The sequence below is a fragment of the Pantoea sp. WEP genome (assembly GCF_041678305.1).
GTDB lineage: Bacteria > Pseudomonadota > Gammaproteobacteria > Enterobacterales > Enterobacteriaceae > Pantoea > Pantoea dispersa.
Genome location: NZ_JBGNXB010000001.1, coordinates 1,323,361 through 1,554,046, shown reverse-complemented (window position 1 = coordinate 1,554,046; position 230,686 = coordinate 1,323,361). Strand labels below are relative to the sequence as shown.

Below are 230,686 nucleotides of genomic sequence, written 5' to 3'. Positions count from 1 at the left end.
TATGGAGCCGAAAACGTTTGAACTATTTTGTTGTGAACTCATAAAAAAACGGCTAAAAAACGGAGAAATAGTTGATGCCATGACGATTGGCATTTCCGGCCAATCACAATTTGGGGCGGATATTTTTACACATCGTCAGCACGGCAATCAGGACATTTATTCGTTATACGAAGTGAAACGTTGTGAAAAATTCACAACGAACCAATATCTATCCACTATCAATCGTTTTAATGAACACAGGGAGAAATGGCATGTTAAAATCAATGAGTTTCAAATTTTCCTCAGTGAGAAAGCGTCAGCAAAATTAATCACGGAATACAAAAAACAAGAGGTTCTTTTTAAGGAACTGGATATAGTACATCGTCTTCTTGATTCGGAACTGATCCACGACTGGCTGAAAAATCTGCATTGCCCAGATCTGTTGTATCGTTTTTGTCACGAGAGCTGGGTATCTCTTTTTTATGGTGAGCGAGCACTGTTAAATATTAAAAACTATGGCTTGTGGGACTATAACGAATCTTCTGCCTGGCGAAATTACACGCATCCATATGAACACATTACTGGTGATACCTATACACTACAGAATGATCACGTGTTTATTCAGGCGTTTTTACCTAACCTGAAGGGGAATCCCCTCTCCTGTTTTATTGATTTTCGTAATGGCCGCTATAGCCATGTTTTGCTGACGATGAGTCAGACTAACCTGCTAAATTCTGCCTTCGAAGGAGTCGGTAGCCCACCGGAGGCGGGAGTCAGATCGTGGGTTTTAAAAGAACTTCATGGCGAAAATTATTATTGTGATATCGGTAATTGCCGCCTTGTACTTACCCTAAATGAAACTCAATCTCTCTGTGAAGCTTTTGATAAGTTCTGGATGTGCTATAAACTGCGCATGGAAGAAATTGACCGGATTTGTCGCACCGTTGATTTCTCGAACAGTACACCCCTCGGTGATAATATTCATCTCATTTCCATTCCTTACTGGCTATGGGGTCGCATCAGCATCTTTTGTCAACATCATGATTATCTGAATACCGAAGGCGAGTGGTCGATATTTAATCCTGCCCGTGAGCGCATTATGGTCTTTACCCGTCATAAAGATGAAGTAATGAACGAAGGGCATCATGTCACACTACTAGCCAACCGCGACCCTAATTTTAATAGCCTTACTAATCATCGCGTAGTGCTAATCTGGCAACCTCCCAGTCGGTATGATATCTATAATATGGAAGATGGCGCCATCGGGCCTCGTAATTACTGGGATGCGTTGACGACATATCGCTGGCTTATAGAGAAATTAATCCCTCATGCAGATAGCTGGTACTGTGCCAATTACTTTCCAGAACGCAGGGGCTGGCGACGACTGCCATTTTGCGCACCTCGCCATATTTCCTGTACATCCGAGGATATTTATTCTAACTACCAACCGGAAAGTAATATCTCTGTTGAACAAGTAGACAGCAAACAGAGTCTGCTGGCGTTGCTGACTGAACTACAAGATTTTTTTAATATCTACACTCGCCGGGTGTACTTTAAGGCAAATGAGTTTGAGCAACTTTGCGACGCTTTTCTCTATTTGTTAAACAAGACTACTGTCAATTACTGGGGTTATATCCGTAGTAGCGTCGGCGCTTCGCAGGAAGACCATGAGTCCGTGGTAACAGCATTGCAAAAGTATCGGATGGAAAGTTCGCTTCATGAAAAAAATTCGCCCCTGTATGATTATCTACTTCGTGGCATGGTGGCGCTCTTTCGCGATGGCGACTGCCATATTAACGAAGTGGAAGCGATGAAGGCTGCAATGTTGCTGCGCCCCTTTGTGGATAAAGTGTCAGAAGGACGTTTTTTGCGGCGCTGTCAGAGGCGGTTATAAACTATCCTGCCAATACGCTTTATCCATAGCCACTCTGCCATGGTTTCGTGTTGCTCGATTAGGCTTTCCGCAACGGCTGGTTTCTGGATTAGGGTAGCAAACGATGCTAACTATCCTTCTCAGAGTTTTTTATCGCTTTGTTTTACTAATAAACCATCCGTAAAATAAGCCGTAAGAACAGGTAGAATAGTGCTAAAGCACAGCATTCATTATATGAAGGTGAAACTTGTCTGACATCAATCTGAACGGTCCCGCAAATGGCGGTGGAGCAGCAACCAGTAGTGGTATTTTATTTCAGCAGCAGTTGGGGGCTCACTTTGCTGCTCAGATCCTTTCCGATAGCAGACTGGATACACGTTTAAGGCTGGGCAACGCATCTCCTGTTTGGTTGCGCTTTGAAACAGAAGCCCCCGTTGACGATATATTGGTTGCAACATCCGTCGGTGGCTTCATCGCCATCCAGGCGAAAACAACCGTTTCGCTTTCAGATGATGAAAGAACCCCCTTTTACCGGATCATAGAACAGTTTGTCCGACACTGGCTTACATGCCGTGATGGCAATAGATTCTCTGGAGTGGAATCGACCTCTCGATTCAGATAAAGACCGTCTGGTTTTAGCTGTCAGTACCAAAGCTTCGGCTTCAATTCGCGACGTTCTTCCTGCTGCCTTGTCTCTTTTTTCTCAGCACGGCAGCGGAGCGATGAATCAAAAGCAGGTACAGGCGTATAACATTTTTGAACGCTGTATTTCCACAGCCTGGAATAGCATAACCTCCGCGCCCCTACCGCCTCACCTTGTATCTGAACTTTGCCGCCTGGTTGTTGTTTTGGTGGTTGATGTTGAAAACATGGCTTTACTCGCCTGTTCACGGCTTACTCAGATCCTTGCTAAAGACACACAGGCAACGGCAGCATTGAGTGTTCTTACCGAAATTTGCGGAAAAATGATGTCCAGCCGTGATGGCGGCGATCTGTCAACTTTTCGCAACGAGTTAGCAGGGAAAGGGATCGAACTCGCAGCACCTCCTCGCTACAAGGATGATATTGCCCGACTTCAACAGCATTCTCAGGAGATTGCTGCTTCCCTTAATCAATATGAGGCCATTGAAAGTCAGTCAGGCCAGCCCGTTACCCTCCGCAGGGAGTGTCAGAATGAAGTTGAGCAAGCCGTACAGTCAGGTTCGCTATTAATTATTGGTGAACCCGGAGCGGGTAAAAGCGGAGTGCTGAATGCACTGGCCCGCAGCCTGCGCGAACGGGGAGATGATGTACTGGAACTGGCCGTTGATCGCTATTCTGTTGACTCACTCGGGCACCTAACCCATGAACTCAGGCTTGAACATAGTTTGACCGACGTGCTTCAGGCGTGGGATGGTTCATCTCAGGGCTGGCTGATTATAGATGCGCTGGATGCCACCAGAGGGGGCAAGGGAGAGACCGTTTTTCGCCCCCTCATTGAGCAAGTGTTAGCTTGGGGTGGCAGATGGCGAGTGGTTGCTTCATTACGCAGCTTTGACCTGCGCATGGGGGTAAAACTTCGTGATTTGTTTAAAGGTACCCCTCCTGTTGCTAAACGTGCTGATACTCTGTTCTCTTCAGTTCGCCACATCGTTATCCCACGTTGGTCAGATGATGAATTTCGCCAACTACTGGAAAAATCTCCATCTCTGGCTACGGCCCTTGAGGGCGCTTCTAAAAAACTGCGAGACCTAGCGAAAGTCCCGTTTAATACCAGACTACTGGCAGAACTGGTTTCCCAAGAGACGGGTGTCAGGTTGGCGGATATTTCGTCTCAGTCAGAACTCTTAAAACTGTACTGGCAACGTCGCGTTGAGGCTCATGGGCTTAAGGCCACACGAAATATAAAAACATTAGTGGATGCTATGATTAATGCGCGTTCACTCAGTGTTTCATCCCTGCTTGCAGACACGGATGCCGACATGATCGATACACTCTGCCGCGAAGGGGTGTTGATTCGGGAACAAAATGACCGTCGGATAAAGTTTCGCCATCACCTTTTATTTGACTACGCTGCGGCCCAGACATCATTTGATCCAGAAACGCTAATTGCGGGGACATTACGTTTCCACAAACAACAGGCACTGGGGCTAATGCTATCCCCGGCGCTCGGTTTTGTACTTCAGGAAATCTGGAGTTATGACAATAACCATTGCCGTTTCTGGCAGGCAGTGAGTTATCTGGTCAACGACAAAAATGGAGATCCTATCATTCGTAGTTCGGCGGGTCGGATTGCGGCAGATTATCCCACTGCTCAATATGACCTGCTCTGGCTTGCTGAACGCGTGGCTGCCGATGATGAGAAGATGATAACCACGCTCAGTCATATCTGCGGAGCGCTGGCAATACGTTTTGAAGATGAAAAAGAGGTTGTAGCTCTTCCATGGGTATATCTGGTAGCAGCGCTGACGCCCCAAGTACATAAAGTCGCAGAAACATTACGCTTTCTGTTGTACCCGCTTATCAAGCGAGTTACCGATAAACCCTTATGCAATATGCTGGGGACAGCCAGTCGCGCTGTGTTCTCCTACGCCCTTGCGCTGAGTGAACCAGATTATTTTGTCAGAAGCGCTATTCTTCTCGTTACAGATACTATCAATACCGATGTGCAGGCATCCTGTCATTTACTGGAGCAGCTTATTTCTTCCGAACGTCTCCAACGCTTTGGTTCAGAAGAGATCCCCGTGCTCTGTTACAACATTAAGAAAATCGGATATTGTGCGCCTGAGTTTGTAGTTAACGTATTCGAGTTTGTCTATACCCATGATGTCACAGAAGAACGGGAAACAACGCTGGGAAACAGCCGAATCCTGCCTCTGAGGTCAAATGCCCGACAAGATTATGAATCGGCTCGTTATTCACTTGGAGAATATTTCTCCCGTTTTCTCGAACAATATCCTAGTCTGGCTGTGGATGCCGCAGTGCGCGCAATAAGCGGGTATGTTGCTCGACGTCATCCCTTAGATACACCTGTGATGCATGTGCCCGTTCCTGGGCATGATATTTACCTTAAGGCCGATCGCAGCTACATCTGGGCGCACGATCCTGATGGTAAACATGCTCATGACGGAGAAGTACTGGTTAAAAAATTATTTCAGCGCTTGCAAAGCGCGCCCGAACCCGACGCGCTCGTTCTGGCAAGGCTTATCTGTGAAAAAGCTTCGCTGGCAATTTTCTGGGCCAGAATCTTTCTGGCTGCAAATAGACGCAATGATGACCTGATTGATTTTCTCTGGCCTATTGCTGCACAAGAAGCATTTATCCAAAATGAAGATACCCGTAAAGACGCTATCGATCTGGTCGCTATGGGAATTACGCATCGTTCAGAGCATGAGCGGCGAGAACTGGAAAATTCCGCCTTTCAGTATGACCTCTTCGATTATGTTTACCCTGAGAAAGCAAAAACCAGTTTGTTGTACCGCCTTTTCAATACAATTGGTTCAGAGAATCTTCAGACTGTACAAGCCAGAAATTTCCTGAAGAACACCCCAAGGGATGGTGAAACAGCTGGTAATAAGAGGCTTTTCAACATTTCCCCCGTTACAGTCAGCACCGATATACCTTACGATTTTATCGATGGTCTGGATCGGAACGAACCGGACAACATCACTCTTATCAACGCGGTCAAAACCGCTAAAACTGCGTTGGGTTTAACAACGAATAACACGCTTTCATCCGAATTATCGCTGGAGGATGTTTTTAGCATTCTCGAACCGCTTCATGAGCAGCTCAATCTGGAACACGCCCATACCTATGTGCGTACAACCGCTGAGGATGTCATTGTCCGGGCCTGCGCTGCTGCTGTTGAACATAAATTGCTGCCTCCGCTAGACGACGATCGGGCTGATAAACTGACATCTCATTTTTTAGATTTAGTACATCTCGCTTCCTGTGCAACTGATCCAATCCTGAATGAAGATACAGAAGAAAACTTTGAAGATAGTGTTAGCTGGGGCTCACCTGCACCGAGGATTGATGCTGCACAGATTATTCTCGATGTTATTCCATTACGCCCCGATCTGTATGAGCGACTGAAACCAGATATTGAAAGAATGTTGATTGATCCTCATCCGGCCGTTCGATTACAGGCATCAGTACGGCTGCTACGGCTGTGGGATGTCGATCGGGATAGCGTATGGCGTTACCTGAGTGAACGGCTGGAGCAGGAAACCAATACCGGTGTAATAGAGCATACGGTTGGGGATGGAATAAGAAATCTGTTACATACCGAGCCAACCCGTTCTTTCTACCTAATTCAGAAGCTATTGGGGCGTTTTAATGGCCATCCCGAACGCCAGAAACGTATTCGTACTCTGGTCAGCGGCGATTTGGCAATTCTCTGGGGAGTCCATGAAGTCAGAGAATCGCACCATATTCTCCAGGGCTGGATTAGCGAACCCACCTTTTATCATGATGAGCTTAGTCAAGTCCTGTTTACATTAAGAGAAGGATTTGTTTTTGGCCTTGCCGGACAAAGTAAACTGAAGGATACAGAAGTCAGGCATCGGGCGCTGGATATGGCCTATAGCATTATTGATGCTGCTGGTAAAAAACTGGAACAATACTCCCCCCATACTGACCTGACAGAGGCTGAAAGGGAAAACTTAACACACTGCTTTGCGATTATAGACAGGGCATGTCTACAACTTCGTTTCGCTTGTGAAGGGAAGCATAATTCTGATAAGACATCATTAGAATATGAAGAACTTAAGCAATTTCTGAACGAAACTGAATTACACATGCGCCGTATTGGTGATTGCAGCTCGCCACATACTGTTTATTATCTTCTGGAGTTGCTTGAAACGCTTGTTCCTGTCGATCCTGCCAAATGTTTCGATCTGATGGCTCATGCGTTAAGTCATGCAAAAAAATCCGGTTTCCAGAACGAAACGCTGGGAATGGAACAATTGGTAAAAATGATGGGCGTGTTTCTTGCCGATCATAAAACCATCTTTGAAGATGAGAACAGACGAGCTCGTTTGATAGAGAGTCTGGATATTTTTCTGGAAGCCGGTTGGCCCGCAGCCAGACGCCTGCTTTACCGGCTGCCGGAATTGATTCAGTGAACGAACATCAATTGCGTAATCAGTTTCGTGGAGATCTATCTACATTAATTGAGGATATGACACAGTCTCTTGAAAATGAGGATCTTGATCCCTATTCGAAAGAGAGCAAGAAAACGCTGCTTGAACATCATACGCGCATCCTGTTCTTCGATCGTCTATTGACAATTCTGGGTTGGCGTCTGGGTACAAAAGGTAATGTGGCGGAAGAAGCCAGAATAAAGGCCGAAACGACGCGCTTTATGGGATACGGCATAACTCAGTTACGAGCGCTTCACTTTCCTTGTTTGCACTCAAGATCCCATTAATGAAATTGGATAGCATAGTCACCGTCCTAGCGAATTCCAAGCAGCCCAGACACTGCTTCTGACAAATCTTCCGTTCACCAACTGACTTATCAAAACTCATCAGCAACCGCCAATCTTCCGTTATCAGTAAATAAGAGTACTCATTGACATCTTCGATTAGTCGCTTGACTACACTTTCAATAATAAAGCTCTGGCTGTGCTTAATAAGGCAATTTATTTTTTCTCCAAAACTCAAACTTTGACATCATTGCCTCCACCAAACCTTCGGCATGAGACTTCAACGTGAGACATGGTGATACTGGGTTCCATACTCTATTGAATAATAGCAATTATTTCCTTCGGTGTACGACCCCGACGCCGTTCAGGTCCTGATAACACTTCAACTATCTTATTATTCTGAACAGTATTAAACATAGTTCCAAGATTACCTCTTATTTTAAGAGAGACGAAGTGTCTGGTGATTTATGGGGCCAGTCTAACTACTTATATCCCCTCGTTAATTTTGGTGGTCATTCTGGTGGTCTTGACAGGGAGAGCTTTCAGAATTAGCTTACTTATTAGCCAGTTATTGGCAAAGGCGATCCCAGTCAGAGGAGCCAGATTTAGAAAAGCCTGCTTTTAGAGCAGGCTTTTTGCTTTTCTGCGTTCTGCCGGTTAGATACCGCCATACCACTCATAGCCGCGATCTTCCCAGTAGCCGCCGCGTCCGCCCCACAGCTGGGCAAACGAATCCACCACTTTAATTTCCATCAGATACTTGGCGTGCTTGTAACCGAGCTGGCGCTCGACCCTGAGACGCAGCGGCGCACCGTGCGCGACCGGCAGCGGCTGATCGTTCATACGGTAGGCCAGCAGCGTTTGCGGATGCCATGCATCCTGCAGATCGATACTTTCGTAGTAGCGCCCGCTGCCGTCCAGCGTCTGCTCCAGTTCGTCGGCACACAGGAACACTACGTAGCGGGCACCTGGCCGCAGGCGCGCCGCATCCAGCACCAGTCCGAGCGGTACGCCCTGCCATTTGCCAATCGCGCTCCAGCCCTCCACGCAGTCGTGACGGGTGATTTGCGTGCGACTGGGAAACCGCTGCAGATCGCTGAGCGATAAACTCAGCGGCTGCTGCACCAGCCCGGTAACGCGCAGCCGCCAGTCGGCAAACCCGTTCGCCAGCAAACGCGCATATTCGTCGGAGTCGGGCATTTGCGTGCCGTTGGCGCGGAACAGCGGCGAAATATCGGCCTCGCTGAACTCCGGTGCCAGCCGCTGGCCGCCCAGCAGGCGCTGGCTGGCACGCGTCAGCCGCTCGGTCTGATTGAGCCAGCCGCTGACCGTGTCGTTTTGCGTCAGTTGATCGCAACCGCTCAGCAGCGCCGCGCCGGCGCCGGACAGCGCGCCCAGCAGCAGGCGGCGACGCGACAGCTCGATTTTCATGATGGGGTATCCTCTTTGTCGATCGCGTAACGGCCGGTGATCATCGAACGCAGGTTATTGAACACGCCTGACACCAGCACCATCACCACATGCACCAGCACAAACAGCACCAGCAGCGTGGCGGTGACAAAGTGCACCGTGCGCGCCGTCGGACGGCCGCCAAACAGATCGGGTAAAAACGGCAGTGCCGCATCCAGCGCTGGCGACAGGGTTAATCCACTGAGCAGCATCAGCGGCAGTAGTATGAAGATCACCAGCAGATAGCTGAGTTTCTGCAGCGCGTTATAGCGCCGCGCCGCTTCACCGCGGGCGAAGCGCAGCCGGGCGTGGTCGCAAATCTCCTGCCACAAATGACGGGCGCCCAGCTGCTGACGGTCGGGCAACAGATCGCGGCGAAAGTGCCGGTGCCAGAAACCGTGCAGCAGATAAATCACGCCGTTGAACAGCAGCAGCCAGGCAAAAAAGAAGTGCCAGTGGCGACCGGCTCCCAAATCCTGCCACGACGGCAGCGTCAGCCAGCCGGGGAACACGCGCGCCGTCAGCGTGCCCTCCAGCTTCGAGACACCGAGCACGCCGGTGGTATTCAGTTGCAGCGAGCCGAGCCGGACAAATCCCTGCTGCTGACGATTGCCGATTTCAAACACCGGCTGCTCATGGTCCGCGCCATACAGGCCGACATACAGACGTGGATGAGCATTAAAGATTTGCAGTCCGCTCATCAGCAGTACGGCAAAACACAGGGCGTTGACCCAGTGCGTCACGCGCACCAGCAGCGAATGACGACGGATTAGCGTTTTACTGCGGGAAGGTGAAGGCTGTTGCATCATCGAGCCCCTTACCAGCCAGGCGAGGCCTGGCTGGAGCCGGATTACATCGGCGGCACTACGCCGTTTTTGCCGACAATGATATTGCCTGCGGTGAGCTTACCGTCGGCGCCCTTCTCGGCAGGAACAAACACCGTGGTGCCGGGTTTCAGGTCATCCGGGGTGGCCGCCGCCAGCGTCACCACCGGCGTACCGGCCGGAATAGCAATTTTTTTCTGATGGCCGTGATAGCTCACCGTCACTTCGCTGTTGTCCACCGAGGTGACGCTATTGGCGACTGTGGCGTTGGTCATTGAGCTGCCCGGCTTCAGATCCCAGCTGAAGTTACCCTCGCCTGCACCTTTTAGCTGCGCCGGGAAAATCAGCACTTCGAGCGCGCCATCTCCGCCGCCTGCTTTCGGCAGCGAGGCAATGCCCACGTAATCGCCCTTTTTAATGTCGCTGATGCTGGCCTTCGCCACCGCAGACACCATCACGCCTGGCTTCATGGCCACGCTGACCTCCGATCCTTCGCGTGACTTGATAGTGAGCTGCTGCCCGTTTACCGATTCAACAACGCCACGTACCTGCACTTTTTGCCCTGCCATCTCTGCCGCCATCACCGGCGACAGCGTGGCGCCGGCCAGCAGTGAACCGGCAATCAGCAGTGAAAGGCGTTTGTGATGTGATAAGACCGTCATGGAGTGTTCCTTTTGATGATAAGCGCTGTCTCAGCGACAGCCCTGTGCCAGAAATCATTCAACCTGAAGCGCAATAACATTGCGGCAAAAGGCGCTGGAAAACAAACCTACTAGTTGGTAGATTAAAAAACAAGATAATTTTTCACCCTGTACTTTGTCATGTCATTATTTTGTCTTAGCCTGAGCCTCGCGCAGATCCAGCGCCTGGGTTGAACATTGGGAGCATCAGTATGGAAATGCAGTTACGATCGGCCACGTTAGCGCTGCTGATTTGCAGCTGTTCCGCCGCCGCGGCAGAACTCAGCAGTCCTTCGCCGGGCCAGCTTATTAACACGCGTTTGTCTTACATGAAGGATGTGGCGGGTTATAAAGCGCAGCATCATCAGCCGATTGAAGATTTGGGTCAGGAGCGCAAGGTGCTGGACAAAGCCCTGGCGGAAGCGCGTGAGCTGGGTCTGGACGATGCCACGGTGCAGCCGTTTATTCAGGCACAGATGGACGTGGCGAAAGCGGTGCAGTATCGCTATCGCGCCGACTGGCTGGCGACGCCGGAGCCGCACTGGCAGCCGCGTCCGCTGGATGAGGTGCGCAAAAGCATTGGTCATTACAGCGACGCGATTCTGACGCAGCTTGCCGCGCAGTTGAAACAGGGCGCGACGCTGCAGGCACCACAGAAGGCCGAATTTATGCGCGACATTCAGCAGCGCAACGTGTCATCGCAGGATAAAGAGCTATTGTGGCGCACGCTCAGCGCGGTAACGTTACGGCAGCCGTGATGTTGCGCGGCGAGCGCGCCGTCGATCGCAGCAGGCCTGTCATTTTGCTGCGTTTTTCCCGGTTGCCATAAATGGCGAGCCTGCAAACTGGCTAATGACCTTACAGGGTGCGCAGTGATGCGCACCGCAACGCCATTCTGAAACTTCGCTTTGCAACTACCCCATCCGCTCTGTGATTGCGTTCACAACTCTGCAACAGCAACTTGTATGGTAGTATTATTGCGCGTATTTTTTCGTCATTACTGTCGCGTTATTACTGGTGTGCCGCGCCTTCAGGCCACCAGCCAGGAGTGAATGATGAAAAGTGTGGTGATTGAACAACCGGGTAAACTGCTGCTGGCCGAGCGCGCGCTGCCACAGCCCGCCGCTGATGAAGTACGGGTAAAAGTGAAATTTGCCAGCATCTGTGGCTCTGACGTGCACATCTGGCACGGTCACAATCCATTTGCCCGCTATCCGCGCGTCATCGGCCATGAGTTCTTCGGCGTGATTGACGCGGTCGGACAGGACGTTGATGCCAGTCGGCTGGGCGAGCGCGTGGCGGTCGATCCGGTGGTGAGCTGCGGCCACTGCTATCCCTGCTCCGTTGGCCGTCCTAATGTCTGTCAGTCGTTGCAGGTGATTGGCGTCCACCGCGACGGCGGCTTCAGCGAGTATGCGGTGGCGCCAGCCAAAAATGCCCATCGCCTGCCGGCGAGCATTCCCGACCAACTCGCCAGCCTGGTTGAGCCCTTCACCATTGCCGCGAATATCACGGCGTTCCTCAAACCGCAGCCACAGGATGTGGCGCTGATTTACGGTGCCGGTCCGATGGGGCTGACCGCCATTCAGGTGCTGAAAGGCGTGTACGGTGTACAGCAGGTGCTGGTGGTCGACCGCCTGCCGGAGCGGCTGGCGCTGGCGCAGCAAAACGGTGCCGATCGCCTGTTCAACAACAGCGAGATCCCGCTGGCGGCGCAGCTGGAAGGCGTTCAGCCGACGCTGATTATCGACGCCGCCTGCCATCCGGCGATCCTCGCTGAAGCGGCTGCGCTGGCCTCGCCGGCGGCGCGCATCGGCCTGCTCGGGTTTTCTGCTGAGCCGTGCAGCCTGACGCAGCAGGCGTTGACCAGCAAAGAGCTGTCGCTGTTTACCTCGCGCCTGAACAGCAACCGCTTCCCGCAGGTGATTGCGTGGCTGGAACAGGGGCTGATCCAGCCGGAGAAACTGGTTACCCACTATTTCCCGCTGGCGCAGATCGAGTGCGCCATGACGCTGTTTGAACAAGACCCGCGCACCTGCTGCAAAGTGATCCTGCAAATGGATTGAGTGATGCGCCACACCAGATGTCCCTGATACCGGTGCGTACCCGCCGGCCACAACAATAATCCCCTGCATAAATCAGGCGCAGCGCCGCGGTCATCAAGGTCATCTCCCCGTGACGCTGCAGCCTGAAGAAGAACAGGGAAACGGAGTTTCTATGCTGAAGAATCTACGCTGGACCCTCGTACTGCTGCTGTTCCTGGTGTATATGATCAACTACCTCGATCGTATTGCCCTGTCGCTCACCGTGCCGCTGGTGGAAAAGGATCTGATGATCAATGCCGAGCAGTTCGGCCTGATCTTCGGCAGCTTCTTCTTCGGCTATGCGCTGTTCAACTTTATTGGCGGTTTAGCCACCGATAAATTCGGCCCGACGATTGTGCTCGGCACCGCCGTCGGCTTGTGGTCGCTGTTCTGCGGCATGACCGCGCTGGCGACCGGTTTCTGGTCGATGATGATTCTGCGCGTGCTCTTCGGCATGGCGGAAGGTCCGATTTGCGCCTCGGCCAACAAAGCCATCAACGGCTGGTTCCCGAAAAAGCAGGCCGCCACCGCCATGGGTCTGCTGAGTGCCGGTTCCCCGCTCGGCGGCGCGGTCGCCGGGCCGATTGTCGGCTACCTGGCGCTCTCCTTCGGCTGGCGTCCGGCGTTTGTGGTGATCTGCCTGATTGGTCTGGTGTGGATGGCGCTGTGGTTCTTCTTCGCCGCCGATAATCCGGCGCGCAGTAAGCGCGTCTCTGCGCAGGAGCGCGCGCTGGTAGAGAAACTGAAAGCGGAAGAGCCGGCAGATATCATCGACGCGGACGGCAAAGCGCACGGCATGGGCTACTATCTGCGTCAGCCGATTATCCTCGTTACCGCGTTCGCCTTCTTCTGCTACAACTACATTCTGTTCTTCTTCCTGAGCTGGTTCCCGGCCTATCTGGTGCAGGCGCACGGGCTGGATATCAAAGCCATGAGCATCACTACCATGATCCCGTGGATTGTCGGCTTCGTTGGCCTGGCGCTGGGCGGCTGGATTTCCGATAAAATCTTTAATATTACAGGTAAGCTGCTGCTATCACGCAAGATTGTGCTGGTAGTGTCGCTGCTGGCGGCAGCGATATGTGTGGCGCTGGCGGGCACCATCAAAGAGGTGAATTCGGCGGTGATCATGATGTCGATCTCCATCTTCTTCCTCTACATCACCGGTGCCATTTACTGGGCGATTATTCAGGATGTGGTGCACAAGAGCCGCGTCGGCAGCATCAGCGGCTTTATTCACCTGATTGGCAGCCTGTCCGGCATTATCGGCCCGATCGTTACCGGCTTCATCGTGCAGCACACCGGCAAATTTGACAGCGCCTTTGTGCTGGCGGGCGTGGTGGCGGCCCTTGGCGCGCTGCTGGTGCTGTTTGTGATTCGCAGCCCGAAAGCCAGCGACAAACCGGTTTCCGTTTAATCGAATGACTCTGCCGGGGCGCCGCGCGCCCCGTTTGCCACAAGGATTATGCATGTTACAACCCGATCGCCTTCCCGCTGACGTACAGCGCCCCCGTTACGACCGCAGCCAGCTGAAAACCCGCATGGTGCACATCGGTTTTGGTGCCTTTCACCGCGCGCATCAGGCGCTGGCCACTGACCAACTGGCGCAGCACGGCAGCGACTGGGGCTACTGCGAAGTGAATCTCAACAGCGGCGCGCTGATCGCCGCTCTGCGCCAGCAGGATTTGCTGTACAGCGTGACCGAAATGGCCGACGACAGCCTGCACACGCGCATTGTTGGCGTAATTACCCAGGCGCTGCACGCGAAAAGTGACGGTATTGAGGCGGTGATTGAAGCGATGAGCCAGCCGGAAATCGCCATCGTGTCGATGACGGTCACGGAAAAGGGTTACTGTTCGCTGCCGTCGAGCGGCCAGCTCGACCTGACGCATCCGGACATCGTGCACGATGTGGCGCATCCTGACGCGCCGCGCTCGCTGCCCGGCGTAATCCTGGCGGCGATTGAACGCCGTCGCCAGCGCGATCTGCCGCCGTTCAGCGTGATGTCGTGTGACAACATGCCGGAGAACGGCCACGTTACGCGCAATGTGATAACCCAGCTGGCGCAGCGTCGCAGCCCGGCGCTGGCGGATTACATTCAGACCCACCTCACCTTTCCCTCAACCATGGTGGATCGCATCGTACCGGCGATGACCGATGAGGCTTTCGCGACGCTGGAAGCGCGGCTGGGCAGTCGCGATCCGGTGGCGGTAGAAGCCGAACCTTTTTTCCAGTGGGTGATTGAAGATAACTTCGTCAGCGGCCGCCCGGCGTGGGAACAGGCCGGTGCGGAGCTGGTGCGTGATGTGCTGCCGTACGAAGAGATGAAGCTGCGCATGCTCAACGGCAGCCACTCGTTCCTGGCTTATCTCGGCTATCTGGCCGGGTATCAGCACATCAGCGATTGCATGGCCGATGCCAATTTTCGTCAGGCGGCGCGCGCGCTGATGCTGCAGGATCAGGCACCCACGCTGCGCACGCAGGATGTCGATTTGGTCGCCTATGCCGACTCGCTGATCGCCCGTTACGAAAACCGGGCGATTAAACATCGCACTTATCAAATCGCCACCGACGGCACGCAGAAGCTGCCACAGCGCCTGCTGGATAGCGTGCGCTGGCATCTGCGTAACGGGACGGCCTGTGATTATCTGCTGCTGGGCGTAGCAGGCTGGATGCGCTATATCAGCGGCGTCGATGAACAGGGCGCGGCGATTGAGATTCGCGATCCGCTCAGCGCGCAGCTGGCCAGCATTGTTGCCAACAGCGAGGATGGCCCGCAGCGCGTTGAGGCCTTACTGCGCCTGCAGGCAGTGTTCGGCGACGACTTACGTTATCACACGGTGTTTGTTACGCGGCTTACTGAGCTGTATCAGCAGCTGCGGCTTACCGGTGCACGCGCCACGGTGCAGGCGCTGGTCACAGAAGGCTAAGCCGCCTGCACAAATGTGTAGCGCAGACGCAGCGTGCTGATTAGACTGACGCTTTCTCATCGGGCTGGCGGCGGCCAGCCGTAATACGGATATTGCTGCATGTCGATTGCCTATACCATAACCACCAGCGAACCGGTAAATCAGCAGATTTATCGCTATCTGCGGAAGGATATCGTGACCTGCGTGATCCATCCGGGCTCGCTGCTGTCGGAGAAAGAAGTGTCGGCGCGCTTCAACGTGTCGCGGCAGCCGGTGCGGGAAGCCTTTATCAAACTGGCGGAAGCCGGCCTGGTGCAGGTTCTGCCGCAGCGCGGCACCTTCGTGCGCAAAATCTCCGCCCAGCGCGTCGCCGACGGCCGTTTCATCCGTGAAGCGGTGGAGATCGCCGTGGTTCGTCGCGCCGCGCTGGAGATCGCTGCCACCGGACTGATGGCGCTGGAACACAATCTGCAGCTGCAGCGACTGGCAGCGGAACGCCACGACAGCCAGGCGTTTCTGGCGCTCGACGATGAGTTTCACCGGTTGATTGCCGAAGGCATTGACTGCCTGCTGGCGTGGGAGACGGTGGAGAACATTAAAGCGACGATGGACCGCGTGCGCTTTCTGACGCTGAGCGAAGTGTCGCCGCCGGAGAGCCTGATTCAGCAGCACGAAGAGATATTTGCCGCGCTGAAAGCGCAAGATGCCGATGCGGCGGAGAAGGCGATGCGGCGACATCTGCAGGAGATGATTCTGACCATTACGCCGATTGCCGAGCGCAACAGCGAATGGTTTGAAGGGCCGTAGTGCTGTGGTGGGTGAGCTTGCGGTGCGGTGTGATGCGGTGCGGTTTGATGCCCTCACCCCGACCCTCTCCCACCGGGAGAGGGAGCTGTTCCAGTAAGCTGTCAGAGAATTAATGCATTAAAAAACCGCACAAAACAGTCCCCTCTCCCGCCTGCGGGAGAGGGTTAGGGTGAGGGCAAAAACGCCCCTCACACCATCAGGCAATCGTCACATCTTTCGCCAGATACACATCCTGCACCGCATTAATCAGCGCCACGCCCTCTTTCAGCGACTTCTTAAACGCCTTGCGTCCGAGAATCAGCCCCATGCCGCCGGCGCGTTTATTGATCACCGCCGTACGCACCGACTCCGCCACATCGGTCGCACCGGCTGAAGCCCCGCCGGAGTTAATCAGCCCGGCGCGCCCCATGTAGCAGTTGGCCAGCTGGTAGCGCACCAGATCGATCGGATTCTCACTGGTCAGCTTGCTGTACACGCGCTCATCGGTGTGGCCAAACTTCACCGCGTTATAGCCGCCGTTATTCTCCGCCATTTTCTGCTTCACAATGTCGGCACCAATGGTGGCCGCCAGATGGTTAGCCTGACCGGTCAAATCGGCGCTGGCGTGATAATCCACCCCATCCTTCTTGAAATCGTTGTTGCGCAGATAAGCCCACAACACCGTCACCATGCCCAGCTCGTGCGCGCGCTCGAAGGCCGCTGCAATTTCCTCGATCTGCCGGCGCGACTGCTCAGAGCCAAAATAGATGGTGGCGCCAACCGCAACCGCGCCCATGTTGAATGCCTGCTCGACGCTGGCGTACAGCGTCTGGTCATACTGCGTGGGATAGCTCAGGGTTTCGTTATGGTTCAGCTTGACCATAAACGGGATACGGTGCGCGTAGCGACGTGACACGGAGGCCAGCACGCCATAGGTTGACGCCACACAGTTACAGCCGGCTTCAATCGCCAGCTCGACGATATTCTTCGGGTCGAAATAGGCCGGATTGGCAGCGAGCGAGGCGCCAGCAGAGTGTTCCACGCCCTGATCCACCGGCAGGATCGACAGATAGCCGGTACCCGCCAGACGGCCGGTGTTGTAGAGCGTCTGCATATTGCGCAGTACCGCAGGAGAACGATTGTTATCAATCATCACGCGATCGACATAATCCGCGCCCGGCAAATAAAGGCTGTCCGCTGGAATGGTCATGCAGCGATGTTGAAGAAGCGTATCCGCCTCTTTACCCAATAACTGTACGATGTCCGTCATGTTCGCTCCTGATAAATGGCTGGAAAAGAACCGGCACCTGCCGATTCGCCCCCCACAGCCTGGACCGAAACGCGCCAGGCTGGCAAATTGCTGACTCCATTTTTCAGACGGATACGCAGTGAAAAAACGGCAATCTGGCGTTACGCCCTACCACCACTGATGGAAATGATGCACCGGCCCAATGCCGTGGCCGACCTCCAGCGAATCGGCGTGCAGCAGCGCCTGCTGCAGCCAGGCCTTGGCCTCCGCTACGGTGCCCGCCCAGTCCGCATGGCGCGGTCGCAATGCCGCCAGCGCCGCCGACAGCGTGCAGCCGGTGCCGTGCGTATGACGGGTGTTAACGCGCGGTGCGGTAAAGCGCTGGCGGCCGGCACGGGTGATCAGCCAGTCCGGGCTTTCCGCATCGCTGAGATGACCGCCCTTCATCAGCACCGCTTCGCAGCCCAGTTCCAGCAGCGCATCGCCCTGCTCCAGCATAGTCGCCTCGTCCTGCGCCATGCGGCAGCCCAGCAGCGCTGCGGCTTCCGGCAGATTGGGCGTGATCAGCGATACCTGCGGCAGCAGACATTCACGAATGCTGGCTACCGCATCAGGCGACAGCAGCGCATCGCCGCTTTTGGCAATCATCACCGTATCCAGCACCACAAACGGCAGGCTGGCGCGTTTCAGCTTCTCTGCCACCACCTCGACAATCGCCGTCTCTGCCAGCATGCCGATTTTCGCGGCGTCAATGCGCACGTCGTCCAGCACCGAGTCGAGTTGCGCCGCGACAAATGCCGGTTCGATGCGATACACCGACTGCACGCCGCGGGTATTCTGTGCCACCAGCGCGGTAATCACGCTGGTACCGTACGCGCCGAGCGCGGAAAACGCTTTCAGATCGGCCTGGATACCCGCGCCGCCGCTGGGATCGGTGCCGGCAATGGTCAATGCATTGATGCGTTTCATGCTGCCACCTCCAGCGTCCACAGCGCATCCAGAAAGGCGGCGACGAAGCTGCCCGGCCCTGCCACGCTGCGCGCGGCCTGTTCACCGGCCAGCGACATCAAGCGACACGCCGCTGCCACGTGCTGGATGCGCTCGCCCGGCAGGCTGCTGCACGCCGCGACGACGGCGGATAGCGCACAACCGGTGCCGACCACGCGCGTCATCAGCGGGCTGCCGCCGGGAATTGCCAGCGTCTGGCGGCCATCGGTGACGTAATCGACTTCGCCGGTTACCGCGACGATAGTCGTGCAGCGTTGCGCCAGCTGCTGCGCGGCGTTCAGTGCGGCATCGGCCTGATGCACGCTATCCACGCCGCGTCCGCCCGTGGCCTGGTGGGCTAAGGCGAGAATCTCAGAAGCGTTGCCGCGAATGGCCGCCGGTCGCAGGCTCAGCAGCTGCTGACAGAATTCCGTACGCAGGGTTAGCGCGCCTACCGCCACCGGATCGAGCGTCCACGGTGTGCCGGCCTGGTTAGCGGCCTGTACCGCCGCCAGCATCGCATCGCGGCGCTCACGGGTTAACGTACCGACGTTAATCAGCAGCGCATCGGCGAAACCGGCAAACTGCGCCGCTTCATCGCCATCAATCACCATCGCGGGCGAAGCCTGCAGTGCCAGCAGCACGTTGGCGGTAAAAGTTTGCACCACGTCGTTGGTCATACAGTGCACCAGCGGTGCCTGCTGCCGCAGCAGTTGCAGAGAGTGCGCGAGTTGCGCCGGGGAAAGAGGGTCAGGCTGTGTCATAAGGCTCCCAACCGGCAATCAGGAAGGCGAATGCGGTCAGGCATCTGACTTCCCTACGCTGGCATTATCCAGATCAGGTATTACGGGTATTTCTCAGCCTTCACAAAGAAGGGCACCCCGAGTCATGCACGTCCGTGTCAGACGTGCCTTCACAGCATAAAGGGTCAGCTTAAAGTTGTAAATCCTGCGGCGGGTGCGCTTTTTTTGCCGGACAACGATGAGCAAAAATACGTGCGCCATCAATTTTCATGATTTTTTGATCATCAGGAAAATATAAACAAATCGACGGAGATCAATTTTTCCAAAAGCCCTAAAATTCATCAGGATAGTTAATTTAATCTGCCGGGGCAGTATGCGGGAAATAAACAGGAGAAAGCGCGCAACTTGATTAATATCAAACCGGCCGGCGGCGTAACACGGCCTAATTCCCTTCCGGATTTGAAGACCGCTGTTTCACCTTCACCCGGAATCGCTAATGACTTTATTCAGTTTTCTTCCGCACGCGCACCACTGGCACAATATCACCATTTCCCGTCAAGGCGCCGTTGCCCCCGGCGGCCGTTACCGGTACTCCACGTACCTCGAAGCCGAATGCAAACGCTGCGGCGAGCGCATCCATAAAATTTATTATCGCGATATCAGCGATGAACAGGCGCGTCGCTGGCTGGGTTAAAAAAAAGCCCCGCAACACAGGTTGCAGGGTGCTTGCGTGGCTATCGCAAAACTTATTCAGCCGGTTTGGTGCGGATCAGGTAATCAAACGCGCTCAGTGACGCTTTGGCCCCTTCCCCGCTGGCAATGATGATCTGCTTGTACGGCACCGTGGTGCAGTCGCCGGCGGCAAATACGCCTTTCAGGCTGGTTTCGCCTTTGGCGTCGATCAGGATCTCGCCCATGCGGTTGCGCTCTACCGCGCCTTCCAGCCAGTTGGTGTTAGGCAGCAAACCAATCTGTACGAAGATACCGCTCAGCGCCAGTTCGTGGCTGGTCTGGTTATTGCGGTCGATGTAAGTCAGACCGGTAACTTTACTGCCGTCGCCTTTCACTTCGGTGGTCTGCGCGTTGAGGATCACATCGACGTTTTTCAGGCTGCGCAGTTTATCCTGCAGCACTTTATCGGCGCGCATTTCGCTGGCGAACTCCAGCAGCGTGACGTGCTCGACAATACCGGCCAGATCGATGGCCGCTTCAACGCCGGAGTTACCGCCACCGATCACCGCCGTGCGTTTGCCTTTAAACAGCGGGCCGTCACAGTGCGGGCAGTAGGTTACACCTTTGGTGCGATACTGCTCTTCACCTGGAACGCCCATGTTGCGCCAGCGTGCGCCGGTAGCAATGATGATGCTGCGTGATTTCAGCACCGCGCCAGAAGCGGTTTCGATGGCGTGCAGGCCGCCCTCTTTGGCTGCCGGAATCAGCTTGATGGCGCTCTGGGTGTCAATCACGTCAACGTCATAGTCATCAACGTGCGCACGCAGGGAACCGGCGAGCTTCGCCCCTTCGGTTTTCGGCACGGAGATGTAGTTTTCAATGTCAACGGTGTCCAGCACCTGGCCGCCAAAGCGCTCGCCCATCAGGCCGGTACGGATGCCTTTACGCGCCGAGTAGATGGCCGCCGCAGCGCCTGCCGGGCCACTGCCGACGATCAGCACTTCATAGGCGTCACGCTTGTTCAGCTCTTCAGCCGCACGCTTATCCGCGTTGGTGTCTACCTTACCGACGATTTCTGCCAGGCTCATGCGACCCTGACCGAACTCTTTGCCGTTGAGGTAAACCGCCGGCACGCCCATGACGTTGCGTTCGGTGATCTCGTTCTGGAACATGCCACCGTCGATGGCGGTATGACGGATGCGTGGATTGAGCACCGCCATCAGGTTCAGCGCCTGTACCACGTCAGGACAGTTGTGGCACGACAGAGAATAATAGGTTTCGAAATGCAGGTCGCTGTCCAGCGCAACAACCTGATCCAGCAGGCTCTGCGCCTCTTTCGACGGATGTCCACCGGTCTGCAGCAGTGCCAGCACCAGTGAGGTAAATTCGTGGCCCATTGGCGAACCGGCAAAGCGCGGACCGCTGTGGCTGCCTGGGTTAGTAATCAGGAATGATGGCTTACGTACCGGTTGATCGTTCTCTTCACGGAAGCTGACTTTATCAGACAGACTCGCGATATCGGTCAGCAGAGTACGGATCTCTGCGGATTTGGCGCCATCGTCCAGTGTGGCAATCAACTCAACCGGTTTCGTTAGTTTCTCAAGGTAGGCCTTGAGCTGGGTTTTTAAATTGGTGTCGAGCATAGTGAGTTCCTGTGAAGAAAATCGGGTGCCGCAGCACCCGATGGAAGAAAGATCAAAGGGCGGAGGTGACTTAGATTTTGCCTACCAGGTCCAGTGATGGAGCCAGCGTTGCGTCACCTTCTTTCCATTTAGCCGGGCAAACTTCACCTGGGTGGGAAGCCACGTACTGAGCCGCTTTCACTTTACGCAGCAGGTCAGACGCGTCACGGCCGATGCCTTCTGCAGTGATTTCGATGGCCTGGATGATGCCTTCCGGGTCAACGATGAAGGTACCGCGGTCAGCCAGACCTTCTGCTTCACGCATGATTTCGAAGTTACGGGTCAGAGCACCGGTCGGGTCGCCGATCATCGCGTACTGGATTTTCGCGATGGTGTCTGAAGAACCGTGCCAGGCTTTGTGGGTAAAGTGCGTGTCAGTTGAAACGGAGTAGATGTCTACGCCCAGTTTCTGGAACTCTTCGTAGTGGTCTGCCACGTCACCCAGTTCAGTCGGGCATACAAAGGTGAAGTCAGCCGGGTAGAAGAAGAAAACACTCCATTTACCTTCAACGTCTTTCTCGGTTACGTCGATGAATTCGCCGTTTTTGAATGCAGCGTTTTTGAACGGTTTGATTTTGGTATTGATGATAGACATGGGTGACCTCCGTTAAAAAGATGTGATGCAGGCTACATAATTTTCGGGCCAACTTCTAATATGCAGACGTTATCAATCAGATAATCAAAAGCTATCAAAGTGCCGACGCCAGATTTGATGCGGCTTGCCGCGGCATTTTACACAGAAAAGCCGCAGAGTTAACAAGCTTTATCTTTGCGCGCGGCAACTGCTATTTTTTTATAAACATTCAATCATCTTTGCTGCACGATTCAACTGCGTGCGCAACGCCGCTAAAAAACGTGCCTGCTTACTCGTCATGGAGTCTGGAAGTGAAAATTCGTCTTTTTGAAGAAGCCGACCGCCCTTTTCTACGCACGCTTTATCTCGCGGCGCGCCGTCATAACTGGACATGGCTGGCCGGCGACGACTGGCAGCTGGAAGATTTCGACGCGATTATTCCCGGTGAAACGGTACTGGTAGCGGAGATCGACGGCCACCGCGCAGGGTTTGCCGGCGTGATGGATAACGATAATTTTTTGCACAGTTTGTATGTTGATCCGGCCTTTCAGGGCCAGGGCGTCGGCAGTGCGCTGCTGAACGCGGTGCAGCAGCATTTTACCTCCACCGGCGCGCTGAAATGTCTGCTTCAGAACGAAGCGGCGCTGCAGTTTTATCAGCAGCACGGCTGGCAGCGCGAAGCGCTGGGAGAGAGCGAACAGGGCCAGTACGTGTTGATGCATCTGCCGCTGGCGTCACGCACCAGCGGCAGCTAAGGCTTAAACCGCGCGGAAGGCGATGTCGCCCGGAATCACCTCACCCTGCCAGTAAAGCTGGGCGGCAACCCGGCCCGCAAGTTCACGATACAGCGCGGTGAATTCACTCTCCGGACGGCGAATCACGGTCGGTTCACCGTCGTCGAGATCTTCGCGCAGATTAATGTGCAGCGGTAGCTGAGCCAGCAGGCGGGTGTGATAATCCTCAGCCAGCTTCTGCGCACCGCCGGTACCAAAAATCGGCTCATGATGGCCGCATTCGCTGCAGATGTGCATGCTCATGTTTTCCACCACGCCCAGCACCGGCACGCTGACTTTTTCGAACATCACCATGCCCTTGCGCGCATCAATCAGCGCAATGTCCTGCGGCGTGGTTACCACCAGCGCGCCGGTCACCGGCACGTTCTGCGCCAGCGTCAGCTGAATGTCACCGGTGCCCGGCGGCATATCCAGAATCAGGTAATCGAGATCCGGCCACAGCGTTTCGTTCAGCAGCTGCATCAGCGCCTTGCTGGCCATCGGTCCGCGCCAGACCATCGCGTTATCGTCGGTCACCAGATAGCCGATAGAGTTGGTTGCCAGGCCGTGCGCCATGATCGGCGCCATGTGCGTGCCATCCGGCGAGGTGGGGCGCTGCTTTTCGGTGCCCAGCATGTCCGGGATCGACGGACCGTAAATATCCGCATCGAGAATACCGACGCGCGCCCCCTCGGCCGCCAGCGCCAGCGCCATATTCACGGCGGTGCTGGATTTGCCCACGCCCCCTTTACCGGAGCTGACGGCGACGATGTTTTTCACGCCGTTGACGCCCGGCTGATTTTTCACGCGTTTCAGGGTGGCAATGTCATGACGCAGCCGCCAGTCGATGGCGCGCGTGTTGGTCAGGCGCAGCAGTTCTGCACTGGTCTGGGCTTTCAGCGCCTCAAACGCGCTGGCCCAGGCAAATGGCATCACCAGTTCAATGTGCAGCTTGTCGTCGAGCAGCGCCACGTGGCGCAGCGCTTTGAGGGTAGTCAGATTGTGTTGCAGCGTCGGATGCTCAAACTCGCTCAGCACGCCGATAACCACGGCGCGCAACGCTTCAGGTGAATGATGGTCCCGGGATTGTGCGGTCATCCCAACTCCTTATTTAGTCATGACGCCAGACGATGGCGGTGTGCCATCAATCATATCAGATAGGCGCTAAAAGTGACGTGGCCGAGCTGCTGTGTTTACGCCAGAGGGTGCTTCGGTTAACATCTAAGCCCGATTTTTTATTCACGGAATGCTACGCAAATTATGACTCAAGTCGCTAAAAAACTACTGGTAACGTGCGCCCTGCCGTACGCAAACGGCTCTATCCACTTAGGTCACATGCTTGAACACATTCAGGCTGACGTGTGGGTCCGTTACCAGCGAATGCGTGGCAATCAGGTGTTCTTCATCTGTGCGGACGACGCCCACGGCACGCCGATCATGCTGAAAGCCCAGCAGCTGGGTATCGCGCCGGAGCAGATGATTGCGGAAATGAAGCAGGAGCATGAGACCGATTTCGCAGGTTTCAGCATCAGCTATGACAATTATCACTCCACGCACGGCGACGAAAACCGCCAGCTGTCTGAGCTGATTTACACGCGCCTGAAAGAGAACGGTTTCATTAAAAACCGCACCATTTCGCAGCTATACGATCCGGAAAAAGGCATGTTCCTGCCTGATCGCTTCGTCAAAGGCACCTGTCCGAAATGTAAATCACCCGATCAGTACGGCGATAACTGCGAAGTGTGCGGCGCGACCTACAGCCCGACCGAGCTGATTGAGCCGAAATCGGTGGTGTCAGGTGCAACGCCGGTGATGCGCGATTCTGAACACTTCTTCTTCGATCTGCCGTCCTTCAGCGCGATGCTGCAGGCGTGGACGCGCTCCGGTGCGCTGCAGGAGCAGGTGGCAAACAAGATGCAGGAGTGGTTTGAAGCCGGTCTGCAACAGTGGGATATCTCCCGCGATGCGCCGTACTTCGGCTTCGAAATCCCTGGTGCGCCGGGCAAATACTTCTACGTCTGGCTGGATGCGCCCATCGGCTACATGGGGTCGTTTAAGAACCTGTGCGACAAACGCGGCGACATCGATTTCGACGAGTTCTGGAAGAAAGATTCCAGCACCGAGCTGTATCACTTCATCGGCAAAGACATCGTCTATTTCCACAGCCTGTTCTGGCCAGCGATGCTGGAAGGCAGCAATTTCCGCAAGCCGACCAACCTGTTTGTGCATGGTTATGTCACGGTGAACGGCGCGAAGATGTCGAAATCGCGCGGCACCTTCATCAAAGCCAGCACCTGGCTGCAGCACCTTGATGCCGACAGCCTGCGTTACTATTACGCGGCCAAGCTCTCTTCGCGCATCGACGATATTGACCTTAATCTGGAAGATTTCGTCCAGCGCGTGAACGCTGACATCGTTAATAAAGTGGTGAACCTCGCCTCACGCAACGCCGGCTTTATCACCAAACGCTTTAACGGCCAGCTGGCAAGCGAACTGGCGGATCCGGCGCTGTATCAGACCTTTGTTGATGCGTCAGAGAAGATTGGTGAAGCCTGGGCCAGCCGCGAATACAACCGTGCTATCCGCGAGATCATGGCGCTGGCCGACCTGGCCAACCGCTACGTTGACGAGCAGGCACCGTGGGTGGTGGCGAAACAGGAAGGCCGCGATGCCGACCTGCAGGCGATTTGCTCGATGGGTATCAACCTGTTCCGCGTGCTGATGACCTGGCTGAAGCCGGTGCTGCCGTCGCTGAGCGAGCGCGCAGAAGCCTTCCTGCAAAGCGAACTGAGCTGGGATGGCATTGCGCAGCCGCTGCTCAACCACAGCGTAGCGCCGTTTAAAGCGCTGTATGGTCGTATTGAGATGGCAAAAGTGGAGGCGCTGATTGCGGCTTCGAAAGAGGACGCAGCAGCGGCGAACCAGCCGGCGGCAAGCGGTCCGCTGGCCGATGCACCAATTGGCGAGACCATCACCATTGATGACTTCGCCAAAGTCGACATGCGCGTAGCGCTGATCGAGCAGGCTGAGCTGGTAGAAGGTTCCGATAAGCTACTGCGTCTGCAGCTGGATCTGGGTGGCGAGAAGCGCCAGATTTTCTCGGGCATTCGCGCCGCTTATCCGGATCCGTCGGTGCTGGTGGGCAAGATGACCATCATCGTCGCCAACCTGGCGCCGCGCAAAATGCGTTTCGGCGTGTCCGAAGGCATGGTGCTGTCTGCCGGGCCTGGCGGCAAAGATCTGTTTGTGCTGTCAGTGGATAGCGGCGCGCAGCCGGGTATGCCGGTGAAGTAAGGGTTGGTGCGCGCTGGCCCTCACCCTAACCCTCTCCCGCCAGCGGGAGAGGGAACCGCTGAGTGCGGGGTTTGGGTTCAGAGCCAGGCCTGCACCTCGTTCGATTGCCTCCCTCTCCCGCTTTTGCCGGTGGGACCGAACAGCGCACGTTGTTAACCTTGTATCAAACCTGCACATAGCAAAATCCTGCACAAGACTACCCCCTCTCCCGCCTGCGGGAGAGGGCTGGGGTGAGGGGAAAACCGCACCGCGCTCATCGCGCTAACATCAGACAGCGATAAATCTCCGCCATCACCACCTCAAACTCATTAACCGCCTGATGATTCCAGAAGCGCAGCTTTGTGCTGACAGTGGATAGCGGTGCCCAGCCGGGTATACCGGTGAAGTAAGGGGTGGTGCGCGCTGGCCCTCACCCTAACCCTCTCCCGCCTGCGGGAGAGGGAACCGTTTAGTGCGGGGTTTGGGTTCAGAGCCAGGCCTGCACATAGCAAAACCCCGCATAAGACTACCCCCTCTCCCGCCTGCGGGAGAGGGCTGGGGTGAGGGGAAAACCGCACCGCGCTTATCGCGCCAGCATCAGACAGCGATAAATCTCCGCCATCACCGCCTCAAACTCATTAAACACCTGATGATTCCAGAAGCGAATAACGCGCCAACCGCAGCGCTGTAAATACGCCGTGCGCCGGGCATCGTAAGCCTGCTCTTCAGGCGCATTGTGCTGTCCGCCATCCAGTTCCACGATCAGCGATCGCTCAACGCAGGCAAAATCAACGATGTACCCTCCAACTGGATGCTGGCGGCGAAACTTCGCGCCACACACATTTCGGTTGCGTAAATAGCGCCATAGTTTTTGCTCCGCTTGCGGCATCGCCTTTCGCAGCGCGCGCTGCGGTTGCACGATGTGGTTCATCGCTGCTCCTTCGTTCTGCCCACCAGCTTACGCCGCTTTGCGCAGCTTCAAAGCAAAGGTGTTAAAATCCTGAATCTGCATTCCAGTGTGATCGCTAGCACGCTAAGCGCTTAATGCGTATGATGAAGCGCCACGAAAACAGGAGCCTGACATGCCCACCGTGCTATCTGCCTGCTGGCGCTATCTGCGCGCCTTTGCCATCGTCTATGCCGCGCTTTACGCCGGCAACGGCCTTGCCGCCCTGCTGCCATTTACCATTCCTGGCAGCATCCTTGGCATGCTGTTGCTGTTTGCCCTGCTGGCGCTGCAGATTATCCCGGTAACGTGGGTGAAACCCGGCTGTCAGCTGTTGATCCGCTACATGGCGCTGCTGTTTGTGCCGATCAGCGTTGGCGTGATGGGCTACACCGATATCCTCAGCGCACAGTTTGGCCCGATTGTCGTCTCCTGCATGGTCAGCACCCTGCTGGTATTACTGATTGTCGGCCTCAGCGCCGAGCGCCTGCAGCGTCCGAAGGAGTCTGGCCATGAGTGACGCCTGGTGGTCACTGCCACTTACCGTAGTGGCGTATCTGCTGGCACGCCGTCTGGCAGCCAGAATCAACCTCTCCATCGTCAATCCGCTGCTGGTGGCCATGGCGATCATTATTCCACTGCTGCTGCTGACGCACCTGCCCTACGCGCGCTATTTCGCCGGCAGCGCGCTGCTTAATCAGCTGCTGCAGCCCGCCGTGGTGGCGATGGCGCTGCCGCTGTATGAGCAGATGCACCAGATTCGCGCGCGCTGGAAAACCATCATCAGCGTCTGTTTTATCGGCAGCATTACCGCCATGGTGTCCGGCACGGCGATCGCGCTGTGGATGGGAGCGACGCCGGAAATCGCGGCCACCATCCTGCCGAAGTCGGTGACCACGCCCATCGCCATGGCAGTATCGGGCTCGCTACACGGTATTCCGGCCATCAGCGCCATTTGCGTGTTGATTGCTGGCGTACTGGGTGCGGTGTTTGGTCACATGCTGCTGAATCTGTTTAAGGTGCGCAGCAAGTCATCACGCGGGCTGGCGATTGGTAACGCGTCTCATGCGCTCGGCACCGCGCGCGCCGCGGAGATTGACTATCAGGAAGGCGCCTTCAGTTCACTGGCGCTGGTAATCTGCGGCATCATCACCTCGTTACTGGCGCCTTTCATTTTTCCTTTGCTGATGCGCTTACTGGGGTAAAACTTGCGAGAGATCTCGCAAAGTTGAAACAAGCCAATCAGCTTGCATTGTCATAGCGACATGGATCACATATAAACCTTGAGGCGGCGCTTCGCCGCTCACGAGTTAATGAGGCCATAACATCATGCATGCACGATTCACTTCCGCTTTCTCTGCCCTGCCCGCTGCGCTGCAGAGCGCGCTTCAGCCGCTGCTGGACGCCGCTGATTTTCACGGCGTGCTGCGACCGCAGGAGGTGACTCAGCTGCAACAGGCAACCGGTCTGGATGATGATGCGCTGGCACTCGCACTGCTGCCGATTGCCGCCTGTTGTGCCGTGGCACCGGTTTCGCACTTTAACGTGGGCGCTATTGCGCGCGGCATCAGTGGCCACTGGTACTTCGGTGCCAACATGGAGTTTTTACATGCGCCGCTGCAGCAAACGGTCCACGCCGAGCAGAGCGCAGTCACGCATGCCTGGCTGCGGGGCGAAGCGCAGCTGGCGACCATTACCGTCAACTACACGCCGTGCGGGCACTGCCGCCAGTTTATGAATGAACTGAATAGCGGTACGGCGATTCGCATCAGCCTGCCGGGCCGCGCGGTCAGCACGCTGGCCGACTATTTACCCGATGCCTTTGGCCCGGCCGATCTCAATATCAGTGAACGGCTGCTGACGCCGGTCGACCACGGTTTCCTGCCGCAGGGCGATGCGCTGCAGCGGGCCGCGATTGATGCCGCCAGCCGCAGCCATGCACCTTACAGCCAGAGTTATAGCGGCGTGGCGTTGCAGAGCCGCAGCGGCCAGATTTACCCCGGGCGCTATGCCGAAAATGCCGCCTTTAACCCGAGCCTGCCGCCATTACAGGCCGCGCTGATTCTGATGAATATGCACAACGAAGCGCTGGAGGAGATTCAGCAGGCGGTGCTGGCAGAAAGCGCCGACGCCACGCTGAGCCAGTTTGATGCCACGCGCACCACCCTCGCCGCGCTCGGCTGCAGCAATTTCTCAGTTACTTTAGTTTCGAAACCAACAGTTTAGTGATCCTTTTACCGCTTTTGTGACCTTCTATTAACAAAAGCTGTACATCTGCAGGAATTTTCATAGGATCGGGCGCCAGAACTTCACAATAAACGGGTCTGGCGTTACCTTCTTGCTGGCGACACGTCAGAAAACACTGCAACCGGAGCAAACACTGCATGGAACTCGAGTACGAAAGTAAACGTCCGCTGTATATTCCTTACGCGGGTCCGATCCTGCTGGAATTTCCGCTGTTGAACAAAGGCAGCGCCTTCTCGCTGGAAGAACGTAACGAATTTAACCTCAATGGCCTGCTGCCAGACGCCGTAGAAACCATCGAAGAGCAGGCCGAGCGCGCCTGGCGTCAGTTCCTGGACTTCAAAAACAATAACGACAAGCACGTCTACCTGCGCAACATCCAGGACACTAACGAAACGCTATTCTATCGCCTGCTGGACAACCACCTGGAAGAGATGATGCCGATCATCTACACCCCAACGGTTGGCGCGGCTTGCGAACACTTCTCAGAAATCTACCGTCGCGCACGCGGGGTGTTTATCTCCTATAACAACCGCGACCGCATTGAAGACATGCTGCAAAACGCCACCAAGCAGAATGTCAAAGTTATCGTGGTCACCGACGGCGAGCGTATTCTCGGCCTCGGCGATCTGGGCATCGGCGGCATGGGCATTCCTATCGGCAAGCTGTCGCTGTATACCGCGTGCGGTGGCATCAGCCCGGCCTACACCCTGCCGGTAGTGCTGGATGTCGGCACCAATAATCAGCAACTGCTGAACGATCCGCTCTACATGGGCTGGCGCCATCCGCGCATCACCGGCGAAGAGTATGAAGCCTTCGTTGATGAATTCATTCAGGCGGTGAAGCGCCGCTGGCCAAACGTGCTGCTGCAGTTTGAAGATTTCGCGCAGAAAAACGCCATGCCGCTGCTGGAGCGTTACCGCGATGAGATCTGCTGCTTCAATGATGATATTCAGGGCACGGCCGCTGTCACGGTGGGCACGCTGATCGCCGCCAGCCGCGCCGCAGGCAGCCGTCTGTGCGAGCAGAAAGTGGTGTTCCTCGGTGCCGGTTCCGCCGGCTGCGGTATTGCCGAGCAGATCGTCGCACAGATGAAATCCGAAGGCCTGAGCGATGATGAAGCGCGCGCGCGCGTGATGATGGTAGACCGTTTCGGCCTGCTCACTGACAAATTGCCTAACCTGCTCGATTTCCAGAGCAAGCTGGTGCAGAAGAGCGACAATCTGAAAGACTGGGACGTGACCAGCGATTCGATTTCACTGCTCGACGTGGTGCGCAATGCCCGGCCGGATATCCTGATCGGCGTTTCCGGCCAGCCGGGACTGTTCACCGAAGAGATCATTCGCGAGATGCACAAGCACTGCAAACGCCCGATCGTGATGCCGCTCTCGAACCCGACCTCACGCGTGGAAGCAACCCCGGCAGATATCATCGCCTGGACCGACGGTGACGCGCTGGTCGCCACCGGCAGCCCGTTTGCACCGGTCACCTGGAAAGGCAAAACCTACCCGATTGCCCAGTGCAACAACTCCTATATCTTCCCGGGTATCGGTCTCGGCGTGATCGCTGCCGGCGCCACCCGCGTAACGGATTCGATGCTGATGACCGCCAGCCGCGCGCTGGCTGACTGCTCACCGCTGGTTAACGACGGTGAAGGTCCGGTGCTGCCTGAGATTAAGGACATCCAGGGCGTCTCCAAAGTGATCGCCATGGAAGTGGGCAAAGCGGCGCAGCTGGCGGGCGTGGCGGTGGTTACCTCCGAGGACGTGCTGTCGAAAGCCATCAACAACAACTTCTGGCTGCCGCAGTATCGTCACTATCGCCGTACCTCGATTTAATTGCAGACCGACGCTGCCGCACGCTTCAGGTGCGGCAGCGCTTAAAAAAACGCCAGCCGACCGGCACAAACTTGCTTAGCCGTGCCGCCTCAAGTAGCCTTGACCCATCTGAATTTTCGTCAACCGAGTGCCCGTGCGCATATTTAAACGCGTTTTCTTTGGTCTGTTTATCATCATCTTACTGGTGATGGCGACCGCGCTCGGCCTCGATCGCTGGATTGGCTGGCGAACCGCGCCGTTTATTTATGAAGATGTCGCTTCGCTGCCGCATCGTCAGGTCGGCGTGGTGCTGGGCACCGCCAAGTATTACCGCACCGGCGTCATCAATCAGTATTACCTGTATCGCATTCAGGGCGCGCTCAACGCTTACAACAGCGGCAAGGTGAATTATCTGCTGCTGAGCGGCGATAATGCGCTGCAGAGCTACAACGAGCCGATGACCATGCGACGCGATTTGATTAAAGCCGGCGTCGATCCCTCGGACATCGTGCTGGATTATGCCGGTTTCCGTACGCTGGACTCGATTGTGCGCACGCGCAAAGTTTTCGACACCAACGACTTCATCATCATTACCCAGCGCTTCCACTGTGAACGCGCACTGTATATCGCCCAGCACCTTGGTATTCAGGCGCAGTGCTACGCCGTGCCGTCGCCCAAAAATATGCTGTCGGTGCGGTTCCGCGAGGTGGGTGCGCGTCTCGGTGCGCTGGCGGATCTCTATCTGATGAAGCGCGAGCCGCGTTTCCTTGGCCCGCTGGTGCCGATTCCGGCGGTGCATGAAGTGCCGGAAGATGCGCAGAGCTACCCGGCGGTCACACCGGAACAGTTGCTTGAGCTGGAAGAGAAGCTGCGGAAATAATCGGCAAGAGGCCAGCAGCTGGATCTGACGTTGGCGAGTTAAGCAGGATCGCGGCGATGCTGCCGGTGCGCATCAATCCGCACCCTACAAAATACCGGCCATCCCCTGCAATTCTCACCGCTATCCTTATTGTGCAATAAAAACAACAAGGGCCGCGTTGCCGCAGCCCTGATGGTTGACCTTGTTCACTGCTATTTCTTGCGCGCGTATTTCAGTGAATCAAGCGCCACGGCGAAGATGATGATGCCGCCCTTGATGATGTACTGCCAGTACGGGTTCACGCCGATGTAGGTCAGACCGTAGTTGATGACGGTGAAGATGATCACACCGGTCACCACACCCGCGACGGTACCTACCCCGCCAGCGAACGACACGCCGCCCACCACGCAGGCTGCAATCGCATCCAGCTCATACATAAAGCCGAGGTTGTTGGTGGCGCTGCCGATACGGCCCGCTTCCAGCATCCCGCCGAAGGCATAGAACACGCCGGACAGCGCATACACCAGGATCAGGTTAAGCGGAACGTTAACGCCAGAGACTTTCGCCGCTTCCGGGTTACCGCCGATAGCAAAGATGTTTTTGCCGAAGCGGGTTTTGTTCCACAGGATCCAGACGAACACGATGGCGATAATCGCATAGAAGGTGATGAACGACAGCTTGAAGTCGCCGAAGCGCAGGAAGCCCTGGGCAAACTTCGAGAAGCCAGCGTCAAAACCGGCAATCGGTGAAGCGCCCACGAAGTCGTAGTACAGCGAGTTGATGCCGTAAACGATGATCATGGTGCCCAGCGTAGTGATAAACGGCGTCACCTTCAGGTAAGCGATGATCACGCCGTTAACCAGACCAATCACGCCACCGATGATGCACACGGTCAGAATCACCAGTGGAATCGGCACGGTTTCCAGATGCGGGAACACCTTGTTGGCGTTATCCATCGACTGCAGCAGCGTTGCTGCCACCACCGCCGCCAGACCCACCTGGCGCCCTGCCGACAGGTCGGTGCCCTGGGTCACGATCAGACCGGCTACGCCGAGGGCGATAATAATACGGACCGATGACTGAGTCAGAATGTTACTCAGGTTCATCAGGCTCAAAAAGGTCGGATCCTGGAAAATAATAATCGCCAGCAGTACCAACAGGACAACATAAATGCCGCCCTCTTTTAACCAGGTTAGCGCATTCTTTTTAGTAGTCGCTTTCATGTTAAAGCCCTTGCTTCATTAAAGGTGTAATGACGCTAAACGCAGGATTTCATTCTGCGAGGTCGTTTTAGTATCGACAATGCCCGCTACCTGACCATTACTCATTACCAAAATACGGTCGGTAATGCCCAGCAGCTCTGGCATTTCAGAAGAGATAATAATGATGCCCTTTTCTTTTTTCGCCAGCTCCGAGATCAGCTGATAAATCTCGAATTTAGCGCCGACGTCAATACCGCGCGTCGGTTCATCAAGCATCAGTATTTCCGGCTGCGTCAATAACCAGCGACCAATAATGACTTTTTGCTGGTTACCGCCGGAGAGCGATCCAATTTGGGTATGATGGCCGGGCGTTTTCACCCGCATGGCATCAATGACCCACTGGGTATCGCTTTTCATGCGTTTATTATCCAGCAGACCCATACTGGATTTATATTTCTTGATATTAGAAATGAGCGAGTTAAAGCCAATATCCAGGTAGGCATAAATCCCGGTGGAACGCCGCTCTTCCGTCACCAGCGCAAAACCATGGTTGATGGCTTCGTTGGCGCTGTGGTTATTAATCGCTTTACCGTGCAGTTTAATGGTGCCGCCCGACTTCTCACGGATACCAAATAAGGTTTCCACAATGTCAGTACGCTTGGCACCCACCAGGCCGGCAATCCCCAGAATCTCGCCTTTGTGCAGATCAAACGAGATATCACGGATCGATGGCTGGCGCAGCGAGGTCAGATTGCGCACCTCCAGAATCACTTCACCCGGCACGTTAGTTTTGTCCGGGAAGCGCTGGTTGAGCGAACGGCCGACCATCATGGCGATGATCTTGTCCATGTCCAGCCCTTCCAGCGGCTGAGTGGCAATCCACTGGCCGTCACGCAGAATGGTGATCTCATCGCACAGCTGGAAAATCTCTTCCATTTTATGCGAAATATAAACAATACCGCAGCCGCGATCTTTCAGCTTACGGATAATGGTGAACAGGTGGTTAACTTCTTTTTCGGTCAGCGATGACGTGGGCTCATCCATAATGACGATTTTCGCGTCATAGGAAAACGCCTTGGCGATTTCAATCATCTGCATTTGCGATACCGAAAGCGTCGCGACTTTATCACGCGGATCGATATCAATATCTAATTCATCAAAGATCGCTTTGGTATCACGATACATTTTATCCTGATCGACAAACGGACCTTTGCGCGGATAGCGCCCCAGCCACATGTTGTCCATCACGTTGCGCTGCAGCACCAGATTTAATTCCTGATGCACCATTGAAACGCCATTTTCCAGCGCCTCTTTGGAGGATTTGTAATCTATTTCCTCACCCTGAAACAGGATGCTCCCCGTATCCTTTTTATAAATCCCAAACAGGCATTTTAATAAAGTGGATTTTCCGGCGCCGTTTTCACCCATTAAGGCATGGACGGAGTGCGGCCGCACTTTTAAATTCACATTATCTAAGGCTTTCACCCCTGGAAATGATTTCGAGACATTCGTCATCTCCAGCAGATATTCTCGCTGTGTGGTCGGATTCTCACTGGCCATAATTTACCTGGCTAAAAAAAGCGTTGGTCAGATGCAATAAGGCGCGGCAGAAAAGCCGCGCCCGGGACGAATTACTTCACAAACTGCGACAGGTTTTCTTTATCAACCGGTACGTACGGTACGCGGACCACTTTGCCGTCCATCTTGAAGTTAGTACCTGCGGTTGGCTCTTTGCCATTGGCCAGGTTATTAGCAATGTCCAGCGTGGCTTTCGCCTGGTTTTCCGCATCGTTCAGCACGGTACCGGCCATCGCACCGGATTTCACCAGCGCCAGCGCTTCTGGCAGGGCGTCAACACCAAACACCGGAATGCTGGTTTTGTTGTGCGCCTTCAGCGCTTCAACCGCACCCATCGCCATCGCATCGTTGTTCGCGATGATTACTTCAATTTTGTTGGCGTTCGGGCCAGACAGCCAGGCGTCGACTTTGTCTTTCGCCTGCGCGGTATCCCACATTGCAGTATCCATCGCCAGCTGCTGGGTTTTGATGCCGTCTTTATTCAGGGTTTCGATAACGTATTTGGTACGCGCTTCGGCATCCGGATGGCCCGGTTCACCTTTCAGCAGCACGAACTGAATCTGACCGTCTTTGTTCAGATCCCAGGCTGGCGTGGCTTTCCAGTGTTTCTCGATCAGCTCACCCTGCTTGATGCCGGACTCTTTGGAGTCGGTACCGACATAGTAAGCTTTGTCGTAGCTGGCCAGCACTTTCGCGTTAGGCTCTTTGTTGAAGAACACCACCGGCACGTCGTTCGCGCGCGCTTTGTCGATCACCACTGCCGCAGCAGCCGGATCCACCAGGTTGATGGCCAGCGCTTTCACGCCTTTCGCCATCAGCACGTCAATCTGGTCGTTCTGTTTGGATTGGTCGTTCTGTGAGTCGTTCATCAGCAGCTGAATGCCGCCTACGCTTTTCGCCTCTTTTTCGATGTCCTTGCGCACCATCGACATGAAGTTGTCGTCATATTTATAAATTGTCACGCCAATGCGGGTATCGGCGGCGTGCGCAGTTGCACCAAACATCATGCTGGCAACCAGTGCTGTGAGCGTGAAAACCTTCTTATTCATGGTATCTCCGGTTTTTTTATGCAGGGTATTTCATCGCGCCGTATTGCCTGCGGGCAGACAGCGCAGTCGGTTGAAACGCTATTTTTTATGGGGCAGGCGCTGCTACCAAGCCGGACCACCATCGCTATCCTGACTTCCCTGTAGGTAAACGCTTCCTGAAGTGTGTTGTGAACCATTTCAATCGGCTACTGAAACCAGACCGGGGAAGGAAAGCCCGGCGTTACATAATGTTTCAGTCCGGTAAGACGCTGCCATCATAGTGAGCGCCATGTTAATTAACTGTGAATACAATCACAGATTGGAAACGGTTACACGGCGCTATCGCCTGAATTAGTGACCGACTCCACAGTTTGCCGCTGCGCCACCGAATGGCGCCGCACCAGCGTAGGCATGAAGCAGTGCGCGGCGTGCGGATCGAGCGTGCCTGCTGCGCCCTGCAGGGCCAGCTCAGTCGCCAGTTTCGCCATAGAAACAATGGGATAGCGTACCGTGGTCAATTGCGGGTCGGTGTAACGGGAAATGGGGATGTCATCGAAGCCGATGACAGAGAAATGCTGCGGCACCTGAATACCGTTATCTTTCAGCGCGGTGAGCGCACCGGCCGCCATGCCATCGTTATAGGAGAACACCGCAGTGAGGTGCAGATTGCGCCCCAGCAGTTCCACCATCGCGGCTTCACCGCCCTGCATGTCCGGCTCGGCATGCGCAATCCAGCCCTCCGGCGGACGGATGCCCTGCTCCGCCAGCGCCTGCAGCCAGCCGTCGCGGCGCTGCGCCACGTCCTCAATCGGATGGCTGGAGCTGAGGTAACCAATGCGCTGATGGCCCTGCTGTAACAGCATGCGCGTCGCTACCTGCGCACCAGTGACATTATCAAGGCAGACGCAGCGGTGCTCGTATCCCGGAATAGTACGATTAATCAATACCATACCGGGAACCTGGTCCATAAACCGGGCCAGCTCCGCGTCTGTAAGCGTTTTCGCGTGCACCACCAGCGCGTTGCAGCGCTGACGGATCAGCACCTCAATGGCGTGGCGTTCTTTCTCTTCCTGATGCCACGAATTGCTGATAAGCACGTGCTTGTGCATGCGCTGCGCCACGGTATCCACCGCTTTAACCAGCGCACCAAAGAAGGGATCGGAAACGTCCATGACCACCACGCCGATGGTATCACTCACCTGGGTAGCCAGCGCCTGCGCGTTGGCATTCGGCCGGTAGCCGAGCGATTCAACCGCCTGCAGCACGGCTTCGCGGGTATCAGAGGTGACTGCACTGCTGTTATTGAGCACCCGCGACACGGTGGCAACGGAAACCCCGGCCTGACGGGCGACATCACGAATCGTTATCATGCAGTTGTTCCACAGAGGAGAAAATGCGCGACTGGCGCGTAACGGCGCTATTCTGTCAGGGCATCGGAAACAGCTGCGTGAATTACGTCACACGGATGAAAACGGTTACATACAATTATGCAACCTTTGTGATGAACATCATTATCTGCCGGCGGACGCGTTATCCGCTTTTCCGGCGGCGAGCTGCGTCAGTCGGCGCCAGAGCCACTCCATCGGTCCCTGCGGGAAGACGCGCAGCCACAGCACGGAGAACAGAATATTGACCAGCCAGATGGCCGGTACAAAAGCCAGTAGCTGCAGGCGGTCAAATTTGAGGAACAGATCGAAGCGGTAGAACAGCGTGGTGCAGATCAGCGTCTGCAGCAGATAATTGCTCAGCGCCATGCGCCCGACGCACTGAATGGCGTAACTGAACCGCGTGGCGGCGATGGCCGGCCAGTAACCGAGACAGAGTGCAGCGTAGCCAAGGCTGATAAACGGACTGGCGAGATCGCGTGGCACCTGCAGGAAAAAGCCGCTCCAGCGAAATTCCCACTGTAGCAGCCACTGCGCCAGCACGCCGGGTATGGCAATCAGCCAGCCGATGGTAAGTAACAGCGCCGCCGCGCGTCGGTAGTGTTGCAGACTAAACTGGCCGCTCAGCCAGCCGCTGCGCATCAGCGCGGCACCGATCAGCATCAGCCCTGCCAGCTGCCAGCCATACTGCGAAGCCAGCGCCATCAGGCCGGATGACAGGTGTTCGAGGCGATTCTGCACCGCTTCCCAGCCGCCGACCAGTTTCCAGTAGCTCTCATACTCCAGATCTGCCGCGCCCGGCAGCCATGAGCGCGTCGGCTGCGGACTGGAGATGACGCCAAACACCAGCAGCACGGCACAGCCCACCAGATAGAGCAGCACGCCGGTGTGTAATAGCGCCCGCTCCGACGGCACGTCACGCAGCATGCGCCAGACAATCAACCCAATCAGGCCATAATCCAGCAGGATGTCGCCTTCCCACAGGAACACCGCGTGGATGAACCCGATGAAGACCAGCAGCGTTAAGCGTGAGGAGATCCAGCGGCTGCCGCGCGGCACCTGCAGGGCCAGTCCGGCACCAAACAGCAGCGCAAACAGCGTCAGGAATTTTAGCTGCGCCAGGCCATCCATGATTGCCCAGGTCCAGGCATCAGAAACGGAGGCTTCACCCTGCCAGGCCGGATTGAGATAGGCCGCCGAGGGCAGACCAAAGCCGACGATATTCAGCAGCAATATGCCGAGAATGGCGCAACCACGAATGAAATCCAGCGCGAGATAGCGTTGCATCGAGTGCCCTGACGGTGAGAGGAACACGGGCGACAACGCCGCCGCCCGCGCTGCTTAGCTGTGGCGTACCGCGCGCAGGAACTCCTGACGCGTGTTCTGGCTCGATTTGAACAATCCGCCGAGTGAAGTGGTGGTGGTCGCGCTGGTCGCATCTTTAACGCCGCGCGCTTTCACGCAGTAGTGCACCGCATCGATCGACACCGCCACGTTATTGGTGCCCAGCAGGGTTTGCAGCGCCACCAGCACCTGCTGGGTTAAACGCTCCTGCACCTGCGGACGCTGGGCGAAGAACTGTACGATACGGTTGATCTTCGACAGGCCAATTACCTTGTCTTTAGGGATATAGGCCACGGTGGCTTTGCCGTCGATGATCACGAAGTGGTGTTCACAGGTGCTGGTCAGGGTGATATCCCGCACGGTGACCATTTCATCCACTTTCATCTTGTTTTCGATGACGGTGATTTTCGGGAAGTTGGCGTAATCCAGACCTGAAAAGATTTCGTCGACGTACATCTTGGCGATGCGGTGCGGCGTCTCCATCAGGCTGTCGTCTTCCAGGTCCAGATTCAGCAGCTGCATAATCTGGGTCATGTGGCCGGCGATCTCGCGCTTGCGTGACGCGTCGTCCATGTCGCGCACCGGGGCGCGTAATGGCGTTTCCAGGCCACGCGCCAGCAGTGCTTCGTGAACCAGGGCGGCTTCCTGACTTAAGGTGCTCATCGTACTCTTCTCCGGCAGGTGATGCGCCCGCAGGTCTGCGCCTGCGGGGGAAATTCTGAGCGCGTATTGTGAAACACAACGCGCGCTTAATCCAGCAATCAATCCGATTGGAAATGAAAGCGTTTCAGGTGGGCGATCGCCGCATCACCAGCGCCCCCGCCAGCAGCAAACCACCGCCGGCCACCCACAGCGCCGGATCGAGCCGGTGCCACAGCAGGCTGGAAATCCAGGACAGCAGCGGCCCACCGAGCTGTCCGATGGCATAACCGGTCGTGAGCAGGCCGGCGAGATAGCGCGCGTGGTGCGGCGCCAGCTCCCGGCTGTACTGCAGCGACAGCTGCACCACGCATAGAAAGCCGCCGCCAATCAGCAGCGCCGCCAGCAGCAGACCGTTGATGCCCGGCAGTACAATGGCCGCGATCACGCCCAGCGCCTGCGCCCACAGCACCAGCGCCAGCCGCCGGTGGCTGCTGCCCCAGTGGCGCGTCACGATTCCCAGCACGATGCCGATCACCGCCGCCCCGCCAAACACTGGCCAGACAAACTGCGCAAAAGCGCTATCAGGGAAGCGCGCCGCCGCCATTTGCGACAGGAAGGTGGCGGGCAGAATATAGCCAAAGCCGGCAAGGCTGTAGCTGAGGATCAGGCGCTTCAGGTCACGCGTCAGCAGCAGCGGCTCGGCGGCCTGTTGCGGGCGATGCAGCTGTCCGCTGCGCGGCAGGAAGCGCGCAATCGCGGCAATCAGCAGCAGCGCCAGCACACCGTACGCCGCCCAGGCAAACGCCGCACTCACGCCGCTGGCGTGCAGCAGTACCGCCAGCATGCCGCTGATGAAGATGCCGGTGCCGGGACCGGCAAACACCGCTGCCGACAGGCCCGGCCGGCCGTGATGCAGCAGTTGCTCATTGCTCCATGCTGCCACCAGCACCATTGCCCAGCCGCTGGCGACGCCGATCAGGAAACGCACCACCGCATGCAGCCACGGCCCGCTGATACAGGCGGACAGCAACGTCAGCGCGACGGCACCCCAGACGCCCAGCTGCAGCCGCCACTCCACGCGCCGCTGCGCGCGCATCGCGTCAAACGATCCGGCCAGATAACCGAGATAGTTCAGCGCCGCGACCAGGCTGGCGCTGGCGAGCGTGAGCTGACCGTCGTGAATCATCAGTGGCACCTGCGGGGTAAACGCAAATCGCCCAATCCCCATTGCAACCACTAAACTTAAAAACGCGCTAAGCGCGACTCGCCACGCCATTCTGACTCCGGATCGATTGGATTATCACTTGTCAGCAGCATGCATGACGTTTAGACTCACGAAAAGTGAATAATATTAACCAAGTTGTTTACGAGAAGAGAATATGGATTTAGTACAGCTCCGCATGTTCTGTTCCGTGGCCGAAACCGGCTCACTGGCGCGCGCCGCCGAAATGCTGCATCGCGTGCCGTCTAATCTCACCACGCGACTGCGACAGCTGGAAGAAGAAATCGGCGTCGATCTGTTTATTCGTGAGAAGCAGCGCATTCGTTTGTCGCCGATGGGCCACAATTTCCTCAATTATGCGCAGCGCATTCTGGCATTGAGCGACGAGGCGCTGAACATGGCGCGCGCCGGTGAACCCGGTGGTAACTTTGCCTTCGGTTCGATGGAGAGCACCGCCGCCACCCGCCTGCCGGGATTGCTGGCCGCCTATCATCAGCGCTTCCCCAACGTCGCGCTGTCGCTAGTGACCGGCACCTCAGGCGATATCATCGATAAAGTGCGCGCCGGCACGCTGGCGGCGGCGCTGGTGGACGGTCCGGCCAGTCATGACGATCTGAATGGCTGCATCGCCTTTCGTGAAGAGATGGTACTGATCACCAGCCTCGAACATGCGCCGATTCACAGCGCCCGCGATACGCAGGGCGATACGCTGTTTGCTTTTGGCAACAGCTGCTCGTACCGCTCCCGGCTGGAGTCCTGGTATCGCGACAGCCAGAGCGCACCGCACAGCGTTATGGAGATTCAGTCTTATCACGCCATGGTCGCCTGCGTAGCCGGCGGCGGCGGCGTGGCAATGATTCCCGCCTCGGTGCTGGCGCAGATGCCGGCCCGCACGCGCGTGCAGCAGCACAGCCTGCCGCCGACCTGGCGCGACACGGCCACCTGGCTGATGTGGCGCCGCGACGCCTTTACGCCCAACGTTGAGGCGCTGAAGTATCTGATTATTGAAATGTTTGATGACCGCCCGCTCAACGATGAACTGCTGCATCCGCTGCAGGCCGCTGAGTAAGCGTTATTTTTTATCCAATCACGACATCACAGGAAGAGGGATTGCATGAACATGATTAAAACCCGCGCGGCCGTGGCCTGGGCTGCTGGCGAACCGCTGAAGATTGAAGAAGTGGATCTGATGCCGCCACAGAAAGGGGAAGTGCTGGTGCGCATCGTTGCCACCGGTGTGTGCCATACCGATGCTTACACCCTGTCAGGTAAAGATCCGGAAGGCGTATTCCCGGCGATCCTCGGTCACGAAGGTGGCGGCGTGGTTGAAGCGGTGGGCGAAGGCGTTACCAGCGTGGCGGTCGGCGATCACGTGATCCCGCTGTACACGCCAGAGTGCGGCAAGTGTAAATTCTGTCTCTCCGGCAAAACCAACCTGTGTCAGGCAATCCGCACCACGCAGGGCAAAGGGCTGATGCCCGACGGCACCACCCGCTTCTTCAAAGACGGCAAGCCAATCTTTCATTACATGGGCACCTCGACCTTCTCTGAATACACCGTCGTACCGGAAATCTCCCTGGCGAAAATCAGCAAAGAAGCGCCGCTGGAAGAAGTGTGCCTGCTTGGCTGTGGCGTGACCACCGGCATGGGCGCGGTGATGAATACCGCCAAAGTGAAAGAAGGCGACACCGTGGCGATTTTCGGCCTCGGCGGTATTGGCCTGTCGGCGATCATTGGGGCGAAAATGGCGAAGGCCGGTCGCATCATCGGTATTGATATCAACACCAGCAAGTTTGACCTGGCGCGCAAACTGGGCGCAACCGACCTGGTTAATCCGAAAGATTTTGCTAAGCCAATTCAGGAGGTTATCGTCGAGATGACCGACGGCGGCGTGGACTTCTCGTTTGAGTGTATCGGTAACGTCAACGTGATGCGTTCCGCGCTGGAGTGCTGCCATAAAGGCTGGGGCGAATCAGTGATTATCGGCGTTGCCGGTGCCGGCGAAGAGATTTCTACCCGGCCGTTCCAGCTGGTTACCGGTCGCGTATGGCGCGGGTCGGCGTTTGGCGGCGTGAAGGGACGTACTCAGCTGCCGGGCATCGTGCAGGATTACCTCGACGGTAAGTTTGCGCTGAATGATTTCATCACCCACACCATGCCGCTGGAAGAGATCAACGAGGCATTTGAGCTGATGCATGAAGGCAAATCGATCCGTTCCGTGGTGCATTTTAATAAATAAGCAGGAGGCGACATGGCATCCACTCTGGAGCTGCTGGAAGAACACCGTATTTTTGGCGGCTGGCAGCAGCGTTGGCGTCATCAGTCCGCCGTGCTCAACTGCCCGATGACGTTCAGCATTTTTCTGCCACCGCCGCGCGACGACGCGCCACCGCCGGTGGTGTGGTTTCTCGCCGGGCTGACCTGCAACGATGAGAACTTCACCACCAAAGCCGGTGCGCAGCGCGTGGCGGCCGAACTCGGTCTGGTGCTGATTATGCCGGACACCAGCCCGCGCGGCGATGCAGTGGCCAATGACAGCGGGTACGATCTGGGCCAGGGTGCCGGGTTTTATCTCAATGCCACGCAGCAACCGTGGGCGGCACATTATCGCATGTTCGATTATCTCAGCGAGGAGCTGCCGGCACTGGTGGCGGATAACTTCAAGCTGAGCGATCGCCAGTCGGTAATGGGACATTCGATGGGCGGCCACGGCGCGCTGGTGCTGGCGCTGCGCCTCGGCGGGCGCTTTGCGTCGGCGTCCGCGTTTGCGCCAATCGTCAACCCGACCGAAGTGCCGTGGGGACAGAAAGCCTTTGCCGCCTATCTGGGCGACGATCGCCAGACGTGGCGCGAGTGGGATAGCTGCCTGCTGATGCAGAACGCTGAGCATCGCCTGCCGGTGCTGATCGATCAGGGCGATAGCGATCAGTTCCTCGCCGATCAGCTTCGCCCGGAGCGGCTGGAAGCAGTGGCGCGCGAGCAGAACTTCCCGCTGGAGCTGCGTATCCAGCCGGGTTATGACCACAGCTACTTCTTTATCGCCAGCTTTGTGGAAGACCATCTGCGGTTCCACGCGCAGCATTTACTGGCGTAGTGCACTTCTCTGCCCCTCTGATGCTGAGGGGCAGAACGTGTCTGGCGTCAGGCCAGCGATTCCGCCACCAGCCCATCAATCATTACCTGCGGCATGCCCTGTGAGCAGTGCTCAATGCGGCCGCGCACGCCATACACCTGCGCCAGCGTCTCCGGCGTAATCACCTGCGACGGCACACCGTCGGCCAGCAGTTGCCCCTGCTTCAGCATCAGCGCGTGATCGGCATGACGCAGCGCGATGTTGATATCATGCACCACCACCACCGTTACCATGTTTCGCAGCCGGGTTTCGCGCCGCACCAAATCCATCACGTGGAACTGATAATTTAAATCCAGCGCGCTGAGCGGTTCATCCAGCAGCAGCAGTTCCGGACGGCGAATCAGCGACTGCGCCAGCCCGACCAGCTGCTTCTGGCCACCGGACAGCTGATCAAGATAACGCATCGCCAGATGGGCAATGCCCAGCTGCTCCAGCAGGTGCATGATTTCCGCTTCACTGGCGGCGCTGTGTAATCCGCCGGAGGCACGCTGCGCCACGATGATCGACTCCAGCACGTGCAGATGCACACCGGCTGGCAGCGTCTGCGGCAGATAGACCACGCGCTGCGCGCGCCGGGCAAACGGCTGGCTCATCAGCTCTTCGCCATTGAGCCACAGCTCGCCCTGCCCTTTGCTCAGACCGGCCAGCGCACGCAGCAGCGTCGATTTGCCGCAGCCATTGGGCCCCAGCAGCACGGTGATTTTGCCGCGTGGCAGCTGCGTGACATTGAGATCGTCGATGACGTTCCGCTTCGGGTAACCGGCGTAAAAGTGGCTGACGCGTAAGCCCTGCTCCATCACACTGTCCCCCGATGCCGCAGAATAATGCTGAGAAAGAACGGCACACCCACCAGCGAGGTGACGATGCCGACCGGAATGATGACGCCGGGAATGAGGTTTTTCGAGGCCACCGACGCCAGCGATAGCACCAGCGCGCCGGTCAGCGCACTGGCCGGCAGATAGTAGCGGTGATCTTCACCAAACATCATGCGCGCAATGTGCGGCGCGACCAGGCCGATAAAGCCGATCGGGCCGACGAATGCCACCGCCAGCGCCGAGAGAATGCTGATGCGCAACAGCGTCGCCAGCCGCAGACGCCGCACATCAATGCCGAAGCTCACCGCGCGATCTTCACCAAGGCGCAACGCCGTGAGTTTCCAGCTGCTGAGCATCGAGAACGGCAGCAGGATGGCAAAGGCGGCACTCAGCACGCCCAGTTTTTCCCATGAGGCACGCGCCAGACTGCCCATGGTCCAGAACACCAGGCCCTGCAGCGTATCTTCGCTGGCGATGAACTGCATCATCGAAACCAGGGCGTTAAAGGTGAACACCAGCGCGATGCCAAACAGCACCACGCCGGAGGTTGAGACTTTGGTCCAGCGCGTGATGCCATCCAGCATCAGCGCGGCAAACAAGGCGAAGACAAAGGCATTGGCGGAGATCAGCCACTGGTCCGGCACGCCGGGAATACCGATGCCGAGAATGATCGCCAGCGCGGCACCAAACGCCGCTGCCGACGAGACGCCGAGCGTAAACGGGCTGGCCAGCGGGTTATTGAGGATGGTCTGCATTTCAGCACCGGCGAGGCCGAGTGAGAAGCCGACCACCACCGCCATCAGCGCATACGGCAGACGGATGTCCCAGACGATCACGCGCGTGCCGGCGTCCACCGCTGCGGGATGGAGCAGCGTTTGCCACAGCGTGTCGAGCGTCAGGCCGGCCGGGCCAAGGGTGAAATCGAGGATAACTGAAGCGAGGATCGCCAGCACCAGCACACCAATCAGCAGCAGTCGCTGACGCAGAACCTGACGATAACGGGTCAGGGTATCGGCTTCGGTGCCATGTTCCGCCACCAGCGCGGAGTCCGTACTACGCATTGTTCTACCTGTTTCCTGTCGCCTTATAACGGCTGCCACAATAGAGCAGGTGATAATAATTATCAATGCTGTCTCTGTAACAAAGCCCGAATGGTTTGCGCCAGGTTTGCATAGCGTAATAGATCGCAAAAAAAACGCGGCCGGGGCCGCGTTGTCAGGCATTACTGCCTGTTTGCCAGCGCAATAAATTGCGCCGCTACAGAGGGTTGCACCGGTTTGTAGCGGCACGATGCATCGCGCAAAAACGCCACCAGGCCGCGTTGTCAGGCATTACTGCTTGTTTGCCAGCGCAATAAATTGCGCCGCTACAGGAGGTTACACCGGTTTGTAGCGGCGCGATTCATCGCGCAAAAACGCCACCAGGCCGCGTTGTCAGGTATTACTGCCTGTTTGCCAGCGCAATAAATTGCGCCGCTACAGAAGGTTATAACGGTTTGTAGCGGCGCGATTCATCGCGCAAAATCGCCTCCAGGCCGCGTTGTCAGGCAATTCTGCCTGTTTGCCAGCGCAGTAAATTGCGCCGCTACAGAGGGTTGCACCGGTTTGTAGCGGCGCGATTCATCGCGCATAATCGCGTCAAGGCCGCGTTGTCAGGCATTACTGCTTAAAGGAAGGGAATTCCATCTCGCTGTATTTCACGAAGCGGGTGCCGCGCGTCAGCTTATAGCCCAGCCAGATAACCAGGAACAGCGGAATGCCGATATAGGTTGCGGCTACGCCGTACCAGTCGATGCGATCGGCGAGAAATGCCTGATAATTCTGCCCCAGCGTAATGACCAGACACAGCGCGAATGCAAACATCGGACCCAGCGGGAAGAAGCCGGAGCGGTAAGGCAGATCGGCCAGATTCAGCCCCTGCGCCACATAGCCGCGGCGGAAGCGATAATGGCTGATAGCAATGCCGAGCCAGGCGATAAAGCCGGTCATCCCTGACGTATTCAGCAGCCACAGGTACACTTCCTGATTGCCAAATTTCGAGGTCAGGAAGCACAGCGCTGCCACCACCGTGGTGGCCAGCAGGGCATTGCGCGGTACGCCGCCTTTCGACAGTTTCGCAAAAATGCGCGGTGCCTTGCCTTCCTGCGCCAGGTTAAACAGCATGCGCGTTGAGGCGTACATGCCGGAGTTACCCGCCGACAGCACCGCCGTCAGGATCACCGCGTTCATCACCGCCGCCGCGGACAGCAGACCGGCATTCTGGAACACCAGCGTGAACGGGCTGACGCTGATATCGGTGACATCGTTATGCAGCAGCTGCGGATCGGTATACGGCAGAATCAGGCTGATGATCAGGATCGCGAACACATAGAACAGCAGAATACGCCAGAACACCTGGCGCACCGCGCGCGGAATATTCTTCGCCGGGTCTTCTGATTCACCGGCGGCAATCCCGATCAGTTCGGTGCCCTGGAAGGAGAAGCCGACAATCATCGCCACGCCAATCATCGCGGCAAACCCGCCGGCAAACGGCGCATCTCCCACCGTCCAGTTGTGCCAGCCAGCATTTTCTGCGCCGCGCAGGATGCCGGTAATCATCAGCACACCGACCACAATAAAAATGATAACGGTGGCGACTTTGATCAGTGAGAACCAGTATTCCGCCTCGCCGAAGCCTTTGACCGAAATATAGTTGAGCAGGAACATCAGACCGAGGAACAGCGCGCTCCAGATCCAGCCTGGCGTGTCCGGGAACCAGTAGTTCATCACCAGCTGTGAGGCAACGAGGTCAACGGCGATGGTCACCGCCCAGTTGTACCAGTAGTTCCAGCCCAGCGCGAAGCCAAAGCCCTCTTCGACATATTTGGCGCCGTAGGTGGCAAAGGAACCGGAGACCGGCATAAACGCCGCCAGTTCGCCGAGGCTGGTCATCAGGAAGTAGACCATCAGGCCGATCAGCGCGTAGGAGAGTAACGCACCGCCAGGACCCGCCTGAGAGATAGTGGCACCCGACGCGACAAACAGGCCGGTGCCGATAGAACCGCCAATGGCGATCATGGTGAGATGGCGCGCTTTTAATTCACGGCGCAGCCCAGGTTGTTGTGTTGTTTTTGAGTCATTATGCATGTGTAAACGCTATGCTGGATAAAAATAAGGCGCGATTGTAGCAGCAAAGCCTGCACTGTATAGCATTCGCCTCGGGTTATTAGTTACCTTCATAATCGGCCGGGAATTATTAGCCACAGCACAGGGCAGACTGGCTATTCCCGGCAATAGGCGAGGAAGCGGCTCAGCGCTTTCGACAGATGTTTCTGCCGGTGATGGATGCGATACAGGGTGCGCGTCAGGCGCGGCAGGGGCACCGGCACTTCCTTCAGCGTGCCCGCCTCCAGCAGATCGGCAATCACCCGGCGCGATAAGCAGCTGATGCCCATGCCGTGGCGCACCGCGTGTTTAATTGCCTCCGAATTGCCTAACTCCATCCCCAGCTGAAACTGCGGCAGGTGCGACAGCAGCAGGTAATCGACAATCTCACGCGTACCGGAACCGCGCTCGCGCAGGATCCACGGCGCAGCGGCCAGCGTCTCCAGCGTCGCCGGCTGCTGTAACAGCGGCGCATCCGGCGCGGCGAACACCACCAGTTCATCTTCCAGCCACGGTTCGCTGATGATATCCGGCTCATGGCACGGCCCTTCAATCAGGCCGATATCGACGCGAAAATCAGCCACCGCATTGATGGCGTCCTGGCTGTTGCCAACGCTCAGCTCCAGCGGCAGCATGGGAAAATCGCGGCGATACGCGGCGATCATCCCCGGCAGCAGATAGTTGCCGATGGTGCTGCTGGCAAACAGGCGAATCGCTCCGTTGTCCTCTTTAAACAGCTGTTCGATCTCAATCGCCTGCTCCAGCAGCCCGACCGCACGCGGATAGAGCAGCCGGCCGTGCTCGTTGAGCACCAGCCGTTTGCCGACGCGATCAAACAGCTGCACGCCGAGCTGACTTTCCAGATCGGCCAGGGCCGCGCTGACCGCCGACTGCGACAGCGCCAGCACCTGCGAGGCCTGAGTAGTTGAGCCGCTTTTCAGCACCTCGGTAAACACTTCAATCTGACGCAGCGTAATGTGCATGCGTGCTCCTTACATGGCGTACCGCTTCACCAGATAGATCACCACCGCCAGCCAGATCAGCAGCATCAGAATCAGGCCGCTCCAGCTGACGATCTTTTTGCCGCGCGCCCGCTGCACCTCGGCGCGTTCGGCGCTGCTGATGCGCACGTCGCGCGGCAGCAGACGCAGCAGGATCATCACGCCGAGCGGGATGATAATCGCGTCATCCAGCAGGCCAATAATCGGGATGAAGTCCGGAATCAGATCGATGGGGCTGAGCGCATAAGCGACGATGCCAAACGCCAGCAGCTTAAACCACCACGGCGTACGCGGATCGCGACAGGCAAACCACAGCGTCAGCACGTCCCGTTTGATGAGCTTCGCCCAGCGGCGCAAGCGCATGAACATTGTTGCCCTTCCTTATCACTTATTCCGGTTGATTATAAATATATTATCAATTTCACTTTTAAGCCAGCCAGGCGCACGCTAAAGCCTCACTGAGGAGAAGCGTATTATGGCTGAACTAAGCGTCAACAAAACCCCTTTTCATGTTCATCGCTGGCTGCCGGGACTGCTGCTGACCGCCGCCATCGCCGCAGGTGCCGCGTGGCTGGCCAGTCAGCCGTGGCTGGCGGGCGCGGGATTCGGCGCGCTGACGCTGGCCATCATTATCGGCATCGTGCTGGGTAATAGCCTGTATCCCCGCGTTGCGACCCCGTGCGACAGTGGGGTGCTGCTGGCCAAACAGCGTCTGCTGCGCCTCGGCATCATTCTTTACGGCTTCCGCATCACCGTGCAGCAGATCGCCGATGTCGGCGTCAGCGGCGTGCTGATTGATGTGCTGGTGCTGAGCTCAACCTTTCTGATCACCTGCCTGATCGGCATCCGTGTACTGAAAATGGATCGCGAAACCGTGTGGCTGATTGGTGCCGGCAGCAGCATCTGCGGTGCGGCAGCGGTGCTGGCAAGTGAACCGGTGATCAAAGCTGCACCGTCGAAAGTGGCGGTCGCGGTGGCCACCGTGGTGCTGTTTGGCACCGTCGGCATTGTGCTGTACCCGTTTCTCTGGACGCTGCTGCCGCAGGTCAGCGCACAGCACTTTGGCGTCTTTACCGGCTCGACGCTGCACGAAGTGGCGCAGGTGGTGGCGGCTGGCCATGCGATGGGCGCGGAAACGGAGAACACGGCGGTCATCGCCAAGATGCTGCGGGTGATGATGCTGGCACCGTTTCTGCTGATCCTCGGCAGCTGGCTGCAGCGCCAGCGCAGCCACCAGCGTCAGGCACAGCAGCCGATCCGCTTTCCGTGGTTTGCCCTGCTGTTTATTGTGGTGGCGCTGTTTAACTCGCTGCATCTGCTGCCACCGCCGGTGGTAGCGGGACTAAATCAGCTGGCGAATCTGCTGCTGGCGATGGCGATGGCGGCGCTGGGCTTAACCACCCGTTTCGGCGCGCTGAAGCAGGCGGGCGTCAAACCGCTGCTGCTTGGTCTGCTGATGTTTATCTGGCTGATTCTTGGCGGCGGCGCACTGAATGTGCTGGTGCAACATTTCATGGCGTAAGCGCATCCGCTATCATGGGCGTTTTGCATCAGCAATCGCCCATTCAGGAGAGCGGCATGAAATATATCGGCGCACACGTAAGCGCATCCGGCGGCGTAGACCAGGCAGTGATCCGTGCCCATGAAATCGAAGCCACAGCCTTTGCGCTGTTCACTAAAAATCAGCGCCAGTGGAAAGCCGCGCCGCTCTCTGCGCAGGTGATCGACGCTTTTAAAACCGCCTGCGATCAATACAACTTTAGCGCCGCGCAAATCCTGCCGCACGACAGCTATCTGATTAACCTCGGCCACCCGGTGATGGACGCGCTGGAGAAATCGCGCGAGGCGTTTATCGATGAGATGCAGCGCGCCGAACAGCTTGGTCTGACGCTGCTCAACTTCCATCCCGGCAGCCACCTGCAGCAGATTGATGAAGATGCCTGCCTGAAGCGCATCGCCGAGTCGATCAACATTGCGCTGGATAAAACCCACAACGTGGTAGCAGTGATTGAGAATACCGCCGGCCAGGGCAGCAACCTCGGTTTCCGCTTTGAACACCTCGCGGCGATTATTGACCACGTCGAGGATAAATCGCGCGTCGGCGTATGCATCGACACCTGCCACGCCTTCGCTGGCGGATATGATTTACGCAGCGAAGCTGCCTGTGAAGCCACCTTTGCCGAGTTTGAGCGCGTGGTGGGCTTTCAGTATCTGCGCGGTATGCACCTGAACGATGCCAAAAGCACGCTCGGCAGCCGCGTGGATCGCCATCACAGCCTCGGCGAGGGCAACATTGGCAAGACCGCGTTTAGCTGGCTGATGAAGGATGCGCGTTTTGACGGTATCCCGATGATTCTCGAAACCATCAATCCGGATATCTGGAAAGATGAAATTGCCTGGCTGAAGGCCGAGCAGCAGGCGTAACGGGTTTCACCGGGGCCTGCGCCAATAAAAAAAGGGAGCCGCGGCTCCCTTTGTTGTTCCTGGCTGCCGTTACGCGGCTTTGGCCAGTTCCTCTTCCGGACGTTTCAGAATCGCATAGCCCAGACCCGCAATCAGCGTACCAATCACAATCGCCAGCAGGTAACCCAGCACCGGGGTAATGGCGCCTGGAATCAGCAGGACGAACAGCCCGCCGTGCGGCGCCATCAGTTTGGCCCCCATCGCCATGGAGATAGCCCCGGTCACTGCGCCACCCACGATACAGCATGGCAGCACGCGCATCGGATCACGTGCCGCAAACGGAATGGCACCTTCGGAGATAAAGCACAGGCCGAGTACCAGCGCGGCTTTACCGCCTTCCTGCTGACCTTTATTGAACTTACGACGCGCTACCAGCGTTGCCAGCCCCATCGCCAGCGGTGGCACCATACCGGCCGCCATGATCGCGGCCATCGGCGCGTAGGTTTGCGAACTCAACAGACCAACACCAAAGGCGTAAGCCACTTTGTTCACCGGACCGCCCATGTCAGTACACATCATGCCGCCCAGAATCGCGCCCAGCAGAACCGCGTTAGCGGTGCCCATATTCGCCAGCCAGCTGGTCAGGCCGCTCATGATGCCGGCAACCGGTTTGCCTACCACGTAAATCATCAGCAGGCCGGTAATCAGACTGGCCACCAGCGGAATGATCAGAATCGGCTTCAGCGCTTCCATACTTTGCGGCAGCTTCACTTTGCTGCTCAGCAGTTTCGCGGCGTAACCGGCGATGAAACCGGCGATAATGCCGCCAAGGAAACCGGCGTTGATGCTGGTGGCAATCATGCCGCCAATCAGACCCGGCGTCAGGCCCGGACGGTCAGCAATCGAGAAGGCGATAAAGCCCGCCAGCACCGGCACCATCAGCGCAAAGGCGCTGCCGCCACCGATCTGCATCAGCGCCGCGGCTAAGGTGCCCTGCTCTTTAAACGCGGTAATCCCAAAGGCGAATGACAGCGCAATGCTCAGACCGCCGGCGACCACCATCGGCAGCATATAAGATACGCCGGTCAGCAGATGCCGATAGGCACCGGCTTTCTCTTTGCTGTCGCTCTGGCTGGCTGCCGCCTGGTTGCCGGAAGGCTGCCAGACTTTGGCTTCCGCCTGCGCTTTATCCAGCTCCTGTGCGGTTTTCTTCAGCGCCAGACTGGTGGAGGTGCGGTACATCGGTTTGCCGGCAAATTTCGCCAGATCAACGTCGATATCCGCCGCAACGATCACCAGATCGGCCGCCGCCACTTCTTCAGGGGTGATCGGGTTGCCGGCGCCGACTGAGCCGCGGGTTTCCACTTTTACCCACCAGCCGCGCTTGCTGGCTTCCGCCTCAATCGCCTCGGCTGCCATGAAGGTATGCGCCACGCCGGTCGGACAGGCGGTGACGGCCACAATACGTTTCTGCCCGGTGCGCTGCGCCGGTGCGCTTGCCGCCGGGGTTGCCGCAGCCGGCTGCCACGGTTGCGCCGCATCTTTAGCCAGCGCCAGCGCCGCCTGCGGATCGCGCAGCGCCTGCTGCACGTCCACGAGGGCAACGGACTTGCCGGCGAGCTGCGCGTTGTCGGTAACCTGCTGGCCAATCACCAGCACCAGTTCGGCGTCCGCGGCGCTGTCGACCAGCGTCAGTCCTGCCTGCCCTGCCGCCGCCTGCAGACGTTCCGAGGCTAAATGGCCTGATGCCAGGCCGAGTGACGAATCTTTTATCAGCAGCGTTTTCATTATCGCTCTCCTGCTGTTAGTTAACGGGTTGTAAGTCGACGCGCGCCATCATCGCGGCCAACTGGGTACGATCGGTCACGCCGACGTTGCTCTGGCTGACGGCCATGGCCGCCACCGCCGTCGCCAGACGCAGCGTGTGTTCACTGGATTCCCGCATCAGCAGGCCATAAATCAGGCCGCCAACCATCGAATCTCCAGCGCCTACGGTGCTGACCACTTCACACGCAGGCGGTTTGGCGATCCATTCGCCAGAGGCATTGACCCACAGCGCGCCTTCCGCACCGAGGGAGATCACCACGTGGGCAATGCCCTGCTCGCGCAGCTGGTGCGCGGCGTCAATCACATCCTGCAGCGTCGGCAGCTTGCGGCCGGCCCAGATCTCAAGCTCGCGGCGATTGGGTTTTACCAGCCACGGTGCCGCTTTCAGACCGGCCACCAGCGCTTCACGGCTGCTGTCAAAAATGATGCATGGGCAGTGGGTGCGCAGATCGCTCATCCATTTGGTGAACGCGTCCGGCGCAACGCCGGCTGGCAGGCTGCCGCTGACGCACACCATATCGAACTGGCCCAGCCAGGTCAGCGAGTCGGCGGTGAAGCGGTCCCAGTCCTGGGGCGTGACGTCAAAGCCCGAGAAATTGAGGTCGGTGACGTCGCCGTCTTTTTCCGTCAGCTTAACGTTAATGCGGGTACGGCCCTGCACCACCTGAAAACGGTTAGCGATGCCGAGTTCGCTGAACAGCTGCTGAAAGCCGTCCTGATTCTCTTTGCCGAGGAAGCCGCCGACGGTAACGTCGATGCCGAGATCTTTCAGCACTTTGGCGACATTGATGCCTTTACCCGCAGCGTGCAGCCCGGTGGTTTTGACCAGGTTAACTTCGCCACGCTCGATCTCCGGCGTGTAGCCGACCAGATCGTACGCCGGGTTCAGGGTGATAGTGGCAACGCGACGACTCATGCTGCCCCCTCGCCCAGACCGCTATTAATGGCTTCTTCGATAGCGTGCAGTGCCTGCTGCGCATCGTCACCGCTGGCGGTGAAACGCAGACGATGGCCTTTCTTCACGCCCAGCGCGACCACCTTCATCAGGCTGCGCCCGTTAGCCGGCTTACCGCTGCCGTCGAGATTGGTCACGGTGATATCGCTGTTGAACTGCTTGATCACGCTCACCAGCGCGGTGCCCGGACGCGCATGCAGACCGTGCTCGTTGCGGATGGTGAATTCCGCGGTTAAGACGTCCGCGGCTTCATCAACTTCGCTGGTCAGCAGCGCGAGAATGCCCGCCGCGTCCGCCTTCAGCAGGCGTTCAGCCTGCTTGTTCAGCAGCAGATTGCTGAGGTAGCCCAGCACCTCAAGCGGGCGCTGATCGGTGGCGGCGACCGTCAGCAGCAGCGCTACCGGTTCGCCCTGATGCGTCAGCGGCGTCGCGCTGCGGCTCACTGCCACCGCGCTGTTGAGGTTGCCGTGCGTGCTGTCGCTCAGCCAGATGCCCTGACCGAGGCTGAGCGGCGCGTGCGAGACAACGTCCGCGACAAAGCTGGCGTCAACGGCACCGGCCGCCTGCAGACGACCGGCGTTCAGCGCCTGCAGCGTCATCAGATCGCTGGCTGCCACGTCAGTGGTGATCAGCGACGTATCGAACTGGAATTCAGCGGCCTGCTTTTCACCCATCAGCAGCGCGCGCAGCTCTTCAGCAGAGGCAGATTTCAGCTGCTCCGCGATGCTGTCATCGCTTAATACGTGGGTCAGCTGGCGCAGCAGCGCGAGGTGCTCGTCAGATTTAGCGGCAATACCGATGGCGACGTACGCCGTCTGGCCATCGCCCCAGTCCACGCCCTGCGGGAACTGATAAACCTGCACGCCGGTTTTCAGCACCAGATCGCGGGTATCGGTGGTGCCGTGCGGAATGGCGATGCCGTTGCCGAGAAAGGTGGTGGTTTGCTGTTCGCGCGCCAGCATGCCGTCGACGTAGCCTTCGGCCACATTTCCGGCTGCGGTAAGCGCAGCGGCAACCTGACGAATGGCCTGTTCTTTATCGGACGCGCTGGCGCCGGTGTGAATGGCCTGAACTTCGAGCTGGAACATATTTCTCCTCGCTTGCTGAAAGTGAATCGTTTCAGCCTGATGGCGAAAAATTACGCTGTGCGACACGGACTTAGCCGGGAGGACAACGCTGAAACGTTTCAGGTAATATGGTACAGCACCCGGTTACAGGCAAGAAAATGCGCAATCGGCGTAGCAGATTTTTGATGCTCCGCACACTTCGCGGCGGATTTAGGATTTTTCACAGCGGGCGCGCTGACGCGTTGCTGTAACGCGGCGCCTGTGACGAGCGTGCTGTTCAGCTCGCGTCAGCTGAAACTCAGGGCGCGGTATCCGCTTCCAGCTGCAGCAGGTAGATCATGGCGTCGGCGCGGCTGTTGCCGCACATCTCCGCCTGTGGCTGTAAACCGGCACACACCGCCGGACGCAGCGGCGAGCCAAAAATTTTGCAGCGCTGCTGTTCGTCGAGCTGAACGCAGCGGGTATTGGCCGGTTTGCCGTCAGGCATACCCGGAATGGGGGAAGAGATGGAGGGGGCTGTGCAACAGGCACCGCACTGGTCTCGACATAACATCATGCGCTCCTGCAAAGATTAGCGGCCGACAATAGCAGTCTGCACCGCGGAATTCTATGCGCGACCAACAATTTTCACCGGCCTTACTTGCCTGTTTTTCACCGCGCGAGTAAGTTGGCGCGCATCTACCTGGTTATAGCGAGTCAAGCATTATGCCAAAGGCAAACGAAATCAAAAAAGGAATGGCCGTCACCTGGAACGGTAAACTGTTGCTGGTGAAGGATATCGATGTCCAGAGCCCGAGCGCGCGCGGTGCCGCCACGCTGTACAAGATGCGTTTCACCGATGTGCGCACCGGCCTGAAAGTTGAAGAGCGCTTCAAGGGTGACGACATTATTGATGCCATCCAGCTCAGCCGCCGCGCGGTGACCTTCTCATACATCGACGGCGACGAATACGTGTTTATGGATGACGAAGATTACACGCCGTACAGCTTTAAAAAAGATCAGATCGAAGAAGAGCTGCTGTTTATTCCGGAAGGCGGCATTCCCGGTATCCAGGTGCTCACCATGGATGGTCAGGTGCTGGCGCTGGAACTGCCGCAGACGGTAGACATGGAGATCGTTGATACCTCACCCGGCATCAAAGGGGCATCCGCCAGTGCGCGCACCAAACCGGCGGGCATGAGCACCGGGCTGTCGATTCAGGTGCCGGAGTACCTGAGCAATGGCGATCGCATCCGTATCCATATTGCCGAGCGTCGTTATATGGGACGCGCCGATTAAGCGCACGATTTTCTCCGGCGGCGGTTGATTGTTATAGTATAACAACAGCCTGCGCGCCGGATGCGGTTGTCCGGCGCGGCTATTTTAACGGAGTAAATCATGACGCGCGTGAACCTGATTACCGGTTTTCTCGGTAGCGGTAAAACCACCACCCTGTTACATCTGCTGGCGCACAAACCGGCCAATGAAAAGTGGGCCATTCTGGTCAACGAGTTTGGCGAGATCGGCATTGACGGCGCCCTGCTCGCCGACCGCGGCGCCACGCTGAAAGAGATCCCCGGCGGCTGTATGTGCTGTGTTAACGGCCTGCCGCTGCAGGTCGGGCTGAATATGCTGCTGAAGCAGACCCAGCCGGACCGCCTGATCATCGAACCCACCGGCCTTGGCCATCCCAAACAGTTACTGAATATGCTGCGCGCGGCGGTCTATCAGCCGTGGATCCGCGTGGACGCCACGCTGACGCTGCTCGATCCGCGCCAGTTAGCCGATACGCGCGTCACGGAGAATGAAAACTTTCGCGACCAGCTGATCGCCGCAGACATCATCATCGCCAACAAGAGCGACAAATGGGATGCGGAAGATCGCCAGCGGCTGGCGAGCTGGCAGCAGCAGCATTTGGGCGACCGTCAACTGGTGGAAGCCAGCTGGGGCAATATTGATCCGGCGTTGCTGAGTCAGCCGGCATTGGCGGATCGTGCGGTACCCGATGCCGCGCATCATCATCATTCGTCACGCCCGCAGGGGCTGGCGGCGCTAAAACTGGAAGGCGAAGCGCGCTGGCGTCGTGCGTTAAATGAAGGTCAGGGCTATGCTTCCTGTGGCTGGATTTTCGATGGTGACACGGTGTTCGATACCATTCCGGCTTTAGAGTGGGCGCGGCTTGCGCCGGTGGATCGCGTGAAAGGCGTGCTGCGTACCGCTGACGGTCTGGTCAGCATTAACCGTCAGGGCGAAGACCTGTTCATCGAAACGCGCCCGGTCACGCCACCCGATAGCCGTATCGAATTGATCCACCATCAGGCCGCCGACTGGAACGCCTTGCAGACTGCCCTGTTGAAGATTCGTTTAAATTAGCTGCGGTAGGTTTGCCCGTTATTTTTTTCTTTTTGAGTTACTTTTATGCGCACTACTCGTTTGATTACCATCCTGCTGCTGAATGCGCTGGGTGTGATGCTATTTATGTCGTGGTATCTGCCGCCGGAGCACGGGTTCTGGTTCGCTCTCGACAAAGGCATCTTTTTTGGCTTTAACGACCAGATGGTCGACCATCACGGCTTTGCGCTGCTGGTGGCGATCACCAATTTCCGCGGTTTTGATGCGGTGTCGCTACTGGCGATGGGCCTGCTCTATCTGTGGTTCTGGCGCCGCGAAACGCCGCAGGGCCGACGTCGTATGCTGGCGATTGGTATCACCATGCTGCTGACGGCGGTGATTCTTAACCAGCTGGGCCATCTGCTGCCGGTTAAGCATGCCAGCCCGACGCTGTTCTTTGATAACGTGCATCGCGTCAGCGAACTGACCGGCATTCCGGCAAAAGATGCGTCCAGAGACAGCTTCCCCGGCGACCACGGCATGATGCTGATTATCTTCGCCTGCTTTATGTGGCGCTATTTCGGCTTCCGCGCCTTCCTGATGGGCCTGCTGATTGTGGTGCTCTTTTCCCTGCCGCGCGTGATGGCGGGTGCGCACTGGTTTACCGATATCGCGGTCGGTTCGCTGTCGGTGGTGCTGGTGGGCCTGAGCTGGTGGTTATTAACACCGGCCAGCGACAAACTGGTGAACTGGCTCTATCGTTCGCTGCCCGGAAAATATAAACCCCAGGCGTAATAGTTTAGCGCGGGCGATTATTCATTGTTTTTAAGATCGCCTGCGCTTATTTAATTCTGCAATAAATTATTAGCGGACTAAGCGTTTTCTGATAAAAGAAAAACCTATGCGTCAAATCGTCTGACAATGGCGTTATTCCTGGCCTGTCCAGTCAGAACCCTCTTAAAATCTCCCTTAGCGCCAGAATTAGCCGCTGTTCCTGCCGTTAATTGACGCTTAAATCGCTACCAGTTGTTGATAAAGTAACCGTTGTGTTACAGATTGATTTCACATCAAAAAAACCTATAAAAATTTATATAAAAGCACTCGCCACGCGGTCTGTAATCGGTTAACCTCAACTCCGATTACTACCGTGCAGCATAAAATTCGGTACCTTAAGCAACAAAAATGTGTGCATTAACACATTTTAGTAATTAAGGAATTGTCTTAGAGGGTCGCACTTATTAATCTCAACCCGTTTTGTCATCTGGCTGGCGACATTCTGTCGTAAGGACATCGAAGGAAAACACGTACAATGGTCAAGTCTCAACCAATTCTGAGATACCTCAGGCGGATTATTCCCGCAGTAGCATTAGCAACCCTCTTATCGGCATGTAGCAGTACCCATAACGGTCAGAACGCGAATAACGAGAATCATGAAGTTAACAACCAGAATGGTTTTTTACTTCAGGCGTCTCAGGACGAATTTGAACAAATGGTGCAGAACGTGGACGTTAAGTCCCGCATCATGGAGCAGTACAGTGACTGGAAAGGTGTGCGTTATCGCTTAGGCGGCGACACCAAACGCGGCATTGACTGTTCTGCTTTTGTTCAGCGCACCTTTCGCGAACAGTTTGGTTTAGAGCTGCCGCGTTCCACATCGGAACAGCAGGACAGCGGTAAAGAGATTTCACGCAGTAAACTGCGTCCGGGTGATTTAGTGCTGTTCCGCGCCGGCTCCACCGGTCGCCATGTCGGCATCTATCTCGGCAACGACAATTTTGTACACGCGTCTACCAGCAGCGGCGTGATGATTTCCAGCCTTAACGACAGTTACTGGAAAAACCGCTACCGCGAAGCGCGTCGGGTACTGGCAAAAAATCCCAGTTAATCCCCTTCCTTCCTGATGTTCTCAGCCAGAGAATCTGAAAACGCTGCCCCGGCAGCGTTTTTTTTCGTCTGCGGTTGCTTAAGCCAAATCCATGACGGAAAAAGTAATTGTGAATCAAAAATATAACGAGACTTTTCGCGCAGCCTCGTTATATTCTCGTTGCCTTGAACCAGCACAGTTGTATGCGTTTTTATAATAAAAAGGGCAAGATCAGGGGAACCAACTCCATGCCACTGTCGGGGACGTTAAATCGTCATGCCAGCTACTCGCGGCGCATCGCCTGGAGTAGCGTAATTATTGGGGTCGCGTTTTTTATCCTGTTTGTCACCGTCCTGCTCACGCTGACCTGGCAAAAACGCGTCCAGCAACACCAGCAGCTGCTGGCTCACAGCCGTGACGATCTGCAACAGGTGATGTCAACCCTGGTCGAGAGCCTTTATCCACTGCAGCAATACACTCAACTCAGCTGCAACAGCGTCAACCGTGAGCTGACCTCTCGCGCCGCCTTTGCCGGCAACATTCGCGCGATATTACTGGTACGCGACGGCAACGCTTACTGCTCTTCGGCCACCGGCGCATTTCTGCTGGCCGCCAGCGCCATTTCACCCGATTCAGAGCTGGAGCGCGACCGTGACGTCCGCCTGCTGCCCGGCACACCGCTGCAGCCCGCCAAACCAGCGCTGGCGCTGTGGCTGAAAAGTCCGGGAGCGAACGAAACCGGCATCCTCGCCACCATGAACCTCAGCATGACGCCTTACCAGCTGCTGGCCTCTTACCATCCCGAAATCACGCGCATGGCGCTGGTGGCAGGCGACAGCGCGCTGCTCAGCGGCACCAGCCAGGTGGTGCGCAGCCGCGATTTGCCGCCCGCCCTCACCGACCTGACGCTTGATGACGGCAGCATGCGCTTTGTGCTTTACGGCAGCACGCTGGCCTCACGCGATTACACGCTGGCGTTGCTGACCGGCCTGCTGCTGGCGCTGCTGGTTGCCGCAATCAGCTGGCTGCTGCTGTCGCTGCATCAGCGACCGGGACGTGAAATCCTGCTTGGCATCCGGCGCGGTCAGTTTCACGTTGAGTATCAGCCGCTGGTAACGGCACACAACGGCAAACCCTATGGCGTTGAAGCGCTGCTGCGCTGGACTCACCCGGTTGAAGGCATGATCCCCCCTGATGTATTTATCAGCCACGCCGAAGCGCAAAACCTGATTATTCCTCTGACCCAACATCTGTTCAGCCTGGTAGCGCGCGACGCGCGTTTTCTCTGTCAGCAACTGCCGCGCGGCACCCGTCTCAGTCTGAATATGTCACCGCAGCATCTGGCATCGGCCAGTTTTCGCCGCGACGTGCAAGCGTGGATCGCCAGTATGCCCGCCGATCATTTTAACTATGTATTTGAAATCACCGAGCGCACCATGGTGCGGGAGAAGAACGCCGGCGAAATCTTCGCCTGGCTGCATGAACACAATTTCAAGATTGCCATCGATGATTTTGGCACTGGCCATAGCGCGCTGATCTATCTGGAAAAATATCCGTTCGACTACCTGAAAATCGATCGCGGCTTTGTGCAGAGTATCGGCACCGAAACCGTAACCTCGCCGGTACTTGACACCGTGTTGCTGCTGGCAAAGAAACTCAACCTGAAAACCGTGGCGGAAGGGGTGGAAACCGGCGACCAGGCGGCCTGGCTGGTTAACCGGGGCGTCACGCATCTGCAGGGGTATCTGTTTAGCCGCCCGCTGCGCCCGGAAAAGCTGATTAGCTACTATCAGAACCAGGCCAGTTTGGGTTAACGTCACGTACCGCGCATGAAACTGCTACCATACAGTGCGGATTACCACAGGGAGAGCGCCCCACTTATGCTGCTTCGTCTTGCCACAGCACTACTGATGTGCAGCGCCATTGCGCCGGTGCACGCGGTCACTATCCATGAAAGCTATGCCTTTGCGAAGCTGGGCGAACCGAAATACGCGGTCAACTTCAGCCATTATGATTACGCCAATCCGGCGGCGCCAAAAGGTGGCAAGATCACCCTCGCCGTGGTGGGCACTTACGACAACTTCAACCGCTATGCGTCGCGCGGCAACCCCGGTATCGGCACTGACACGCTGTACGACGGCCTGTTTACCACCTCAGACGATGAGCCCGGCAGCTACTATCCGCTGATCGCCGAATCAGCACGCTATCCCAGCGATTATCACTGGATGGAGGTGTCGATCAATCCGCACGCGCAGTTTCAGGACGGTACGCCGATCACCGCACAGGATGTCGCCTTCACCTTCAGCAAATTCATGACCGAAGGCGTGCCGCAGTTTCGCGTGGCGTTTCGTGGCGTGCAGGTGAAAGCGCTGAACCGGCTGACGGTGCGCATTGAGATGCCCAAACCAGATAAAGACCTGGTGCTGAGCTGGATCACGCTGCCGGTGCTGCCGGAAAAATTCTGGCAGAACAAAAAATTCAATGAGCCGATTGGCTATCCGCCGCTCGCCAGCGGGCCTTACCGCGTCACTTCGTACAAATCCGGCCAGTTCATCCAATATAGCCGGGTGAAGAACTACTGGGCGGCCGATCTGCCGGTGAACCGCGGTCGCTTTAATTTTGATACCCTGCGCTACGACTACTATCTTGATGACAACGTGGCTTTTGAAGCGTTTAAGGCCGGTGCCTATGACCTGCGCGAGGAGAGTTCGGCGAAGAAATGGGCCACACAATATCGCGGGCGCAACTTCACCAGCCACGCCATTGTGAAAGCCACCACGCCGAATGACGTCGCCACCGACACGCGCTGGCTGGCGTTCAATAACGAGAAAGCCTTGTTTGCCGACCGCCGCGTGCGCGAGGCGCTAACGCTGGCGTTTGATTTTGAGTGGATGAATAAAGCGCTGTTCTACGGCGCTTACAAGCGGACCGACAGCTACTTCCAGAACACCGCTTACGCCGCCAAAGGCTATCCTGACGCCGATCAGCTGGTCCTGCTCGCGCCCTACAAGGCGCAGCTGCCTGCCGAAGTCTTTAACAATGCCTACGCGCCGCCGCACTCTGACGGTAGCGGCTTTGACCGCAACAATCTGCTGCGGGCGATGGCGCTGCTGAAGCAGGCCGGCTGGCAGATCAAAAATCAGCAGCTGGTGAACGTGAAAACCGGCCAGCCGTTTCAGTTTGAACTGTTGCTGCGCAGCGGTTCTCTGAACGACTGGGCGCTGCCGTTCCAGCACAGCCTGGCACGGCTTGGCATTACGATGACGCTGCGCCAGGTGGACAGTTCGCAATATCTGCGCCGGCTGCGCGAAGGCGATTACGACATGATTCCGTCGCTTTATCAGGCGATGCCGTGGCCCTCCACCAGCCTGCAGTATGTCTGGCAGTCGGATTACATCAGCTCATCGTGGAACACCGCGCGGGTAAAAGATCCGCTGGTTGACCATTTCGTGCAGCAGATCGTGGCGCATCAGGGCGATGAAAAAGCGCTGCTGCCGCTCGGTCAGGCGCTGGATCGCCTGCTGCTGTGGAACGCCTACATGATTCCGATGTGGTACAACGCCGAGCAGCGGCTGGCCTGGTGGGACAAGTTTTCCCATCCGCAGATAAAACCGGCGTTTGCCACCGGGCTGGAAAACTGGTGGTACGATGTGAACAAAGCCGGTCGTTTACCGGCCGATCGACGCTGAGGAGAGCGGTTTGGGTGCTTATTTCCTGCGCAGGCTGTTGCTGATTATTCCCACGCTGTGGGCCATCATCACCCTGAATTTCTTTATCGTACAGATTGCGCCGGGCGGTCCGGTCGATCAGGCGCTGGCCAACATCCAGTTTGGTCATAGCACCGGTCTGCCTGGCAGCGGCGGCAGTGACAGCGGCGCGCGCGGTGCGCTGGTGCGCGACAATCCCGGCGACAGCCAGTATCGCGGCGCACGCGGGCTGGATCCGGAAGTGGTGGCAGAAATAACCCATCGCTACGGCTTCGATAAGCCCCTGCTGCAGCGCTATGGCGAAATGCTGTGGAATTACCTGCGTTTTGACTTTGGCGACAGCCTGTTTCGTAACGCCTCGGTGCTGCAGCTGATTAAAGAGAGCCTGCCGGTGTCGATCAGCCTCGGGTTGTGGAGCACGCTGATCATCTATCTGGTGTCGATTCCGCTGGGCATCAAAAAAGCGGTGCGCAACGGCAGTGCGTTTGATATCTGGAGCAGCATCTTTATTATCATCGGCTACTCTATTCCGGCGTTTTTGTTTGCCATCATGCTGATTGTGCTGTTTGCCGGCGGCAGCTATCTCGACTGGTTCCCGCTACGCGGCCTCACTTCGCCGCAGTTTGACACGCTTCCGTGGTACAGCAAAATCAGCGATTATCTGTGGCATATCACCCTGCCGGTGCTGGCTACGGTGATTGGCGGCTTTGCCACCCTGACCATGCTGACGAAAAATTCGTTCCTTGATGAGGTGCGCAAACAGTACGTCGTCACGGCGCGCGCCAAGGGCCTGGATGAGAAGCGCATCCTGTACGGCCACGTGTTCCGCAACGCCATGCTGCTGGTGATCGCCGGGTTTCCCGCCACCTTTATCAGTATGTTTTTCACCAGCTCGGTGCTGATTGAAGTGATGTTCTCACTCAACGGCATGGGGCTGCTCGGCTATGATGCCACCATTCAGCGCGACTATCCGGTGATGTTCGGCACGCTGTATATCTTTACGCTGATTGGCCTGCTGATGAATATTCTCAGCGATCTGACCTATACGCTGGTCGATCCACGCATTGATTTTGAGGGCCGCTGATGCGTTTATCTCCCGTTAACCAGCAGCGCTGGCAGCGCTTTCGTCATAACCGGCGCGGCTACTGGTCGCTGTGGCTGTTTCTGCTCATTTTTGTGCTGTCGCTGGGCGCGGAATTATTAGCCAATGACAAACCGCTGCTGGTGCACTATCAGCAGCGCTGGTACGCACCGCTGCTGTTTAACTACAGCGAGAGCGATTTTGGCGGCCAGTTTGCCACGGCGGCGGATTATCAGGATCCGTGGCTGAAACAACGTATTGACCAGCAGGGCTGGGCGCTGTGGGCGCCCATCCGCTTCAGCGACAGCACCATTCATTTCGCCACCGACGTGCCCTTCCCGTCACCGCCGTCCGCGCAAAACTGGCTGGGTACCGATGCTAACGGTGGCGATGTACTGGCGCGTCTGCTGTACGGCACGCGCATCTCGCTGCTGTTCGGCTTGCTGTTAACGCTGTTCTCCAGCGTGATTGGCATTGTGGTGGGTGCCCTGCAGGGCTACTTTGGTGGCCGCGTTGACCTCATCGGCCAGCGATTGATTGAAGTGTGGTCCGGCATGCCGACGCTGTTCATGCTGATTCTGCTCTCCAGCGTGATTCAGCCCAATTTCTGGTGGCTGTTGCTGCTGACGGTGATTTTCGGCTGGATGAGCCTGGTGAGCGTCGTGCGCGCTGAGTTCCTGCGCACGCGTAACTTTGATTATATCCGCGCCGCGCGCGCGCTGGGCGTGAGCGATAGCCGCATCATGCTGCGCCACATGTTGCCCAACGCCATGGTCGCCACGCTCACCTTTCTGCCGTTTATCCTGTGCGGTTCGATTACTACCTTAACCTCACTGGATTTTCTCGGCTTCGGCCTGCCGGTGGGCTCGCCGTCGCTGGGCGAACTGCTGCTGCAGGGAAAAAACAATTTACAGGCACCGTGGCTTGGCCTTTCCGGCTTCTTCGCCCTCGCCCTGCTGCTGTCGCTGCTGATTTTTATCGGCGAAGCGGTACGCGATGCCTTTGATCCGAGCCGGGGGCGCTAAATGAGTTTGTTAACGGTGAATCATCTGGCGGTGGCGTTCGGGCCGCGCCGCGTGGTGGAAGATATCTCGCTGCGCATTGACGCCGGCGAAACGCTGGCGCTGGTGGGCGAATCGGGATCGGGCAAGAGCGTGACGGCGCTGTCGATTATGCGTCTGCTGCCGCAGCCGCCGGTGAGTTATCCGCAGGGCGAGATCCTGTTTGACGGGCGCGATGTGTTACAGGCCAGCGAACGTGAGATGCGCGGGCTGCGCGGCAACCAGATGGCGATGATTTTTCAGGAGCCGATGGTGTCACTCAATCCGCTGCACAGCGTGGAAAAGCAGCTGTATGAAGTGCTGTCGCTGCACCGTGGCATGCGGCGTGAAGCGGCGCGCGCTGAAATTCTCAGCTGCCTCGATCGCGTAGGCATTCGCCAGGCCGCGACGCGCCTGCAGGATTTTCCGCACCAGCTGTCCGGCGGCGAGCGCCAGCGCGTGATGATCGCCATGGCCTTGCTGACGCAGCCCAAACTGCTGATTGCCGATGAGCCCACCACGGCGCTGGATGTCACGGTACAGGCACAGATTTTACAGCTGCTGCGCGAACTGCAGCGCGAACTGAACATGGGCATGCTGTTCATTACCCATAACCTGAACATTGTGCGTCAGCTGGCCCACAGCGTGACGGTGATGCGCAACGGGCGCGAGGTGGAACACAACCGCTGTGATGCACTGTTTCGCCAGCCGCAGCAGCCTTATACCCGCGAGCTGCTGGCCGCCGAGCCGGACGGCGCACCGGTGCCGCTGAACGACGCGCTGCCGCTGTTGCAGGTGAATAATTTGCAGGTGGGTTTCCCGATTCGCCGTGGACTGCTGAAGCGCACCGTGGCGGAAAAAACCGCGCTACACAATCTCAGTTTTACCCTGCGGCGCGGCGAAAGCCTCGGGTTAGTCGGCGAATCCGGGTCAGGCAAAAGCACCACCGGCCTGGCGCTGCTGCGCCTGATTGCTGCGCGCGGCGAGATCTGGTTCGACGGTCAGCCGCTGCATCAGCTGAGCGCGAAGCAGCTACTGCCGCTGCGCCAGCGCATTCAGGTGGTGTTTCAGGATCCCAACTCTTCACTCAATCCGCGCATGACGGTACAGCAGGTGATTGCCGAAGGGCTGGCGGTGCACCAGCCGCAGCTCAGTGCTGCCGAACAGGAAGCCAGAGTCATTGCGGTGATGGAAGAGGTTGGTCTGGAGGCAGCGAGCCGCAGCCGCTACCCGGCGGAATTCTCTGGCGGTCAGCGCCAGCGTATCGCCATCGCCCGCGCGCTGATCCTGCAGCCGCAGCTGATCGTGCTGGATGAACCCACCTCGTCGCTGGACCGCTCGGTGCAAAAGCAGATCCTCACCCTGCTGCGCCGTTTACAGCAGCAGCATCAGCTGGCGTATCTGTTTATCAGTCACGATTTGCAGGTGGTGCGCGCGCTGTGTCATCAGCTGGTGGTGTTGCGCCAGGGTGAAGTGGTGGAACAGGGTGAATGCGAAGCGCTGTTCAACGCGCCCGCAGCAGAGTATACGCGTCAGCTGCTGGCCTCCGCGCAGGGCGAGATCGGGCCTCAGTGACCGTCAAAGGTTTCGGCGATCGCCACGCCCTGATTTTTCAGACAACAGTTAGTGGCGCTCTCGTCGCCGCGCTGAATCAGCAAACACGGCTGCCCTTCACATTCGGCAATTTTGCACTCGACCTGAATCTGCGCCAGCGTTTCCTGTAGCTGCTGCAGGATCTCCAGCGCCGGATGGCCATCATGGCTCAGCAGGCGCAGCGCGACCAGATCCCCGTCATGCGCGCCGTTCGCTGCTTCCTGGCGTTCAATGGCGCCGGCATGTTCCAGCGACCAGCGGTAAAGTTGTGGTAAACGATGCACAACCGAGAGTTGCAACATAGTGTTTCGGTTCCCAGAGACAGTAACGTTATTCACAACGGACGGCTTCATCGCGGTGAATCCCCACCTGGCAAGCTCAGCATACGGACGTCAAGGATAGCCTTCTCGTTTTAAGCACAAAGCGTGATGCAACTTTATTATTTGCGAGCTTTCTCGCATTTATGCCTATGTTTACCGCGTTACGCGGCGCTTAACAATCATTTTAGACGCAATGTCGTTACTTTTTTATCAATAAATTTTCACAATATGGAAACATTAAGCAGAGCGAGAGTGCGGAGAGGAGCAAATCAGGAGGTGAAATAACAGCGGGCTAAAGATCGACCCGCCGCCATCACGCGGTGTGGCGCGGACGGGCGGCGTAGCTGAACAGCACGATTGAGACGGTAGCGCACAGCGCGATGGTGGCGACCATCGGCCAGGCGCTGTTGACGCTGACCAGCGACAGTAGCGCGCCAACCAGCGCACCGACGCCAAAGCGCAGCGTACCGGCCAGCGAGGATGCGGTGCCGGCCATATGGGGAAATTCGTCAAGGATCACCGCCATCGCATTGGAGGAGACGGTCGATACGCAGCCAATAAACATTGCCACGCCAAACACCAGCGGCAGGAAACCGAGGTTGAGCGCGCTGACAATCAGCAGCCAGATGCCCATAGCAAACTGAATCAGCAGACCGAGGCGGAACATCGCCAGCGGTCCGAAACGGCGCACCGCGCGGCTGTTAATCAGCGTCATGACAAACAGGAATACTACGTTGAGGCCAAAGTAGTAGCCGAAATTCTGCGGCGACACGTGGTTCACTTCAATGTAAACAAACGGCCCGGCGTTAAGAAAGGTAAACAGCCCGGCAAACGAGAAGCCGCTTGCCAGCATATAGCTGAAGGCGCGTTTGTGCCGCACCAGCGCGACAAAATTGCTCAGCGTGGTGCGCAGGTGAAAACGCTGCCGCTGCTCGGGCTTAAGCGTTTCGCGGATCTGCGTTACCACCAGCACGGTGGTAATCAGCGCGGCCAATGCCAGCGTCCAGAAGATGGCGTGCCAGTTCCACAGCAGCAGCAGCCAGCCGCCGATGATCGGGGCCAGCAGCGGCGCAATGGTGGTGATCAGCATGACAAACGACATCATGCGCGAGAAATCTTCTTTCGAATAACTGTCGCGCATCAGGGCGTTAATTACCACGCTGGCCGCGGCGGCGGAGAGCCCGTGCAGGAAACGCATCAGAATCAGCTGGTCAATGGATTGCGACAGCGCACAGGCTGCCGCCGCGCAGGCAAAAATCAGCGTGCCAAGCACAATCACCGGTTTACGTCCGTAGCTGTCCGCCAGCGGGCCATACACCAGCTGACCAATGGCGAAGCCGAGGATGTAGAGATTCAGCGTCATCTGTACGCTGCCGGCCGACACCGCGAATTCACGGGCGATTTGCGGCATCGCCGGCAGATACATATCAATGGAGAGCGGCATCAGCATGGCCAGCAATCCCAGAATCACCACTAATCCCACCGGTGAATTTTTTTCCTTACGCACCGCTGTCTCCCGCTATTTGCGCTGTTTCAGTTCGTCCGGCAGGCCGATGCTATTGATTTCCGCCTCGGTCAGTTCACGGTATTCGCCTTCACCGAGCTCCTCATCCAGCACAATCTCACCGATGCTTTCACGATGCAGCGCCGTGACGTGGTTGCCCATCGCCGCAAACATACGTTTCACCTGGTGATAGCGCCCTTCACTGAGGGTGAGGCGCGCGGCTTTCTCATCGAGGATTTCCAGCTGCGCCGGTTTGGTCAGATCTTTCTCGTTGTGCAGCTGAATACCGGCAGCAAATTTTTCGATCAGCCCCGCATCAAGCGGCTGCTCCAGTTCCACCAGGTAGGTTTTCTCCAGGTGATGGCGCGGAGAGGTAATGCGATGCGACCACTGACCATCATCGGTCAGCAGCACCAGCCCGGTGGTATCAATATCCAGCCGCCCTGCCGCGTGCAGTTTGAACGCCGCCGGCTCCTCAATGAAATAGAGAATGGTGGGATGATCCGGATCGTCGGTGGAGCAGACATAGCCCTGTGGTTTATTCAGCATGAAATAGCGCGGGCCCTGCTGCACCGTCAGCGGATTGCCGTCGTACTCTACGGCATCGTCCGGCAGGACTTTATACGCGGTGTCGCGCACCACTTCGCCATTGATGGTGATCTTTCTGCCACGTATTTCACGGCCGGCGATGGCACGGCTAACTTCCAGTTGCTGAGATATGAATTTGTCGAGTCGCATGAATTCGCTTTTTTGCCTGTTACTGCGGAGGGGAACTGAAACGGCGTTTGCCCGGTAAATCATTTACAGCGTAGCGCGGCGGCCACGGCATAATTGAGCGCAGGGTTAACCGTTGAAAAAGTGTGGGCAGTATAGCCTGAACCTTCGCCTGCTAATAGTGCCGATCCTGCGTTTCAGCCACTTTCATGGCATAATGCGCGTCCGTTCCAGAAAAAGCCGGTTCCCATGTCGTTTACCCTGCGCCCCTATCAGCAAGAAGCCGTTGATGCCACCGTTGCCCATTTTCGCCGCCACGCCACGCCAGCGGTGATTGTGCTGCCGACCGGCGCCGGCAAAAGCCTGGTGATCGCCGAACTGGCGCGGCTGGCGCGCGGTCGCGTGCTGGTGCTGGCTCACGTCAAAGAACTGGTGGAGCAGAACCACAGTAAATATCAGGCGTATGGCCTGCAGGCGGACATCTTCGCCGCGGGCCTGCAGCGCAAGCAGAGCGACGGTAAAGTGGTATTCGGCAGCGTGCAATCAGTGGCGCGCAATCTGGCCAGTTTTGACAGCGCCTTTTCGCTGGTGATCGTCGATGAGTGCCATCGCATCAGCGACAACGAGGAGAGCCAGTATCAGCAGCTGTTTGCCCATCTGCGCCAGTACAATCCGCAGCTGCGTCTGCTGGGGCTGACCGCCACGCCATTCCGCCTGGGCAAAGGCTGGATTTACCAGTACCACTATCACGGCATGGTGCGCGGCGATGATAATGCGCTGTTCCGCGACTGCATCTACGAATTGCCGCTGCGCTATATGATCAAACATGGGTTTCTGGTGCCACCCGAGCGGCTGGATATGCCGGTGGTGCAGTACGATTTCAGTCGGCTGATCCCGCAGAATAATGGCCTGTTCAGTGAGGCCGATCTTAACCGCGAACTGAAACAGCAGCAGCGCGTCACGCCGCAGATCATGCGACAGATCATCGAGTTCGCTGAGACGCGCCGCGGTGTGATGGTGTTTGCCGCAACCGTTGAACACGCGCGGGAAATTCTCAGCCTGCTGCCGGAAAACAGTGCGCTGGTGTCGGCGGAAACCCCGGTGAAAGAGCGTGACCGGCTGATTCAGCAGTTCAAAGCGCAGCAGCTTAAGTTTCTGGTTAACGTGGCGGTGCTGACCACCGGCTTCGACGCGCCCCACGTCGATTTGATCGCCATTCTGCGCCCGACCGAATCGGTCAGCCTGTATCAGCAAATTGTCGGTCGCGGGTTGCGGCTGGCACCAGGCAAAACCGACTGCCTGATCCTTGATTACGCCGGAAACCCGCACGATCTCTTTACGCCCGAAGTCGGCGCGCCGAAAGGCGCCAGCGATAACCAGCCGGTGCAGGTGTTTTGTCCGGCCTGCGGCTTTGCCAACACCTTCTGGGGCAAGGCGACCGAAGATGGCCACGTCATTGAGCACTTTGGCCGCCGCTGTCAGGGCGTGCTCGACGATGACGAGGGCAATCGCGCGCAGTGCGACTACCGTTTCCGCTTTAAAAGCTGCCCGGACTGCGGTGCAGAAAATGATATCGCCGCGCGCCGCTGCCAGCAGTGCGACAAGGTGCTGGTCGACCCCGATGATATGCTGAAAGCGGCGCTGAAGCTGAAAGACGCGCGCGTACTGCGCTGCAGTGGTATGACGCTGGCGCACGGACGCGATGATAAAGGCGAATGGCTGCAAGCCACCTATTTTGATGAGGATGGCACCAGCGTCAGCGAGCGCTTTCGCCTGCGCACTCCGGCGCAGCGCACCGCCTTTGAGCAGCTGTTTATGCGGCCACATCAGCGTGCGCCCGGCGTGGAGCTCGGCTGGCAGACCGCCGCCGATGTGGTGGCGTTGCAGCCGCTGCTGCGCCATCCCGATTTTGTGGTGGCGCGCGCCAAAGGCCACTTCTGGCAGGTGCGGGAAAAAATGTTCGATTATCAGGGACGCTATCGCCGCGCCAACGAGCTGCGCTAAGCGGCGGAATCATTTGCCCCGCTGTGGCAATCCGGCTATAATGCCGCCCGCTTTTGCATCCGTAAAAGCGTATTGAATAACCGTCCTGTTGCTGGGTCGCCTGTAGCAGGAACTATAGAAGAGATCTTAAGATGTTCACCATTAATGCAGAAGTACGTAAAGAGCAGGGTAAGGGTGCGAGCCGCCGCCTGCGCGCAGCGAACAAATTCCCGGCCATCATCTATGGCGGTAAAGACGCTGCGGTTTCTATCGAACTGGACCACGACGCTGTGATGAACATGCAGGCTAAGCCTGAGTTCTACAGCGACGTGCTGACTCTGGTTGTTGACGGTAAAGAAACCAAAGTTAAAGTTCAGGCTGTTCAGCGTCACCCGTTCAAGCCAAAACTGCACCACATCGACTTCGTTCGCGCTTAATCGCTAACGGGTTGACGAAAAAACGCCGCATCTGCGGCGTTTTTTTATGGCGCAAATCGGGCGATCACTGACCGCCGGTACGACGCTGCAGCTGATCGCGCAGATTCGGCGGCGTGCCTTTGATGGTCAGCGTATCAGTGGCCGGATCCCAGAAAATGCGCTCGCCCAGCAGCATGGCATCAAAGTTAAGCGTTAATCCCCCGCCGCTACCGGCAAATTTCGTCAGCTGACGCAGGGTGCTGCGGTCGGCCGGGAAATGCTCTTCCAGCTCATAACCCTGTTCCTGGGTAAACGCCTGAAAGGTTTTTTCGCCCAGCGGCGGCAGCTCGCTGGAGAGATCTTCCAGCGCAATCTCCTCGCCCGCCTGCAGCTGTTCATTGCAGTAGCTGTAGACCTGTTGGCGATAGTTCTGGCGCTCATTTTTATCGAGGCTGGACTCGGCACAGTAATCATCTACCGCCTGCAGCAGCCCGCGGTTCTGTGCTTTGGTGTCCAGTCCGACGCTGGCGCCGAGGAAATCCATGAAGAAATCGGCCACTTTGCGCCCCACGCGTCCGCGCAGGAAGGTCAGGTAGCGCGTGGATTCCGGGTTGGTTTCCCACTCGGTGAGATCGATACGCGCCACGATATCGGCATGATTGATGTCCAGATAGTGCGTGCTGCTGATGTCGAGCTGCTCGTTAACGCGCATGCTCGACTGGCTGTTCAGCACCGCCACCAGCAGATACTCCACCGCCAGATAGCGATAGTGCAGAAACAGCACCACGCCGCCTTCGGCGAACGGGTATTTGCTCAGCTCGTCGCGCAGGCGTCCGGTAGCCGCACGGCTGAACGCCAGGAAGTCATCCTGCCCTTTGCGGCAGTTGCGCAGCGCTTCCGCCAGCTCGCTGTCTTCATTAAACAGGCCGTAAGCTTTGCTTTTGGCGCTATAGACGCGGTGTAACTCTTCCGCCATCTCTTCCACCGCCTGCGTGGCAGGTAACAGGGTATCGCGCAGCACCAGTTCCAGCTGGTTTTCATCACGTTTGACTAACTGATGCAGGGCAATCTGGTCGATATCCAGACTCATGGTAGACTCTCCTTTTGGCTCAGGCGCGTATTCAAACACCGCCCGCAGCCGCTTTCAACTGCGCGCACAAACTGATCGTTCTGCTTGCGATAAAATTGCGGAAAAAAGTGCGTTGTTACGGTAATATACCGCGTTTTCACACTTGATTAGTCGACGATATGCCACAATCATCCCGTTACAGCGACGCGCGCGTCGAACAGCTTCTCGCGCAGCTGGCGCAGGTTCTTGAAAAAGACAAAGCGCCAACCGATCTTTCCCTGATGGTGTTGGGGAACATGGTGACCAATTTGATCAACACCGACATCGCACCGGCCCAGCGCCGCAGCCTCGCCCGCTCGTTTGCGGAAGCGCTGCAGTCTTCCGTGCGCGATGACAACGCCCACTAAATTGCAGATTTGACCTCATAAATATGGTAACCAACCGGCAGCGCTACCGTGAAAAAGTCTCCCAGATGATCAGCTGGGGGCACTGGTTTGCCCTGTTTAATATTCTGTTTGCGCTTATTTTAGGCAGCCGCTACCTGTTGGTCGCCGACTGGCCCTCTTCCCTCGCCGGCCGTATTTATGCGTTTACCAGCTGGATTGGCCATTTCAGCTTTATCGTGTTTGCCGCTTATCTGCTGATTATCTTCCCACTAACGTTTGTCGCCATGTCGCAGCGGTTGCTGCGCGTGCTCTCCGCCGTGGTCGCCACGGCCGGGCTGACGCTGATTATGGTCGACAGCGCGGTGTTCAACCGTTTCCATCTGCACCTCAATCCGGTGGTGTGGGAACTGGTGGTCAACCCCGATCAAAGCGAGATGGCGCGCGACTGGCAGCTGATGTTTATCAGCGTACCGCTAATTTTCCTCGTTGAGATGCTGTTTGCCACCTGGAGCTGGCAAAAGCTGCGCAGCCTGAACCGGCGTTCGTTTGGCAAGCCGCTGGCCGCGCTGTTTATCAGCGCCTTCTTTGCCAGCCATCTGCTGTATATCTGGGCGGACGCCAACTTCTACCGGCCGATTACCATGCAGCGTGCCAACCTGCCGCTCTCCTATCCGATGACCGCACGGCGCTTTCTGGAGCGACACGGCCTGCTGGATGCGCAGGAGTATCAGCGCCGTCTGGTGCAACAGGGCGATCCGGAAGCGCTGTCGGTGCAGTATCCGCTCAGCGATATTACGTTCCGCGATGGCGGAACGCGCCACAACCTCCTGATTCTGACGGTGGACGGCCTGAACAATGCCACGGTGGATAAAGCGCTGCCGTCGCTTAACCAGTTCGCCAGTGAAAATGTGCGCTTTACCCAGCATTACAGCGCCGGACTGCAGCCGGAAAAAGGCCTGTTCGGCCTGTTCTATGGTATCTCCTCCAGCTATATGGACGGCGTGCTGGCGGCGCGCATGCCCTCTGCCCTGCTCGGCGCGCTGAACAGCCAGGGTTATCAGTTCGGCCTGTTCTCTTCCGATGGCTTTAGCCAGCCGCTGTACCGTCAGGCGCTGCTGGCGGATTACAGCCTGCCGCAGGCCGATACCCAGCCTAACAGCACCACGGTGACGCAGTGGCAGAACTGGCTCAATGGTCAGAAAGGCGGCGCGCCCTGGTTCTCATGGATCGCGCTCAACGGCGTGACGGTAACCGGCGACAGCACCAAAGCGCGCCAGCGCAGCTATATGCGCCAGGCGACAAACGTGGATGAACAAATCGCGACGGTGCTGCATACGCTGCAGCAGAATGATGCGCTGAAGAATACCGTGGTGGTGATCACGGCGCAGCGCGCCATTACCTTCGACAACAGCGATAATCCGGGCAACCGCGCGACGCTGCAGGTACCGCTGGTGGTGCACTGGCCGAATACCCCGGCGCAGAGCATCGATCGCCTGACCGATCAGCAGGATGTTATGACCACGCTGATGCAGCGCCTGCTGCACGTGCGCACCAATCCGGTTAACTATTCACAGGGTGAAGATCTGTTTGCCGCGCAGCGCAGCCATAACTGGGTCGCCAGCAGTGAAGATGGCAAACTGGTGGTGACCACGCCAACGGTGACGCTGGTGCTCAGCAACAACGGTAACTACAGCGCGTACGATGCCCAGGGCAAAGAGCTGAAAGATCATAAACCTCAGCTGGCGCTGCTGTTGCAGGTGCTGACGGAAGAGAAACGGTTCACGGCAAACTGATTAATTATGAGGCAGTTAAGCTGCCGGCATATTGCAATCGCCAACGGAACCAGTAGTATAACCCTCCACGTTCGGTACGTAGCGCAGCCTGGTAGCGCACTGTCATGGGGTGTCAGGGGTCGGAGGTTCAAATCCTCTCGTGCCGACCAAAATCCCAAAGAAAAGCAGCCTTTTACGGCTGCTTTTTTTTATTGCCTGAACTTTGCGATGGTAAAACCCGGCGCGCCCCGAGCGCGGTGGTTTTCAGCGCGCGGACTGCCACGCGTCTAGGAGTTAAACGTTAGCGGGACTTCCGTCTCGCAGGGTTGCACCAGAATCAGCGGGCATTTCTTCACCTTACACGCCTGCGAATAAGCCAGCTCGCACACTTCGCAGATATCGCGCACTTCCGACTCATATTCATACTCCATGAAGTAGCGAAACGTACCGCTGCGCGTGTCGCTGCGCCAGAAGCGTTGCGGTTCCAGGATTTCATCCAGCTGCCTGAAGGTCAGGGCTGAGGGGTTGTGAAAACCCACTCTTACACGATATTTAGTCATGCCCTGATAATTATCGAGTTTTGGCCGCGTTGCCAGCCGGAAAAAATTCTCGCTGGGATAGGGAAAATCTTTGCTAACGCTGGCACATCGGGCGCCGCAACCCGATACGTAACGGTTGCGGCGCAGAGGGAAGGCTTTGACCGTCAGCGCTGGATTTTCAATTCATCATCCCAGCGGTCTGCCGCCGCGTTTGCGGGATCGTGATCCTGCAGCAAAAACTCGCCGTTTTGCTGGGCGATCTGCTCACCGGTATCGGTAATCGCGTTTTGAATAAACACCTTTGCCTGCGCGCCATTCACAAAAGTGAGCTGATGGAAGGCGGTTTTGTTGCCCCAGTCTTTTGACGGCGCTGAAATATAGCGGATGGTGTAACTCTGGTCCTCAACGCTGCCCTGCATCACGTAGAGGCCATAATGATTTTCGCCCTGCGACAGGATTTTATACACCCCGTTGCTGTAGTAATAAATCACCGCATCCGGGAACGGCTTTTCATCATAGAGTTTGCGGTAGTGCAGTTTATGCACAAAGGTGGGTTTGCCGGGCACCACTTCAATATTGCCCTGCGCATTCTGGAAGCTGAGATCTGCTGCCTGTGCAGCGCCTACGCTCATGCAACCCAGTAACATTATGCCAGCCAGTTTTTGCATCGTTCGCTCCTTAGCCTCTTCGTCAGCCACCAGCATGTTACGCCCACGCTTTACCCCGCTTAAACGAAGCGGCCATCGATGTGTGATGGGCTTCATAATACAGCCACTACAGGAAGGATAGAGATGGAAAATGACGGCGCCATTACCGCGCCAGACGCGGCTATTCGTCACCACTGCGACAGGCCCTGACCTTACTGTTCAGGGTGCAAAATCCTGCAGCATAATATCGCATCACACTTCATTCATGCTGCGAATCAGGTACTTAACTGAAGTCAGCAAAGCCGACGGGGATCACGTTTTTACTGATTTGTGACAGCAATTCATTAAAGTGAAACAAAACTGTCACAGATTTCACCTACCCTAAAGCTCCCGTTTATTTGATGGAATCTCGTTATGGTCATCAAAGCAAAAAACCTGCAGGATGCGGAAGAACTCCTGCACTCAGGCATCAGCAAAGTGGAGCTGGCGTATGATATTGGCAGCGATGATTTCTTCCGCCTGGCGAGCCACTGGTGTGACCGTGGTGCACGCATTACCAAAGGCCACCACCATTTTGTGGTGCAGATGAAGAGCTTCGCTATCCCGCCAAATCGCTAACCCGCAGCAGCCTTTTCGGCTTGCTCTGCCCGCGGCTGACTGGTAAAACACGCTTTTCCATCAGCCGTTACTCGTTATGTTCTTAGCCGAAACATCCCTGCCGCTGCCCGCTTGTGGTTTTATCACCGCCGCTGGCCACACCGCTGAATCGCTGTCGCTGGCGTGGTGCCGCTTTGATCGGCGACAGTGGCACGCCGCTTTACCTGCGCAGTGGCAATTGCCGCTGCCGTCCGCGCTACAGCAGGCAGCCAGCAAACGCAAAATTGAATATCTCGCCAGCCGCTGGCTGGTGCGGCAACAGCTGGCGCAGCTGGGAATCACTGATTTTGTGCTGCACAACGCGCCGGATCGCTCACCGTGCTGGCCGGCAGGCATTCGTGCTTCACTGTCGCACAGCCATGACTGCGTGGTGATGGCCGCGACGCGCGAGGCATTGTATGTGGGTATTGATGTTGAGCAGGTGATGGCAGAGGAAACCGCGCAGGACACGGCGGAACTGCTGATGAACGCGCAGGAGCGCGCGCTGCTTGAGGGGCAGCCGCTGCCCTTTGCGCAGGCGGCAACGCTGCTGTTTTCGCTGAAAGAGAGTCTTTATAAGGCGCTATGGCCGCGGCTGCATCAGCCCATGGCGTTTCATCAGGCTGCGCTGATCGATATCGACCTGCCGCAGCAGCGCGCGCGGTTGCAGCTGTGTCAGGATTTCAGCGCGGAATTTACCCGCAGCACCGTGCTGGACGCACGCTTCTGGCTGCAGCCGGCGCGCGTGGTCACACTGCTCACTCACCCGGCCTGCACGCAATAAAAAACCGGCGCGGAATGAGCCCGGGCCGGTGACAACACAAGACGACAGAAGTGTTCCAGGGAGGCAGAGACGAGGATCTCTGCTGCCATTCACTGTATCCCGCTGACAACGTCCTGCCCAATAAGGGTTTTTGCTAAGCTTTGCCGCCAGCCGTCAATGGCCGGTATCGGTGCGTTTGACGGCGTCCAGCGTGGCCATTTCGCGCTCGCGGCCGGTCAGCTCGCTTAACTGCCCATCGCGCATTTCCAGCAGCCGATCGGCATGAATAAAGTAGTGATCGTCATGGCTGATGGCGAACACGGTTTTGCCGGACGCCTGAAGCCACGGCAGCAGCTCGCGGTAGAAGATGCGGCGGAAGTGCGGGTCCTGATCGGCCGCCCACTCATCAAGCAGCAGGATATCGCGCTCCTCTGCCGCCGCCAGCAGCAGAGCAAGCCGCTTGCTCTGCCCTTTCGACAGCTGAAGGTTGAGTACCCGGTTGCCTTCCAGCTTCAGCTTGTCCTGCATTTTTAGCCGTTCCAGCCACTGCTGCACCAGCGCCGGATTAGCCGGCTCACCACCGCGACGAATCAGGCGGTCAAACAGGTGCACGTCAGTGAACACCGCCGAGAAGTGCTGGCGATAAGCATCAAGGTTATGCCAGTCCACCTCGTTACCGTCCAGCAGCAGGCGGCCTGAATGCGGCTGATACAGGCCGGTCAGCAGCATCGCCAGCGTGGATTTACCGCTGCCGTTACCACCAATCAGAAACACCAGTTCACCGCGGCGCAGCGTCAGGTTGATCGGCCCGACGGCAAAACCGTGCTCGCCATAATGGAAACAGACGTCGCGCAGCTCCAGCGTCTGCCAGTCGCTCACCGTCGGCAACGCGTTGAAACCGGCGCTATAGGGAGCCAGATCGAAGGTATTAATTTTCCGCAACGCCACCTGTGCGCTGAGCAGCGTCGGCAGCGCGCCTACTGCCGCCAGCAGCGGCGTGCGCAGGAACAGCAGCGTCAGCGAATAGGTCGCGGCGACAGCGGTATTGGCCCAGCCCAGACCGTTGGCCATGAAGAACACAATACCAATCGCGCCGAGCATCATAATGTTTGACCAGTTCACCGCGCTGAGATGGAAGGTATCGGCGCGCACAATGTGACGACGATAATCCGTGGCATTTTCCTGATACACGGTGTCGTAAATCAGCCGGGCGCGCTCGCGGTTAAGCTGCAGCTCTTTGCGCCCTTCAATGATGGTCTGAAAATCGCGGTACAGCTCGTCCTCGATGTCGCGCAGCTTCGCCATGTGCTGATAAACACGCGACACCAGCAGCCAGCCGCCGATCAGCGTCACCACCAGCCACAGCGTGGTGATCAACAGCATTTGCGGTGACAGCCACGCCAGATAGATCGCGGAACCCAGCGTAATAATGATGCCCTGAATCAGCTCCGGCAGGCGCACAAACGCGATAGTGATGGCACGCACGTCGCTGGTCAGGCCGGCCAGCAGCTGAGCGTTACCAATCTGCTCAATGCGTTCAACCCGGGTATCCAGAATACGCTTGATAAACTCACCGCGCAGCCGCCAGACAAAATGGTGGCCGAGCTGAGTCAGCGCCAGCTGCGATGCCAGCGTCACCGCCATCAGCAGAAACAGCTGGGCGAGAAAGCCCGGCAGCACGGTGAGCGAGGTATTAACTGCCACGATCAGTTCATTATTGATGTAGGCGATCAGCCCGATACCCAGCGCGGCGCTGAGCAGCGTCAGCACAATCACGCCAATAAACGGCCAGCGGTACTGGCGAAAAACAACCTGAAGCAATGCCATTAAAAATTATCCAGAGGTCAACCAGGCAGCCTGCAGTTTAATGGCGCCTCGGGTGAAGGCAAGAATAATTCTCATCCGTTTTACGGTTACTGGGCGCGGCGGAATGTCAGGTTGTAACGGAACGCGCCAGCCTGCGGATGGATGCCCGCTTTTAGCGGCAAAATGCCGTGATAGCGCAGGCGCGACGGACCGCCCCACACCACGATATCGCCGTGCTCCAGCAGCACGCGCTGCGTCGCATCGCCGCGCTCGAAACCGCCAAACTGAAAAACGGCCGGCAGGCCAAGCGACACCGAGACAATCGGCTGGCGTAAGTCTTTCTCATCCTTATCCTGATGCAGCGTCAGTTTGGCACCGGGCTCATAGCGGTTAATCAGGCAGGCATCCGGATTGAAACCGGCAAAGCCGGCCTCCTGCGCGGTCTGCTGCGCCAGCGTGCGGAACAGCGCGGGCATCGGCGGCCATTTACGGCCGCTGCTGACATCCTGTTCGGTGTACTGGTAACCGCGCGAATCGGTCGACCAGCCGAAATCGCCGCAGTTGGTCATGGCGACTGACATGCGATGTCCACCCGGCGTGATGCGATGGGCAAACGGGTTAAAGGCCGCGACGTCATGAATTGCCGCCAGCAGCGCATCGGCCTGCTCGCGCGCCCGGCGACGCAGAATCACCGCGCCCTCGGCCAGCGGTTCCTGCCATGGCGCGTCTTCACTAAATAGATCCAGCACAGTTACCTCCTGTCAGGTCAGGGCTGATCGATAAGAAACGATTTGAACTGTGGCGACATCCAGTGGCTGAAGCCGTCGCCCTGCTTCGTAATCAGATACACCGCCAGATGCTGTTTCAGCGCCAGCGCTTTGGCACGCTCGGTGCCGAGCACCATCAGCCCGGTGTCCCAGCCGTCGGCTTCCAGCGCGGTGGTGGCAATCACCGTGGCTGAGACCAGCCGGTGATCGATGGGTCGGCCACTGGCCGGATCGATCACGTGCGAGATGCGTTTGCCATCCAGTTCATAATAGTTGCGATAGCTGCCGGAGGTGCTGATTCCGTGCCCCTGCAGATCGACGCGTGCCTCCACCGCCGCTCTCGCGATCGGTCGGTTTCTGGATGGCGACCCGCCACGGCTGCTGGCTGGCATTCAGGCCGCGACTCAGCACCGCCCCGCCCACCGACACCAGATAATTAGTGATGCCCTGCTGCTCCATCAGCCGCGCCAGGTGATCGGTGGCGTAGCCTTCGCCCATGGTGGAGAGATCGACATACAGGCCAGGCAGATCTTTCTGCAGCCACTGGCCGTTCACCGTTTCAATCACGCGCAGGTGCTGCAGGCCGGTCTGCGCTTTGGCGGCGGCGATAGCGGCATCCGATGGCGTATGCGCCGGCTGCTGCGCCGGGCCAAAGCCCCACAGATTCACCAGCGGTCCGACGGTAATGTCCATCGCGCCGCCGGTCAGCTGGCCGATGCGCAGCGCGCGGGTGACGATATCGGCCATATCGGCACTGACCGGCTGGGGATCCTGTCCCTGATACTGGTTGAAGCGCGACAGCACCGAGTCCTTTTTCCAGGTGGAAAGTTCGCCATCGTCGCGATCGAGCTGCTGCTGAATCGCCTGCTGCAGCGCGGCCTTACGCTGAGCATCCACGCCCGCCAGACTCACGCGCCACACGGTGCCCATGGTTTTGCCTTCCAGCACCAGCGCCTGCTGCGCCGGTTTTTGCTCGCATCCGCTCAGCAGCAGTGCTACCATGCCTGTCAGCAGAATGTTCTGAAAATTCATCAATTCCTCGTCTGTAACTCATTACTACAGCCTATTACAAAGCATAACTCGCTTGTAAAACCGTCTAAAGCTGCTTGAAGTTGATCGCTGGCTGGCACAGCATACTGCGTTCCTGCACGAGAATCCTTACAGGAGCGACAGATGATTTATATGATTCTTGCTATTACCGCCGGGTTATTTGCTTACGGAAGCTTCCGTTGCTGGCAGCACTATCGCCACCGCCTGATTCAGCACTATCCGTCGCGCCGACGTTAAGGCATTGCACCAGCGTCGTGCATCCTGCACCGCATCAGCGCTGGCGCAGTGTAACAAAGCGGCCACGGGGCGCGTGGCGCTGAGAGCGGTGGCATGGCATGAATTGTGCAGCGTTGATGGTGGGTTGAACATCAGCGAGGTGCAATATGAGTAAGGCAACAGAACAACAGGATAAATGGCAGCGCTGGCTGAGCTTTTCCGCCTTCACGCTGGCGGGCGTGGCGCTGGAAGGCAGCCTGCCGCCTGCTACTACTTCCCCGCAGCAGGCGGCAAAGGCCAGACGCTGGCGCAACGCGCCGTAAATTACAGACCCAGCTCGCTCAGGCCCGGATGATCGTCCGGGCGTCTGCCAGCCGGCCAGTGAAACAGCCGCGCTTCAGCGCTAATCGGCAAATCGTTGATGCAGGCGAAGCGCTGAATCATCAGACCATCGGCACCAAAGTGCCAGTTTTCATTGCCGTAGCTGCGGAACCAGTTGCCGCTGTCATCGCGCCACTCATAGGCAAAACGCACCGCCAGCTTATCGTGGTGCCACGCCCACAACTCTTTAATCAACCGATAATCCAGCTCGCGGGCCCATTTACGCTGCAAAAAGGTCACGACGTCCGCGCGGCCGTTAACGAATTCGCTGCGATTGCGCCAGCGGGTATCTTCACTGTAAACCTGCGACACGCGCTGCGGATCGCAGCTGTTCCAGGCATCTTCCGCCATACGCACTTTTTCTAAGGCACTTTGATGATCGAACGGGGGGATGAGCATTTTTTATCTCCTGATGATGTAGACAGGTCTGTCTACTTGATTCATCCTGCCGTATGTAGACAATTCTGTCTACCCCCGTAAACAGGAATTTTTTCTTATGCTCGCACCCCTGCTGTTTGATGCCAGCGCCAGCGCGCGTGACCGCATCCTGCTCAGCGCGCAACAGCTGTTTTATGCGCAAGGCATCCGTGCTACCGGCATCGATAAAGTGATTGCCGCGGCTGGCGTGACCAAAGTGACCTTCTACCGCCACTTTCCGGCCAAAAATGACTTAATTCTGGCGTTTCTGCAGCAGCGCCATCAGCGCTGGATGAGCGGCTTTCGCAGCGCGCTGGCGCAGCAGCCTGCCATCAACGTGGCGCTGCCGGCTGCGTTACTGAGCTGGTTTCAGGAGGAGGATTTCCGCGGCTGTGCGTTTATTAATAGCGCGGCAGAACTGGCTGATACCCTGCCGGAAGCGAGCGCCCTGATTCGCCAGCACAAGCGGGAGATGGCGGCCGCCATTGCCGAAAGACTCAGCACAGCGCAGCAGGATAAAACCGGGCAGATCGTGTTGCTGGTGGATGGCGCAATCGTGCAGGTTCAGATGGGGGAAGCGGCGCAGCAGGTGACGGCAACGCTGCAGGCGGCGCTGAACGCGCTGCTGGAGAGCAGAGCGTGACCCGCAGGCCACGCCCTCCGGCTTAGAACTGGTAAACCAGGCCCAGCGCAACGATGTCGTCGGTGTTGATACCGGCCGCATCGGTGAAGTTGTTGTCGTCCAGCAGGTTGATCTGGTAATCAACATAGGTCGACATGTTTTTGTTGAAGTAATAGGTCGCACCCACGTCGACATATTTTTTCAGGTTCTGGCTGCCATAACCTTCGATATCGCTGCCGCGTGAGGAGACGAAGGCCAGCGACGGACGCAGACCGAAGTCAAACTGATACTGTGCCACCAGTTCCCAGTTGTCCGCTTTGTTGGCATAGCCGTACGCAGCAGAATCCACCGCGCCGAAGCGGGTTGCGTTGTAAGAACGGGTGTACATCGCCGCCAGATACACGTTGTTAGCGTCATATTTCAGACCGCCGGTGTAGGCTTCGGCTTTATCACCGCGACCGAGAATGCCTGGCGCGTTGCCGTTCTGATTGTTAGTACGGTCAGACTGGAACATCGCCGCACCCAGACCGAAGCCGGAGCCCAGATCGTAGGTGGTGCTCAGACCCCAGCCGTCGCCGTTCTCACCCAGGACATCACGACCGGAAGAGGATTCGGTTGGGTTGTCGTTTTTGCCCTGATACTGCACGGCAAAGTTCCAGCCATCCACCAGGCCGAAGAAGTTGCTGTTGCGGTAAGTCGCCAGGCCGTTGCTGCGCTGGAACATGAAGTTGTCCGCGCCGTAGGTGTCACCACCAAACTCTGGCAGCACGTCAGTCCAGGCGCCGATGTCATACAGTACGCCGTAGTTACGACCGTAGTCGAACGAGCCCGCATCACCGAATTTCAGACCGGCGAAGCCAACACGGGTGTAGCTGTTGGCGGTGCCCTGCGATTCTGCGGTGTTCAGCGCTGCCTGGTACTCCCACTGACCGTAGCCGGTCAGCTGGTCGGTCACCTGAGTTTCACCTTTAAAACCAAAACGCAGGTAAGACTGGTCACCGTCCTGGCCATCGTTGTCCGAGAAATAGTGCAGGCCGTCTACTTTGCCGTAGAGGTCTAATTTGTTGCCATCTTTATTATAAATTTCAGCTGCGCTTGCTGAGCCTGCCACCAGCAATGCAGGAATCATCAGGGAGAGAACGCGACGTTTCATTTTATTACCCTCTGTAATGTGCCTTTTATATGTGCCACTGCTAACTGAATGCTTAAAAATTCAGCCGGCAAGCCATTGTTATTTTATGGAGAGCAATAATCTATCACGAAAATGATACTAAATTTCCGAAAGTGTTTCATTGTATTAAATAGTTATTTCTAAATGTAAATTTCGCGGAACTAATAATCAGCACACATCGGCAAAAAATATCGCACTAATTGATAAACCGAATTTTATTCATTTAAATACATAGGGATAAGATGAGATAAGCTGCCGCACTGAATGATAAAACTTAACGCCACTCAGCGCATACAATTACCCCCGCTATCATCATTTATTTCATTATTACCTTCATTCACCCCGAATGAGAGATTTACCCTAATTCCCGCCGGACATGATTGTCCGGCATTTTTTTGCCTGCCATTTATCTTCCGCTCTGTAATTTTATGTAAACCTGTTTACTGAGGTTAAATTAACCGCCACTCAGGACGCCATTATTTGTTCGTTTTCGCACTTTTTGTTCATTACTTAGCCATGATTGCGCAATGTTAATTTCCGGGCGCAATAAAGTTGCACGGAAATATAGCCGATGCGTTTGTCCAACCGTTTGCGGAATATTCTTTACCACTATTCAGTGAGTTAGCGTTGCCGCAGTAATCGATTTTCACCCCAACTTAAGCCAAATTTTCACTGAATCTGTCGGTTTACTAACAGTCAGATAGCTTATGAAATCCAGGAAATGTCTGGAAAAGCGCAGCGCCTGGCAAAAGATCGGTAATATGCTCGTTTCTGGCGACCATTTTTGCCCTGCTCTTCGCCTTCATTGAGCGGTGCCGCGCCAGCTTTAATGCTAAACTTCGTCGCTCGAACGACTTATGACAACGACACCTTTATGACAGCACTGGACGCCGCACAGCCCAACAAATTGCATCAGCGTGTCAATCTGGGAACACGCCTCGTTTTTCTCATCGCCGGTTTAAGCATGTCTGCCTGGGCGCCGCTGGTGCCGTTTGCCAGCCAGCGTCTCCAGCTGACGGGCGCGTCGCTGGGCGGCCTGCTGCTGTGTCTTGGCATTGGTTCACTGGCGGCAATGCCGGTGACCGGTGCGCTGGTGGCACGCTTTGGCTGCCGCCGCGTGATGCTGTGCTCCACGCTGGTGGTGCTGGCCGTACTGCCGCTGCTGGCGACGCTGGATGTGATGTGGCTGATGGCCGCCACGCTGATGGTGTTCGGTGCCGGTCTCGGCATGCTGGATGTGGCCATGAATGTGCAGGCGGTTGAGGTTGAGAAAGCGGCGGCCAAGCCGATGATGTCCGGTTTCCACGGTTTCTTCAGTCTTGGCGGTATTCTTGGCGCCGGCGCGGTCAGCCTGTTACTTGGCGCGGGTCTGACACCGCTGCAGGCGGTGGGCGTGATCATGCTGCTGATGGTGCTGCTGTTGCTGTGCAGCCTGCCGACGCTGATGACGGAGCGCCTGCATCAGCCTGATCAACCCTGGCTGGTGATCCCGCGCGGCTGGGTCGCCTTCCTCGGTTGCCTGTGCTTTATTCTGTTCCTTGCGGAAGGCGCGGTACTCGACTGGAGCGCCCTGCTGCTGCTGCAAAGTCCGGGCATGAGCGTGGCGCACGCCGGCCTGGGTTACGCCATCTTCTCCATCGCCATGACCCTGGGTCGTCTGACGGGCGATAAAGTGATTCAGCGCTTTGGCCGCTATCCGGTGATGCTGACCGGTGCGCTGGCGGCGGCAGCCGGCATGACGTTAGCGGTGCTGCTGCCGTGGCCGCAGGCGGCGCTGCTGGCCTTTTTGCTGGTGGGCTTTGGCCTGGCCAATACCGTGCCGATGCTGTTTAATGCCGCCGGTAATCAACAGGATATGCCGGCCAATCTGGCGATTTCCGCCATGACAACGCTCGGCTATGCGGGTATTCTTTCAGGCCCGGCTTTAATCGGCTTTATTTCCCAGTGGCTCAGCCTGAGCGGCGCGTTTTTACTTATCGCCCTGCTGCTGCTGGCGGTTGCCGCCAGCGCCCGGCTGGTCGCGCGTTAATTGCAGGATCCTGAGACACCTATGCTGCCTTATAAATTTCCGCTGACCTCCGGCAACGTAACGCGCTTTTTCGTGGTGTTTAACCTGGTGCTGTTTCTCGCGCTCGGCGCCATGGTGCATAACAGTGTGAATGCGTGGATCATGGAAAAGCGCTACGCCATGACCGACCTGGCGCGCGCGATGCAAAAACGCATTGATGCTTACCGCTTTGCCACCTGGCAAATCTATGAAAATCTCGCCACCAGCGCCGCGGGTTCTACGCCGAACAGTAGCCTGCAGGAGACGCGCCTGCGCCCGGACGTTTACTATCTGGAGAAAACCCGCCGCAAGACCGAAGCGCTGATTTTCGGCTCGCACGACAGCAGCACGCTGGATATGACGCTGCGCATGTCCAATTATCTCGATACGCTGTGGGGCGCTGAAAATCCGGCATGGTCGATGTACTTCCTCAATGGTCAGGACAACAGCCTGATCATGATCTCGACGCTGCCGCTCAAGGATATGGCGACGCGCTATAAAGAGAGCGCGATCAATACGCTGGTGGACAGCCGCCGTGCCGAAATGCTGCAGCAGGCCAATGCGCTCGACGAACGCGAAAGCTTCTCGCCGCTGCGCCACTTTGCCTGGCAGAACGATCACTACTTCACGCTGCGCACCACGTTTAACCAGCCAGGTCATTTAGCTACGGTGGTGGCGTTCGATCTGCCGGTTAACGATTTGATTCCACGCAGTATGCCGCTGGAGAACTTCCAGTTGCGCCAGGATGCCAGCCAGCCCGGCAGCGCCACCAGTGATGACGCCAGCAGCGAAAGCACCGCGGTGACGCTGGTTAACCCGAACCTGGAGATTGCCGCCACGCTGCCCAGCACCTCGCTCCAGCTGGTGTACCGGGTGCCGCTCGCCAGCCTGGCGATGGATACCCTGCACAATCTGATGTGGCCGCTGCTGATCAATCTGTTGCTGTTCCTGCTGTCTATTGCCGGCATTACGCTGCTGCGCCAGCAGTCGCTGCGACCGAATGAGAACCAGAGCGCCGAGCTCGATTCACTGCGTATGCTGAATGAGGAGATCGTCGCCAGCCTGCCGGTCGGGCTGCTGGTGTATGACTTTGGTACCAATCGCACCCTGTTGAGCAACAAAATCGCTGAGCATCTGCTGCCGCATCTCAATCTGCAGAAGATCATCAATATGTCCGATCAGCATCAGGGCGTGCTGCAGGCCACCATCAATAATGAAGTGTATGAGATTCGCCACGCGCGCAGCATGCTGTCGCCGCACACCCAGCTGTTTATGATGCGCGATCAGGATCGCGAGCTGCTGGTGAATAAGAAGCTGCAAAAAGCGCAGCAGGTGCTGGATCGCAACCACCAGATGCGCCAGCAGCTGATGCAGAATCTTGGCCATGCGCTTAATCGTCCGCTGCAGAGCATGGTGACGCAGCTGGTGCAGCTCAGCCAGCGCGATGACGACGAGAGCGTGCTGGATCTGCTGGATGAGAGCCAGGGTCTGGCGCGGCTGGTGGACGATATCGTCCTGCTCAACCGGCTGGAAGCCCACGACTGGTCGCCGGATGCGGGCGTGTTTAACCTGCAGGATCTGCTGGATGAGATTGCGCTGGAGAGCCTGCCGCTACTGCGGCGCAAAGGACTGACGCTGGTGGTCAACAATCAGCTGGCCAACGACGAGATGCGCTTTGGCGATCGTCGCGCGCTGCGTAAAGTCCTGACCACGCTGATGCACTACGCGCTCACCACCACGCAGTGGGGCAAGATTTCCCTTGATATCAAAGCCAGCGACAGCAAAGCCAACAGCGTGCTGTTCCAGCTGGTGGATACCGGCTCAGGCCTGACCGGCGACGAGCTGGCCAACGTCGATTTCCCTTACCTCGGCGAAACCACGCAGGACCGTTACGGTCAGGCGTCCGGCATGGCGTTTTTCCTGTGTAAGCAGTTGTGCAAACAGATGGGCGGCCAGCTGGAGATTATCGCCAAACCGGATATCGGCACGCGCTACAACATTCAGCTGCCGCTGGCGCTGGAACAGCAGAGCGAGCAGGAAGAGAAACTGCTGGAAGGCGTGACGGCGCTGGTGGATATCGCGGTCGAAGACGTACACAAAATTGTCTGCCGCCACCTCGAGAAGCTGGGGGGCAAATTGCCTGACCTCGGACGAACGCCTGTCCGGGCAGGAGCATGATGTGCTGGTGACGGACGATCCGGCACGCCTGCACGGCTGGGCGCTGTTGCTGGCGGGCGACGAAATGGGGCATCACGCCCTCAACGACCAGCAATTCCGGGTCAATTTCAATCTCAGCAATGCGCTGCTTGATGCGCTGCTGGCCCTGATTGAGAAGCAACTGGCTCATGATTCGATAGAGGAGAGCGACGACGATGAGGCTGCCACGCCGCTGCTGAGCGGCGGCTATTTCCAGCTGTTTACGGAGACAGTACCGCCAGATGTGAAGAGACTGTATACTGAGTCGGCGGAGAAGGACTATCCCTCGCTTGCTCAGACAGCGCATCGCCTGAAAGGCGTGTTTGCCATGCTCAATTTACTGCCGGGTAAACAGCTTTGTGAAGAGTTAGAACAGCACATTAAACTGTGCGACGATTTAACCATTAAAAATACCACCAGTGAAATTGACGCGTACGTCAACCAACTGCTGCAGCAAGGTAACCAATAAGATGAATAACCTGAATGTAATTATTGCCGATGACCATCCAATCGTTCTGTTCGGTATCCGTAAATCTCTGGAACAGATCGAATGGGTGAATGTGGTAGGTGAGTTTGAAGACTCAACAGCACTGATCAATAGCTTGTCCAAACTGGATGCCAATGTCCTGATTACCGATCTGTCGATGCCGGGCGAAAAATACGGCGACGGCATCACGCTGATCAAGTACATCAAGCGTCACTACCCGGATCTCTCCATTATTGTTTTGACCATGAACAATAACCCGGCGATCCTGAGCGCGGTACTGGATCTGGATATCGAAGGCATCGTGCTGAAGCAGGGTGCACCAACTGACCTGCCAAAAGCGCTGGCAGCCCTGCAGAAAGGCAAAAAGTACACGCCGGAAAGCGTGGCCAAACTGCTGGAGAAAATCAGCGCCGGCGGCTACGGCGACAAACGTCTGTCACCGAAAGAGAGCGAAGTGCTGCGCCTGTTCGCCGAAGGTTTCCTCGTTACCGAGATCGCCAAGAAGCTGAACCGCAGTATCAAAACCATCAGTAGCCAGAAGAAATCAGCAATGATGAAGCTGGGTGTGGATAACGATATCGCGCTGCTGAACTACCTCTCTTCCGTCAGCGCCACTCAGGTCGACAAAGAGTAATCCCTGCGGCGGTGCTTCGGCACCGCCTCTCCTCTGCCCTGCTTATCCTTCCCGGCTTTTGCGAACGCGTTCGGCATACAGCGCCAGCGTGGTTTTCAGTACATCCAGCGTCACCGGTTTTGACAGGCAGTTATCCATGCCGGCATCCATACAGCGCTGTTTCTCTTCCGCCAGTGCGTTAGCGGTCACCCCAATCACCGGGAAAGCATGCCCCAGCTGGCGCAGACGCTGCGTTAGCCGGTAGCCGTCCATGTTTGGCATGTTGACGTCGCTCAGCACGATATCGATATGGTTACGGCTGAGCACGTTGAGCGCATCCACGCCGTCCTGCGCCGTTTTGGTCTGATAGCCCAGCGTGCCGAGCTGTTCAGACAGCAGCATGCGGTTAATCGGATGGTCATCGACAATCAGCACCATGATGTCTTCATAGCTGGATGCCTGCTGCGGCACCGGCAGTTCCAGCGTGGTCACCGTTTCGCTGTCGATGGCAATGCGATAAATCCGGCCCAGCAGCAGCGGCAGATCGTGTAGCGTCGCGCTGCTGTGCACCCACTGTCCCGGCGTCGTTTCCTGCGGCATATCAATGTGTTCACCGCAGATACGGATGCGCGCGCGTACCGTCTGCGCTGGCGCGTCGTGGTGATCGCAGATCATCACATCGTCCGCCCCAGCCCGCCCCTGATAGTGCGCAACCTGGATGCCCTGCTGCTGGAGCAGACGCAGCAGGAAGGCCGCCAGATAGTCGTTGCGCAGGTCGAGCCAGATGGCTTTTTCCTGCAGACCATCCAGCAGCGGCGGCGCGGGTTGCTGTCCGGCGTAGATCGGAATACGCACCACAAACTGGCTGCCCATGCCCGGTTCAGAGTCGACTTCGATGTCGCCATCCATCATGTTGATGAGCTTTTCACAGATCGCCAGTCCCAGCCCGGTGCCCTGGAAATTACGCTGCACGCCGGAGCCGACCTGGAAGAACGGGTCGAACAGGCGCGTGATCTCCTTCGCCGGGATTCCCACGCCGGTGTCGCGCACGCGAAACGCCAGATATCCCTCTTTCACATAGGCGTGCAGGATAATGCAGCCGGTGTGGGTGAACTTGATGGCGTTGTTCAGCAGGTTGGAGATCACCTGCTGCAGGCGCAGCGGATCGCCATCCAGCGCCAGCGGCACATCGTTCTCGATAAACACATACAGCATCAGGCGCTTGCGCACCACCAGCGACAGATAGTTGCTGGCAATATGGTTGACCACCTCACGCGGCGAGAAGGGGCGCGGCTCAATCTTCAGCTGCTCGGACTCGATCTTCGAGAAGTCGAGAATATCGCTGATGATTTTCAGCAACAGGCTGGATGAGTTGTTCATCGCCGTGACCAGCGAATCCACGCCCTTCGGCAGCGATTTGGTCTGCAGCAGATCGAGGTTACCGATAATGCCGTACAGCGGCGTCCGCAGTTCGTGACTGACGGTAGCAAGGAACATCGATTTGGACTGGCTGGCCTGCTCGGCGGCGTGCGCCATCTCCTGCAGCGACTGCTCCATGCGCACGCGCGCCGAGACGTCGACCAGCACGCAAATCGCCACGTTCTCGTTGCGGTAGCGCGAATGCACAAAGCTGATTTGCAGGTTAGTGTTACTGCCGGTCAGCATATCGACAAAATTAACCTGCTGGCCGCCGATGATTTCGTTCAGCCGCAGGCGATCTTCCTGCGTCAGCAGCGTCAGATAGTTATGCGCCAGTTCATTACTGAGGATGTTGGTGCCATCGCTGGTACGCAAAATACAGATGCCGACCGGCGCTGACGCGACAATCTTGCGGTTGAACTGCTCGTGCTCCTCCAGCCGATGAGCGTTGTCTTCCGCCGGCAGGAACATGCGGCGTTCGAACACCCACGCCAGGGTAAACAGAATCAGCGCGCTGAGGATATTGAGCAGCAACGCGTTGATCAGCATCAGCTTGAGCTGATCCATCAGCACATCGGTCGACAGCGACCACACCACATTGAGGCTGGACGGCGGCAGCGGCTTTTTCAGCACCAACTGACGATAGCCGTCAAGATAACCAAACCAGGTGCTGTTGTCCGGCAGATCGTCCAGTGAATAACCGGGTCCGCCGCGTCGTGAGCTGATCAGCGGGCGATAGTTTTCGTCGGTGATGGTGGCCACCAGCGGCAGCCCGCCGGGCTGAATAAATTCATCCAGGCGAATGTTCTGCTCCACGCCGAGCAGCGCCTGCAGTTTGTTGGCGACATAGACCGGCACCACCATGTAGAAGTTGCCGATGCCTGGCTGGCTGCTGTTGGTAATCCAGTACATTGGATTACGCCGCTCTTCCTCGTTGCCGCTGCGGTAGTGCAGCACGTTTTCGCGCAGCGCCTTCAGGCTGCGTTCGCGATCGACCGGATTATTGTTACCGATGGTGAAGTCTGCCAGGCACTGATTTTCGCCGCCGATAAAGAACACCCGATTGAGTTCATAGGCTGAGGCAAAATTGCTTTTCCAGTAGTTAATGAAATAGCTCAGGGAATCGAGCGAGTTACGCCAGGTGTTGCTCATTGACGTGCAGTCACCGTCGGTAAACAGCGGCGTAAACTGCGGCAGCGTGCTTTTGCCGCCCGGCATGCCGTTGAGCATATCCAGCCCGTTGACGCTGCTGCTCAGGCGATTCTCAGTGATGTATTTCAGCTCGCGCATCACATCCGCTGAGTGGCGCACATACCATTCGGCCTGACCATAATTGGTGGCAAACTCCTGGCGCACCGCGTTCTCTTTCTCGTGCAGCACATTGATGATATAGAAAGTGGTCAACAGTGCACCCAGCGACCAGAGCAGCAGTGCCAGCGCACGAAACAGGTAGCGCGAGATGCGAAGCGTGGTGCGAAAGGAGACGAGATATTTCAAAAGAGACTCACTGGCGGCAAGGGTTATCGGGACGTTGAAAAGTTCTCATACACTAGCTTTATCAGGGCGAAAAAGCCAGTTGGCACGCGACTTTGGGAGTGAAAGTCAGACAAAAAAAACGGCAGGTCGGTTGCCCTGACCTGCCGCTTGTGACAGACAACGAACGGTTACTCTTCGTCGTCTGTTTCCGGTGCGTCGTCGTCGCTGTCGACTTCCGGCGCGATATCGTCTTCGCCTTCTGCCACGCTGCCGTCGATGGCGTCGAGTTCTTCCTCTTCCACCGGTTCAGCGACGCGCTGCAGGCCGACCACGTTTTCATCTTCCGCGGTACGAATCAGGATCACGCCCTGCGTATTACGGCCAACCACGCTGACTTCCGACACGCGGGTACGCACCAGCGTACCGGCATCGGTGATCATCATGATCTGATCGCTGTCCACCACCTGTACCGCGCCCACCACTGGCCCGTTACGCTCGGTGACTTTAATCGAGATCACGCCCTGCGTGGCGCGCGATTTGGTCGGATACTCGCTGTTAGCAGTACGCTTGCCGTAGCCGTTCTGCGTTACGGTGAGAATCGCGCCCTCTTCACGTGGCACAATCAGCGACACCACTTTGTCGCCTTCGGCCAGCCTGATGCCGCGTACGCCCGAAGCCGAACGGCCCATGGCGCGCACCGCGCTCTCCGCGAAGCGCACCACTTTACCGGCGGCAGAGAACAGCATCGCTTCGTCGTTACCGTTGGTCAGCGCCACGCCAATCAGCTCATCGTCTTCACGCAGGTTGATGGCAATGATGCCGGCACTGCGCGGACGGCTGAACTCCTGCAGCGCCGTTTTCTTCACGGTACCGTCTGCGGTCGCCATGAAGATGTTGAAGCCTTCGGTGTATTCGCGCACTGGCAGAATCGCGGTGATACGCTCGTTGGCTTCCAGCGGCAGCAGGTTGACGATTGGACGACCGCGCGCGCCACGGCTGGCTTCCGGCAGCTGATAGACCTTCATCCAGTAGAGGCGGCCACGGCTGGAGAAGCACAGAATGGTGTCGTGGGTGTTGGCCACCAGCAGACGATCAATAAAGTCTTCTTCTTTAATGCGCGCCGCCGATTTGCCCTTACCGCCGCGACGCTGGGCTTCATAGTCTGACAGCGGCTGGTATTTGACGTAGCCCTGATGCGACAGGGTGACCACCACATCTTCCTGGTTGATCAGGTCTTCGATGTTGATGTCAGCGCTGTTAGCGGTGATTTCCGTGCGGCGTGCATCGCCAAACTGATCGCGCATCGCCACCAGCTCTTCACGGATCACTTCCATCAGGCGCTCGGCGCTCTGCAGGATGTGAATCAGCTCGGCAATCTGGTCCAGCAGCTCTTTGTACTCGTCGAGCAGTTTTTCATGCTCAAGGCCGGTCAGTTTCTGCAGACGCAGATCAAGAATGGCCTGTGCCTGCTGCTCGGTCAGGTAGTAGCGACCGTCGCGAATACCAAACTCCGCTTCCAGCCACTCCGGACGCGCGGCGTCGTCACCGGCACGTTCCAGCATGGCGGCGACGTTGCCGAGATCCCACGACTGCGCCAGCAGGCCGCTTTTCGCTTCGGCTGGCGTCGGAGCCCGACGAATCAGCTCGATAATCGGATCGATGTTGGCCAGCGCAATCGCCAGACCTTCAAGGATGTGCGCACGATCGCGCGCTTTACGCAGTTCGAAGATGGTACGACGCGTCACCACTTCACGGCGGTGGCGAACGAAGGCTTCAATGATCTCCTTCAGCGTCATGATCTTCGGCTGGCCCTGATGCAGGGCAACCATGTTGATGCCGAAAGAGACCTGCAGCTGCGTCAGCGAGTAGAGGTTGTTGAGCACCACTTCGCCGACCGCATCGCGTTTCACTTCAATGACGATACGCATGCCGTCTTTGTCAGATTCGTCACGCAGGCCGCTGATGCCCTCAACGCGCTTCTCTTTCACCAGCTCGGCAATTTTCTCGATCAGGCGCGCTTTGTTCACCTGATACGGGATTTCATTGACGATGATGGTTTCACGACCGGTTTTGGCGTCGGTTTCGATCTCGCCGCGCGCGCGGATGTAAATTTTACCGCGCCCGGTGCGGTAGGCTTCTTCAATGCCACGACGACCGTTGATAAAGGCGGCGGTCGGGAAATCCGGCCCGGTAATGTGCTCCATCAGCCCTTCGACGCTGATGTTTTCATCTTCGATAAACGCCAGACAGCCGTTGATCACTTCCGTCAGGTTGTGAGGCGGAATGTTGGTCGCCATGCCGACGGCAATACCGGAGGAGCCGTTGATCAGCAGGTTAGGAATTTTGGTCGGCAGGACTTCTGGGATCTGCTCGGTGCCGTCATAGTTCGGCACAAAGTCGACCGTCTCTTTTTCCAGGTCAGCCAGCAGTTCAGAGGAGATCTTCGCCATGCGCACTTCGGTATAACGCATCGCTGCGGCGGAGTCGCCGTCGACCGAACCGAAGTTACCCTGACCGTCGACCAGCATGTAGCGCAGGGAGAACGGCTGGGCCATGCGCACGATACTTTCGTATACAGCGGAGTCACCGTGTGGGTGATATTTACCGATAACGTCACCGACCACACGGGCAGATTTTTTATAGGGTTTGTTCCAGTCGTTACCCAGTTCGCTCATGGCAAAAAGCACACGGCGATGCACCGGCTTCAGGCCATCACGTACATCGGGTAAGGCTCGGCCAACGATGACCGACATGGCGTAATCGAGGTAGGAGTTTTTCAACTCTTCTTCGATATTGACCGGTGTAATTTCTCTCGCAAGGTCGCTCATGGAGCCGCTATCCCTCTACATAATCCCGGATTTTAAAGGTGCGAAAGTATATCACATCGCTTGCGTGCGGTGAACGTAAAGCAGGGTTTTGTGGCGCTTTTCCTTTGCGCTGAGAGATGCCTCGCAGGGTTTATGCGTTTATACTGGTGGCATATTTTGTCAGGAGTCATGATTCAATGAATGAACAACCGCAGGAAAGCCGCCAGAACGTCGACCACGCCGAAATTGCTAAGTTTGAGGCGGTTGCATCACGCTGGTGGGATTTAGAAGGTGAATTTAAGCCGTTGCACCGCATTAATCCCCTGCGTCTTGGCTGGATTGCCCAGCACAGCCATGGGCTGTTTGGTAAGAAAGTGCTGGATGTCGGCTGCGGCGGCGGCATTCTCGCCGAGAGCATGGCGCGTGAAGGGGCGGAGGTCACCGGTCTGGATATGGGCGCCGAGCCGCTGGAGATCGCGCGCCTGCACGCGCTGGAGAGCGGCGTGAGCGTCAATTACGTGCAGCAGACGGTTGAAGCCCATGCGGCCAGCCATGCCGGTCAGTACGACGTGGTGACCTGTATGGAGATGCTGGAACACGTGCCGGATCCGCGTTCCGTGGTGCTGGCCTGCGCGCAGCTGGTGAAACCGGGCGGCGAAGTGTTCTTCTCCACCATCAACCGTAACCCCAAAGCCTGGCTGCTGGCGGTGTTTGGTGCTGAATACGTGCTGCGCATGGTGCCGCGCGGTACCCATGACGTGAAAAAATTCATTCGTCCCGCCGAGCTGCTGAACTGGGTGGACGAAACCGCCCTGCGTGAACGCAATATGACTGGCCTGCACTACAATCCGCTGACCAATCAGTTCCGCCTTGGCCGCGGGGTGGACGTCAATTATATGGTGCATACCCACCGTCAGGCATAAACGACCTGTTTGGCCTGCCTGCCCGTGGGCAGCGCTGTGGTAGCGGCGCGATGTATTACGCGAAAAATCGCGCCGCTATGGAATTTACGACCGGCAATTTACCCAACTGAACGGCATAACGCTTTACAAACTGCCAGCCCTCCTTTCACTTCCGACCGCCTCCGGTTTATCACGTGCTGGCCCTATCCAGATCAATTTCCTTTTAGACGCTGCGATGCGCTTTTTGTAAGGTGAAAAGGTCATAAAAAATTCATAAGCAAACGCAGATAAGTTCGCTGCTGACGGAGCGGCGCGGGCTTTTTTCGCCTGGGAAATTTCCCGAATCGCAGCGGTTGAGCAATAAACACGCGCTCGATCAAAAATTGAAAAAAAACCTGTTATCCGTTGACACCAGGTGCAGGCCTTGTGGCGTGGGGATCCAGGATTTTCCCCACCCCCCAGGGCGTAAAATTTTGTGAAAATCAACTCTTGTGATGATCCGATTGCTGACTAGAATACTCACCATATTGTTGTTCAAACTTTCCGCACCCCCTATATATAGTGTTTATCCACAGGCTTACTCACAATGAGCCGCCTGTGAATAGACGGGGGATAATTTTGTATTTCATGGACAGGTAAACACGCGACATGAACCAAAGTCTGCTCGTTACGAAACGCGATGGCCGCCAGGAGCGCATCGACCTCGATAAGATTCACCGGGTGCTGGACTGGGCAGCTGAAGGGCTGAACAATGTCTCCGTCTCGCAGGTTGAGTTGCGTTCGCACATCCAGTTTTACGATGGCATCAAAACCTCGGACATTCACGAGACCATCATCAAAGCGGCTGCCGATTTGATCTCCCGTGACGCGCCTGATTACCAGTACCTGGCCGCGCGTCTGGCGATCTTCCACCTGCGTAAAAAAGCGTACGGTCAGTTTGAGCCACCGAAGCTGTACGACCAGGTAGTGAAAATGGTCGAGATGGGCAAATACGATCGCCATCTGCTGGAAGATTACAGCACCGAAGAGTTTGAGCAGATGGACGGCTTCATCGACCACTGGCGCGACATGAACTTCTCCTACGCGGCGGTGAAGCAGCTGGAAGGCAAATATCTGGTGCAGAACCGCGTCAGCGGTGAAATCTACGAGAGCGCCCAGTTCCTGTATATTCTGGTCGCCGCCTGCCTGTTCTCCGGCTATCCGCGCGATACGCGCATGGATTACATCAAGCGTTTTTACGATGCGATCTCCACGTTCAAGATCTCGCTGCCTACGCCTATCATGTCCGGCGTGCGCACCCCGACCCGTCAGTTCAGCTCCTGCGTACTAATCGAGTGCGGCGACAGCCTGGATTCCATCAACGCCACCTCCAGCGCTATTGTGAAATATGTGTCACAGCGTGCCGGCATCGGCATCAACGCGGGCCGCATTCGTGCGCTCGGCAGCCCGATCCGCGGCGGTGAAGCGTTCCACACCGGCTGTATCCCGTTCTATAAGCACTTCCAGACGGCGGTGAAATCCTGCTCGCAGGGCGGCGTGCGCGGCGGTGCGGCAACGCTGTTCTACCCGATGTGGCATCTGGAAGTGGAAAGCCTGCTGGTGCTGAAAAACAACCGCGGCGTCGAAGGCAACCGCGTGCGTCACATGGATTACGGCGTGCAGATCAACAAGCTGATGTACACCCGCCTGCTTAAAGGCGAAGACATCACCCTGTTCAGCCCGTCCGACGTGCCAGGTCTGTATGACGCGTTCTTCGCCGATCAGGATGAGTTTGAGCGTCTGTATACCAAATATGAGAAGGACGACAGCATCCGCAAGCAGCGCGTGAAAGCCGTCGACCTGTTCTCGCTGATGATGCAGGAACGTGCCTCAACCGGCCGTATCTACGTGCAGAACGTTGACCACTGCAACACCCACAGCCCGTTCGATCCGGCCATTGCGCCAGTGCGTCAGTCTAACCTGTGCCTGGAAATTGCACTGCCGACCAAACCGCTGGAAGACGTCAACGACGAAAGCGGCGAGATTGCGCTGTGCACCCTGTCCGCCTTTAACCTCGGTGCGATTGAAAGCCTGGACGATCTGGAAGAGCTGGCGACGCTGGCAGTGCGCGCGCTGGATGCCCTGCTCGATTACCAGGATTACCCGATTCCGGCGGCAAAACGCGGTGCGATGGGTCGTCGTACCCTGGGTATTGGCGTGATCAACTACGCCTATTACCTGGCGAAACACGGTGTGCGCTACTCCGACGGCAGCGCCAACAACCTGACGCACAAAACCTTTGAAGCCATTCAGTACTGGCTGCTGAAAGCCTCCAACGAGCTGGCGAAAGAGCAAGGTGCCTGCCCGTGGTTTAAAGAGACCACTTATTCGCAGGGCATTCTGCCGATCGATACCTATAAAAAGGATCTCGACAGCGTATGTAATGAGCCGCTGCACCTTGACTGGGAAGCGCTGCGTGAGTCGATTAAAACCCACGGCCTGCGCAACTCCACGCTGTCTGCACTGATGCCGTCTGAGACCTCTTCGCAGATTTCGAACGCCACCAACGGTATCGAGCCGCCGCGCGGTCACATCAGTATCAAAGCGTCGAAAGACGGGATTCTGCGCCAGGTGGTGCCGGAGTATGAGCGTCTGAAAGATCAGTACGAACTGCTGTGGGAGATGCCATCAAACGACGGCTATCTGCAGCTGGTGGGCGTGATGCAGAAGTTTATCGATCAGGCGATTTCATCGAACACCAACTATGATCCAGGCCGTTTTGCCAATGGCAAAGTGCCGATGAAACAGCTGCTGAAAGATCTGCTGACCGCGTACAAATTTGGCGTGAAGACCCTGTACTACCAAAACACCCGTGACGGTGCCGAGGATGCGCAGGACGATCTGGCGCCGTCTATTCAGGACGATGGCTGCGAAAGCGGCGCCTGTAAAATTTGATCGAAAGGCGCCTGCGGGCGCCTTATCGTGTCTGGGCCAGCAGCGGCTGGCCCGTTTCACTTTTGGACTTAGTCATGGCTTACACTACTTTCTCACAGAACAAAAATGACCAGCTGAAAGAGCCGATGTTCTTCGGCCAGTCAGTGAACGTTGCCCGTTTCGACCAGCAGAAATACGACATCTTTGAAAAGCTGATCGAGAAGCAGCTCTCTTTCTTCTGGCGTCCGGAAGAGGTTGACGTCTCGCGCGATCGCATCGACTATCAGGCGCTGCCGGAGCACGAGAAGCACATCTTCATCAGTAACCTGAAGTATCAGACGCTGCTGGATTCCATTCAGGGCCGCAGCCCGAACGTAGCGCTGCTGCCGCTGATCTCGATTCCCGAGCTGGAAACCTGGGTGGAAACCTGGGCGTTCTCCGAGACCATCCACTCACGCTCGTACACCCACATCATCCGTAATATCGTCAACGATCCGTCACTGGTGTTTGATGACATCGTGACTAACGAGCAGATTCTGGCGCGCGCGCAGGATATCTCGAAGTATTACGATGATCTGATCGAGATGACCAACTACTGGCATCTGCTGGGTGAAGGCACGCATCAGGTGGCGGGCAAGAGCGTGACCGTGAATCTGCGTGCGCTGAAGAAGCAGCTGTATATCTGCCTGATGAGCGTTAACGCGCTGGAAGCGATTCGCTTCTACGTCAGCTTTGCCTGCTCGTTCGCCTTCGCCGAGCGCGAACTGATGGAAGGCAACGCCAAGATTATTCGTCTGATTGCCCGTGACGAAGCGCTGCACCTGACCGGCACCCAGCATATGCTGAATCTGATGCGTACCGGTGAAGACGATCCTGAAATGAAAGAGATCGCCGCCGAATGCCGCGACGAGTGCTTCGACCTGTTTAAGAAAGCAGCCGAACAGGAAAAAGAGTGGGCTGAGTATCTGTTCAGCGGCGGCTCAATGATTGGTCTGAACAAGGACATTCTGTGTCAGTACATTGAGTACATCACCAATATCCGCATGCAGGCAGTGGGCCTTGATCTGCCGTTCCAGACGCGTTCTAACCCGATTCCATGGATTAACTCGTGGCTGGTGTCAGATAACGTGCAGGTGGCGCCGCAGGAAGTTGAAGTGAGCTCCTATCTGGTGGGTCAGATCGACTCCGAAGTGGGCGAAGACGACTTCAACGATTTCCAGCTGTAAGCATGAGCCGTTCCGTGGTCATCCTGCGCAGCTCCGGCTCCCGGCTGGAGTGCGCAGACGAACACCCTAATCTGCTGACGACGCTGGAAGCACACAATGTGTGCGTCGAGTTTCAGTGTCGCGAAGGCTACTGCGGCTCCTGCCGCATGCGTCTGCTGAAAGGCGAAGTGGATTATGCGGAAACCCCACTGGCGTTTATTCAGCAGGGCGAGATTCTGCCCTGCTGTTGTAAGGCCAGAGGGGAGATTGAGATCGAGCTGTAACCTGCCGCTACACCAAACCCAAAAGTCCTTTAATGCTGCAACATCCATACAGGTCGTCAGAGAGGTTGCCGCTTGCTGCACCGGCGTAAATCCATCCCTGGAGCCTGCCGCCGCGCCGTCCTGGCGCGGAGGCTGCTGCAAGCGGCAACCTCCCCCACGCCCTATCAGGCTTCTTCATTGCGGTAACAGAACGTCACCCTGCAGCGACACCAATGCTAACGGGAAGAGGGGATGTTGAGCTAAGCCGGACGTCACGCGGCAAGGATGCCGCGTGTCGAGGCCCGCAGGGAGCGGGTTTTGCCGTTCCGGGCGTGCTCAACTTCCCCTCTGACCTTGCTGATGATTACCGCCAGCACGATCGGGTTAGCTCTTCACCGTCTCCAGGACATCAATCCAGCCGTGACCGGTACTGACTTCACTGCCGTGCAGCCAGCGGCGCAGCATATTCATCGCCATCATCGCCACCACTTTCTGCCGGGTTTCCAGATTGTGCCGCCCGTGGGTAAATTTCACCCGCTGGCCCCAGCTGGCTTCCGGGGTGTGCAGCGCAATCGACACTTCCCCTTCCTGCAGATCGCCAACCGACAAGGCCAGCGCCGTGCCCTGCTGAGCGGCTAACTGACGCGTGCGCGTAACCTGCGCTTCCAGCGACTCCTCACGTGCCGGCAGCAGCTCGGCGGCGCTAAGCGGCACCTGCGCGGCGGCCAGCTGCCAGTGCAGCAACCCGGCTGTGTATTGTTCGCTCAGAGCAAGGCGGAAGCCGCGATCGTGCAGTTCCCGCGCCAGCACGGCTGGCAATCCTTCAAAGCCTTCAAAAATGGTGCACTCGGCCAGCAGTAACTTAACCTGCTGCCACACCTGCTCCATCGCCACGCGCTGGCTGGCCGGGCCGGTCAGTTTGATCTCAATGATGGGCATCGACGAACGGTAGCCCATCACCACGCCTTCCGGCAGCGGCAGCGGTTCAAGCTCGGCGGCGATATCGCTCTCGCCGCGGCCAAAGGTGGTCAGACGCAGGCACAGCGGGGGTTCTGGCAACGTAAAACGCGCCTTAAGACGCGGAATAATCTGCTGCTCAACCATCACTTTGAATTCTGACGGCACGCCGGGGGTGAAGAAAATCCAGCAGCGATTAAGCTGCAGGGCAAACCCACAGGCGGTGCCGACCGGGTTATCGATCAACTCGGCATTGGCCGGAATCTCCGCCTGCTTGCGATTACTGGGTGCCATGAGCCGCCCGCGGCTGGCAAACCAGGCTTCCATCTTCTCCAGCCACGCCTGCTGCAGCACCAGTTCGCTGCCGCTGGCGGTGGCCGCTGCCTGGGCGCTGAGATCGTCGCTGGTCGGCCCGAGACCGCCGTTCACAATCAGCACGTCGGCAACCTGACTGCGGCTCTGTAGCGCTTCAACCAGCGAGCTCATTGCATCGCCGACCGTGCTGCGACTGGTCATCGGCAGGCCGTGCTGAAACAGTATATCGGCCAGCCACGCGGCATTGGTATCGACAATCTGCCCATGTAACACTTCATCGCCCGTTGAGAGCATTTCGACACGTATCACGATCTCTTCTCCTTATCCCTGTGGCTTTCACTGTAGGGAGCGCGCAGGCGAAACACAATCGCCACCGGTGCGAAATAGCGGGTTAATCGCGATGCGGAAAGGAAACAGCGGGAAAGCGGGATCGGGCGCGACGGACATCGCGCCCACGGGGATTAACGGCGCGCCAGCAGCAGGCCAACAAACAGACCGGCAGCCGCACCGATACCAATGCCCTGCCACGGTTTTTCATGCACGTAATCGTCGGCACGATACGCTGCCTGTTTGGCACGATAGTAATAGCTGTCGGACGCCTGGCTCACGCGATTCTTCACGTCTTCCAGCGCCTGCTCGGCTTTCTGCTTCAGTTCGATATATTTCTGGTCCGCCGGATCGCCCGAGGAGCGCAGCACTTCTTCCAGCGTTTCTGTCAGCAGCGCCAGATCGTCATCAAGACGGGTTTCAAATTGATCGGTAGATGACATGTTCACAATCCTCCATGTTTAAATGCGGTGTCGATTAACTATAGTCATAAATTGCGTTTTTGCGCCGCGACGTCATCCGCTGACTGCGCTTTTTGCCGCGCTGAACGCAAAGTTACGTCATCCGGGGCGTTGCACGCGGAATTGTGCTTCGTTTATTTGATTAATCTGATAAATTTTCAGCGGACTGAATTTTTTATTTTCGCCACTGTCGTAACCCCCTGTAGCCTGACGCTAAATGTCTTGCGACAGCCTCAATACACCCGAGCAGCTAAGGAAAAGATTTCCGGCATGAATCGTAGAAAATTTATGAAAGCGTCCATGGCCCTCTCTGCCGTTAGCGGCATGACCGGGCTCTCCTCGCTGTTTGCGCAGTCCGCCTGGGCCGATGATGGCATCGCCGACGGAACCGCCGTGCGCTTCGATTTCGATGTGCTGAAAAAGAAAGCCGCGGCGCTGGCCAAACAGCCCTGGGGCGGCGCGCCCGGCCCCCTGCCCGCGACCCTGGCCAATCTGACACCGCAGGCGTATAACGAAATTCAGTACGACGCTAACCACTCACTGTGGAACAACATCGCCGACCGCGAGCTGGATGTGCAGTTCTTCCACGTTGGCATGGGCTTTAAGCGCCGCATTCGCATGTTCTCCGTGGACGCCGCCAGCCGCGAGGCGCGGGAAATCCACTTCCGTCCGGAACTGTTTAATTATCACAACGCCAACGTGGATACCCAGCAGCTGGTGGGTAAAACCGACCTCGGCTTTGCCGGTTTCCGCGCCTTTAAAAAGCCGGAGCTGGCGCGACGCGACATCGTTTCTTTCCTCGGTGCCAGCTACTTCCGCGCGGTAGATGAAACCTACCAATATGGCCTGTCAGCCCGTGGCGTCGCGGTTAACACCTTCAGCAATGGCCAGGAAGAGTTTCCCGACTTCACCGCCTTCTGGTTCGAAACACCCAAAGCTGAAGACACCACCTTTGTGGTGTATGCACTGCTGGACGGGGCCAGCGTCACCGGTGCCTACAAATTCACCATCCACTGCGAAGAAAAACGCGTGGTGATGGAGGTGGAAAACCACCTGTTTGCGCGCAACGAGATTCGTCAGCTCGGTATTGCGCCAATGACCAGCATGTTCAGCTGCGGCACCAACGAGCGCCGCATGTGCAATACCTATCACCCGCAGATTCATGACTCCGATCGCCTGGCGATGTGGAGCGGCAGCGGCGAGTGGATTGCCCGTCCGCTGAATAACCCGCAGCGCCTGCAGTTTAATGCCTATCAGGATGAAAACCCGCGCGGCTTCGGTCTGCTGCAGCTGAACCATGATTTCAAAGATTACCAGGACGTGATTGGCTGGTATGACAAACGCCCCAGCCTGTGGGTGGAGCCGATCGGTAAATGGGGTAAAGGCGCCATCAACCTGATGGAGATCCCGACGACCGGGGAAACGCTGGATAACATCGTCTGCTTCTGGCAGCCGGCCGAGCCGGTCAAGGCTGGCAGCGAGTTTAATTTCCAGTACAAACTCTACTGGAGCCAGCTGCCGCCGGTCCGCAGCGGTCTGGCCCGCGTTGATGCCACGCGCACCGGTATTGGTGGCTTCCCGGAAGGCTGGGCACCGGGCGAACACTTCCCGGACCAGTGGTGCCGCCGCTTTGCTATCGATTTCATTGGCGGCGACCTGCAGGCGGCCGCGCCGAAAGGCATCGAACCGGTAATCACCGTGTCGTCCGGCACCTTCAAACAGGTGGAGATTCTCTACGTCGAACCGCTGAAAGGTTACCGTATCCTGTTTGACTGGTATCCGAACAGCGACTCAACCAAACCGGTGGATATGCGCCTGTTCCTGCGCACCAAAGATGAGACGCTGAGCGAAACCTGGCTGTATCAGTACTTCCCGCCACCGCCCGATCAGCGCAAGTACACCGACGACCGGCAGATGACGCCGGGCTAACCTGCACGGCGAGGCCAACACCTCGCCGTTAGTTTTTCTGCATGCCGACGTGCGGAATATTATCTTCCAGATAAACGTCCGTGACCGCCCGGAAGCCCAGGCGACCATAAAAGCCTTCCAGATGCGCCTGCGCGGACAGATATACCGCCCGCTGCGGCCAGTGCTGTTCGCAGCTGTTCAGCGCCTGCTCCATCAGCCGATAGCCCAGTTTCAGGCCGCGCGCCTCTTCCGACACAATCACCCGACCAATGGTCACCGGCGAAGAAGCCAGCGCGGGCGTCAGCAGACGCGCATAGGCCAGCAGTTTGCCATCAAGAAAGCCCAGCAGATGGCGGTTATCAGCCGTCAAATCCTGGCCATCTATATCCTGATACGGACAGGCCTGTTCGACGATAAACACCTGATTGCGCAGCGCCAGCACGGTATACAGCTGCTGCGCGGTCAGTTCACTGTGGTGGCAATCAAGCCATTGCATATCCATCATGCTTCCTTGTCTGAGCGAAAAAAGTGATCTTCACAGCCTATCACAGCGCATGCGCTAAACGCAGTGGGCAGCACGTAACAGGGGCGGACACGCGGAGCAATGTGATCAAACTCTCAAATTGCAGGCAAAAAAAATCAGGCCCGCAGGCCTGATTGTGAAGATGACGCGCTGTTTACATCAGCGGCTGGGCCAGCTGCACCAGCGTGATGAGCGGCTGCGGATAAACACCGAGCAGCAACACGAGGATGGCGGAGATCAGCACCACCACACCACCTGCGGTGAACGCCCAGTTGGCCGGGGTATCGCGGGTGTGCAGTTCCGGCGGGCTAAGGTACAGGCTCACCGTAACGCGCAGGTAGTAATACAGACCAATGGCGCTACCGGCGACAACCGCCGCGGTCAGCCACCACAGATGCGCGTTAACACCGGACGCGATGACGTAAAACTTACCGATAAAGCCCAGCGTCATCGGGATGCCGGCCAGCGACAGCATCATCACCGTCATCACGGCGGAGAGAATCGGACGATGCCAGAACAGACCGCGATACGAGTAAAGCGTATCCGCATCCGGACCACGGTACGGGCTCGACATCAGGCTGACCACACCGAAGGCGCCGAGGCTGCTGAACAGGTAACCGGCCAGATAGACACCGGCGGTTTCCAGTGACAGCTGATGGGTTTTCACCGCAATCAGCGCCACCAGCAGATAGCCAAGATGCGCGATAGATGAATAGCCGAGCAGACGCTTGATGTTGCTCTGCGAAATCGCCATCAGGTTACCGAACAGGATCGAGACGAAGGCAATCACACCCAGCACGGTGCGCACTGCTTCACTGTCGGTCACCGGTGCGTACATGAACAGACGCATGATGACCGCAAAGATAGCGATTTTGCTGGCGGTGGCGAGGAAGGTCGAGACCGGAGCCGGCGCGCCCTGATAAACGTCTGGCGTCCACAGATGGAACGGCACCAGCGACAGCTTAAAGCCAAGACCGATGATCATCATGCCCAGCCCGACCAGCAGCAGCGGCTGCTGAATCATGCTGTCATTCAGGCTCTTGCCGAGCTGCACAAAGCTCAGGCTGCCGGAATCGGCGTAGACCAGCGCAATACCGAAGATCAGGAACGAGGAAGCTGCAGCCGACAGAATCATGTACTTCAGCGCCGCTTCCAGCGAGCGCTTCTGACGGAAGGCGTAGCCGATAAGACCAAACAGCGGCAGCGACAGCAGTTCGATACCGATGAACAGCGCCGCCAGGTGGTTGGCGCTGGCCAGCACGATCCCGCCCAGCGCCGCGATCAGCACCAGCAGATAGAACTCATCTTTGTTGTCCGGGAAACCGGCCAGCCACGGATAAGCAAAGGTGCAGGTTGCCAGACTCGCCAGCATCACCAGCGCGGTATAGAACATCGAATAGCCATCCACGCGCAGCAGCGGCGTGACATCCATGGCGCCCACGTGGCCCACAAACCACAGCGACAGCAGCGCGAGGTTGAGACCGATGACCGTCAGCGTGGCATTAACAAAGTGGTTGCGTCGCCACGCAATGGACAGCATCACAACCACCACCGTCAATCCGACGATTAACAGCGGTAGCAACGCGATCAATTGTTGAGGAGTTATTGTCATGGCGAATTACGGCCTTGTAGTTGAAATTGAAGCGGTAAACCACTGCTGAATATTGCTCATCGCAGCATGGGACGTGTCGAGGATTGGCTGCGGATAAACGCCCAGCAGCACCAGCAGCACGACCAGTACACCGATGGTCAGGAATTCGCGCGGCGACATTCCAGCCAGCGGCTCTTTTGATTTGGCTTCGCCGTAGTAAGCGCGCTGCATCATGATCAGCGAGTACACCGAGGCAAATACCAGGCCGAAGGTGGCAATCACGATAATCAACGGCACCACCTGATAGCTGCCGGTCAGAATCATGAACTCACCCACAAAGTTACCGGTGCCCGGCATACCGAGGTTGGCCACGGCAAAGAACAGCGACAGGCCCGGAATCCACTTGATGCGCGACCACAGGCCGCCCATCTGGCGCATGTCACGGGTATGCAGACGTTCATACAGCTGACCGCACAGGATGAACAGCGCCGCGGCCGACAGGCCGTGCGCAATCATCTGCACCACCGCGCCCTGGAACGCCAGCTGGCTGCCGGTGTAGATGGCAATCAGCACGAAGCCCATGTGCGAAATCGAGGTGTAAGCGATCAGGCGTTTGATATCGGTCTGCGAGAACGCCATCCACGCGCCGTAGAAGATACCGATGATGCCGAGCCACATGGCGATCGGCGCGAACTCCGCCGAGGCATTCGGGAACAGCGGCAGGCTAAAACGCAGCAGGCCGTAAGCCGCAGTTTTCAGCAGGATACCGGCAAGGTCAACCGAACCAGCGGTCGGTGCCTGGCTGTGGGCATCCGGCAGCCAGCCGTGCAGCGGCACCACCGGCATTTTCACCGCAAAGGCGATGAAGAAGCCGAGCATCAGCAGATACTCAACGGTGTGTGACATTGGCGTTTTCAGCAGCTCTTCATAGCTGAACGTCCAGACGCCAGTGGCGTTGTAGTGCACGAACACCAGCGCCAGAATGGCAATCAGCATAACCAGACCTGACGCCTGGGTGTAGATGAAGAATTTGGTTGCCGCGCTGATACGGGTTTTCCCGTCAGACGCTTTGTGACCCCAGAGCGCGATGAGGAAGTACATCGGCACCAGCATCATTTCCCAGAAGAAGAAGAACAGGAACATGTCGATGGCGAGGAACACGCCGATCACGCCGCCGAGAATCCACATCAGGTTGAGGTGGAAGAAGCCCTGATACTTTTCGATTTCATTCCACGAGCAGAGTACCGCCATCAAACCCAGCAGGCCGGTCAGCACCACCATCAGCAGCGACAGGCCATCCAGCGCCAGATGGAAATTAATGCCAAAGCGTGGGATCCACGACACCAGGAAAGTCGACTGCCACTGCGGCAGGCCCGCAGCCTGCGTCAGCGAATAGCCTCCCTGCAGCCACAGCTGCAGGCCCAGCGCCAGCGTCAGCCCCATGGTGATCAGGGCAATCCAGCGCGGCACCTTCGCGCCAAGGCGCTCAGCCAGCCAGCAAAGCAAGCCCCCAACAAAGGGTATAATTATTAGCCAAGGTAATAACACGGCGTACATTCCCTATTTTCGTCTTCGTTCAGGCTATCTGACGCGCCTGTTTCGCCTCGCCCGCGCGGGCAATGTTCACGTATTACTACGCGCCGGTTGCTGCGCTGACGAACACCAAACTGACTGCGTTGATCTCACCCGTGCATCAGACAATTTTGAACATTCTTACGTGGGGCGCTAAACCATCGCGCGCCCCGCTCATCAATCGTTAAATCACCAGCATCAGCGCCAGCACCACCACGGCACCGACGCTCATCGACGCGATATACCAGCGCAGATAGCCGTTCTCACTCACCACCAGACCTTTATTACCGATGCGCGACAGCAGCGCCGGCAGGTTCATCAGGGAGTTGAGCGGATCGCGCTGCAGCAGCCAGGCAATGCCAAGGTACGGTTTAACAAATACCTTGTCGTACAGCCAGTCAAAGCCCCAGGCCGCAAACCACCAGGTGCCGAAGAAACGGCCCGGCGCGCTGTTGGCGATGCGGGTGACCAGCTGACGTTTGCCCAGCCACAGCGCGGCGGCAATCAGGATACCGATAATCGCCACGGCACCCGAGGTGATTTCCAGCGCCACTTTGCCGGTTTCACCAAACTCGTTCTGTGGCAGCACGCCCGCCAGCGGAGGCGTAATCAGCGCGCCAACGAAGGTCGAGAGCACCAGCAGCACAATCAGCGGCAGGTGATGCGTAATGCCTTTACCGGCATGCGCATGAATTTTCTCTTCGCCGTGGAACACGATGAAGATCATGCGGAAGGTGTAGATTGAGGTAAGGAATGCACCCACCAGACCGGCGACCATCAGATTGATGTGACCGTTAGCCAGCGCACCGAACAGAATCTCGTCCTTACTGTAGAAGCCGGCGGTAATCAGCGGCAGCGCAGCCAGCGCGGCACCGCCCACCAGGAAGCAGACATACACCAGCGGGATGCTCTTACGCAGACCGCCCATTTTGAAAATGTTCTGCTCGTGATGACAGGCCAGAATCACGGAACCGGAGGAGAGGAACAGCAGCGCCTTGAAGAACGCATGGGTCATCAGGTGGAAAATCGCGGCGTCCCACGCCTGTACGCCCAGCGCCAGGAACATGTAGCCGATCTGACTCATGGTGGAGTAAGCCAGCACGCGTTTGATGTCGGTCTGCACCAGCGCGGCGAAGCCCGCCAGCAACAGCGTAATCGCACCAACGATACCCACCAGATGCAGCACTTCCGGCGTCAGCAGGAACAGACCGTGGGTGCGGGCAATCAGATAGACGCCTGCGGTTACCATAGTGGCAGCGTGGATCAGCGCGGAGACCGGCGTCGGACCGGCCATCGCATCGGCCAGCCATGTCTGCAACGGCAGCTGTGCCGATTTACCCACGGCACCACCCAGCAGCATCAGCGTCGCCCACTGCAGCATGTGGTTGTCCGCCGCGAAGTGCGCCGGAGCCAGCTCCATCAGCTCACGGAAGTTCAGCGTACCCAGTTCGTTGTAGAGAATGAACAGCGCAAAGGCGAGGAACACGTCACCGACACGGGTGATAATGAAGGCTTTCATCGCCGCTTTGCCGTTTTCCGGATTGCTGTAGTAGAAGCCAATCAGCAGGTAGGAACACAGCCCTACCCCTTCCCAGCCCAGGTACATCAGCATCAGGTTATCGGCCAGCACCAGCACCACCATGCTCGCGATGAACAGGTTAGTGTAAGCGAAGAAGCGTGAATAGCCCTCTTCACCGCGCATGTACCACGAAGCGAACATGTGGATGAAGAAGCCGACGCCGGTAACCACCGACAGCATGGTCAGCGACAGACCATCCAGCACCAGGTTCACTTTGATGTCAAAGTTACCGACGTGCATCCAGGTCCACAGCGCCTGGGTAAACGGCTGCTGACCCTGGCTGAAGAAGTCCATGCCCACAAATACGGTGGTCAGCGCCGCAAGGCCCACTGACCCCATCCCCACCGCAGCCGACAGGTTCTCCGACCAGCGACCACGGGAAAACGCCAATAGCAGGAAGCCAATCAGCGGAAATAATACGGTTAAATAGAGAAGATTCATCCGCGCATCTCGCTCACTGTGTCAATGTTCAGCGTCTGACGACGACGATAGAGCTGGAGCAGCAGCGCCAGACCAATACTGGCTTCCGCCGCCGCGAGGCTGATTGCCAGGATGTACATCACCTGGCCGTCGGCTTGTCCCCAGTAGCTGCCTGCCACCACCAGCGCCAGCGCCGCGGCGTTGATCATGATCTCCAGACCGATCAGCATAAACAGCAGGTTGCGGCGCAGTACCAGCGAGGTCAGGCCGAGAACAAACAGCACAGCAGCCAGAATCAGGCCGTGTTGTAACGGGATCATGCGTGCTCCTCCTTATTGGCCGCCGCGTCTGACACGCGGTTGCTCAGCACTTCGCCCTGACGATCTTCACGTCCGATATGGAACGCCACCACCAGACCGGCCAGCAGCAGCATTGACGCCAGCTCAACCGCCAGAACATACGGGCCAAACAGACTGATGCCCACCGCTTTGGCATCGATGACGGTGCCATCAATACCCTGGTCGGTCGCGGTCAGGATGGCGTAGATCATCACCACCAGCAGCAGCAGCGAGACAATGCCCGGACCGATCCACAGCGACGGCTTCAGCCATTCGCGCTCCTGATCCTGCTGGGTTTTACCCAGGTTGAGCATCATCACCACGAACACAAACAGCACCATGATGGCACCGGCATAGACGATGATCTCCAGCGCACCGGCAAAATAGGCACCCATGGAGAAGAACACGCCGGCAATCGACAGCAGCGAAACAATCAGGTACAGCAGCGCATGTACCGGATTGGTGTGGGTGATGACGCGCAATGTCGTCAGCACCGCCACCAGTCCGCAAAGATAAAACGCAAATTCCATACCTGGCTCCTTAAGGTAATAAGCCTTTAACGTCGATCGGTTTGGCTTCGTTTTCCGCGTCGCCTTTGTCTTTACCGTCGATCGCCATACCTGCCATGCGGTAGAAGTTGTACTCCGGATATTTACCCGGGCCGGAAATCAGCAGGTCTTCCTTCTCATACACCAGATCCTGACGCTTGAACTCACCGAGTTCGAAGTCCGGCGTCAGCTGAATCGCGGTGGTCGGGCACGCTTCTTCACATAAACCACAGAAGATGCAGCGCGAGAAGTTGATGCGGAAAAATTCCGGATACCAGCGGCCATCCTGCATCTCCGCTTTCTGCAGCGAAATACAGCCGACCGGGCAGGCAACGGCGCACAGGTTACAGGCTACGCAGCGCTCTTCGCCGTCCGGATCGCGCGTCAGCACGATACGGCCACGGTAGCGCGGCGGCAGATAAACCGGCTCTTCCGGATACATCTGGGTTTCGCGCTTGGCGAAGGCATGCATGCCAATCATCCAGATACTGCGCACTGTCGTGCCGAAGCCAACGACAATATCTTTTAAAGTCATCTCAAAACCCCTTACTGCGCGTTGTACAGAATCACTGCGGCAGTGGCCAGCAGGTTCAATAACGTCAACGGCAGACATACTTTCCAGCCGAACGACAGCACCTGGTCATAGCGTGGACGCGGCAGCGCAGCACGAATCAGGATAAACATCACCATAAAGAACGCCGTTTTCAGGGCGAACCAGATGAACGGCGGCAGGAACGGACCGTGCCAGCCACCGAAGAACAGGGTGACGATCAGCGCCGAAACGGTAGTAATGGCCACGTACTCACCGACAAAGAACAGGCCGAACTTCATCCCGGCATATTCGATGTGGTAACCGTCGGCCAGCTCCTGTTCCGCTTCCGGCTGGTCAAACGGATGACGGTGGCACACCGCGACGCCGGCAATACAGAAGGTCACGAAGCCAAAGAACTGCGGGATGATATTCCACAGGTGCGTCTGGCTCTCAACGATGGCGTTCAGGTTAAAGGAACCCGCCTGCGCCACCACGCCCATCAGCGACAGGCCGAGGAACACTTCATAGCTCAGGGTCTGCGCGGAGGCACGCATTGCACCGAGCAGCGAGTATTTGTTGTTACTCGACCAGCCCGCGAACAGTACGGCGTATACCGCCAGACCCGCCATCATCAGGAAGAACAGCAGACCGATGTTCAGGTCGGTGACCATCCAGCTCGGCGAAACCGGCACAATCGCAAACGCCAGCAGCAGCGAAACGAAGGCGATGACCGGTGCCAGGGTAAAGATAAAGCGATCGGTAAACGGCGGAACCCAGTCCTCTTTAAAGAACATTTTGATCATGTCCGCCGCCAGCTGCAGCGAGCCGCCCCAGCCTACACGGTTCGGTCCATAACGGTTCTGCCACAGGCCGAGCAGACGACGCTCGGCAAAGCTCATGAAGGCACCACAGGCCACCACCACCAGCAGGATGACAATGGCTTTCACCACCTGCAGGATGATGTCAATAACGTCCGGTGTCAGCCAGCTCATTGCGCTGCCTCCTGCAGTTTGTCAATTTGCGCACCCGCGAGGAACGGCGGTACACCCGGCATGCCGAGCGGCAGACCCACCTGCCCCGCCTGCAGTGCCGCAGAGAAGCGCACCGGCAGACGCAGCGTTTCACCGGCGCAAACCAGTTCCACGGACGCACCGTTGTTAACGCCCAGCTTCTCAGCATCTGCCGGGTTGATCACCAGCGCGGCCGGTGCCATGCGTTTCTGGAAGGTTGGCGAGCGCTGAGTCATCTCTTCACTACCAAACAGCTGATAGTAAGGTGCCACGCGATACTGGCTGCCGCCCACGAAGCGTGCCGGAACCTGGCTGAACCAGTCCAGTGCACTTTCGCTGGCTTCAAACAGCCGCACGCCCGGATCGCCATGACGCAGTTTGCCGCCCACTTCCGCCTGGAACTTGTTCCACGCCTGCGGTGAGTTCCAGCCTGGTGCCCAGGCAAAAGGAATCTGCGAACGCGGTGCCGACGGCTGGTTGTTACCTTCCATGGAGAAGGCAAACATGGTGTCTTTATCCTGCGGCTGACGCGGTTCGTGCACGCTGATGTTGGCGCGCGCGGCGGTACGGCCACTGGCACGATGCGGTGAACGCGCCAGTTTCTGACCACGGATGCGGAAGCTGGCGTCCGGCGCCGCGTCCTTAATCCCTTTCAGCTGCGGCAGCGCCACAATCGCGGCATCAATCACGTGATCGAGCTGCGTCCAGTCAATCTGGCGGCTCTCGACGGCGCTGTGCAGCGAATGCAGCCAGCGCCAGCTCTCCAGCATCACCACGCTATCGTCGTAGTAGGCCGGATCGTAAACCTGGAAGAAGCGCTGGGCACGACCTTCATGGTTGATGGAGGTGCCGTCGCTCTCAGCAAAGCTGGCGGTGGAGAGCACCAGACCGGCTTTCTCCAGCGTGGCCGTGCGTTGATGATCAACCACAATCACGTGCGCGGTGTTATGCAGTGCTGCATCGACGGTGGCTTTCGGCGCGTGACGGTAGAGATCGTTCTCCAGCACCACCAGCGCTTCCGCTTCGCCTTTATCCAGCTGCTCCAGCGCGCTGTCCAGCGACTGGCCGCCCATCAGGCCGAGACCAAAGCTGTTGGCCGCGCCGGCGAGGAAGGTGATACCCACGTCAGCACCGCGCGCTTTCAGCGCTTTAGCTACGTTGGCTGCCGCTTCAATCATTGCCGTGCTGCCCGAGTGGGTACCGGAAATGATCAGCGGTTTTTTCGCGCCGGCCAGCGCCTGTACCACCACGTCCAGCTTGCCATTCAGGCTACTGTCAAAGTCGCTAACCGCCGGTGCGCTGTCATCCAGCGCGTGCGCGATGGCGAAGCCCAGGCGTGCCTGATCTTCCACCGGTGCGCGATAGCTCCACGCGGCAATATCATCGAGACGGGTTTCATCAACGTTAGTGACAAACAGCGGATGTTTGGCGTGCTGACCAATGTTTAGGATGGCGGCGATCTGCCAGTCCGCAACTTTCTGAGCGGCGGCCATTTCGCGAGCTTTGCCTTTAACGGCCTGACGCACCGACAGCGCCACGCGGGCACCGACCTGAGTCAGGTCTTCACCCAGCACCAGCACGGCGTCATAGCTTTCAATTTCACGCAGCGATGGCGTATAGATACCGCCCTGCTGCAGCACTTTCAGCATCAGCTCAACCCGCGCCTGCTCAGCTGCCGGCATGCCGGTTGAGAAGTTTTCTGCGCCCACCAGTTCGCGCAGCGCGAAGTTGCTTTCAATACTGGCGCGAGGTGAACCGATACCGATCACCTTCTTCGCCTGACGCAGGATATCCGCAGCGGCATTAACCGCCTGCTCTGCGTTCAGCGTGATACGGTCGCTGCCGCGCATCTGTTCCGGATGACGCGGACGGTCTTTACGGTTCACGTAGCCATAGCCGAAACGGCCACGGTCGCACAGGAAGTAGTGGTTCACCGATCCGTTGTAGCGGTTTTCGATACGACGCAGCTCGCCGTAGCGCTCGCCCGGGCTGGTGTTACAACCCACGCTGCACTGCTGGCAGATGCTCGGCGCAAACTGCATATCCCACTTACGGTTATAGCGTTCAGAGTGGGTTTTATCGGTGAACACGCCGGTCGGGCAGATTTCTACCAGGTTACCGGAGAATTCGCTCTCCAGCGTGCCATCTTCCGGACGGCCAAAGTAGACGTTGTCATGCGCGCCGTACACGCCAAGATCTTTGCCATCGGCGTAATCTTTGTAGTAGCGCACGCAGCGGTAACAGGCGATACAGCGGTTCATCTCATGCGAGATAAACGGCCCGAGATCCTGATTCTGATGGGTACGTTTGGTAAAACGGTAGCGACGGAAGCTGTGTCCCGTCATTACCGTCATATCCTGCAGGTGACAGTTACCGCCCTCTTCGCACACCGGACAGTCGTGCGGGTGGTTGGTCATCAGCCACTCCACCACGCTTTCACGAAACTCTTTCGCTTCGCCATCGTCGATGGAGATAAAGGTGCCGTCAGACGCAGGCGTCATGCAGGACATGACGAGGCGACCACGGGTATCTTCGGCATTCTGGAATTGCTTCACCGCGCACTGGCGGCAGGCTCCTACGCTTCCCAGCGCCGGATGCCAGCAAAAATAAGGAATATCAAGGCCCAGAGACAGACACGCCTGCAGCAGGTTGTCCGCTCCGTTCACATCATATTCTTTACCGTCTACATGGATTGTAGCCATAGTGAACATGCTTCCGTAAGGCTCGTCCGCAAACGAGCGTTAAACATCTAATTCCTGCCCCGCAGCCTCAGGCCCGGGCGATTGCGTGTACGACGGCGGCTTACCAGCGCGCTTTCAGCAGGTTAGGCTGAATCCCGCCAATGGCGCGGGTATTGCCAAACACCTGCGGCGCAATGCCGGCTTCAAACTCGTCACGGAAATATTTAATCGCGCTCTGCAGTGGCTCAACGGCACCCGGTGCGTGGGCGCAGAACGTCTTGCCCGGACCGAGCTGGCGGCACAGCTGCAGCAGGGTTTCGATATCCCCCGGCTGGCCTTTTTTCTGCTCCAGCGCACGCAGGATCTTCACGCTCCATGGCAGACCGTCACGGCACGGCGTACACCAGCCGCAGGACTCGCGCGCAAAGAACTCTTCGAGGTTGCGTACCAGCGACACCATATTGATTTCGTGGTCGACCGCCATCGCCAGCGCGGTACCCAGACGGCTGCCGGCTTTGCCGATGCTGGCAAATTCCATCGGCAGGTCGAGGTGCTGCTCGGTCAGGAAGTCGGTACCGGCTCCGCCCGGTTGCCAGGCTTTGAACTTCAGGCCATCGCGCATACCGCCGGCATAATCCTCAAGGATTTCACGCGCGGTGGTGCCAAACGGCAGTTCCCACACGCCCGGATTTTTCACCCGACCGGAGAAGCCCATCATCTTGGTGCCTGTGTCTTCGCTGCTGGAGATGTTTTTGTACCACTCCACGCCATTCAGGAAGATCGCCGGGACGTTGGACAGCGTCTCAACGTTGTTAACGCAGGTCGGTTTGCCCCAGACGCCGGCACTGGCCGGGAACGGCGGCTTGGAACGCGGGTTAGCGCGGCGCCCTTCCAGCGAGTTGATCAGCGCGGTCTCTTCGCCGCAGATATAGCGGCCGGCACCGGTGTGAACAAACAGCTCGAAATCGAAGCCGGTACCAAGAATGTTTTTACCGAGATAGCCCGCGGCAGTGGCTTCGGCGATGGCACGACGCAGATTTTCCGCGGCTTCGATGTATTCACCGCGCAGGAAGATGTAGCCACGGTAGGCTTTCAGCGCAAACGCACTGATCAGCATGCCTTCCACCAGCTGGTGCGGCAACTGCTCCATCAGCAGGCGGTCTTTATAAGTGCCAGGTTCCATCTCATCGGCGTTACACAGCAGGTAACGGATGTTCATGGATTCATCATTGGGCATCAGGCTCCATTTCAGGCCGGTGCTGAAGCCCGCACCGCCGCGCCCTTTCAGGCCGGAATCCTTCACTGCAGCGACGATCTCGTCCTGGCTCATGCCCTTCAGCGCTTTATCGGCGCCAACGTAGCCGTTTTTACTGCGGTATTCATCGAACCATACTGGCTGTTTGTCGTCACGCAGACGCCAGGTCAGCGGATGGGTTTCCGCAGTACGAATGATCTGTTTAATGGTCATTGATACTGCTCCAGCAGATTGGCGATGCCTTCCGGCGTCAGGTGAACGTGGGTATCTTCATCCACCATCATGGTCGGGCCTTTGTCACAGTTGCCGAGGCAGCAGGTTGGCAGCAGCGTAAAGCGACCATCCGGCGTGGTTTGTCCTGGCTTAATGTTCAGGTTCTGCTCCAGCGCCGCCTGAATGCCCTGGTAACCGGTGATGTGGCACACCACGCTGTCGCAGTAGCGAATCACGTGGCGGCCAACCGGCGTACGGTAGATCTGGCTGTAAAACGTCGCCACACCTTCTACGTCGCTGGCCGGAATGCCCAGTACCTCAGCAATCGCGTTGATGGCACCGTCCGGCACCCAGCCGCGCTGCTTCTGCACGATCTTCAGCGCTTCAATCGACGCCGCGCGCGCATCTTCATAGTGATGTTTTTCATGCTCAATAGCGTGGTGCTCGGCCTCGCTCAGCACAAAGACCTCAGTCGGGTCGATGGTTTGAATGGCAATTTTTTGATCGTGCATAATTAGCGGTCCACGTCTGACATAACAAAATCGATACTACCGAGGTACACGATCAGGTCGGATACCAGGCTGCCGCGGATCACCGAAGGGATCTGCTGCAGATGCGGGAAGCTCGGCGTACGCACGCGGGTGCGGTAGCTCATGGTGCTGCCATCGCTGGTCAGGTAGTAGCTGTTGATCCCTTTCGTCGCTTCAATCATCTGGAACGATTCGTTGGCCGGCATTACCGGGCCCCACGAAACCTGCAGGAAGTGCGTGATCAGGGTTTCAATGTGCTGCAGCGTGCGCTCTTTCGGTGGCGGCGTGGTCAGCGGATGATCGGCCTTGAACGGACCTTCCGGCATGTTTTTCAGGCACTGCTCAAGGATACGCAGCGACTGCCACATCTCTTCCATCTTCAGCTGCACGCGGGTGTAAGCGTCGCTGATACCGGCGCCGACCGGCACCTCGAAGTCGAAGTTTTCATAGCCGGAATAGGGACGCCATTTACGCACGTCGAAGTCCAGACCGGTAGCGCGCAGACCGGCACCGGTGGTGCCCCACGCCAGCGCTTCGTCCATGTTATAGGCGGCCACACCCTGCGAACGGCCCATCAGCACGGTGTTGCGCAGCGCAGCTTTGTCGTACTCTTTCAGACGCTTCGGCATCCAGTCGAGGAACTCGCGCAGCAGACGTTCCCAGCCTTTCGGCAGATCGTGCGCCACACCGCCGATGCGGAACCACGCCGGGTGCATACGGAAACCGGTGATCGCTTCCACCACGTCATAAATTTTCTGACGGTCGGTAAAGGCAAAGAACACCGGCGTCATGGCACCGACGTCCTGAATAAAGGTGGAGATGTACAGCAGGTGGCTGTTGATACGGAACAGCTCTGACAGCATCACGCGAATCACATTCACGCGATCCGGTACGGTGATGCCCGCCAGCTTTTCCACCGCCAGTACGTACGGCATTTCGTTTACGCAACCGCCGAGGTACTCGATACGGTCGGTATACGGAATATAGCTGTGCCACGACTGACGCTCGCCCATCTTCTCCGCGCCGCGGTGGTGATAACCCACGTCCGGCACGCAGTCGACGATCTCTTCGCCATCCAGCTGCAGAATGATGCGGAACGCACCGTGCGCTGAAGGGTGGTTCGGACCGAGGTTGAGGAACATGAAGTCCTCATTGGTGGTGCCACGCTTCATGCCCCAGTCTTCCGGCTTGAAGGTCAGTGACTCCATCTCCAGATCTTCTTTCTGCTTAGTCAGCGTGAAAGGATCGAACTCGGTGGCGCGCGCCGGGTAGTCTTTACGCAGCGGGTGCCCTTCCCAGGTCTGCGGCATCATGATGCGCGTCAGGTGCGGGTGGCCGTTGAAGGTGATACCAAACATCTCCCAGGTTTCGCGCTCGTACCAGTTGGCGTTGGCGAAAATTTTGGTGATGGTGGGCACATTCAGATCGTTTTCAGACAGCGCCACCTTGAGCATGATGTCGCGGTTGCGTTCAATCGACAGCAGGTGATAGAAAACGGAAAAATCCGCGGCGGGCAGACCGGCGCGGTGGGTACGTAAACGCTCATCGAAACCGTGCAGGTCATAGAGCATGACGTACGGCTTCGGCAGCTTACGCAGGAATTCAATGATTTCCAGTAGCTGTTCACGCTTCACCCAGACGACCGGAATGCCGGTGCGGGTGGCCTGAACGGTAAAGGCATCCGGCCCAAAACGGTTACGCAGCTCGCCGATCACCGGATCATCCAGGTGATCCCGGGTTTGCCATGCAGGCTGAGCGAGATCTTGCGTGGTTAAATCTGTCATACGTTACTCACCATTCCGGCCTGTAATCAGGCACTCAAAAGAAGGCGTCAGGATGGCGGCACACACTACGTTGTCATTATCTGCTGCGGCCGTGGCTCCATCCGTGTACGGGGTGCTTAAACTTCGTCTGGGGTTCTCAGGTTGGTGACGGCAATACGCTCACCGCGCTTTCTTTCACGCTCAGACTGCATATTGGCGCGATACACGCCCTGATCGCCAACCACCCACGAGAGTGGACGACGTTCTTTGCCGATGGACTCACGCAGCAGCAGCAGCGCCTGCATGTAAGCTTCCGGACGTGGCGGACAACCCGGGATATACACATCAACCGGCAGGAATTTATCCACACCCTGTACCACCGAATAGATGTCATACATGCCGCCGGAATTGGCGCAGGCCCCCATCGAAATCACCCATTTTGGTTCCAGCATCTGGTCATACAAACGCTGAATCACCGGCGCCATTTTGGTAAACGGCGTACCGGCGATCACCATAAAGTCAGCCTGACGTGGCGAGGCGCGCATTACTTCCGCACCGAAACGCGCCACATCATGTACTGCGGTGAATGACGTGGTCATTTCCACGTAGCAACAGGAAAGGCCGAAGTTATACGGCCAGAGAGAGTTTTTACGACCCCAGTTCACCATGTCATGCAGGGCGTGCTCAAGCTTGCCCATATAGACGCTGCGATGAACGTGCTGCTCCAGAGGATCGGTAACAATCTCCTGTTTCTGCAGGGGATAACGGTCGTTATCGCCCCCGTTCGGGTCTACGCGTGTCAGCGTGTAGTCCATCTTATTGCCTCGCTTTTACTGCTTATGAGGGTTGGTGTGACTGTGGCTGACCGGGCTCGATTTGACGACTACGCGACGACGCGCAGGCGCCCAATCCAGCGCACCGATGCGCACCAGATAAACCAGGCCTGCCAGGAGCACCAAAATGAAAATTGCGGCTTCGACAAAGCCGACCCAGCCGCTTTCGCGAATGGAGGTCGACCATGCGTATAGATAGAGGGCTTCGACGTCGAAAATGACGAAAAACATCGCAACCAGATAGAATTTTGCCGAGAGGCGGATATGGGTATCACCGACGGATTCGATACCGGATTCAAACGGCGTGTCTTTATGGCGCGCGCGTGCACGTCCACCTAACAACCAGCCACCGGTTAACATAAAGGCACACAGGCCAAACGCGATAACAATGAAAACAATAAACGCCCAGTGATGAGCGATGACTTCTGTGGTTGTTGACATACTCTTTGCTTACTCATCAAAAGTGGCGATGGCATCCTGCACTGTCGCAGCAAACACACCACATCGATTCAAGGGAAGGATAAAAAACCTTATAAACTTTGCTGTCTTTATCAATTAAGCAGCAATTTTATGGGGTTTTTTACTCCTTTCTATAACCTTTTGTCAACTTTGACAAAAGTATCCAAACATTAATTTACACCCGCATCATATTATTAACATATGCACCCCTGAGCGCCAGCTAAATCGCTTCAGTTTGTACGGTTAATTTCAGTGTAGCGGGTATTCACATGCAGGGATCGTGCATTTAACAATCATAGTTTGACAGGTCTTGCGCGGATTTCCCCCCCCCTTATCGGGGGTATTTTTTTGATCCAGAACACATATTGACGTTTTTTGCTGGAAAAACCGGCAGGCGGTCTGGCGACAGGCAGAGATAAAGTTGGCACGAAATGATAAATAAATTCCGCGCAGGATGAAAATGAAACACATTTCACTTTTCAGGAAGTTAGTGAAATTATCAGGTGCAAATCGTGCTAAAAAAGCGGAAATAACCGCCATAAAAAAAGCCTTAGCTGATTTTCATCAGGCTAAGGCTTTTTTCTCTAACTTTTAACAATTATCTGGCATGCCGGTTGTGCCGGATCACCAGTAACGGTCAACCTTACTCTTCATCATCCAGCAGCAGCGTACCGTCCGGATTCGCGCTCAGATTGTAAGGATCGTTAGTGGACTGCATCGCGTTGAAGATGGCCAGTGCCAGCTCATTATCGCTGTCCGGATTACGGCACAGCAGATATTGCGTATCCGGCAGCACCGGCAGGCCTTCTGCCGCCCCCATCACGCGCAGCTCCGGGCTCATCATTTCAACCGGACGCGCGGTGACACCCAGCCCCGCTTTTACCGCCGCACGTACCGCCGCCAGCGTGGAAGCCACGTAGGAGATACGCCACGGGATACCCGCTTCGTTGAGATGATCGATCGCCATGTCACGGTACGGGCTTGGCTCGTCCAGCAGCACCAGCGGAATGGCTTCACCGCGCTGGAAAATATAGTCTGCCGCGCAGTACCACAGCGTTGGCGAGGTGCGCAGCACCTGGTAGGTGAAGTTACCCGGACTGGAGGTGGTCACCACCAAATCCACTTCGCCCTGGTTCAGCATCTCCATCATAAACGGATTACGCTTCACGCGGACGTCGATTGCCAGTTTCGGATACACTGACGTTACGCGGTTAAGCAGAAACGGCAGAATGGTATCAGAGGTATCGTCAGACGCGCCAATCGTCAGCACGCCCTGGATATTGCTGTACATTAAAGAAGTGCAGGCTTCATCGTTGAAACGCAGGATCTTCCTGGCGTAGCCAAGCAGCTGAATGCCATGCTCAGTCAGCAATTTGTTACGTCCATGTCTGGCAAACAGCTCTTTACCTACCAATTGTTCCAGACGTTGCATCTGCTGGCTTACGGCTGATTGCGTTCTGCATACTGCTGCAGCGGCGGCTGCAAAGGTATTCAGGTCAGCAACGGCGACAAAAGTACGCAGCAGATCGAGGTCGAGATTCAGTATCGGACGATTTGCATTAGTCATGTTATTTCTTCACTTATAAGATTTTTTGAAACTACTACCCTGGTGTATTACCATACTTATCAAAGAGATAAGTGGTAATGGTGCTTAATGATCGCCCTGTGTGAAGGCGCTCATGAAAAAAACGAGTCAGGCGGATGCCGACGAACACATCACCGCAAAACGGGCAATGGCGTCGTAAAAGTCAGAACAACTTCCTGGGCCAGGGACGTCAGTAGAACGTTGCTGGAAGCTGTGTAGTTGCCTGGTTTCCCGCCAAACTGTCCTGCGGGGCAAAAAGGAATAACATCTTGTTATGCTGATGCGAAGCGATAAAGTGCATCAAATAATAAATTATACTTAATCATTTTTACGCTATAAATGGAAATGTTTTTGTTCAAAACATCGTAATTTTTGACCAAAAGCCATTTCCGGCACATCCTGCCACAACGCTGCTGATTTTTTAACCCGCCTGGTTCTTAAACTGAATAATAAGCGTTAAAGTGACAGCGTAAATGCTATTTAAGCCGCTGCCACGCGGTTTTATCCCCGGCTGACGGGGCCTGGTTTCAACCGCCTGGCAAAGCAAATAACCGTCGTCATCGCCTCATGCCAGATAGTGCTTAATCATTGCTGCACATTTTTTCGGCATCTAACAAGATTCCTTTAACTATTTCATCAAGTCGCTAACCATTCCTCAGACCGCAGTTAAATGAAAAATTGCTGAATGGCGCGGCGCGCGGCTGGATATCCCGGTTTACAGGCGACCCGATCAGCGCAAGCATTTAATGTTGATTCCTGCCATTTTAATAGATAATTAAACCAGTTTTAATAGTTAAAAATGCGTTTCGCGCCACTGAATCCGGCAAAGCCTGGCTATCGCGCCAAAACCCAGCGCTGCCCTTCTTTTGTTACGGTGAGAGGAGTAAATTGAGCAGGTTTGATTTTAGTGGCAGGTTAAAAGGACTCTGCCCATTAAGGCGGTAACGATGAATTTTCAAATTGATAAATCCGGCAAGCTGGAAAATGTCTGTTACGACATTCGTGGCCCGGTACTGAAAGAAGCTAAACGTCTCGAAGAAGAAGGCAACAAAGTTCTCAAACTCAACATCGGCAACCCTGCCCCGTTTGGTTTTGAAGCCCCTGATGAAATCCTGGTAGACGTGATTCGTAACCTGCCGAGCGCGCAAGGCTATTGCGACTCGAAAGGTCTCTATTCAGCACGTAAAGCCATCATGCAGCACTACCAGGCGCGCGACATGCGCGACGTTACGGTAGAAGATATCTATATTGGCAACGGTGTGTCTGAACTGATCGTGCAGGCGATGCAGGCGCTGCTGAACAGCGGCGATGAGATGCTGGTGCCCGCGCCAGATTATCCGCTGTGGACGGCGGCGGTTTCGCTGTCGAGCGGCAAAGCGGTGCACTATCTGTGCGACGAATCCGCGGGCTGGTTCCCGGATCTGGATGATATCCGCAGCAAAATCACGCCGCGTACCCGCGGAATCGTGATCATCAACCCCAACAACCCGACCGGTGCGGTGTACAGTAAAGAGCTGCTGCTGGAGATTGTGGAGATCGCCCGCCAGCATAACCTGATCATCTTCGCCGACGAGATCTACGACAAGATTCTGTATGACGAAGCCCAGCATCATTCGATTGCCGCGCTGGCACCGGATCTGCTGACCGTGACCTTCAACGGGCTGTCCAAAACCTACCGCGTGGCGGGTTTCCGCCAGGGCTGGATGGTGCTGAACGGACCGAAGAAGCACGCCAAAGGCTATATTGAAGGTCTGGAGATGCTGGCCTCGATGCGTCTGTGCGCTAACGTGCCAGCGCAGCATGCCATACAGACTGCGCTGGGCGGCTATCAGAGCATCAGCGAGTTTATCGCGCCGGGTGGACGGCTGTTCGAGCAGCGCCAGCGCGCCTGGGAACTGATTAACGATATTCCCGGCGTCAGCTGCGTGAAGCCGCAGGGCGCGCTCTATATGTTCCCGCGCATCGATGCGAAAAAATTCAACATCATGGACGACCAGAAAATGGTGCTGGATTTCCTGCTGCAGGAAAAAGTACTGCTGGTGCAGGGCACCGCCTTTAACTGGCCGTGGCCGGATCACGTGCGCATCGTTACCCTGCCGCGCGTGGACGACCTCGAGATGGCCATCAACAAGTTTGGTCGCTTCCTGCAAGGCTATCGTCAGTAATCTGTGACGCGTATACTGTTTGACTTTCGGGGAGCCGCACAAGCTCCCCGCCGTGCAACAGGAACCGTCCATGACCCGTAGCCACTTTTTCGCCCATCTCTCCCGCCTGAAACTCATCAACCGCTGGCCGCTGATGCGCAATGTGCGCACGGAAAATGTCTCCGAGCACAGTCTGCAGGTCGCCATGGTGGCGCATGCGCTGGCCATCATTAAAAACAAAAAATTTAACGGCAATCTGAATGCCGATCGCATCGCCATGCTGGCGCTGTATCACGATGCCAGCGAAGTGCTGACCGGCGATTTGCCTACGCCGGTAAAGTATTACAACGCGCAGATTGCCCATGAATACAAGAAGATCGAAAAGATTGCGCAGCACAAGCTGATTGAGATGCTGCCACCTGAGTTGCAGGACGCGTATCGTCCGCTGCTGGATGAGCACCTGCATAGCGAGAGCGAGCAGGCGGTGGTGAAACAGGCTGATGCGCTGTGCGCCTACCTCAAGTGCCTTGAAGAATTGTCGGCCGGCAACAACGAGTTTCTGCTGGCCAAAGCCCGTCTGGAGAAGACGCTGGCGCAGCGGCGATCGCCGGAGATGGACTACTTCGTTGAAGTCTTCATCCCCAGCTTCAGCCTGTCGCTGGATGAAATTTCCCAGGATACGCCGCTGTAACCTGCGCCACTCAGCGTGGGCTGTTTCAGGCGGGCATCGTCACGCTGAAATAACCGTCCGGCTGTTTACTGATGTGCAGCGGCTGCAGATTTTCCACCTGCAGCGCCACTTCGCTCAGGCGCGGCGCATCGGCCGGCGGATTGACCGCCACCACCGCGCTGCCCGCTTCCAGCCCGGCGATAATGCCCGCCGGTGCATCTTCCACTACCACGCATTCTGGCGCAGAAAGCCCGAGCCGCTCAGCACCCAGCAAATAAGGTTCAGGGTTGGGCTTACCGAATTTAATGTCCTCGGCGGTAATAAATACCTCCGGCAGCGGTAAGCCGGCCGCTTTGTGGCGGGCGTGCGCCACCGGGATCGATCCCGAGGTCACAATCGCCCAGGGAATGTCGAGTGCGTTCAGGGTGGCCAGCAACGCGTGTGCACCGGCAATCGCCTGCACGCCTGCCGTGTCTTCTGCTTCCAGCTGCTCCAGCCAGCGAAATTCAGCCTGGATCGCTGCTTCAGACTGGCCCGCCATAAAGTGGCGCAGCGAATTGATCGCCGGTTTGCCGTGAATGTAGTCCAGCACCTGCTGCGCGGCCAGGCCGTGGCGCGCGCCCCAGCGTGACCAGGCGCGATTCACGGCCGGCAGTGAATCCACCAGCGTCCCGTCTAAATCAAACAGAAAACCCCTGTACTTCACACGTTGCTCCTTATTCAGGCATTGAGGATTTGCGCGATCTCATTCTCGCTGAGGTGATACTGACGCGGACAAGTGTGCCACACCGCCAGCATGCGTTGGTATTTTTCCCACATCGGGGTTTGCGCATTGAAGCCGTGGGTGCCGGAATCGAAATGGGTATAGCGCCCTTCCACGTTAACCATAAAGCGCACATAGCCGAGGTAACGCGCTTCGGTGGCCGCGTCGAAGCCGAGAAACGCCAGGCGACGCTCTTCAATGTTGCACGGCGCTTTGTGATTGGACCAGGAAACATGCAGCGCATGATGCATTTCCATAATGTCGATCAGCGTACGGCAGGTCGCCTCGCTCAGCTCGCCGAACTCTTTGTCCAGCTCGCGCAATTGCAGTCCATAGCCGCGTTCAATAATGGTCTGATAGCGGCGATAGCGCTCGGCGTTATCCGGCTCAAGCATCGCCATTATCTGGTATTGATTAGAAAGAATCAGTCGCTGTGCATGGGTCATTTCCATGGTTTACTCCCGGGCCGCAGGGCCGCTTAAGATTTAAACAATGCAGAAATGATTACACAACGAAAGCGATGCGTGTATGTCCGCATCACTATTCTTTGATTTGAACCGGGATTGGGCGCAAATTCTCTGGCAGAGAAAAGCGCCATTTGATCAAAGATCGTCGAGGAAAGTACGGTCGAGCTGCTTAAAAGCACGCTTGAGCACATCCGCCAGCGCCTGGTAAGTCGGCTTGCCGTCAACGGGGGCAATGGCCTGTCCGGCCTCTTCCAGTTTGGCGCGCACTTCGTGGAACCAGTGCAACAGCGTTGGCGGCAGCGGCGTGACGGAACGTTTACCCAGCCACCATAATCCCTGCATCGGCAGGCTACAGGCAAACAGCGCGGTGGCAATCGCCGGACCGAGCTGCCCGCCGAGCGCGATTTGCCACGTCAGCGTAAAAATGGCCAGCGGTGGCATAAAGCGAATCGCAAAGCGGGTTGCCGTCACCACACGGTTCTCAGGAAACACCGGTGCCAGACGTTTGTCGGCGGGCCAGGTTTTCATGTAGTGCTGGCCGCGCTGAAATAAGCCGAACCAGCCTGGATTGCCTGCGTCATTCGCCATGGTAGACCTCAACTATTACTGCAACATTTAAAAAAATTTCATAACTACACAACTTTACGTGACATCCTTCAAAAGATTTTGTCTTTGCGGGTCACAGTGGGTATTCTGACGCCGTTTTTGCAACATTACCGGAAGCCGCAGCGCAATAAAAGAGCGCGCTGGAGCCATGTTTCGCTTCGTGGATTTCAAAAATCTGCGTAAAATTACCGAAATTTTTTGCGTGTCGTTTCTTTTTTGACTAGCGCATGATGTTAATCATTAATCTACAAGCTTTCATAGGCTACGCTGTTAGTCTGATTGCGTTATTTTTAGCCACTATTTAACAAAATAGGTACTTCCATGTCGACGAAGTTAGTACTGGTCCTCAACTGCGGCAGCTCCTCTCTTAAGTTTGCCATTCTCAATCCAGCCAGCGGTGACGAATACCTTTCCGGTCTGGCGGAGTGTTTCCACCTGCCGGAAGCGCGCATCAAGTGGAAACTGGACGGCAGCAAACAGGAAGCCCCGCTCGGCGCGGGCGCAGCGCACAGCGAAGCGCTGAACTTCATCGTTAAAACTATTCTGGCACAAAAACCAGAGCTTTCGGCACAAATCGCTGCAATCGGCCATCGTATCGTTCACGGCGGCGAGCAGCTGACGCAATCGGTGGTGATTGACGAGTCCGTCATTCAGGGCATCAAAGACGCGTCGTCCTTCGCGCCACTGCACAATCCGGCGCACCTGATCGGTATCGACGAAGCCATGAAAAACTTCCCGCACCTGTCGGATAAAAATGTCGCCGTTTTCGACACCGCCTTCCATCAGACTATGCCGGAAGAGTCCTATCTCTATGCCCTGCCGTACAACCTGTATAAAGAGCACGGCGTGCGCCGCTACGGCGCGCACGGCACCAGTCACTACTATGTGACGCAGGAAGCCGCCAAAATGCTGAACAAGCCGGTCAGCGAGCTGAACATCATCACCTGCCATCTCGGCAACGGCGGTTCTGTGGCGGCCATCCGTAACGGCCAGTGCGTAGATACCTCAATGGGTCTGACGCCGCTGGAAGGTCTGGTGATGGGCACCCGCAGCGGTGACATCGATCCGGCTATCGTCTTCTTCCTGCACGATACGCTGGGCATGAGCGTGGATGCGATCAACAAACTGCTGACCAAAGAGTCCGGCCTGCTCGGCCTGACCGAAGTCACCAGCGACTGCCGTTACGTAGAAGACAACTACGCCACCAAAGACGATGCCAAACGCGCGATGGATGTGTTCTGTCACCGCCTGGCGAAGTACATCGGCAGCTACACCGCGCTGATGGAAGGCCGTCTGGATGCGGTGGTGTTTACTGGCGGTATCGGTGAAAACGCGGCGATGGTACGTGAACTGGCGCTGGACAAACTGGGTCTGCTTGGCTTCGAGGTTGACCACGAGCGCAACCTGGCTGCACGCTTCGGCAAGTCCGGCTTCATCAATAAAGAGGGGACCCGCCCGGCGGTGGTGATTCCAACCAATGAAGAGTGGGTCATCGCCCAGGACGCCGCGCGCCTCACCGCGTAATGTTTCTCTCCGTCAGCTTCGGCTGACGGTGTTGTTTTTGACACCCTGTAACACCGCGAGGTTTCTATAGTGTCACGTACAATTATGCTTATTCCTACCGGCACCAGCGTCGGCCTGACCAGCGTCAGCCTTGGCGTGATTCGTGCCATGGAGCGCAAAGGCGTGCGCCTGAGCGTGTTCAAACCGATCGCCCAGCCGCGCGCCGGCGGCGATGCGCCAGATCAGACCACCACCATCATTCGCAAAAACTCCGCTATTCCGGCCGCGGTTCCGCTGCCGATGTCCCGCGTTGAGTCGCTGCTGGGTTCTAACCAGCAGGATGTGCTGATGGAAGAGATCATCGCCAACTACCACGCCAACGCCAAAGATGCGGAAGTGGTGCTGGTGGAAGGCCTGGTTCCGACGCGCAAACATCAGTTTGCCTCGGCGCTGAACTATGAAATTGCCAAAACGCTGAACGCGGAGATCGTCTTCGTCATGTCGCTGGGTAACGACTCACCGGCACAGCTGAAAGAGCGCATCGAACTGACGCAGAGCAGCTTCGGCGGCAGCAAAAACAAAAACATCACCGGCGTCATCATCAACAAACTCAATGCGCCAGTGGATGAGCAGGGCCGTACCCGTCCGGATCTGTCAGAAATTTTCGACGACTCCTCGAAAGCCAGCATCGCCAACATCGATCCTAAGCAGCTGTTCGCTAACAGCCCGCTGCCGGTGCTGGGCTGCGTGCCGTGGAGCTTTGATCTGATCGCGACGCGCGCCATTGATATGTGCCGCCATCTCAACGCGGAGATCATCAACGAAGGTGAAATCCATACGCGTCGCGTCAAATCCGTCACCTTCTGCGCGCGCAGCATCCCGCATATGCTGGAGCACTTCCGTCCAGGCTCGCTGCTGGTGACCTCAGCCGACCGTCCTGACGTGCTGGTGGCGGCCTGTCTGGCGGCGATGAACGGCATCGAAATTGGTGCAGTGCTGCTGACCGGCGGCTATCAGATTGAAGCGCCGATCGCCCGTCTGTGCGAACGCGCCTTCCAGACCGGCCTGCCGGTGTTCATGGTAAAAACCAACACCTGGCAAACCTCGCTCAGCCTGCAGAGCTTCAATCTGGAAGTGCCGGCTGACGACACGCAGCGCATTGAAAAAGTGCAGGAGTACGTGGCCGGCTTTATCAATGCTGACTGGGTTGAATCACTGACCGCCACATCCGAACGCAGCCGTCGTCTGTCACCGCCGGCATTCCGTTATCAGCTCACCGAGCTGGCGCGTAAAGCCGGCAAGCGCATCGTCCTGCCGGAAGGCGACGAACCGCGCACCGTTAAAGCGGCGGCGATTTGTGCCGAGCGCGGCATCGCCACCTGTGTGCTGCTGGGCAATCCGGATGAGATTCAGCGCGTGGCCGCAGCGCAGGGCGTTGAGCTCGGCAAAGGCATTGAAATTGTCGATCCGCAGGTGGTGCGTGACAACTACGTGCCGCGCCTGGTTGAGCTGCGTAAGAGCAAAGGCATGACCGAAGTGGTCGCGCAGGAGCAGCTGGAAGATAACGTAGTGCTGGGCACCATGATGCTGGAAAGCGGCGAAGTTGACGGTCTGGTCTCGGGCGCGGTTCACACCACCGCCAACACCATTCGTCCGCCGTTGCAGCTGATCAAAACCGCGCCCAACAGCTCGCTGGTCTCCTCAGTGTTCTTCATGCTGCTGCCAGAACAGGTGCTGGTGTACGGTGACTGCGCCATCAACCCGGATCCTAATCCGGAACAGCTGGCCGAGATCGCGATTCAGTCTGCCGACTCCGCCAAAGCCTTCGGCATCGATCCACGCGTAGCGATGATCTCCTACTCTACCGGTAACTCCGGTGCCGGTAGTGACGTAGAGAAAGTGCGTGAAGCAACGCGCATTGCGCAGGAAAAACGCCCGGATCTGGTGATCGATGGCCCGCTGCAGTACGACGCCGCGATCATGGAAGACGTCGCCAAGTCTAAAGCGCCGAACTCAGCGGTGGCCGGACGTGCGACGGTATTTATCTTCCCGGATCTCAACACCGGTAACACCACTTACAAAGCGGTGCAGCGCTCTGCCGACCTGATCTCCATCGGGCCGATGCTGCAGGGCATGCGCAAACCGGTTAACGACCTGTCACGCGGTGCGCTGGTCGATGATATCGTCTACACCATTGCGCTGACGGCGATTCAGTCGCAGCAGGCTGAAGGCTAATCCCCTTCCCCGCTCCGCATCAGCACGCCCGCCCGGGCGTGCTTTTTTTTATCCTGCGCCACAACCCTGCCCGTATAAACGCACTGGCAAAATCCCGCCTGCGCGCTAACACTGATTACACTCTCCCGCGACTTACGAGGTCAGCAATGAGCAACAGTGATGTGCACAGCCGTCGGTTACAGGCCACGCCGCGTGGTGTGGGCGTGATGTGTGATTTCTTTGCGGCGAAAGCCGAAAACGCCACGCTGTGGGACCAGCAGGGGCGCGAATATATTGATTTCGCCGCTGGCATTGCGGTGCTCAATACCGGCCACCGGCATCCCAAAGTGCTGGCGGCGGTACAGCAGCAGCTGACGTGCTTCACCCATACCGCGTTTCAAATCGTGCCGTATGAGAACTACATTCACCTTGCGGAGCGTCTGAATGCGCTGGTGCCGATTGAAGGCGCCGTGAAAACCACCTTCTTCTCTACCGGCGCCGAGGCGGTCGAGAACGCGGTTAAAATCGCGCGCGCAGCCACCGGCCGCCCGGGGATTATCGCCTTCAGCGGCGCGTTCCACGGTCGCACCAATATGACCATGGCGCTGACCGGCAAAGTTCTGCCTTACAAAACCGGCTTCGGCCCGTTTGCCAGCCCGGTGTTTCACGCGCGCTACCCCAATGCGCTGCATAACGTCAGCGTGCACGATGCGCTCGACAGTCTGGAGACGATTTTCCGCAGCGATATCGCGCCACAGCAGGTGGCGGCCATCATCTTTGAACCGGTTCAGGGCGAAGGCGGATTTTATGTCGCGCCGCCAGAGTTTGTGACGGCGCTGCGTCAGCTGTGCGATCGCCACGGCATCCTGCTGATCGCCGATGAAGTACAGAGCGGTTTTGCGCGCACCGGCAGGCTGTTTGCCAGCGAATATTATGAGGTGCAGCCGGATCTGATCACGCTGGCGAAAAGTCTGGCAGGCGGGTTTCCGCTATCGGCGGTAAGCGGCCGGGCCGCGGTGATGGATGCACCGGAGCCGGGCGGTCTGGGCGGCACTTATGCTGGCCATCCGCCGGCAATTGCCGCCGCGCATGCGGTGCTGGATATTATCAGTGAGGAAAACTTGTGCGAGCGTGCGCAATGGCTCGGTACGCAGCTGGCGGAAGCGTTGAACGGCGCCGGATGCCGTGCGCTGGCCGAGGTACGCGGTTATGGCTCGATGATGGCGGCGGAATTCCATGACGCCAGCGGCCGGCCCTCGGCGGAGATCGCCAAAGCGATTCAGCAGCAGGCGCTGGCCGAAGGATTGATCCTGCTGACCTGCGGCGTGCACAGCAACGTGATCCGCTTTCTTTATCCGCTAACCATTCCGGACGCCCAGTTCAGCACAGCGCTGAATATTCTCACCCATATTCTCAGCCAGCATTAAACACAAAAGGCACCCTTAGGGTGCCTTGCTGCGGAAGCGCAGGAATCAGGCTTCGCTGCTTTGCTTACTGCGCACCGCGTCACTGTTGCGGCTCAGCCACAGCGACAGGGCTTTGAGTGAATCATCGGTGAATTCATCACAGCGGGCGGTGATCTCTTCCGGCGTCATCCAGAACACTTCATCCACTTCCTCTTCCTGCATGGCAAACGGACCGTGCGACACGCAGCTGAACAGTCCACCCCATACGCGGCAGTGCTGATCTTCGAAGTAGAATTTGCCGTGCTCGGCGAACGGGACATCAGCGATGCCGAGCTCCTCTTCCGCTTCACGACGGGCGGATTCCAGCAGGTCTTCACCGCTTTGCACCACGCCGCCCGCAGTGGCATCCAGCATACCCGGCATGAAATCTTTGCTCTCGGTACGGCGTTGCACCAGAATCTTGCCCATGCCGTCGTGCACCACAATATAGGTAGCGCGATGGCGCAGACATTGCGCACGCATCTGCGCACGGCTGGCCTGCGCAATCACTTCGTTTTCTTCGCTAACGATATCCACCCACTCGATACCGTCACCTGCCGTTTGATCCACCATCCGGTAACCCTTTCTCTGTTTTCGGCGTGCCCAGCACGCGCCTGTTTGCGATGCTTTATTAGAATGAGCGCTAAGGTAAAGCGTTCTTTTCGTCGCCGCAAGGTTTTAGCGTGCTTTACCCGACTCGGCCAGCCACAGCTGCACTGAGGCGCGCTGCCACTGGAATTCTGCATAGTGCTGCAGCTTCACCGGCAGCGGATCGCCGTGCAGCGCCAGCCGGTTAATCATCACCGCCAGGTCGGTGTCGGCAATCGACCACTCGCCAAACAGGTTCTGTTGGCCGTCCGGCAGCAGGCGCTGCACCGCGGCAATCAATTTACTGGCGGCCTGTTCGCCAGCGGGCGTGAGCGGAGCAAAGCGTTCAGCAGCAAACAGCACTTCGGTAGGTCGCTCCGTGCGCAGCGCCAGTAAATCGCTGCGCAGCCACGCCTGCACTTCGCGCGCGTGGGCACGTTTTTCGCGATCGCGCGGATAGAGGCGCTCAAACTCCGGCGCCGGAAAACGCTCTTCGAGGTATTCGGCGATGGCCGAGGATTCATTCAGGCTGACATCATCAATTTGCAGCGTGGGCACACGGCAGGTCAGCGACAGGCCGCGGTATTCCTCGTCAAGCTGTGCATTGCGCGACAGGTCAACGCGCCTGACCGTAAAGGGAATGCCCTTCTCGGTAAGCGCAACATAAACTGACATGGCATACGGGCTAAAAAAACAGGAATCGGACCACAACGTAATGGCGGGATAGTTCATCAGCTGCCTCGGCTAAGCGTCAGGTGTGCATCATGTTTACCGATTTTTGCCGGCTAAGGCAATGGCGGGCTGGTCCGATGTTTTGCCGCAGGACCACGGCAAACTGGCGGTTTTTCATCATAAGCGTAAGCGCTGTCACGCCGCAGCGGCACTTCTCTTCTATGCTCAATTCAGAGCAGATAATTAATGACAGGGAGACTAAACATGCACCTGCTTATTACCGGTGGTACCGGCTTGATAGGTCGCCATTTAATTCCGCGCCTGCTGCAGCTGGGCCATCAGGTGAATGTGGTAACGCGTGACGTGGCGGCTGCGCGGGAAAAACTCGATGCGCGCGTGATGCTGTGGTCGGGCATTAACCAGCAGTCCGATCTCAATGCTATTGACGGCGTCATCAATCTGGCGGGAGAACCGATTGCCGACAAGCGCTGGACCGAGCAGCAGAAGCAGCGCCTGTGCGAAAGCCGCTGGCAAATCACTGAACAGATCGTCTCGCTGATCCACGCCAGCAGCAATCCGCCGCGCCTGTTGATTTCCGGCTCGGCCACCGGCTTTTATGGTGATACCGGCGATGTGGTGGTGACCGAGGACGATCCGGGCCACGAGGAGTTTACCCACACCCTGTGCGCCCGCTGGGAGCAGCTGGCGCTGAAGGCGCAAAGCGAGCGCACCCGCGTGTGCCTGCTGCGCACCGGCGTGGTGCTGGCGCGCGAAGGTGGCGCGCTGAGCAAAATGAAGCTGCCGTTCAAACTTGGCGTCGGCGGACCGATTGGCAGCGGCAAACAGTACCTGCCGTGGATCCACGTGGACGATCTGGTCAACGCCATCCTGTGGTTGATAGATAACGATCAGTTGCAGGGCCCGTTCAACATGGTGGCGCCTTACGCGGTGCGCAACGAGCAGTTCGCCGCCACGCTGGGCCAGGTGATGCACCGTCCGGCCTTTATGCGCACCCCGGCGAGCGCCATCAAACTGATGATGGGAGAATCCGCCGTGCTGGTGCTGGGCGGGCAGCACGTGCTGCCGAAGCGGCTGGAGGAGTCCGGCTTCGGTTTCCGCTGGTACGATTTGCAGGAAGCGCTGCAGGATGTCGCCGGCTGACGCACCTCCGCTCAGGCTTACCGCGGCGCCACGGCGGGCGTGAGGCAAAGCTGCTGCAGAAAACGCGCCGTCAACGGTCGGGTATCCTGCCTGCGCCAGACGGCATACAGCACGATCTCCAGCGCCAGATCGGGTAGCGGCATCAGCACAACGTTATCCGGTACGATGCGCGCCAGGCTGTGCTGGATCAGGGTGAAACCCAGCCCGGCTTCGACACAGGCAAGCGCGGCCAGCGGACCATTCACTTCAAAACGAATATCCGGCTGGAAGCCGGCGCGCTGGCAGGCTGCCAGCAATCGCGCCCGCGCGGCAGGGTTGAGATTTTCCTGGTCGGCAATCCACGCCCGACCGTGCAAATCAGCCGCCACAGGTGCGGTCAGCGCACTGGATGCTGGCATCGCCAGCAGCACCGGCTCGGTCGCGATCTTCTTATGCACAAAATCCGCGTCGTCGTGCGGCAGCGTATGCACAATGGCAATATCGATCGCCCCCGCCTCTAACCGGGCAATTTGCTGTGCGGAACGTAACGCATGCAGCCGGACATCAATGCCCGCCCCCGGTGCCAGCCGCGCCAGTGCCGCGGGCAGCAGGCGCGAGTGAATAGCCGCCTCCACATATCCTATATCCAGCCGCCCGACGTCACCCTGCTGCAGATGCTGCGCATACTCTTTTAGCCGTTCGTGATGCTGCAAAAAGGGCGTCACCTCGGTGAGAAAGCGCTTACCCTCATCCGTCAGGCGCAGGCGTTTCTTTTCACGGTGAAACAGCACCATGCCCAGTTCGCTTTCCAGCTGCTGAATTTGCCGGCTAAGCGGTGACGGCGAAATATGTAACCGTTCCGCAGCCTGACCAATATGCTCCAACGCCGCGACAGTAGCAAAGGCGCGCAAAATTTTTATGTCCATGACAATCCGGGTCTCAACTCTGTCAAAAATGACACTGGTCACCTTAACGGTGTTAGCGTCATTATCGCGCTGACAGCCACTGACGCAGCATTATCATCGCGCTAATCCGCCGCGAAAATTGCCGCGTTATTTGTTTAACGTGAACGAGTAAATTAGCGCACTGAGATCATTATGAGCCAGGCAATATTTTCATACACCACCGGGAAATATCAGGTCAGCGCCATCAGCGACGGCACCATGCAAGCCAGTCTGAGTTTATTAACGGACATTCACCACGACGATGCGGTCGAACTGCAACGTCAGGCAGGCATAGCACAGCCGGGCGACATCCATGTGTTTTGTTATCTGATTCGCGGTCAGGGACGCGTGATTCTGGTGGATACCGGGATGGGAAAACGCGATGCGCAGAGCGGCAAATTACTGCCTCATCTGCAGCTGGCCGGGGTGACGCCGGACGACATCGATACCCTGTTATTAACCCATGCGCACCCCGATCATATTGGCGGCTTGCTGGACAGCGCGGGTCAGCCGGTCTTTCGCCATGCCCGGCTCTGCCTCAGCCACAGCGAAGCCGCCTTCTGGCAGGATGATGCGGCGATCAGCCAGCTGAGTGAACGCGCGCAGTTAAACGCGGCGCTGGTGCGGCGCACCCTGCAGGCTTATGGCCCGCGGCTGCAGCTGATGGCGGATGAGGAGATCAGCCCGGGAATCCGTGCGCTGGCGTTGCCCGGTCATACTCCGGGGCATTGCGGGTTTCGCATTGATTCAGACGGCGAGCGTTTATTGATTTGGGGTGATATTGTGCATTACCCGCCTGTTCAGCTGGCCTGTCCGCAGGTTTCTATCGCCTTCGATATTGATCCCGTCATGGCCAGAGAGTCGCGCCAGCGTATTTTGCAGCAGGTGGCAGCGGAAAATACGGTGATTGCCGGCATGCATTTTGGCGCGTCTGGCTTTGCCAGAATCGTGGCGTTAGCGAACGGCGGTTATACGGCCAGCTATGTGTCAGCATGTGACGATGGCGAAGCGGGTGAGCCATGACCGACTAACAGGCGGATTGACGGTGACATTACACCTGACCCTCCGCCTGTTATCACTTACGCCTGTTTCGGCTGGCCGTTCGACGCCGTCAGACCGCCATCGACCGGCAGGTTAACGCCGGTGATATAACGCGCGTCGTCGCTGGCGATGAAAGCAATCGCGCTGGCGATATCTTCCGGCTCACCGGCGCGGCCCAGCGGAATACGGTCATAGAAGCGTGCAAGCAGCGCCTCATCGTTTTTCATCTCTTCGGTGAGATCGGTAAAGGTAAAGCCCGGGCAAACGGCGTTAACGCGCACGCCGTCCGTGCCATAATCCATCGCCAGCGCGCGGGTAAAATTAGTCACCGCGCCCTTTGCGGCGTTGTAGACACTCATGCCCCAGTCGCCGCCCAGTCCGGATACCGACGAGGTATTCACCACGTTGCCTTTACTGTTGAGCAGCGCGGGCATAAAGAAGTGAGTGCAGTAAAATACACCGTCGAGGTCAGTACTCATCAGCGACTTCCAGTCCGCTATCGACACTTCATGAATTTTGCCCTGCACGATGCTGCCGGCGTTATTCACCAGCACATCCACGCGCCCATACTGCTGCTGCACCTGCTCTGCCAGTTGTTTAACCTGATCCGCATCGCCGACGTCGCAGGGTGCCACCAGATGATTCTCGCCGCTCAGCGTGTTCAGCACCTGTTCCAGCTTGTCGCGGGTTCTGCCCACCAGCACCACCTGTGCGCCTTCACTGGCGAAACGCTGCGCCGCGGCGGCACCAATGCCGGATCCGGCTCCGGTAATCACCACCACTTTCTCTGCAAAGCGCGACATATTTCCTCCTGGTTATTTCGTGGTTGAAACGGTTAAGCCTGGCAGCCAGCGCGCTGAGTTCAAGCGAAGCCTGCAGATTTAACGTGGCGCTTAGTTCAGGAAATAACCGGCGGATTATCAAATAGTGCACTTTTTTGTACGGTTATTGGTCGCCCCCCCCCAGCCCGTCTACAGTTAACATTCGCCATAAAAATTTACAAAAACTGAAGATTCCGGCCCGCTGTGCCACCGCGCACGCCGGCCGGTTACGCCTTATCTTGATACTCTGTCTGGAAGCGATGATGAAAAAACGAGCCAAAACCCTGCCCGGTGTCACACGACGCCAGGTACTGACCTGGTCGACGCTGGGCGTTGCCGCTGGCGTCACCCGCGCCGCCGATGCCGTCTCCCTCAAGGGCGCCCCCGGCTGGACGCCCTTCGCCGATAACCCACCGGAACAGTTCCAGGCTCAGGGCTGGCTGTTCTTTACCGAGGAAGAAGCGCGCACCGTGGAAGCCATGGTTGACCGCATTATTCCGGCGGACGAGCTGAGCGTGGGCGGCAAAGAAGCCGGCTGCGCTGTCTTTATCGACCGCCAGCTGCACGGCTTTTATGGCACCTTCGAACGCCTCTACATGCAGGGCCCGTTTCAGCAGGGCACCACCGAGCAGGGCGACCAGTCGCCGCTGGTGCCGCAACAGCGCTATCGCCAGGGGCTGGCGGCGCTCAACCGCTACGTGCAGCAAACTTCGCAAAAGAACTTTGTCGATCTGACGCCAGCGCAGCAGGACGCGCTGCTGGCAGACATGGAAGCCGGAAAGGTGCATTTCAGCGGCTTTGATGCGCAGTCGCTGTTTCTTGAGGTGCTGAACAACACCATGGAAGGCTTCTTTGCCGATCCGATCTACGGCGGCAACAAAGACATGGTGTCGTGGAAGATGCTGGGCTTTCCCGGCGCGCGCTATGACTATCGCGAATACGTTGAGCGCCACAACGAAAATCTGGGCTTAGAGCCGATCAGCATTGCGCAATGGAAAGCACGGGGATAGATGATGAAGAAATTACCAAAAACCGATGTGGTGGTGATTGGTCTCGGCTGGGCCGGATCGATTATCGCCAATGAACTGGCCGACGAAGGCCTGGAAGTGATCGGCATTGAGCGCGGCCCATGGCGCGATACCGCGCGCGACTTCAATATTGGCACCGTCACCGACGAGCTGCGCTACGTGATGCGCGAAGAGCTGATGCTACGCACGCGGCAGAACACCTGCACCATGCGCAACAATCCGTCGCAAACCGCCCTGCCGATGCGCACCTGGGGCTCGTTCCATCCGGGCAACGGCACCGGCGGCGCGGGCAATCACTGGGCCGGCATTACCTTTCGCTTTCAGCCGGAAGAGTTTCGCCTGAAAAGCCACCTGACCGAACGCTACGGTGCCAGTGCCATTCCGGATGAGCTGGTGCTGCAGGACTGGGGCACCAGCTGGGAGGAGATGGAGCCGCACTACATGCAATTTGAGCGCGTGGCCGGCACCTCGGGTTACGCCGGCAATATTCAGGGACAGAAACGGGCGGGCGGCAATCCGTTCGAAGGCGCGCGGTCGGCCGACTACCCGACGCCGCCGCTGCGCCAGCCCTATGGTCCGACGCTGTTTGCCGAAGCAGCAAAAAATCTCGGCTACCAGCCGTTTCCGGTGCCCTCCTCGCTGGTTTCCGAGGCGTACACCAATCCCTACGGCGTCACCATGGGCCCCTGCACCTTCTGCGGCTTCTGCACCAACTACGGCTGCGCCAACTACTCGAAAGCCAGCGCCATCACCACTGTGCTGCCGGCGCTGATGCGCAAAGAGAACTTTACCGCGTATACCAACTGCGAAGTGCTGGAAGTGCTGACCGATGCCAGCGGCAAACAGGCCACCGGCGTCACCTACATCGACTCCTCCGGCGATAAGTGGGAACAGCCGGCTGATCTGGTGATCGTCGCCGCCTTTACCTTTGAAAACGTGCGCCTGATGCTGCTCTCCGGCATTGGCCAGGCCTATGATCCGGTCACAAACAAAGGCACCACCGGCCGCAATTACGCCTATCAGACCGCCAACGGCGTCACGCTGTTTTTCGACAACAAAAACTTTAACCCGTTTATCGGTGCCGGCGCGGTGGGCATGGGCATTGATGAATTTAATAACGATAATTTTGACCACAGCGGTCTGGGCTTCTTCGGCGGCGGCAGCATCCGCGTGACGCCCATCGGCTCGGCACCGATTGGCTACCGGCCGCTGCCGCCCAACACGCCCAAATGGGGCTCGAAGTGGAAGCGCGCACTGAAAGACAACTATCTCAGCACCATGTCGATTGGCTGCGAGGCCAGCAGCTACACCACGCGCACCAACTATCTGTCGCTCGATCCCAACTACAAAGATCCGCATGGCAGACCGCTGCTGCGCATTACCTTCGACTTTGCGGCGAACGATCTGAAAATGGCGCAGTACTGCACGGGTAAAGTGGCGGAAATCGCTAAATCGATGAACCCGCGCGAGATGATTGTCAAACCGATGACCGGCCACTGGAGCAGCGTGCCGTATCAGTCGTCGCACGTGGTTGGCGGCTTTATTATGGGCAGCGATCCCTCAACCAGCTCGGTCAATAAACATCTGCAGGTGTGGGATGTACCGAACCTGTTCGTGGTGGGCGCGTCAGCCTTTCCGCAAAACCCGGGCTATAACCCGACCGGCACCGTCGGCGCGCTGGCATTCAAAGCGGCGCATGCGATTCGTCACTACTATCTGCAACGTCCCGGGGAGATGATTACCGCATGAAAACACGCCTCTCTCTGTGCGCTGCCGCGCTGCTGCTCACCAGCTTTGTGTCTCACGCCCAGCCGGAATACGATCAGTACGCGCGCGGCAGCTATATCGCCACGCTGGCGGACTGCACCGCCTGCCACACCGCCGATCCGCAGCAGCCGTTTGCCGGGGGCGTCAGGTTGCAGACGCCGTTTGGTACGCTGGTCGGCGCTAACATCACGCCGGACCGCGAAACCGGCATCGGCAACTGGCGCTATGAAGATTTCCGCCGCGCCATGACCGAGGGCATCGGCCACGGCGGCAAGCGGCTGTACGGCGCGATGCCGTTCACCGCCTACACCAAAATGTCGGATAAGGATCTGCAGGATTTGTGGGCATGGATGCAGACGCTGCAGCCGATACACAACCCGGTCGAGACCAATCAGCTGCCCTTCCCTTTCAACATCCGCACCAGCCTGATGGTGTGGAACTGGATCAACTTTGACCAGGGCGCGTTCCAGCCGGACGCCCGTCAATCCGCCCAGTGGAATCGCGGTGCGTATCTGGTGCAGGGCGCGGGCCACTGCGGCACCTGCCACACGCCGAAAAATCTGCTCGGCGGCGATAAAAACGGCGCGTTTTTGCGTGGCGAAGTGGTCGAAGGCTGGATGGCGCCGGACATCACCGCGAACCCGCACAGCGGGCTGGGCAAATGGAGCCAGCAGGATATCGTCAGCTACCTGCGTACCGGCGTGAACCGTTTCGATATCGCTTCCGGTCCAATGGCCGACGCGGTGCGTCACTCCACGCAGCACTGGCGCGATGAAGATCTGCAGGCGGTGGCGGTGTACCTGAAAAGCGGTGAATCGCGTGATGAGCAAGTGCCCGCCGCACTTGCCGCGACGGACGATCGCATGAAGCTGGGCGCGCAAATCTATGCGGCGAAGTGCTCAGCCTGCCACAGCCCGGGCGGTCGCGGTGAGAAGAATATCTTTCCGCAGCTGGCGGACAATCCGTTGCTCAATCAGGAGGATGCCACCTCGCTGATTCGGGTGGTCGCCGCCGGTAGTCGCGGTGTCGATACCGATGCCCGCCCGACGGCACCGGCAATGCCGGCCTTTGCCGGCACGCTGGGTGATGAGGAGATCGCCGCAGTGGTGAGCTACATCCGCAACAGCTGGGGAAATGCCGCCGCACCGGTCAGCGCTGACGACGTGAAGAAAGTGAAACAGAAGCTGGAATAGCGCCGGGTCAGCACCGGCAGCGGCGGCTGCCGGTGCGACAGGCTCAGCTTTAGCTGCGCTGCTGCACCACCGACGACTTCACCGCTGACGCTTCCCGCGTGTGTCCCGGCTGCGGCACACGGATAATAAAGGTCAGCACGCCGGCGAACAGGTAGAGCGCGGTATAGGCCCACACTACCCCGACGATATCGAAGAACGGCAGCAGCAATGAAGCAATCGCCGGGGCCACAAAGTTACTCAGCCCGGCCGACAGATTGTAAATCGATACCGCTGCGCCCTTATGATGCGGTTCCAGCGTCGGGAACACCGCGGTCATTGGCACAAAGGCAGCGACAAAGATCCCCAGCATGATCGCCGGAATCAGCGCCACCCAGAAGTTATGCCCGGCATACAGCGGCAGGTAGTAAAACGCCAGGCTGGAGATCGCCATACCGAGGCAGCCGAACCAGCGCACCTGGCGGATCCAGCCCAGCTTCTCACCGGTAATGCCCCAGAAAATATTGGTAAAAATGGTGACGAAGAAGAACACCGCCCAAATCTGCAGCCATTCGGAAATGGTAAAGCCGAGCCGATCGACAAACAGCAGCGGCATGATGATGGCAAAACCAAACAGCGACAGCGTATTGATGATGCGGATCAGGCAGGCATAAAACACATGCTGGTTGGTGAACAGAATGGTTACGGCACGCGACATCTCCGTCATCTTATCGCGCAGCGGCAGATTAACGCGGGAACGGTCCACCGGCACGTTGCGCAGGCTGAAGTAGGCCAGCACGCCGCCGCACGCCACCCAGACAATCGCCAGCCATAAGGTGCCGGTTTCGCCCAGCATCGGGATGGTCAGGCTCGGCAGATAGCTGCCCACCACGCCAATCCCCACGGAATACATCGCCCAGAACCAGCCGGTGGCGGCGGCCAGCTTGTCACGCGGCAGCACCTGCACCAGCATCATCATGAACGAGTAGATAAACAGCGGATAGGCCAGGCCGCGAATGCCGTAGAACAGCACCATCAGCGGATAGTTACGCAGTCCGAGCCCCAGCGACATAAACAGCGCATGCATGACGATCCACAGCACAAAGCCAATCATCATGGCGCGCTGCGGCGTAATCAGCTCCGCCACCACACCGGAGGCCCACGCCGCCAGCGCGGCGGCCAGACCATAAAACGTAAACACCACCGCCGACTGGGCCGGCGAAAAGCCCATGTCAGTGATGTGGCGCGAGAGAAACGCCATTTCGAAGCCGTCGCCGGCCATGAAAATGGCGATGGCCAGAAAGCCCCAGAACATCTTTTTCGGTAAGCCAAACCAGTATGCGTTCGATTGCATGACAATCTTCCTTCCGTTCGCTAATCCGATCAGGCAGGCAGCAACGCGCGCGCCTGCTGTTGTTGTACATAGAGTTCACGGAACAGGCGCAGCCGCTGCTGCAGCACGGCCCCGCGCGCCGCATCGGGCTGATAGCGCGCCTGCACTGGCGGCTTCAGGCACACGTCGGCTTCGCTGCCGCCGTCGGCCAGCCACGCCAGTCGCGCCGCACCCAGCGCGCCGGAGGCGCTGGCCGGATGGGTAACTATCGGCAGCTGCAGCACGTCGGCAATCAGCTGCGCCCACAGCGTGCTGCGCGCACCGCCGCCGGTCAGGCTGCACTGCTGAATCTGCCGCTGCGTATCGCCCAGCACTGCCAGGCCATCCGCCAGGCCAAACGCCACGCCCTCAATCACCGCATAGCCGAGCAGCGCGCGCGGCGTTTCGTGGCGCAGATGGAAAAATGCCCCGGTCGCCTGCGGATCGTTATGCGGCGTGCGTTCGCCAGAGAGATACGGCAGAAACAGCGGTGCCTGACGCAGCTGTTCCGCGCTGAGCTGTGCCATCTCGTCCATCAGCTGGCTTTCGGTGACCGACAGCAGATTGCACAGCCAGCGCAGACAACTGGCGGCGCTGAGCATCACGCTCATCTGGTGCCAGCGTCCCGGCAGCGCATGGCAGAAAGCGTGCACGCCGGATTGCGGATCGGCGCGCAGCCGATCGTTAACCACGAAGATCACGCCCGATGTGCCTAGCGAGATAAAGGCATCGCCCGCATTAACCGCACCGACGCCCACCGCCGACGCGGCATTATCACCGCCGCCGCCGGCCACGCTCACCGTGGCGGCTAAGCCCCATTCGCTGGCCAGATCGGCGCGCAGCGTGGCGCTGACCGCGCTGCCCTCAACCAGTTCGGGCATCTGTGCGCGCGTCAGCCCGCTGATCGCCAGCAGTGCGTCAGACCAGTCGCGCTGCGCCACGTCGAGCCACAGCGTACCGGCGGCGTCCGACGGCTCGCTGACAAAGCGCCCGGTCAGACGCCAGCGCAGGTAATCCTTCGGCAGCAGCACCTTGTCGATGCGGCGGAAAATTTCGGGCTCATGTTCCGCCACCCAATGCAGTTTCGGCGCGGTAAAGCCGGGCATAATCAGGTTGGCGGCGATTTCCATCATCTGCGGATGCTGCTGGCGCAGCGCATCACACTGCGCCGCGCTGCGCGTGTCGTTCCACAATATGCACGGCCGCAGCACCTCACCGGCGGCATCCAGCAGCACGGCGCCGTGCATCTGACCGGAAAGACCGATGGCGCGGATCGCGGCCCACGCGTCCGGTGCCTGCTGGCGCAGCCCGGCGATCGCCTGACCACACGCCTGCCACCAGCGCTCGGGGTCCTGCTCCGCCCAGTGCGGATGCGGGCGCTGCACGCTGAGCGTGGCGTGATTCGACGCCACAATTTCGCCCTGCGGGTTAACGATCAGCGCTTTGAGTTCAGAGGTGCCAATATCAATGCCGAGATACATGCTGTGCGCTCCTTACACCGTCGCCGGCTGCAGCAGTTGCTGCTCAATGGCGTCTACGCTGCGCGTCACCAGCGCATGAAAAGCGCGGTCATCGGCCAGTTCGGCAAACAGCGCGCGGTCGCTGAGGAACCGCCGCAGCGCATTCTCGCCGCTCAGCTGCTGGCGCAGCGCGTCAGCATTGAGCACGCCATCCTGATAGGCATACGGCAGCTGGTTACTGGCCCAGCGTTGCAGGAACAGGTAGAACAGCGCCGGCAGCACGGCGGTGGCGGTCGGTTCTGCGCCGCGCTGATAGCATTCGCGCAGCGTTGGCGTCACCATGCCGGGGATTTTCGATAGCCCATCGGCACCGACGCGCTGGTTGGTATCTTTGATGTAGGGATTGCTAAAGCGCGCCAGCACCACGTCGCGGTAATCCGCCAGATCCAGCGGACTGGGCGACAGTGACGGGATCACGTCCTGCGTGATGTAGTCGTACGCCAGCTGATAAATCGCAGGCTGACGCGTGCTGTCATCAATGTAGTCATGGCCGGTGAGCGTGCCTGCCCAGGCAATCGCCGCGTGCGTGGCGTTGAGGATGCGGATTTTCGCCTCTTCCCACGGCAGCACCGACGCCACCAGCTCCACGCCCACCTTTTCCAGCGCCGGGCGTCCGGCGATGAAATCATCCTCAATCACCCACTGGATAAACGATTCCGCCATCACCGCCGCGCCATCGTCTCTACCGGTGGCCGCTTTGACGCGCTCGGCGACATCCGGCGTGGGACGCGGCGTGATGCGATCCACCATGGTGTTTGGCGAAGTGGTGTTATCGCGCACCCAGCTGGCCAGCGCGTGGTCGCCCTGCGCAGCAAGAAACGCCAGCATGCCGTGACGGAAACGTTCGCCGTTGTGACGCAGGTTGTCGCAGTTGAGCAGCGTGACCGGCGCACCGCCGCTGGCCACGCGCTGGCGCAGAATGCGGGTCAGCGCGCCGTAAATAGTGCGCGCCTCACCACGGAGATCGGCCTGAATATCCGCCTGGCTGAGATCGAGTTCATGCGCCGGCGTCAGGTAATAACCGGCTTCGGTCACGGTAAAACCGATCACTTTTGTCTCAGCGCTGGCGCCCTGTGCCACCAGCGCACTGATCTCCGCATCCCACGGCAGAATGGTGCGCAGCGAAGTGATGGTTTCATACGCGCGCTCGCCCTCCGGCGTCACGGTTTCCAGTACGTACTCGCCGTTTTGCGCCTGCAGCTGGTTGAGCAGCGCTACCGCATCGCCGCGGATGTTGCCGAGCGCGATGCTCCAGCTGTCATCGCCCTGCTGGCGCAGCTGGTGCAGATACCACGCCTGATGCGCACGGTGAAAAGAGCCTGCGCCGATATGCATCCACACTGATTTCGTCGTCATAGTCGCCTCGAAATAAACATTTGCCACAATGGAGGGCATTTGCCCGATGAGGCGTAGCATAGTCGCCGCCGGGGCGATCGTTCTGCGAGATCCATCACATTTAATACTTTTGCTCTTTTTTAGGGCTTTTGCTCAGTTAACGCTTCAGGGGCAAGACGCGATAAACTGGCGCATCGGAGTTTGACGGAACAAGGCGATGAGCAGAGACGAGAAGAAGCAGGAGCTGGCAGCGCGGGCAGCGTGGATGTATTACGTGGCGGGCGTCACGCAGCAGGAGATTGCGCGCGCGCTGGGCTTATCGCGGCAGGTGGCACAGCGGCTGGTTTCCAGCGCGCGTGAAATGGGCATGGTCAGCGTGAAGATCGACCATCCGGTCACGCACTGCCTGCATCTGGCGCGCGAGATCGAACAAAAGTTTGGCCTGACGCTGTGCCGCGTGGTGCCGTCAGCCGGGCTGGATGATGAGGCGATTCAGCAAATGCTGGCGGTTGAAGGTGCGGCGGTGATGGCGCAGTTTATCAACGAAGAGACCCCGCAGGTGTTTGGCATCGGTTCCGGCAAAACGCTGCGCTCAATGATTGATGCGCTGCCGTGGGTTGAACGGCCACAGCATCAGTGTGTGTCGATGATCGGCGCGATTGCGCGTGACGATTCCGGTACCCGCTACGACGTACCGCTGAAAATGGCGGAGAAGATGCAGGGCAAATATTTCTTCATTCCGGCGCCGCTGTATGCTGACACGCCGCAGGATAAGACGATGTGGGTGCAGCATCAGGTCTATCAGCGCGTCACCCAGCGTGCGCTGCAGGCGAACGTGGCGTTTGTCGGCATTGGCGAAGTGATGCCGGGCTGCCCGCTCAATGCCGAAGGCTTTATCACCGATGCGCAGGTAGAAGCGCTCAACGCGCGCGGCGTGGTGGGTGAAATGCTGGGGCATTTTTTCAATCAGCAGGGAGAGCGGGTATACGGCGAAACCGATGAGCTGCTGACCAGCGTGCTGCTGGAGAGCCAGACGCAGCGCAATATCATCGGCTTTGCCGGCAGCGCGCGCAAATACGCAGCGATTCACGCCGCGCTGCACGGCGGCTGGATCTCCGGGCTGGTAACGGATGAAGACACCGCGCTGAAACTGCTGCATGATTAATTAAATATTTCTGTGATTCGTCGCGGCGCGATGTATCGCGCGGGTTTGACCGCCACATCGCCGGGAAACGCGCAATACATTGCGCCGCTACGGTTCAGAAACCTATTTCAACGATCCCTTCAAAAACTGCTGCAGGCGCGGGCTTTTCGGGTTGCCGAACAGTTCGTCTGGCGCGCCCTGCTCTTCGATTTTACCCTGATGCAGAAAAATCACGTGGTTGGATACGTGACGGGCGAACTCCATCTCGTGCGTCACTACCACCATGGTTTTGCCCTCTTCGGCCAGCTTCTGCATGATGCGCAGCACTTCGCCTACCAGCTCTGGATCGAGCGCCGAGGTCGGTTCGTCAAACAGCAACACTTCCGGCTCCATCGCCAGCGCGCGGGCAATCGAAACACGCTGCTGCTGGCCGCCTGACAGATGCACCGGGTATTTGGCACGCGCGCGCGCATCAATACCGACTTTATCGAGGTATTTAATTGCCCGCTCGCGCGCTTCGGCTTTGCTCATCCCCAGCACCTGAATCGGTGCTTCAGTAACGTTATCCAGCACCGTCATGTGGCTCCACAAATTGAAGTGCTGGAACACCATAGTCAGCCGGGTACGCAGCGAACGCAGCTGCTCCTTGTTGGCCACTTTCAGCTGGCCATCGGTGTCGCGCACCAGGTTTATCGCCTCGTTGTTAACCGCGATGGTGCCTTCACTCGGCTTTTCGAGGAAGTTGATGCAGCGTAAAAAGGTACTTTTCCCGGAACCGGACGAGCCAATAATGCTGATCACATCGCCGGCGTTGGCCTGCAGCGACACGCCCTTCAGAACTTCATGTTCACCGTAACGCTTATGCAGTTCGGTAACGCTTAATTTATTTTCAGCCATAGTCATACTCAGTGCGACGAAGAGGGTTTCACATGCGCGAGGAAGCGGCGCTCCGCAAGGCGGAACAGGCTAATCAGCACGTAAGAGATAATCAGGTACAGCACCGCAGCGATGCCGAACGCGGTGAACGGCTGATAGGTCGCCGAGTTGATATCGCGCGCGATTTTTAGCAAATCCGGCACGGTGGCGGTGAACGCCAGCGCGGTGGAGTGCAGCATCAGAATCACTTCATTGCTGTAGGCGGGCAGCGCGGTGCGCAGCGCCGACGGCAGAATGATGCAGCGGTAAAGTTTAAACGGCGAGAAACCATAGGCGCGCGCGGCTTCGATTTCACCGTGTGGCACGGCGCGAATGGCACCGGCAAAAATCTCGGTGGTATAAGCACAGGTGTTCAGTGTAAATGCCAGCAGCGTACAGTTCAGGCCGCTGCGGAAGAAGGCGTTCAGCAGCTCGGAGCCTTTCACCACCTCCAGCGTGTACATGCCGGAATAGAACACCAGCAGCTGCACATACAGCGGCGTGCCGCGAAACACATAGGTAAACAGCCACACCGGCGTGGAGATATAGCGATTTGGCGACACGCGCGCGATGGCCAGCAGCACCGCAAGGCTGCCGCCGATCACTACGGACAGAATCAGCAGCCACAGCGTGATGGCCACGCCGGTAAAACGGTAACCGTCGGTCCAGAGCAGTTGTTTCCAGTACTCCTGAATAATCTCGATCATAACTCTGCCCTTTTCACCCCTACCGAGTAGCGGCGTTCAAGCCACCACAGCACGCCGTTGGACAGCGTGGTAAACACCAGATAAATCACCCCGGCGACAATCGCGAAGTAGAACGGTTGCCAGGTACTTTTGCCGGCCAGCTGCGTGGCTTTCACCACGTCTTCAAGGCCGAGCAGCGACACCAGCGCGGTGGCTTTGAGGATCACCTGCCAGTTGTTGCCGATGCCGGGCAGCGCAAAGCGCATCATCGCCGGGAACAGAATGCGGCGGAAGGTTTGCGATCCGGTAAAGCCGAAGGCGGTGGCGGCTTCAATCTGCCCTTTCGGCACCGCGAGAAACGCGCCACGGAAGGTTTCAGTGAAGTAAGCACCGTAGATGAAGCCGAGCGTAATAATACCGGCCACCATCGGGTCGATATCAAACTGTGCCATGCCGAGCGCATCGGTTACGGCGTTGAGGGCAATCTGCAGACCGTAAAAGATCAGCAGCATCAGCACCAGGTCGGGTACGCCACGGATTAGCGTGGTGTAGCCTTCAAAAATCATCGCCAGCGGGCGATTGCGGGAGAGTTTGGCGCCGGCCCCTATCAGGCCCAGCACCACGGCCAGTACCACCGAGCTGAGCGCCAGCTCAAGGGTCACCAGCGTGCCTTTGAGAATTACTTCAGAATAGCCATACAACATGGGTTCGATCCTGTCGTGAGGGAAATAAACAAACGCTGTCCAACAACACACGGACAGTCCTGACCAGGATGTGAATCACGGAAGGATGGTGGCAAGCGTATGAACTCCGGGAGTTTACATAAGTAAGCGCCCGGAGTGAATAGTTATGACCCACGTTAGCGTGACTCAATACACCCGTTCAGGAACAGGAGTCTTAATCGCCGTAAACGTTGAAATCAAAGTACTTCTTCGCAATCTTGTCGTAGGTACCGTCTTTGCGCATGTCGTTAAAAGCTTTGTCGATGGCAGCTTTCAAATCAGCGTCATCTTTACGCAGGCCCATACCGGTGCCGACGCCAAAGATTTTGTCATCTTTCACCGCCGGACCGGCGAACGCGTAGTTTTTCCCGACCGGCTGCTTAAGGAAGCCTTCGCTCGCCTGCACCTCATCCTGGAACGCCGCATCAATACGACCAGCGTTCAGGTCCTGATACACCAGATCCTGGTTGGCATACGGCGTGACGGTCACCCCTTTTGGACGCCAGTATTCATTGGCGTAGGTTTCCTGCGTGGTGCCCTGCAGCAGGCCGATGTTCTTGCCCTTCAGCGACTCAATGGTCGGCTGCAGTTTAGACCCCTTCGGCGCCACTAAACGCGCGTTCGCTGCATACAGTTTTTCCGAGAAGGCGATCTCTTCCTGACGTTTCTCGGTGATTGAGAGTGAAGAGATGATGGCGTCGATCTTCTTCGCTTTCAGCGACGGGATCAGCGCATCGAAATCACTTTCCACATAAGTACATTTGGTCTTGATACGCTTACAGATCTCGTTGGCCAGGTCGATATCAAAGCCAACCAGCTGGCCCTGCGCGTTCTTGGACTCAAACGGCGGGTAAGTTGGATCGGTCCCGATGCGCAGCGACTGCGGTACCGCTGCGAACACGCTCGCAGCGCCGGACATAGCCAGCATCAGAGAAAGAGCCAGAACTCGCTTTTTCATAGGTAACCCTCAAGTGAAGTGCTTATTGTTATGTGGTGCGTGATGTGTTTGCGCTGAATGTTTTGCAGGTTTCATGCCAGTTGTGCAAATCGGCGAAACTGTGCGCAGGCGCACTAAATACCGCGTCCATCTGGGACGCAAGCACTTAGTTTGTGAGGGAAATATAACAGCGGTGTGAGGAAGAAAAAGTGAGATTGTTAACTTTTGGTGCACAAGATGCACGAACAGTGATCGGCCCCGCGCTTTTGCACGCATTCAGTGCATTATTGCACCATCATGCACCCTGCCAGCGGGTAAACAGATCTTCCGGCAGCTCGATATCAAACTGATCCAGCACGCGGTTGACCGTCTGATCAATCAAATCGTCGATGCGCTGCGGGCGGTGATAAAACGCCGGCACCGGCGGCATAATCAGTGCGCCGAGTTCGGCAGCGGTGGTCATCATGCGCAGATGACCGAGATGCAGCGGGGTTTCCCGCACGCACAGCACCAGCCGGCGCTGCTCTTTCAGCACCACGTCGGCGGCACGCGTCAGCAGACTGTCGCTGTAGCTGTGCACAATGCCGGACAGGGTTTTCATGGAACACGGCAGAATTGCCATACCCAGCGTTTTGAACGAGCCGGACGAGATGCTGGCGGCGATATCGCGCACATCGTGCACCACATCGGCCAGCGCCTGCACGTCACGCAGGCTGTAATCGGTCTCCAGCGCCAGCGTCTGCCGCGCCGCCGGGCTCATCACCAGATGGGTTTCCACTTCGGCTAACGGTTGCAGCACCTGCAGCATACGCACGCCGTAGATCGCGCCGCTGGCGCCGGAAATACCAATGATGAGTCGTTTCATAATTCAGCCTTGCTGCAAAAGAGTGCGCCAATAATAGCCGCTCCGCCGCCATAAATACAAAAACAAACAGGGCGGGATTGCGCCCGCCCTGTTTCGTCTGCCTGAGACTGACCTTAACCTTCGTTATGCAGTTCCAGGTTCTCCACTTCATTCTGACGCGCAATCGCTTTGGCATCGTCGTTACGCAGCGACTGCAGATATTCCAGATACTGCAGGTCAACGTCTTTGGTGACGTAGATGCCGTTAAACACTGAGCATTCGAACTGGGCAATATCCGGGTTCTCTTCACGCACCGCGTCGATCAGATCCTGCAGATCCTGGAAAATCAGCGCATCGGCTTTAATCAGCTGACGAATCTCTTCCACTTCACGGCCGTGCGCAATCAGCTCGGTAGCGCTCGGCATATCGATGCCGTAGACGTTAGGGAAGCGGATTTCCGGTGCCGCCGACGCCAGATAGACGCGCTTCGCGCCCGCTTCACGCGCCATCTCGATAATCTGCTCAGAGGTGGTGCCGCGCACAATCGAGTCATCCACCAGCAGCACGTTTTTATCGCGGAACTCAGCGCGGTTGGCGTTGAGCTTACGGCGTACCGCACTGCGGCGCAGCTGCTGGCCCGGCATGATAAAGGTACGGCCCACGTAGCGGTTTTTCACAAAACCCTGGCGGTACGGCTTATCAAGAATACGGGCGATCTCGAGCGCGGTATCGGTCGAGGTTTCCGGAATCGGGATCACCACGTCAATATCAAGATCTTCCCACTCGCGGGCAATTTTCTCGCCCAGCTTGGTGCCCATGCGCACGCGTGCGCTGTAGACGGAGATCTTGTCGAGGAACGAGTCCGGACGCGCAAAGTAAACGTACTCGAACAGGCACGGATTGCTTTTCGGGTTCTCTGCGCACTGGCGCGTCGAGAGCTGACCCTGCTCGGTGATGTACACCGCTTCGCCTGGCGCAACGTCACGAATAAATTCGAAGCCGAGCGTATCCAGCGCCACGCTCTCTGAGGCCACCATGTATTCGGTGCGGCCATCGGCCAGCTCACGCTTGCCCAGTACCAGCGGACGGATACCGTTAGGATCGCGGAACGCAACCATGCCGTGACCGATAATCATCGCCACCACGGCATAAGCACCGCGCACCTGCTGATGCACCGCCGCCACGGCAGCAAAAATGTTGTCAGCTTCCAGCGGATAGTGCTGAAAACGATCCAGCTCCTGAGCAAAGATGTTGAGCAGGATTTCGGAATCTGAGGTGGTATTCACATGACGGCGACCAACTTCAAACAGCTGCTTGCGCAGTTCATGGGCGTTGGTCAGGTTACCGTTGTGAGCCAGCGTGATGCCGTACGGCGAGTTCACGTAGAAGGGCTGCGCTTCAGAGGCGCTGGAGCTGCCGGCAGTCGGATAACGCACGTGGCCGATACCCATATTTCCCTGCAAACGCTGCATGTGGCGCGCTTCAAACACGTCGCTGACCAGGCCATTGGCCTTACGCAGACGGAAGCAGTTCAGCGCATCGATGGTACAAATGCCGGCGGCATCCTGCCCGCGGTGCTGCAGCACCGTTAACGCGTCATAGATCGACTGGTTTACTGGCATAAAACCGGTGATACCAACAATACCGCACATGTTGTCATTTCCTCATTAGCCGCACTCCCGGTGTTACCGGGGTAAAAAACTCGACGTGCTTTTCAGGTAATCGAAAAACCACCTGATGATGTAACTGAACTGGGGAATGAGTTGAGACTGTTGCCAGTCCGGACTTTTTGAAAAGCCGGTGAATGTATCAAGGAAGAAGAGAATGGCGGATACAATCAGCACGCCACGCAACGCCCCGAAACAGACCCCCAACACCCTGTCGGTTCCCGACAAGCCGGTTTTCTCAACCAGCGAGCCGATCACATAGTTCACGATGGCACCCACAATCAGGGTGGCAACGAATAACACCGCGATGGCGATGCCGTTGCGAACCAGTTCGTCGTCAAAACCTGTAAACCAGACTGCAAGGTAGGCGTAGTAATGACTGGCGACAAAAAACGCGCATCCCCAGGTAACAAGAGATAAGGCTTCCCGGACAAACCCGCGAATCAGGCTGACCAGAGCCGAAAAACCAACTACCGCAATAATGACGTAATCAATCCAGATCATGAACGCTTCCAGTACAGTGCATTTGCACCCCTGCATCCAGTTCGGGGCGCATTCTAACAGAAAAAGAAAACGTTTGCGTAGGGTTTTCCGGTTCTGTCCCGAGAAAAAGGGCGATGAAAAAAACTTTCCTCGCCCTGGTTGATGTCAGCCATTTAACCTGCTGACATTCCATAAATTTTCAGTAACGCTTCGCTAAAAAACACGCCAAAAGCCGCGCCTGTTTCTGCTATCGGCGCGGCTTATCAGTTGATCAGCGTGTGCTGTACGGCTTCACAACACCGCCGAGGCCGGAGATGCCTTTCAGCTCACCGAGTGCGCCCTGCAGTTTCGCTTTGGACGCATCCGGCCCGACGTAAATGCGGGTGATCTGCCCCTGCACCGGCGTCGACGGCACGGTAAAGGCACGATAGCCGGAGAGCCGCAGCTGCGCCACGATCTCATTCACTTTGGCGGCGTTCTTCAGCGCGCCGAGCTGTACCACATACGCCTGTCCTGCTGGCGCGGCCGGCTCGCTCTGCTTCGGCGTTTCCGCCGCTTTAGACTGCTCTGAAGTTTTTGGCTGTTCTGTCGCTTTCGGTTGTTCTGCCGGCTTCGGTTTCGGCTGCTCCACCGGTTTAGGCTTCGGCTGCTCGACCGGCTTCGGCTTCACCTGCTCTGCCGGCTTCTGCTGCTGGTGCACCGGCGGCGGCGTCACGACGCTGGGCTGGCTGTTTTGCGCTGGCTGCGTGCTGCCGCTGGCGGCACTGCTCTGCGTTGCGCTGCTGGCGGGCGCCTGCTGCGCCGCGCTCGCACCTTCTGGCGGCTGCGACGGCAGCGGCTGCGTCACCGGCGGCACCATTTCGCTGTCCTGCTGATCGTCAGGCTTTGGCACCAGCGGAATCGCCGCGAACTCCTCTTTATAATGCTTTTTCTTACCATCCAGCAGACCCGGCAACACGATGACGCCAATCGCCACCAGAATCACCGTGCCCACTAAACGATTCTGAAACTTACTTGCCACTGCCGTTCTCCGCTGCCATCGATTGCATCACCTGCGCTACGGTGTGGAACGAGCCGCACACCAGAATCACATCGTCGGGCTGAGCCTGCTGCCGCGCCGCCTGCCACGCGGCTTCAACGCTCTGCCAGGCGCTGCCGCCCTGCAGATGCGCCATCAGCTGATCAGCGGACGCGCCGCGCGGGCCGTCGAGCGGCGCGCAGAACCAGCGGTTGACCTGCGGCGCCAGCGCAGCCAGCGTCCCGGCGATATCCTTGTCGTGCAACATGCCAACCACCGCATGCACTGTGCCGTGTGCCGGCAGCTCAGCGAGACGTGAAGCCAGATAATAAGCCGCATGCGGATTGTGTGCCACATCAAGGATCACGCGCGGCGCGGTGCTGACCGTCTGGAAACGTCCCGGCAGAATCGCCAGCGGCAGATGCTGACGAATCAGCGCCTCGCTCACCGTCAGGCCGGAAGCGCGCAGCGCCGCAATGGCGGTGGCCGCGTTAGGGAGCGGCACCCGGGGCAGCGGCAGATCGCGCAGTTCACCCTGGGCATCCTGCAGCGTCCAAGTGTCGCCCTCGCGCTGCCACTGCCAGTCGCGGTTAATTTGTAACAGCTGCGCACCCTTCTCCGCGGCCACCTGGGCAATGGTGTCGGGCATATCGGCCTCGCCGACCACCGCCGGTTTACCGCCGCGGAATACGCCGGCCTTCTCGCGGCCGATGCTGGCGCGATCCGGCCCCAGCCAGTCGGTGTGGTCCAGCGCAATGCTGGTGATCACCGCCACGTCGGCGTCGACAATGTTTGTCGCATCCAGCCGGCCACCCAGCCCCACTTCCAGAATCACGACATCCAGCTGCGCTTCACGGAACAGATTGAGCGCGGACAGCGTGCCAAACTCAAAGTAGGTGAGCGAAATATCGCCGCGTCCGGCCTCGATGGCGGCAAAGCTGGCGCTGTGCCGGGCTTCATCCAGCTCAGCGCCCTGCACGCGCACGCGTTCGGTGTAACGCACCAGATGCGGCGAGCTGTAGACGCCAACGCGATAGCCTGCAGCCATCAGCAGGGTTTCCAGCGTACGGCAGGTGGTGCCTTTGCCGTTGGTGCCGGCGACGGTGAAGACAAACGGAGCGGGTTTTAGCAGGTCGAGGCGTGCGGCGACGCGCTGAATACGGTCCAGGCCCAGATCGATAGCCTGAGAATGCAGATGCTCAAGATAATGAAGCCACGTGGCCAGAGGCGACGTGGCTTGCGGGAGGTGAAGAGTGTCCATGTGCCCTGTTAGCTCTTTACGATGTGGTGCATGAATAAAAAGGCGCATCACTCTGCGCCTTTCGGTTGCCTGTCAGGCTTCGTTGCTCTCCGGCTCAGCCGCAGTCGGGCGATCACCATCCTGCAGCGGTGCCGGCAGGTTCATCATTTTCGCCAGCAGGCTGGCCAGCTTAAAGCGCATTTCCGGACGACGAATGATCATGTCGATCGCGCCTTTTTCGATCAGGAACTCACTGCGCTGGAAGCCCGGCGGCAGCTTTTCACGTACCGTCTGTTCAATTACGCGTGGGCCGGCAAAGCCGATCAGCGCTTTTGGCTCTGCGACGTTTAAATCGCCCAGCATCGCGAAGCTGGCGGAGACGCCACCCATGGTCGGGTCAGTCAGTACCGAAATATACGGCAGACCGCTCTCCTGCATTTTTGCCAGCGCCGCACTGGTTTTCGCCATCTGCATCAGCGACTGCAGCGCTTCCTGCATACGCGCACCGCCAGAGGCGGAGAAGCAGATCAGCGGGCAGTTGTCTTCCAGCGCCTGCTCAACCGCACGCACGAAACGGGCGCCGACCACCGAGCCCATTGAGCCGCCCATAAAGGAGAACTCAAACGCGGCAGCCACCACCGGCATACCGTGCAGCTGGCCTTTCATTACCACCAGCGCATCTTTCTCGCCGGTCTCTTTCTGTGCCGCAACCAGACGATCTTTGTACTTCTTCGAGTCGCGGAACTTGAGCAGGTCTTTCGGTTCCAGCTCGCTACCCAGCTCTGTCATCGAACCTTCATCCATCAGGCTATGCAGACGCTCGCGCGCGTGCATACGCATGTGGTGGTCGCACTTCGGGCAGACTTCAAGGTTGCGCTCCAGCTCGGCGCGGTACAGCACCTGACCACAGCTATCGCATTTGGTCCACACCCCTTCCGGGATGCTGGCTTTGCGCGAAGGCGTGGTAGTGCTTTTATTCAGTATGCGTTCAATCCAGCTCATTGATGACCTTTCTGTTTAATGCTGACCTGGTCCAGTCTTGTCGTTACTGCTGAAATCACCTTCAGCAGGCCGTAAATGTCGCTCATTAAACCACAACCCGTTCACGCTGTGGATAAAAATCTGGTAACAGGCTTACTGCGACTTGTGCTGACGCGCCTGCCGGCGGTGACGCCACACTTCAATCACGCCTGGCAGTACCGAGACAATGATGATGCCGACAATCAGCAACTTAAGGTTTTCCTGCACCACCGGCAGGTCACCAAACAGGTAACCGGCATAGGAGAATAGCAGGACCCACAGCAGCGCGCCTGTCACGTTAAAGAGCGCGAAGTGGCGATAAGACATGTGTCCCATTCCCGCCACAAAGGGGGCAAAGGTTCGCACGATTGGCACAAAGCGCGCAAGTATAATGGTTTTGCCGCCGTGGCGATCGTAAAACGCGTGGGTTTTGTCGAGGTAGCTGCGGCGGAAAATTTTCGAGTTCGGGTTACTGAACAGCTTCTCGCCAAACAGCCGGCCAATGGTGTAGTTAACCGCGTCGCCGAGGATCGCGGCAATCACCAGCAGCGTCACCATCAGGTGCACGTTGAGGTCGTTGCCCGGCAGCGCCGCCAGCGCACCGGCGACGAACAGTAGCGAATCACCCGGCAGGAACGGCGTAACCACCAGCCCGGTTTCACAGAACAGAATCAGGAACAAAATGGCGTAAATCCAGATGCCGTACTGCGCCACCAGCTCGGCCAGATGCACGTCAATGTGCAGAATGAAATCGACGATAAAGTGGATAAACTCCATAACAGCTAACTCCCTGACACTTTCCGATTAAAATGAATCCGCGAGGAACAACGGTCCCAGCGCAGGCTGAGGTAACGCAAACTGAGCAGGGTAATCCACCGCCACCAGATACAGCCCTTCGGCTTTCGCCGTTGCCGCCGCCAGCGTGCGATCTTTTGCCGCCAGCAGCGTGGCCATCCACGTTTCCGGCTGATTGCCGCAGCCAATCTCCAGCAGACTGCCGACGATATTGCGCACCATGTGATGCACGAAGGCGTTGGCTTTGATATCGACAATCACGTACGGCCCCAGGCGCGTGACGTTGAGATGCATCACGTTGCGCCACGGCGTGCGCGACTGGCACTGCACCGCACGGAACGAAGTAAAATCGTTCTCGCCCAGTAAAGCCTGGGCGGCGCGGTGCATCTTTTCCGCATCCAGCGGATGGTAAAAATGGGTAATGCCGTTGCCGAGAATAGCCGGACGCAGCCGCTGGTTGTAGATCACGTAGCGATAACGGCGCGCGGTGGCACTGAAGCGCGCGTGAAAGCTTTCCGGCACCGCTTTCACCCAGCGCACCGCAATATCGTCCGGCAGGTTGGCGTTCACGCCCAGCGTCCAGGCGCTGTCGGCACGCGAGGAGGTGGTCTCAAAATGCACCACCTGGCCGGTGCCGTGCACGCCCGCGTCGGTGCGTCCGGCGCAGAACACGTTTACCGGGTGATTGGCCACTTTCGCCAGCGCTTTTTCCAGCTTTTCCTGCACGCTGCGTACTTCATTCTGGCGCTGCCAGCCGTAGTAACGGCTGCCGTCATACTCAATGCCGAGCGCCAGCTTAAACGGGGTCGCGTCTTCCAGCATTAATACAGATACTCCTGCACCAGCTTCTCTGCGGTTTTCACCGCCATCAGCGCGCCACCGAAGCGGATGTTGTCGGCCACCGACCAGAACTGCAGCAGCTCCGGGATGCCGTAGTCATTGCGCACGCTGCCGATGCTCAGGGCTTCACTGCCGGAGGCGTCGCTGACCGGCGTCGGGTAATCACCGTCATCGCTCAGGCTGATATCGTCGGCGCGCGCCAGTTCGTCACGCGCTTCCTCCGCCGACAGCGGCCGCAGGTTTTCGATATAGACGATCTGCGCGTTGCCGTAGAACACCGGCGCCTGCACGCTGCTCACCGCAATCGGTAATCCTTCGTCCTGCAGCACTTTACGCACCTGATCGACCAGTCGGCGCTCGCTCGCCACGCTGCCGGCACTGTCCGCCTGCTGCGGCAGCAGGTTGAACGCCAGCTGGCGGCCAAAATAGTGCTCATCGGCCGGTACGCCGTTCAGCAGCCGCGCGCTCTCACCGGCCAGTCCATCAACTGCTGCTTTACCGTGGCTGGAGACCGACACCAGATTGGTCACCTGCAGACGGCCTAAACCGGCGGTATCCACCAGCGGTTTGATGGCGCTTAACAGCTGGCTCACCAGCGCATCGGCCACGGTAATGATGTTGCGATTGCGGTAATCCGCCAGCACCTGTGGATTGACATCCGGCACCACCAGCGGCACGTCCGGCTCCAGCGCGAACAGGTCGCTGCTGTCGATTACCAGGCAACCCTGGCTGGCGGCTTCTTCGGCATAACGCGCCGACGCCTCACGGCCGGCGGTAAAGAACGCCAGCTGCGCCTGCGCCCAGTCAAATTCTGCGGCGTCCTGCACGCGCAGCGAGCGGCCATCAAAGCGTACGCTTTCACCGGCGCTGTTTTCACTCGCCAGCAGATACAACTCACCAACCGGGAACTGGCGTTCCGCCAGCAGTTCCAGTACAGCGTTCCCTACTGCGCCTGTCGCGCCCAGTAGCGCAATATTCCAGCCGTCAGACATGTTGGTTTACTCCAGACAATGACATAAAAAAGAGAGGCGATGACATGCATCGCCCATTAATTCAGAAAAATCAGAGATTAGTGATTCGCCTGCAGCGTGGCGCTGAAGCCAAGCTGATTGAGCAGCGCCGCGCTCTCCGCGTCATCACAGATCACCTGCAGCGAAGACCACTCGCGGCGCTCGACATACTGCTTGCGCAGGCGATCAAATTCGCCCGGCTGCGCGGCCACTTTGCGCAGCGGCGCATCGTCGCGGCGCACATCATACACCAGATGCACCAGGCGTTTCAGCGTCGGCTGATCGAGTTTGCCGTGCAGCGTAAGGGTGTCAAATTCGGGGCGCGGCAGCAGCGTGTCCAGCGCCACCTGCTGCGGCTGACCAATAAATTCGCTCCACGCCTCAAACACCTGAGTGGTACCGCGCGCTTTCCCTTCAAGGGTATAACCGGCGATATGCGCAGTGGCGATATCGACCTTGTCCAGCAGATCGAGGTTGAGATCCGGCTCCGGTTCCCACACGTCCAGCACCACGCTGAGATCGTTACGCAACCGGAGCACCTCCAGCAGCGCGGCGTTATCCACCACCGGCCCCCGGCAGGCATTGATCAGGATGGTGTTGGGGCGCAGCGCCATCAGCAGTGCAGCATCGGCCAGATGCCAGCTTTTGTAGCGGCCGTCCTTAAACAGCGGCGTGTGAAAGGTCAGGATATCGGCCTGGGCCACCAGCGCGTCGAGCGAGTGGAAATCTTCGTCATCGCCGCGATCGGCGCGCGGCGGATCGCACAGCAGGGTTTTTACTCCCCACGCGGCGAGGCGTTTGGCCAGCCGTCCGCCCACGTTACCGACGCCGACGATGCCCACGGTGCGATCGCGCAGATCAAAGCCGTCGCGTTCGGCCAGCAGCAGCAGCGCGGAGAACACGTACTCCACCACCGCAATCGCGTTACAGCCCGGCGCGGCCGAGAAGCCGATACCGGCCGCCGCCAGCGAGGCATCATCGACATGATCGGTGCCGGCAGTGGCGGTGCCGACAAACTTCACCGGCGTGCCGGCCAGCAGCGCGGCATCCACTTTGGTGACGGAGCGCACCATCAGCGCGCTGGCATCCTGCAGTTCGGCTGCCGGCAGCGGGCGGCCCGGCACCTCCACCACCTCTCCGGTGCGGCTGAACAGTTCACGGGCGTAGGGCATATTTTCATCGACGAGAATTTTCACGGCGGCGGTCCTGTCTGCTTGAAATAAACGGGGCATATCATGGCACAAAGCCGGGGATTAACCTAACCGACTGCGATAGCGATCCGGCGTGGTGCCGGCCTGCTGCTGAAACATCACGATCAGCGCGGAGGCGGAACTGTAACCCAGCTCGTGGGCGATGCCCTGCACGCTGCAGCCCTGCTCCAGCAGCGCAATTGCGCGCAAAAAGCGTAAACGCTGGCGCCACTCGCTGAATGACATCTGCAACTGCTGCTGACAGCGCCGCGCCAGCGTACGCTCGGTGGTAAACACGCGCTTCGCCCATTGTGCCAGCGTGGTGTTATCACCCGGGTTCTCTTCCAGCGCGCGCAGAATCGGTGCGAGGAATTTATCGTCGGACATCGGCAGATAGCTGGTATTCACCGGTGCAAGACGCAGCCGATCAATCAGCACTTCGCACAGCCGCCAGTCGGCGTCGCTTTGCGGCTGCTCCAGCGCGCGGCGGGCAAAATCATTCATGATGGCGTGCACGATGGCGTCCACGCTCAGCAGGCAGGCTTTCTCCGGCATGCCGGCGCATAAATCCGCGGCAAGGTTGAAGGTGCGAAACTGCGCCTGACAGTGGTTGTAGCTGCTGTGGCGCTGCCCCGGCGGGATCCAGATCGGCATCTCGGCCGGCGTCAGCAGCCGCTCGCCCTCTACTTCCATCTCCAGCACGTGGCTGGTGACGAATATCGCCTGGCCCCAGTCGTGCTGGTGCGGCAGGTATTCGGTTTTGGCGTTGGTTTGCTCATAGCGCATGAAAAAACGCAGCAGCGGCGCGTCGCGCGGTGGCTGATACTCAACCTGAAGATTCATTCTGTCCGGTCACTAACGAATTTTGTCCGATTTTAACTATCTGCTTTAAACCGGTCAAACGTAAGCTAGTCGCGATTTACATTTGGAGCCGTACTATGAACTTATTGTTACCGCTGGTGGCGGTGCTGATCTGGTCGATCAACACCATCGTCAGCAAGCTGTCTGCCGGCAGCATCGATCCTGCTGCCATCTCTTTTTACCGCTGGTTGCTGGCGCTGCTGGTACTCACGCCGTTCTGCCTGCCGGGCGTATGGCGCCATCGTCATACCATCAAAACCCAGCTGTGGCGATTACTGGTGCTGGGCCTGCTCGGCATGGTGCTGTATCAGAGTCTCGCCTATTATGCGGCACACAGCGTTTCGGCGGTGATGATGGGGATTCTCGGCGCCACCATTCCGCTGCTGACCATCCTGCTCAGCCTGGTGGTACTGCGCCTTGCGCCGACGCGCGGCATTCTGATTGGCGGCCTGCTGTCGTTTGCCGGGCTGGTGTGGCTGGTGAGCGCCGGCAACCCGGCGCAGCTGCTCAGCCAGCGCCTCGGTAACGGCGAGCTGATGATGCTGGCGGCCTCAACCTCCTACGCGCTGTACGGCGTACTGACGAAGCGCTGGGCAATCCCGCTGCCAACGTGGCAAAGCCTGTACGTGCAAATCTTCTTCGGCGTGCTGTTGCTGCTGCCCGGCTTCTGGCACGCGCCGGAGGTGGCGCTGAATGCCGACAATATTCCGCTGGTGCTGTTCGCCGGGCTGTTTGCCTCGATTGTGGCGCCGTTCCTGTGGATCCTTGGCGTGCAGCGCCTCGGCGCCAGCACCACCAGTATTTTCATGAACGTGGTGCCGGTGTTTACCGCCCTCATTGCCGTGCTGTTCCTGCACGAACAGTTGCATGCTTACCACTGGATTGGCGGCGGTCTGACGCTGGTCGGGGTGATCCTGGCGCAGCGGCTGAAAACCCCGCTGCGTAAAGCGCGCGCGGTGACTCCGCCGATCAGCGAAAGCTGACCGTCACCCGCAGGCCGCCCAGCTGCGGGCTGCGGTCCAGCTGCAGCTGGGCGCCGTGCCAGGCGCAGATATCCTGCACCAGCGCCAGTCCAATGCCCGCGCCGGGCTGGCTGGCGTGATCGAGCCGGCCAAACGGCTGCAGCGCCTGCCGCTGCTGATCCGCCGCGATGCCCGGCCCGCTGTCTTCAATCTCCAGCACCTTTTGCCGCAGCCGTGCGGTCACCGTGCCGCCGTGTGGCGTGTATTTGATAGCGTTGTCCAGCAGATTGGCGCACAGCTCGGCCAGCAACAGCGCATCGCCCTGCACCTGGCTCGCCGCCTGCTCTTCAAACCCCAGGTCGATCTGTTTACGCCGCGCCGCCGCATAACCGCTAAAACAGGCCTGCTGCACGATGTCGCTCAGGTTGACCTCACTGAAAGACTTGTCTTCGCCGTGGCGTGCCTTGATTTGCGCCAGCTGCAGCAGGCGATCGGTGAGCTGTACCGTGTCGTCCAGCGTGTGGCGCATGCCCTGCAGGCTTTCGCGCCACTGCTGCGGGTCGTCGCTGCTGAGCGCGACGCCCACCTGGGTTTTCAGAATGGTGAGCGGCGTGCGCAGCTGGTGCGACACATCGGCGCTAAAGCGCTCCTGCCTTGCCAGCAGTCCGCGCAGCCGCTCCAGATGGCGGTTGAAGGCGACGATCAGCGGCTGCAGTTCTGACCACGGCAGCAGCGACGGCAGCGGCGTCAGTTCGCCCGGCGCGCGGCGCAGCATCATGCGTGACAGCCGGCGCAGCGGGCGCAGCACTTTACGCAGCAGCAGCCCGGCCAGCAGCAGCGTGATCAGCACCAGAAAACTCTGGCTGATCAGCGCGGTGCGCAGCAGACTGTCGGCAAAGGCGTGGCGTGAGTTAAGCGTTTCCGCCACCAGTACCAGCGCCATGCCCTGCACGCCTTCCTCGTTCACCGGCTGCCACAGCGCGGCCACGCGAATCGGCTGCTTGCGGTAGTGCGCATCGTAGAAATGCACCAGCGCCGGATAGACATCGGACAGCGGCGCGTTGCCCGGCACCAGCGGTAAATCGGGATAGCCGGACAGCGTGTGCCCTTCAGGCGAAATCACCTGGTAGAACAGCTGATCGTTCATGTTGCGCTCAAAGCTGTCCAGCACCACCCACGGCACATCCACCTCCAGCCGCTGATGACGCACCACCAGCCGCTCGGCCACGGTGCGCGCCGAGGCCAGCAGCGAGCGATCGTAGGCCTGATTTGCCGCCTGCAGCGCGCTCTGATAGTGGGTGTAGACCGACAATCCCCACAGCAGCAGCAGCGGCGCCCCCAGCCATGCCAGCAATTCGCCGCGCAGCGAGTGAATCAGTCGCACGGCTGAACCTCGAGGCTATAACCGAGGCCGCGCAGCGTGACGATCGCCACGTCGCTGCCCGCCAGCTTTTTGCGTACCCGATGCACATACAGCTCAATGCTCTCCGGGCTGGCCTCATCCGCCAGCGCGAAGGTCTGCTCGTACAGATGCTGGCGCGAAACCGGCCGTCCCGGACGCTGCATCAGCGTCGACAGCACGCTGGCCTCGCGCGGCGTCAGCGGCAGCGGTTTGTGATTCAGCAGGAAATAGCCTTCCGCATCGCGCTCCAGCTGGCCAAGGCTTTGCGTCTGCGTGGCCTGGCCCTGGCTGCGGCGCAGCAGCGCGCGCAGCCGCGCGTCCAGCTCGTCCAGCTCAAACGGTTTGGTGAGGTAATCATCGGCGCCGGCATTCAGTCCCTGCACGCGCTGCTGCAGCGCGCTCTGTGCGGTCAGCAGCAGCACCGGGACGTGTTGCCCACGCCGGCGCAGGCGCGCCAGCACCGTCAGGCCATCGAGCCGCGGCAGCGACACGTCCAGCACCACCAGCGCATAGTCTTCGCTTTGCAGCACATGGTCCGCCGCCACCCCGTCGGCCACCCAGTCCACGGCGAAGCCTTTTTGCGTCAGCGCTTTCTGCAGCCAGTTGGCCAGCTCCACGGTATCTTCCACCAGTAAGAGACGCATATCACATCCTGTTAGTTTTGCCGATGGCTGAAAGGTAAATGAAAGGTTGCTGTTTTAACAATTCAGCAACCCCGAATGTTCGGTGGCAATCACACTCTGGAAGAAACAATGGAGCGACAGATGAAAAAAACAATGCGCACCGCCTTTGCCACAACCCTGCTGGCTTTTTCCCTCGCGGCGGCTCAGGCCGCAGCACCCGAGCGGACCGAATGTATCGCCCCGGCCAAACCCGGCGGCGGTTTTGATCTGACCTGTAAACTGATCCAGGTTTCCTTGCAGGAAACCGGGCAGATCACCACGCCAATGCGCGTAACCTACATGCCCGGTGGCGTCGGTGCCGTGGCCTATAACGCCATCATTGCGCAGCGACCCGCCGAAGCAGGCACGCTGGTGGCCTTCTCCGGCGGGTCGCTGCTGAACCTGTCGCAGGGCAAGTTTGGCCGTTATTCGGTGGATGATGTGAAGTGGCTGGCGGCCGTCGGCACCGACTACGGCATGGTGGCGGTACGCGCCGATGCACCGTGGAAAACGCTGGGTGAGTTGCTGGCGGCGATGAAGAACGATCCGACCAAAGTGGTGGTTGGTGCCGGCGCCTCCATCGGCAGCCAGGACTGGATGAAAACGGCGCTGCTGGCGCGGGAAGCCGGTATCGATCCGCGCAAAATGCGCTATGTGGCGTTCGAAGGCGGCGGCGAACCGGTCACCGCGCTGCTTGGCAATCACATCCAGGTGGTGTCAGGCGACATGAGCGAAATGGTGCCCCATCTGCAAAGCGGCAAGATGCGCGTGCTGGCCGTGATGAGCGATAAACGTTTGCCGGGCGAACTGGCTGACATCCCGACCGCCAAAGAGCAGGGCTTTAACGTCGAGTGGCCGATCATTCGCGGCTATTACCTCGGCCCTAAAGTCAGCGACGCCGATTATCAGTGGTGGGAACAGGCGTTTAAAAAACTGGTCACCACCAAAGAGTTTCAGCAGCAGCGCGATCTGCGCGGTCTGTTTGAGTTCAACCTGTTCGGGAGCGAGCTGGACGCTTACGTGAAAAAACAGGTGGCTGACTATCGCGAACAGGCGAAATCCTTCGGCCTGGCGAAATAACGGAGGCGCACATGAGCGATCGTATTTTTGCTGCCGTCTGGCTGGTGCTGTGCCTGGCCGGACTGTTTATCGGCTGGCAGATTCAGAGCGAGTACAGCTACGAACCGGTTGGCCCGCGCCCTTTCCCGCTGCTGCTGCTCGGGCTGATGGCGATCTGCGCAGTGATGATGTTGCTGCGCAAGCCGGACAGCGTGCAGTGGCCGGTGGCCTCAACGCTGAAAAAGCTGCTGGCGCTGTGTGTGATGCTGATTGTCTACGGCTGGCTGTTTGAGCGTCTTGGTTTTGCCCTGTGTACCACGCTGCTGACCTTTGGCATCGGCATGCTGTTTGGTGCGCGCTGGTGGGCGGCGGCGCTCTCCGGCGCGGTAATGGGCATTTCACTGTTCTACGCCTTCGATCATCTGCTGGATGTCACCCTGCCCTTCGGCAGCTGGCTGAGCTAAAGGGAGTCACTTATGGATACCTGGTCTTTTCTGATGCAGGGCTTCGCCGTCGCCATGACGCCGGAAAACCTGATGATTGCCCTGATAGGCTGCTTTATCGGCACCATCGTCGGCCTGCTGCCGGGGCTTGGGCCGATTAACGGCGTCGCAATTCTGATGCCACTGGCGTTTGCGCTGCACTTACCGGCGGAATCCGCGCTGATCCTGCTGGCGACGGTGTATATCGGCTGCGAATATGGCGGGCGCATCTCGTCGATTCTGCTCAACGTGCCGGGGGATGCCGGAGCGATCATGACGGCGCTGGATGGCTATCCGATGGCGCAGCAGGGTAAAGCCGGCGTGGCGCTGTCGATCTCGGCGGTCAGCTCGTTTATCGGCTCGACAATTGCCATCATCGGCATCATTCTGTTTGCGCCAATCCTCGCCAACTGGTCGCTGGCGTTTGGTCCGGCAGAGTATTTCGCGCTGATGGTGTTCGCCATTGCCTGCCTCGGCAGCATGATGAGCCACAACCCGCTGAAGTCGTTCCTCGCTGCGCTGATTGGCCTCGGCATGGCGACGGTGGGCGTCGATGCCAATACCGGCGTCTATCGCTTTACCTTTGACAGCGTGCATCTCTCAGACGGCATCCAGTTTGTGGTGGTGGTCATCGGCCTGTTCTCGGTGAGCGAAATTTTGCTGATGCTGGAGTCCACCAGCAGCGGCCAGAAGATGGTGCGCGCCAGCGGCCGCATGCTGTTCAACATGAAAGAGGCCGCACAGGCCACCGGCGCAACGCTGCGCGCCTCGTTCATTGGCTTCTTTGTCGGCGTGCTGCCAGGTGCCGGTGCCACCATCGCCAGCGCCATTGCCTATATGAGTGAGAAGAAAATCAGCGGCAGCGATCAGTTTGGCAAGGGTGACATTCGCGGCGTGGCAGCGCCGGAAGCGGCGAACAACGCCTCAGCCTGCGGATCGTTTATCCCGATGCTAACGCTGGGCATTCCCGGCTCCGGCACCACGGCGGTGATGGTCGGCGCGCTGACGCTGTATAACATCACGCCCGGTCCGGCGATGTTTACCGAGCAGCCGGACATCGTCTGGGGGCTGATCGCCGCGCTGCTGATCGGTAACGTGATGCTGCTGATCATGAACATCCCGATGATCAACATCTTTGCGCGCATGCTGACCATTCCGCTGTGGTTCCTGGTACCGGCAATTGCCGCGATTTCGGCGGTGGGCGTGTATGCGGTGCACAGCACTACGTTTGACCTGCTGCTGATGGTCGGGCTGGGTATTTTCGGCTATATACTGCGTAAGATGGATTTCCCGATGTCGCCGCTGATTCTCGGCTTTGTGCTGGGCGAAATGCTGGAGCAGAACCTGCGCCGCGCGCTGTCAATCAGCAACGGCAACCTGCCAATTCTGTGGGAAAGCCTGATCTGTAAAGTGCTGCTGGTGCTGGCTGTCGCCGTGCTGGTGGTGCCGCCGCTGTGGAAGCGCTGGCGTCGCAAGCGCATGAAGCTGGCCGCCGCCGAATAAATCCGTGTCTTATTGTTTTTCTCCCTGCCGCCCCCGTGGATTTCCCGGGGGCTTTTGCTATCATGTGCCATCGTTTTTCCGGCGCACCCGGATCTGACTCGTTTTCAAGGATTCCGCCATGCAACCTCTCAGCGGTCCCGGTGTGCCCGCGGGCGATCGTTCCTCTGTTAACCCGGCTAACGGCACCGGCCGCCCCGGCGCGGCACTGGGCGACCAGCCGCTCTCCCCGGCCCAGCGCACCACGCTGGAACGCCTGATTGTCCGGATCATGTCACTCAGCACGCTGAAAGCGCCCGAACTGTGGGCTGGCATACGCCACGAAGTGGGCGTGAAAAATGATGCCGAACTGCAGTCGCGCCATTTTCCGGCGGCGGAGCAGCATCTCAACAGCCGTCTGACGCAGGTGCAGAACAGCCACGCCACGCGCCAGCTGTTGCAGCAGCTGCTGGAAAAGCTGCCTCAGGGTAACAATCGCCAGGCGGTAAGCGACTTTATCCGCCAGCAATTTAACCAGACGGTGTTAAGCGCGCTGAGCCAGGATCAGCTGCGTCAGGTGCTGACCATGTTACAGAACGGCCAGATGGCCATCCCCCAGCCGCAGCAGACGCGCACCACCGATCGCACCCTGTTACCGGCCGAACAGCAGGCGCTCAACCAGCAGGTCACACGCCTTGCCGCCGCGACCGGGGAATCGCCGGTAAAAGTGCTGGCCGACACGCTGAAACTGGTCAATCTGAAGAGCGGCGACCCGGTTCCGTCACGCCACTTCCCGCTGCTGACGCAGTTTTTGCAGGTGCGCCAGACGCTGAGCCAGCACAGCGCGCCGACGCTGCAGCTGCTGGAAAGCTCGCTCAAACAGCCGCTGAGCCACGACGAGCAGCGCATGCTGGAGGATTACAGCCTGCAGCGCTTCCAGGCCACGCCGCAGACGTTGCTGACGCCGGCGCAGAGCCAGGATCTGCTGATGCTGCTGTTCAGCCGCCGCGCCGAGCGCAACAGCGAAACGCCGCTGGCCGACAGCGAGCTGCGTCCGCAGCCAATCTGGGCACCGTTTGTTGACATTCTGCCGCGTCCACTGGCGCAGCGCCCGGCGCTGACGCTGGTGCTCGGCCTGGCGCTGTTCTTCTTTTTGCTCTGGCTGCTGCTGTAGTTAAGCCATCGCACTCAGCAGCCGCACTCCGCCGCGGGTGCCGCGGCGGGCCACTCGCCTGCCGCCGCGCCCCACGCCATCGGGTGGCCGTCGCGCTTCCAGAAATCCAGCCCGCCAATCAGCTCTTTAACCTGAAACCCCAGCTCAGCCAGCTTTAGCGCCGCTTTGGTCGAACCGTTGCAGCCAATGCCGTCGCAGTAAGTCACATAGACGCGATGACGATCGAGCTGCGCGGTGCTGGCCGCATCCATCTCGCGATGCGGCAACGATAGCGCGCCGCAGATATGTCCGGCCTGATATGCGTCGCGGCTGCGGGCATCAATCACCATAATCTGCGTGACGCCCTGCGCCAAATCCGCCGCCAGATCCCAGGCATCGGTGTAATAGCTGAGTTTGTGCTGCAAATAAGCCACGCTGTGCTGCGGGCTGGCGGGCGGATAAAACAAAACGGCTGACATGGCATTCTCCTGTTGTGATGTCCCTGCAGTGTACGGCAAAGTGGTCTGCATCCTGATACCACTTTGACTGTAGCGATAAGACCATTATGCACCACGCCTTTTTGCCACTGTTTCGCCATCAGACGCAGGGCGGTTTACGTCAGCGGCTGTGCGCTACGCTGCGCCAGGCCATTGTCAGCGGCCATTTGCGCTTCGGGCAGAAGCTGCCCTCCAGCCGCCAGCTGGCTGCCGATCTGGCGCTGTCACGTGTGACGGTCGAAGCCGCTTACAGCCAGCTGGAGAGCGAAGGCTACGTGCAGCGGCACACCGGACGCGGCACCTTTGTCGCTATCGCCCTGCCACCACCGGCGGAAAAGGCGACAGCGCAGCGCGCACCGCGCTTTTCGCAGCGCGGCACGCAGGTGCTGGCGACCGGTGGCTGCCAGGATCCCCCTTTTCCCCTCGCCTTTGCCGCCGGATCACCGGAACTGCGCGCGTTTCCGCACCGCCAGTGGCAGCGGCTGAGCCACAGCGTACAGCGCGCGCTGGGCAGTCAGGTGATGGGCTATGGCGATCCGCTCGGTTATGCGCCGCTGCGCCAGGCGGTGGCGAATTATCTGGCGCTGTCGCGCGGCGTGCGCTGTACGGCTGAGCAGGTCATCATGCTCACCAGTTCACAGCAGGCGCTGCAGCTGCTGGCGCTGATGTTTCTGGATGCAGAGGATGAAGTGTGGCTGGAGGAGCCGGGCTACCGTGGCGCGCGTAACGCCTTTCTCGCCGCCGGTGCCCGCTGCCGTGCCATGCCGCTGGACGATCAGGGCGCGCTGCCACTCAGCGGCCGGGCGCAACTGGTGTATCTGACGCCCGGCCACCAGTATCCGACCGGCACACCGATGAGCCTCGCGCGGCGGCTGCAGTGGCTGGCGTGGGCACGTCAGCACGACAGCTGGCTGATCGAGGATGACTACGACAGTGAATTTCACTATGACGGTCGCCCGGCGCCGGCGCTGCAGGGGATGGAAGCCGATAGCCGGGTCATCAGCCTGGGGACCTTTTCCAAAACCCTGTTTCCATCGCTGCGACTGGCGTGGATGGTGGTGCCCGCGGCGCTGGTGACGGCGCTGGGTCGCGCGCGCAGCGTACTGGACGGCCACAGCGCCCTGCTGCCGCAGGCGATCACCGCCGAATTTATCCAGCAAGGCTATTTCGCCAGCCACCTGCGGCTGATGCGTCAGCTCTATCATAGCCGGCGCGATCGGCTGCTGGCGCAGCTGGAACAGCATCTGCAGCCGTGGCTGCGGCCGCTGCCGGCAACAGGCGGGTTGCAATTGACGGTTGAGTTATTACAGGGAGATGAGGCGCGGCTCACACACCTGGCGCAGGCCGACGGTCTGCTGCTGCCGCCGCTGTCACCCCTTTACGCCGGCGCATCGAAACAGCAGGGCTGGATACTCGGCTTTGCCGCGTTGACGCCCGGCGAAATTGACCGCGCCTGCGCGAAGCTGGTAAGGCTGCTGGCAACCTGAATCCGTCAGCGACAAAAACAACAAAGGCCGGATTAACCGGCCTTTGAGCATTAGCGTAAGCGTTACGCCTGGTATTTACGCAGGGTCAGCGTGGCGTTGGTGCCACCGAAGCCGAAGCTATTGGACATCACAGTGGTCAGCGCTTTTTCGGTTGGCTGCGTCACAATGTTCATGCCCTTCGCTGCGTCATCCAGCTGTTCCACGTTAATGCTTGGCGCGATGAAGCTGTGCTCCAGCATCAGCAGAGTGTAAATCGCTTCCTGCACACCTGCCGCACCCAGCGAGTGACCGGTCATGGCTTTGGTCGCAGAGATGTATGGCGTGTTGTCGCCAAACACTTCGCGAATCGCGCCCAGCTCTTTCACGTCGCCGACTGGCGTTGACGTGCCGTGAGTGTTGAGGTAGTCGATTGGCGTATCCAGACCCTGCATCGCCATCTTCATGCAACGCACCGCGCCTTCGCCTGACGGTGCCACCATGTCAGCGCCGTCAGAGGTTGCGCCGTAGCCGACGATCTCAGCGTAGATGTGGGCACCACGCGCCAGCGCATGCTCCAGCTCTTCCACTACCACCATACCGCCGCCGCCGGCGATCACGAAACCGTCACGGCTGGCATCGTAAGTACGCGACGCTTTTTCCGGGGTTTCATTGTACTTCGTCGAGAGCGCGCCCATGGCGTCGAACTCACAGGCCATTTCCCAGCTCAGCTCTTCGCCGCCGCCAGCAAATACCACATCCTGTTTGCCCAGCTGAATCTGCTCCACCGCGTTACCGATGCAGTGTGCTGACGTCGCGCACGCCGAGCTGATGGAGTAGTTAACGCCGTGGATTTTGAACGGCGTGGCCAGGCAGGCAGAGACGCCGGACGCCATCGCTTTGGTCACCACGTACGGGCCAACGCCTTTCAGGCCGCGCGGGCCACGCATTGCGTCGGCACCGAACACCTGATAACGCGGGGAACCGCCACCGGAACCGGCAATCAGACCAACACGCGGGTTGTTCTGGTACTGCTCATCCGTCAGGCCGGAATCTTTGATTGCTTCTGCCATCGACAGATAGGCATAGATTGAGGCATCACTCATGAAACGCACGATTTTGCGATCGATGAGCCCGTTAGTGTCCAGTTTGACGTTACCCCATACATGGCTGCGCATGCCGGCATCTTTCATCTCTTCGGAGAAAGTGATTCCGGAACGGCCTTCACGCAGGGAAGCCAGCACTTCCTGCTGGTTATTACCAATACTGGAAACGATACCCAGGCCAGTAATCACTGCACGTTTCATTCAATAGTCCTCATTCCACTTCTTTTGGATTGACGTGCACTCTAGCTTACAGTTGTACGCCGAACAAGTCCGATCAGCCATTTCCTTTTGTAAATTTGCGTCATGTGACGCCACTCGCTAAAATCGCGCCACTGCCTGAAAAATGAGCCTTTCCCGTGAAGTTATCCCCGGTTGAACACGCGCAATTAAACTGGAACGATCAGGGTACACCTGTTTCCCGAGCGTTCGACGACGTCTATTTCTCCAACGACAACGGACTGGAGGAGACGCGCTATGTGTTCCTCGACGGTAACCATCTTCCGCAGCGATTTGCCGCACATCCGCGCGATCTGTTCATCGTTGCCGAGAGCGGTTTTGGCACCGGACTCAACTTTCTTACCCTGTGGCAGGCGTTCGATCGCTTCCGCGCCGCCCATCCGCAAGCCGGCTTGCGCCGCCTGCACTTCATCAGCTGCGAAAAATACCCGCTGACCCACGCCGATCTGGTGAGCGCGCACGCGCACTGGCCGGAACTGGCCCCGTGGGCCGGACAGCTACAGCAGCAGTGGCCGCTGGCCCTGCCCGGCTGTCAGCGCCTGCTGTTCAATGGCGGCGAGGTGACGCTGGATCTGTGGCTGGGTGATATTAACGCGCTGATTGATACTTTTGATGACAGCCTCAACGGCCAGGTTGACGCGTGGTTTTTAGATGGCTTCGCGCCGGCGAAAAACCCGGAGATGTGGACGCCTTCGCTGTTCGCCGCCATGGCGCGGCTGGCGCGTCCCGGCGGCACCTTCGCCACCTTTACCTCGGCGGGCTTTGTGCGGCGGGGCTTACAGCAGGCCGGCTTCAGCGTGGCGAAGCGCAAAGGCTTCGGCCACAAGCGTGAAATGCTGACCGGCGTGCTGGACAGCGCCCCCGGGCAGCTACCGGCTCAGCCGTGGTATGCGCGTCCGCAGGCCACCAGCCGCGAGGTGGCGCTGATTGGCGGCGGCGTGGCCAGCGCGGTGCTGGCGCTGGCGCTGCTGCGGCGTGGCTGGCAGGTTACGCTGTACTGCGCCGATGCCGCCCCTGCGCTCGGCGCATCGGGTAACCGTCAGGGCGCGCTCTATCCGTTGCTTAACCAGCACGATCCGGCGCTCGCCACGTTTTTCCCGGCGGCATTCAGCTTTGCCCGCCGCCTGTACGATGCGCTGCCGGTGATGTTCGAACATCAGTGGAGCGGCGTGCTGCAGCTCGGCTGGGATGCCAAAAGCGCAGAGAAGATCGCGCAGATGCTGAGCATGGATCTGCCGCACGAGCTGGCGCACGGCGTCAGCCCGCAGCAGGCGCAGCAGCTGGCCGGCGTCGATCTCGACTGCGGCGGTATTTTCTATCCGCAGGGCGGCTGGCTGTCGCCGTCACAGCTCACCAGCAATCTGCTGGAGTATGCCCAGACTCAGGGGCTGCGCATGCACTGGCTGCATCGCGTGACGCAGCTGGTCCGCCAGCAGGCAGGATGGACGCTGCAGTTCGCTCAACAGCCTGCGGTAAGCCATCAGCAGGTGGTGCTGGCCAACGGCCATGCGCTACAGGCGATCGGGCAAAGCCGCGATTTGCCGGTGTATGCGGTGGCCGGTCAGGTCAGCCATGTGCCGACCAACGCGGCGCTGAACCCGCTGCGCACCGTGCTGTGTTACGACGGCTATCTCACCCCGGTCAGCCCGAACTTTGCCACGCACTGCATCGGTGCCAGCTACCATCGCGGTGAGACGGTAACTGCTTTCCGCGCCGACGATCAGCAGGAGAATCGCCAGCGGCTGATTAACTGTCTGCCGCAGGTCAGCTGGCCGACACAGGTTGACGTCAGCGCTGATGAAGCGCGCAGCGGCGTGCGCTGCGCCACGCGCGATCACCTGCCGATGAGCGGCAGCGTGCCGGATTACGCGGCGACGCTCAGTGAGTATGCGGATTTACCGGCGCAGCGCGCGCGCGGCGAGCAGATTGCGGACGCGCCGGTGCATCCCGGCCTGTTCGTGCTCGGCGCACTGGGGTCGCGCGGACTGTGCAGCGCACCGCTGGCGGCAGAAGTGCTGGCGGCACAAATGAGCGGTGAGCCGCAGCCGCTGGACAGCAGCACGCTGGCGGCGCTGCATCCCAACCGTTACTGGGTGCGCAAATTGCTGAAAGGGAAAAAGGCAGGACGCTAAAGCGCGGGGCGAGCGATCGCCCCGGCCAGTCAGGCAGTGAGGCGCGCCTGGGTAAACAGGTTATCCCACATGCCCACCACCAGCGCCTGGTCGCGCGGCGACAGTTCACCGGCGGCGATGGCGTTTTGCAGGCTGTTGGTGACCTGAATTTGCAGCGCTTCCGGCGTGTGTTCGCCGCTCTGCTCAATTTCCGCTACTGCCAGCGTCAGATGGCCACGCAGATAACCGCTGGCAAACAGTTCGTCGTCGCTGGCGTGTTCGACCATATCGTCAATCAGCGCCAGAATGCGGGACTCGAATTCTACGATCATCTTCTCATCATCCTTCATTTATCGGAGTGCGGCTCACAGATCTTCCGGCCACGGAAACTGTGCCGCCGTCAGTGCAGGCGTACCATAATAGCTGGCTAACGCATCAATAAAGCGCGCCGGACGCGCCGGAATGCCGTGCTGCAGATAATGCATTACCTGTGCATGCACCTTGCGCTGAAACGCGATGCGATCCGGTTCACAATCGCCGTCGAGATTGTCACAGCTGACGTTGAAGGGAAAGCCGGCTGCCACACAGAACAGCCACTCCAGCGCCTGCGGCTTAATCTCCACCGCTTCAAACTGGCCCTGCGTTTGCGCATCGCGCCCGTCCGGGCAGTACCAGTAACCAAAATCTACCAGTTTGCGCCGCGCTTCACCGGCAATACACCAGTGCGAAATTTCGTGCAGCGCGCTGGCGTAAAAGCCATGGGCAAACACCACGCGGTGCCACGGTGAGGTGTCATCCGCTGGAAGATAAATAGGTTCATCATCGCCTTTAATTAGACGCGTCTGAAAATCGTCAGCAAAACAGCCGTCAAAAATCTCCACCAGCTGCTGATAATGGTGCTCTTTACTCATAATATTTTAATCTTTAAACAAACCGCCGCCATTGTCGCACTGGCGGCCGGTTTTGACGAGTGCGGATTACAGTGCGGCAAACCAGGCGAGAATGACACTGCCGTGGCTGTCCCACAACAGCTTAGCGCTCATCACGGCAGACACCGTCACCACCATCGGGCGAATCAGCTTCTGACCACGGCTCAGCACCAGCCTGGCGCCGAGGCGTGCGCCAATAAACGCCCCCAGCAGCATAATCACGCCGGTGCCCCACACCACCTTGCCGCCGAACATAAAGAACAGCAGACTGGCGAAGTTAGAGGTGAAATTTAGGATTTTGGCGTGGGCGGTGGCTTTCGCCAGATTGAAGCCGCAAAGCGTGACGAAGGCCAGCGCATAGAACGAGCCGGCACCCGGGCCGAAGAAGCCATCGTAAAAGCCGACGCAGCCGCCGCCCACCAGCGCAAACGCCAGGCCGTGCAGACGCTGCTCGCGATCGGCCTCGCCAAGACGCGGCATCAGCAGGAACCACAGCCCGATGCTGATCAGCAGCAGCGGCAGTATCTGGCGCAGTATCTCAGCCTGAATATGCTGAATCAGCAGCGTTCCGCCAATCGCGCCGAGAAAGGTCATGGCGATATTCAGCCGCTGCTCGCGCAGTTTCACCGCGCCGCGCCGCACAAAATAGAGGCTGGCCGAGAAGGAGCCACCGACCGATTGCAGCTTGTTGGTCGCCAGCGCCTGCGCCGGCGAAAGACCGGCCGCCAGCAGCGACGGCACGGTCAGCAGACCGCCACCGCCGGCGATGGAATCAATAAAGGCCGCCAGCACCGCGACCAGAAACAGCACGCCAAGCACTACCGGGCTGACAACAAACAGATCCATCTCAGGTTCCTACAGTAGATGCTTATCAAGTAACGCCTGGCAGGAAGGCGGCAACGGCGGCGGCGACTTCTTCACCGGCGGCGTAGTGCCCGGCTTCTTCGGCAGGAACCAGCTCTCCAGCTCTGCGCCGCAGCCATCGCCCGGCGGTGGTGGCGCCTGATCTTCACACTCCAGGCTGCCCGGCGGACAGCGCAGGCGCACGTGCATGTGTGCCCGATGGGCAAACCACGGCCGCACTTTGTGGAGCCACGCACGATCGCTACCGGCATCGGCACAAAGCTGCTTTTTAATCGCCGGATTGACGAAGATGCGCGTGACGTCGTCATCTTTCGCCGCCAGCTTGATCAGGCTGTCGATCTGCGGCTGCCAGTGACGCGCGATCACCTGGCGGTCGTCCGGCCCAACCAGATCGAGCGGCTGCGGCTTCAGCAGCTGCTGTGCCGTCCAGCGGCTCTGCGGCAGCTGCAGCCAGATATCCACGTCGAGGCCGGTCTGATGGCTGGCGTGGCCGCTGCTGAAACGTCCGCCGGCGGCCATGCCCATATCACCAATCAGCACCTGGCCCAGCTGCAGCTGATGCACCTGGGTGCTGAGGCGCTGGATAAAGGCGATCAGGTCCGGATGGCCGTAATAACGACGCTGATCCTGACGCATCACCTGATAGTTGGGCGAGTTGAGCGGCAGCTGCTGCGCCCCGACGATACAGCCGTTGGCAAAGCTGCCGATGGACTGCGGGCTGCCGGCAATCGGTTGATGGATTTGCTGCCACGGCGTGGCAGCCAGGCTGACCGCACTGCACAGCAGCGCGGCAAGGGAGAGAAGCAGGCGACGTATCATGCGGCTTACCAGCGCGGGACGCTGCTGTTGACGTCAGCGTTCTGCCCACGCTGGCGCAGCAGGTGATCCATCAGCACAATCGCCATCATTGCTTCCGCGATCGGGACCGCGCGGATGCCAACACAGGGATCGTGACGGCCTTTGGTGATCATCTCCACTTCCGCGCCGTCGCGGGTGATGGTGTTGCCCGGCACGGTGATGCTGGAAGTGGGCTTCATCGCCAGGTTGGCGCTGATGGTCTGACCGCTGCTGATCCCGCCGAGAATGCCGCCGGCATGGTTGCTTTGAAACCCGTTGCTGCGGATTTCATCACGGTGCTGACTACCGCGCTGGTTGATTACCGCGAAACCATCACCGATCTCCACGCCTTTCACCGCGTTGATGCTCATTAGCGCGTGCGCCAGATCGGCGTCAAGGCGATCGAACACCGGCTCACCGAGGCCCGGCGGCACGTTTTCGGCCATCACCGTGACTTTGGCACCGATAGAGTCACCCTCTTTTTTCAGCGCGCGCATCAGTTCGTCCAGCGCATCGAGTTGGTCGGCATCGGGGCAGAAAAACGGGTTATCTTCCACGATACTCCAGTCTTTCAGCTCGCAGGCGATGTCGCCAATCTGCGCCAGATAGCCGCGCACCACGATGCCGTGCTTCATCTGCAGATACTTTTTAGCAATGGCACCGGCCGCTACGCGCATGGCGGTTTCGCGGGCCGAGGACCGGCCGCCGCCGCGATAGTCGCGCAGGCCATATTTCTGTTCGTAGGTGTAATCCGCATGGCCGGGACGGAACAGATCTTTAATCGCGCTGTAATCCTGCGAACGCTGGTCGGTGTTTTCAATCAGCAGACCGATGGAGGTGCCGGTGGTGACGCCTTCAAACACGCCGGACAAAATCTTCACCTGATCCGGCTCGCGGCGCTGGGTGGTATAGCGCGAAGTGCCGGGACGACGACGATCGAGATCGTGCTGAATATCGGCTTCGGTCAGCGGGATGCCGGGCGGCACGCCATCAACAATGCAGCCAAGCGCAATACCGTGCGACTCGCCAAAGGTGGTAACGCGAAAAAGTTGTCCGATGCTGTTTCCGGCCATGGGGGTTCCTTGTTGCGATGTTGCGGGCGAGCGCTCGCCCCGATTTTTAGTCTTTATAGAATGAGAAGTGCGACTGCGCCGCGACGATTTGATCGCGCGTCAGCATGAACACGCCGTCACCGCCGTTATCAAACTCCAGCCAGGTAAAGGGCACGTCCGGATACTGCTCCATCATGTGCACCATGCTGTTACCAACTTCGCAAATCAGTACGCCGTGCTCGCTGAGGTAGTCCGGCGCACAGGCCAGGATGCGGCGCACCAGCTTCAGGCCGTCGCTGCCCGCGGCCAGACCGAGTTCCGGCTCGTGGCGATATTCGTTCGGCAGGTCGTCCATGTCTTCGGCATCGACGTACGGCGGATTGGTGACGATCAGATCATATTTAACCTGCGGCAGATTGCGGAACAAATCGGCGCGAATCGGCGTGACGTGATGCAGCAGACCGTGCTCTTCGATATTCTGTTCAGCCACGGCCAGCGCGTCGGTGGAGATATCGACAGCATCCACTTCCGCTTCCGGGAAGGCGTACGCACAGGCGATGGCGATACAGCCGCTGCCGGTGCACATGTCGAGAATATGGCGTGGCGTTTCGTCGATCAGGCCGGCAAAGCGGTTTTCGATCAGCTCGCCAATCGGTGAACGCGGCACCAGCACGCGCTCATCGACGTAGAATTCATGGCCGCAGAACCAGGCTTTATTGGTGAGGTAGGCCACCGGAATGCGCTCGTTAACGCGACGGATTACTCGTTCCACGATGCGGTGACGTTCGCTGGCGGTCAGGCGCGCGTGGCGCATGTCTTCCGGAATATCCAGCGGCAGCCAGAGCGTCGGCAGCACCAGTTGGACCGCTTCGTCCCAGGGATTGTCCGTGCCGTGGCCGTACCAGATGCCCGCCGCCGAAAAGCGGCTTACTGCCCAGCGCAGCATATCCTGAATGGTGTGCAGTTCGTTCACTGCCTCATCGACGAAAATCTTGTCCACGTAGCCCTCCGCAGGCCATAAAATCAATCGGCCGATAGTGTGCCATGAAGCCGGGCAGAATTCAGCGCAGCGAGGTGAAAAAGCTGACATTTGTTGACGCTTAGCGGTAAGGTAACGGCCAGACACCCGCCATTTCTGATGATTCACTGAGACATGAGTAAAAAGACGCCGCTAAGCCAGGACGACCAGGCGCTGTTCCGCCAGCTAATGAGCGGTACGCGCCAGCTGAAACAGGATACGATTGTGCACAAACCGGCAGTGAAAAGCCGTGAAGTGCCGCTGAAGCGGCTGCTGTCTGAGCAGGCCGATAACAGCCATTATTTCTCCGATGAGTTTCAGCCCCTGCTCTCCAGCGACGGGCCGACGCGCTACGTGCGCGCCGACGTCAGCCATTACGAGCTGAAAAAATTACGGCGTGGCGATTACACGCCAGAGATTTTTCTCGATCTGCACGGGTTAACCCAGCTTCAGGCGAAACAGGAACTCGGCGCGCTGATTGCCGCCTGCCGCCGCGAGCATATTTTCTGTGCCAGCGTGATGACCGGCCACGGCAAGCACATTCTCAAGCAGCAAACCCCGCTCTGGCTGGCACAGCATCCGCACGTGATGGCGTTTCACCAGGCACCCAAACTGTTTGGCGGCGACGCCGCGCTGCTGGTATTGATTGAAGTCGAAGAGTGGCAGCCGCCGGAATTACCCTGACCGGCAAAGGGACTGCGAGTGGGAAATAAAGTGATCTCTATTATTCCCCAAAATAATTCAGGTTGCAGCAAGGCGGCAAGGAAATGAATCCCCAGGAGCTTATGTGAATAAGTGACTGGGGTGAATTGACGCAGCCAACGCAGCTGCAGCCTGAAGTATGAAGGGGAATTACATGGCTTTGGCTAATTTGGCCGGACTCACCTGCCACGCCAGCTTGCCTTCACAGGCGTCGGCATCAAACTCCACGCAGGCAATGGCGGAGGTGGCGAACATCGGTGGCGCTTCCTGCGGGCAGAGTTCGGAAACCAGATAGCCGACCAGCGGCAGATGCGAAATCACCAGCACCGCGTGCGCACCCTGCACTGCCAGCGCCTGTAAATGACAGGCGACCATGCCCGGATCGCCGCCTGGCGTCAGTTCTGGCAGCACTTCCTGCCCTTCCGGCAGTTTCAGCGCTTCACGTACCGTGGCGAGCGTTTGCCCGGCGCGCAGATAAGGGCTGACCAGCACCTTATCGATTCCCGGCGTCTGACCATTCAGCCAGCTCGCCATCTGACGTGATTCGTCGCAGCCACACAGGGTGAGAGGACGAACCGCATCACTCGCTGCTTCCAGAGCTGCGTCGCCGTGACGCATGATAAAAACTTGCATAAAGCACCGCTGTTGTTTGTCGATATCGCCGGGTACCACAGCACCAGACGCTTCATTCTGCGAATGAACGCTGTGTTTTACCCCAATGGCTTGAGTATAGTCAACCGGTTGTTTATTAAATAAGCACATCTCAGAATGGTGCCGCGCCAGGCACTGCGCGGCCCCGATTCTAACCCGCTGAATCCGTGCGGCTATTCATGAATGTGCAGAAGTGTAAAAATTCGTTTTCCCTTCTGACATTGCCACTAACGCGTCACAGGGCGTAAAACGCTCGCCGTATTGCTGCATTAATGTACGTAATGTATTGACGATCTCGCCCGCACCACGCTGGTCAATATAGCGGAACGGCCCGCCGAGAAACGGCGGAAACCCGATGCCAAACACTGCCGCGATGTCGCCGTCGCGGGCACTGCGGATCACCGCTTCGTCGAGACAACGTACCGCCTCGTTAAGCATCAGCATCACACAGCGCGTGGCGATCTGCTGCTCGCTCTGTTTCGCCTGGGGTTTTAACTGCAGCAGGCGGTACAGACTGGCATCGGCCTGACGTTTGCGCGGCCAGCGCGTGCGCTGATAATCATAAAAACCTTTCTGGTTTTTGCGCCCTTTGCGATCGTCGGCCAGGATAGCGCTCACCGCCTGCGGCGCGCTGAAGCGTGAACCGTAGGCCTGTTCAAGAATCGGGCTGATTTTGCTGCCGACATCAATACCGACTTCATCCAGCAGCTGCAGCGGGCCGACCGGGAAACCAAATTTCACCAGTGCGCTATCAATATGTTCAATGGGCTCGCCCTCCAGCAGACAGCGCATGGCTTCATTTATATAGGGCGCGAGAATGCGGTTAACATAAAAGCCGGGACGGTCGGCGACCACCACGGCGGTTTTGCCCTGACGACGCGCCAGATCCACCGTGGTGGCCAGCGTCTGTGCTGAAGTGCCGCTATGCGGAATCACCTCGACCAGCGGCATTTTGTCTACCGGGCTGAAGAAGTGCAGGCCGATAACATTCTCCGGGCGCTGCGCGCCGGCAGCGATCTGCGCAATCGGCAGCGAGGAGGTGTTAGACGCAAAGATAGTGTGCGGCTGACAGTGTTCTTCAATCTCGGCCACCATTTGCTGCTTGAGCGCCAGATCCTCAAACACCGCTTCGATCACCAGATCGCGCTGGCGGAAGCCCTGATAATCGGTGCCGCCGCTGATGCGCGCCATCTGCTGCTGGCGTTCCGCCGGCTTGAGCTGGCGCCGTTTCACCTTTTTGCTCAGCAAATCCCAGCTGTACTGCAGCGCGTGGTTAACGCCGTTCAGGTTGATATCGCGGATTCGCACCGGCAGACCGGCTTTCAGCGCGGTGACGCTGGCAATCCCACCGCCCATCAGCCCGCCGCCCAGCACGCCAATCTGCTGCAGCGGGCGCGGCGGCGCATCCGCCATCGGCTCTTTCTTCAGAGCGGTGGACGCAAAAAACAGGCTGCGCAGTGCGGCCGACTGCGCGGTCATCGCCAGTTCACCAAACGCACGCGCTTCCGCGGCGTGACCGGCGACGCTACCCTGCTCCAGCCCGATGCGCACCACCTGCAAAATGCGGTCGGTGGCCGGATAGTTACCGTGGGTTTTACCGTCGGTCTGGCGTTTGGCCAGCGTAAACAGCAGCGGACGCGCCAGCGGCCCCTGCAGCAGGCGATCGCGGCGCGACAGGCTGCGTGCGGCGTGCTTTCCTTTATGTACACGTGCCACGGCGGTTGCCAGCAGAATCGCCTGCGGCACCGCATCATCCACCAGGCCAAGCTTTAGCGCCTGCTTTGCGCGCAGCTGTTTGCCACTGAGGATCAGCGGCAGCGCCTGCTGCACACCTATCAGACGCGGCAACCGCTGGGTGCCGCCGGAACCGGGCAACAGGCCGAGCTGCACCTCCGGCAGGCCGAGACGGGTTTTCTCATCCAGCGAGCAGATGCGCGCATCGCAGGCCAGCGCCAGCTCCAGCCCGCCGCCAAGACAGGCTCCATGAATGGCGGCGACCACCGGGAACGGCAGCGCGGCGATCTCCGCCATCACTTCCTGTCCCTGCCGCGCCAGCGCTTCAGCCTGCTGCGCCGTTTCACAACTGGCGATCATGCTGATGTCCGCACCGGCGACGAAGTTGTCGCGTTTGCCCGAAATCAGCACGATGCCCGCCAGCTGCGCATCGCTGCGCGCCTCCGCCAGCACCGCGCGGATTTGCGGCACAAACTCCGCTTTCAGGGTGTTCATCTTTTCGCCCGGCACATCAATGGTGATCACCGCAACGTGATCCGGACGCATCTGTAAATGGAATGCAGATTCGCTCATTATTCGGCCTCCAGAACCATCGCGCTGCCTAATCCGCCAGCGGCACAGGCGGTCACCAGCCCTAAGCCGCCGCCGCGCCGCCGCAGCTCATGCAGCGTTTGCGTGATCATGCGCGCGCCGGTGGCGGCGAACGGATGACCGTAGGCGATGGAACCGCCCAGCACGTTGAAACGCGTCTCGTCGACTTCGCCCAGCGCGCGATCGCGCTTCAGCACCTCGCGCGCAAAGCGTTCATCGTTAAACAGCCTGAGGTTGGCCAGCGTCTGCGCGGCAAAGGCTTCATGCATGTCGATCAGCGTCAGATCGCCGAGGGTAATGCCGGCGCGATCCAGCGCCAGCGGTGATGCGTAAGCCGGTCCGAGCAACATGTCCTGCCAGACATCAATCGCGGCAAACGCATAGCTGCGCAGGTAACCGAGCGGTGTAATGCCCAGCTCACGCGCGCGCCCTTCGCGCATCAGAATCAGCGCCGCCGCGCCATCGGTCAGCGGCGTGCTGTTGGCCGCGGTGACCGAGCCGTGGCGACGGTCAAACGCCGGACGCAGCTTTGCATAATCCGCCGCACTGGCGTTAAAGCGAATGTTGTTGTCCTGCTCAATCGGTGCTTTCCACGGCGGCACAAATGCCGGCATCACTTCCTGCGCCAGCACGCCGGATTGCCAGGCCTGTGCTGCACGCTGGTGCGAGCGCAGCGCCAGCGCGTCCTGCTGCTCACGCGTAATGCCGTGCGTTTTGGCCATCTGCTCGGCGGTGTCGCCCATGCGTAAACCGGTGGAGTATTCCGCCACGGCCGGCGGCACCGGCAACAGATCGCGTGGGCGCAGGCGGCGTAAGATGTGTAATTTTTTGCTCAGGGTGCGGGCTTTGTTGAGATCAACCAGCGCGCGCGCCAGCGTTTTGCTGACGCCAATCGGCAGCACCGAGGAGGAGTCAGCGCCACCGGCAATACCTGCATCGATGGTCCCGGCCATCAGGCTTTCCGCCACGTTGGCCACCGCCTGAAAGCTGGTGGCGCAGGCGCGGCTCACGCTGTAGGCATCAGTGTGCACGCTCAGTCCGCTGCTCAGCACGATTTCACGCGCGATATTGGGGGCTTCCGGCATCTGCACCACCTGGCCGAACACCAGCTGATCGATCACCTCCCCCGGCAATTCGCTGCGCGCCATTAATTCGCTGACCACCATGCGCCCCAGCTCCAGCGCCGGAATGCCGTGAAAGTCGCTTGCCTGGCGGGCAAACGGGGTGCGTAATCCGTGGGTAATGGCGATACGTTCGCCCTGACGCGTCAGCAGCGGCTGCGCTTTGCTCATTGCACTCACCTGTAATTTACGACCTGAGCATCATTGCCCAACAGGTCTGACCTGATCATCAGTGTTACCCAGGTGTTGCTAAGTCGCCAATAACAGAAGAAAAAAAGTGCGAGGAGTGACACGAAAAAGAGGCAACGCTGCCGAAAAAGCGGGTCGGCAGCGGCGGGATTAACGTAAGCCGAGCTGGAAAATCAGGGTTTCGGCCTGGCAGGCAAAGGTGAAATCGACGTCCAGGCGCACGCCGTCTGCTTCGTTGGTAAAGCGCGAATGAATCTCGCACGGATCGGACTCGACCTGGCGCGCTTTGGCGCTCAGCTCGGCCAGCATTGCTTCTGCCGCCTGACGGTCAGCGAACACGCCTGACCAGCTGGCGCTGCAATCGGTATTGTCCATCACGGTGCCCACGTCAACGCAGCAGCAGGCTGCCGTTTCGTTCGCACTACAGTTTCTAATGGCATCAGTCATGTTTTTCTCCTGACGATAAATCAACACTATCGGATCATTTTCTGCTGCAAAGTGTACGCCGGATGCCACGTCGCGGCTATCTTCCGCCCGCTAAGTGACGAATATCACAATAAAATTTGATCCAAAACAAATTTGACTCGCTATGCTGGAGCAGAACCGCAAGGATTTTGTTAAGCAGATCTGATTTTATCGATCAAAGCAGAAATATTTTAAAAACAATATTGCAACAAATACACAGGTCGGACCTATACTCGTCGCACTGGTCTGATATGTGTCTGTATCGTCAGTCCCTACAATCCGCCGTCCTTTGTTACGCGACGTAACTACGTTTAATAATAATTTAGATGAGGTTGTGGTCATGAACCATAAGAACCTGTTTGCAAAGTCAGCTGTGGCAGCTGCAGTGGCGCTCGTCTCTTCTCACGTCTACGCCGCAGGCTTTCAACTTAACGAATTCTCAGCAATCGGCCTGGGCCGCGCCTATTCAGGTGAAGGCGCCATGGGTGATACCGCCGCCTCTGCCAGCCGTAACCCAGCCACTATGGCCCTGATGGACCGCCCTTCTTTCTCTATCGGCGCCGTCTATATCGACCCGGAAGTGGATATCAGCGGTAACAGCCCGACCGGCAACAGCCTCAACGCCAGCAATATTGCGCCAAACCAGTGGATCCCGAACATCCATTATGTGCATCCGATTAACGATCAGTGGTGGATTGGCGCCTCGGCCACCTCGAACTACGGTCTGGCCACCGAATTTAATAATGGCTACACCGCGGGCGGCTTCGGTGGCAAAACCGATCTGATGACCGGCAACTTCAACCTCAGCACCGCTTATCGGTTAAATGATAACTTCAGCTTCGGCGTCGGCTTTGACGCGGTGTACGCCAAAGCGAAAATTGAGCGCTACGCCGGTGAAGCCGGTGCCCGCGCCGGTCTGCCGGCCGATACCCAGGTCGCACACCTGAAAGGTGACGAATGGGGCTACGGCTGGAACGCCGGTATCCTGTATGAAGTGGATAAAAACAACCGCTTCGGCTTCACCTATCGTTCCAAAGTGAAGATCGACTTCGACGGCGACTATAAGAGCAATATCCCGCGCGCCTTTAACGGCACGCCGCAGGCGATTGCGCTGGGTCTGCCGTATGGCACCAGCGGCGCCACCATTCCGGGTTCGCTGACGCTGAACCTGCCGGAAATGTGGGAAGTGTCCGGCTGGCATAAAGTGGCGCCACAGTGGGCGGTGCACTACAGCCTCGCCTATACCAGCTGGAGCCAGTTCCAGGAGCTGAAAGCCACCGGCAGCAACGGCCAGACGCTGTTCTATAAAGATGAAGGCTACCGTGATGCATATCGCATCGCGTTAGGTACCACTTACAACTACGACGATAACTGGACGTTCCGTACCGGTATCGCGTTTGATGACAGCCCGGTGCCGGCGGATAAACGCTCTATCTCGATTCCGGATCAGGATCGCCTGTGGCTGAGCGCCGGTGCGTCTTACGCCTTCACGCCGGATGCGTCAGTTGATGTCGGGGTTTCCTATATGCACGGTCAGCACGTGACGGTGAAAGAAGGTCCTTATACCTTTAATTCCGAAGGTAAGGCCTGGCTGTACGGCGCTAACTTTAACTACAAGTTCTGATAATCAGTGCAGCGGCCCATGCGGGTCGCCAGCTGAAAACAAAACGGCGACCTGTTGGTCGCCGTTGTCATTTATTGAGAGTCGATATCTTTTAAATCGTCCTGAATCGCGCTGGCGTTCGGGTTCTCCTCCGGCTTCAGCTTGCCGCCGCTGGCGAGGAAATCGTTACGCTGGAAATAGGCGTTGCGGATAAAGGCGTACGGATCCTGCTGCTGTCGGAGCAGGCCATCGGAATCAAGCAGCTGCGCGCGCGTTTCCACCCCTTCCAGCGTCCATTTACCAATCGACATCGGCCAGGTAAGCCAGCTCAGCACCGGATAAAGCGTATCGACGTAGTCGCCGCCATCCTGACGCACGGTAAAGCTGCCGTAACCTGGCAGCACCACGTACGGACCGTAGCCAACACCATAACGGCCCAGCGTGCTGCCAAAGTGGTGCGGCACTTCACGCGCCAGCTGGGGATTGGCTTTGCCGGCGACGTCGATGAAACCGCCAAGGCCGAGCACGGTATTCAGGAAGAAACGGGTAAAGTGAATGCCCGCCTGACGCGGCTCGCCGACCAGAATCGAGTTTACCATGCTGGCCGGTTCATCAAGGTTACCGAGGAAGTTGCTCAGCCCGGTACGAGCCGGCACCGGCACGTAATCACGCCAGGCAACCGCCACCGGGCGCACCACATAGGGATCCAGCACGTTGTAGTTGAAGTTAAACATCGTGCGGTTGAACCCTTCGAGCGGATCGCTGCGCTGCGCAGGCGTCGTCTCGTCGGCCGGTTTGGAACTGGCACATCCCACCAGCAGTAAACTGGCCAGCGCCAGGCCGGTCAGGCGATTATTCATTCTTCTCTCCCTGTGCAGATAAAAGGTGTATCGCTTCAGGGCTGCTGCTGATTGACCTCAACAGCCATCGGCTGGTGACCATCCCAGGGGGTGACCGCGCTTAAACCAAACCAGTCGCCGGACTGCGGATTAGCACTACCATCGCGCGAAATGCGCACCCTGACCTGCACCTGATGCTGCGCCGAAAGCAGGCGATCCGGCATCATGGCGTTGCTGTCATCCAGCGTAAGCGATAGCGGGAAGTGGCTGAGCGGTAAACGCTTTACAGCCACAGGCACCGGTGAAACACCGTCAGACACAGAAATATACAACACTCCGCCCGGCGGTAACATTTTTTCTGCCTCTGGCGTTAAGCTCACCGTCAATGCCAGCTGGCTATTTTGCTGTCCCGCGTCGGTTTTCGCTTGTTCAATGCTGCGCTCTATCATGGTAATGCGTCGATCGCCGGCCGGCAGCAGCTTCAGCATAACCTGCCACGCGCCAATCGCTTCGCCATACTGCTGCTGTTCAAAGGCATTGAACGCCAGCAGACTGAGGGTGCGCACGTTGCTGTGGTCGCGCTTCAGCAGGTCTTTCAGCAGCATATTGGCCTGGCGGTTATCCTGCGGATCGCTGGAGCGCGTCAGCACTTCGGCATAATCCTGCTGCAGTTCAAGGTTGTCCGGCGCCAGCTGCAAAGCGTGCTCAAAGGCCTGGCTGGCATCGGTGGCGTTGTTCAGCACCATGCCGAGGCGGCCCAGCATCGCCCAGTCATTGAGGTTTTGCGGATCGTTTTGCAGCGAGGTGCGCAGGCCGAGCTGCAGACGCGCCAGCTCTTCCATGGTCAGCGGCTGCGCATTGGGATCCATCACCCGCGCGCGCAGCACCGGGTACTCCTGCTGCACGCTCTGCCAGCCCGCCAGCTGGGCGAGGCCACCGGTTTTCAGATAAACGCCCACCGACACCAGCACCAGGACGATCACGCCCGGCAGCAGTACCCAGCGGCTGCTGTGATGCGCGCGTGCCGCCGTGTCGCCCGGCACGTCGGTCAGCAGCGTTTGCTGCAGTTCGCGCACCATCTCCGGACGCTCACTGACCACGCCCTCGGCTTCATCATGCTCCAGCTCGCGCAGGCGCTGCTGATAAAAATCGGTGTTCAGGCGATCGCGATCGCCGCTGCTGGCCTGACGCTGCCGCCAGCCGGCACCGACAAACAGTGCCGTCGCCGCCGCCAGTAAAATAATCAGGGTAATCCAGAATCCAGTCATTAAGGCTTCCCGTCACGCTTCAGAATCGCCGCAAGGCGCTGTTGTTCATCGTCATCCAGCTCGCTGCGCGCGTTGCCGCGTCGGCTGCGCAGAATAATAATCAGCCCGCCGAGCACCACAAACAGCGCCGGCCCAACCCACAGAATCAGCGTCGACGGCGTCACCGGCGGTTCATAAGTGACGAAGTTGCCATAACGCGCCACCATGTAATCAATGATCTGCTGGCGGCTCTGGCCCTGCTTCATCAGCTCATACACTTTTAGCCGCATGTCGGCGGCAATCATCGCGTTGGAGTCGGCAATACTGTTGTTCTGGCACTTCGGGCAGCGCAGCGATGCGGTTAGCTCGCGATACTGCTCCTCCTGCTGGACCGAATCGAACTGATAAGTATCGATTGCGGCCCACAGGCTGGTGCTCAGCAGCAGACCCGCGAGCAACATAAACAGCTGTTTCATACGCCCGCCTCTTTGCTGTATTTCTGCCACAGCGGCTTCACCTCTTCATTCCACACCCGGTCGTTCATGTCGCCGGCGTGGCGGTAACGGATAATGCCGTGGCCGTCGATCAGGAAGGTCTCCGGCGCGCCGTAGACGCCGAGATCCAGACCGAGCATGCCGTCGCCGTCATACAGGCTCAGCGCATACGGATTGCCGAGCGTGTTAAGCCAGGTGACGGCTTTGCTGCGGTCATCTTTGTAATTGAGGCCAACCACGCGAATGCCCTGCTCCGCCAGCGTGTTGAGATATTGATGCTCGGCGCGGCAGGTCGGGCACCAGGTGGCCCAGACGTTCAGCAGCAGCGGTTTGCCATCGGTCAGCACCTGCTGGTTATAGATTTTACCTGGCTGATCCAGCGCTTCGAGTTTAAACACCGGCACCGGTTTACCGATCAGCGCCGATTCGAGGCGCGTAGGATCGTCACCGCTGGCGTTGCGCGTCAGCTGCCACAGCAGCGCCGCCGCCAGCAGCAGAAACAGGACTAAAGGAATAAACAGGATTTTTTTATTCATGCCAGTTCCTCGCGCTGCGCTTTTTTGCGCGAGCGGTAGCGCGGATCGAGCAGGCACAGCAGGCCGCCCACCGCCATAAACACGCCGCCGAACCAGATCCAGCGCACAAAGGGTTTGTAATAAATACGCACCGCCCAGGAACCGTCATCCAGCTCTTCGCCCAGCGCCGCGTAGAGATCGCGCGTGAAGCCGCCGCTGATCGCCGCTTCCGTCATCATGGTACGCGCTGCGGTATAGAAGCGCTTCTCTGCATGCAGCACCGCTTCTGGCTTACCGTTGCGTGTGACATCGATAATCGCCACGCCGCCGCTGTAGTTGGGGCCCTGCAGATTGTGCACGTCGCGGAAAATAAAGTGATAGTTGTGGATATCCACGCTGTCGCCGGCCTTCATGCGCACGTCACGCTCAACGCTGTATTGGGTGCTGAAGGCAATGCCCACCACCGTCACCGCCACGCCAAGATGGCCCAGCACCATGCCCCAGTGGCTGCGCGACAGATGGCGCAATCCCGCCAGGAAACGGTGCCGGTGGGTAGCGCGTTCGTGCAGCTCCATCAGCGTCAGCAGGATCACCCAGATGGCCATCAGCAGGCCAATCACCGTCATCGCTTCGATGCGATCCTGCAACAGCCACGGCAGCACGATCGACAGGATCAGCGTCACCAGCAGACCCACACCGAGCCGCTTCCACAGCTTTTGCGGCTCATCGCGGCGCCAGCGCACCAGCGGCCCGATGCCGAGCATCAGCGCGAACGGCGCCATCAGCCAGGTGAACATGGTATTGAAGAACGGCTCGCCAACCGAAATGCTGCCCAGCCCGAGCTGTTTATGCACCAGCGGCAGCAGCGTACCGAGCAGCACCACCAGCATTGCGGCAATCAGCAGCACGTTGTTGCCGAGCAGAAAGGATTCGCGCGACCAGGCTTCGCTCTGCACGCGGCTGCGCACCTGGCCCCCTTTCAGAGCGTACAGCAGCAGCGAACTGCCGATGACAATCACCAGGAAGGCGAGGATAAACATACCGCGCGCCGGATCGGAGGCGAACGAGTGCACCGACACCAGCACGCCGGAGCGCACCAGGAAGGTGCCCAGCAGGCTTAATGAGAACGCGGTAATCGCCAGCAGCACCGTCCATGACTTAAAGCTGCCGCGTTTTTCTGTCACCGCCAATGAGTGCATCAGCGCAGTACCGGCCAGCCACGGCATAAAGGAGGCGTTTTCGACCGGATCCCAGAACCACCAGCCGCCCCAGCCGAGTTCGTAATACGCCCACGCGGAACCGAGCACGATACCAATAGTCAGAAATACCCATGCCGCAGTGGTCCACGGACGTGACCAGCGCGCCCAGGCGGTATCCAGCCGGCCTGCCATCAGCGACGCAATGGCAAAGGCAAACGCCACCGAGAAGCCAACATAGCCCATATAGAGCAGCGGCGGATGGAAGATCAGCCCGATATCCTGCAGCATCGGGTTGAGGTCGCGCCCATCAATCGGGAAGTTCGGCAGCGTGCGGGTAAACGGATTCGAGGTGAGGATGATGAACAACAGGAAGCCGAGGTTGATCATCCCCATCACCGCCAGCACGCGCGCCAGCGCATCCTGCGGCATGCCGCGGCTGAAAATCGCCACCGCTAATGTCCAGGTGCTGAGCAGCAGTACCCATAGCAGCAGCGATCCTTCATGCGCGCCCCAGGTGGCGGCGATGCGGTAATACACCGGCAGCAGCGAATTGGAGTTGGTGGCAACGTAGCCGACGGTAAAATCGTTGACCACAAACGCGTGCACCAGCACGAGGAACGCGGCGGCGATGCACAGGAACATGCCCCAGGTGAGCGGACGCGCCAGCGCCATCAGCCGGCCATCCTGACGCGCCGCGCCCCACAGCGGATAAATACTCAATAACAGCGCTAAGCCCAGCGCCAGACACAGCAGAAAGCTGCCAATTTCCGGCATCATGATTGCGTACCCGCCTGCTGATAGGCCGCTGCCGGTCCGTTATGATTCTTCTTCATTGCGTCCTGAATTTCCGGCGGCGTGTACTTCTCATCGTGCTTCGCCAGCACCTCTTTGGCGTTGACCAGGTTGCCGTCTTCCAGCACGCCCTGCGCCACCACGCCCTGCCCTTCGCGGAACAGATCCGGCAGAATGCCTTCGTAGCTGACGCTGACCACGCCGTTGGCATCATATAGTTTGAACGACACCGCCAGCGTTTTCGGATCGCGTTTGACGCTACCGGGCATCACCATGCCGCCGACGCGCAGGCGCTGTCCGGCCTCCGGCTTCTGGTGATCCTCACCTTTGCCGTACAGAATTTCACTCGGGGTGTAGAACAGGTCGATGTTGGAACGCAGCGCGTACATCACCAGCGACGTGGCAAGGCCTAAGCCCACCAGCACCGCCACCACCACATACAGGCGGTTACGACGACGGATATTCACACGGACTCTCCTGCTGCTTCACTGGCAGCTTGTTTGGCTTTTGCCGCGCGGATGCGGCGCTCGCGGGACTGACGCTGGCGAATCTCTGCCAGCAGGCGGCGACGGAACAACACGGTGTGCAGCACCAGACCGATCAGTGGAATCAGCGTAAAACACACGGCCAGCCAGACGTAAAAGGCATAGCCGCCCATGGCGAAAAACTCGCTCCACGATGAGAAGGCAGGGGTCATGCTTTGCGTCCTCCCTGCGCCACGTCAATCGCCCACGGGCGGTGACGCTCGGTAAACAGAATCAGGTTGCGCAGACGCATCAGGGTGAGCGCACCAAACACCAGCAGATAGCCGAGAATCGACCAGCGCAGCGGCGTGCGCATGCTGGGATCGATCGCCTGTTGCAGAATGCCGGACGAGCCCTGATGCAGCGTGTTCCACCACTGCACGGAGAAGTGAATAATCGGCAGGTTAACCACACCGACCAGAATCAGGATGCCGGCCGCGCGTCCGGCGGTGCGGCGATCGTCGAAAGAGTGATAGAGCGCAATCACGCCCATATAGAGGAACAGCAGCACCAGTTCAGAAGTCAGACGCGCGTCCCAAATCCACCAGGTGCCCCACATCGGCTTGCCCCACGCCGAGCCGGTCACCAATGCGATAAAGGTAAATACCGCCCCAACTGGCGCCATCGCGGCAGCCGCCAGATCGGCCATTTTCATCTGCCACACCAGACCGATAAAGGCGGCGATGGCCATTGAGGCATAGACGCCCATCGACCACATCGCCGCCGGCACGTGAATGTACATGATGCGGAAGCTGTTGCCCTGCTGATAATCCGCCGGCGCAAAGCCGAATCCCCAAATCCAGCCGAGCAGCAGCGCACCGACGCCCAGGATTGCGAACCAGGGAATCAAGCGACCGCATAGCTGGTAAAGCCGCTCAGGCTTTGCCCACTGGTGTAACCATTTCCACATTGACATTGCTCACACTAAACAAGAATTCGGATGGCGGCCTCTCTGCCGGAGGTCCGCCTTAATGCAGACTGATGCGCAGCGCGGCGGCGGTCGCAAATGGCGACAGCGTGGCGCTGACCGCCAGCATGGCGCCGAGAATCGCCAGATAACCGCCGATCGGTAACCCCTGACCGGCCGCATCAATCGCCGCGCTGGCAAAAATCAGTACCGGTATCGACAGCGGCAACACCAGTAAACTCAGCAATACGCCGCCGCGCCGCAGCCCGACGGTCAGACCGGTGCCAATCGCACCGAGAAAACTCAGAGTTGGCGTGCCGATCAGCAGCGTCAGCGCCATTGCCCGCCAGCCTGCAAAATCCAGCGACAGCAGCAGCGCCGCCAGCGGCGAGAGTAAAATCAGCGGCAGCCCGGTAATCAGCCAGTGCGCAATCACTTTGCCCAGCACGGTGATTGGCAGCGGCGTCGGCAGCAACAGCAGCTGCTCCAGCGATCCATCAAGAAAGTCGTCGCGAAACAGCCGCTCCAGCGCCAGCAGCGATGCCAGCAGCGCGGCTACCCAGGCGACGCCAGGCGCGATGCGCGCCAGCTGCTGCGGCTCAGGGCCAATGCCTAACGGGAACAGCGTAATCACGATCAGAAAAAACCACAGCGGATTAACCACTTCCGCGCCGCTGCGAAAGGCAATCTTTAACTCACGCTGAATAACCCGGCCAAGCATCACGCCCACTCCGATGTAAGACGAATTTTGCGCACGCGCGCATGGCTGTCCGGCAGATCCTGATGGGTCGTCAGAATCACCACGCCACCGTTATCGGCATGATCGGCGAAGCGCGCCATTAATTTTTCCACGCCGTGTTTGTCGATGGCGGTCAGCGGCTCATCCAGAATCCACACCGGAGCCGGGCTGAGCCACAGTCGCGCCAGCGCCACGCGCCGCTGCTGCCCGGCAGAAAGCTGTGCCACCGGCACCTCTTCGTAACCCAGCAGATTGACCTGCTCCAGCGCGTCATACAGCGTGTCTTCGCTGCGATCGCCGTGCCAGAAATGCAGATTCTCCCGCGGCGACAGCACCGATTTCACGCCCGGATGATGGCCGAGATACAGCAGGTTTTGCTGCCATATTTCGCGCTGCCGGCGAATCGACTGCTGCTGCCAGCGTACTTCGCCCTGCTCTGGCCGGCTTAACCCCGCCAGCAGTCGCAACAGTGAAGTTTTGCCTGCGCCGTTGGGCCCTTCGATTTGCACCACATCGCCCGCCTGCACCTGAAAACTCAGTCCGTGGAACAGGGTTCGCTCATCGCGAACGCAGGCGAGATTAATCACTTCGAGCATAGAAGGGAGATTCATAGCAATAAATGAGGCGGGAATAATACCACACTCAAACCAGGGGCCGAAGTCTGTGCGCAAGCTCCCCCTTCCCCCAAATGAGGTATTCATGCGCATCAGATCAAGAAAGCGCTCAAAAAACCATCTTTGCTAATCTCTTGTTACTCTTAATTTGAATCTTTGTAACATTTCGCCCTTGCTAAAAGCGTCTACGCTTATTACGCACTGGCATTATCACCGGGAGAAAAAATGAAGCCATCGCCATCAAATAACACGCATGACAATGACGTGGACAGTGAAGAAAAAGAACAGGGAACGGATATCGAAGTGGACGAAGACGCCCTGCCCTCGCGGGCTGCGGCGATACATGAAGAGATTCGGCAGGACGGTGAAAAGGAGCTGGAACGCGACGGCATGGCGCTGCTGTGGTCAGCGATTGCCGCCGGCTTATCAATGGGCGCCTCGCTGATGGCGAAAGGCATTTTTCAGGTACACCTCGCTGGCGTGCCCGGTGCCTATCTTCTGGAGAATCTTGGCTACACCTTTGGTTTTGTCATCGTGATTATGGCGCGCCAGCAGCTGTTTACCGAGAATACCGTCACCGCCGTACTGCCGGTGATGCATAAACCCACCGGCGGCAATTTTATGCTGCTGCTGCGGCTGTGGAGCGTGGTGCTGATCGGCAATTTGATTGGTACCGCGCTGGGCGCGCTGGCGTTTAATCATATGCCGATTTTCGATGACGCTACGCGCCAGGCCTTCACCGCCATCAGCGAGAAAGTGATGGAGCACACGCCGGGCGAAATGTTTGCCAACGCAGTGATTTCAGGCTGGATCATCGCCACCATGGTGTGGATGTTTCCTTACGCTGGCGGTGCCAAAATTGTGGTGATTGTGATGATGACCTGGCTGGTGGCGCTGGGCGATCTGGCCCACATTGTGGTCGGTTCGGTTGAAGTGCTGTATCTGGTGTTTGCCGGCACGCTGCCGTGGCAGGAGTTTTTGTGGCCGTTTGCACTGCCCACCCTGCTGGGCAACATCACCGGCGGTACGCTGATTTTTGCCCTGATCAGTCACGCGCAGATCCGTAACGACATGAGCGAAGCGGCCAAAGCCAAAGCGCGAGCCGAACAGAAGCGTAAAGAGAGACAGGAAAAGCAGAAAGATCAGGAAAAAGCGTGATCACCACCGCCTGATTGCTGACACTTTGAGCAAACAGGCGGCCCACGGTTAAAATCCCCTGCACGGTGCGCTATACTGCGCGCCGCACGTCTCCTTAGTTAAATGGATATAACGAGCCCCTCCTAAGGGCTAGTTGCAGGTTCGATTCCTGCAGGGGACACCAGTAACAGCCCTTCTGCTTTGCATAACCGCTTCGTTTATTGCTCCTCTCCCTCTGCCACCCCAATGCTGTTTTTCATCTGCCACAAGGTGTAAACCTGCGATCGCAGGTGCTGTTCAAGCTGGCGGATAAGCTGTTGCCGCTGGGGCGCACTGGCTGGTAGCGAGTGAATTTGCCGCAATTGTTCCTCGATGGGCTCAGCCTGCTGAAAACGGGTCATCATGCCAAATACTGAGGACTTCAGTTCACTCACTGTGATGTATTTGCCTTTTTGCTCATCCAGTCCATTCAGACGCTCGCTTAACTGCGCCAGCTTCATCATCCCCTGATGCCAGGCCGCAAGGTTTTGCGCTGGCAACGTGCTGGCCTCAAGCTGATGCAGCCACCGTGCTGATAAAGAACCCGCCTGTTCCGGCCACAGCGCCTGCGCCTGCTCCACCAGCTGCTGGCCATACGCAATATTCCAGTCGGGCGCGAGTTGCTCCAGACGAGATAACTGCTGCTGAGTGTCGGCAAGCAAAGCTGGCGCTAAGGACGTCCGCTGCCGCAGCACATCCCGCTGCTGTGGCGTGAGAGTGGCGGGCACAGGAGCCAGCGATGCCACGAGCTGAGCCTGCAGTGGATCGGGCCGGTTCAGATATTGCCAGCCGCCCACCGCGACCACGCTGATAAGCAGCATGGTAAACATCCCGGCACTGAAAAATTGCCACTTATTACGACGGGCCAGCGCCGCTGTCTGCACCTTTATCTTCGGCTGATGTTGCTGCTGCGCGACATAAACCCATCTGGCGCTATGCGGGGTTTTCGTTTCATGCGGATGTGCGGATATCGCCCCGGTATCTATCGTGGTGCCGGGCAAGATGTCGCTGGTCGTATCGTCACGGCTTTCCAGCCTGGCGGCACTGTTGTGCATCAGAGCACGCAATGTATCAAGCTGGCTAAGATGTTTAAGCTTCAGCCGCTGTAATACGGTCCCCAGGCGGGTAAGCAGTTGTTCAGCACGATAAAGCTGACTCAGATCGCCATAATTCAGGGAAAGGGTGCGCATCTGCTGCTGCACGCGCTGGCTCAGGCTGGTGAGAATGTCCATGCGCGCGTGGATCGGTTGCGGCCACAGCGCTCCCCACTGATGGCTCACCAGCGCTTCCAGTAGCGCCAGACCTTCATTCAATCCAACCAGGCCGGCCAACTGCATGCGGGCAAGCGTGTACCAGGCCGCAGTCTGCAACTCCACTCCGTTTTGTTCGAACAGAGAAAGGCAGTGTTGTTCAACGTAAATCCAGTCTATATCCGGCCGTGCCGGATGGGTCAATTTGCTCAGCTCTTCACGCAGAGCAGCATAATCCGGCAGCTTACGCGGGTCGCTGCCGGTTTTAATCCGACGGGCAGGCATGTCATTCATGACTTATTGTCCCTGTGAGGTATTTACAGCGTGGGAGGATAATTAATTATGCAGTCTGTTTTTTTGCCTGTTCTGAGTGATGAACGATGCAAATATTTCTTTACCGCCCCCCCTTACCCGCCTTAATTAATATTGATTACCGACGCAAATAGGTAAATGCGTGTAGCCGGGTTGGCTGGCCATATAAAGCGGAGCGCAGGTTGGTTTTCGTGGTTGCAATTCGGTCTGATCCTGATGCTGAGTCACGGACTGTGGCTGTTTCTTTGATGTAACGATCTTTTTGGTCTGCGTTTTGCCGCTGTTAAGCGGTGATTTTACCTGCTGCGTGTTTTCTGACGAATCAAACCTGGAGCAAAATTTCTTCGACTGACTCAGACTTCCGTCATTACAAACAAAACGTCCATCTGAGGTACAGTGTGCAATACCACCCTTTGCACCAGAACAGGGTTTTCTGCCTCTGGCCGCCTCTGCCTGCAGAGTCACTAATAAGCTAAAAACCAACAGCGGTATCAATTTTTTCATATTCAAATCCATGTGTTATTTTATTATTCAGCCTCGTTCGTAATAATGCCGCTTAGATTTGCGCTTTACCATCAAGATATTGCTGCTGCCTGAGATGCCGCAACAGAACGCGCCCCTCCGGCATAAACTCAGTGCCGTACCGCACCAGACCGAATCCCTTCAGTTCCGCATCAATCGCGTAGCGCAATTCGCCGGGCTGCGCCTGCTCCAGCAGCACCACTCTGATGCTTTTCAGGCGCGGCTCATACCTGAGCAGAACAGCAGACAGGGTGCCAATCAGCTCATGGGCAGTGCCCGGCATGCCCTGCAGGATTTTGCTCATATCGGGCAGACCATAGTCCTGCAGATGCGCCAGCGTGCCGGCGCGGCAGTTGAGGATGCGCTGCATATTGTCGAGTACGGACAAAATCACCTGATTTTGTTCGCTGACCTGATCGAGGGCCAGGCCGCCGGTGAAGTTGCCGGTGAGCATTTCGTACAGCGAAGGTGTGTTATGTCCCTGGGGCATCAGTCGTCCTTGAGCGGTTGCAGTGTCAGATGATTGTTACCGGCTTCCAGAATGCGCGGCTTATCCGGGTCAAGGTCTTCACGCCCTATCACCAGCTTCCAGGTGTTGTTAACTCTATCCGGATGGCGGAACAGCCCTGCCACGGCGACAAACTGCGCATCTTCTTCCATTGGCATATCGAGGTTCGCGTCACCGCCAGGTTTTACCACCACATCCCGGGTCGCCAGCAGATCGGCTTTCAGGATCGTGTCGCCATCCCGGAGTAGCTGCTGATAGACCGTTTTGTCGAAGGTTTTACGGTCTTTCAGCTGCCAGACCCGAATAACCACCGGCTCAGACAGCGAATTACTTTCACGGGAATCGGTGTTCAGCGCCTCACGGGCGGTGAAATCCAGGTGCAGCACCTTAATCTTTTTGTAAAACACGGCGTTAAATGCCGATTTGGTGCCATCGGTGATACCCTGCGTCACCCCACACCCCGTCAGGCTGAACGCCAGTAGCGCAGGTAGCCAGCATGCGGATTTAATCAAACTTGTACGTAACACGTCGGTTTCCTTGTTGTGATGATGCAGGCTCCAGCCCGGCGTAATAACCCAGTTCCGTGGTAAAGGTCTGCGGAATATCCTCCGGGAGATCTTCATCTTGCGCGCCCAGTACGCCATTCATCCCCAGCCAGAATGGGCCTTCGCCGAGCGGCGGCGCAACCAGCAGGCGGGTTCGGGTGGTCAGGGTGATTTTTGCTTTAAAGCGCCAGCCGAGATACACCCGCAGCATCACCAGAAAGTCCTGATACAGCAGGCCGTCCGGTTTCCAGCCCTGTGATTCCTGCTCGTTATCGGTGGACAGAGCAATCAACAGCTGGCTGTTGGCATCCATCGCCTCTTCACCCAGCGGTGTGTTGCCATTCAGCAGAAAATCGTCATCGCCGTAAAAGCCCAGCGGCTGGCTGACTGCCACTGGTCGCAGGCAATACGGGCTCACCTGCACCGTCGTGTCGGGTGCCAGCAGGCTCACCAGGGCCTGTATTCCCTCCTGGGTTTTACCTGGCTGCTGCAGCACACCCAGCAGCGCCAGAAATCGGGATACCGGGGTGGCGATGTGCTCTGCGGTGCCCGGTATCCCCAGTCCCACCAGACCCAGCAGTGACTGCGAGATAGCGTCAGTACCGCCGGGCTCAAATGTGGCCGGGTAGGAGTATTTACGCCAGACACGGTAAAACTGCGTCAGGATACGGTGGCTGAAGATATCCAGAAAACCCTGCAGCGCTTCGTGCCCTTCGCGGCGCTGGGTGATGTCATCAAGGTACGCTGTGGGCAAAGGAGAATCGACACCATACATCCCCATAAAGGTCGTGCGGATGAGCGGTGGCTTGCTGTCATCCTCCTCGTCATATTCGACAGTCTTTATTTCGCTGGACGGAAATCCCATCCCCGGATGTGGCGCAAACCGCACCGGGTCATCCGCCGGGTGGCTGGTCGAGCCCATCGGCGGCCTGCCAGGATTACGCTTCTCCAGCAGCTGGCATAAGCGGTAAAAGTTGATGCGGTGAAGGTCGGCTTCCAGCCGCGGGGTCAGCCGGGAATGCGGCGGTTGTGCTTCTCTTCCCATTCCAGGCGCTCTCCGGTCGGTTGCAGGATGATAATCAGGCGGTTGAACAGATAGATATCGGTATACAGCGCAAAGAAACGGCTCAGCATCTCGCCGAACAGACAGATGTCGCCGCGCCCGGCAAAGCCGTGGCTGTCCAGCGTCACCTCAATCTGCACACCACGTACCAGATAGCCCTGTTCGAAACGCTCGGTTTCGCTGTGCTTCACGTCAATGATGGCTTCCAGCCGACGGCGGTTCATCTCACTGTCGGTCCATTCGTACAGCGCCAGGGTGCCGCGCAGCACGTCGGCATTGTCCATCATCGACAGAAATCCGCTGCCGAGATGGCTCAGCACGCGCCAGTGGAAACGGTCCTGCGCCGGTGGATAACAGGGTAGTGTCGGCGCACACAGGTTACGCACGGCGATACTGGCTGAGGTGGTTTTCATCACCGTATCAAGCACCGTGCTCTGCAGAGCACGTCGTGGCAGCTGGCCGTTGGTGCCGGTGAGCGTCAGCGACAGGCTTTCGTCTTCCGGCACCGTGTGGTTATCAAACGCTTCACCGCCGAGGATAAGCCAGGTGTTATGCAGTCCGGACGGACCGCGACGCACGCGCGTGTGGTAGTAATATTCCGGGGCCTGATGGCGCATCATGCCGCCTTTGTGGCGAAAGCTCGAAAACGGTACGTAGATATGCTGGCTGGATGACATCACCGAATCCACCGCATAAATCTCAGTATGACCATCCTGCACGCGCATCGGGCGCAGCATGTATTCGGTCTGCAGAGAGTTAAGCGTCAGCGGATCAGATTCCAGCGGGAACAGGTTAATCACCGGCACACAGTTCAGGCGCAGATGCTTTTCGGTAAAGCTGAAGTCATGTTCCCAGCGCTCCGCCAGCACCACGTCGATTTCAAACCAGGAGAGCTCAGCCGGAAAGACCACGGTCTCCAGCCCACGCAGGCCCGTGAACATGAATTTCTCGCGGAAGGTGAAATACTCCAGCAACAGCTGATAGCCGCTGAAACTGCTGCTGCCCTTCGGCCACAGGTCGTCGTTATCGCCAAAGCCCAGCGCGGTGAAATACCCGTCGAGCGGTCTTCTGTCCATGTCACCCGGTAAGCGCAGCCACAGGCGGGCGACATTCATGGTGAAGGCTTCATGCATGGCACAGGCCAGCGGCGCGTCGGCGTTGAAATACAGCGGAATACAGCTGAGGTCGATGCGCGTCCAGTCAGCGAGGTCACTGCAGTGAAAACGCAGATTGATAACCGAACGCCCGTCAGGGTCAGTCGACAGACGGGCATGTTCCAGCGACAACGGTTGAAGAGTCATCTCTTTGGTGGTGGTATACCGGCAGCGCGTGCCCTTCTCGCCGATCGGCCGCGAGTTCACCTCAAAACCTTTGACGATGCGCATCGGCTCTTTCATCTCGCGCCAGTCAGGGGTGAATTCCACCACCGACATGGACGGAATGGTACGCAGGTAATGTGGCCACAGCAGGCTGACCAGCCCTTCGGTTAATTCGGGCAAGTCATCATCGAGCTTCTCGCGCAGCCGGCCCATCAGGAAGGCAAAGCCCTCGAACAGCCGCTCCACGTACGGGTCGCGCGCCCCCGCTTTATCGAGATTGAGCATTGCCGCCTGCTCGGGGTGAGCACGGGCAAACTCTTCACCGGCTTCCAGCAGGTAGCGCATTTCAGCGTCGTAGTAACGCAGGGTTAAATCATCCATAAAAACCTGAATATGTGTGTTTGAAAGGTATGCCTGATGTTTTAGCCGCAAAGCACCGCGCTGCTGGCCGGATCGAGCGCAATCAAACCCGCCAGAAGCTGGTCCATCTCTGGCTGTAACCGTGATTTATCGGTTTCACTGCGTGTGGCTTTCATGCGTAGTAGTCTGAGGCGCCGGGATTTCACTTCAAACAACAGTGCCGGTGTCCACTGTGTGAGGGTGATGGACTGTGCGGCACTGTCGAGCTCTCCCAGCAGATGCAGGGCCAGTTCATTTTTGCCCTTCTGCTCGGCCACGCGGGCCATCAGCAAACGCAGCAACCATCTGTCTTTTGTCGAGTCGGTGCCCGGGCGTGTCTGTAGCCAGTGGAGTGTGGCGTCCAGACCGTCAGTGTCCGCTTTATCCAGCGCTTCCGGCTCAAGCGCCAGAATATCGTTGTCATCCGTGCTGGCGGCGCTGACCGGCTCATCCCGCCAGCCGGAGATGTCGTCCAGTACGCTCTGGTTTATCCAGTTTAGCGTCACTTCATCGGCAAACGGCGTACCGTCATTAAAGGCCATAGTTTCAAGCCCGGTAAGGCGACGCAGTAATCCTTTCAGGTCGGCGGCGATGATCCCGGCAAGCACCTCCTGCCCCGATTTCATCAGCGCCTGATGGATATACCACTGCAAATCCAGCCAGAGGTGATTAGCGCCACGCGAAAAGGCGCTGTCTGCCTGCTCCAGTATTTCTCCCCAGCTCTGCTGCAGATACAGACGTTTGAGCATGGCACGCTGGTCTGCGCGCGGCGGATCTATACGGGTTTTGCCTTGTGCATCCGGAGCAGGAATGCTGTGCAACGTGTCATGACGCAGGCTTTTCATCAGCCGGTGTGCGGCAAGCCAGCCATCGGGTTGCTCACGCAGATATCCGGTCAGGGTGCGGGCCTGGGCCAATAAATCCTGACCGGAGGTGATGCGGCTCAGCACTGGCGCATCTGGCTCCGTCACAGGCGTGGAGATCTGTGACGGAGCCTTATCACCTGCATTCTGCGGTACCACGGCATCCACACCACCGGCCTTCATCAGGCGGGATTCCAGCGCGCTGTACAGGGCATTCAGCTCTGGCCGCGACGCTTCCGGCTCTGTGTCCAGACTGTCGCGCAACAGCAGCAGCGCACCGGCAGTGCGCAGTGCATCGTCGCGAATCACTTCCGGCCAGAGTGACAGGCTGTCCAGAACACGGGAGCCTGCGAGCCACTCCAGCGCCGGTTTACGGCTCCGCTCGCGCTGAGGATGAAGCTGCGTGCCATAGCGCTGTAGCAATCCCGCCAGCAGCTCAAGTCCTTCGGCAAAACCGGCTTCACCGTCCTGGTGCAGGCGCGCCCAGCAGTAATAAGTCGCAACGCGGATATCTTTGGCCGCAGTGGTCAGCAGTTTTTCGGCAAGCGTACAAATCAACCCGGTATCAATGCCGGAGAGCTTATTGACCTCTTCGCGGATACGCTGAAAATCATCATCATAGCCCGGGTCTTCACCGGTCGGACGGGTATCGCTTAACGGCGCAAGCCAGGACTGCCAGTTTTCCGTGCGTGCCTGCGCCTGTTGCCGCAGCTGAGTTTCGTCAGCCTGACAGGCTGTGACCAGATTCTGCAGTGTGCTCATTCTTCGACCTCCTCCATGTCACTGTTTGCGGTGTTAGCCATCAGCGCCTGCGCGGTGGCCGCGCTGTCGACACTGAATATCTGATCCGGCAGCGTGAAACCGCGCAGATCCAGCAACGCCAGCGGACCTTTCCCGAGTTGTGAGCGCAGCACCCACTGCAAAGTGCGACCGTCCGGGGCAGTAAAGCTCATCATCCACTGGCTGCGGTCAAGCTGCTGGCGTTTGCCCTGGTCCAGCCAGCGAATAAAGCCCCAGGTCCCGCTGTAATCCCCGAACAAACGCGCACCAGCGTTGACCGAGGTCCAGGTCAGCATCGTCCCCGGCTTGTAAGTGTCACCCGGCCAGCGGAAGCTCTGCCAGTCGGCCATCTGGTTGAAGTAGTGCAGCTTTTGTCCATCAATAATCAACTGGGTCTCCACTACCTGCGGTACAGGACGCGCCTGCAGCTCAAAGCTGATGCCCTGGCTGCCATCGGTGAACAGAATGTCTGACAGTTGGCTCAGCTGATTAATCGCCCGCAGCAAGGCCGGGTTGAAGCTCAGCCCCTGGCTGTTGACCTTATCCGGCACCCACTGGCTGCCCTCTTTGTGCAGCACCCCGTTGAGCTCTGTGGTCAGGAAGCGCTCGATACGCCCGCTGTCCTTGCGCACAAATTCAGCCAGCATGGGTAAAGAGGCATCACTTTTGCTGGCGGCAAACGGGAAACGTCCGTCAAAGGCAGTTTGCCAGTTGGCGACAACCGAGCGGCTCCATTTATCATTCAGGCTCGCCGCCGACGGCTGAAGCACGGTCTCCCAGGCCTGAGTCAGAGGCTGGACAAACATCGTGCTGCCAAAACCACTCCACTCTTCGCCCAGGCTTGCCGAAATCAGACTGCCGTACTGCTGAGTGTCGGTAAGATCCACACTTTTGCCCTGGAACACGGTCTGCGCCAGAGTCTGCATCATTGCCTGCGGATCAGAGGCGCTGGCCACCTGCTGCAGGCGCAGGCGCACGCGGGTGATGCGGGTCAGATACGTCTGCAGACTCAGTGACGTGTCCGCCGACATAACGTTGCTGCCTTTGTTTTTACCTAAAAGCTGAAGCAGTGGGCCAAAGGTGTCATCCAGCGGGCCCTGAGGCCCTGATGCAGGCTGGTCAATCGCTGGTTTGTCCTGTCTACTTACGAGATCTTTAGCCGATTTGATAATGGAATCCGACAGACTTTCGCTGTGCTGGCCGGTCTGCCCCTGCCAGGCAATCGTATTCATCAGGGCAATCAGTGGCGACTGGCGGACATCGCTCATCAGCGTCAGCTGGTCGGTAACGTCTGCGATGTTGTTCGCAGGGTTAAGTCGCAAACTATTAAGAAAGCTCAGCCAGCTACCGGCAAAGTCGGTGAAGTAACGTTGCGTCAGACGTGCTTTCAGGGCCTCCGGCGACAGATCTGAGGAGACCGCTTTCCGGCTGTCACTCAGCACCCAGTCAATTTCATCCCGGCGAGAGTTGGCGGCCTTTTCGATAGCCTGCTGAATACCGCCCTCCCACGCCTGACGGGTGAACATGCCCGGTACCGCTTCATCAGTGGTGAACAGGCGGCGGGCATCAGTACCGCTGGTCATGTCTTCCAGGGACACATCGGCAAAGTTACGCCGCACCGATGTGAGCATGTTTTCATACAGCGTGCTTTCGGCGTTACGCCGGCCAATCTGTTGCAACAAAACCTGGCGGCTCTGGCTCACCAGCTGCGCATCCGGGGTGATTTTCCACTGTGGTTGCCCGGGCAGTTCGTTGATGTAGAAAGCCCACAAATCCGGCGCCAGGCTTTGCCACAGACCGGTTGACATGCCCTTTCGCGTCGGCTGCACGGCTTTCATGGTCTGGGCGTAATACGCACCGTCGGCTTTATCCGGACGCGCCATCATCAGCCAGGCCTTCAGCTGGTCATAGCCCAGCGTCGCCAGCTGAGCGCGCCGATCGCTGTTCGGTTCGGAATTCACCAGCGCATTGAGTTTTTTTGTCAGCGCAGCACTGGCCGGATCGCGGATCAGGCGGTTGTCCGCCACGCCATACCAGGGCAGCAATGCCTCAAGCAGCTGCGGATTATGGTCCAGGCCAAAACGCTGATACCAGGGAGCGCCTTCCTGAATACGGTGCTTCAGGCGGCCGGCATGATTACGCAGCGTATGCAGCGCCGTCAGTTGTTCATCCGATACCGCAGGATGCTCCACCAGGGCATGGGCCTGCGCAGCAACAGAAACGATCTGCTGACGGTTGACCGCGAACGACAGCAGCGTTCCCGCGCCCCAGATACCCATGATGGCCATCAGCGTCCAGGCAAGCGTCTGTTCCCACGCCATACCGACACGGCGGCCACGAACACGGGTACAGTCGTCCACGATACCCTGCCAGGTCACCGGCAAAGTCAGTGCATGGCGCTGTGATTGCGGGATATATTTCTCTGCGTCGGCTGTTTCCTCTGTCGGATGAATTGAGTGCCTGTCCGGCAGGCTGAACATCAGACCACGCAGCGGAACGCGCTGCTGGGAGGCTGTCAGCCATGGCACCAGTTGCTGAGCCCAGCAGGCGATACCGCCGTCTTTGAGGTGCTGACCCAGGCGCAGCAGGAAGTCGTGGCCGTTGTTCTCAGCGACCTGGCTCACCCCCTGCGTACGCAGGTCCGACAGCATCCGTTCAAGCTGACGACAAATATCGTCAGGCTCAGCACGCAGGGGAAAAGTAGCCCCTACCGTCTGTTCAGTACGTTTTGCCTGCGACCAGGCGCTGTCGCACAGCTGCCACAAATAAACCGGGGCGGAATAGCGCAGCAGTTCGCTGATTTTTTCCAGGCCGCGTAAATCGTTGTCACTGATTTGCGGAGCCAGATTAAACGACTGCGGCATGACGCGGACAATCCCGTCCAGCGGGCGCCCGCGGCGCAGTTTACGCAGCGCGGTGTATTTTTCCTTATCGGGCTCAGCAGTCAGACTGCCGCCATAAATCAAGACCGTGCGGTTGCCTTCCAGCCACTGGCGGGCTTGCAGATTGGGCACCAACTGAGCGATGGCGTTTTCATCGCCTGTGACTAACAGCAGGCGGACTTTACTTCGCCAGAAGAGGCTATAACGACGACGGAGATGGTTGCTGATGTCCGCCCTGAGCGGCAGACGGAGCGTTCTTTTCTTTTTGACCGGTCTGGAAGAAGCCTCTCCCATCACTTTTTCCCGAATCATTAAATGAAAAGCGATAAACCCCAGCACCAGTAAGCAGAGCGACACTCCCCAGACAACAAAACAGGCCGTCATGATTCGACGTATCACGTCCCATTCCGTGGAGAGACCTTCCCCCCAATACCACCACAGTAACCCACCTGCCAGCACAAGTAGCGTGACAGTAGCAACAAACAACACCGCCGTGGCAAACACCGAAAATTCAGCGGGTTTATTTTCCTTCACCATAAGGTTTAATAATTCCAAGAGCGAGAGTATGTAGAGGATCTTTGGCTATCCAGCCGCAGGGTTGTTGATAATTTTTTGCGTAAAGAGCCGCCAGAATCAGCACGATAAGCATTTCCATATCACCGGGGTTCCCCCAGTTGAGGTCCTGAACGTGATGGGTCACATTCCAGCCGCTTTGCGCCAGGGCGGGCAGCGCCGGCTGTGAGAACAGCATGCAGGTGTCATGCGGCGTTTCGAGGTCGCTTTGCTGCTCCGCTCGTTCGCAGACTGCGGTTAAAACCTCTTTCCCGGCGATATCGTAAACTTCCCCGCGGGTGAGACTGACCAGCCCTTTCTGCGCGACCAGACACAGTGCAGCGGACTCACCGGCAGGCTGCGCAGAATTAAACGAGGCAGCTATCGAATGACACCCGGCGACCAGAATGGCCTCTGTTTCAGGGAGCGTTTGAGCCGTTGCGGCAAGTGCAGACAACGTCTCTTCGCCTTGCCATGTCTCCGGTTTTTCAGGAAGCGCCACGTCCGGAAATGAAACCTGCATTTGGCTACAGAATGCATGCCAGGCATCCAGAGAACCCTGCCAGTAGCAGCGCCATAAGTGTGGCAGAGAGGAATCTGCGCGCTGCGTCCGCCATTGCAGCACCAGCATTTTTGCCAGCAAAGCCTCGCGATCAGCCAACGTATCGACCAGCGTTCGACCGATACGCAGCGCTTTCCCGCTCGACTCATTTTTTATCTCAGGAACCCGATGCTCCCGCTTTAGCAGCCGCAACCAGTGTGGCGTATCGGTCCCGGCAGGGCCCAGCAGCACCATTTCACTAAGCGCGAAACGGTGCTGATGCCGCTGCCACCAGGCCTGCTGCTGCTGCTCAACCAGTTGTTTGTAATACCGGGCGTTATGGGCCGACGTCCGGTAATACAGCAAACGTATTAACCAGAGCACGCCCATCAGAATCACCGCTCCAGCCATTCCTTTTATCACCAGTCCGGCAGCGCTCCCGGCAGGATGAAGCAGCGCGCCGCCTCCCCCGCACAGCAACACCATCAGCACCCCCGCTGACAGCCATCGCTTGCCGTCAGGGGGGCGCGCCACCCGGTAGGGTGGATACTCCGGTAATGGCCTCACAGCTCAATGCCGCAATCGGGAAAAGAGCTCACCAGCGTGCAGCCACAGGCACAACGATGACCATGCAGCGCCACCGGCTGTCCGTCCACTTCCGATAACGAACTGCCTTCGCTGATGACCGTGATGCCATGTTTATTGCACTTCACTGCATCGCCTTTACAGGCGATCCCTTTCCCGAAGCAAAGATAATGCCCGCCCAGCACTTTCCCACCGTACTCCCGCAGGGTATCGCCCTCGCGTATCACTGCTTTCATCCTTCATCACTCCCTGAATCAGGCCGTTACGGTCGCCTTAAGATTTTCCGCCCAGCTGGACTCAATCATCGTTTTTGCCAGTGCCAGCCGCTGATCGCTGATGAGCTGCGTTTGCTGTGCCACCACTGTGCCTGGCTCCATCGTTGGCGCCTGCAGCTGTGCAGCGTTGGGCAGCATTGGCAGCGGTTTGCCGGAAAGCAGATCGATGGCCTGCGTTTCGAGGTAAACGGCACCCACGGTACCGGCAAGCCCCGCCAGTTTGCCCTTCGCGCTTTTCTGTCTGATGATAACGGCCGCGCCTGCGGCAAGGGTCGCCACCCCCACCACCGCCCCGGCAATCATCAACGGCGTCATCGGCTTACTGCTGCAACTGCCGAAATAGATCATCCGGTAGAGGAAATAGCTGCCCCAGGGTTCGCGGGAGCCGAAGGCGTTGTGCATAAACCACGCGCGGGAATCGTGGATCTGATCGTCAAACAGTGCCCGCACCAGCCCGCCAGGTTCAGTGGCGTTACTCGCTTCGCCGGCCGCCGGGAAAAGCACTTTTACACGATCGTCTCCGGCGGTTTTCATGCTGAGCCATTCGCCATACTCATTATCGTTATTCAGCAGGAAGATGGCGTTACTCATTGAATCAACGGCAGTAAAAATCCAGTTCCCGGTACCCGAGCGGGAGAGGCCGTGGTAATCCTCTCTGAACTCCTCTGCGGCCTGACGCAGCTGGGTTTGCCCCAGCGCGGCGTCGAAATCCTTTGGCCCCGGCGGGAGCATCAGGAAGCCATCTTCAGGTTTATGTTCGGCAATTTTTTCCTTACGAGCATCGTCAACTTTTTTTTGTGCTTCTTTCCAGTCATCCTCAGCCTGCTTTCTGACCAACGGATCGCTGTCTTTATCCAGCCCGTTCGCCGCCGAATCGACATAGAAGCGCTGGGTCTTGTAGGTTCCTCCGGCATAACGGTTAATACGCCAGGCGGTGATCCAGCCCATCTGATCTTCAAGGGCTTTCTCCAGGCTGACCGGCGCGCGCGGCGGATCGTATATTGCGGCTTGTTCGGGGAGAATCGGGACCATGGGCGAACTCAGACCGAGGGTAAGCTCGCGCCAGGCGTTGAAACGATTGATTAATTCAGGTGCTACTGCAAATTCTAGCTGAAGCTCAGGGGACATCTGTCGCCATAAATCCTTTTGTAAGTCTGTGGGAAGCGACAACGGGGATACTTTTAAAGGAGCACCTGAATTAAAAGCGCTTGCATAAAGGTCATGCAACGCCAATTGAGATAAAAGCAATCTATCAAATTCATCCTTTGCTTTTCCCTGATCGCCTGGCGGATAGCCTCCGCCTAAATCCGAGTGCATGCCAGGATAAACGACTTCTTCGCTGTTCGCCGGATATTTACCATCCGGACGGCGGATCGAATCCAGCGGGAAACACAGCCGCTGCTCGTGGGAAGAGACCAAGTGGACACACTTTTTAATCAACCCGCCGTAGATCTTTTCTGCCGGCAGCTCCTGGGTCTCGTCTGCCCAGCCCATATGCCCTTCCGCCACCGGGGCGATATGCGCCACGCCCACCGAGGCCACCGTATCCAGCAGGCCAAGAAACTCGACGCTGAGCGGGATTTTCAGCCCGCCTACCGCCAGACACTGCTCGGGCTTGTCCTTTCCCTCTTCAGGCTTTGGCAGCAGTTCGCTAAGCCAGCGGACAAAAGCTCGTGCTGCCGCTGCCCCGCGCGAAAAGCCGTACACGTACAGCTTGATTCCCAACAGCTTTGGCTTTCCGGGCTCGGTGGGTACCAAAGCCTTTTGCAGCTCTGGTGCCATATCATTCAGCAGGCTCTGGAAGGTCTCAAAACGGTTGGCAGCGCCGGTCAGCCCAAATGACGCCATAGAGGTCGCCATTTTATCCACCGCGCTCCAGCTCGCACTGTTCGACAGACTCTTCTTAGTTGTCGTCCGCTTCAGGGCATCGATAATTCGCAGCAGACCCCAGTTGATTCTGTCCTCCCCGTGGGTCGCTGTCGCCAGCCCCATCATGCTGAAATCCAGATCGCCCACCTCGGGAAAAGGCGTCCCGACGCCGGGGATATAATATTTGTAGTATTTGTCATCGCCGCTGCCGTCAGCATCCAGCAGCTCCTCCCCTTTTGCTACCCCCCCGGCAGCCCCCTGCCCGATGGTGGCGCGAAACAGACGGGCTATATTGGTGGGATGCTTCGGGTCAGCAATATATAAGTCGTGATTAAGGTTATTGCCGGTGCCGTCGAAAAACAGGCTGATGTGCACAGTCTTACAGCAGGGCGGTTCCACGCGCCGCCCTGCTGCCAGGCACAGCTCCTGCCGGTAGACTAACTCGTGGTTGTCCTGCTGCGCGCAGTTTTTGCCAACCAGCGCAGCCTTGGTGGGTAAACGCCCCTGAGCCGGGAACGCTGGCGGGAACCACGCCAGATCGGTAATTATTTTGGACATACTTTTGGCTCCGGCATCTTAAGGGGCTCTTTGATCGGATGTTCCGGATGGCCATAGTTGGCACAACTGGTCGTCACTTTCACCTCATCACAGGGCAGAAAATGCACCGTTATCCCGCAGATTTCTTGTCCCGTATAGTCCGGAACCGGTACCACCGCTCTGTGCTGCTTATTCTGGGCTTTTATTTTTTTTGCCCAGGATAAAAATTTTTGTTCATCGGCATAACCCGGAAAATCCATTGAGTATCCAACTCCTGTTTCCCAGTCTATTTTGACCGTCATACCCGGCCGCCACTTCGCCGGCACGCCATAGCAGCAGCCGCCACCGCCGCCCTGGTACGGCCCGATAATGTCTATCCCCGACTGACCGTCGACGCTGAAATGGTTGATTGCCCATCTGGTGTGATTAATTGCCTCTATGGTTCCGCCGCCGCCCCGGCTTTCCGCGTTCGCCGCAGGCTGATTACAGCCCGCCAGCAGCAGGGCACCCAGTACCACGAGGTAATGTCGTATTTTCATTTTGCATTCCTTTGATAAAGAAACGGATGACGTCCGTCTTGCTCAGCCATGACTTTCCGGGATGGCATGGCTGAGCATTACTGAAGGGGAATAAAGGCCAGGTCGTGATTAAGGTTATTGCCGGTTCTGTCGAAAAAAGGCTGATATGCACAGCCCTGCCGCCAGGCCAGCTCATCGCTGTCCTGCAGCGCGCAGTTTGCGCCAACCAGCGCAGCCCTGGTGGGTAAACGCCCCTGAGCCGGAAACGCTGGCGGGAAACAGGCCAGATCGGTAATTATTTTGGACATACTTTCGGCTCCGGCATTTGCAATGGCTCGTTGATTGGGTAGCCCGGCCGCCCCGGGTTCACACAGCTGGTGGTCACTTTCACCTCATCACAGGGCAGAAAATGCACCGTGATCCCGCAGGTCTTTTGCCCCGTATAGTCCGGTACTGTTATCACAGTGCTATGCTGGCGATTCTGAGCCTTCATTTTTTTTTCCCATGCCAGATACTCAGCCCATCTGTCAAACCCTGGAAAGCCATCCATATCCCCAACACCTGTTTCCCAGTCAATCTTAACCGTCATTCCGGGCCGCCATTTAGCTGGCACGCCATAGCAACAGCCGCCACCGCCGCCCTGATATGGCCCGATAATGTCAATTCCCGACTGACCGTCGACACTGAAATGGTTGATCGCCCATTTGGTGTGGTTGATGGCGACAATAATCCCACCGCCGCCGCTCCGGGTTTTGGCTTTCGCCACGGGCTGACTACAGCCCGCCAGCAGCAGGGCACCCAGTACCACGAGGTAATGTTGTATTTTCATTTTGCATTCCATGTATGGCAGCCTCTCCGGAAGGCGAACTGCCTCATGAACCCACTTTCAGACTTCTGCTGAGGACCGTCCGATCAGGGTCTTAATCACCCAATCCTCGCGCTCTTTATCCAGTATCATCCCTTTAGCGGTGGCTGAAAGCATGCCGTTGAAACAGGCCGTAAACCGTTCAGCCTGAGAAGCAAATCCCGTATCGGGAACGTCCCGATAGCGAAGCATCAGCCTGGCATCGCAGATGCACATCAGAGCTTCAAACTGGCTATCGCTCAAAGCGATGTTTTGGCACTTCTCGTTGATGGCGGGCTGTGCTCCCTGCCCCATCAGCAACCCCGGCTTCTCGTCAGGATCCAGCCAGCTCCAGAAGAGCGCCGGGCGCTGCAACTGGGCCTGCTGATCAGGTTCCAGAATATGAGAGAACAAATAAGGAAAAATACGGGCATCAAAGTATCTGAACAGCCCCGCCCGTCCTTCATGTGTCGCATCGGTGCAGGTTGTTAACCATTCCGCCAGCGTAGCGAAAGGCCAGGGAGAACAGAGCACCAGTAGTGGAGCAGTCTTTTGTACTTTCTGAGCCAGCTCAATCAACCACTGTTTCTGAAGCGGATCGTTCAAAGAGATCCTGATCAACAGCGGCGACTCTTCTGGCAGGGCATCTTCCGGCAAGCCCTGATAGAGAGACTGCCATACCAAAGGTGGTGAAAAATCGTGCAGCACCGGAATGACGGAAAAATCAATACCGCACTGGTCGAGAATAAAATCAAGGTGGTTCAGGTTTATATCAGCGCAGGTTTGCTGAAGCAGATTCACCCAGTCAGTGATATGGGTCGTGTTCATTTATGCCTCCCTTGGCACAAAGCCCTGTGCCAGCCGCTGCGCCTTTTTCAGACACTCTTTGCATACTGATGAAGGCAATTCAGGCAGCGGATAATCCTCACTCGCCGGGCCCTGTAATTTATGTTGCCCCTTGAGGCTTAACAGGCCTGGACCATGCACATTGATTTCGCCCTGTGGCGTGAGCTTGATGTAAGCGCCACCGCAGGCGAGCGTGATCCCATTCTTTGCCGTCAGCTGCAGGTGTCCCTGCGTTGACTGGACGGTGACATCCTTCAGGGAAGTCAGCGACAGCACATCACTATGTGATTCAATCTCCAGTGCACCTTTGGCAGATACCAGCCGCATTCCTTCCTGTAGGGCTAGCAGCGAAACCGCCTGACTTGCGTTCACCGAATAGCGCTGTGCTGCGGTGATATTGACTTCTCCCAGGCTTTGCAGGTACAACCCTTTCCCGCTGTGCATCAGAGTCGTTTCCGGCGTAACGGCGGCAATACCTTTAGGTGAAGACAGCAGCAGCGCAGGCTCTTTAAGCTCACTGGCAGCGGAAACAAATGCTCTTAATGGCTCAGAATCAGGCGTTATGTTGTGGTGAGTCTGCGTAATCGTTCCCCATCCAGTTACCTGATTCAACGCTCCTTTTAGCAGACTGACCGCCGGCTGCATCTCCAGCACCTGGCCCTGTGCTTTCGTCTGGCCATCAGCGCTGATGAACATCCCTTTCTGTGCCCGGATGGCGCCCCAGCTGTCGGTTCTGAGCTCAAAACCCTCCCCACGCTTCTGCTTTTCGCCGTCGACCAGGTACCCCAGATTCAGCTGACTCTTGCCGCCGTACTCGGTGCTGACCTTGACATGCTCTTTTCCGCGCTCGTCGTCGAGGCGGATTTTATTGTTCGCTGGCGTGCGCAGCACGTTGCGTTTGTAGTTGCGGATGGTGACGTGGTCGCCGTGCGCCGAGTCGTGCAGCACGCCGGCGATGTAAGGCCGGTCCGGGTTACCGTCCTCAAAGCCAATCGCCACTTCGGTACCCGCCAGCAGCGGCAGGTGCAGACCGTAAGTGTCGCCGGCATACGGGCGGGACTGGCGCACCCACAGGCTCTCAAACCCGGTTTCCCGGTTATCCCGGTCAAACAGCATGTTGACGCGATAGCGGCCGTCTTTATCGATGTGGCCGTAAGTGTCGTTCTCGGTGGTGCTGGTTACGCGGGCCGGTAATGTGCCGGCCATCACCGGGCGTGAGCCTGGCTCAGGACGGAAACTAAAATCCGTGCTGTCCGGGATCCCGTCAAAATGCACTTCAAAATCCCGGTCACGCCGCGCATGGCTGCGCATCGCCGTGATGACCACGCCCTGAGCAAACACCTCAGCCACTTCATACCCACCGGTGACATTCAGCACCTGACCGGGAGAGAGGGTCGGGCAGCTGGTGATGGCATGAGTCCGGGTCTGGCCATTCAGGTAGCGCTCATGACGAATGCGGGCATAGAACGCACCCGACTCCGGGGCCGGATTGCGGTCGTACGCATTACCCTGGGTAAGGTAGTTGTCCCCCCAGTGATAGGCATCCCCGCAGGTGGTGGCATCCCCGCGGGTCACATCGACCTGGGTATTCATGTCATCCGTGGCCTGGCGGTAGTTGTAGTCGCGGGTGCTGACCTGCTTCTGTACCACGTTATGATGGCTCTCCATCCCCCAGACCGCGTCCACTCCGTCTGAATGCTGGCCCGACGGCGGCACCGAGGGCAGCGTCAGGCCTTTTTCATACCCCTGCTGACCGTCGTAAAACTCCACGACGTCGATGTTCAGGCGCGTATCCGTGGTAAAGCGGAACCAGATACCCACCTCACCCAGCAGGCGGGTAATGAAGCGCAGGTCATCCTCGCCGTACTGCATCACCTGCTCACGGCGCGGGTACTCTTTTGAGAGCGAGAACAGGAAATCCTGACCGCGCAGGTTGTGGCGCTCGCGCAGGATTTTTTCCACAATCTGCGGCACCGACATGTCCTGATAAATGGCGTTCTGATGCGAACGGTCGAGCAGCGCCAGGCGTGGCTGCAGCGTCAGGGCATAATGGGTTTCATCTTTTGAGGTGCCGAGACGTTCAAAGCCTCTCACCACGCCCTGAAGGGTGCGCACCGCCTGCTGTATTTTGATGCCGTAACCCTGGTCAACCGGAGCCTGCAGCGTCAGGGAGGCCGCTTTCATCAGCATCATCTCTTTGCTGATGGCATGGTCAGAGCTGGTGAATTCAATACGGTAGCTGAACGGCCGGCTGAGCGCCTCATCGCCTTCAAACACCAGCACATCAAGCCCGGCTTCACATCCCTTCACCGACAACTGGTGATGGTTGTGGCTGAATCTGAGCGGGAGACGGGTGTTCATGCGTTATCTCCTTCAGTCCGGTCAAACTCCAGCCCGATCCCCTCTTCCTCGCTCCAGCTCAGGTATAGCGACTGTGGTTTCTGTCTGGCGGCCATGTGGCTCAGCAGCTGCTGACTCAGCACCGGCAAAATCTGCTGATTGAGCAGGCTGTCGACGTTGCGTGCGCCGGTATCCGGCAGCAGGCAGGCGGCGGTCAGGGCGTCATACAGGCTCTCATCAACCTGCGTGGTCAAACCGTAGTGACGATGTAAGCGCTTGCTGACCTGTGATAGCTTCATTTCCACGATGATACGCATGGCGGCCTCAGCCAGCGGGCGATAAATCACGGTCTGGAAACGGGCCAGCAGCGCGGGCTGGAAGTGGTCGCGCAATATCGGGCGCAGCAGCTCGTGGAGATTGCCTTCGCTGGCTTCCGGCTGTTCGTCCAGCAACTGCATCAGATGGTCGCTGCCGAGGTTGGAGGTCATCAGGATCACGGTGTTGCGGAAGTCAATTTCACGCCCTTCGCCGTCGCGCATAAAGCCGCGATCAAACACCTGATAGAACAGGTTCATCACGTCACGGTGCGCCTTTTCCACCTCATCGAGCAGTACCACGCTGTACGGGCGCTTACGTACCGCTTCGGTGAGGATGCCGCCCTGACCGTAACCCACGTAGCCCGGCGGTGAACCTTTTAACTGGGAAACAGTGTGCGGCTCCTGGTACTCGGACAGGTTGATGGTAATCAGCGATTTTTCACCGCCGTACAGCACGTCCGCCAGTGCCAGCGCAGTTTCGGTTTTACCGACGCCACTCGGACCGACCAGCAGGAACACGCCCTGCGGGCCGTTCTCTGACGTGAGTCCGGTCTTCGCCGCGCGCAGGCGCCGGGCAATGGCGGTCAGCGCCACGTCCTGCCCGACCACACGCTGGCCGATTTCGTTTTCCAGCGTCAGCAGTTCGGTTTGCTCGTCTTTCATCAGCGAGGACAGCGGCACGCCGGTCCAGTCGGCGATTACATTCGCGACGGTGCGGGTGTCCACATCCACCTGAACCAGCACATCGCCCTGCTGCGCCTGTTCAAGCTGCTGTTGCAGGTCGGCAACGTCAACCTGCTGGCTGATGTCCTGGCGGCTGGCCATCAGTTGCTGTGCCAGCGCCTTTTCGTGGCTGAAACGTGCTTCCTGCTCTTCGATGCGCGTCTCCAGTTCAGTCCGCTGCTGTTCAATGGCACCCAGGCGGTCATCATGACGGCTGCTGCCGGCGGCGATATCTTCCCGCAGCGCCTGCGCTTCCAGTGCCAGCGCGGTCAGTTGGGCTTTCAGGCGCACAATTTGTTCTGGCACCGTGTCGAGACTCATCCGTACACGTGCGGCCGCGGTATCCAGCAGGTCAACCGCCTTGTCCGGCAGCTGGCGGCCAGTCAGATAGCGGCGGGACAGCGTGACGGCTGCACGTACTGCATCATCAGTGATATGCACGTTGTGGTGTTCGGCGTAGCGGGCTTTCAGGCCGCGCAGCATCAGGCAGGCGGTCTCGTCGTCCGGCTCGTCCACTTTCACCATCTGGAAGCGACGTTCCAGTGCAGCATCGCGTTCGAAGTATTGCTTGTATTCAGACCAGGTGGTGGCGGCGATGGTGCGCAGTTCGCCACGCGCCAGTGCCGGTTTCAGCAGGTTGGCGGCATCCGCGCCGCCCGCCTGATTGCCGGCACCAATAATGGTGTGCGCTTCATCGATAAACAGCAGAATCGGTACCGGGGACTGCTGCACCGCATCAATCACGTTTTTCAGACGCTGTTCGAATTCGCCCTTCACGCCTGCGCCCGCCTGCAACAGGCCGAGGTCGAGGGTGCGCAGAATAACCGGCTTCAGGCTTTCCGGAACGTTCCCTTCAGCGATACGTAAAGCCAGGCCTTCCACCAGCGCGGTTTTGCCGACGCCCGGTTCGCCGACCAGAATCGGGTTGTTCTTGCGGCGACGCGAGAGAGTATCCACCATCTGGCGGATCTCCGTATCGCGCCCAAAGACCGGATCGATTTTGCCTTCTCTGGCTTTGGCAGTAACGTCGAGCGTGAATTTATCGAGTGCGTTCTGCAGCGCCGGATTGAGTTCGCCTTCCTTTATAGCCGCGCCGACCGGGCGCCCAACAAACTCCACCTCACCACCATGACTCTGTGCGAGTTCCGCTGCCTGTTGCCGTTCCGGGCGTTCCTCCGACTGCCCATCAAGCAGCGGGCGCAGACGCTCCAGCTGACTGTGGCCCAGCGTCAGCAGCGGCCACAGCCCGTCACAGCGCACCAGTTTCTGTTTATCAACCAGCGCCATCAGCAGATGGACGCTGCGGATCTGTTCCTCACCGTTAAGAGAAGCAATCAGCCAGGCTTCCTGCATCAGCGTCTGAAGAGTGTCAGACAATTGCGGACGCTGACGGACTGAACGCGGCTGTTTATCCAGCCAGGCAAGCAAATCCTGCCATAGCATATCCATATCCCACTCATAGCGGCGTGCCAGTACCGTCAGGTCTCCTTCCCCCTGTTCGAGCAGCTTCAGCAGCCAGTGCTCCGGCAAAATTTCCGCATGGGCGCGGGTCTGACACAGGGAGGCGGCGGCTTCCAGTGCGCGAGCACAGTAAGGGTTAAGGCGGCGTAATAAGGTTGATGCGTGATGCTCCATAAAGACTTTCTCCATTCTGACGCGCACTATCGGGTTTTACCGTATGGGGACTATCGGTTACAGATATCCCCAACCGGAAGAGCCTCACCGCACACAATTCATGTCCTTTCAGGCAGGGTTACAGCATCTGAAACGCGACGATTAAATGGTGTGTTTTTTGATTTGGGCCGGGTCTAATAATGGCCGCCAATTTCCAGGATCGTTATGGACATTCCTACCACCGAGAATAAAACCCTGTCCTGCTGTGTAAGCCGGACAGAATAGAGGTTACTGTTGCCCTTCAATTTTTCATAATTCATATCTCCTGCAAGTCTTGCAGCATCTGACGGAGAACGGCCGGTCAGAATATATCTACGCCAGTCGTGATATTTCCGCATTCCGGCAGACGGCACACTGATTGATTTTCCTCTTTCCCAGCGCTGCCTGGCAGCTGAATCATCAAAAGTAAATGGCATAATTTTCTCCTTTTATGTCTCAGAAATAAGCCTGATTCATTCAGGCACGCTACCGCCCATCGCTTTTCCTTTTAATAAGGAACCCTAAGCGCATTAGGCCAGATTTTTGGATGTTCACTTTTTAACTGTCCCCTCAGCACAAAGGGGCTTTGCTAAAAGCTGCGGACAGGTTTCCCCATCCGCATCAGGCGTTACTCTAAACAACAACCCTGCAGCACCTAGCACGGCAGGTCATTACGCGGTGGCACGTTCGTTCCAGCTATCGGAATGAATGATGTTTCCATCTTTGTAGGTCCAGGTGATTTTTTCGTAACGCAGTTCAAGCTGTTCGAGGTGATTGTGCTTTTCGTAAGAAGGATTCTTAACGTCATGCATCAATGGATTCACTTTCACCACCTTCACATTCTCGAGTCTGGTGTTGAAGTATTCGACTTCCTGACCGGCGTCATTGATTTTGTACCACTTGAACTCTGCTGATTTCAGGGTCTGGCCAGTGGTCACTGCCTTGTACAGATACGGACTGGACGAGTCGATTTCCTTGGTGAACATAAACGGCGTGTGGATACGGGTGCCGGTCAGTTTGCCCGTGTTGTTGTCGGTCGGAATGTAGATATTGTGATCCTGAGCGACAACTTCGATGCTGCCTTCACGGTCCTTAACGTCTACGGAACCTTTAATGTCCGCGCCGCCATCGTCTTTCAGCCACAGATAAACAGGAATTGCCATGGGAATTACTCTCCGTTGTGTTGTGATACGTCATCATCCTGCGATGACGTCTGGGTGTTGCCCGGTATCTGGCAGGCATCAGCCTGCGGTACCAGACTGATTTCGACACGACGGTTAAGCGCACGCCCATCCGTCGTGTCATTGGTTGCGACTGGGCGGCTTTCGCCATAGCCCTGCACCGCAAAACAGCTTTCCGGTACATCACCGGTGTCACGCATCCAGTCACGCACCGCTTCGGCACGTTTCAGAGAGAGCGTCTGGTTCAGTTGCGGGTTACCGGTATTATCGGTGTGGCCGGCGACCACAATCAGCCAGCCCGGCTTCGCCCTGATGCCGACCAGTGAGTTCACCAGCATTTTGGTGGACCCGGCTTTCAGCGTGGATTTGCCGGAATCGAACAGCGACATGCTGTCGAGGCGGACAATTTTCGGCACCGGTTTCGGCTGCGGTTTTGCCGGCGGTGGCGGGGGCACATACGAACGGATCGCATCCAGCACAGGCATTCGCAGACGCTCGCCCTGATACAGACCAAGGCCCATCCGCATCGGTACGCCATTGCGCGCCTGGTCATCCAGCCCGGCCGCATCGTCACGCAGGACAGCAACAGCGTCGGCTTTGGGTGCGAAATCCTGCATCGGGATGCGTTCATAGTGGGCAATATCGAAGCTAACACGCTGCAGCAACTGGCGATTGTTCCAGCCACTGCTGAGCAGTGCAGCCATGGCCGCCAGCGTGAAAATCGCGAGCGCATAACGGAAGGCTTGCCCACGCGGCGTCATGCCTCGCCCTTCCGGCAGCAGCGGCAGGATAAAATCCGGCAACGCGGCAATAACCGTACTGTCCGTTCCCACCGGCTGCCAGCCCGCTACCTGTTGCATCGCAGTATGACGGGACAGCCATGCCGTCCATACCGAGGTGGCCAGACTTCCGGCCAGGATCGGTCCCAATCCCCACAGCACCGCAACCGGTGCAATGACCGGAACATCAGGGCTCTCATCAATGAAGACCGCTTTAACGTGCAACCGGAACCAGCTCATCAGGCTGTTCATCAGCACCTGTTGCTGCATCGCAGGCGCGCCACCGGTGGTGACCCATGCAGCGACTGAGCCCGGCGCTGAAGACGCACGCCAGACCCTCACCCCTTCCCCAGGGATAGCCGCCTGCCAGAGCAGATCATTGGTCATCGCACTGCCAACCTGACCATTCAGAACCAGCGGCACAGAATGCCCGGTTTCTTTACGCAGCTGGCTGATTTGCCAGCGTAGCGCCAGCAGACGACGGGTAAGCCGCTCGCTGTCGGCGTGTTTTTGCGGACAGACGCTGACCATCACCGACAGCTGTCGGCCCCAGTCAGGACGCAACCGCAGAATCTGACAGGCAACCTGCTGCAGATCCTGATGTTCCTCCACGCGGATCCAGCATCCTTGTGTCACAGTAAGCACCGGTGACTGCTGCATACATGCCAGCGGCAGATCCCCACAGACCAGCACCACAGGCTGACGGTAAGTGGCTTCCGGGAGGTCATCCAGACGCAGGTCGACGTCATGTTCCGCACGACGCCTGGCGACAATCCACAACGCCAGGATAAGCCCCAGCACGGCAAGCAGAAAGAGCACCGAAACCAGTCGCGATACCGGCAGGAAACTCAGGCAAACCACGGCACTCAGCAGGGCGGCCCACAGCGCAAGCCCGCGCTGCTGTGCAGGACTCATTTCACAGCTCCCGGCAGCAGGGTCACCAGCATCTGATCCAGCCAGTGGCTCAGTCCCCACCACAGCGCAGCCACCAGCACCACGCTCAGGCCAATACGCACGGGCCATGACGCCAGCCAGCCGCCCATTTCTCGTCCGGTACGGCTTTCCGCCAGAACCGGATGGGTTGGTGGATAGCTGAACGGCGTGACATGTTCACTGAGCGCGTTGACGAGTTTCTGGCGCTCCGGATCGTTAAGAGAGCGGAAACTGCCGAGGAACCCCAGCATCATGACCCGCTGAAAGCAGGTCATAACAGCCTGGTCAGGCGCCGGTTCACGTAGCACATCACGCATGCGATCGCACAGCGTATCACCGGCATCCATGGTGCCGAGGAAGTGCCCCTGCAGGGGAATGTCATACCACTGCACGCAGGCGTCATCCTCCACACCACGACCTTTGACCGCCTCATCAAGCAGCGCACACTGTGCGGTGAGAATATGCTGACAGCTGACTTCATCGAGTTCGCTCGCTTTCAGCTCACGCTGCACACGTTCAACATCGGCAATGCAACGCTCCCACAACGTGCGCCCTTCTCCATCCTGAAACGTCGGACCGTGACGCAGGCTGATGACCTGCAGCCAGGTATCCTGCAGCAGAGCATCAATATCAATGGGCGCAGCAGTACTGCGTTTAGGCTCACTCATGTTCTCAGTACCGCAAAAAGTTCAAGTTCAGGCTCGCCGAGCATGCCCGGAACGTAAAACATACAGGTGCCGCTCTGAAGCATTTCACTGGCCAGGGGATGCGAGACATCAAGGCTGAAATATTGGTTTTCCAGACGCAGCGGAATGGCTGCCGGCACATGGCGCAGTGGCGTCAGTGGCACGCCCACCCGTGAGGAATTGACGATACTCCTGACATGATCGGGACTGCCGATCTTGCACTGGCGCGGGAACTGCTCCTGCAGTTGTGCCACCGGCATCGGTGAACGCACGGAAAGGTAGTAATCCGCCCCTTCGCGCAGACGGGAGTCATGCAGACGGGCCTGCCAGACGTGTAGCCGGGCATCGTGCTCAAGCTCAATCGCCACCACCCGCGACGGCAGGCTGGCTTCCAGCAGATCGCCCAGTAAGTCGAACAGCGGCGGGAAGACGCTATTCAGCTGTTCATGCTGCCAGACCGGAATAGCACTCACCTGATGTTCCAGCGAGAAAGTCAGCAGGCTGCCCGCAAGCCGCGCCAGTTCCGGGTACAAACGCTCCGGTGGGCTTTGCAGGTTACGCTGAAACTGGCCGAGCACCGGTTCTGCGCTGTTCAGGGCATTGAGCAGCCAGAACAACGACACATCAGCCACGGCAAAGTCGGCCATGCGCTCGTTACTTTCACGCCGCATGGACATCAGTCGACTCAGACGGGCACGCAGTTGCGTCATCAATTGTTCCAGCTGGGTTACCAGCCAGCGGCTGCCCTGCAGAGCCAGCAGTGGCGGAAGCCAGGTTTCATCGAGTGCCCAGCTGCCCTGGGAATCCTGCTGCAGACGGGCGACCGGACAGGTCAGATAATCACTGTTGTTCTGATGGGCAAAACGCAGCGTCAGCTCTGGCTGCATCACTGCAATCTGCCGGGTATCGTCGCCAAAGGTGTTGCGGACATCCCGCCAGCGCTGGCGATAACGCACAGGGCGCTCGGCCACCTCATCGGGTTTAAGACAGTTGCCGCCATTTGCCCGCAGCAGCGGAAGTGCCAGAACCACCACCACGTCCTGTGATTCGCCCTCAAGCATCAGCACCGGCGGCAGGTCATCGGCGTTCTCGGTGTCGATAAGCGTGCCATCAGGAAAACGGATGTGCAGATGACGGGCCTGCAGGCGGCCCAGCTTCAGTGCATCAGGTTCGAAGGTGGCAGTAATCATCCCCCAGGGATGGCAGAGGCCCAGCCGGGCGATGCATTCCGCAGACCAGGCCGCATAGGCGACCTGTTGCTGGAAGTGCTGGGGAGAGACCATAACGCCCCTGCCCCATAACGGTTGTTCCGTTTTCATTGGCTTCCTGCCTTCGCTTACGATTTCGCCTTCGGCATCTGGGAAACCAGTGACAGGTTGACGTCCATGCCCTCTACCTGGAAGTGTGGGATGGCGTACAGCCTGACGCGGAAGAAGCCCGGGTTGTCGTCGATATCTTCCACTACCACCTTCGCGTCGCGCAGCGGGTGAGAAGCCTGCAGCTCATCGCCCGGATCGGTCATTTCGGTCACCAGACTGCGCACCCAGGTGTTTAACTCCAGTTCCAGCAGACGCCGATCCTTGGTGGTGCCGATGTTTTCACGCTGAATCAGCTTCAGATAATGCGCGATACGCGACAGCAGGAAGATATACGGCAGACGGGCGTTAATGCGGCTGTTGGCGGTGGCATCCGCAGTGTCATACAGCGCAGGTTTCTGGGTGGAGTTGGCCGAGAAGAAGCAGCTGTAGTCGCGGTTTTTGTAGTAGGACAGCGGAATGAAACCGAGATTGGCGAACTCAAATTCGCGGGTTTCCGGGATCATTACCTCACTCGGGATCTTCACCTGATTACCGGTGCCCAGATCGTACAGATGAATCGGCAGATCCTGCACCGCACCACCGGCCTGTGGACCACGGATTTGCACGCACCAGCCATTGTTAATGAAGCTGCGCACCATGTTGGATGCGAAGGCAAACGAGGCGTTGGTCCACAGGTATTTGTCGTGATCCGGGCCTTTGACTTCTTCAACGTAGTTGAAGCTGCGCACCGGTACGGTGTCCGGGCCATACGGCAGGCGACCCAGCACACGCGGCATCACCAGACCGATGTAGCGCGAATCGTCCGTCTCGCGGAAGGATTTCCACTTGATGTATTCAGCGCGGTCAAAATAGTTACCGATATCTTTGATGGCCGCTACGTCTTCCATTGAATCTTTGAGGAAGAATTGCGGGCCGGCAGAGCCGATAAACGGCATATGCGCCGCAGCAGACACTTTTGAAATATTGCGCAGCAGGGCAACATCCTGCGCAGACGCATCAAACTCATAAGCGGAAATCAGCGCCGCAATCGGCTCGCCGCCTGGTGTGTCATACTCATCAATGTAGGTGTGTTTATACAGGCCGCTCTGGATAATTTCCGGGCTGTCTTCGAAGTCCTGACGCAGATCTTCTTTAGACATATCCAGCAGTTCGACTTTCACGTTCTGGCGGAAATCGGTTTTATCAACCAGCGATTTCACGCCGCGCCACAGGCTCTCCACTGCCTGGAACTCTTCGCTGTGCATGACCGCATCCAGCTGACGACTGATCTGGTGATCCAGCGCGGCGATATGGTGGTCAATCAGGTTTTTGTCGAGTTTTTCAACTTTTGCGCCTGATTTTTTCAGGCACTCCAGAAATACCTGCATGCCGGCGGTTAAACGCTCATCCGCCGTTGCATCCGACATCGCCTGCGCATCCTGCCAGATATCCAGCGCGCTCAGCTCAGAAACCGGGTTAAGATTGATTTTTTCAAACAGGGTGGCATACACCCCACCGGCTGCCGGACGTTCCAGCACCACGCTCTCGCCACCCGTCGCATTCTCATTATTTACAGACATCAGCATCTTCCTTATTAATCCGTTAAATCATCGTGATGGTTATGGCTGATTTGGTGCCAGAGTTGAGAGCTCAGCGCGCAGTTCTGCGCTTAACGCCGGGTCCAGCAGAATTTTTTCCAGCTCCTTTCGGAAGGCCTGGTTATCCAGCAGGTTGGCTTTTAAATCGCGCAGTAAATTACGCATGGAAAGCATGGCCTTCAGCTGAGGTATTTGCCGGGAGACCTGTTCCGGAGAGAAATCTTTCATGCTCTGGAAAGTCAGACTGATGCTGTCTTCGCTGCCGTCATCGGCCAGCGTATTTTTAACGGCAACCGTGACTTTGGGCGAATATTCGGAAAGCACTGCGTCAAAATTATTTTTATTCAGATTAACTTTGGTTCGCTCTGATAATGGTGCGGACGCCTGACCATGACTGAAGTCGCCCGCCACCAGTAATTTCAGCGGAAGCTCGGTTTTCTTGCTTGCGCCACCGGTATGCAGGTCAAGTTTTAAGTTAATACGTGCCTTGGGGATTTCGGACTGAAAGGAAGAGTTAGACATGGCTGTCCCTGTTCTATTGAATGATAGAAACGGTCAATGCCAGTGAGAAATTAGTAAGAAAGGCAAACCCAGCCAGAACAACGTCCCGGTTCACGTCCTCCGACGGGAATAAAAACTCCGGAATTAAAAGCGAGTGCATTCCATTCACCAGCATATCGACACTATTTTTTAGGCATTTGTCTGAAATGAAAAATTTCGGATAAAACCCAATAGCCGCAGTGTAAGAACGTTCCCTGTCTGACCGGAAACGGAAAAATGTAAAAAAATATTACACAACCCGATTTTAACATCTCCAGATCATCTTCATGATTAATAAGAATTTTCTTGCATTACCCCTTCAGGCCCTGTGGGATAAGGACATGCAACGAGAGATCAATTTGGCTTAGGGCGTGATTCTGTTCAAAATGCCATCAATCAAGAGAAATATCTGATTTTGTACTTTGTTCAAAAATGAGAGGCCGGACGTGACTGAGCATGTGAAAAACAGACCACTTTTTCAAATTCCAACATTTCTTTTCGTTCGAATAAACGAGGTTTAATTATTTTCGTCAGATGAAATGACATAAAAAGTTAAAATTTTCGGATAGCAGCAGCGTGCATTTTTATACAGGACGATAATCTGATGCTGTTAAACCTCCCTGTTAAAAAGATCGACGCAAGCCTTGTACTACATCATTCCCAGGTATTTGAGCGAATATCCATCTGCGGGACAATGTTGGTACTATCCTGAGTATTAAGTGCTGTATTTCACTCAGGCAACACCTGACTGGTTTAAGCAGGCACATAGGGATGTGCAGCCGCATTTACTCGCTGTAGCGTAATCAGTAATGCAATTCTCGCAAAATTCAATGCAACTGCCCCGTCAGCGCTGACGCCATGCCGAGGGTGCCATGCCGTGCAGCTGGCGGAAGCGGTTGCTGAAATGGCTGGAGGAGTGGAAACCGCAGCGCAGGGCAATCTCAGTGAGCGACAGCGTGCTGAATTGCAGCAACTGCTGCGCGGCTTCCATACGGCGGCGCATCACATACTGGTGCGGCGCTTCGCCGGTGCTGCTGCGGAACATACGTGCAAAATGGTATTCGCTGAGCGCCGCCTCTGCCGCCAGTTGGGCCAGCGTTAACGGCTGATCCAGCTGCGTATCGATCAGCGCCAGCACGCGGCGCAATACCGCCGGCGCCAGTCCGCCGCGCACCTGCGGCAGCTGCCACTTTACCTGACTGTAGCGCTGCAGCAGATGGGTCATCAGCAGTGTTGAGGCGCTGCTCAGCATCAGCTGGTTAGCCGGCTGCTGCCAGTCGGCGCTCAGCAGAAAATGGCGATACAGCTGGGTGATGCGATCATCGTCGGCAAAAATCTTCTCATGCAGGTTAAGCTGCACCGGACTGCGATCCCACACCTGCTCACCGAGGTGACGCAAATGCGCATCGGTGCAGTAGAGGTGCACGAAGGATAAATCCGCGCGCAGATCCCAGGTCGACTCGGTGCCAGACGGCATCAGGCAAAAGCGATCCGGCGCGCCGCCGTTGCGCCAGCCGTGCGGCGTTTTGTGCCAGGTATCGTAACCGTCAGCCACATAAAGGCTAAGCGTATGGTGATCGCTGAGGTTGGTCACGCGATCGCCACTGTTGAACCAGGCCGCCAGCCGAATGCCGCCGCTCAGCTGCACGCTATCGCGCAGCTGCGCTTTGTGACGCTGAAGCATAGTAAACGTCTGATATTCCGGCATGGTCTGACATCGCTCTCTGGGTTGATGTCTGTAGTTTACGCAACTGACCGGACAGAAAACAGGCCAATGCCGGACCAGGCGGGAAAAAGCGCAAGAATTTGCAAGTGCTGCGCAAAGTCATGCAAGCCGCGCTCCTGTCGCTCAGGCACACTGCGAGCCTGATTCCGCCGGAGAGTTTCTGATGAACCTGATGTTATACCTCGCGGTGGTGCTGATTTGGGGCACCACCTGGATTGCGATTTTTCTGCAGCAGCAGGCTGCCGATACGCCGGTACTGGTGGCGGTGTTCTGGCGCTTCCTGTTCGCCTCGTTGACCATGCTGGTGCTTCTCCGGCTGCTGAAGCGTCTGCGTACGCTGGATGCGCGTGACCACCTGTTTTGTCTGTTACAGGGCGGCTGCGTATTCGGTTTTAATTTTGTTTGCTTTTACCACGCGGCAGCGATGATCAGCACCGGACTGGAGTCGGTGATTTTTTCGATGGCGGTGCTGTATAACGCGCTCAACAGCTGGATCTTTTTCCGCCAGCGCCCGCCTTTCCGCCTGCTGCCCGCCGCCGCGCTGGGCCTCGGCGGGATTGTTGCGCTGTTCTGGCAGGATATTCAGTCAGCCCATGTTGCGCCGCAGCTGCTGTGGGGCGTGGGACTGAGCGCGCTGGGCACGCTCGGTTTCTCCTTCGGCAATATGATTTCTACCCGCCATCAACGTCGTCAGCGCGACGTGCTGACCACCAACAGCTACGCCATGCTGTACGGTGCGCTGATCATGGCCGTGCTGGCGCTGGTGAATGGCGACGCGCTGGCACCGGCACTCAATCTGCAGTGGCTGGGGGCGATGAGCTATCTGGCTTTGTTTGGCTCGGTGCTGGGCTTTGGTGCCTACTTCACGCTGGTGGGGCGCATCGGTGCCAGCCAGGCGGCTTACAGCACCCTGCTGTTTCCACTGGTGGCGCTGACGCTTTCGACGCTGTATGAAGGCTATCAGTGGCATAGCAATGCCATCGTCGGACTGGTGATGATTCTGGCAGGGAACATGGTGATGTTCGTGCGCTGGCCGGCTCATCGCCGGTTACGTCTGGCCTGAAGCAAGAGCGGGCTTGGCGCCCGCTCTGTCACTCCTCTAGCGCCAGCCCCCGACGCCGATGTTGAGCTGGTGAGGTTGGTTTATGGCTTTTCTGGCAATCCAGTAAAGCAGAACGCGTTCATCATCTCTGTCGCGGTCGGCCATCGCCAGTAATTTCAGCGACAGGGTGGACCTGGTCACAGGCTGCTGTTCATCGCTTAACTCGATAACCGCCTGACCGATGATGCAGCAAACCTCATCCCCGCTGGATACGGATTCATATGCCCGGTCTTTCATATTTCCTCCTGTTGAGTGAACTATAAGCCTGGCAAAGTTCCTGTGTTTTGCCGCGCAGATGCTGCGCTTAAAACACCCTGTTACACATGCTCACCTGTCGCAATGCCTGTTCATGTGACGACATCCGCGCTGCGCTTAAGCAAAGGCGCAATGCCATTCATACCGGTTTCACAGCATTTCATTCCGTCTCCCGCTCCGTTCACGCCCGTCCGCACCACCCGCGCCCGCGTGAGGCTTATTATCGCTGCAGATTCCGTATTCCCGGATGGGAGAGAGAAAAATGACAACAGCCGTTACCCCTAATCATCAGCGTGTCCGTATTTTTACCCTGGCAGGCACCATCATTACCCAGTTCGCGCTCGGCTCGGTTTATACCTGGAGCCTGTTTAACGGCCAGCTGGCGCAGAAGCTGGATGCGCCAGTCAGCCAGGTGGCTTTTTCCTTTGGTCTGCTCAGTCTTGGTCTGGCGATTGCCTCCTCGCTGGCCGGCAAGCTGCAGGAGCGCTTTGGCGTGCGCAACGTCACCATCGGTGCAGGCATTCTGATGGCGATTGGCTTCTGGCTGACCGCCCATGCTGACAACCTGATGATGCTGTACCTGAGCGCCGGCATTCTGGTCGGGCTGGCCGATGGCGCGGGCTATCTGATGACGCTCTCTAACTGCGTGAAGTGGTTTCCGGAGCGCAAAGGGCTGATTTCGGCCTGTTCGATCGGCGCTTACGGCCTCGGCAGTCTCGGCTTTAAATTTATCTGTGGCGCGCTGCTTAGCACTCAGGGGCTGGAAAATACCTTTGTGATTTGGGGTGTGCTGGCGATGACGATGATTATTGCCGGGGCCCTGATGATGCGCGATGCGCCGCTACAGCAGGCCGGTTCACGTCAGCAGCAGGCCACACAGGAGTTCACGCTGGCGCAGTCGGTGCGCCTGCCGCAGTACTGGATGCTGGCACTGATGTTCCTGACGGCCTGCATGAGCGGTCTGTATGTGATTGGCGTAGCGAAGGATATTGGTGAAGGCCTGGTGCACCTGAGTACGCAAACGGCGGCCAATGCGGTGACGGTAATTGCCATTGCCAACCTGAGCGGACGACTGATTCTCGGCGTGCTGTCGGACAAAATGGCGCGCATCCGGGTCATTTCGCTGGCACAGCTGGTTTCGCTGAGCGGCATGAGCATCCTGCTGTTCACCCACATGAATGAAACCACCTTCTTCCTGTCGCTGGCCTGCGTGGCGTTCAGCTTTGGCGGCACCATCACCGTCTTTCCGTCACTGGTCAGCGATTTCTTCGGCCTTAACAACCTGACCAAAAACTACGGCCTGATCTATCTCGGCTTCGGCATCGGTAGCGTACTTGGCTCGCTGGTGGCTTCGGTGTTCGGCGGCTTCACCGTGACCTTCAGTCTGATTATGACGCTGCTGGTGATCTCGCTGGTGCTGTCGCTCAGTATCCGTCTGCCAAATCGTCAAAACCTGGTCGCGCCGGTACTGCATAATTAATTCACCCACTCTGCCGTGTAAATGCACGGCAGGCTTTTTACTGATAACCACAGAATTGATCACGCGTTGAGAATGACTGTTATTTAACCTTGCATTTCAGAGTAATCGGGTTATTATCAGGCGCTATTCAGCTTATTCCGATTGGTTTATTTCCCGCCCTGTCACTTTTAGCTTTTAATTGACATATCTGGTAATAATTACGGAAATAACTCTACATTCACTGCATCTTCACTCCACTTTTTCCGGTTAATCTGGCCTCATTGGAAAAGAGGAGGACTCTCCATGAAGAAGTTAATAAAAGTCGCTTCGGTGGTGGCGATGATGACCATGCTAAGCGGGTGTATTATCGAGCACGACCATGGACGCGGTCCCGGCTGGGGCCACGGGCACGGCGGCGGCTGGCATCACGGCCATGGCGGCTATCGTCACTGGTAATTGGGCAAAGCACACACAGCACATAATAAAAAATGAATAAAGAAAGGGCGGGAATCAATCCCGCCCTTATTTTTTAGCTTTTCACCGCGTAATTACATTGATACCAGACTTTCTTCAGGCCAGGCAAATTGCTGTCCTGCGCCGGAAGCGATTCGACTTTATCGAAGCCGCGCTGGTTACAGTAATTCGCCAGATCAAGTTCCAGCGCATCTTTATCCAGCTTCTGTGGATCGTAACGATACTGTACGGTATTTGAACGGGCATCTTCATCTACACGCTCAAAACCCCCGGGTTTGCTGACACTACAACCGGCCAGCATAAAAAGCGCTAACGCGCTAATAAGCATTTTATTCATTAGGATGTCCTCATCAGACGTTGCAGTGTAAAAGGCAACGCCACACGCCTCTATAGGAAAAAGACGCGAAATGTCCGATTAATGCAAAGCTTTCGCCAATCAAATCAATAAAACCAAACGGTTTTCCTTATCACATCAGCAGTGAGAAGATGACTTCAGACAAAACGAAGTCTGCACCACACCAGGTGATACCCACAAAAAGACATACTGAAAGTGACCTTTATGCCCGTGCTGAGCGGGCTTTTTTTCGCCCGTTATCCGGTAAGGCTGACCATCTTACGCAAAAGATTGGCCGCTTGTTTGTCCGGCAATGCGAGAATTCCGCTGTAAAGATCAATCGACATCGCGCACATCGTGCCGCGATCCACCGCCGTATCCGCCGGCATATTCAGCTGCTGCAGCTTATCGCCCCACTTGCCATACAGTTTTTCCACCACGCGCTGCAGATCGCGCTGCGCCTGAGGCTGATCCACCGCCAGCTCATCGCCGGTACTGTTTTGCAGCAGTGCCTCGAGCGCTTCACCATCGCGCTGATTAAGCTCCGGCGACAGCACCTGTTGCAGATTGACGCCACCGCTGACCTGCGGATAGAGGAAACGGAAGCAGCGCTGCGTATCCTGCTGCTGCAGCGCCTGCATCTCCTGCACAGAAACGCGGATGTAGTTGATGATCGCCGCATCGCTGGCGCGCGCCATGCGCTGATTCACCAAATCCATCAGCCAACCGCGCATATCGCCCAGCGCCTGCTCCGCAGGTACGCCCTCTGCCAGCTTGTGCTGCAGCTCACGATTGAGCAGTTGCCACAGCGCCGGCTCCTGCACTTTCAGCACGCGATAACCCGGCGCGTCGCTCAGTTGGGTAGCCACCTGCGCCGCCAGCGCCTCGCGCTCCTGACGCGGATGCAGCCAGCTAAACCACAGCAGATTGGCCAGCAGCACAGGCAGCAAAAACAGCAGGACACCCTGCCAGACGCGCAGCGCGGTGGTGCGCAGCAGTATCACGATGATGATCGCCAGCAGCACAAAAGCGGCCAGCGTGAGCGGGAAAAGCGAGAACATGGAGCGACATTAATCCTTGCGAACGTCAATTAAAACCGGACAGCTGGCGCGTTCAATCACTGCTGCGCTTACCGAGCCTTTCAGCAGGCGGTTGAGCGGCGACAGGTGACGACGGCCCATTATAATCATACTGGCGTGCAACGCCTCAGACTGCGCCACAATGGTTTCCGCCGCTTCACCGGCCAGAATCAGCCCGCGTGCGTCAATGCCAGCGCGCAGCAGCGGTGCCAGCGCATGGCGTACCACCATTTCAGCCGTGTTTTGTTCATCCTGCGCCACGACAAAATCGTCCGGGTCTTCCCCGGCGTCGATCTCAATCGGTTGATTGCACGACGAATAAGCCGGATCGACACAGCACAGCACGGTGACCTGCGCCTGTTGCGCCAGCGCCTGTTCAATGGTCAGAGCGATCACTTTTTCCGCCACCGGTGAGTTATCGATGGCCATCAGCAAGGTTTTCATCAATCGGTTATCCTTCCGCAGCAGTTATTTTGCCAATTTCGCGAATCAGCGCCTCTTTACACTTTATCAGCGCTGTCCGGTAATGCGCTTCCTGGCGGTGAAAACGTGCCGTCGGCACCAGCAGTGAGATCGAGAAGCGCCCGAACAGCGTATCAATCGCGACCGCCATGGTGGAAATGCCCTCCAGCGTTTCGCCGCGATCGATAGCCAGTCCGCTGGCGCGTACTTCGGCAATCAGCGTCAGCAACTGCGGCAGCGTTTTTACCGTCATTTCCGTCAGTTCCGCATAAGCTTCGCCGACCATCACCCGCACATCTTCGTCGCTCTCCAGCGCCAGCAGCGCCCGACCACCGGACGTACTGTAAAGCGGCAGATTCAGGCCGATGTGTGGCACCACGCGCAGCTCACGCGTGGCCACCACGTAATGGACAATCGCCAGCTGCGTTCCGCTGGCCCGCGCCAGCGATACCGTTTCATTGATTTCCGCCGAGAGTTGTTCGAGGAACGGCCGGACAATTTCCACCACGTCACTATGCACGCTGGAGATCAGCTTCAGCAACGCCGGACCGAGGCGCAGTCCGCCTGCCCCGCCGCTGCGCACCAGCTGCGCGCTATCCAGCGCCGCCACGATGCGCTGCACCGTCGAGCGCGGCAGATCGACCACCTGCGCAATTTCACCCAGACTCATGCCGCCCGGATGCTCACCGAGCGCATTTAAAATTTTTGCCGCACGCGCAATGACCTGAATGCCACCCGCTTTTTCATCCTCACGGCTTGAGGGAGGTTCTACCATGATACGTTCCTTTTTGGCCTGCCCTACTGTAGCGCGAACGATCGCACTTTTACACCCTGTATCACATTGCAATACACCATATCGAAATGTAAGATGCGAGCTGTATCACATCGCAATACACTGCATCAACCAATAACGAGACACCTGCTATGAATGCCCAGCCCGTCGCGGCACCGGCACCGCATCCTTTTACCCTGCGCCTCGCGCTGGGGCTGGTGGGGGTGCTGATCGCCGCGCTGACCTCCGGATTAAATGATCGCGTCACCGACATCGCGCTGGCCGATATTCGTGCCGCAGTCGGCATTAGCTACGATGACGGCAGCTGGATTATCTCGGCCTATCAGGCAGCGGAAGTCGCCGCGATGATGATTGCACCGTGGTTCGCCGTCACCTTTTCGCTGCGCCGCTTCGCGCTGGCGGTGTCGGCCGGTTTCATGGTGTGCGGTGTCCTGCTGCCCTTCATGCCTACGGCTCCGCTGTTTATTGCGCTACGCGTGGTGCAGGGACTGTTTGGCGGCGCCCTGCCGCCGCTGCTGATGACGGTGGCGCTGCGCTTTCTGCCACCGCCGATCAAACTTTATGGGCTGAGTGCTTACGCCCTCACCGCCACGTTTGGCCCGAATCTGGCGGCGTCGCTGGCGGCGTTCTGGACCGATGACGTCAGCTGGATGTTTGTGTTCTGGCAGGTGGTGCCGGCCATGCTGATCGCCATGCTGCTGATCGGCTGGGGTCTGCCGCAGGATCCGCTGCGCACTGAGCGATTTAAACAGATTGACCTGTTCGGCATGCTGAGCGGCTGCTCGGGCATGGCGCTGCTGATTCTGGCGCTGACGCAGGGTGAGCGTCTCGACTGGCTCAGCTCGCCGCTGTTTGTCGCCCTATTATTCAGCGCGCTGGCGTTGCTGATTG

Annotated in this window: 204 protein-coding genes, 2 tRNA genes, 4 pseudogenes and 1 riboswitch (2 of these 211 running past the window's edge); of the genes and pseudogenes, 75 read left to right on the top strand and 135 right to left on the bottom strand. The window is 57.9% G+C overall.

Annotated features, from left to right (window positions below):
- The 4 genes from ABVR31_RS07100 to ABVR31_RS07085 form a co-directional block, all read left to right on the top strand.
- Positions 1-1,873, top strand: partial view of a hypothetical protein gene (locus ABVR31_RS07100; protein ID WP_372772234.1) — the 3' portion only. The gene continues 77 nt to the left of window position 1, outside the view; only the last 1,873 of its 1,950 coding nucleotides appear in the window; its start codon lies beyond the left edge, outside the window; the stop codon is at positions 1,871-1,873.
- Between the two features lie 226 nt (positions 1,874-2,099).
- Positions 2,100-2,474 carry a hypothetical protein gene (locus ABVR31_RS07095; RefSeq protein ID WP_372772232.1) on the top strand — a complete coding sequence of 125 codons (375 nt, stop codon included), beginning with the start codon at positions 2,100-2,102 and terminating at the stop codon, positions 2,472-2,474.
- Entirely contained in the window at positions 2,428-6,957 is a 4,530-nt protein-coding gene (locus tag ABVR31_RS07090; RefSeq protein ID WP_372773994.1) for an ATP-binding protein, read from the top strand. Before ABVR31_RS07095 ends, ABVR31_RS07090 begins: the two co-directional genes overlap by 47 nt.
- Positions 6,954-7,262: a hypothetical protein gene (locus ABVR31_RS07085; protein WP_234480293.1), complete on the top strand. Its 309-nt coding sequence runs from the start codon at positions 6,954-6,956 to the stop codon at positions 7,260-7,262. Before ABVR31_RS07090 ends, ABVR31_RS07085 begins: the two co-directional genes overlap by 4 nt.
- Positions 7,263-7,916: 654 nt before the next feature.
- Here the strand turns inward: ABVR31_RS07085 and ABVR31_RS07080 are convergent.
- From ABVR31_RS07080 to ABVR31_RS07070, 3 genes are read right to left on the bottom strand one after another with little or no spacing between them, the layout of a single operon-like run.
- Entirely contained in the window at positions 7,917-8,690 is a 774-nt protein-coding gene (locus ABVR31_RS07080) for a molybdopterin-binding protein (RefSeq protein WP_021509306.1), read from the bottom strand.
- Complete coding sequence (locus tag ABVR31_RS07075) at positions 8,687-9,517, bottom strand: cytochrome b/b6 domain-containing protein (RefSeq protein ID WP_372772230.1); 831 nt, start codon at positions 9,515-9,517, stop codon at positions 8,687-8,689. The genes ABVR31_RS07080 and ABVR31_RS07075 overlap by 4 nt, the downstream gene beginning before the upstream one ends.
- 41 nt (positions 9,518-9,558) lie before the next feature.
- Positions 9,559-10,194 (bottom strand): hypothetical protein, encoded by a 636-nt coding sequence (locus ABVR31_RS07070; RefSeq protein ID WP_141495217.1) that lies wholly within the window; start codon positions 10,192-10,194, stop codon positions 9,559-9,561.
- A gap of 230 nt (positions 10,195-10,424) precedes the next feature.
- Here ABVR31_RS07070 and ABVR31_RS07065 point away from each other — a divergent pair, with 230 nt between their 5' ends.
- The 5 genes from ABVR31_RS07065 to ABVR31_RS07045 all read left to right on the top strand — a co-directional run bounded on the left by ABVR31_RS07065 (position 10,425) and on the right by ABVR31_RS07045 (position 16,012).
- Positions 10,425-10,970, top strand: a complete 546-nt coding sequence (locus tag ABVR31_RS07065; RefSeq protein ID WP_058757275.1) for a chorismate mutase — start codon at positions 10,425-10,427, stop codon at positions 10,968-10,970.
- A gap of 297 nt (positions 10,971-11,267) precedes the next feature.
- Positions 11,268-12,278, top strand: a complete 1,011-nt coding sequence (locus ABVR31_RS07060) for a Zn-dependent oxidoreductase (RefSeq protein WP_372773992.1) — start codon at positions 11,268-11,270, stop codon at positions 12,276-12,278.
- A 151-nt stretch (positions 12,279-12,429) separates the two neighbouring features.
- On the top strand, positions 12,430-13,713 hold the full coding sequence (locus ABVR31_RS07055; protein WP_058780333.1) for an MFS transporter: 1,284 nt from the start codon (positions 12,430-12,432) through the stop codon (positions 13,711-13,713).
- Positions 13,714-13,765: 52 nt separating this feature from the next.
- The gene (locus tag ABVR31_RS07050; RefSeq protein ID WP_058757272.1) at positions 13,766-15,226 is read left to right on the top strand and encodes a mannitol dehydrogenase family protein; all 1,461 of its coding nucleotides are present in this window, start codon (positions 13,766-13,768) and stop codon (positions 15,224-15,226) included.
- A gap of 99 nt (positions 15,227-15,325) precedes the next feature.
- The gene (locus ABVR31_RS07045) at positions 15,326-16,012 is read left to right on the top strand and encodes a GntR family transcriptional regulator (RefSeq protein WP_021509299.1); all 687 of its coding nucleotides are present in this window, start codon (positions 15,326-15,328) and stop codon (positions 16,010-16,012) included.
- Between the two features lie 196 nt (positions 16,013-16,208).
- Here ABVR31_RS07045 and fbaB read toward each other — a convergent pair whose 3' ends face one another.
- The 3 genes from fbaB to thiM all read right to left on the bottom strand — a co-directional run bounded on the left by fbaB (position 16,209) and on the right by thiM (position 18,991).
- Positions 16,209-17,261: a class I fructose-bisphosphate aldolase gene (gene fbaB / locus ABVR31_RS07040; protein ID WP_372772227.1), complete on the bottom strand. Its 1,053-nt coding sequence runs from the start codon at positions 17,259-17,261 to the stop codon at positions 16,209-16,211.
- A gap of 147 nt (positions 17,262-17,408) precedes the next feature.
- Positions 17,409-18,209 (bottom strand): bifunctional hydroxymethylpyrimidine kinase/phosphomethylpyrimidine kinase, encoded by an 801-nt coding sequence (gene thiD / locus ABVR31_RS07035; protein ID WP_315655113.1) that lies wholly within the window; start codon positions 18,207-18,209, stop codon positions 17,409-17,411.
- Positions 18,206-18,991: a hydroxyethylthiazole kinase gene (gene thiM / locus ABVR31_RS07030; protein ID WP_315655110.1), complete on the bottom strand. Its 786-nt coding sequence runs from the start codon at positions 18,989-18,991 to the stop codon at positions 18,206-18,208. Before thiM ends, thiD begins: the two co-directional genes overlap by 4 nt.
- Positions 18,992-19,024: 33 nt before the next feature.
- Positions 19,025-19,121: riboswitch (TPP riboswitch) on the bottom strand.
- Between the two features lie 345 nt (positions 19,122-19,466).
- Between thiM and ABVR31_RS07025 the strand changes: the two genes are divergently transcribed.
- Positions 19,467-19,664: a hypothetical protein gene (locus tag ABVR31_RS07025; protein WP_021509295.1), complete on the top strand. Its 198-nt coding sequence runs from the start codon at positions 19,467-19,469 to the stop codon at positions 19,662-19,664.
- A 52-nt stretch (positions 19,665-19,716) separates the two neighbouring features.
- Here the strand turns inward: ABVR31_RS07025 and ahpF are convergent, their stop codons facing one another.
- Positions 19,717-21,285: an alkyl hydroperoxide reductase subunit F gene (ahpF, locus tag ABVR31_RS07020; RefSeq protein ID WP_058769944.1), complete on the bottom strand. Its 1,569-nt coding sequence runs from the start codon at positions 21,283-21,285 to the stop codon at positions 19,717-19,719.
- Between the two features lie 70 nt (positions 21,286-21,355).
- Entirely contained in the window at positions 21,356-21,919 is a 564-nt protein-coding gene (gene ahpC, locus ABVR31_RS07015) for an alkyl hydroperoxide reductase subunit C (RefSeq protein ID WP_010617942.1), read from the bottom strand.
- Between the two features lie 290 nt (positions 21,920-22,209).
- Between ahpC and ABVR31_RS07010 the strand changes: the two genes are divergently transcribed.
- A complete protein-coding gene (locus tag ABVR31_RS07010; RefSeq protein WP_136545569.1) occupies positions 22,210-22,653 on the top strand; it encodes a GNAT family N-acetyltransferase in 444 nt (147 codons plus the stop codon).
- A gap of 3 nt (positions 22,654-22,656) precedes the next feature.
- Here the strand turns inward: ABVR31_RS07010 and apbC are convergent, their stop codons facing one another.
- Positions 22,657-23,769: an iron-sulfur cluster carrier protein ApbC gene (gene apbC / locus ABVR31_RS07005; RefSeq protein ID WP_058757266.1), complete on the bottom strand. Its 1,113-nt coding sequence runs from the start codon at positions 23,767-23,769 to the stop codon at positions 22,657-22,659.
- 162 nt (positions 23,770-23,931) lie between these two features.
- Here apbC and metG point away from each other — a divergent pair, with 162 nt between their 5' ends.
- On the top strand, positions 23,932-25,965 hold the full coding sequence (metG, locus tag ABVR31_RS07000) for a methionine--tRNA ligase (RefSeq protein ID WP_215800835.1): 2,034 nt from the start codon (positions 23,932-23,934) through the stop codon (positions 25,963-25,965).
- A gap of 562 nt (positions 25,966-26,527) precedes the next feature.
- On the opposite strand, the gene ABVR31_RS06995 is transcribed toward metG, so the two are convergent.
- Positions 26,528-26,875 (bottom strand): endonuclease domain-containing protein, encoded by a 348-nt coding sequence (locus tag ABVR31_RS06995; RefSeq protein WP_372772223.1) that lies wholly within the window; start codon positions 26,873-26,875, stop codon positions 26,528-26,530.
- A 151-nt stretch (positions 26,876-27,026) separates the two neighbouring features.
- On the opposite strand from ABVR31_RS06995, the gene ABVR31_RS06990 reads away from it, so the two are divergent.
- The 5 genes from ABVR31_RS06990 (at position 27,027) to sanA (ending at position 31,831) form a co-directional block, all read left to right on the top strand.
- Positions 27,027-27,410 (top strand): CidA/LrgA family protein, encoded by a 384-nt coding sequence (locus ABVR31_RS06990; protein ID WP_021509289.1) that lies wholly within the window; start codon positions 27,027-27,029, stop codon positions 27,408-27,410.
- Positions 27,403-28,095, top strand: coding sequence for a CidB/LrgB family autolysis modulator (locus ABVR31_RS06985; RefSeq protein WP_372772221.1), 693 nt, complete (start codon positions 27,403-27,405; stop codon positions 28,093-28,095). Before ABVR31_RS06990 ends, ABVR31_RS06985 begins: the two co-directional genes overlap by 8 nt.
- 124 nt (positions 28,096-28,219) lie before the next feature.
- On the top strand, positions 28,220-29,116 hold the full coding sequence (cdd, locus tag ABVR31_RS06980) for a cytidine deaminase (protein WP_372772220.1): 897 nt from the start codon (positions 28,220-28,222) through the stop codon (positions 29,114-29,116).
- 158 nt (positions 29,117-29,274) lie between these two features.
- The gene (locus ABVR31_RS06975; RefSeq protein WP_021509286.1) at positions 29,275-30,972 is read left to right on the top strand and encodes an NAD-dependent malic enzyme; all 1,698 of its coding nucleotides are present in this window, start codon (positions 29,275-29,277) and stop codon (positions 30,970-30,972) included.
- A 139-nt stretch (positions 30,973-31,111) separates the two neighbouring features.
- Entirely contained in the window at positions 31,112-31,831 is a 720-nt protein-coding gene (sanA, locus tag ABVR31_RS06970; RefSeq protein ID WP_372773990.1) for an outer membrane permeability protein SanA, read from the top strand.
- A 191-nt stretch (positions 31,832-32,022) separates the two neighbouring features.
- Here the strand turns inward: sanA and mglC are convergent, their stop codons facing one another.
- The 7 genes from mglC to ABVR31_RS06935 form a co-directional block, all read right to left on the bottom strand.
- Positions 32,023-33,033, bottom strand: coding sequence for a galactose/methyl galactoside ABC transporter permease MglC (mglC, locus tag ABVR31_RS06965; protein ID WP_021509284.1), 1,011 nt, complete (start codon positions 33,031-33,033; stop codon positions 32,023-32,025).
- Positions 33,034-33,051: 18 nt separating this feature from the next.
- The gene (mglA, locus tag ABVR31_RS06960) at positions 33,052-34,572 is read right to left on the bottom strand and encodes a galactose/methyl galactoside ABC transporter ATP-binding protein MglA (RefSeq protein WP_021509283.1); all 1,521 of its coding nucleotides are present in this window, start codon (positions 34,570-34,572) and stop codon (positions 33,052-33,054) included.
- Positions 34,573-34,643: 71 nt separating this feature from the next.
- Positions 34,644-35,639, bottom strand: coding sequence for a galactose/glucose ABC transporter substrate-binding protein MglB (gene mglB, locus ABVR31_RS06955; protein WP_104188497.1), 996 nt, complete (start codon positions 35,637-35,639; stop codon positions 34,644-34,646).
- Between the two features lie 308 nt (positions 35,640-35,947).
- Complete coding sequence (gene galS / locus ABVR31_RS06950) at positions 35,948-36,988, bottom strand: HTH-type transcriptional regulator GalS (RefSeq protein ID WP_288421991.1); 1,041 nt, start codon at positions 36,986-36,988, stop codon at positions 35,948-35,950.
- A 141-nt stretch (positions 36,989-37,129) separates the two neighbouring features.
- Positions 37,130-38,290, bottom strand: a complete 1,161-nt coding sequence (gene yeiB / locus ABVR31_RS06945) for a DUF418 domain-containing protein YeiB (protein WP_058757260.1) — start codon at positions 38,288-38,290, stop codon at positions 37,130-37,132.
- 54 nt (positions 38,291-38,344) lie between these two features.
- Complete coding sequence (gene folE / locus ABVR31_RS06940; RefSeq protein ID WP_021509279.1) at positions 38,345-39,010, bottom strand: GTP cyclohydrolase I FolE; 666 nt, start codon at positions 39,008-39,010, stop codon at positions 38,345-38,347.
- A gap of 124 nt (positions 39,011-39,134) precedes the next feature.
- The gene (locus ABVR31_RS06935) at positions 39,135-40,265 is read right to left on the bottom strand and encodes a YbfB/YjiJ family MFS transporter (protein ID WP_021509278.1); all 1,131 of its coding nucleotides are present in this window, start codon (positions 40,263-40,265) and stop codon (positions 39,135-39,137) included.
- A gap of 103 nt (positions 40,266-40,368) precedes the next feature.
- Here ABVR31_RS06935 and ABVR31_RS06930 point away from each other — a divergent pair, with 103 nt between their 5' ends.
- Genes ABVR31_RS06930 through fghA form a run of 3 tightly spaced genes read left to right on the top strand, consistent with a single transcriptional unit; the run spans position 40,369 to position 43,305 of the window.
- Positions 40,369-41,280, top strand: a complete 912-nt coding sequence (locus ABVR31_RS06930; protein ID WP_372772216.1) for a LysR substrate-binding domain-containing protein — start codon at positions 40,369-40,371, stop codon at positions 41,278-41,280.
- Positions 41,281-41,325: 45 nt separating this feature from the next.
- Entirely contained in the window at positions 41,326-42,450 is a 1,125-nt protein-coding gene (locus ABVR31_RS06925; RefSeq protein WP_021509276.1) for an S-(hydroxymethyl)glutathione dehydrogenase/class III alcohol dehydrogenase, read from the top strand.
- A gap of 12 nt (positions 42,451-42,462) precedes the next feature.
- On the top strand, positions 42,463-43,305 hold the full coding sequence (fghA, locus tag ABVR31_RS06920; protein ID WP_021509275.1) for an S-formylglutathione hydrolase: 843 nt from the start codon (positions 42,463-42,465) through the stop codon (positions 43,303-43,305).
- A gap of 47 nt (positions 43,306-43,352) precedes the next feature.
- Here the strand turns inward: fghA and ABVR31_RS06915 are convergent, their stop codons facing one another.
- From ABVR31_RS06915 to ABVR31_RS06895, 5 genes are all read right to left on the bottom strand, one after another.
- Positions 43,353-44,141 carry an ABC transporter ATP-binding protein gene (locus ABVR31_RS06915; RefSeq protein WP_021509274.1) on the bottom strand — a complete coding sequence of 263 codons (789 nt, stop codon included), beginning with the start codon at positions 44,139-44,141 and terminating at the stop codon, positions 43,353-43,355.
- Positions 44,141-45,220, bottom strand: a complete 1,080-nt coding sequence (locus ABVR31_RS06910) for an iron ABC transporter permease (RefSeq protein WP_058757255.1) — start codon at positions 45,218-45,220, stop codon at positions 44,141-44,143. Before ABVR31_RS06910 ends, ABVR31_RS06915 begins: the two co-directional genes overlap by 1 nt.
- A gap of 597 nt (positions 45,221-45,817) precedes the next feature.
- Positions 45,818-47,284 (bottom strand): amino acid permease, encoded by a 1,467-nt coding sequence (locus ABVR31_RS06905; protein WP_058775785.1) that lies wholly within the window; start codon positions 47,282-47,284, stop codon positions 45,818-45,820.
- Between the two features lie 134 nt (positions 47,285-47,418).
- Complete coding sequence (gene yieE, locus ABVR31_RS06900) at positions 47,419-48,285, bottom strand: DNA-binding transcriptional regulator YeiE (protein WP_372772214.1); 867 nt, start codon at positions 48,283-48,285, stop codon at positions 47,419-47,421.
- A gap of 9 nt (positions 48,286-48,294) precedes the next feature.
- Positions 48,295-48,672 (bottom strand): YkvA family protein, encoded by a 378-nt coding sequence (locus tag ABVR31_RS06895; protein ID WP_058757253.1) that lies wholly within the window; start codon positions 48,670-48,672, stop codon positions 48,295-48,297.
- A 106-nt stretch (positions 48,673-48,778) separates the two neighbouring features.
- On the opposite strand from ABVR31_RS06895, the gene ABVR31_RS06890 reads away from it, so the two are divergent.
- Positions 48,779-49,825, top strand: coding sequence for a YeiH family putative sulfate export transporter (locus ABVR31_RS06890; RefSeq protein ID WP_125309752.1), 1,047 nt, complete (start codon positions 48,779-48,781; stop codon positions 49,823-49,825).
- A 56-nt stretch (positions 49,826-49,881) separates the two neighbouring features.
- Positions 49,882-50,727: a deoxyribonuclease IV gene (nfo, locus tag ABVR31_RS06885; RefSeq protein ID WP_058775787.1), complete on the top strand. Its 846-nt coding sequence runs from the start codon at positions 49,882-49,884 to the stop codon at positions 50,725-50,727.
- 69 nt (positions 50,728-50,796) lie between these two features.
- Here nfo and fruA read toward each other — a convergent pair whose 3' ends face one another.
- From fruA to ABVR31_RS06865, 4 genes are all read right to left on the bottom strand, one after another.
- Entirely contained in the window at positions 50,797-52,494 is a 1,698-nt protein-coding gene (fruA, locus tag ABVR31_RS06880; RefSeq protein ID WP_372772211.1) for a PTS fructose transporter subunit IIBC, read from the bottom strand.
- A gap of 16 nt (positions 52,495-52,510) precedes the next feature.
- Positions 52,511-53,449 carry a 1-phosphofructokinase gene (fruK, locus tag ABVR31_RS06875; protein ID WP_021509266.1) on the bottom strand — a complete coding sequence of 313 codons (939 nt, stop codon included), beginning with the start codon at positions 53,447-53,449 and terminating at the stop codon, positions 52,511-52,513.
- Positions 53,446-54,576, bottom strand: coding sequence for a fused PTS fructose transporter subunit IIA/HPr protein (gene fruB / locus ABVR31_RS06870; protein ID WP_372772209.1), 1,131 nt, complete (start codon positions 54,574-54,576; stop codon positions 53,446-53,448). The genes fruK and fruB overlap by 4 nt, the downstream gene beginning before the upstream one ends.
- 277 nt (positions 54,577-54,853) lie before the next feature.
- Positions 54,854-55,108: a YkgJ family cysteine cluster protein gene (locus ABVR31_RS06865; RefSeq protein ID WP_058757250.1), complete on the bottom strand. Its 255-nt coding sequence runs from the start codon at positions 55,106-55,108 to the stop codon at positions 54,854-54,856.
- A gap of 152 nt (positions 55,109-55,260) precedes the next feature.
- On the opposite strand from ABVR31_RS06865, the gene yeiP reads away from it, so the two are divergent.
- The 9 genes from yeiP to yejF all read left to right on the top strand — a co-directional run bounded on the left by yeiP (position 55,261) and on the right by yejF (position 66,132).
- Positions 55,261-55,833, top strand: a complete 573-nt coding sequence (gene yeiP / locus ABVR31_RS06860) for an elongation factor P-like protein YeiP (protein WP_031280049.1) — start codon at positions 55,261-55,263, stop codon at positions 55,831-55,833.
- 99 nt (positions 55,834-55,932) lie between these two features.
- A complete protein-coding gene (locus ABVR31_RS06855) occupies positions 55,933-56,907 on the top strand; it encodes a GTP-binding protein (RefSeq protein ID WP_058769931.1) in 975 nt (324 codons plus the stop codon).
- Between the two features lie 45 nt (positions 56,908-56,952).
- Positions 56,953-57,660, top strand: a complete 708-nt coding sequence (locus tag ABVR31_RS06850) for a phosphatase PAP2 family protein (protein WP_058769930.1) — start codon at positions 56,953-56,955, stop codon at positions 57,658-57,660.
- A gap of 514 nt (positions 57,661-58,174) precedes the next feature.
- Complete coding sequence (mepS, locus tag ABVR31_RS06845) at positions 58,175-58,750, top strand: bifunctional murein DD-endopeptidase/murein LD-carboxypeptidase (protein ID WP_031280047.1); 576 nt, start codon at positions 58,175-58,177, stop codon at positions 58,748-58,750.
- A 227-nt stretch (positions 58,751-58,977) separates the two neighbouring features.
- Positions 58,978-60,543, top strand: a complete 1,566-nt coding sequence (locus tag ABVR31_RS06840; protein WP_058780320.1) for a cyclic di-GMP phosphodiesterase — start codon at positions 58,978-58,980, stop codon at positions 60,541-60,543.
- Positions 60,544-60,609: 66 nt separating this feature from the next.
- Positions 60,610-62,418, top strand: coding sequence for an extracellular solute-binding protein (locus tag ABVR31_RS06835; protein ID WP_372772206.1), 1,809 nt, complete (start codon positions 60,610-60,612; stop codon positions 62,416-62,418).
- 10 nt (positions 62,419-62,428) lie between these two features.
- Entirely contained in the window at positions 62,429-63,520 is a 1,092-nt protein-coding gene (locus tag ABVR31_RS06830) for a microcin C ABC transporter permease YejB (protein ID WP_059009158.1), read from the top strand.
- Positions 63,520-64,542: an ABC transporter permease gene (locus tag ABVR31_RS06825; RefSeq protein ID WP_021509256.1), complete on the top strand. Its 1,023-nt coding sequence runs from the start codon at positions 63,520-63,522 to the stop codon at positions 64,540-64,542. Before ABVR31_RS06830 ends, ABVR31_RS06825 begins: the two co-directional genes overlap by 1 nt.
- The gene (yejF, locus tag ABVR31_RS06820) at positions 64,543-66,132 is read left to right on the top strand and encodes a microcin C ABC transporter ATP-binding protein YejF (RefSeq protein ID WP_372772203.1); all 1,590 of its coding nucleotides are present in this window, start codon (positions 64,543-64,545) and stop codon (positions 66,130-66,132) included. It abuts the gene before it with no gap.
- Here yejF and ABVR31_RS06815 read toward each other — a convergent pair.
- The 3 genes from ABVR31_RS06815 to rsuA all read right to left on the bottom strand — a co-directional run bounded on the left by ABVR31_RS06815 (position 66,126) and on the right by rsuA (position 68,712).
- Positions 66,126-66,452, bottom strand: a complete 327-nt coding sequence (locus ABVR31_RS06815) for a hypothetical protein (protein ID WP_021509254.1) — start codon at positions 66,450-66,452, stop codon at positions 66,126-66,128. The genes yejF and ABVR31_RS06815 overlap by 7 nt on opposite strands.
- Before the next feature lie 331 nt (positions 66,453-66,783).
- On the bottom strand, positions 66,784-67,977 hold the full coding sequence (locus ABVR31_RS06810) for a Bcr/CflA family multidrug efflux MFS transporter (RefSeq protein ID WP_021509253.1): 1,194 nt from the start codon (positions 67,975-67,977) through the stop codon (positions 66,784-66,786).
- A 12-nt stretch (positions 67,978-67,989) separates the two neighbouring features.
- Entirely contained in the window at positions 67,990-68,712 is a 723-nt protein-coding gene (rsuA, locus tag ABVR31_RS06805; RefSeq protein WP_021509252.1) for a 16S rRNA pseudouridine(516) synthase RsuA, read from the bottom strand.
- Between the two features lie 225 nt (positions 68,713-68,937).
- On the opposite strand from rsuA, the gene ABVR31_RS06800 reads away from it, so the two are divergent.
- Both ABVR31_RS06800 and rplY read left to right on the top strand, forming a co-directional pair.
- A complete protein-coding gene (locus tag ABVR31_RS06800) occupies positions 68,938-70,692 on the top strand; it encodes a DEAD/DEAH box helicase (RefSeq protein WP_372772201.1) in 1,755 nt (584 codons plus the stop codon).
- 131 nt (positions 70,693-70,823) lie between these two features.
- Positions 70,824-71,108 carry a 50S ribosomal protein L25 gene (gene rplY, locus ABVR31_RS06795; RefSeq protein ID WP_010618083.1) on the top strand — a complete coding sequence of 95 codons (285 nt, stop codon included), beginning with the start codon at positions 70,824-70,826 and terminating at the stop codon, positions 71,106-71,108.
- A 64-nt stretch (positions 71,109-71,172) separates the two neighbouring features.
- Here the strand turns inward: rplY and yejK are convergent, their stop codons facing one another.
- On the bottom strand, positions 71,173-72,177 hold the full coding sequence (gene yejK / locus ABVR31_RS06790) for a nucleoid-associated protein YejK (protein WP_021509250.1): 1,005 nt from the start codon (positions 72,175-72,177) through the stop codon (positions 71,173-71,175).
- 158 nt (positions 72,178-72,335) lie between these two features.
- On the opposite strand from yejK, the gene ABVR31_RS06785 reads away from it, so the two are divergent.
- The 3 genes from ABVR31_RS06785 to ABVR31_RS06775 all read left to right on the top strand — a co-directional run bounded on the left by ABVR31_RS06785 (position 72,336) and on the right by ABVR31_RS06775 (position 74,484).
- On the top strand, positions 72,336-72,563 hold the full coding sequence (locus tag ABVR31_RS06785; protein WP_021509249.1) for a YejL family protein: 228 nt from the start codon (positions 72,336-72,338) through the stop codon (positions 72,561-72,563).
- A 23-nt stretch (positions 72,564-72,586) separates the two neighbouring features.
- On the top strand, positions 72,587-74,335 hold the full coding sequence (yejM, locus tag ABVR31_RS06780; protein WP_159378539.1) for an LPS biosynthesis-modulating metalloenzyme YejM: 1,749 nt from the start codon (positions 72,587-72,589) through the stop codon (positions 74,333-74,335).
- Between the two features lie 72 nt (positions 74,336-74,407).
- Positions 74,408-74,484: transfer RNA gene (locus ABVR31_RS06775), tRNA-Pro, on the top strand.
- A 117-nt stretch (positions 74,485-74,601) separates the two neighbouring features.
- On the opposite strand, the gene ABVR31_RS06770 is transcribed toward ABVR31_RS06775, so the two are convergent.
- On the bottom strand, positions 74,602-74,874 hold the full coding sequence (locus tag ABVR31_RS06770) for a hypothetical protein (RefSeq protein ID WP_372772198.1): 273 nt from the start codon (positions 74,872-74,874) through the stop codon (positions 74,602-74,604).
- 143 nt (positions 74,875-75,017) lie between these two features.
- Positions 75,018-75,521 carry a hypothetical protein gene (locus tag ABVR31_RS06765; RefSeq protein ID WP_058775796.1) on the bottom strand — a complete coding sequence of 168 codons (504 nt, stop codon included), beginning with the start codon at positions 75,519-75,521 and terminating at the stop codon, positions 75,018-75,020.
- Positions 75,522-75,914: 393 nt separating this feature from the next.
- Between ABVR31_RS06765 and ABVR31_RS06760 the strand changes: the two genes are divergently transcribed.
- The gene (locus ABVR31_RS06760; RefSeq protein ID WP_010618078.1) at positions 75,915-76,118 is read left to right on the top strand and encodes a hypothetical protein; all 204 of its coding nucleotides are present in this window, start codon (positions 75,915-75,917) and stop codon (positions 76,116-76,118) included.
- A gap of 76 nt (positions 76,119-76,194) precedes the next feature.
- Entirely contained in the window at positions 76,195-76,920 is a 726-nt protein-coding gene (locus ABVR31_RS06755) for a 4'-phosphopantetheinyl transferase (RefSeq protein WP_372772196.1), read from the top strand.
- Between the two features lie 153 nt (positions 76,921-77,073).
- Here ABVR31_RS06755 and ABVR31_RS06750 read toward each other — a convergent pair whose 3' ends face one another.
- The 3 genes and pseudogenes from ABVR31_RS06750 to apbE form a co-directional block, all read right to left on the bottom strand.
- Positions 77,074-78,726, bottom strand: coding sequence for a multidrug ABC transporter permease/ATP-binding protein (locus ABVR31_RS06750; protein ID WP_058769919.1), 1,653 nt, complete (start codon positions 78,724-78,726; stop codon positions 77,074-77,076).
- An 86-nt stretch (positions 78,727-78,812) separates the two neighbouring features.
- Complete coding sequence (gene alkB, locus ABVR31_RS06745; protein ID WP_058758445.1) at positions 78,813-79,454, bottom strand: DNA oxidative demethylase AlkB; 642 nt, start codon at positions 79,452-79,454, stop codon at positions 78,813-78,815.
- Between the two features lie 17 nt (positions 79,455-79,471).
- Positions 79,472-80,504 (bottom strand): annotated as a pseudogene (gene apbE / locus ABVR31_RS06740) (FAD:protein FMN transferase ApbE).
- A 401-nt stretch (positions 80,505-80,905) separates the two neighbouring features.
- Between apbE and ABVR31_RS06735 the strand changes: the two are divergent.
- Positions 80,906-81,061, top strand: a complete 156-nt coding sequence (locus tag ABVR31_RS06735; RefSeq protein ID WP_164861051.1) for a hypothetical protein — start codon at positions 80,906-80,908, stop codon at positions 81,059-81,061.
- 1 nt (position 81,062) lies between these two features.
- Here the strand turns inward: ABVR31_RS06735 and ABVR31_RS06730 are convergent, their stop codons facing one another.
- Complete coding sequence (locus ABVR31_RS06730; RefSeq protein WP_058758444.1) at positions 81,063-81,518, bottom strand: nuclear transport factor 2 family protein; 456 nt, start codon at positions 81,516-81,518, stop codon at positions 81,063-81,065.
- Positions 81,519-81,615: 97 nt separating this feature from the next.
- On the opposite strand from ABVR31_RS06730, the gene ABVR31_RS06725 reads away from it, so the two are divergent.
- Complete coding sequence (locus ABVR31_RS06725; protein WP_058769916.1) at positions 81,616-82,179, top strand: TetR/AcrR family transcriptional regulator; 564 nt, start codon at positions 81,616-81,618, stop codon at positions 82,177-82,179.
- A 22-nt stretch (positions 82,180-82,201) separates the two neighbouring features.
- Here the strand turns inward: ABVR31_RS06725 and ompC are convergent, their stop codons facing one another.
- Entirely contained in the window at positions 82,202-83,311 is a 1,110-nt protein-coding gene (gene ompC, locus ABVR31_RS06720) for a porin OmpC (protein ID WP_031280043.1), read from the bottom strand.
- Positions 83,312-84,203: 892 nt separating this feature from the next.
- Between ompC and ABVR31_RS06715 the strand changes: the two genes are divergently transcribed.
- The 3 genes and pseudogenes from ABVR31_RS06715 (at position 84,204) to rcsB (ending at position 88,693) form a co-directional block, all read left to right on the top strand.
- A complete protein-coding gene (locus ABVR31_RS06715) occupies positions 84,204-85,358 on the top strand; it encodes an MFS transporter (protein WP_372772193.1) in 1,155 nt (384 codons plus the stop codon).
- A gap of 24 nt (positions 85,359-85,382) precedes the next feature.
- Positions 85,383-88,041 (top strand): annotated as a pseudogene (gene rcsD, locus ABVR31_RS06710) (phosphotransferase RcsD).
- 1 nt (position 88,042) lies between these two features.
- Entirely contained in the window at positions 88,043-88,693 is a 651-nt protein-coding gene (rcsB, locus tag ABVR31_RS06705; protein WP_013509853.1) for a response regulator transcription factor RcsB, read from the top strand.
- Positions 88,694-88,735: 42 nt separating this feature from the next.
- Here the strand turns inward: rcsB and rcsC are convergent, their stop codons facing one another.
- Together rcsC and gyrA are read right to left on the bottom strand one after the other, a co-directional pair.
- Positions 88,736-91,588, bottom strand: coding sequence for a two-component system sensor histidine kinase RcsC (gene rcsC, locus ABVR31_RS06700; RefSeq protein ID WP_372772191.1), 2,853 nt, complete (start codon positions 91,586-91,588; stop codon positions 88,736-88,738).
- 167 nt (positions 91,589-91,755) lie between these two features.
- Complete coding sequence (gene gyrA, locus ABVR31_RS06695; RefSeq protein WP_021509233.1) at positions 91,756-94,395, bottom strand: DNA topoisomerase (ATP-hydrolyzing) subunit A; 2,640 nt, start codon at positions 94,393-94,395, stop codon at positions 91,756-91,758.
- 176 nt (positions 94,396-94,571) lie between these two features.
- Between gyrA and ubiG the strand changes: the two genes are divergently transcribed.
- The 4 genes from ubiG to yfaE all read left to right on the top strand — a co-directional run bounded on the left by ubiG (position 94,572) and on the right by yfaE (position 99,678).
- Entirely contained in the window at positions 94,572-95,297 is a 726-nt protein-coding gene (gene ubiG, locus ABVR31_RS06690; RefSeq protein WP_021509232.1) for a bifunctional 2-polyprenyl-6-hydroxyphenol methylase/3-demethylubiquinol 3-O-methyltransferase UbiG, read from the top strand.
- Between the two features lie 627 nt (positions 95,298-95,924).
- The gene (gene nrdA / locus ABVR31_RS06685; protein ID WP_021509231.1) at positions 95,925-98,210 is read left to right on the top strand and encodes a class 1a ribonucleoside-diphosphate reductase subunit alpha; all 2,286 of its coding nucleotides are present in this window, start codon (positions 95,925-95,927) and stop codon (positions 98,208-98,210) included.
- Positions 98,211-98,284: 74 nt separating this feature from the next.
- The gene (gene nrdB, locus ABVR31_RS06680; protein ID WP_021509230.1) at positions 98,285-99,415 is read left to right on the top strand and encodes a class Ia ribonucleoside-diphosphate reductase subunit beta; all 1,131 of its coding nucleotides are present in this window, start codon (positions 98,285-98,287) and stop codon (positions 99,413-99,415) included.
- Between the two features lie 2 nt (positions 99,416-99,417).
- The gene (gene yfaE, locus ABVR31_RS06675) at positions 99,418-99,678 is read left to right on the top strand and encodes a class I ribonucleotide reductase maintenance protein YfaE (RefSeq protein ID WP_021509229.1); all 261 of its coding nucleotides are present in this window, start codon (positions 99,418-99,420) and stop codon (positions 99,676-99,678) included.
- 363 nt (positions 99,679-100,041) lie between these two features.
- Here the strand turns inward: yfaE and ABVR31_RS06670 are convergent, their stop codons facing one another.
- Together ABVR31_RS06670 and elaB are read right to left on the bottom strand one after the other, a co-directional pair.
- Positions 100,042-101,238, bottom strand: coding sequence for a nicotinamide mononucleotide deamidase-related protein YfaY (locus tag ABVR31_RS06670; RefSeq protein WP_372772188.1), 1,197 nt, complete (start codon positions 101,236-101,238; stop codon positions 100,042-100,044).
- A 152-nt stretch (positions 101,239-101,390) separates the two neighbouring features.
- Complete coding sequence (elaB, locus tag ABVR31_RS06665) at positions 101,391-101,699, bottom strand: stress response protein ElaB (RefSeq protein WP_021509227.1); 309 nt, start codon at positions 101,697-101,699, stop codon at positions 101,391-101,393.
- A 288-nt stretch (positions 101,700-101,987) separates the two neighbouring features.
- Between elaB and ABVR31_RS06660 the strand changes: the two genes are divergently transcribed.
- Positions 101,988-103,646, top strand: a complete 1,659-nt coding sequence (locus ABVR31_RS06660; protein WP_031280040.1) for a glucan biosynthesis protein D — start codon at positions 101,988-101,990, stop codon at positions 103,644-103,646.
- Between the two features lie 28 nt (positions 103,647-103,674).
- Here the strand turns inward: ABVR31_RS06660 and ABVR31_RS06655 are convergent, their stop codons facing one another.
- The 14 genes and pseudogenes from ABVR31_RS06655 to ABVR31_RS06590 form a co-directional block, all read right to left on the bottom strand.
- Positions 103,675-104,127 carry a GNAT family N-acetyltransferase gene (locus ABVR31_RS06655; RefSeq protein ID WP_021509225.1) on the bottom strand — a complete coding sequence of 151 codons (453 nt, stop codon included), beginning with the start codon at positions 104,125-104,127 and terminating at the stop codon, positions 103,675-103,677.
- Between the two features lie 175 nt (positions 104,128-104,302).
- A complete protein-coding gene (gene nuoN, locus ABVR31_RS06650) occupies positions 104,303-105,760 on the bottom strand; it encodes an NADH-quinone oxidoreductase subunit NuoN (RefSeq protein ID WP_031280039.1) in 1,458 nt (485 codons plus the stop codon).
- A 6-nt stretch (positions 105,761-105,766) separates the two neighbouring features.
- Positions 105,767-107,287 (bottom strand): NADH-quinone oxidoreductase subunit M, encoded by a 1,521-nt coding sequence (gene nuoM / locus ABVR31_RS06645; protein ID WP_031280038.1) that lies wholly within the window; start codon positions 107,285-107,287, stop codon positions 105,767-105,769.
- Between the two features lie 208 nt (positions 107,288-107,495).
- Positions 107,496-109,331: an NADH-quinone oxidoreductase subunit L gene (gene nuoL / locus ABVR31_RS06640; RefSeq protein WP_372772185.1), complete on the bottom strand. Its 1,836-nt coding sequence runs from the start codon at positions 109,329-109,331 to the stop codon at positions 107,496-107,498.
- Positions 109,328-109,630: an NADH-quinone oxidoreductase subunit NuoK gene (nuoK, locus tag ABVR31_RS06635; protein ID WP_013509877.1), complete on the bottom strand. Its 303-nt coding sequence runs from the start codon at positions 109,628-109,630 to the stop codon at positions 109,328-109,330. The genes nuoL and nuoK overlap by 4 nt, the downstream gene beginning before the upstream one ends.
- Positions 109,627-110,178 carry an NADH-quinone oxidoreductase subunit J gene (nuoJ, locus tag ABVR31_RS06630; protein WP_021509221.1) on the bottom strand — a complete coding sequence of 184 codons (552 nt, stop codon included), beginning with the start codon at positions 110,176-110,178 and terminating at the stop codon, positions 109,627-109,629. Before nuoJ ends, nuoK begins: the two co-directional genes overlap by 4 nt.
- 10 nt (positions 110,179-110,188) lie before the next feature.
- Entirely contained in the window at positions 110,189-110,731 is a 543-nt protein-coding gene (gene nuoI / locus ABVR31_RS06625) for an NADH-quinone oxidoreductase subunit NuoI (protein WP_021509220.1), read from the bottom strand.
- A gap of 11 nt (positions 110,732-110,742) precedes the next feature.
- Positions 110,743-111,720, bottom strand: coding sequence for an NADH-quinone oxidoreductase subunit NuoH (gene nuoH, locus ABVR31_RS06620; protein WP_021509219.1), 978 nt, complete (start codon positions 111,718-111,720; stop codon positions 110,743-110,745).
- Positions 111,717-114,440, bottom strand: a complete 2,724-nt coding sequence (gene nuoG / locus ABVR31_RS06615; RefSeq protein WP_150058692.1) for an NADH-quinone oxidoreductase subunit NuoG — start codon at positions 114,438-114,440, stop codon at positions 111,717-111,719. The genes nuoH and nuoG overlap by 4 nt, the downstream gene beginning before the upstream one ends.
- Positions 114,441-114,540: 100 nt before the next feature.
- The gene (gene nuoF, locus ABVR31_RS06610; protein WP_372773987.1) at positions 114,541-115,881 is read right to left on the bottom strand and encodes an NADH-quinone oxidoreductase subunit NuoF; all 1,341 of its coding nucleotides are present in this window, start codon (positions 115,879-115,881) and stop codon (positions 114,541-114,543) included.
- Positions 115,882-115,883: 2 nt separating this feature from the next.
- Positions 115,884-116,427, bottom strand: a pseudogene (gene nuoE, locus ABVR31_RS06605) (NADH-quinone oxidoreductase subunit NuoE).
- Positions 116,402-118,201 carry an NADH-quinone oxidoreductase subunit C/D gene (gene nuoC, locus ABVR31_RS06600; protein ID WP_031280036.1) on the bottom strand — a complete coding sequence of 600 codons (1,800 nt, stop codon included), beginning with the start codon at positions 118,199-118,201 and terminating at the stop codon, positions 116,402-116,404. Before nuoC ends, nuoE begins: the two are co-directional and overlap by 26 nt.
- Before the next feature lie 116 nt (positions 118,202-118,317).
- Positions 118,318-118,995 carry an NADH-quinone oxidoreductase subunit B family protein gene (locus ABVR31_RS06595; RefSeq protein ID WP_021509214.1) on the bottom strand — a complete coding sequence of 226 codons (678 nt, stop codon included), beginning with the start codon at positions 118,993-118,995 and terminating at the stop codon, positions 118,318-118,320.
- A 15-nt stretch (positions 118,996-119,010) separates the two neighbouring features.
- Positions 119,011-119,454: an NADH-quinone oxidoreductase subunit A gene (locus ABVR31_RS06590; protein ID WP_021509213.1), complete on the bottom strand. Its 444-nt coding sequence runs from the start codon at positions 119,452-119,454 to the stop codon at positions 119,011-119,013.
- Between the two features lie 478 nt (positions 119,455-119,932).
- Here ABVR31_RS06590 and ABVR31_RS06585 point away from each other — a divergent pair, with 478 nt between their 5' ends.
- Positions 119,933-120,067, top strand: a complete 135-nt coding sequence (locus tag ABVR31_RS06585; RefSeq protein WP_254919513.1) for a hypothetical protein — start codon at positions 119,933-119,935, stop codon at positions 120,065-120,067.
- A gap of 48 nt (positions 120,068-120,115) precedes the next feature.
- On the opposite strand, the gene lrhA is transcribed toward ABVR31_RS06585, so the two are convergent.
- Complete coding sequence (gene lrhA / locus ABVR31_RS06580; RefSeq protein ID WP_021509211.1) at positions 120,116-121,039, bottom strand: transcriptional regulator LrhA; 924 nt, start codon at positions 121,037-121,039, stop codon at positions 120,116-120,118.
- Positions 121,040-122,004: 965 nt separating this feature from the next.
- Between lrhA and ABVR31_RS06575 the strand changes: the two genes are divergently transcribed.
- Positions 122,005-123,222 (top strand): pyridoxal phosphate-dependent aminotransferase, encoded by a 1,218-nt coding sequence (locus tag ABVR31_RS06575; protein WP_021509208.1) that lies wholly within the window; start codon positions 122,005-122,007, stop codon positions 123,220-123,222.
- Positions 123,223-123,292: 70 nt separating this feature from the next.
- Positions 123,293-123,892, top strand: coding sequence for a 5'-deoxynucleotidase (gene yfbR / locus ABVR31_RS06570; RefSeq protein WP_021509207.1), 600 nt, complete (start codon positions 123,293-123,295; stop codon positions 123,890-123,892).
- Between the two features lie 25 nt (positions 123,893-123,917).
- Here yfbR and ABVR31_RS06565 read toward each other — a convergent pair whose 3' ends face one another.
- The 3 genes from ABVR31_RS06565 to yfbV all read right to left on the bottom strand — a co-directional run bounded on the left by ABVR31_RS06565 (position 123,918) and on the right by yfbV (position 125,689).
- Positions 123,918-124,577, bottom strand: coding sequence for a sugar phosphatase (locus tag ABVR31_RS06565; RefSeq protein ID WP_372772179.1), 660 nt, complete (start codon positions 124,575-124,577; stop codon positions 123,918-123,920).
- Positions 124,578-124,591: 14 nt separating this feature from the next.
- A complete protein-coding gene (locus ABVR31_RS06560) occupies positions 124,592-125,086 on the bottom strand; it encodes a YfbU family protein (protein ID WP_150361338.1) in 495 nt (164 codons plus the stop codon).
- 150 nt (positions 125,087-125,236) lie between these two features.
- On the bottom strand, positions 125,237-125,689 hold the full coding sequence (gene yfbV, locus ABVR31_RS06555) for a terminus macrodomain insulation protein YfbV (protein ID WP_021509204.1): 453 nt from the start codon (positions 125,687-125,689) through the stop codon (positions 125,237-125,239).
- Between the two features lie 339 nt (positions 125,690-126,028).
- On the opposite strand from yfbV, the gene ackA reads away from it, so the two are divergent.
- The 3 genes from ackA (at position 126,029) to ABVR31_RS06540 (ending at position 130,851) form a co-directional block, all read left to right on the top strand.
- Positions 126,029-127,231: an acetate kinase gene (ackA, locus tag ABVR31_RS06550; protein WP_021509203.1), complete on the top strand. Its 1,203-nt coding sequence runs from the start codon at positions 126,029-126,031 to the stop codon at positions 127,229-127,231.
- Between the two features lie 69 nt (positions 127,232-127,300).
- Positions 127,301-129,445, top strand: a complete 2,145-nt coding sequence (gene pta / locus ABVR31_RS06545; RefSeq protein WP_176428128.1) for a phosphate acetyltransferase — start codon at positions 127,301-127,303, stop codon at positions 129,443-129,445.
- Positions 129,446-129,591: 146 nt separating this feature from the next.
- Positions 129,592-130,851 (top strand): 4-aminobutyrate--2-oxoglutarate transaminase, encoded by a 1,260-nt coding sequence (locus ABVR31_RS06540; RefSeq protein WP_372772175.1) that lies wholly within the window; start codon positions 129,592-129,594, stop codon positions 130,849-130,851.
- Between the two features lie 45 nt (positions 130,852-130,896).
- Here ABVR31_RS06540 and yfcD read toward each other — a convergent pair whose 3' ends face one another.
- Both yfcD and yfcF read right to left on the bottom strand, forming a co-directional pair.
- A complete protein-coding gene (yfcD, locus tag ABVR31_RS06535; RefSeq protein WP_021509200.1) occupies positions 130,897-131,442 on the bottom strand; it encodes an NUDIX hydrolase YfcD in 546 nt (181 codons plus the stop codon).
- 105 nt (positions 131,443-131,547) lie between these two features.
- Complete coding sequence (gene yfcF, locus ABVR31_RS06530; protein WP_058758433.1) at positions 131,548-132,189, bottom strand: glutathione transferase; 642 nt, start codon at positions 132,187-132,189, stop codon at positions 131,548-131,550.
- Positions 132,190-132,393: 204 nt separating this feature from the next.
- On the opposite strand from yfcF, the gene ABVR31_RS06525 reads away from it, so the two are divergent.
- Positions 132,394-133,290 carry a TIGR01777 family oxidoreductase gene (locus tag ABVR31_RS06525; protein WP_021509198.1) on the top strand — a complete coding sequence of 299 codons (897 nt, stop codon included), beginning with the start codon at positions 132,394-132,396 and terminating at the stop codon, positions 133,288-133,290.
- A 17-nt stretch (positions 133,291-133,307) separates the two neighbouring features.
- Here ABVR31_RS06525 and ABVR31_RS06520 read toward each other — a convergent pair whose 3' ends face one another.
- A complete protein-coding gene (locus ABVR31_RS06520; RefSeq protein WP_222951810.1) occupies positions 133,308-134,195 on the bottom strand; it encodes a LysR family transcriptional regulator in 888 nt (295 codons plus the stop codon).
- 171 nt (positions 134,196-134,366) lie between these two features.
- Between ABVR31_RS06520 and ABVR31_RS06515 the strand changes: the two genes are divergently transcribed.
- Positions 134,367-135,236, top strand: coding sequence for an MBL fold metallo-hydrolase (locus ABVR31_RS06515; RefSeq protein WP_372772172.1), 870 nt, complete (start codon positions 134,367-134,369; stop codon positions 135,234-135,236).
- 56 nt (positions 135,237-135,292) lie between these two features.
- Here the strand turns inward: ABVR31_RS06515 and ABVR31_RS06510 are convergent, their stop codons facing one another.
- Positions 135,293-136,057 carry an SDR family oxidoreductase gene (locus tag ABVR31_RS06510; RefSeq protein ID WP_336698080.1) on the bottom strand — a complete coding sequence of 255 codons (765 nt, stop codon included), beginning with the start codon at positions 136,055-136,057 and terminating at the stop codon, positions 135,293-135,295.
- Positions 136,058-136,338: 281 nt separating this feature from the next.
- On the opposite strand from ABVR31_RS06510, the gene ABVR31_RS06505 reads away from it, so the two are divergent.
- Genes ABVR31_RS06505 through ABVR31_RS06495 form a run of 3 tightly spaced genes read left to right on the top strand, consistent with a single transcriptional unit; the run spans position 136,339 to position 140,063 of the window.
- Positions 136,339-137,085, top strand: a complete 747-nt coding sequence (locus ABVR31_RS06505) for a gluconate 2-dehydrogenase subunit 3 family protein (protein ID WP_021509194.1) — start codon at positions 136,339-136,341, stop codon at positions 137,083-137,085.
- Positions 137,086-138,852 (top strand): GMC family oxidoreductase, encoded by a 1,767-nt coding sequence (locus tag ABVR31_RS06500; RefSeq protein ID WP_021509193.1) that lies wholly within the window; start codon positions 137,086-137,088, stop codon positions 138,850-138,852.
- Complete coding sequence (locus tag ABVR31_RS06495) at positions 138,849-140,063, top strand: cytochrome c (protein WP_021509192.1); 1,215 nt, start codon at positions 138,849-138,851, stop codon at positions 140,061-140,063. The genes ABVR31_RS06500 and ABVR31_RS06495 overlap by 4 nt, the downstream gene beginning before the upstream one ends.
- A gap of 49 nt (positions 140,064-140,112) precedes the next feature.
- On the opposite strand, the gene ABVR31_RS06490 is transcribed toward ABVR31_RS06495, so the two are convergent.
- From ABVR31_RS06490 to dalD, 3 genes are read right to left on the bottom strand one after another with little or no spacing between them, the layout of a single operon-like run.
- A complete protein-coding gene (locus tag ABVR31_RS06490) occupies positions 140,113-141,393 on the bottom strand; it encodes an MFS transporter (RefSeq protein WP_021509191.1) in 1,281 nt (426 codons plus the stop codon).
- 29 nt (positions 141,394-141,422) lie between these two features.
- Positions 141,423-142,892 (bottom strand): xylulokinase, encoded by a 1,470-nt coding sequence (gene xylB, locus ABVR31_RS06485; protein ID WP_215800806.1) that lies wholly within the window; start codon positions 142,890-142,892, stop codon positions 141,423-141,425.
- A 12-nt stretch (positions 142,893-142,904) separates the two neighbouring features.
- Positions 142,905-144,287, bottom strand: a complete 1,383-nt coding sequence (gene dalD, locus ABVR31_RS06480) for a D-arabinitol 4-dehydrogenase (protein ID WP_372772168.1) — start codon at positions 144,285-144,287, stop codon at positions 142,905-142,907.
- Between the two features lie 196 nt (positions 144,288-144,483).
- Here dalD and ABVR31_RS06475 point away from each other — a divergent pair, with 196 nt between their 5' ends.
- Positions 144,484-145,431: a sugar-binding transcriptional regulator gene (locus tag ABVR31_RS06475; RefSeq protein WP_132464988.1), complete on the top strand. Its 948-nt coding sequence runs from the start codon at positions 144,484-144,486 to the stop codon at positions 145,429-145,431.
- A gap of 102 nt (positions 145,432-145,533) precedes the next feature.
- Here the strand turns inward: ABVR31_RS06475 and hisP are convergent, their stop codons facing one another.
- The 15 genes from hisP to ABVR31_RS06400 form a co-directional block, all read right to left on the bottom strand.
- Positions 145,534-146,307: a histidine ABC transporter ATP-binding protein HisP gene (hisP, locus tag ABVR31_RS06470; RefSeq protein WP_372772166.1), complete on the bottom strand. Its 774-nt coding sequence runs from the start codon at positions 146,305-146,307 to the stop codon at positions 145,534-145,536.
- Positions 146,308-146,315: 8 nt separating this feature from the next.
- The gene (locus ABVR31_RS06465) at positions 146,316-147,032 is read right to left on the bottom strand and encodes an ABC transporter permease (RefSeq protein ID WP_021509186.1); all 717 of its coding nucleotides are present in this window, start codon (positions 147,030-147,032) and stop codon (positions 146,316-146,318) included.
- Complete coding sequence (locus tag ABVR31_RS06460; RefSeq protein ID WP_021509185.1) at positions 147,029-147,715, bottom strand: histidine ABC transporter permease HisQ; 687 nt, start codon at positions 147,713-147,715, stop codon at positions 147,029-147,031. Before ABVR31_RS06460 ends, ABVR31_RS06465 begins: the two co-directional genes overlap by 4 nt.
- Before the next feature lie 193 nt (positions 147,716-147,908).
- Positions 147,909-148,691 (bottom strand): lysine/arginine/ornithine ABC transporter substrate-binding protein ArgT, encoded by a 783-nt coding sequence (argT, locus tag ABVR31_RS06455; protein ID WP_031280032.1) that lies wholly within the window; start codon positions 148,689-148,691, stop codon positions 147,909-147,911.
- A 274-nt stretch (positions 148,692-148,965) separates the two neighbouring features.
- Positions 148,966-149,535 carry a UbiX family flavin prenyltransferase gene (locus ABVR31_RS06450; protein WP_058769895.1) on the bottom strand — a complete coding sequence of 190 codons (570 nt, stop codon included), beginning with the start codon at positions 149,533-149,535 and terminating at the stop codon, positions 148,966-148,968.
- Positions 149,536-149,648: 113 nt separating this feature from the next.
- Positions 149,649-151,166 (bottom strand): amidophosphoribosyltransferase, encoded by a 1,518-nt coding sequence (gene purF, locus ABVR31_RS06445; protein ID WP_021509182.1) that lies wholly within the window; start codon positions 151,164-151,166, stop codon positions 149,649-149,651.
- Positions 151,167-151,199: 33 nt separating this feature from the next.
- Positions 151,200-151,685: a colicin V production protein gene (gene cvpA / locus ABVR31_RS06440; protein WP_021509181.1), complete on the bottom strand. Its 486-nt coding sequence runs from the start codon at positions 151,683-151,685 to the stop codon at positions 151,200-151,202.
- Positions 151,686-151,935: 250 nt separating this feature from the next.
- The gene (dedD, locus tag ABVR31_RS06435; protein ID WP_372772162.1) at positions 151,936-152,685 is read right to left on the bottom strand and encodes a cell division protein DedD; all 750 of its coding nucleotides are present in this window, start codon (positions 152,683-152,685) and stop codon (positions 151,936-151,938) included.
- Entirely contained in the window at positions 152,675-153,943 is a 1,269-nt protein-coding gene (gene folC / locus ABVR31_RS06430; protein WP_372772160.1) for a bifunctional tetrahydrofolate synthase/dihydrofolate synthase, read from the bottom strand. The genes dedD and folC overlap by 11 nt, the downstream gene beginning before the upstream one ends.
- A 72-nt stretch (positions 153,944-154,015) precedes the next feature.
- Positions 154,016-154,924: an acetyl-CoA carboxylase, carboxyltransferase subunit beta gene (gene accD / locus ABVR31_RS06425; RefSeq protein WP_372772158.1), complete on the bottom strand. Its 909-nt coding sequence runs from the start codon at positions 154,922-154,924 to the stop codon at positions 154,016-154,018.
- Between the two features lie 132 nt (positions 154,925-155,056).
- Complete coding sequence (locus ABVR31_RS06420) at positions 155,057-155,719, bottom strand: DedA family protein (RefSeq protein WP_010617492.1); 663 nt, start codon at positions 155,717-155,719, stop codon at positions 155,057-155,059.
- A 27-nt stretch (positions 155,720-155,746) separates the two neighbouring features.
- Positions 155,747-156,559 (bottom strand): tRNA pseudouridine(38-40) synthase TruA, encoded by an 813-nt coding sequence (truA, locus tag ABVR31_RS06415; protein ID WP_058758421.1) that lies wholly within the window; start codon positions 156,557-156,559, stop codon positions 155,747-155,749.
- Complete coding sequence (locus ABVR31_RS06410) at positions 156,559-157,569, bottom strand: aspartate-semialdehyde dehydrogenase (RefSeq protein ID WP_104093061.1); 1,011 nt, start codon at positions 157,567-157,569, stop codon at positions 156,559-156,561. Before ABVR31_RS06410 ends, truA begins: the two co-directional genes overlap by 1 nt.
- Before the next feature lie 77 nt (positions 157,570-157,646).
- Complete coding sequence (gene pdxB / locus ABVR31_RS06405; protein WP_372772155.1) at positions 157,647-158,783, bottom strand: 4-phosphoerythronate dehydrogenase PdxB; 1,137 nt, start codon at positions 158,781-158,783, stop codon at positions 157,647-157,649.
- A 57-nt stretch (positions 158,784-158,840) separates the two neighbouring features.
- Positions 158,841-159,620 carry a helix-turn-helix domain-containing protein gene (locus tag ABVR31_RS06400; protein WP_021509174.1) on the bottom strand — a complete coding sequence of 260 codons (780 nt, stop codon included), beginning with the start codon at positions 159,618-159,620 and terminating at the stop codon, positions 158,841-158,843.
- A gap of 95 nt (positions 159,621-159,715) precedes the next feature.
- Between ABVR31_RS06400 and ABVR31_RS06395 the strand changes: the two genes are divergently transcribed.
- On the top strand, positions 159,716-160,621 hold the full coding sequence (locus tag ABVR31_RS06395) for a DMT family transporter (protein ID WP_372772153.1): 906 nt from the start codon (positions 159,716-159,718) through the stop codon (positions 160,619-160,621).
- Here the strand turns inward: ABVR31_RS06395 and ABVR31_RS06390 are convergent.
- Both ABVR31_RS06390 and tctD read right to left on the bottom strand, forming a co-directional pair.
- Complete coding sequence (locus tag ABVR31_RS06390; protein ID WP_372772151.1) at positions 160,608-161,984, bottom strand: sensor histidine kinase; 1,377 nt, start codon at positions 161,982-161,984, stop codon at positions 160,608-160,610. The two genes, ABVR31_RS06395 and ABVR31_RS06390, sit on opposite strands and share 14 nt — an antisense overlap.
- Positions 161,975-162,646, bottom strand: a complete 672-nt coding sequence (tctD, locus tag ABVR31_RS06385; protein WP_372772149.1) for a transcriptional regulator TctD — start codon at positions 162,644-162,646, stop codon at positions 161,975-161,977. The genes ABVR31_RS06390 and tctD overlap by 10 nt, the downstream gene beginning before the upstream one ends.
- Before the next feature lie 132 nt (positions 162,647-162,778).
- Here tctD and ABVR31_RS06380 point away from each other — a divergent pair, with 132 nt between their 5' ends.
- The 4 genes from ABVR31_RS06380 (at position 162,779) to flk (ending at position 166,858) form a co-directional block, all read left to right on the top strand.
- Positions 162,779-163,744, top strand: a complete 966-nt coding sequence (locus ABVR31_RS06380) for a tripartite tricarboxylate transporter substrate binding protein (protein ID WP_241492952.1) — start codon at positions 162,779-162,781, stop codon at positions 163,742-163,744.
- Between the two features lie 11 nt (positions 163,745-163,755).
- Positions 163,756-164,187 (top strand): tripartite tricarboxylate transporter TctB family protein, encoded by a 432-nt coding sequence (locus tag ABVR31_RS06375; RefSeq protein WP_021509169.1) that lies wholly within the window; start codon positions 163,756-163,758, stop codon positions 164,185-164,187.
- A 12-nt stretch (positions 164,188-164,199) separates the two neighbouring features.
- Complete coding sequence (locus tag ABVR31_RS06370) at positions 164,200-165,708, top strand: tripartite tricarboxylate transporter permease (protein ID WP_058775828.1); 1,509 nt, start codon at positions 164,200-164,202, stop codon at positions 165,706-165,708.
- A 118-nt stretch (positions 165,709-165,826) separates the two neighbouring features.
- Positions 165,827-166,858 carry a flagella biosynthesis regulator Flk gene (gene flk / locus ABVR31_RS06365; protein WP_288422082.1) on the top strand — a complete coding sequence of 344 codons (1,032 nt, stop codon included), beginning with the start codon at positions 165,827-165,829 and terminating at the stop codon, positions 166,856-166,858.
- Between the two features lie 14 nt (positions 166,859-166,872).
- Here the strand turns inward: flk and ABVR31_RS06360 are convergent, their stop codons facing one another.
- A complete protein-coding gene (locus ABVR31_RS06360; RefSeq protein ID WP_325923938.1) occupies positions 166,873-167,316 on the bottom strand; it encodes a rhodanese-like domain-containing protein in 444 nt (147 codons plus the stop codon).
- An 86-nt stretch (positions 167,317-167,402) separates the two neighbouring features.
- Here ABVR31_RS06360 and ABVR31_RS06355 point away from each other — a divergent pair, with 86 nt between their 5' ends.
- Positions 167,403-168,821 (top strand): PLP-dependent aminotransferase family protein, encoded by a 1,419-nt coding sequence (locus ABVR31_RS06355; protein ID WP_372772146.1) that lies wholly within the window; start codon positions 167,403-167,405, stop codon positions 168,819-168,821.
- Positions 168,822-168,883: 62 nt separating this feature from the next.
- Here the strand turns inward: ABVR31_RS06355 and fabB are convergent, their stop codons facing one another.
- On the bottom strand, positions 168,884-170,104 hold the full coding sequence (gene fabB, locus ABVR31_RS06350; protein WP_021509164.1) for a beta-ketoacyl-ACP synthase I: 1,221 nt from the start codon (positions 170,102-170,104) through the stop codon (positions 168,884-168,886).
- A gap of 155 nt (positions 170,105-170,259) precedes the next feature.
- On the opposite strand from fabB, the gene mnmC reads away from it, so the two are divergent.
- On the top strand, positions 170,260-172,272 hold the full coding sequence (gene mnmC / locus ABVR31_RS06345) for a bifunctional tRNA (5-methylaminomethyl-2-thiouridine)(34)-methyltransferase MnmD/FAD-dependent 5-carboxymethylaminomethyl-2-thiouridine(34) oxidoreductase MnmC (protein WP_372772144.1): 2,013 nt from the start codon (positions 170,260-170,262) through the stop codon (positions 172,270-172,272).
- A gap of 29 nt (positions 172,273-172,301) precedes the next feature.
- Here the strand turns inward: mnmC and ABVR31_RS06340 are convergent, their stop codons facing one another.
- From ABVR31_RS06340 to prmB, 6 genes are all read right to left on the bottom strand, one after another.
- The gene (locus ABVR31_RS06340) at positions 172,302-172,583 is read right to left on the bottom strand and encodes a YfcL family protein (RefSeq protein ID WP_010617478.1); all 282 of its coding nucleotides are present in this window, start codon (positions 172,581-172,583) and stop codon (positions 172,302-172,304) included.
- Between the two features lie 33 nt (positions 172,584-172,616).
- Entirely contained in the window at positions 172,617-173,162 is a 546-nt protein-coding gene (locus ABVR31_RS06335) for an elongation factor P hydroxylase (RefSeq protein WP_021509161.1), read from the bottom strand.
- A gap of 66 nt (positions 173,163-173,228) precedes the next feature.
- Positions 173,229-174,026, bottom strand: coding sequence for a sulfite exporter TauE/SafE family protein (locus ABVR31_RS06330; protein ID WP_058758411.1), 798 nt, complete (start codon positions 174,024-174,026; stop codon positions 173,229-173,231).
- Between the two features lie 9 nt (positions 174,027-174,035).
- Positions 174,036-174,863 carry a penicillin-insensitive murein endopeptidase gene (gene mepA / locus ABVR31_RS06325; protein WP_372772142.1) on the bottom strand — a complete coding sequence of 276 codons (828 nt, stop codon included), beginning with the start codon at positions 174,861-174,863 and terminating at the stop codon, positions 174,036-174,038.
- Between the two features lie 5 nt (positions 174,864-174,868).
- Positions 174,869-175,954 carry a chorismate synthase gene (aroC, locus tag ABVR31_RS06320; RefSeq protein ID WP_058758410.1) on the bottom strand — a complete coding sequence of 362 codons (1,086 nt, stop codon included), beginning with the start codon at positions 175,952-175,954 and terminating at the stop codon, positions 174,869-174,871.
- A 46-nt stretch (positions 175,955-176,000) separates the two neighbouring features.
- Positions 176,001-176,933 carry a 50S ribosomal protein L3 N(5)-glutamine methyltransferase gene (prmB, locus tag ABVR31_RS06315; protein WP_372772140.1) on the bottom strand — a complete coding sequence of 311 codons (933 nt, stop codon included), beginning with the start codon at positions 176,931-176,933 and terminating at the stop codon, positions 176,001-176,003.
- A 153-nt stretch (positions 176,934-177,086) separates the two neighbouring features.
- Here prmB and smrB point away from each other — a divergent pair, with 153 nt between their 5' ends.
- A complete protein-coding gene (gene smrB, locus ABVR31_RS06310) occupies positions 177,087-177,635 on the top strand; it encodes an endonuclease SmrB (protein WP_021509156.1) in 549 nt (182 codons plus the stop codon).
- 168 nt (positions 177,636-177,803) lie between these two features.
- Here smrB and sixA read toward each other — a convergent pair whose 3' ends face one another.
- The 4 genes from sixA to ABVR31_RS06290 form a co-directional block, all read right to left on the bottom strand.
- On the bottom strand, positions 177,804-178,286 hold the full coding sequence (gene sixA / locus ABVR31_RS06305; RefSeq protein ID WP_021509155.1) for a phosphohistidine phosphatase SixA: 483 nt from the start codon (positions 178,284-178,286) through the stop codon (positions 177,804-177,806).
- Positions 178,287-178,481: 195 nt separating this feature from the next.
- Positions 178,482-180,611: a fatty acid oxidation complex subunit alpha FadJ gene (gene fadJ, locus ABVR31_RS06300; protein ID WP_372772137.1), complete on the bottom strand. Its 2,130-nt coding sequence runs from the start codon at positions 180,609-180,611 to the stop codon at positions 178,482-178,484.
- Positions 180,611-181,921 carry an acetyl-CoA C-acyltransferase FadI gene (gene fadI / locus ABVR31_RS06295; protein WP_372772135.1) on the bottom strand — a complete coding sequence of 437 codons (1,311 nt, stop codon included), beginning with the start codon at positions 181,919-181,921 and terminating at the stop codon, positions 180,611-180,613. The genes fadJ and fadI overlap by 1 nt, the downstream gene beginning before the upstream one ends.
- Positions 181,922-182,089: 168 nt before the next feature.
- A complete protein-coding gene (locus ABVR31_RS06290; protein ID WP_185749257.1) occupies positions 182,090-182,386 on the bottom strand; it encodes a YfcZ/YiiS family protein in 297 nt (98 codons plus the stop codon).
- A gap of 358 nt (positions 182,387-182,744) precedes the next feature.
- On the opposite strand from ABVR31_RS06290, the gene fadL reads away from it, so the two are divergent.
- Positions 182,745-184,028, top strand: coding sequence for a long-chain fatty acid transporter FadL (gene fadL, locus ABVR31_RS06285; RefSeq protein ID WP_021509151.1), 1,284 nt, complete (start codon positions 182,745-182,747; stop codon positions 184,026-184,028).
- Between the two features lie 71 nt (positions 184,029-184,099).
- Here fadL and mlaA read toward each other — a convergent pair whose 3' ends face one another.
- Genes mlaA through ccmA form a run of 10 tightly spaced genes read right to left on the bottom strand, consistent with a single transcriptional unit; the run spans position 184,100 to position 191,859 of the window.
- Positions 184,100-184,867: a phospholipid-binding lipoprotein MlaA gene (gene mlaA, locus ABVR31_RS06280; protein ID WP_021509150.1), complete on the bottom strand. Its 768-nt coding sequence runs from the start codon at positions 184,865-184,867 to the stop codon at positions 184,100-184,102.
- A gap of 35 nt (positions 184,868-184,902) precedes the next feature.
- Entirely contained in the window at positions 184,903-186,114 is a 1,212-nt protein-coding gene (gene ccmI, locus ABVR31_RS06275; protein WP_372772132.1) for a c-type cytochrome biogenesis protein CcmI, read from the bottom strand.
- Positions 186,114-186,569: a cytochrome c-type biogenesis protein gene (locus ABVR31_RS06270; RefSeq protein WP_288422093.1), complete on the bottom strand. Its 456-nt coding sequence runs from the start codon at positions 186,567-186,569 to the stop codon at positions 186,114-186,116. Before ABVR31_RS06270 ends, ccmI begins: the two co-directional genes overlap by 1 nt.
- The gene (locus ABVR31_RS06265) at positions 186,566-187,123 is read right to left on the bottom strand and encodes a DsbE family thiol:disulfide interchange protein (RefSeq protein ID WP_010617464.1); all 558 of its coding nucleotides are present in this window, start codon (positions 187,121-187,123) and stop codon (positions 186,566-186,568) included. Before ABVR31_RS06265 ends, ABVR31_RS06270 begins: the two co-directional genes overlap by 4 nt.
- Entirely contained in the window at positions 187,120-189,078 is a 1,959-nt protein-coding gene (locus tag ABVR31_RS06260; protein ID WP_058769877.1) for a heme lyase CcmF/NrfE family subunit, read from the bottom strand. Before ABVR31_RS06260 ends, ABVR31_RS06265 begins: the two co-directional genes overlap by 4 nt.
- Positions 189,075-189,560, bottom strand: coding sequence for a cytochrome c maturation protein CcmE (gene ccmE / locus ABVR31_RS06255; RefSeq protein WP_021509145.1), 486 nt, complete (start codon positions 189,558-189,560; stop codon positions 189,075-189,077). The genes ABVR31_RS06260 and ccmE overlap by 4 nt, the downstream gene beginning before the upstream one ends.
- Positions 189,557-189,790, bottom strand: coding sequence for a heme exporter protein CcmD (ccmD, locus tag ABVR31_RS06250; RefSeq protein ID WP_031280028.1), 234 nt, complete (start codon positions 189,788-189,790; stop codon positions 189,557-189,559). Before ccmD ends, ccmE begins: the two co-directional genes overlap by 4 nt.
- The gene (locus ABVR31_RS06245) at positions 189,787-190,527 is read right to left on the bottom strand and encodes a heme ABC transporter permease (protein ID WP_058782040.1); all 741 of its coding nucleotides are present in this window, start codon (positions 190,525-190,527) and stop codon (positions 189,787-189,789) included. The genes ccmD and ABVR31_RS06245 overlap by 4 nt, the downstream gene beginning before the upstream one ends.
- Before the next feature lie 58 nt (positions 190,528-190,585).
- The gene (gene ccmB, locus ABVR31_RS06240) at positions 190,586-191,245 is read right to left on the bottom strand and encodes a heme exporter protein CcmB (protein WP_058758454.1); all 660 of its coding nucleotides are present in this window, start codon (positions 191,243-191,245) and stop codon (positions 190,586-190,588) included.
- The gene (gene ccmA / locus ABVR31_RS06235; protein ID WP_104093049.1) at positions 191,245-191,859 is read right to left on the bottom strand and encodes a cytochrome c biogenesis heme-transporting ATPase CcmA; all 615 of its coding nucleotides are present in this window, start codon (positions 191,857-191,859) and stop codon (positions 191,245-191,247) included. The genes ccmB and ccmA overlap by 1 nt, the downstream gene beginning before the upstream one ends.
- 243 nt (positions 191,860-192,102) lie before the next feature.
- Here ccmA and ABVR31_RS06230 point away from each other — a divergent pair, with 243 nt between their 5' ends.
- Together ABVR31_RS06230 and ABVR31_RS06225 are read left to right on the top strand one after the other, a co-directional pair.
- Complete coding sequence (locus ABVR31_RS06230; protein WP_058775841.1) at positions 192,103-193,035, top strand: formate/nitrite transporter family protein; 933 nt, start codon at positions 192,103-192,105, stop codon at positions 193,033-193,035.
- A gap of 88 nt (positions 193,036-193,123) precedes the next feature.
- Positions 193,124-193,198 (top strand) — tRNA-Arg (locus ABVR31_RS06225).
- Positions 193,199-193,232: 34 nt separating this feature from the next.
- On the opposite strand, the gene ABVR31_RS06220 is transcribed toward ABVR31_RS06225, so the two are convergent.
- From ABVR31_RS06220 to ABVR31_RS06100, 25 genes and pseudogenes are all read right to left on the bottom strand, one after another.
- On the bottom strand, positions 193,233-194,597 hold the full coding sequence (locus ABVR31_RS06220; RefSeq protein WP_372772127.1) for a VasL domain-containing protein: 1,365 nt from the start codon (positions 194,595-194,597) through the stop codon (positions 193,233-193,235).
- 126 nt (positions 194,598-194,723) lie between these two features.
- Positions 194,724-195,119 (bottom strand): hypothetical protein, encoded by a 396-nt coding sequence (locus ABVR31_RS06215; protein WP_372772125.1) that lies wholly within the window; start codon positions 195,117-195,119, stop codon positions 194,724-194,726.
- 52 nt (positions 195,120-195,171) lie between these two features.
- A complete protein-coding gene (gene tssE / locus ABVR31_RS06210; protein WP_372772123.1) occupies positions 195,172-195,627 on the bottom strand; it encodes a type VI secretion system baseplate subunit TssE in 456 nt (151 codons plus the stop codon).
- Positions 195,627-196,172 carry a type VI secretion system lipoprotein TssJ gene (gene tssJ / locus ABVR31_RS06205; RefSeq protein WP_127834381.1) on the bottom strand — a complete coding sequence of 182 codons (546 nt, stop codon included), beginning with the start codon at positions 196,170-196,172 and terminating at the stop codon, positions 195,627-195,629. The genes tssE and tssJ overlap by 1 nt, the downstream gene beginning before the upstream one ends.
- Positions 196,150-197,235: a type VI secretion system baseplate subunit TssG gene (tssG, locus tag ABVR31_RS06200; protein WP_372772121.1), complete on the bottom strand. Its 1,086-nt coding sequence runs from the start codon at positions 197,233-197,235 to the stop codon at positions 196,150-196,152. The genes tssJ and tssG overlap by 23 nt, the downstream gene beginning before the upstream one ends.
- On the bottom strand, positions 197,199-198,953 hold the full coding sequence (gene tssF / locus ABVR31_RS06195) for a type VI secretion system baseplate subunit TssF (protein ID WP_372772119.1): 1,755 nt from the start codon (positions 198,951-198,953) through the stop codon (positions 197,199-197,201). Before tssF ends, tssG begins: the two co-directional genes overlap by 37 nt.
- 41 nt (positions 198,954-198,994) lie before the next feature.
- On the bottom strand, positions 198,995-200,596 hold the full coding sequence (tssA, locus tag ABVR31_RS06190) for a type VI secretion system protein TssA (protein WP_058758396.1): 1,602 nt from the start codon (positions 200,594-200,596) through the stop codon (positions 198,995-198,997).
- Positions 200,593-204,033 carry an ImcF-related family protein gene (locus ABVR31_RS06185; protein WP_372772117.1) on the bottom strand — a complete coding sequence of 1,147 codons (3,441 nt, stop codon included), beginning with the start codon at positions 204,031-204,033 and terminating at the stop codon, positions 200,593-200,595. Before ABVR31_RS06185 ends, tssA begins: the two co-directional genes overlap by 4 nt.
- Positions 204,017-205,075 carry a hypothetical protein gene (locus ABVR31_RS06180; protein WP_372772115.1) on the bottom strand — a complete coding sequence of 353 codons (1,059 nt, stop codon included), beginning with the start codon at positions 205,073-205,075 and terminating at the stop codon, positions 204,017-204,019. Before ABVR31_RS06180 ends, ABVR31_RS06185 begins: the two co-directional genes overlap by 17 nt.
- A 77-nt stretch (positions 205,076-205,152) precedes the next feature.
- Positions 205,153-205,410 carry a PAAR domain-containing protein gene (locus tag ABVR31_RS06175; RefSeq protein ID WP_059009080.1) on the bottom strand — a complete coding sequence of 86 codons (258 nt, stop codon included), beginning with the start codon at positions 205,408-205,410 and terminating at the stop codon, positions 205,153-205,155.
- Between the two features lie 18 nt (positions 205,411-205,428).
- The gene (locus ABVR31_RS06170; RefSeq protein WP_372772113.1) at positions 205,429-207,876 is read right to left on the bottom strand and encodes a DUF2235 domain-containing protein; all 2,448 of its coding nucleotides are present in this window, start codon (positions 207,874-207,876) and stop codon (positions 205,429-205,431) included.
- Positions 207,864-208,394, bottom strand: coding sequence for a DUF3304 domain-containing protein (locus tag ABVR31_RS06165; protein WP_372772111.1), 531 nt, complete (start codon positions 208,392-208,394; stop codon positions 207,864-207,866). Before ABVR31_RS06165 ends, ABVR31_RS06170 begins: the two co-directional genes overlap by 13 nt.
- A gap of 98 nt (positions 208,395-208,492) precedes the next feature.
- Positions 208,493-208,681: pseudogene (locus tag ABVR31_RS06160) on the bottom strand (hypothetical protein); the annotation flags it as partial.
- On the bottom strand, positions 208,669-209,202 hold the full coding sequence (locus tag ABVR31_RS06155) for a DUF3304 domain-containing protein (RefSeq protein ID WP_372772109.1): 534 nt from the start codon (positions 209,200-209,202) through the stop codon (positions 208,669-208,671). The gene ABVR31_RS06155 and the pseudogene ABVR31_RS06160, both read right to left, overlap by 13 nt.
- Before the next feature lie 57 nt (positions 209,203-209,259).
- A complete protein-coding gene (locus ABVR31_RS06150) occupies positions 209,260-210,045 on the bottom strand; it encodes a DUF4123 domain-containing protein (protein ID WP_372772107.1) in 786 nt (261 codons plus the stop codon).
- Positions 210,046-212,424 carry a type VI secretion system Vgr family protein gene (locus tag ABVR31_RS06145; protein ID WP_372772105.1) on the bottom strand — a complete coding sequence of 793 codons (2,379 nt, stop codon included), beginning with the start codon at positions 212,422-212,424 and terminating at the stop codon, positions 210,046-210,048.
- Positions 212,421-215,078, bottom strand: coding sequence for a type VI secretion system ATPase TssH (gene tssH, locus ABVR31_RS06140; RefSeq protein WP_372772103.1), 2,658 nt, complete (start codon positions 215,076-215,078; stop codon positions 212,421-212,423). The genes ABVR31_RS06145 and tssH overlap by 4 nt, the downstream gene beginning before the upstream one ends.
- Before the next feature lie 173 nt (positions 215,079-215,251).
- Complete coding sequence (locus ABVR31_RS06135) at positions 215,252-215,533, bottom strand: hypothetical protein (protein WP_288445122.1); 282 nt, start codon at positions 215,531-215,533, stop codon at positions 215,252-215,254.
- A 234-nt stretch (positions 215,534-215,767) separates the two neighbouring features.
- A complete protein-coding gene (gene hcp, locus ABVR31_RS06130) occupies positions 215,768-216,259 on the bottom strand; it encodes a type VI secretion system effector Hcp (RefSeq protein ID WP_021509115.1) in 492 nt (163 codons plus the stop codon).
- Positions 216,260-216,264: 5 nt separating this feature from the next.
- Positions 216,265-217,971, bottom strand: a complete 1,707-nt coding sequence (locus tag ABVR31_RS06125) for an OmpA family protein (RefSeq protein WP_372772101.1) — start codon at positions 217,969-217,971, stop codon at positions 216,265-216,267.
- The gene (tssL, locus tag ABVR31_RS06120; protein WP_021509113.1) at positions 217,968-218,657 is read right to left on the bottom strand and encodes a type VI secretion system protein TssL, short form; all 690 of its coding nucleotides are present in this window, start codon (positions 218,655-218,657) and stop codon (positions 217,968-217,970) included. Before tssL ends, ABVR31_RS06125 begins: the two co-directional genes overlap by 4 nt.
- On the bottom strand, positions 218,654-219,994 hold the full coding sequence (tssK, locus tag ABVR31_RS06115; protein WP_058758377.1) for a type VI secretion system baseplate subunit TssK: 1,341 nt from the start codon (positions 219,992-219,994) through the stop codon (positions 218,654-218,656). The genes tssL and tssK overlap by 4 nt, the downstream gene beginning before the upstream one ends.
- Before the next feature lie 17 nt (positions 219,995-220,011).
- The gene (tssC, locus tag ABVR31_RS06110; RefSeq protein ID WP_031280019.1) at positions 220,012-221,559 is read right to left on the bottom strand and encodes a type VI secretion system contractile sheath large subunit; all 1,548 of its coding nucleotides are present in this window, start codon (positions 221,557-221,559) and stop codon (positions 220,012-220,014) included.
- 33 nt (positions 221,560-221,592) lie between these two features.
- Positions 221,593-222,093, bottom strand: coding sequence for a type VI secretion system contractile sheath small subunit (tssB, locus tag ABVR31_RS06105; RefSeq protein ID WP_372772098.1), 501 nt, complete (start codon positions 222,091-222,093; stop codon positions 221,593-221,595).
- Positions 222,094-222,955: 862 nt separating this feature from the next.
- On the bottom strand, positions 222,956-223,819 hold the full coding sequence (locus ABVR31_RS06100) for a helix-turn-helix domain-containing protein (protein ID WP_371221195.1): 864 nt from the start codon (positions 223,817-223,819) through the stop codon (positions 222,956-222,958).
- Between the two features lie 181 nt (positions 223,820-224,000).
- Here ABVR31_RS06100 and ABVR31_RS06095 point away from each other — a divergent pair, with 181 nt between their 5' ends.
- Complete coding sequence (locus ABVR31_RS06095; protein WP_021509108.1) at positions 224,001-224,900, top strand: DMT family transporter; 900 nt, start codon at positions 224,001-224,003, stop codon at positions 224,898-224,900.
- A gap of 36 nt (positions 224,901-224,936) precedes the next feature.
- Here the strand turns inward: ABVR31_RS06095 and ABVR31_RS06090 are convergent, their stop codons facing one another.
- On the bottom strand, positions 224,937-225,176 hold the full coding sequence (locus ABVR31_RS06090) for a hypothetical protein (RefSeq protein WP_021313687.1): 240 nt from the start codon (positions 225,174-225,176) through the stop codon (positions 224,937-224,939).
- Positions 225,177-225,456: 280 nt separating this feature from the next.
- On the opposite strand from ABVR31_RS06090, the gene ABVR31_RS06085 reads away from it, so the two are divergent.
- Positions 225,457-226,674, top strand: coding sequence for an MFS transporter (locus ABVR31_RS06085; protein ID WP_371221196.1), 1,218 nt, complete (start codon positions 225,457-225,459; stop codon positions 226,672-226,674).
- Positions 226,675-226,956: 282 nt separating this feature from the next.
- On the top strand, positions 226,957-227,109 hold the full coding sequence (locus ABVR31_RS06080) for a hypothetical protein (protein WP_021509106.1): 153 nt from the start codon (positions 226,957-226,959) through the stop codon (positions 227,107-227,109).
- A gap of 73 nt (positions 227,110-227,182) precedes the next feature.
- Here ABVR31_RS06080 and ABVR31_RS06075 read toward each other — a convergent pair whose 3' ends face one another.
- The 4 genes from ABVR31_RS06075 to ABVR31_RS06060 all read right to left on the bottom strand — a co-directional run bounded on the left by ABVR31_RS06075 (position 227,183) and on the right by ABVR31_RS06060 (position 229,777).
- Positions 227,183-227,464: a membrane lipoprotein lipid attachment site-containing protein gene (locus tag ABVR31_RS06075; protein WP_021509105.1), complete on the bottom strand. Its 282-nt coding sequence runs from the start codon at positions 227,462-227,464 to the stop codon at positions 227,183-227,185.
- A gap of 254 nt (positions 227,465-227,718) precedes the next feature.
- Positions 227,719-228,522, bottom strand: coding sequence for a hypothetical protein (locus tag ABVR31_RS06070; RefSeq protein WP_021509104.1), 804 nt, complete (start codon positions 228,520-228,522; stop codon positions 227,719-227,721).
- A gap of 9 nt (positions 228,523-228,531) precedes the next feature.
- On the bottom strand, positions 228,532-228,984 hold the full coding sequence (locus ABVR31_RS06065; RefSeq protein WP_058758371.1) for a universal stress protein: 453 nt from the start codon (positions 228,982-228,984) through the stop codon (positions 228,532-228,534).
- A 7-nt stretch (positions 228,985-228,991) separates the two neighbouring features.
- Positions 228,992-229,777, bottom strand: coding sequence for an IclR family transcriptional regulator (locus ABVR31_RS06060; protein WP_021509102.1), 786 nt, complete (start codon positions 229,775-229,777; stop codon positions 228,992-228,994).
- Positions 229,778-229,926: 149 nt separating this feature from the next.
- On the opposite strand from ABVR31_RS06060, the gene ABVR31_RS06055 reads away from it, so the two are divergent.
- Positions 229,927-230,686, top strand: the start of a protein-coding gene (locus ABVR31_RS06055; protein WP_371221198.1) for an MFS transporter. It continues 842 nt past the right edge of the window; 760 of the gene's 1,602 nt are visible here — the first part of the coding sequence; it begins with the start codon at positions 229,927-229,929; its stop codon lies beyond the right edge, outside the window.

Excerpts from the sequence above, each read along its gene's own strand:
- ABVR31_RS07090 (WP_372773994.1), top strand. The coding sequence starts at position 2,428 with ATGGCAATAGATTCTCTGGAGTGGAATCGACCTCTCGATTCAGATAAA.
- ABVR31_RS07080 (WP_021509306.1), bottom strand. The coding sequence starts at position 8,690 with ATGAAAATCGAGCTGTCGCGTCGCCGCCTGCTGCTGGGCGCGCTGTCC.
- ABVR31_RS07075 (WP_372772230.1), bottom strand. The coding sequence starts at position 9,517 with ATGATGCAACAGCCTTCACCTTCCCGCAGTAAAACGCTAATCCGTCGT.
- ABVR31_RS07070 (WP_141495217.1), bottom strand. The coding sequence starts at position 10,194 with ATGACGGTCTTATCACATCACAAACGCCTTTCACTGCTGATTGCCGGT.
- ABVR31_RS07065 (WP_058757275.1), top strand. The coding sequence starts at position 10,425 with ATGGAAATGCAGTTACGATCGGCCACGTTAGCGCTGCTGATTTGCAGC.
- ABVR31_RS07060 (WP_372773992.1), top strand. The coding sequence starts at position 11,268 with ATGAAAAGTGTGGTGATTGAACAACCGGGTAAACTGCTGCTGGCCGAG.
- ABVR31_RS07055 (WP_058780333.1), top strand. The coding sequence starts at position 12,430 with ATGCTGAAGAATCTACGCTGGACCCTCGTACTGCTGCTGTTCCTGGTG.
- ABVR31_RS07050 (WP_058757272.1), top strand. The coding sequence starts at position 13,766 with ATGTTACAACCCGATCGCCTTCCCGCTGACGTACAGCGCCCCCGTTAC.
- ABVR31_RS07045 (WP_021509299.1), top strand. The coding sequence starts at position 15,326 with ATGTCGATTGCCTATACCATAACCACCAGCGAACCGGTAAATCAGCAG.
- fbaB (WP_372772227.1), bottom strand. The coding sequence starts at position 17,261 with ATGACGGACATCGTACAGTTATTGGGTAAAGAGGCGGATACGCTTCTT.
- thiD (WP_315655113.1), bottom strand. The coding sequence starts at position 18,209 with ATGAAACGCATCAATGCATTGACCATTGCCGGCACCGATCCCAGCGGC.
- thiM (WP_315655110.1), bottom strand. The coding sequence starts at position 18,991 with ATGACACAGCCTGACCCTCTTTCCCCGGCGCAACTCGCGCACTCTCTG.
- ABVR31_RS07025 (WP_021509295.1), top strand. The coding sequence starts at position 19,467 with ATGACTTTATTCAGTTTTCTTCCGCACGCGCACCACTGGCACAATATC.
- ahpF (WP_058769944.1), bottom strand. The coding sequence starts at position 21,285 with ATGCTCGACACCAATTTAAAAACCCAGCTCAAGGCCTACCTTGAGAAA.
- ahpC (WP_010617942.1), bottom strand. The coding sequence starts at position 21,919 with ATGTCTATCATCAATACCAAAATCAAACCGTTCAAAAACGCTGCATTC.
- apbC (WP_058757266.1), bottom strand. The coding sequence starts at position 23,769 with ATGACCGCACAATCCCGGGACCATCATTCACCTGAAGCGTTGCGCGCC.
- metG (WP_215800835.1), top strand. The coding sequence starts at position 23,932 with ATGACTCAAGTCGCTAAAAAACTACTGGTAACGTGCGCCCTGCCGTAC.
- ABVR31_RS06995 (WP_372772223.1), bottom strand. The coding sequence starts at position 26,875 with ATGAACCACATCGTGCAACCGCAGCGCGCGCTGCGAAAGGCGATGCCG.
- ABVR31_RS06990 (WP_021509289.1), top strand. The coding sequence starts at position 27,027 with ATGCCCACCGTGCTATCTGCCTGCTGGCGCTATCTGCGCGCCTTTGCC.
- ABVR31_RS06985 (WP_372772221.1), top strand. The coding sequence starts at position 27,403 with ATGAGTGACGCCTGGTGGTCACTGCCACTTACCGTAGTGGCGTATCTG.
- cdd (WP_372772220.1), top strand. The coding sequence starts at position 28,220 with ATGCATGCACGATTCACTTCCGCTTTCTCTGCCCTGCCCGCTGCGCTG.
- ABVR31_RS06975 (WP_021509286.1), top strand. The coding sequence starts at position 29,275 with ATGGAACTCGAGTACGAAAGTAAACGTCCGCTGTATATTCCTTACGCG.
- mglC (WP_021509284.1), bottom strand. The coding sequence starts at position 33,033 with ATGAAAGCGACTACTAAAAAGAATGCGCTAACCTGGTTAAAAGAGGGC.
- mglA (WP_021509283.1), bottom strand. The coding sequence starts at position 34,572 with ATGGCCAGTGAGAATCCGACCACACAGCGAGAATATCTGCTGGAGATG.
- mglB (WP_104188497.1), bottom strand. The coding sequence starts at position 35,639 with ATGAATAAGAAGGTTTTCACGCTCACAGCACTGGTTGCCAGCATGATG.
- galS (WP_288421991.1), bottom strand. The coding sequence starts at position 36,988 with ATGATAACGATTCGTGATGTCGCCCGTCAGGCCGGGGTTTCCGTTGCC.
- yeiB (WP_058757260.1), bottom strand. The coding sequence starts at position 38,290 with ATGCAACGCTATCTCGCGCTGGATTTCATTCGTGGTTGCGCCATTCTC.
- folE (WP_021509279.1), bottom strand. The coding sequence starts at position 39,010 with ATGAGCACCTTAAGTCAGGAAGCCGCCCTGGTTCACGAAGCACTGCTG.
- ABVR31_RS06935 (WP_021509278.1), bottom strand. The coding sequence starts at position 40,265 with ATGGCGTGGCGAGTCGCGCTTAGCGCGTTTTTAAGTTTAGTGGTTGCA.
- ABVR31_RS06930 (WP_372772216.1), top strand. The coding sequence starts at position 40,369 with ATGGATTTAGTACAGCTCCGCATGTTCTGTTCCGTGGCCGAAACCGGC.
- ABVR31_RS06925 (WP_021509276.1), top strand. The coding sequence starts at position 41,326 with ATGAACATGATTAAAACCCGCGCGGCCGTGGCCTGGGCTGCTGGCGAA.
- fghA (WP_021509275.1), top strand. The coding sequence starts at position 42,463 with ATGGCATCCACTCTGGAGCTGCTGGAAGAACACCGTATTTTTGGCGGC.
- ABVR31_RS06915 (WP_021509274.1), bottom strand. The coding sequence starts at position 44,141 with ATGGAGCAGGGCTTACGCGTCAGCCACTTTTACGCCGGTTACCCGAAG.
- ABVR31_RS06910 (WP_058757255.1), bottom strand. The coding sequence starts at position 45,220 with ATGCGTAGTACGGACTCCGCGCTGGTGGCGGAACATGGCACCGAAGCC.
- ABVR31_RS06905 (WP_058775785.1), bottom strand. The coding sequence starts at position 47,284 with ATGCATAATGACTCAAAAACAACACAACAACCTGGGCTGCGCCGTGAA.
- yieE (WP_372772214.1), bottom strand. The coding sequence starts at position 48,285 with ATGCACATTACGCTGCGTCAGATTGAAGTGTTTACCGAGGTGCTGAAA.
- ABVR31_RS06895 (WP_058757253.1), bottom strand. The coding sequence starts at position 48,672 with ATGTTCATGCGCTTGCGCCGCTGGGCGAAGCTCATCAAACGGGACGTG.
- ABVR31_RS06890 (WP_125309752.1), top strand. The coding sequence starts at position 48,779 with ATGGCTGAACTAAGCGTCAACAAAACCCCTTTTCATGTTCATCGCTGG.
- nfo (WP_058775787.1), top strand. The coding sequence starts at position 49,882 with ATGAAATATATCGGCGCACACGTAAGCGCATCCGGCGGCGTAGACCAG.
- fruA (WP_372772211.1), bottom strand. The coding sequence starts at position 52,494 with ATGAAAACGCTGCTGATAAAAGATTCGTCACTCGGCCTGGCATCAGGC.
- fruK (WP_021509266.1), bottom strand. The coding sequence starts at position 53,449 with ATGAGTCGTCGCGTTGCCACTATCACCCTGAACCCGGCGTACGATCTG.
- fruB (WP_372772209.1), bottom strand. The coding sequence starts at position 54,576 with ATGTTCCAGCTCGAAGTTCAGGCCATTCACACCGGCGCCAGCGCGTCC.
- ABVR31_RS06865 (WP_058757250.1), bottom strand. The coding sequence starts at position 55,108 with ATGTTATGTCGAGACCAGTGCGGTGCCTGTTGCACAGCCCCCTCCATC.
- yeiP (WP_031280049.1), top strand. The coding sequence starts at position 55,261 with ATGCCAAAGGCAAACGAAATCAAAAAAGGAATGGCCGTCACCTGGAAC.
- ABVR31_RS06855 (WP_058769931.1), top strand. The coding sequence starts at position 55,933 with ATGACGCGCGTGAACCTGATTACCGGTTTTCTCGGTAGCGGTAAAACC.
- ABVR31_RS06850 (WP_058769930.1), top strand. The coding sequence starts at position 56,953 with ATGCGCACTACTCGTTTGATTACCATCCTGCTGCTGAATGCGCTGGGT.
- mepS (WP_031280047.1), top strand. The coding sequence starts at position 58,175 with ATGGTCAAGTCTCAACCAATTCTGAGATACCTCAGGCGGATTATTCCC.
- ABVR31_RS06840 (WP_058780320.1), top strand. The coding sequence starts at position 58,978 with ATGCCACTGTCGGGGACGTTAAATCGTCATGCCAGCTACTCGCGGCGC.
- ABVR31_RS06835 (WP_372772206.1), top strand. The coding sequence starts at position 60,610 with ATGCTGCTTCGTCTTGCCACAGCACTACTGATGTGCAGCGCCATTGCG.
- ABVR31_RS06825 (WP_021509256.1), top strand. The coding sequence starts at position 63,520 with ATGCGTTTATCTCCCGTTAACCAGCAGCGCTGGCAGCGCTTTCGTCAT.
- yejF (WP_372772203.1), top strand. The coding sequence starts at position 64,543 with ATGAGTTTGTTAACGGTGAATCATCTGGCGGTGGCGTTCGGGCCGCGC.
- ABVR31_RS06815 (WP_021509254.1), bottom strand. The coding sequence starts at position 66,452 with ATGTTGCAACTCTCGGTTGTGCATCGTTTACCACAACTTTACCGCTGG.
- rsuA (WP_021509252.1), bottom strand. The coding sequence starts at position 68,712 with ATGCGACTCGACAAATTCATATCTCAGCAACTGGAAGTTAGCCGTGCC.
- ABVR31_RS06800 (WP_372772201.1), top strand. The coding sequence starts at position 68,938 with ATGTCGTTTACCCTGCGCCCCTATCAGCAAGAAGCCGTTGATGCCACC.
- rplY (WP_010618083.1), top strand. The coding sequence starts at position 70,824 with ATGTTCACCATTAATGCAGAAGTACGTAAAGAGCAGGGTAAGGGTGCG.
- yejK (WP_021509250.1), bottom strand. The coding sequence starts at position 72,177 with ATGAGTCTGGATATCGACCAGATTGCCCTGCATCAGTTAGTCAAACGT.
- ABVR31_RS06785 (WP_021509249.1), top strand. The coding sequence starts at position 72,336 with ATGCCACAATCATCCCGTTACAGCGACGCGCGCGTCGAACAGCTTCTC.
- yejM (WP_159378539.1), top strand. The coding sequence starts at position 72,587 with ATGGTAACCAACCGGCAGCGCTACCGTGAAAAAGTCTCCCAGATGATC.
- ABVR31_RS06770 (WP_372772198.1), bottom strand. The coding sequence starts at position 74,874 with ATGACTAAATATCGTGTAAGAGTGGGTTTTCACAACCCCTCAGCCCTG.
- ABVR31_RS06765 (WP_058775796.1), bottom strand. The coding sequence starts at position 75,521 with ATGCAAAAACTGGCTGGCATAATGTTACTGGGTTGCATGAGCGTAGGC.
- ABVR31_RS06760 (WP_010618078.1), top strand. The coding sequence starts at position 75,915 with ATGGTCATCAAAGCAAAAAACCTGCAGGATGCGGAAGAACTCCTGCAC.
- ABVR31_RS06755 (WP_372772196.1), top strand. The coding sequence starts at position 76,195 with ATGTTCTTAGCCGAAACATCCCTGCCGCTGCCCGCTTGTGGTTTTATC.
- ABVR31_RS06750 (WP_058769919.1), bottom strand. The coding sequence starts at position 78,726 with ATGGCATTGCTTCAGGTTGTTTTTCGCCAGTACCGCTGGCCGTTTATT.
- ABVR31_RS06735 (WP_164861051.1), top strand. The coding sequence starts at position 80,906 with ATGAGTAAGGCAACAGAACAACAGGATAAATGGCAGCGCTGGCTGAGC.
- ABVR31_RS06730 (WP_058758444.1), bottom strand. The coding sequence starts at position 81,518 with ATGCTCATCCCCCCGTTCGATCATCAAAGTGCCTTAGAAAAAGTGCGT.
- ABVR31_RS06725 (WP_058769916.1), top strand. The coding sequence starts at position 81,616 with ATGCTCGCACCCCTGCTGTTTGATGCCAGCGCCAGCGCGCGTGACCGC.
- ompC (WP_031280043.1), bottom strand. The coding sequence starts at position 83,311 with ATGAAACGTCGCGTTCTCTCCCTGATGATTCCTGCATTGCTGGTGGCA.
- ABVR31_RS06715 (WP_372772193.1), top strand. The coding sequence starts at position 84,204 with ATGACAGCACTGGACGCCGCACAGCCCAACAAATTGCATCAGCGTGTC.
- rcsB (WP_013509853.1), top strand. The coding sequence starts at position 88,043 with ATGAATAACCTGAATGTAATTATTGCCGATGACCATCCAATCGTTCTG.
- gyrA (WP_021509233.1), bottom strand. The coding sequence starts at position 94,395 with ATGAGCGACCTTGCGAGAGAAATTACACCGGTCAATATCGAAGAAGAG.
- ubiG (WP_021509232.1), top strand. The coding sequence starts at position 94,572 with ATGAATGAACAACCGCAGGAAAGCCGCCAGAACGTCGACCACGCCGAA.
- nrdA (WP_021509231.1), top strand. The coding sequence starts at position 95,925 with ATGAACCAAAGTCTGCTCGTTACGAAACGCGATGGCCGCCAGGAGCGC.
- nrdB (WP_021509230.1), top strand. The coding sequence starts at position 98,285 with ATGGCTTACACTACTTTCTCACAGAACAAAAATGACCAGCTGAAAGAG.
- yfaE (WP_021509229.1), top strand. The coding sequence starts at position 99,418 with ATGAGCCGTTCCGTGGTCATCCTGCGCAGCTCCGGCTCCCGGCTGGAG.
- elaB (WP_021509227.1), bottom strand. The coding sequence starts at position 101,699 with ATGTCATCTACCGATCAATTTGAAACCCGTCTTGATGACGATCTGGCG.
- ABVR31_RS06660 (WP_031280040.1), top strand. The coding sequence starts at position 101,988 with ATGAATCGTAGAAAATTTATGAAAGCGTCCATGGCCCTCTCTGCCGTT.
- ABVR31_RS06655 (WP_021509225.1), bottom strand. The coding sequence starts at position 104,127 with ATGGATATGCAATGGCTTGATTGCCACCACAGTGAACTGACCGCGCAG.
- nuoN (WP_031280039.1), bottom strand. The coding sequence starts at position 105,760 with ATGACAATAACTCCTCAACAATTGATCGCGTTGCTACCGCTGTTAATC.
- nuoL (WP_372772185.1), bottom strand. The coding sequence starts at position 109,331 with ATGAATCTTCTCTATTTAACCGTATTATTTCCGCTGATTGGCTTCCTG.
- nuoK (WP_013509877.1), bottom strand. The coding sequence starts at position 109,630 with ATGATCCCGTTACAACACGGCCTGATTCTGGCTGCTGTGCTGTTTGTT.
- nuoJ (WP_021509221.1), bottom strand. The coding sequence starts at position 110,178 with ATGGAATTTGCGTTTTATCTTTGCGGACTGGTGGCGGTGCTGACGACA.
- nuoI (WP_021509220.1), bottom strand. The coding sequence starts at position 110,731 with ATGACTTTAAAAGATATTGTCGTTGGCTTCGGCACGACAGTGCGCAGT.
- nuoH (WP_021509219.1), bottom strand. The coding sequence starts at position 111,720 with ATGAGCTGGCTGACACCGGACGTTATTGACATCATCCTGCAGGTGGTG.
- nuoG (WP_150058692.1), bottom strand. The coding sequence starts at position 114,440 with ATGGCTACAATCCATGTAGACGGTAAAGAATATGATGTGAACGGAGCG.
- nuoC (WP_031280036.1), bottom strand. The coding sequence starts at position 118,201 with ATGACAGATTTAACCACGCAAGATCTCGCTCAGCCTGCATGGCAAACC.
- ABVR31_RS06595 (WP_021509214.1), bottom strand. The coding sequence starts at position 118,995 with ATGGACTACACGCTGACACGCGTAGACCCGAACGGGGGCGATAACGAC.
- ABVR31_RS06590 (WP_021509213.1), bottom strand. The coding sequence starts at position 119,454 with ATGTCAACAACCACAGAAGTCATCGCTCATCACTGGGCGTTTATTGTT.
- ABVR31_RS06585 (WP_254919513.1), top strand. The coding sequence starts at position 119,933 with ATGAAACACATTTCACTTTTCAGGAAGTTAGTGAAATTATCAGGTGCA.
- lrhA (WP_021509211.1), bottom strand. The coding sequence starts at position 121,039 with ATGACTAATGCAAATCGTCCGATACTGAATCTCGACCTCGATCTGCTG.
- ABVR31_RS06575 (WP_021509208.1), top strand. The coding sequence starts at position 122,005 with ATGAATTTTCAAATTGATAAATCCGGCAAGCTGGAAAATGTCTGTTAC.
- yfbR (WP_021509207.1), top strand. The coding sequence starts at position 123,293 with ATGACCCGTAGCCACTTTTTCGCCCATCTCTCCCGCCTGAAACTCATC.
- ABVR31_RS06560 (WP_150361338.1), bottom strand. The coding sequence starts at position 125,086 with ATGGAAATGACCCATGCACAGCGACTGATTCTTTCTAATCAATACCAG.
- yfbV (WP_021509204.1), bottom strand. The coding sequence starts at position 125,689 with ATGGCGAATGACGCAGGCAATCCAGGCTGGTTCGGCTTATTTCAGCGC.
- ackA (WP_021509203.1), top strand. The coding sequence starts at position 126,029 with ATGTCGACGAAGTTAGTACTGGTCCTCAACTGCGGCAGCTCCTCTCTT.
- ABVR31_RS06540 (WP_372772175.1), top strand. The coding sequence starts at position 129,592 with ATGAGCAACAGTGATGTGCACAGCCGTCGGTTACAGGCCACGCCGCGT.
- yfcD (WP_021509200.1), bottom strand. The coding sequence starts at position 131,442 with ATGGTGGATCAAACGGCAGGTGACGGTATCGAGTGGGTGGATATCGTT.
- yfcF (WP_058758433.1), bottom strand. The coding sequence starts at position 132,189 with ATGAACTATCCCGCCATTACGTTGTGGTCCGATTCCTGTTTTTTTAGC.
- ABVR31_RS06525 (WP_021509198.1), top strand. The coding sequence starts at position 132,394 with ATGCACCTGCTTATTACCGGTGGTACCGGCTTGATAGGTCGCCATTTA.
- ABVR31_RS06520 (WP_222951810.1), bottom strand. The coding sequence starts at position 134,195 with ATGGACATAAAAATTTTGCGCGCCTTTGCTACTGTCGCGGCGTTGGAG.
- ABVR31_RS06515 (WP_372772172.1), top strand. The coding sequence starts at position 134,367 with ATGAGCCAGGCAATATTTTCATACACCACCGGGAAATATCAGGTCAGC.
- ABVR31_RS06510 (WP_336698080.1), bottom strand. The coding sequence starts at position 136,057 with ATGTCGCGCTTTGCAGAGAAAGTGGTGGTGATTACCGGAGCCGGATCC.
- ABVR31_RS06505 (WP_021509194.1), top strand. The coding sequence starts at position 136,339 with ATGAAAAAACGAGCCAAAACCCTGCCCGGTGTCACACGACGCCAGGTA.
- ABVR31_RS06500 (WP_021509193.1), top strand. The coding sequence starts at position 137,086 with ATGATGAAGAAATTACCAAAAACCGATGTGGTGGTGATTGGTCTCGGC.
- ABVR31_RS06495 (WP_021509192.1), top strand. The coding sequence starts at position 138,849 with ATGAAAACACGCCTCTCTCTGTGCGCTGCCGCGCTGCTGCTCACCAGC.
- ABVR31_RS06490 (WP_021509191.1), bottom strand. The coding sequence starts at position 141,393 with ATGCAATCGAACGCATACTGGTTTGGCTTACCGAAAAAGATGTTCTGG.
- xylB (WP_215800806.1), bottom strand. The coding sequence starts at position 142,892 with ATGTATCTCGGCATTGATATTGGCACCTCTGAACTCAAAGCGCTGATC.
- dalD (WP_372772168.1), bottom strand. The coding sequence starts at position 144,287 with ATGACGACGAAATCAGTGTGGATGCATATCGGCGCAGGCTCTTTTCAC.
- ABVR31_RS06475 (WP_132464988.1), top strand. The coding sequence starts at position 144,484 with ATGAGCAGAGACGAGAAGAAGCAGGAGCTGGCAGCGCGGGCAGCGTGG.
- hisP (WP_372772166.1), bottom strand. The coding sequence starts at position 146,307 with ATGGCTGAAAATAAATTAAGCGTTACCGAACTGCATAAGCGTTACGGT.
- ABVR31_RS06465 (WP_021509186.1), bottom strand. The coding sequence starts at position 147,032 with ATGATCGAGATTATTCAGGAGTACTGGAAACAACTGCTCTGGACCGAC.
- ABVR31_RS06460 (WP_021509185.1), bottom strand. The coding sequence starts at position 147,715 with ATGTTGTATGGCTATTCTGAAGTAATTCTCAAAGGCACGCTGGTGACC.
- argT (WP_031280032.1), bottom strand. The coding sequence starts at position 148,691 with ATGAAAAAGCGAGTTCTGGCTCTTTCTCTGATGCTGGCTATGTCCGGC.
- ABVR31_RS06450 (WP_058769895.1), bottom strand. The coding sequence starts at position 149,535 with ATGAAACGACTCATCATTGGTATTTCCGGCGCCAGCGGCGCGATCTAC.
- purF (WP_021509182.1), bottom strand. The coding sequence starts at position 151,166 with ATGTGCGGTATTGTTGGTATCACCGGTTTTATGCCAGTAAACCAGTCG.
- cvpA (WP_021509181.1), bottom strand. The coding sequence starts at position 151,685 with ATGATCTGGATTGATTACGTCATTATTGCGGTAGTTGGTTTTTCGGCT.
- folC (WP_372772160.1), bottom strand. The coding sequence starts at position 153,943 with ATGGACACTCTTCACCTCCCGCAAGCCACGTCGCCTCTGGCCACGTGG.
- accD (WP_372772158.1), bottom strand. The coding sequence starts at position 154,924 with ATGAGCTGGATTGAACGCATACTGAATAAAAGCACTACCACGCCTTCG.
- ABVR31_RS06420 (WP_010617492.1), bottom strand. The coding sequence starts at position 155,719 with ATGGAGTTTATCCACTTTATCGTCGATTTCATTCTGCACATTGACGTG.
- truA (WP_058758421.1), bottom strand. The coding sequence starts at position 156,559 with ATGCTGGAAGACGCGACCCCGTTTAAGCTGGCGCTCGGCATTGAGTAT.
- ABVR31_RS06410 (WP_104093061.1), bottom strand. The coding sequence starts at position 157,569 with ATGTCTGACGGCTGGAATATTGCGCTACTGGGCGCGACAGGCGCAGTA.
- ABVR31_RS06400 (WP_021509174.1), bottom strand. The coding sequence starts at position 159,620 with ATGAATCTTCAGGTTGAGTATCAGCCACCGCGCGACGCGCCGCTGCTG.
- ABVR31_RS06395 (WP_372772153.1), top strand. The coding sequence starts at position 159,716 with ATGAACTTATTGTTACCGCTGGTGGCGGTGCTGATCTGGTCGATCAAC.
- tctD (WP_372772149.1), bottom strand. The coding sequence starts at position 162,646 with ATGCGTCTCTTACTGGTGGAAGATACCGTGGAGCTGGCCAACTGGCTG.
- ABVR31_RS06380 (WP_241492952.1), top strand. The coding sequence starts at position 162,779 with ATGCGCACCGCCTTTGCCACAACCCTGCTGGCTTTTTCCCTCGCGGCG.
- ABVR31_RS06375 (WP_021509169.1), top strand. The coding sequence starts at position 163,756 with ATGAGCGATCGTATTTTTGCTGCCGTCTGGCTGGTGCTGTGCCTGGCC.
- ABVR31_RS06370 (WP_058775828.1), top strand. The coding sequence starts at position 164,200 with ATGGATACCTGGTCTTTTCTGATGCAGGGCTTCGCCGTCGCCATGACG.
- flk (WP_288422082.1), top strand. The coding sequence starts at position 165,827 with ATGCAACCTCTCAGCGGTCCCGGTGTGCCCGCGGGCGATCGTTCCTCT.
- ABVR31_RS06360 (WP_325923938.1), bottom strand. The coding sequence starts at position 167,316 with ATGTCAGCCGTTTTGTTTTATCCGCCCGCCAGCCCGCAGCACAGCGTG.
- ABVR31_RS06355 (WP_372772146.1), top strand. The coding sequence starts at position 167,403 with ATGCACCACGCCTTTTTGCCACTGTTTCGCCATCAGACGCAGGGCGGT.
- fabB (WP_021509164.1), bottom strand. The coding sequence starts at position 170,104 with ATGAAACGTGCAGTGATTACTGGCCTGGGTATCGTTTCCAGTATTGGT.
- ABVR31_RS06340 (WP_010617478.1), bottom strand. The coding sequence starts at position 172,583 with ATGATCGTAGAATTCGAGTCCCGCATTCTGGCGCTGATTGACGATATG.
- ABVR31_RS06335 (WP_021509161.1), bottom strand. The coding sequence starts at position 173,162 with ATGAGTAAAGAGCACCATTATCAGCAGCTGGTGGAGATTTTTGACGGC.
- ABVR31_RS06330 (WP_058758411.1), bottom strand. The coding sequence starts at position 174,026 with ATGGATCTGTTTGTTGTCAGCCCGGTAGTGCTTGGCGTGCTGTTTCTG.
- mepA (WP_372772142.1), bottom strand. The coding sequence starts at position 174,863 with ATGATACGTCGCCTGCTTCTCTCCCTTGCCGCGCTGCTGTGCAGTGCG.
- aroC (WP_058758410.1), bottom strand. The coding sequence starts at position 175,954 with ATGGCCGGAAACAGCATCGGACAACTTTTTCGCGTTACCACCTTTGGC.
- smrB (WP_021509156.1), top strand. The coding sequence starts at position 177,087 with ATGAGTAAAAAGACGCCGCTAAGCCAGGACGACCAGGCGCTGTTCCGC.
- sixA (WP_021509155.1), bottom strand. The coding sequence starts at position 178,286 with ATGCAAGTTTTTATCATGCGTCACGGCGACGCAGCTCTGGAAGCAGCG.
- fadJ (WP_372772137.1), bottom strand. The coding sequence starts at position 180,611 with ATGAGCGAATCTGCATTCCATTTACAGATGCGTCCGGATCACGTTGCG.
- fadI (WP_372772135.1), bottom strand. The coding sequence starts at position 181,921 with ATGAGCAAAGCGCAGCCGCTGCTGACGCGTCAGGGCGAACGTATCGCC.
- ABVR31_RS06290 (WP_185749257.1), bottom strand. The coding sequence starts at position 182,386 with ATGACTGATGCCATTAGAAACTGTAGTGCGAACGAAACGGCAGCCTGC.
- fadL (WP_021509151.1), top strand. The coding sequence starts at position 182,745 with ATGAACCATAAGAACCTGTTTGCAAAGTCAGCTGTGGCAGCTGCAGTG.
- mlaA (WP_021509150.1), bottom strand. The coding sequence starts at position 184,867 with ATGAATAATCGCCTGACCGGCCTGGCGCTGGCCAGTTTACTGCTGGTG.
- ccmI (WP_372772132.1), bottom strand. The coding sequence starts at position 186,114 with ATGACTGGATTCTGGATTACCCTGATTATTTTACTGGCGGCGGCGACG.
- ABVR31_RS06270 (WP_288422093.1), bottom strand. The coding sequence starts at position 186,569 with ATGAAACAGCTGTTTATGTTGCTCGCGGGTCTGCTGCTGAGCACCAGC.
- ABVR31_RS06265 (WP_010617464.1), bottom strand. The coding sequence starts at position 187,123 with ATGAATAAAAAAATCCTGTTTATTCCTTTAGTCCTGTTTCTGCTGCTG.
- ABVR31_RS06260 (WP_058769877.1), bottom strand. The coding sequence starts at position 189,078 with ATGATGCCGGAAATTGGCAGCTTTCTGCTGTGTCTGGCGCTGGGCTTA.
- ccmD (WP_031280028.1), bottom strand. The coding sequence starts at position 189,790 with ATGACCCCTGCCTTCTCATCGTGGAGCGAGTTTTTCGCCATGGGCGGC.
- ABVR31_RS06245 (WP_058782040.1), bottom strand. The coding sequence starts at position 190,527 with ATGTGGAAATGGTTACACCAGTGGGCAAAGCCTGAGCGGCTTTACCAG.
- ccmB (WP_058758454.1), bottom strand. The coding sequence starts at position 191,245 with ATGCTTGGCCGGGTTATTCAGCGTGAGTTAAAGATTGCCTTTCGCAGC.
- ccmA (WP_104093049.1), bottom strand. The coding sequence starts at position 191,859 with ATGCTCGAAGTGATTAATCTCGCCTGCGTTCGCGATGAGCGAACCCTG.
- ABVR31_RS06230 (WP_058775841.1), top strand. The coding sequence starts at position 192,103 with ATGAAGCCATCGCCATCAAATAACACGCATGACAATGACGTGGACAGT.
- ABVR31_RS06220 (WP_372772127.1), bottom strand. The coding sequence starts at position 194,597 with ATGAATGACATGCCTGCCCGTCGGATTAAAACCGGCAGCGACCCGCGT.
- ABVR31_RS06215 (WP_372772125.1), bottom strand. The coding sequence starts at position 195,119 with ATGAAAAAATTGATACCGCTGTTGGTTTTTAGCTTATTAGTGACTCTG.
- tssE (WP_372772123.1), bottom strand. The coding sequence starts at position 195,627 with ATGCCCCAGGGACATAACACACCTTCGCTGTACGAAATGCTCACCGGC.
- tssG (WP_372772121.1), bottom strand. The coding sequence starts at position 197,235 with ATGGGAAGAGAAGCACAACCGCCGCATTCCCGGCTGACCCCGCGGCTG.
- tssF (WP_372772119.1), bottom strand. The coding sequence starts at position 198,953 with ATGGATGATTTAACCCTGCGTTACTACGACGCTGAAATGCGCTACCTG.
- tssA (WP_058758396.1), bottom strand. The coding sequence starts at position 200,596 with ATGAGCACACTGCAGAATCTGGTCACAGCCTGTCAGGCTGACGAAACT.
- ABVR31_RS06185 (WP_372772117.1), bottom strand. The coding sequence starts at position 204,033 with ATGGTGAAGGAAAATAAACCCGCTGAATTTTCGGTGTTTGCCACGGCG.
- ABVR31_RS06180 (WP_372772115.1), bottom strand. The coding sequence starts at position 205,075 with ATGGTGTTGCTGTGCGGGGGAGGCGGCGCGCTGCTTCATCCTGCCGGG.
- ABVR31_RS06175 (WP_059009080.1), bottom strand. The coding sequence starts at position 205,410 with ATGAAAGCAGTGATACGCGAGGGCGATACCCTGCGGGAGTACGGTGGG.
- ABVR31_RS06170 (WP_372772113.1), bottom strand. The coding sequence starts at position 207,876 with ATGTCCAAAATAATTACCGATCTGGCGTGGTTCCCGCCAGCGTTCCCG.
- ABVR31_RS06165 (WP_372772111.1), bottom strand. The coding sequence starts at position 208,394 with ATGAAAATACGACATTACCTCGTGGTACTGGGTGCCCTGCTGCTGGCG.
- ABVR31_RS06155 (WP_372772109.1), bottom strand. The coding sequence starts at position 209,202 with ATGAAAATACAACATTACCTCGTGGTACTGGGTGCCCTGCTGCTGGCG.
- ABVR31_RS06150 (WP_372772107.1), bottom strand. The coding sequence starts at position 210,045 with ATGAACACGACCCATATCACTGACTGGGTGAATCTGCTTCAGCAAACC.
- ABVR31_RS06145 (WP_372772105.1), bottom strand. The coding sequence starts at position 212,424 with ATGAACACCCGTCTCCCGCTCAGATTCAGCCACAACCATCACCAGTTG.
- tssH (WP_372772103.1), bottom strand. The coding sequence starts at position 215,078 with ATGGAGCATCACGCATCAACCTTATTACGCCGCCTTAACCCTTACTGT.
- ABVR31_RS06135 (WP_288445122.1), bottom strand. The coding sequence starts at position 215,533 with ATGCCATTTACTTTTGATGATTCAGCTGCCAGGCAGCGCTGGGAAAGA.
- hcp (WP_021509115.1), bottom strand. The coding sequence starts at position 216,259 with ATGGCAATTCCTGTTTATCTGTGGCTGAAAGACGATGGCGGCGCGGAC.
- ABVR31_RS06125 (WP_372772101.1), bottom strand. The coding sequence starts at position 217,971 with ATGAGTCCTGCACAGCAGCGCGGGCTTGCGCTGTGGGCCGCCCTGCTG.
- tssL (WP_021509113.1), bottom strand. The coding sequence starts at position 218,657 with ATGAGTGAGCCTAAACGCAGTACTGCTGCGCCCATTGATATTGATGCT.
- tssK (WP_058758377.1), bottom strand. The coding sequence starts at position 219,994 with ATGAAAACGGAACAACCGTTATGGGGCAGGGGCGTTATGGTCTCTCCC.
- tssC (WP_031280019.1), bottom strand. The coding sequence starts at position 221,559 with ATGCTGATGTCTGTAAATAATGAGAATGCGACGGGTGGCGAGAGCGTG.
- tssB (WP_372772098.1), bottom strand. The coding sequence starts at position 222,093 with ATGTCTAACTCTTCCTTTCAGTCCGAAATCCCCAAGGCACGTATTAAC.
- ABVR31_RS06100 (WP_371221195.1), bottom strand. The coding sequence starts at position 223,819 with ATGCCGGAATATCAGACGTTTACTATGCTTCAGCGTCACAAAGCGCAG.
- ABVR31_RS06095 (WP_021509108.1), top strand. The coding sequence starts at position 224,001 with ATGAACCTGATGTTATACCTCGCGGTGGTGCTGATTTGGGGCACCACC.
- ABVR31_RS06090 (WP_021313687.1), bottom strand. The coding sequence starts at position 225,176 with ATGAAAGACCGGGCATATGAATCCGTATCCAGCGGGGATGAGGTTTGC.
- ABVR31_RS06085 (WP_371221196.1), top strand. The coding sequence starts at position 225,457 with ATGACAACAGCCGTTACCCCTAATCATCAGCGTGTCCGTATTTTTACC.
- ABVR31_RS06080 (WP_021509106.1), top strand. The coding sequence starts at position 226,957 with ATGAAGAAGTTAATAAAAGTCGCTTCGGTGGTGGCGATGATGACCATG.
- ABVR31_RS06075 (WP_021509105.1), bottom strand. The coding sequence starts at position 227,464 with ATGAATAAAATGCTTATTAGCGCGTTAGCGCTTTTTATGCTGGCCGGT.
- ABVR31_RS06070 (WP_021509104.1), bottom strand. The coding sequence starts at position 228,522 with ATGTTCTCGCTTTTCCCGCTCACGCTGGCCGCTTTTGTGCTGCTGGCG.
- ABVR31_RS06065 (WP_058758371.1), bottom strand. The coding sequence starts at position 228,984 with ATGAAAACCTTGCTGATGGCCATCGATAACTCACCGGTGGCGGAAAAA.
- ABVR31_RS06060 (WP_021509102.1), bottom strand. The coding sequence starts at position 229,777 with ATGGTAGAACCTCCCTCAAGCCGTGAGGATGAAAAAGCGGGTGGCATT.